This is a genomic window from Coprococcus sp. LG101-27 (assembly GCF_027695515.1).
Lineage (GTDB): Bacteria > Bacillota > Clostridia > Lachnospirales > Lachnospiraceae > Allocoprococcus > Allocoprococcus comes.
The window spans coordinates 115,343-346,028 of sequence record NZ_JAQEUJ010000001.1 but is presented as its reverse complement, the minus strand read 5'-3'; the positions used below and the strand labels follow the sequence as shown (position 1 = coordinate 346,028).

Sequence of the window (230,686 nt, the reverse complement as noted above, 5' to 3'; positions counted from 1 at the left end):
TGGTACAATCCACATAGATTCTTCCGATTGCTTCTTCTTCCAGAATCACTTCCATCTGTTCTGCGGTTCTTACCGATGCCGTCCATCCGGAAAGTACCTCTTCTTCCATTGAAAGCTCTATCGTATCTTCTTCCGGATCTTTCACTTCACCACTTCTTCTGTATTTCTCACAGATCACTTTTTCCAGTGTCTCCAGTGCTTCCCTTCGAAGTTCGTTCAGGCTCTGCATCGGAAGAAATACTTTTTCTCCGATCTCGACCTTTAAAAAGGAAAATTCAAATTCCGTATTTCCCGTCTTGCGCAGCTGCTTTTCAATCCGCTCTCTGCTCATCGGCTGGCTCAGTGCTTCCTGTGCTTTTTCACCGGTAACCGTAATCTCGGCATCCCGGCACTTCACTGTAAGCGTTGCCGCTTCCTGCGGATACAGCCGGAAAGTTCCGCAGATCCGTTCTTTTATTTTTCCATTTACAAATTCTTCATGCAGTCTCTCAATCAATGCGCTGTTTCTTGTACGCATCCAGATTTCGTCCCTCTTGAACGGGGTATCTGCAAATACCGGGATCTGCACATTCATTCCTTTTCTGACTGCATCCTTACAGGTATAATTATCTGCCTTTTCCCTGCCTTTGCGCATCGGGAGCTCAATAATATCCTGCGGAGACAGGTCTGTCATTGCTTTTGCAGTCACAGTTCTGCCTTTTTTAGCAAGTACCTTTACTGCCGGCACTCCTGCATGGTTCGGACGGTTTAAAGAAACCATCTCCCGTCCATTCTGTGTATGATAATAACCCGTATGGAAACCGCCACGGTTATAGAGATCCAACAGCATCTGCCGGTCCTCCTCGCAGACACGGTATTTCTTCATCGCATACGCTGCCGGATCCTCTCCTGCCGGACATTCTTCGTAATATTTCAGATAAAGATCGGCATATTTCCGGTACTGGAAAGCGACTGCTGCCGCATACTCCGGCTTCTTCATCCGTCCTTCAATTTTGAAAGAATAAATCCCGCTCTCGATCATCTCCGGGATCAGTTCCAATGTACAGATATCCTTAAGACTCAGCAGATACTGTGGTCTCTTTGCTTCCGGTGTCCGGTAAAGCAGTCTGCACGGCTGTGCGCACTGTCCACGGTTGCCACTTCTGCCGCCGATAAAACTGCTGAACAGGCACTGACCGGAATAGCAATAGCAGAGTGCACCATGTACAAAGCTTTCAATCTCGAGTTCTGTCTCATCGGCAATCTTCTTCACCTCTGCCATACTCAGTTCTCTGGATGTAACAATCCGCTGTGCACCTTCCTTTTCCAGAAACTTCGCCCCATCCACTCCCGTAAGCGTCATCTGGGTACTTGCGTGGATCGGAAGATCTGGAAAATGCTTCCGGATAAAACGGAACAGTCCAATATCCTGCACGATCACCGCATCCAGCCCCTGCCGGTAATAAGGGAGCAGATAATCATACATCTGTTTTTCCATCTCACGGTCTTTGATCAGTGTATTCACGGTCAGATACAGTCTTCTTCCATGCAAATGCACATAATCAATTGCCTCTAAAAGTTCTTCCTCCGTCAGGTTATGTGCATAAGCACGTGCCCCGAAAAGGGCTCCCCCTGTATATACCGCATCAGCTCCTGCTGCAATTGCCGCTTTCAGGCACTCCATACTCCCTGCCGGTGCAAGGATTTCAACTCTGTCTTTCATATAACTCCTCTATCTTTAAATAACCTGTATACAAAGCCCCTGTGTTGCAGACATTTCTCTTTGTATACCGGAGTATCAAAAATAGACTGCCTCAGGACAGTCTATTTTGTACGGTGATTTTTCATTTCTGTTTCAAGCTGTACGATCTTCATCTGAAGTTCCTGGTTTTCTGCCTTGAGTTTATCCAGTGCTTTTTCAGCATTCTCATACTTGATCTGTACTGAGATCAGTTCATGCTTTAAATCGTACATCTCCTTGTCTTTTGCCTCGATGTCGCTTTCTAATGCGCCGCCCTGTTTCTTGGCTTTAAAATAATCATCTGCTATATTTAAAGCAAGAAGCACACTTCTGGCTTCCGCACTCTGCTTGCGATATCCATCGCTGCTTGTACATTCCTCGATTTTATGGTTCAGATAAGTGGATACCTTCTGCAGATAATCTTCACTCTCAAATCCGCTCAGGGTGAATACCTTACCGCCTATCAAAACTTCTGTATAATTTTTTGACGATGCCATAAAGAACCTCCTTGCCGCCTAATCCTTTTTTCATTATAAACTATATTCTGATAAAAACCAACCACTTTTCGATATTTTCAGCAGAAATTCTGTTTTATTCTTTATCAGTCAGCTCAAAATGATTCTTTCTGACCTTCAAAATCCCCTCTTTTTCCATTTTTTTCAACTCATGTGACAGCACACTCCGGTTGATTCCCAGATAATTCGCCATCTGTTCTCTGTTAAATTCAATATCAAATGCACTGCTTTTGTGGCGGCTTTGCTGAACTCTCAGATACCGCTCGATTCTTTCCCGGATCCCTCTGATTGACAGCAGTTCGATTTTCCTGCACTTGCGGATATCTTCATTTGCAAGGAAATGAACCGTCTTCTTGTAAAACTCAATCCTCTCACGTAGATCCAGAACACCCTCTTCTTCCATCGCCCGTACAGGGAACCAGAAAATGTGCGCCTGTTCCGATGCATAAATATCATAAGGACTCGTCTTTTTTTCACTGACCGCAATCTCCACTCCCACAACAAACGAGCTGACCAGCTTCTGGACCAGCTGTTCGGTTCCATCCCGGTAATACTGCACTTTACAGAGCCCCCCGTCAAGCAGGATTCCGATATTGTTCAGTTTTTCTCTTTCTCTTATGATGATTTCGCCCTTGTCATAGGTTACGGTTCTGCCGCCTAACCGGTCAATGATCTCATCCGCTTTCTTCCGATCCATATCACAGAAGAAAATGCTCCGGTAAATCGCTTCCCTGTCTTGTTCTTTCTGCATTTATGCTGCCACCTTCTGCCCGTTTTCTTATTTGTCCATTATAGCATCTGTCACGCTATCCTTCAAGGAACAGCACTTTTTCTTCCGGAAATGCGAGTGCATCCGGCATTCCTTTTTCTTCCAGAGTAGCAGAAATCTCTCTTTGGACAAACCAGCAGAAATCCTCACATCCCGACTCGCATCGGATAAAATATTTTCGTTCAAATGGATAATCCACACTTTTCCATTCTTTAACTTTCAGCATAGCACCGGATATCGTTCCATACACCGGAATAAGATCATGAGCTCGGATCCCGATCGCCTTCACATTCTCCGACACAGTGCGTCTTTTAAAAGTCAGCTGCACATCCCAGTCTTTCACATACACCGTCTGCGCATCCATCCGGCAAACATCTGCAATATTTTTACATCCGGTAAGTCTTGCCGCTGTTTTATAGCGCGGTGCATTAAATACTTCTTTTACCGGACCCAGGCGTATTCCATGTCCATCTTCAATTACCAGAACCTCTTCACTGAAGCTGTAGATTTCATCCCTGCTGTGGGACACCATGATCACCGTACCTTCATAATCACTCAGCATTTCCATCAGCTCGGTCAGCATCCGCTCACGAAGATACGCATCCAGTGCCGAAAATGGTTCATCCAGAAGGATTACGTCCGGTTCATATGCCATAATCCGTGCCAGTGCCGTTCTCTGCTGCTGTCCGCCGGAAAGTTTTGACGGATAAAGCTTTTCCAGTCCGTCCAGCTGGAAATGATGGATCAGCTGTTCTACCATTTTCTGCTTATCTTCTTTGTTTCCAGTAAATCCAATCCCGATATTCTGCTCCACGGTCATGTTCGGAAACAACGCATAATTCTGAAAAAGATAACCGACTTTCCTTTTTTGTGGCTTCAGAAAAATCTTTTTTCCGGCATCAAAAAGGGTAACTCCGTCAATCACGATCCGCCCTTTTTCCGGTCTTTCGATCCCGGCAATACTTTTCAAGGTCAGGCTTTTCCCACATCCGGAAGCGCCCAGGATTCCGATTCGCTTTTTTTCACTTTTAAAGGCAACATCCAGCCTGAATTTTCCATACTGTTTTTTTATCTCTAGTTCTACCATTGCTTTGTATGTTTCATTCCCTTTCCAAATGCCAGATTCATAAGTACTACTATTCCGAATGCGATCAGGATTACAATTCCGACCCACACGCCTGCCGTCTGATAATCACCGTCCTGGATGACCATTGCAATCCTCTGGGAAATGGTTGCCGTCTTTCCTGGAATATTGCCCGCAAGCATGGAGGTCGCACCGTATTCTCCAAGCGCTCTTGCAAATGCAAGAATTGTACCGGATGCAACTCCAGGACCTGCCGCCGGCATGATCACCCTCCAGAAAATCTTCCACTCCGGCATACCGAGCGTCTGCGCCGCATAGATCAGGTTCACATCCACCTGTTCAAATGCTGCTCTTGCATTCCGGTACATCAGTGGAAATGCAATCACAGTTGCCGCGATCACGCATCCTGCCCAGGACTGTACGATCTTGATATCAAATGTCGTATAAAGACACGATCCAACGGTTCTTCTCGTACTGAAAATGAGCAGCAGGAAAAATCCTGCAACCGTCGGCGGAAGCACCAGCGGCAGTGTCAGAATCCCATCCAGCACAGCCCTGAGACCCGTCTTCGCTTTCAGCACCTTTCTTGCTGCCCATATTCCCAGGAAGAATGACACAATCGTTGCTGCGATTCCTGTTTTGATTGAAATGAAAAGCGGACTCCAGTCAAGCCCTGCAAGAATCTGTCTTATTTCTTCCATATCATTCCTCTTTTACTCTACGTTTGTATCGAAATAGTAGCTGTCAAAGATCTTCTTTGCGTCATCGGATGTTACATATGCAAGGAAATCATCGGCTGCTTTTTTCTTTGCATCATCTGCCTCTTTATTTTCCACACGGCAGATCGGATAAATCACGTTACCTGTCAGATCATAGCTTACTGTCTGAAGGATCTTGATCTGATCCTCATATCCGTATGTATCAGAATAATAAGTTGTTCCAACTTCGCATGCACCCTCTGTAACGGCGATCAGCACCTTGCTTACATTTGCCTGCTCACTGATTTCTGCTCCACCAAGAGCTTCAGAAACCTGTTCTGTTGTGATGGTAGACGCATCGTCTACTTTGTCCAAAATTCCGAGATTCATCAACGCCTGACGGGTGTATTTTCCAACTGGTACACTTCCGCCTGCAAGTGCAATGCTCTTTGCCTCATTTAAGTTTTCAAGCCCGGTTACTGCTGTATCACTGTCCTTTAATGTGATAACGACTACCTGATTGTTCACTACATTATGGCGGGTTCCTTCTACTACCAGTCCGTCAGCCTCAAGCTGATCCATCTGTTTCTGTGCTGCAGAGAAGAACAGATCACACTCATATCCTTCTTCGATCTGTGTCAGCAGAGTTCCTGAGCTGTCTGCATTGTAGACGATCTTCACATTCGGATGCTCTTTTTCATAACGCTCTGCAATATCTGTCATTGCCGTATTCAGGCTGGCTGCGATAAATACCTGAAGCTCTACATCCTCTTCTTTGTCAGCCTTTGTTTCTGTCTTTTTGTCTTCTGTTTTTGTGTCGGTCTTTTTACCGTCACATGCAGCAAGTGATGCTGTCATCAGCAGAACCAGACCTGCTGCCACTGTTTTCTTAAATAAGTTATTCTTTCTCATGATTTTAATATCCTCCTTTTCCAAATCCACAGTTTGGAAAAGTACACACCGGACAGGACAGACAAAGTCCTCCCTGTCCAAGAAGCCGGAAATCTTTTTCATGCAGCTTTTCATCACACATAATCCTCGGAAGAACCAGATCAAAAATCGTCCGTTTTGCATACATCACGCATCCCGGAAGACCCATGACCGGAATCTGTCTGCCTTCTTTTTCACAATAAGCAAGCATAAACATGGCTCCCGGAAGAACCGGTGCCCCATAAGTCACCACTTCCGTACAGGCATTTTTGATCGCAAGCGGAGTCCTGTCATCCGGATCCACACTCATTCCACCGGTACAGACGATCAGGTCAGAACCATCCTCGATCAGAGTCTGGATTGCTTCTGTGATCATCTCATGATCGTCGTTGCACTGGATCTGCTTCACCTCTGTAACGCCACATTCTTTCAGTTTGTCGATCACAACCGGAGTAAATTTATCCTCGATCCGGTGATAATACACTTCGCTTCCCGTCGTTATGATTCCCGCTTTTTTCTTCTGGTACGGAAGAATCCGGAAAATCGGTTCTTTTCCTGCCACTTCACAGGCCTTCTGCATCTTTTCTTCTTCGATCACAAGCGGAATGATCCTTGTTCCTGCAATCTTATCTCCGGTTTTCACCGGAAAATTTCCATGTCTGGATGCGATCATCATCTCACCAAGACTGTTCACCGCATTCAGCTTTTCGGTATTGATCTTCAATACCCCTTCACAGTCGGCGATCAGTTCGATCTTTCCTTCCTTCACCCCGGAAGGATGCATATGCTCACCCTGACAGATCTGACGCAAGATCTCAGCTGCCTCATTTTCATGAAGCATACCTTCCTGTTTTTCCCAGATATAAAGATTCTCTTTTCCCACAGATAAAAGTACCGGAATGTCTTCTTCGGTAACAATATGTCCCTTCCGGAAAACAGCATCCTTTACAACTCCCGGAATGATCTGTGTAATGTCATGGCACAGCACCTGCCCCACTGCATCTTCTGTTCTTACCAGTTTCATTTTTTGTTCCTCACTTTATATGGATTATGGCATAAAAATACCTGCCGTCACTGCGGCAGGTATTCTGCCCAAACCTTTTTATATTTTACCATAAAAAGGATGGATAAATAAGTTGTCCGGACAACTTTTTTATTTTGTTTTATAGACAAAATCGATTGCTTCCGCAACTCCGTTTCCGATCTTTCGTGCTTTATCCGAAATCGTATAACAAAGTTTTTCCTCTATCCTTGCATCCACATCTCCGATCTTCAATCCTTTTTTGACCGGTACACCTTCCTGGAGCATCCCACGGACAATCCCGTGGAGCCTCGCATAGACAGGTTCATCTCCGCACCTTGCAACAATCTGCCCTTTTTTCACCACATCACCAATTCTCGCGACCGGATGCATGATTCCGTCTGCGGATGCCTTTAAAAGGCGTTCCACCGTATAGCCGCCAATATTTCCCGGAATTCCGGTGTTGGGGATTGCACTTCCCTCGCGGATCACCTCGCCCAGATGCTCACCTCTTTGCGTTTCAATCACAAAATGGCAGTCTCCGGCTGCCGTAAAGCCCGGTCCGATACCGATAACAAGAGGAGCGTCACTGATCCGGGTCCCAAGATTCTTTTTTGCCATGATCCCGTCAACCAGTACATCCGGCAGATATTCTTTCCGCACTTCTGCTTTTTCATCCACCATGACAGCAATTTTCCGCGTTGCCATAATTGTTTCTGCTTCTTCAAAATTTTCGGCAAGAACTGCTTCTATTCCTTCTACCACTGCATGTTCTTCGTACACCGCTCTTGAAAATGCCACCTCACGTCTGACGGTGAGTGGGATGGCAACATCCGTCATCAGGATCTGATGTCCTCTTTCCCACAGCTCTGCCGCAATTCCTGTGGCAAGATCCCCGGCTCCTCTTATCAGGATCTTCATTTACTCTTCTTTCTCCTTTGGTAAAACCAGATTCAGGAACACTGCAACCAGAGTAGACAGTGCAACCGGTGATTTACCGAAAATGGTTGTTACCCATGCAGGGAGCTGCGCAAGTGCTGCATTTGCCTGTGTCACACCCATTCCAAGTGCAATAGCAAGTCCTACGATGGATGTATTTCTATAATTCATCTTTGAATTATTGATCAGTTTGATACCCGTCATAGAAATCATTGCAAATACAGAGATTGTTGCGCCTCCAAGCACACATGACGGAATAGTCAGAAGAATGTATGCGATCTTTGGCATGATTCCTGCAACCAGCATGATCATCGCTGCAATTCCAAATACTCTCTTTGCTACTACTTTCGTAGAACTTACGATTCCGACATTCTGACTGTAGGTTGCTGTCGGGAGTCCGCTGAAAAATGCGCAGACAATATTGCTGACTCCATAACCAATGATACCACCGCTTAATTCCTCATCCGTCGGCATACGGTCCATTCCTCCGGTCGTCGTTGCTGAAAAGTCTCCGATTGCCTGAATAGAGCTGATTGCAAACAATACCGCAATCGCAACACATGAGGATGGCTCGAATTTAATTCCGAAATGCATCGGCTGTGGGAACTGTACCCATTTTGCCGTTAATACGGAAGAAAAATCCACCATTCCAAAGCCAAGCGCAACTACATATCCAACTATGATTCCGATCAAAACGGAAGAAAGCTTTAAAAAGCCCTTTCCAAAATGATTCAGTCCTGTTACGACTGCCAGTGTGATGATCGCAACAAGCCAGTTCTGCCATGAACCATAATCCGCACTTCCTGCTCCACCTGCCATATAATTGACTGCGGTCGGATACAGCGAAAGTCCGATTGCAAATACAACCGTTCCCGTAACCAGCGGCGGGAAAAGATGACGGATCTGCTTGATAAATATTCCTACAATAATCGCAACAATACCGCCCACGATCTGTGCACCAAGTATTGTTCCAACATCTGCATCCTGTGCAATTGACTGCATGATCGGCACATACGCAAAGCTGATTCCCATAATAACCGGAAGCCCGGCTCCTATCTGATAAGACTTAAATTTGATAAACGGAAAAAGCTGGATGAATGTCGAAATCGCTGACATTGCAAGAGATGCCTGAATCAGGACAACCGTGTCTGATTCTGAAAGTCCGGACACACCGGCAAGAATGATCGCCGGTGCAACACAGCCAATGATCATCGCCACTACATGCTGGAATGCCAGCGGAAGTGCCTGACCAAAGGATGGTTTTCCGTTAAGGTTAAATAGTTCCTGTGAAGTATTACTATTCTTCGTACTCACTTTTTTGCCTCCTTCTCTACCCACTTACAACTTTCGTTGTCAAAGCTATCGTATCTATGATAGCACGAATAGTTTTCAATGACAATTCGGCAATGTTCCATTTTTCAACACACAATTGCTTTATTTTTCCAAAATATTAACGAAACGATGTAATCCGTACTTTTTCACCAGAATCCCGTTCTACTCTTAAGGCGATTCTCTCTGCCATTTTCAGACGTTTTTCGTCATCTGCTTTGTTTAGCACAATATAGAAATCCTTTTCCGGCAGGACATTCTTTTTCCCGCCTTTTGCCGAAACAGCCAACCCTGCCAGATCCTCCTCCGTCAGAACCTCTTCCACTGCTTTTCCAAGTACCTGTGCCACAAGCTCAGGTCGGAAACAGCAGTCTTTTATCCTTTGTCCGATGGCATCGAGTCCATATACAGAAAGGACTATCTGGATCTGCTTTGGAATAACCGGTTCTTTCTCCCCCGGCACTTTCGCCGGAAACATCCGTGCACCATCCGCTTCTACAAGAACCGGCGCAGGAAGCTCCCAGATCTTTTCCATTACCGGTACAGAAAGGCTTTTGATCCTGCCTCTTCCTGCATCCAGACCGGCGATCACCACGCCTTCTCTTTTACACACTTTCAGAATCTTTCCGATAGAATCCTCCATTACAAAATAAGGGGCAGTCTCTTTTTTCATATGGGTTGTAGTCACCAGAACCGGGAGGGCACCCTTCTCTTGGTATTCAGCAAGCAGCTGTTTCAAAAGAGAAGTCTTACCTCCCGCACCCACGGCAGCAATTCTCGGTACCATCTGCTCCGTAAGTCCAAGTGCCATAAGCAGAGACTCTTTCCTTTGAAGCTTTCCATTTTCGATAACATATACATGGAAAGTTTTCTTTGTGCCTCCTTCTGTTATCCGCATTTTTTCTATTTCCGGCATATAATCAATATCTTCCAACTCTTTTTCCAGGCTCACCTCGTAAAATATTGCTTTTTCCCGGTATCTGCGGAACACCTTTCTTCCTCCGGCATCTCCTTCCAGTTCCAGAAGCTCTTTCCCGTACTTTGCCGGAAACCAGACCGGATTGCCTTCCTGTCCATTCCAGGTCACACATCCCGGTACGACTTTTGCCTCCCGCTCCATCTTTTCCAGGAATCCTTCCACGCTTTCTTCTGTAAAATAAGGCTGATCCGCCACAAAAAATGCATAGGCATCAGCATCTCCTGCCGCACGGATTCCTGCTTTTACCGAATAGGCTGCTCCTTTATAGCTGTCTTTTGAAATCACTGTTTTTACCGGGAAACGTTCACCTTGCTGCTCGTTTTCCTGAAGTGCTTTTACCTGATGCTCAATCTCCGGATACTGTGTTACCACAATCATTTCCCATTCCGGATGCCTTTGACAGACTTTTAACAGACGGTCGAATAAATAGCGGAACATCGGCTTTTCATCCAACAGATAAAGCAGTTTGTTCTCTGCTTCTGATTGTGGCGGTTCTGTATTTTGCATCCTTTGGCTGTTAAAACGGCGGCTGTTTCCAGCCGCCAGATAAATCAGTTTAATTTTCATTTTCCATAATTCCCATTGCAATCTGTTCACTTGTAATCGGAAGTTCACGGAACCACAAACCTGTTGCATTTGCGATTGCATGCGTCAATGCCGGAGCCGGTGTATTGATGACGATTTCGCCAATCGATTTTGCGCCAAACGGTCCAGTCGGCTCATAGCTGCTCTCAAATTCCACATGCAGATTTCCCATATCCATTCGGGTCGGAATCTTGTACTGCATAAATGAATTGTTCAGAAGCTGTCCTTTTTCCGTGTACTGAATATTCTCATAAAGAGTCATGCCGATTCCTTGCACGATTCCGCCTTCCGCCTGTACCCTCGCAAGATTCGGGTTAATAACAGTTCCGCAGTCAACCACTGCATAGTAATCCAGAATCTCGACATGCCCTGTCTCCGGATCCAATTCGATTTCAACAGTGCCTGCCATATAAGGCGGCGGAGATACCGGCGAACTGTGGCTTTCTGTTACCTGAAGCGCAATATCACTTCCGCACATTGCCCCTGCTCCGATTTCCGCAAGTGTCACCTCTTCTCCGGTCTTATCGCTTCTTGCAATGTGTCCATCGAAATCAACCTCATCCACTTCACATTTCAGCATCTTCGCTGCCTGTCTGACGATCCGCTTTTTCAGTTCCTCACCGGCTCTTGTCACCGCCATACCGGTCACATAAGTCGTACTTGATGCATAAGAGCCTGAATCATACGGCGAAGTATCGGTATCTGCTCCGGATACTGCAATATCATCCAGATCACAGTCCAGACATTCTGCTGCCATCTGTGCAAGAATCGTATCACACCCGGTTCCCATGTCCGCTGCCGCGATTGACATATTGTAGACACCATCCTCGCCCAGTTTGATCGTTGCAGATCCGACATCTACATTGGAAATGCAGGATCCCTGCATGGCAAGTGCTACTCCGACGCTGCGGATTTTGCCATCCGGCATAACTTTTCTTGGATACTTTTCATCCCATCCGGACATTTCTTTTACTCTCGCAAGGCATTTATCAAGTGCACAGCTATTCGCTGTCTCCCCATAATATGCCGGCATGAACTGTCCTTCTTTGACCATATTTTTCATACGGATCTCCATCGGATCCATGCCAAGTTTTTCTGCCAGTTCGTTAACAGATGTCTCAACCGCAAAGATTCCCTGCGTCGCTCCATATCCACGATAAGCTCCTGCTGCCATCCGGTTGGTATAGACCACATCGTAACGGAACCGGTATGCATCTAATGAACCATAAAGCGGAATCGCCTTATGTCCGGAAAGTCCGACCGTTGTCGGTCCATGTTCCCCGTATGCTCCTGTGTTAGAAAGTGTATACAGATCAATTGCCCGGATATTTCCCTCTTTATCTGCTCCCATGCGAACCGTCACCGCCATATCATGACGCGGTGAGGATGCAATCTGGGATTCCTCTCTTGTAAATACAATTTTCGATGGCTTTCCGGTTTTCCAGGTTACAAACGCCGGATAAACCTCACTTACCGCCGTCTGTTTTGCCCCAAATCCACCACCGATCCTCGGTTTAAACGCACGGATCTTGGATTTTGGTATGCCAAGTGCATTGGAAACAATACGGCGCACATGGTAAACGATCTGCGTAGAACTCATCACATTCAGTCTTCCATACATATCCATAAAGCAGACCGTCTGAAATGGTTCCATCATTGCCTGCTGTGCCGCTTTGACATGATATGTATGTTCTACAACAACATCGCATTCTGCAAGAACTTTCTCTACATCCCCATGTCCATCTTCTGCCTGTGCACAAAGATTCCGCTTGTTATCTGCTCCTACCGGGCACAATGCCTTCCAGCTGTCCTCCGGATGCACCAGAATTGGACCATCCAGCGCTTCCTCAGGATCTAATACTGCCGGAAGGACCTCGTATTTGACCTTGATCATCTTTATTGCACGTTCTACGCAGGCTTCATTTTCTCCGGCAATGATCGCTACCGGATCTCCTACAAAGCGAACATGCTGGTCCAGGATCAACCGGTCATACGGACTAGGCTCCGGCCAGGTCTGTCCTGCAATTGTAAAACGCTGCTGCGGTACATCCTTCCAGGTATAGATTGCTTCGATTCCCGGCACACGCATTGCCACATCTGTCTTGATCTCCTGGATCATCGCATTGGCATGCGGACTTCTTAGAAGCTTAACGATCAGACAATCCTTTGGTGCCAGATCATTTGTATATACCGGCTTTCCAGTCACCAGTGCTTTCGCATCTTTTTTTACAAATGGTACTCCTACTGCTTTCATCTGGCTCCTCCTTTTCTTTTGTAGTCCAGAAAATCATGGATTCCTCTGAGCTGTCCCTCGTAGCCTGAACAGCGGCAGAGATTCCCCGCAAGGTATTCCCGGATCTCGTCATCACTTGGATCCGGATTCTCGCGGAAAAGTGCGATTGCATTCATGATCATACCCGGATTACAGAATCCGCACTGCTCCGCCCCCTGTCCTGCGATAAAAGAGCCAAATTCTTCTGCTTCCTCCTGCAGTCCTTCCAGCGTATCTACCTTGTGCCCGTCTGCTCTTGCAGCAAGCACGGAACAGGAAAGTACCGGCTTCTCATCTAAAAATACGGTACAAAGTCCACAGTTGGAAGTCTCACAGCCGCGCTTTACGCTGTAACATCCATGATTTCTCACGAAATCGATCAGAAGCAGATCAGCTGCGATCTCTTCTGTAATCTTTTTTCCATTCAGTGTCAGACTAATCTGCATTCTTTTCACCTCCGTTTGTAATTCTCTCTAATGCTCTGCGGATCAGAACCTCTGCAAGATGGGTACGATACGCTGCACTTCCACGCATATTGCTTCCCATCGGCACCTGGGCTGCAAGCTCTTTTGCAAATTTTTTCAGATCTGTGTACGCATCCAGCTGTTCTGCCGGAACGTGAATACAGACTGCTTTCATCGGTCTTGCCCCAACTGCCACCTTCAGTTCATCTCCATAACGGTCAGCAGCAACCGCCAGTACCGGAAAATCCGTCTTGGTATTACGGTGTGACTGATAGCTTCCCTTTCCTGGTGTTTTCTTTACGATCACACGGACAAGGATATCATTATCTCTCTCCATCTTTGCAAACTCTTCCAGAGAAATGATCCCACCTTTATAAAGTTCTACTTCTGTATCCAGTGCAAGGAAACAGGTCAGTACATCCGAAAATCCAAACCGTCCGAAAATACTTCCGCCGATCGTCGCAAGATTCCGGAACTGTACACCGACAATACTTCTCACACTTTCTCTGATCATGTTGCAGCTCAATTCATTTAATCCTTCGTGTAACTCCAGATCACGAAGGGATACCATACATCCAATCTTCCATGCATCCTCCGTCTCTTCAATCTGATCCAGTCCGAGTCCGGACAGATCGATCGCAGTCTGGATCTGCGCAGTACTCATTTTCAGCCAAAGCATTCCACCGACGATCCGGTTCGTCTTTTTCTGGTTCAGTTCATACGCCTGCTCCAGACTCTCTGCTTTCACATATTGTTTTATCTTCAGCATCGTCTCTTTCCTTTCTATTCTTCGTTCTTGTCAAATCCAAGATGGGTATACGCAAGATCTGTGACCACCCTTCCTCTTGGTGTTCTCTGTAAAAAGCCATTCTTCAGAAGATATGGCTCATAGACATCTTCTACGGTTCCGGCATCTTCCCCGATCGCTGCCGCAAGGGTATCCAGTCCTACCGGACCTCCCTGAAATTTTTCAATCATGGTCGTCAAAAGATTACGGTCTACATGATCAAGTCCAAGCCGGTCCACATCCAGAAGATCCAGTGCCTGCCTTGCCACCTCTTCGGTGATCACCCCCTCGTATTTGACCTGGGCAAAATCCCGGACTCTTTTCAAAAGCCGGTTGGCAAGCCTTGGCGTTCCTCTGGAACGTCTTGCCATCTCAAGGGCTCCCTTTTCATCGATCTCCACATCCAGCACGCCTGCTGAACGGATGATGATGGTCTGCAGTTCTTTTTCCGTATAAAATTCCAGACGGTTCACAACTCCGAAACGATCCCGGAGCGGAGCTGTCAGCATTCCGGCACGGGTGGTTGCCCCTACCAGTGTAAAATGCGGCAGATCCAGACGGATCGACCTTGCCGAAGCCCCTTTTCCGATCATAATATCGATTGCAAAATCTTCCATCGCCGGATAAAGTACTTCCTCCACCTGCCGGTTCAGTCGGTGGATCTCATCTACAAATAGCACATCTCCTTCCTGGAGATTATTAAGGATTGCCGCCATTTCCCCAGGTTTCTCGATCGCAGGGCCTGACGTGATCTTGATATTTACGCCCATTTCATTCGCAATGATCCCGGCGAGGGTTGTCTTTCCAAGTCCCGGCGGACCGTAAAACAGCACATGATCCAGTGCCTCTCCCCTGCTTTTTGCCGCTTCTATATAAATCTTAAGAGTCTCTTTTGCCTTCGCCTGTCCAATATAATCTTCCAGAAGCTGAGGTCTTAAATGGCTCTCAATTTTTACATCCTCTTCCAGATTCTCTGTGGTAATAATTCTTCTTCCCATCCTAATCCTCTTATATCAAATATTTGAGTGCACCCTTCAGCAGATCTTCCACCGTCGTGCTCTCATCCATTTCCACTTTTCGTACTGCCTGCAGTGCCTCAGTACTTCCATAGCCAAGCGCCGTAAGTGCCTGTACCGCATCTGCCTGAAGTCCTTGTGCATTTACCGTATCTTCAGCGGCTCCATTTGCCGCTTCCACCTGGTGATCCAGTACGTCCTCAATCTTCAGCTTATCCTTCAGTTCCACGATCAGCTTCTCCGCCGTCTTCTTGCCAATTCCCGGTGCTGCTGAAATTGCCTTGATGTCCTTCGACATCACGGCAAATCGAAGTTCGTCTGGTGTAAGCTGTGCCAGAATCCCAAGACCTCCTTTCGGTCCGATCCCACTGACACCGATCAGAAGCTTGAACACAGAAAGCGCATCACGGTTTAAAAATCCATACAGCTGTATAGCATCTTCTTTGACATTCAGATAGGTGTGGATCTTCACTTTACTCCCAACCGGCGGAAGCTGTCCCATCGCCTGTCCGGACATAAAAATCCCGTAGCCCACGCCGCCTACATCTACAATCGCTTTATCTTCTTCGAGAGCTACAAGCTCCCCTCTTATATATGAAATCATCTCTTCCTCCCACGCTATGACAATACGATGCTGCCAAGTCTTTTGAGCATTTCATTTGCCACAACTCCGATAATAAATCCGGTGATCACTCCTGCGATCAGAAGCACCGGCACATAATAGGCGACGCTGAATGTCTCCACGACCAGCATCGCTACGATCAGCTGACCGACATTATGAAAGACACCACCTGCCATGCTGACTCCAAAAACACTGAATGATCCCCGCTTTTTCAAAATCACCATCACTGCAAGGCTTAAAAGTCCGCCTGCCAGACTGTATAAAATACTAAACAGACTGGCAAAAATAAATCCGGACAGCACGATACGCGTCACCGAAAGCAACAGGGCATCCTTTCCACCCATCTTGTACAGTGCCACCACAACGATCAGATTCGCCAGTCCAAGCTTAACCCCCGGAATCCCGATCTGAAACGGGATCAGAGTCTCTACATAACTAAATATCAGCGCAAGGGCAGTAAATACACCAAACCACGCTATTCTGACTGTATTTTTCTTCATATCTTAATTCGTCACCGCATCCAGTTCGGCTTCTTCTCCATCGACAATTTTCAGAACAATCTTATTCGGAAGGCAGATAATACTCTCTCCGTTCCTTGAAATTGCTTTCTGGTGTACACAGATCTGATCCGGACAGTTGGCCGCTGCCATTTTCACTTTTCCGTTCTCGATCTGCACGGTGTTCGTTCCTCCGTTGATCTTAAATGCACGCTCTTTCTGCAGATCCAGTGTCTCTACCACTTTCCCGTCAATCTGTATTTCTACAACGCCTGCGCTTTTCTGGCTCGTGAATAGATGTCCTGCAAAAAAAATGCCTGCCGCAGCAAATACAAGGAGGACAAGAATCAGATCATTCTTTTTGAAACCGGATGCTTTCTCCTCATGGCTCTTATTTTCTTTATGGCTCATAGGGTTCTCCTTTTTCTTTGTTTATTCTAACACATCATTTTATCTAATGCAATCAAGTGTTCGATTGATTTTTTTCATGGGGGAACGTATAATGGGGTAATTGGCGAAATGGACGGTCTGTGGAAAAAATGGAATAGAGACGCCGAGGGAGGAAATGGAAGTGTGCAGCTCTCAAGTTGTGCATACCATTCCGATGAACCTCTTAGGGCGAAAATCGTGTTCAGCAATGGCTTCCACGATTTTTGAGTTTCATCTCCATTGCACAAAATAGAGAGCTGCACACTTCCATTTCCTCCCTCGGCTGGTTATTGACTTTTTGCACAGACCTGGGATTCGTAAATTTTCATTATGTTGTTTGTTGAAGGTTTATGAAAAAAATAATGCTGTGGATTATGTTTTGATAAATTTTACTGTATTGGGAAAATTTTATGTAATTAGTGTTTTAATGGTAGGAGGTTCTGCGATGAAAATAAGGAATTGGGGAATTGGTATTTGTTTGAGTTTGTTTGGGACTTTTTGTCTGGGGGGATGTTCTGGGAGTTCGCCGCAGCCGGTATCGCGGACGGTTACCGTGTTTGATACGGTGGTGACGATTACAGTTTATGATAAGGATTCAGAGGATGTTCTGGATGCTTGTGTGGCGAAATGTGAGGATTATAATGCGCGGTTTAGCCGGACTTCGGAAGGAAGCGAGATTTATGAGCTGAACCATGCAAACGGGGAGCCTGTAACACTTTCGGGTGATACGGTGGATTTGATTCAGAAAGGCGTGGAATACAGCCGTCTGGCAGATGGAAAGTTTGATATTACGATCGCTCCACTTAGTGACTTGTGGGATTTTAAGAATAATACGGGGACCGTTCCTGATGATGCGGCGATTCAGGAAGCGAAAAGTCATATCGGATATGAGAATGTGAGGGTTGATGGAAATACGGTTCAGCTTCTGGATCCGGAGGCGGCTATTGATCTTGGCGGAATTGCAAAGGGATATATTGCGGATCAGCTGAAAGCATATCTGAAAGAGCAGAATGTATCCCATGCGCTGATCAATCTGGGCGGAAATGTGCTGGCTCTTGGCGGCAAACCGGATGGCTCGGATTATAATATCGGGATTCAAAAGCCGTTTGCACAGAATGGAGAAGCGATCACCAGTGTAAAGATCAAGGATCAATCTGTAGTTTCTTCCGGGATTTATGAGCGGTATTTTAAGGTAGGCGACAAGATTTATCACCATATCTTAGATCCGAAAACTGGGTATCCTTATAAAAATAATCTGCTTGGGGTGAGTATTGTCTGTGACTCTTCTACGGAAGCGGACGCACTTAGTACAACCTGCTTTGCGATGGGGTTAGATGATGGATTGAAATATATCGAAGGAATCAAGGGGGCAGAGGCACTCTTTATCACGGATGATTATGAGATTCATTACTCCAGCGGATTTCCAAAGTAAAAAAGTTGAATGATGTAGGTTGTGAGACAAATCAGAAAAATAAATGGTACCAGATTCAGTTGTAAAAAAAATTTGAATCCGGTACCATTTATTTTTCTTATGCTTCCTGCTTCATTGTCTCTTCTCCCGGCAAAGCCCAGCGGATTTCGGCTTTGAAGAGGTCTGCCTCGGTTTCGATGTGGAAGCTTCCACCCTGGAGACCTACGAAGCTTTTTACGATTGCAAGACCAAGACCGGAGCCTTCGGTATTGCGGGACTCATCTCCGCGGACGAAGCGTTCTGTAATTTCTTCCGGATTGAAGGTGAGCTCGGTTGCGGAAATATTTTTCAGGCGGATAAATACATCTTTCTCCGTCTTTTCGATTTCCACATAAACTCTTGTTCCCGGAAGTGCATATTTTACAATGTTATTCAGAAGATTCTCAAAGATCCGGTAGGTCTTCTGACTGTCCAGTCGAAGAATCACCTTTTCCTCCGGGAAAGTGATCCTGAACTCCAGACCTTTTTCTTCGAACTTATCTTCCAGCTCAAATTTTACCTGTTTAAACAGATTGACGATATCCACGTTCATCAAATTCAGCTTTACATTCTGGCTGCTTGCTTTGCTGATCTCAAAGAGGTCTTCGATCAGGACTTTCAGACGCATAGATTTGCGTTCCAGAATATCAATATAATCCTTTCGCTTTTCCTCATCTTTCTCGTCTTTCAACAGATTCACATAGGTTATGATCGCAGTCAGCGGTGTTTTCAGATCATGTGATACGTTTGTGATCAGTTCTGTTTTCATACGCTGGCTTTTTACTTCTTCCTTTACCGCTTTCTTAAATCCGGTCTGGATCTTCTGGATTTCATTACGGAACGGACTGAACACACCAAGATCACCTTCAATCTCTACATCCAGATTTCCGTCTGCAATTTTATTAGTTGCCTCCAAAAGCAATGCATATTTTTTCCGGAGATCATTAAAATATTTTTGCAGGATCAGGAACAGGATTACAGAATATACGATCAGTCCTGCAATTCCGTAATACCAGAATGAACAGATCACCAGCAGTATTGCGAAATTGAACAGCACGATTTTCAAAATAATCTTATTGTTCTTTTCCTTGAAATTGAACTGATCCAGAGAATGATAAAATGCTTCGATCTTATCCTTGCACCAGTGGATACCGCCTCGGATTCCGTTTCCGAATCTTCTCCAGATCCAGATCAGCAGAACTCTTTTTTTCACATATTCCTTTACTCCAAGAAGCCGGATCTGGCGTACACAGCCGGATACCCAGTACATGACTGCAAAGAAAACAAACCAGACCAGAAAATCGATTGGCCACACATTTCCTTTCGCGTGCGTAATCAGTTCTCCAAGATAGCTGAAAATCAGGCTAATTCCAGTAATACCAGTTGCTATCGCAATTTCAAATGGTACATGGAAAATTTTTTCATCTCCTGTATGCAGATCTTTCTTCATCGGAATCAGCCATGCCAGAAGTGCGACCAACAATATAAGGGTCAAGATTGTATAAACCGCCGCGTTTCCCACCATTGAAGTAATCGGATATACCCGCATAACATAAGCATTCAGCTTTGCTTCCGTCATCATGAAATAATAGGTCCTGTCTTTTGGTGAAATATTTTCAATCTCACTTTCATCTTCATATTCAAATATTTTTTCCAGCAAATTTGAGGTCAGAATCTTCAGAACAGCTTCCTGCTTGGTTACTTCCGTTCCCATCACCTGATCAATCTTGATTTCACCGTTTTTGTCAAACGAGATCTTAATCCCAAGAGCATAATCTGCAAGCTCGGTATCTTTCACTTTTTCCCAGGAATCTCTATTCGACCGGTATCCATCGATTACCTCTCCGTTTGCATCCTGCACCTGGTAATTCATATATGCAATCTGCCGGTTAAATTTCTCATCAAATTCCGGATAATAATCATCCAGAAACTTTACGTTATATTCGTTTCCGGATTCTTTGGAATACAATACATAGCAGTCCCGGATAAATGTCTTCATAAAGGACTCACTCGTCCGGTAGTTCTGCGTCAGACTGTCCTGCTCCTTTTTTGCATTCTTATAAAAAGTATTATAGTTTCCTAACACGATCACCGTCGCAAGTAAGATTACGCCTAAAATCAGGACAATCCCAAATTTATGCCTGTTTTTCGATTTTGTATCCAACGCCCCACACCACCTTTAAATATTTTGGTTCTTTCGGGCAGCTCTCAATTTTTTCACGGATATTCCGGATATGGACCATGATCGTATCGGTATTGATCGCTTTTTCATTCCATACACGCTCGTAAATTTCCTCTGCCGAAAAAACTCTTCCAGGACTCTTCATAAGGAGAAGCAGGATTTTGTACTCAATCGGTGTCAGGCGCACCGGCTCTCCGTCAACCGATACCTCCACCGTTTCTTCATTCAGCTCCAGACCGCCTATCACATGGATATTCTGATTTTCTTCACGGTCTCTTAGCTTCTCTGCAAACATCCGGTATCTTCTGAGCTGTGAATTCACCCTCGCAAGAAGCTCCATCGGTGTAAATGGCTTCGTCACATAATCATCTGCCCCGATATTCAGTCCCATGATCTTATCCACTTCCTCTGATTTTGCTGACAGCATGATCACCGGAAAATCATATTTTTCCCGAAGCTTCATCGTCATACGGATTCCATCCATACGCGGCATCATAATATCCACGATTGCAAGATGGATTTCTTCTTTCTCGATCACTTCCAGACCTTCAATTCCATCTGCCGCCTGAAATACTTCGTATCCCTGACTTTTCAGGTAAATTTCCACACCTTCTCTGATTTCCTTGTCGTCTTCAACGACCAGTACATGATTCATTTCCATAACTGCTTTTCTCCTCTTTTTCTCATCCTTGACTATAGTCTATCTCTTAAAGCTAAAGAGAACCGGAATAGATTTCTAAAGAATTTCTAAAAAAACGAAAAAGCTTTTCAGCAAAGCACTGCTGCCTTGCCAAAAAGCCCATCAGATACTTATTTAATAACCATAATAGCTAATACCACCAACTACTACAATCAAAACAAAGAAGATCACAAGTACATACGAAATAACCTGAAAAATCAGGGACGCTCTGCAGTAGTTACGCCGGTTCAGATTGCCACTATTACCAAACGCCCAGATAATATACAGAATCAGTCCCGCACATGGAATAATTCCGACAATCAGCGTCAAAAGCCATTCTCCGGTAGAAAGTGGCGATAGATCCATCTGCTTTGGCGGCATCTGATAATTGCTCTGGCTATTGTAATTGTTATTGTAGCCATTGGCATTAAAACCGGTATTATAACCACCATTCTGATACTGGTTGTCAGAGTACCCATTGGTATAAGCTCCGCTCTGATCGGTTCCGTTATAATACGAATTTCCGTTGTAAGTATTATTTTCATAAGTTCCATCCGAAGTTCCGGAATGGCAAGCGCTTCCGCCCGGTGCTGACTGTCCGTAGCCGCTTCCGTTTTCTGACTTTGGCATTTCACCGTAAGTATATGCCGGATGACTTTTTTCTTCCTGCTTTAAATTATCGTCCGCTGCCTCTTTTGGCACGCTATTGTCATTCTTTGCCTGCGGCTCTGCTTCTGTATATCCTGCATTGGGATCGGTGTAAGAAGATGTACTCTTTTCCTCCCCTTCACTATTCTCAGTTGTCTGGTCATTTAAGTTATTATCCATATCCCAAAACCTCCTGTGTATTCATTTTTTTCATCATAGCACACCAAAAAGCTGAAAACAATAGCTCTTTTTGCCAAATTACTGAATTCAAAGACCAGATTCTGAATATCAAATCTATTTCTATTAGCCGGCTATTTGATTCGCAGCCTCTGACCGACATAAATCAGATTCGGATTTTGTAGTTTGTTCAACCTTGCGATTTCCTGATAAGATGTTCCGTATATCGCTGCAATTTTCGAAAGCGTATCCCCGGATTTGACGATATGATACTTGTTTTCTTCGGCATTGACTCTGCTTTGTACTTCTTCATACCGTTTCCCCAGAACCGTTTTCCGCACTTTCCCGTTGCCATATTTCCCGGCACGCACTTCCTTTGCCAGTGTCTCTGTACTGGCACCGGAAATATAGTCGATCATCCCCTGCACTTCTCCATATCTGGTTCCAAGCCGGCTTTTCCGTTCTTCCCCATTTCCAAATTCTCCACGCATCGTCCGAAAAACCAGATCCAGCGTAGTTCCTTCCTGGTTTTCTTCCTCTTCAGAAGGTTTCTCTGGAGTTGTCTGGTTTCCTTTTCCAGCATACCGGCTCCACGCCTGCCGGTCTCCGTAGAATTTATTCAAATCCAGATTGCCATTCCATCCGCTTAATCTTCCCGAAGAACTGTACTGCCGCATCACACAGGCATATGCGCCCTCATTCCATGGATTTTCCTGGTACCCGATTGGCTCCATACTCGCGTACTGCGCTACCCACAGTCCATAGTTTCCGATATTCTGCAACCGGCTCATCATACTTTGCTGCACATAAACCACAGGATTGACGCTGGTCTTTGTTGAAATATAATTACACCAGGCTTTCACCCATTCCCGGTCATTCACACCAAATACCGGATTGGACCGCCCTTCCCAGTCCAGCACAAGCATTGCCTCCCCCACACGGCTCCCTGCATTCTTCAGAAAATATTCTGCCTCCGCCTGTATATTTCCACCAGACGCATAGTGATAAATGCCCAGGCATTTCCCTGCTGTTTTCGCCTGACGGTAGGCTCTTTCGTAATCCGGATTTACATAACCGGTTCCTTCTGTCGCCTTAATTACCACAAAATCACACGGGACAACCGCAAGATTGATCCCACTTTGCCAGTTGCTGATGTCAATTCCATTTAATGCCATACCACTTCTACTCCTACTCTTCTTTTCCTGCCTGCTTGATGATCTGATGGATGTAGGTACTCAGTCCTGCAACAACAATACCCTGCGTTACGGATGCGAAAACTGCGGTCAACACATCCTGTGCTCCTGCGAAATGTGCGGTAGATGTCACCCAGATTCCGCAGATGATAATGCCTGTCGCCCCAAGCGTGATCGGAATATATTTATCTTTGATAAATTCTGCTTGTTTAAGTGCAATTCCGAAAAAGTATAGAACTGCGGTCACAATAAGCAGTTCCGGTTTTACATAATCCATAAGTTGCTCCATTATCTGGATAGCCTGCCTTTCTTTTTTAGAACTTTAAGGAAGATTTTATATATAAACGATTCAATCAGATGTGATATTAGTATATGTGAGAAATAGGATTGGGTGTCAAAAGAAAGATTTGATATAAAATAATCGGACCGGCAGGTTCTTCTTTGATTTGTATATGCAAAGGGAGAGGCGCTACGCCTCTCCCTGTAAATAAATTTCTTAGAATTTACCAGCTTTGTGAGCTTCCTCGATACTTACAGCAACAGCGACTGTCATTCCGACCATCGGGTTGTTACCTGCACCGATAAGACCCATCATTTCTACGTGAGCCGGTACAGATGAAGATCCTGCGAACTGTGCATCAGAGTGCATACGTCCGAGTGTATCTGTCATACCGTAAGAAGCCGGTCCTGCTGCCATGTTGTCCGGGTGAAGTGTACGTCCTGTACCACCACCTGAAGCAACTGAGAAGTATTTCTTTCCTGCTTCTACGCATTCTTTCTTGTATGTACCTGCAACCGGATGCTGGAAACGTGTCGGGTTTGTAGAGTTACCTGTGATAGAAACGTCAACGCCTTCTTTCCACATGATAGCCACACCTTCACGTACATCATTTGCACCGTAGCAGTTTACTTTAGAACGGAGTCCGTCAGAGTAAGCGATTCTCTGAACTTCTTTCAGTTCTCCTGTATAATAGTCATAGTCTGTCTGAACATATGTGAATCCGTTAATTCTTGAAATGATCTTTGCAGCATCTTTTCCAAGACCGTTCAGGATAACACGAAGAGGTTTCTGACGAACTTTGTTTGCTTTTTCAGCGATACCGATTGCACCTTCAGCAGCTGCGAATGATTCATGTCCTGCAAGGAAGCAGAAACAGTCTGTTGTTTCTTCAAGAAGCATCTTTCCAAGGTTACCATGTCCCAGACCTACTTTTCTCTGATCTGCTACAGATCCCGGAATACAGAAAGCCTGAAGTCCTTCTCCGATTGCTGCTGCAGCGTCTGCTGCTCTTGTACATCCTTTTTTGATTGCGATTGCTGCACCTGTGATGTAAGCCCAGCATGCGTTTTCAAAACAGATTGGCTGAATACCTTTGATCTGGTTGTATACATCCAGTCCGGCATCCTTTGTGATCTTTTCAGCTTCTTCGAGTGAAGCAATGCCATAGCTGTTTAAAACTTCATTGATTTTATCAATTCTTCTCTCATATGATTCAAATAAAGCCATTTAATTGTCCTCCTGAAAATATTGTTGCCTATATAACCCGTTAATTACTTATGTATGTAATTAGTTTTTACGCGGATCAATGATCTTAACGGCATCAGCTACACGTCCGTACTGTCCTTTAGCTTTTTCCCAAGCTTCGTTCGGAGTATCGCCTGCTTTGACAAAGTCTGTGAATTTTCCAAGACTTACGAACTGGTATCCGATGATTTCATCATGGTCATCAAGAGCGATTCCTGTTACATAACCTTCTGCCATTTCCAGGTAACGTGGTCCTTTTGCGAGAGTTCCGTACATTGTACCAACCTGTGAACGAAGTCCTTTACCAAGGTCTTCAAGTCCTGCACCGATCGGAAGTCCTTCTTCTGAGAATGCACTCTGAGTTCTTCCGTATACGATCTGTAAGAAAAGTTCTCTCATTGCTGTATTAATTGCATCACAGACAAGGTCTGTGTTAAGTGCTTCCAAAATAGTCTTTCCTGGAAGAATTTCTGAAGCCATAGCTGCGGAATGAGTCATTCCTGAACATCCGATAGTCTCCACAAGTGCTTCCTGAATAATACCATCTTTAACATTCAAAGTGAGCTTACATGCACCCTGCTGTGGAGCACACCAGCCGACACCATGTGTAAGACCGGAAATATCTTTGATTTCTTTAGCCTTTACCCATTTTGCTTCTTCCGGAATTGGAGCTGGTCCGTGGTTTGCACCCTGAGCTACCGGACACATCATTTCTACTTCATGTGAATAAATCATGTTAAAACTCCTTTCAAATACATCTGTTTTTCTTTTATAAGGCGTTTGTGATTGTTTTAACACCATATGTATTTATTTTCGCACAATTTTCGACATTCGTCAATTGTTACTTTGTACAAGATTCCAGAACTCACTGTCTGTTTTATATTCAATTATTTCTTTCATAGTAAACGGCGCTGTGATCCATCCACTCTCCGAAGAAGATTTTTTTCCATCTCCCGGGTAATGGTAAGTAATTCCGATCTCAATTCCATCCTTATCTACAAAGAATGCATCAAAGTACCGGTTCTCCAGGATTTCCCCATTTAAAATCTGTCGGAAATCATTTAATTTCACACTGCTTAACACCTCTGCCGATGGTGCTTCACCCTTCATCTTTTTCATCCAATCGTGCATAAATGCATCGCTTAGATCCACGATATCTGCCACTTCAAACTGCTTTGCGTCAGAAATACGGATGTTGCGGGTACGGAGGTCACAATACTGTGCAGAAGTATTTCCTGCATAATAAATATCATTGAATGCTACGCTGATAAAATCTTCTCCTGCATAAGAAACCTTGTACGTTACAAGACTTCCTAAAAACGGGTTCGCTTCCTCCAACATTTTCTCTTTCATAGAATCACTCGGAGCCAGATATAAGGTATTGACCGTACTCATCGCACAGTCCTTCAGCATTTCATTGATCTTGTCAATATTTTCACCTTCCACACCTGTGATCTGCGGATATTTGACATCAAACTGCATCGGATATTCGCCTTTATTTCCATTGGAAAAATAAGTGTAATTTTCCTCCGTGATCGTATACGGCAGATTTTCTGCCTCGTAGCCTTCAATTGCCTCGATTCCCTGTGCTTCTTCAGAACTGCTGTCCTTATTATCCTCTTCATTTCCATTACTGCCAAAGATATCGTCAATTTCTCCGTCCTCATCCGGGTTATATTCAAAAATCTGTGACGAATCCTCCTGTTTTCCTTCACCACTCGCAAAATTGCTGATGATTTTTCCGAAGAGCAATCCCAGGAATATCAGAAAAATAAGTACGGTAACTGCGATCCCGATAAAAAGTCCCGTATGTTTCTTTCCATTATAAGAAGATCTTACATTTGCCGGTGATATCATCAAATCCATCGGAGCAAAACGGATCCCGTTCTTTTCCTGAACCGGTGCCAGATCCCGGAATCCCATATGGTGATAAGCTTCCGTACTCACAACCGATGCATTGACCGTCATACGCATCAGAGCAAACTGCATCGCACAGTATCTGCACATTTCACCAACAAGAGCCTTCGCAATCCCTTTTCTCCGCAAATCCGAGCGGACAAACAGAAGGGAAATATGTCCATCTCTCCGCACGGCTCCGACGCCGCCAAGATCCCGTCCTTCTACCGCGCCAAAGACGATCATCTCTCCGCTTTCGACAAGAGGCATAAAATTCTCCATCTTGATAAAACGGGAAAATTCCTCGATTCCCTGCTGTGTACAGGAATTGGCGTTTTCTCTGATAAATACATCCCATACCAGATGCAGACCTTCCACAACCTCCTGACTGCTATATAGTCTTTTTATGATCATTTTTCTGTACCTCATCTTTTCCAGAATGAACTGGTTTTCTCTCTTACGCCCTCTTTAAAAGTTCTTCCCGCAAGAGCGTGATCGCACGTGCAACCGCATAGTCCCGGTTCTTCTCACGATTGCCGGTAAAACGGTACTCTCTTACCGTTACCTCTCCATTTACCGCACATCCGATATACACAAGTCCGACCGGTTTTTCCGCTGTGCCGCCGCCAGGTCCTGCGATTCCGGTTACACTAAGTGCCGCATCCGCACCTGCCGCCTTTGCTGCGCCAAGTGCCATCTCCGCTGCTGTCTGTTCACTGACTGCCCCGTAGGTTTCCAGTGTCTCATGCTTCACACCAAGGATCTTTTCCTTCGATGCATTCGCATAAGTAATATATCCTTCATTATACACGCCGGAAGCTCCTGCCACATTCAGAAGTCTGCCGGAAAGCTTTCCTCCTGTACAGGATTCTGCCGTTGTCACAGTCATCTTCTTCTCTTCCAGAATACGGATCACCGACTCTTCCAGTGTCACATTCTCTTCGGTCGTATAAACAGCATCACCAAAACGCTTCTTCATCTCTTCGATCATCGGCTCCATCAGTTTTTCTGCCGCTTCTTCAGAGCATGCTCTTGCAGTCACACGAAAATGTACCTCTCCTGTCTTTGCATAAGGCGCAAGCGTCGGATTGGTCTGTGCATCCATCAGATCCGCAACCATGGTCTCTGCCCTGCTTTCCCCGATCCCGCACACTTTTACCATCTGGGAATAGATTCCCTCCGGCTGCTTTTTATTGAGGTACGGTGCAATGTCATGTTCAAACATCGGCTTCATCTCATTCGGAGGCCCAGGGATCAGGATCGCTGCTTTGCCGCGCTCTTTATCCTCCAGGATCAGTCCAGGTGCCGTTCCGTTCAGATTGTCGATCACGATCGCGCCTTCCGGAACCAATGCCTGCTTCCAGTTATTCTCTGTCACCTTTTTACTCTTAATCTTCTCAAAATAGTCCCGGATTCGAGTTCTGGAATGTTCATCCATATAAAGTTTTCTGCCAAATACCTTTGCGGTTACTTCTTTTGTCAGATCATCCTTGGTAGGGCCAAGTCCCCCTGTCAGAATTACGATATCAGCGCGCTCTATTGCCTGGCGGATTGCTTCTTCCATACGCTCTTCATTGTCACCGACAACAGTCTGGTGATATAAAGAACAACCTAGCAGAGCACATTTCTCTGCTAGGTATGCTGCGTTTGTATTCACAATGTTGCCAAGTAAAATTTCAGTGCCGACAGAAATCAGCTCTACAACCATTTTACATGCCTCCCTGTGTTAATACCTGTTTGTTCTTTGCAATATAATCGATCAGTGAAACGACGGTCAGGAGCAGTGCTACCCATGTAAGGACTGTACCTACAACATTCCACACACCGCCCAGATCCATGATCAGCACAATGATCAGTGCCATCTGTGATACGGTTTTGAATTTGCCCCAGTAGCTTGCCGCAATGACGATTCCATTGTCAGAAGCAACCAGACGGAATCCGCTGATGATAAATTCTCTGGCAATGATCACCAGAACAACAATGACATTCAGTCGGTTCATAGATGTCAGACAGATCAGCGCGGTACATACCAGCAGCTTGTCTGCAAGCGGATCCATAAATTTACCGAAGTTCGTTACCAGGTTGTATTTTCTTGCAATTTTTCCATCCAGCATATCCGTCAGGCTGGCAACACAGAAAATCACAAGTGCGATCCATTTGTCTGCTGCTCCGGTAATATCAAATAACATAAACACTACAAAAAACGGAATTAAAATCACTCGTAAAATCGTTAACTTATTTGGTAAATTCATAATAACTCTCCTATCAAATCATAATCTGCCGATCCGGTCACTTTTACCCTTGCAAAATCTCCCGACATCAGCTCTTCCGATGTGTTCACAAAAATAAGTCCGTCTACATTCGGCGCATCCCGGTAGGTTCTTCCCACATAGGCATTCTCATCTGCTACCTTGCCCTCGATCATCACAAGCAGCTCTTCCCCGATCCGGTCTTCTGCCTGGTCGAATACGATATCCTGCTGAAGTTCCATGAGCTCCGCCTGACGTTCCTCTTTGACTTCTTCCGGAATCTGATCCGGCATAGATGCTGCCGGAGTATCCTCTTCCGGTGAGTAGGTAAATACGCCAAGTCTGTCGAATTCCATCTGATCCACAAAATCCATCAGCTCTTCATGCTGTTCCTGTGTCTCTCCCGGGAATCCGGTGATCAAAGTCGTGCGAAGTGCGATATCCGGAATCTCACGGCGAAGCTTCTCAATGGTCTCGATGAGCTGCGCTCTGGAAGTCCGTCTTCCCATTCTCTTCAGGATACCGTCGCTTGCATGCTGGATCGGGAGATCCAGATAATGGCAGATCTTTGGTTCCTCCTTGATTACCTGAATCAGCTCATCCGTGATCTCCTCCGGATAGCAGTATAAAATACGGATCCAGCGAAGTCCACTGATCTTGCAGAGCGCTCTCAAAAGCTGTGGAAGCCTTTTCTCTCCGTACAGATCGGTTCCGTACATGGTGGTCTCCTGCGCTACCAGGATCAGTTCCTTCACCCCTCCGTCTGCCAGATTCTGCGCTTCCTCCAGCAGATGCTCCATCGGTACACTCCGGAAATCTCCACGTACCTTTGGAATAATACAGTAAGTACAGTGCTTGTCACAGCCTTCTGCGATCTTCAGATAAGCGAAATGTCCACCGGTCGTCACCATACGGTGTGTGTCTGTTACCGGGAGATAATCCACGTCCTTCATGATCAGGCGCACATCTCCGCGCTCCATCGGACTGTCGCTTAAAATTCCATCGATCACGTGTGCGATCTCTTCATAAGAAGTCGTTCCGAGAACCGCATCAACCTCCGGGATTTCCTGAATGATCTCTTCTTTGTATCTCTGTGCAAGACAGCCTGTTACGATCAGGGCTTTTAATCTGCCGGTCTTCTTCAGTTCTGCCATCTCAAGAATATTCTGGATACTCTCTTCCTTTGCGTCATGGATAAAGCAGCAGGTGTTAATGATAATGACATCTGCCATTGTCTCATCGTCCACCATCTGATGACCGTCCTTTGCAAGAATCCCAAGCATGACCTCCGAATCCACAAGGTTCTTGTCACAGCCTAATGAAATGAATAATATATTCATAAAATAAATTTCTCCTCAAGCATAATTTCTGGGCGGCAGGGGAAATCATCTTCACCGGAAAATAAAATCCCCTATCATAAGAATACCCCGCAGACAGCTGCAGGGTATCGAACTTCTTTTATTTATCTGCGTCTTCTGCAATAATTTTGATCTTTCCACTGTTCAGCTCATCAATTGCAATAGAAAGCGGTTTTTCGCCGTCCTTAACAGGAACAAGCGGCATCTCGCCGTCAATGATCTCTCTCGCTCTCTTTGCTGTTGCAAGAACGATAGAATAACGACTGTTGACAATCTTAGTTGCGCCTTCTTCCACGTCCTGATTGACTACTTTCATCAAATCGGTATATGATGGATGTAACATAAATTCTGCTCCTTTCCTACAGTTCCTTCAGTTCTTTTCTGATATCATCTATAAAGTCAGCATTCCGGCTTACCCGGTCATGCTCACCCTGAATAATGCTGTGCATCTCTTTTGCGCAGCGCTCCAGGTCATCATTGATCACAAGATAATCGTACTTCTCTACGCCCTGTGATTCTTCTACGGCCCGCTTCATTCTCGAATCGATCACTTCTGCGGTCTCGGTTCCCCGTCCTACCAGTCTGTCTTTCAGTACCTGCGCACTCGGCGGAGTCACGAACATCAGCAAGGTATCCGGATACTTCTCTTTCACTTTCAGCGCACCCTGGATCTCAATCTCAAGGATCACATCCTTGCCTGCCTCTAACTGCTCCATAACATACTGCTTCGGAGTTCCATAGTAGTTTTCTACATATCTAGCATACTCTATAAGCTCATCACGCGCAATCATTTTTTCAAATTCATCTTTGGTTTTGAAAAAATACTCTCTTCCATCTTCTTCCCCGACACGAGGCTGCCGCGTGGTTGCAGAGATCGATAATGCATAATTATCATAGTCCTGCATCAGCTTTTTCATCAGTGTTCCCTTACCGGCTCCGGAAAATCCGGATACTACAATAAGGATTCCTTTTTTTTCTCTCATAATCAGTTCTCCTGCATACTCAGACATTGAAATGTCATTTTAACACATCTTTTTACATTTTTCAAAGCTTTATTCAATATTTTGAATCTGCTCACGGACTTTTTCAATCTCAGTCTTCAGATCGATCGCATAATTGGATACTTCCAGATCATTTGCCTTGGATAAGATCGTGTTCGCCTCACGGTTCATCTCCTGCGCAATAAAATCAAGCTTGCGTCCGATTCCCTCTGTCTGTTCCAGAGTTTCCTTCATATGCTTGATATGGCTTTTCAGCCTTACCACTTCTTCATCTGTACAGATCTTGTCAGAGAAGATCACAACCTCAGCCGCAATCCGTCCTTCGTCAATCTGGGTGTCCCCAAGAAGCTCCTTCACTTTCGTTTCCAGCTTCTCCCGGTATTCAGCAACGATCTGCGGAGATCGCTCTTCAACCCTGGCAACAACTTCCAGCATTCCATCCAGTTTGCCAATGATATCCTTTTTCAGGTTCTCACCTTCTGTAGTCTTGGTCTGTACAAACTGTTCGCATGCGCCTTTCATTGCTTTTTCAAGACCACTCCACAGTTCTTCCTCATCCACAGACTGTTCTTCCATCGTAAGGACTTCCGGGCAGCGTGCAAGTGTGGATACCCGCACATCATTGTCAAGCCCAAACTGTTCTTCCATCTGCTTAAAGCTTGCCATATATTCTTCTGCCAGCTTCTGGTTATATTTCAAAGTCATCTGGCTTTCTGTCATATCTTCATATCCGATGAAAATATCAATCTTTCCTCTCTGCACATACTGCTTGAGCAAGTTGCGGATCGCGGACTCAAAGAAGTTAAGCTTTTTTGGCATGCGGATATTCACATCCAGGTAACGGTGATTAACCCCCTTCATCTCTACGGTAAATTTGCGGTCTGCTTCGGCGATCTCACACCGTCCAAAGCCTGTCATACTTTTTATCATTTGATTTTCCCTCTTCTTACTGACCTTTTAAGGGCCGTTTTACTATCGATTATTATAGTTCATTTACACTTACTCGTCAACCGGGTGACAGGGCATTTTCACTTGTCTATGCATGCCTCTCTATGCTATAATGAGCCCATTGAAAAAAGAATGTGCCCTGGCATATTCCCGGATAAATATGAGGTGAATTTTTAAAATGGCTTTTGATGGAATTACAATCGCAAATATCGTAAAAGAATTAAATGATACCATCTTGAACGGACGGATCGCCAAGATCGCACAGCCGGAAAATGATGAACTGCTTCTCACGATCAAACCTGCAAAAGGACAGGTAAGGCTGGTCATCTCCGCAAGTGCATCCCTGCCGCTGATCTATCTGTCCAGAGACAACAAACCAAGTCCGATGACTGCACCGAATTTCTGTATGCTTCTGAGAAAACATATTGCAAATGGCCGCATCGTAGGCATTTCTCAGCCTTCCCTGGAACGGATCATCCGCTTCGAGATCGAGCACCTGGATGAACTTGGAGATCTGTGCCGCAAATCCCTGATCGTTGAGATCATGGGCAAGCACAGCAATATTATTTTCTGTAATGAAAAAGGAATGATCATCGACAGTATCAAGCATGTTTCCGCGCAGATGAGTTCTGTGCGTGAGGTTCTTCCGGGAAGAGAATATTTTATCCCGGATACTATGAAAAAAGAGAATCCACTTGGCATACCGGAGGAAAATTTCACACAGGAACTTCTATCCAAACCAATGCCGGTCGGAAAAGCGATCTACAACAGTTTTACCGGAATCAGTCCGGTTGTCGCCGAAGAGATTTGCTATCTGGCAGGAATCGACTCTTCTGTTCCGGCATCGGAGATGTCCGGTGATCTGCTGGCGCATCTGTACCGGCAGTTTACCTATTTTATGGAGCAGGTGACAGAAAGCAAATTCTCTCCTGCTATTTATTACGATGGAAATGAGCCGAAAGAGTTCTCATCTCTTCTGCTCACCCACTTTTCCAACTATCAGGTAAAATCTTATGATTCGATTTCCGAAGTGATCCGGACTTATTATTCTTCCCGTGATCTGATCACCCGGATCCGCCAGAAATCTTCGGATCTGCGCCGTGTGGTTCAGACAGCACTGGAACGTAACCGCAAGAAATACGACCTGCAGTTAAAGCAGCTTCGCGATACGGAAAACCGCGATAAATACAAGGTATACGGGGAACTGATCCACACCTACGGTTACAATCTGGAAGAAGGTGCAAAAGAACTGGAAGCACTCAATTATTATACTAACGAAATGATCAAAATTCCGCTGGATCCGCAGAAAACACCACAGGAAAATGCAAAGAAATATTTTGACCGATATAATAAACAAAAACGTACTTTCGAGGCTCTTTCAGAACTGATCAAAGAAACGAAAGATGAGATTGATTATCTGGAGTCCGTCAGCAAATCCCTGGATATTGCACGAAGCGAGGATGACCTGATCCAGATCAAGGAAGAACTGATCGAAAGTGGATTTATCCGCAGAAAGCAGTCTGCCAAAAAGGTGAAGATCACAAGCAAACCGTTCCACTATATTTCTTCAGACGGTTTCCATATGTATGTTGGAAAAAATAATCTTCAGAACGAAGAACTCACCTTCCATTTTGCAAATGGCGGGGACTGGTGGTTCCATGCGAAAAAAGCACCAGGTTCCCATGTCATCGTGAAGACGAACGGGGAAGAACTTCCGGACCGGACCTTTGAAGAGGCAGCCAGACTTGCTGCGCATTACTCGAAGAATTCCGGGGCTGAAAAGGTGGAGGTTGACTATGTAGAGAAAAAGCAGGTTAAAAAACCAAATGGAAGCAAGCCTGGGTTTGTCGTGTATTATACCAATTATTCGATGATGATAGATAGTGATATTTCCGGGATTCAGGAAGTACAATAAGATAGGTTGTGACACCACCAGAGAAGAATTAAATCCACCCCATTCCAAGTTGTGTAAAGCATTCCGATGAGCCTCTTAGTGCGAGAATCGTGTTCAGCAAAGGCTTCCACGATTCTTGAGTCTCATCTCCATTGCACAAGATAGGAATGGGGTGGATTTTATTCGATATCAGTATTTACTTGATCTCATATACTTTATCTAACTGCGTCATACATGCCTGGATTTTCTTCATCCCCTCATCATCAGCAGGTTTTCCGGAGAAGTAGTAGGTGACTTTGCTGGGTTCTCCTGGGGTGGTTTGTTCGGGGAGAACTCGTTTTAGCTGGCGAAGGGTGCCTTCGTTGCCGTCTACGAAATGGATTTCTCCCGGGAAGATTTTGCGGAAGGATTGTTTGAAGTAGTTGAAGTGAGTACAGCCAAGTACGACTGCAGCATACTGGTTGAGTGTATAGCTCTGAAGGCTGTTTTTCAGATATTCATCTACTTCCGGGTCCTGGAATCTTCCGGCTTCGGCAAAGCGGACCAGTTTTGGAAGTGGCGCAAGGTCTACTTCGTGTTCGGTATCTACTTTTTCCAGAAGGCTGTGTAATTTTTCTCCGGCTATCGTAACCGGTGTTGCTGTTACCAGAATCCGTTTCTGCATATCCTGATAGAGCTTGAGCGCGCGCTTGACTGCCGGTTCCATACCGACGATCGGTACGGCAAATTCGCCTCTGAATTCTTTCGTTGCCACGCTGGTTGCCGTATTACAGGCGATTACGATTGCATCAACCTCCTTCGCGATCAGGAAATTCAGAACCTCTTCTACATATCCTTTGATCTGTTCCCTCGTCTTTTCTCCGTATGGAACATGCTTTGTATCCGCATAATATATAAATTCTGCTTCCGGCATCTTTTTCAGTGCGCGGTGAAGCACAGAAAGTCCGCCGATCCCTGAATCATATATTCCGATTTTCATTGGTGTTACCTCGATTTCTTATTTTCTTATCTGGTTTAAAGCCAAAATCTGTATCTATTTTTATTCAATTTAATGATGTGAGTGTCAAAAGTAAATTTTGCCACTCACTGATGTAACCGGATTGCTCCATTGCTATGCAATTCCCGCAATGTTCGATTTAAAAATCAAAATCTGCATAATCTTCCGGCAGGAAACGATGATAAATAATATGGCATCCTTCATCTTTAAAGCAATAATAATACTTGTCTTCTCCCTCTTCAAACCGGATCATCCGGTCAAATTCTCCATTGTCCATAGATTCTGCCACGATCTTGTCCGAATGTGAACAGAACAATGCTTCGATATCTTCCATCGTGCAGCCATGCTTTGCGACAAGCTCCACCAGCTCTTTGATAAATTCATTCGGTTTCATATTTTCATGCACATATTCCGATGCTTTTTCCGATAAAGCAAAGCAAAAACGGTCCTTTACATGTGTAATCCCGACTTCCCCGAAAATATCTTCTGCTGCTTTCGGAAAATCTGCAAGGAGCTCCTGCATCTCTTCCGCATCTGCATTCGCCTCCATAAAATGATTCAGTGAACTGAGCGGATAATAAAGCCGGATCATCTCTTTCCGATATCCGAGCTTTGCCTGCTCTTCCTTTACCAGATCGATTAAACTCTTTTCCAAACGCTCGTATCCCATATATATTAAAACTCCTGTCTTGATAAAATTATGCGAGTCTGCTGCTGCAAACAAAAATATTTTATCACATTCTTTCCATTTTCGCCACTCACACCATTGAAGAATTCCCTTATTTTCGTTATCATAAAAGAAACATACGTTATTTTCAGTATAAAAGACTCTTCAAAAATATTCTAACACCAAACACAATTCGGAAAACAGGAATCGAAACTTAAATATCCAGATACCTGGGAGGTTAAAACACATGGATGAACAGACAATCAGACAGCGGATTTCCACGCAGCGTGATTTTTTTGCAACCGGCGCAACACTTCCGCTTTCTTTTCGATTAAAACAATTAGAACAGCTAAAACTTGCACTCAAACACCATGAACAAGATCTGTACACAGCACTAAAAGCGGATCTTGGAAAAAGCCGGATGGAAAGCTATATGTGTGAAATCGGTCTGACGCTTTCCGAGCTCACCTGGATGCAAAAGCATTTACCAAAGCTGGTGCGCTGTAAAACCGTCCCTACTCCGCTGGCACAGTTTGCAGCCAAAAGTTTCCGGACGCCATCTCCATACGGAACCGTACTGATCATGAGTCCCTGGAATTACCCGGTACTCCTCACTTTAGAACCGCTGATCGATGCGCTCGCCGCCGGAAATACCGTCATTCTGAAGCCAAGCGCTTACGCTCCACACACCAGTCAGATCCTGAATCAGCTTCTCAAGGAATGTTATCCGCCGGAATATGTAACGATGATTACCGGAGGCCGGGAGGAAAATCAGGCACTCTTAAACCAGCAGTTTGATAAAATCTTCTTCACCGGAGGAAAAACGGTCGGTAAAGAAGTCCTTCGTCACGCTGCCGAATATTTGACTCCTGTCACTCTGGAACTTGGCGGAAAAAGTCCGTGTATTGTAGATTCCACAGCGAAAATTCCTCTCGCCGCAAGACGGATTGTATTCGGAAAATATCTCAACTGCGGACAGACCTGCGTTGCCCCGGATTATATCCTCTGTGATGCTTCCATTCGCGACCAACTCCTTCAGGCACTGGAAAAAGAAATCCACCGTCAGTTTGGCAAACAGCCTCTGCAAAATCCGGATTATGGGAAAATCATCAACGAAAAACATTTTCACCGGCTGCAGAATCTGATTGCCACTGATAAGCTGGTCTGCGGAGACCAGTCCGATCCGTCTGCCCTGCGCATCGCCCCGACCATCCTAAAAGATGTCACCTGGGACGATCCGGTCATGGGCGAAGAAATTTTCGGACCGATTCTTCTGGTACTTACCTATTCTGACCTAAATGATGCAATCCGGCAGGTCGAATCCCATCCCCACCCGCTTGCACTCTATCTTTTCACCGAAGATCCTGCTGCCAAAAAGAAAGTCCTTGCCAGATGCCATTTTGGCGGCGGCTGCATCAACGATACCATCATCCACCTCGCCACCAGCCAGATGCCGTTCGGCGGTGTCGGAGAAAGCGGCATGGGATGCTATCATGGAAAAGAAGGATTTGAATGCTTCACACATCAGAGAAGCATGGTCGATAAGAAAACCTGGATGGATCTGCCGATACGGTATCAGAAGTACCGGTTCTGGAAAGAAAAAATGCTGAGAGGCTTCCTGCGCTAGGATTAGCGCGGGAAGAGCTTCCCAGCAGATATAACATCAAGAACTTCCCTTCTCAAACAGACACTGATGTTCTTTGCTGTTTTTATCATTTAAACTCTTCGATTAAATTGCACGGAAAGCATTCTGCACATCCTTCATCTTCCAACAAAAAATCTACTATTTTCTTTGCAAGCCTTCTTCCTCGCTCACTATGAAATACTCTGAATAGCATGTCCAGAGTCTCTTGCAACCCGCACTCAGATATCTGACTAGAAGTGCACTTGAATTTGTTATAAAAACCAGTTCATCAGCATTTTTATATTCGATATATCTGCCGCAATTATCCAGGATGCTCTGTACTCCCCGCAAATCGAATATTGAAATTCCAGGAAATTATTTCTGGATAATATCAGCACTTTTCACTCAGAGATGTTCTGAGGCACTTGCATACGATCTTCCATATCGCCCATCCGATAAACATCCCAACTGTATTTGTTACCACATCATCCAATTGTAAATATCCTCTCTGCGTAATATGCTGTGTGATCTCTATACCACAGGAACATAAAAAACCAATCAGCACACATTTCCAACCGCTTCTGACTTGTTTAAAAACTATTGGTAACAATACACCAAAAGGAATAAACATAATAATATTCTCAATAAACATAGCATGCATATGGAAAGAATGTCCCCATGTTTCAAATAACACTAAACTAATTTCTTTCCTGCTCCCCGCTTCTCTTGAAAAAAAGACAGTCTGAAAGGTAACAATAATATAGGCAATAAATAATATCCAAGCAATTCTATATTTTTTATTAATTCCATTATCCTTTTCCTGCTTTTGAGAACCTTTCTTATACACCCAACTAATAAAAAGTACAAGACAAGCACTAAAAATGATTGCCGGAATCAGCCACATTACTGGTTGATTAAAATCTTGAATTATTATTTTTTTGTACAACTTGATTTTTAATCACCTTCCTTTTTAGTATCATATCAAATCAATTATTTCAGATATTTTTATTCTTTCTTCCTTCAACAGGCTCACTTCAATTACAACAATGGTATCGCATACTTTTTCATTTTGTGCCTCCAAACGATTTTACCACTTATCCAAGATTGTTTTCAATATTATCTTTTAGTAATAATTATATCCTAAAATAAATTTCTAAATTCCACCTCTTCGTCTCGGAATGAATGCCTCATCCTTGTCCACAGCTTTGTTCTTATATTTTCTGATGCTTCTTCTGTTTTTTATTGCTTCGATCATTTTTCCTCATATTCTCCTTAACCTCGTCCGGTACATCGATCAGACCGAACCGGTAGAACATTCCGTATATGATTAGGGTGTCAAAATAGTAAAAAAAGTTGCGATATTTTGATAAAGTTTTACAGTTAAAGCACCTAAATCCGTTATGCCTAACTTGACGAAATATGTTAAAAATGATAACATTATTTATGTTGTAGAAAAATACTGGGTAAAAAAGATGTCGCTTAAGTGGAAGATAAGCGACATTTGTTTTTATGATTAATCTAAAAAAGTGCCGCTCCATCGTTTTGATGCCTTCGCGGCACTTTTATATACTCTACTATAAATAATTTCTTCCACTTCTAATTATCTCCCACACCCGGTATCCCACGCTTCCATAGTAATAACTCATCGGAGCATCTCCCGGAAAATACCTTACCATTCGGTACACATAATATAGAATCAGTCCTACGCACAGAAGAATCACCCATTTCCCAAGACTCTTCGTTTCTTTTCTCTGTATGTATCTCCGCACGCCAAACCATCCCACCAGAATAATCACACCATAAATAAACGGATGCATTTTCCATGCCCCGGCAAAGTCCCCTCGCAGCACCATAAACATCGCTCTTGTAAGCCCGCATCCCGGACAAGGAAATCCCGTCATGATCACCATTGGACACAGACTGTATAAAAACTTTCTTCCTATAACAAAATAAATTGCAAATACAAGAATCGCAATGCGGATATTCCATAAGTCCTGTAAAAGCATCTTTATTCCTGCTATTAATCTATTTTTCACAAAAGTGTTCCCAACTTTCTTATTGAGGTGCATCTTTTTTCAAAATATCCTGCACATAATCAATCGGTCTTTTTACTGCTTCCGAAATCATTTCATCTGTGCATTTCATTTCATGTAAACTCCAGATAAATTTAACAGTTGTCTCCTCTCGCCCTTCTTCTCTCCCTTCTTCTCTCCCTCTTCTAACTAATATATCACTAAATCCCGTCATCATCATAGCCACATCCTCCTTAAATTCCTCTTCCCATTCAATATGTGAATATGTCTCTATTTCTTCTATATTTCCCACAAATATCTGATTAAGATAATCAAATATCCCTGCATCTTCGCCCCGTATCCGATATTCATCCGTCTCCGAAACCGGTGCGTCACTGACAACCTCATCCGATGTAATCGATGCAAGGTCCAGACAATTCAGGATCTCTTCCTGCGAACACCCTTCAAATTCCGGAATCACCATCTCCATAATCGGCACAATGATCTCGTTGCTCTTAAAGAGTTTCTTCACGCCCTTGTCATACTCTGCGCCAATATTTACAGATGATGCAATGTCGTATTTTGTCTCTATTTTCATTTCTATTTTGGATGATTTTCCACCTAACCGTCAACCAATAAATTTTTTTCTTCTCCATTTTTTCTATTATAACATACCCCACGATATTCTAAAAATTAAATTTTCCTAACTTTCTCTTTCCATCCTTTCATCCTTCCGCAGTCGAATGAACTCAATAAAAAAGGATCCGGATGCATTTGCAGAAGCCTAAGAAAAACTTGTTCTTAGCCTCCGAAACAGCATCCGGATCCTTTTTTCATTATTTATTTACTTAATGATTTTCTTCGGACATTTCTCCGCACATTTTCCACAGTTTGTACATTTTTCCGGATCAATGTGTGCGATGTTATCTACCACATGTACTGCATCAGATTCACATACTTTTTCACACATCTTACATCCGATACATCCTACGGAACATACGCTCATAACGTCTTTTCCTTTATCTTTTGAGCTGCACTGTACAAGATGCTTCTGTTCATAAGGTGCAAGCTCGATCAGATGTTTTGGACAGGTGGCGATACATTTACCACAGGCTTTACATGCTTCTTTGTCAACTACTGCAATTCCGTCTACAATATGGATCGCATCGAACGGACATGCCTTTACGCAGCTTCCGAAACCAAGACATCCGAAAGAACATCCTTTTGGTCCTCCATTCTGCATCATGGCTGCCATCTGGCAGTCTGTAATTCCTGTATAATCATATGCCTGTTTTGCTTTTTCGCAGGTTCCTGCACATTTTACAAATGCAACTTCGTGTACGCTTTCACCGGCTTCTTCGCCCATGATCGCTGCGATCTTTGCTGCTACCGGAGCACCGCCGACCGGGCACTGTCCTACCGGAGCTTCTCCTTTTGCGATAGCTGCTGCAAGACCGGAACATCCGGCATATCCACATCCACCACAGTTGTTACCCGGAAGTTCTGCGAGAATCGCTTCTTCTTTTTCATCTACTTCAACTGCAAATTTCTTGCCTGCAATTCCAAGGAAGACACCGATGAATACGCCGGTACCGCCTACGATAAGTGCAGCAATCAATACTCCTGTTATACTCATAACACGGTCCTCCTTCTGTTAAATGATTCCTGAGAATCCAAAGAACGCGATGGACATCAGTGCTGCTGTAAGCAGTACGATCGGAGTTCCCTGGAAAGACTCACTGATATCGTTGTATTCGATCTTCTCACGGATACCAGCCATGATCACGATCGCGATCGTGAATCCGACTGCTGTGGAGAATCCGTATACAACACCTTCAAGAATGTTATATCCTTTTGTCACACAGTTCAGTGATACACCAAGTACTGCACAGTTTGTTGTGATCAACGGGAGATATACACCAAGTGCATTATAAAGCGGAGGCATAACCTTCTTGAGGAACATTTCTACAAACTGAACGAGTGCTGCGATAACCAGGATAAATACGATGGTCTGCAGATACTCAAATCCTGTCGGATGTAAGATGAACTGGTAGATCGCACCGGTAATGAAAGATGCGATTGTAATAACGAAAACAACTGCGCCGCCCATGCCGGCTGCTGTCTCAATTTTCTTAGAAACACCAAGGAAAGGACAGATACCGAGGAACTGGCTGAGTACGACGTTGTTAACAAGCGCCGAACCAACTGCTATAATAAGTAATTCTTTCATCTCTTATCTCCCTCCTATTCCTTTTCCTGACCTGTCGGGAACACGTGTCCGTCGCATCCGCCGCATGAAGCACATCCGCCTTCACAGCATCCCTGCGCTTTGACAACTTTCTTTCCTTTTGCTTCCAGTTTCTTCATGATCTTGTTACGTGCCGCAACAAGGAATGCAAGAACAAGGAATGCACCAGGAGCAAGGATGAAAATAGTAACAGGTTCGTAGATATCAGGCATAACCTGAAATCCGAATAATTTTCCGGAACCAATCAGCTCTCTGACGATACCGATGCAGGTAAGACCAAGTGTGAATCCAAGTCCCATACCAATACCATCAAATACAGATGGAAGGACCGGGTTCTTTGATGCATATGCTTCTGCACGTCCAAGGATGATACAGTTAACTACGATCAGAGGAATATATACACCAAGTGATGCATAAAGACTAGGTACAAAACCTTCCAGAAGGAACTGTACCACAGTAACAAGTGTTGCTACGACTACGATGAATGCCGGCATACGAACGGAATCCGGAATGATCTTACGCAACAGGGAAATCAAAAGGTTGGAGAAGATCAGTACCACTGTGGTAGAAAGTCCCATACCAATACCGTTGATTGCGGATGTTGTAACCGCCAGTGTCGGACACATACCAAGCATCATAACAAAGGTTGGGTTTTCTTTTACAAGACCGTTATACAATCTTTCTGTACATTTATTCATTTCCACTACCTCCTAACGCTGTCTGGTAATATCCAAGTGCTGTGTTGACAGCTCCTGTGACTGCACGGGAAGTGATGGTTGCACCACTTAAAGCATCGATCGGCTGTCCGTCTCCGCCATCTTTGGATACATAGAATTTTTCAGCTTGCTGTCCGGCAAACTGATTGTAAAAGCTCGGTTCTTTTGCACGCATACCGAGACCTGCTGTTTCGCTGATGGAAAGAAATGAAATACCATTAACCGTACCGTCAGCCATAATACCAACCGTGATCTGGATATCTCCGCCGTAACCGTCTTTGTCTGTTACAGTGATCACATATCCTGCTTCACTGCCATCCATAGTTGCAGAATAAACTTCATCAACTGTTGCATTGGTTCCCATCATTTTGATTGCTTCTTTTGCAGCTTTCTGATCTACGTCCATTGCCTCAAAGGAATCTGCTTCCGGATAAACGGCCTGACAGGCTTCCTGTTTCTGCTTTGCCTGTGTCTGTGCGATTGGACCTTTTGTCACTTCGTAAGCAGCTCCAAGTACCAGACCGGATACAACGGTGATTGCTGCAAGGATCAGTGTATTTTTGATAATCTTATTCATTATTTTTCTCCTCCTTTACCGAAAGGCTTTGGAAGAGTAACTCTCTCGATCAGCGGTACAAGAAGGTTACTGAAGATGATTGCATAAGATACACCTTCTGCTGAACCACCGAACAGACGGAACAGACCAGTCAGACATCCAAGAAGGATACCATATACGATCTGCCCTTTTTTAGTGATCGGGGAAGTTACATAATCGGTTGCCATAAACCATGCTCCAAGCATCAGACCACCACCGCAGAGTTCTGCTGTCATGTACTGAACGTTGAAGAATCCAATTCCATCTACAAATCCACCGAAGATTCCGATGAAAAGTGCAAATGTCACAATATATGTACCCGGGATACGAAGATCAATAATTCCTTTGAGGATCAGGATGATCGCTCCGATCACGATTGCGATAACGGATGTCTCACCGATGGTTCCGGCAATATTTCCGATCAGCATATCCATGCTGTTCACACCGTCAAGTGCTGCATTTCCTGCTTCGATATTAGCACGGATCGTTGCCAGTGGTGTTGCACCAGATACGCCGTCATATACGAAGCTTGTCATTCTTCCTGTGAAGGAAATAAGAAGGAAACATCTTGCTCCAAGTGCAGGGTTCATGAAGTTCTGTCCCAATCCGCCAAAGAGCTGCTTTACAACCAGGATCGCGAATACACTTCCGATGATTCCCATCCAGATTGGGGCTGTCGGCGGAAGGTTGAGTGCAAGCAGAAGTCCTGTAACTGCGGCACTGAAATCCTTGATCGTAATCTTTTTATGCATCAGTTTTTCGTAAATGTACTCCGTAAGAACTGCTGCTGCTGTTGTCACAATAACAAGCAGCCATGCATGTGTGTCACGGAAGTTGTAAATTCCAAAGAAAGTTGCCGGTAACAGAGCGATGATAACCCACAGCATGATATTGCCGGTTGTCTCTTTAGAACGGATATGTGGTGAAGATGATACTTTTAACTGTTCACTCACTTTTGTTCACCTCTTCCTCTCTATTCTATTTTTTCTTTTTGTTGGCAAGTGCGGTTTTTCTCATCGATCCGATTGCCTGCTTCAGTTGTCTCTTAGCCGGACATACATAACTGCAGGATCCACATTCTACACATTCAAGACCATTGAATTTGAGGAACGCTTCTTCGTCATGGCGTTCTGCAAAATCAGCCAGTCTTGACGGAATAATGCGGCTTGGACAGGCGTCAACGCACCGTCCGCAGTTGATACATGCTGTCGGTTCACAGGCTGATACTTCATCTTTTGACATGCAAAGAATAGATGAAGATGTCTTGGTGATCGGTGTATCTGTCGTATACATCGCAAATCCCATCATCGGTCCACCTGAAATAACTTTTTCACAGCCTTCTTTGAGTCCGCCGGCGGCTTCGATCAGTTCGTTCTGGTTGGTTCCGAAAAGTACTTTGTAGTTACCAGGATTTACAACTCCATCCCCTGTTACAGTAACGACACGTTCCATAGAAGGAATGCCTTTTACTACTGCATTGTAAATGCTGATGATGGTCTCCACGTTGTCTACTACACATCCAGCATCTGCCGGAAGCATGGTAGAATTGATCGCACGTCCTGTATTTGCAAAAATCAGCTGACGTTCTGCGCCCTGTGGGTACTTGGTCATCATCTCTCTGACTTCCATACGAGGCTCGTCCTTGGTCAGCTCTTTTAATTTTGCGATACAGTCCGGTTTGTTATCTTCGATTGCAAATAAACCTTTCGCATTGTCAAAAAGCTTCAGGATCACACGCATACCTTCTACCAGAAGTTCCGGATTCTCCAGCATTCTTCTGTAATCGGCAGTAATATACGGCTCACATTCCGCACAGTTTGCAATGATATAATCAATCTTGTCTGGCTCTTTTGGTGAAAGCTTCACTCTGGTAGGGAAACCTGCTCCACCCATACCTACTACGCCAGCCTCTCCAATGATATTCAGAATCTCTTCTTTTGTCAGTTCAGAAAGAGGTTTTGGCTGTGGATATTCTACTTCTTCATACTGACCGTCATTTGCAATGATAATACTGTTCACTTTAGAGCCTGTCGGATTCACACGTGGTTCAATCGCTTTTACAGTACCTGATACGGATGCATAGATCGGTGCAGACACGAAGCCCCCTGCTTCGGCAATTTTCTGCCCTTTAAGCACATGGTCACCTTTTGCCACTACTGGCTTAGCCGGTGCTCCGATATGCTGGGATAACGGGTATACAAGATCACCCTGTGGCAGAAGCTCTACGATTGCCTTGTCTTTTGCAAGACTTTTTCCGTCATTTGGATGAACTCCGCCTTTAAATGTCAAAAGTCCCATTTTCATATCCTTCCTTCCTGTTTTCTCTCTTATAAATATACTAAAATAAATCCTACAGTTCCAGTAACTTTCGTCATTTTATTGTATATTTTCCAGTACATCTCGTTGTTTTTTTAACAAAATAGTTTTCTTGCACAAAAAAGAGAGGCCACTGCAACCTCTCTTTGTTAATTTTCTGACTATTCGATGAAATATTTTATCTTTTTATCGAAATCACTTATGGATCCGAAAACTTTTTTCAGCTGTAGTTAGTTATGTCTACCAGTTTTTTCAAACAAAAGATAGAGACTTCAATCAGTCTCTATCCTTGTATATCTTATTTAATTATTCTTCAGTTTCTTCCTGAGCTTCTGCATTTTCAAGTGCTTTCATGCTAAGGCTGATCTTCTTGTCAGCTTCGTTAAGATCTACGATCTTAGCTGTAATCTCCTGACCTACAGAAAGTACGTCTGAAGGTTTCTCAACATGTGCTCTTGAGATCTGTGATACATGAAGGAGTGCATCTACTCCAGGAGCAAGTTCTACGAATGCACCAAAGTCTGTCATTCTTGCAACTTTTCCTGTTACAACTGTACCTACAGCGTACTTCTCAGCTGCGTTAGCCCATGGATTTGTCTCCGGGAATTTTAAGCTGAGTGCAACTTTTGTATCATGGATATCTTTAACAAGAACTTTAAGAGTTTCACCAACTGTGAATACTTTCTTCGGATTGTCAACTCTTCCCCATGACATCTCAGAGATATGAAGAAGTCCGTCTACTCCGCCGAGATCGATAAATGCACCGAAATCTGTTACGTTCTTAACTGTTCCTTCGATCACATCACCGACTTTAAGTTTAGCGAAGAGTTCTTTCTGCTTTTCTGCTCTTTCAGCAACAAGAAGCTGTCTTCTGTCACCGATGATACGGTTTCTTCTTGGATTGAATTCGCTGATAACAAATTCGATTTCCTGATCTTTGTACTTAGAAAGGTCTTTTTCGTAAGTATCTGATACAAGACTTGCCGGGATGAATACTCTTGCTTCATCTACAACAACACTTAATCCACCGCCAAGAATCTGAGTAACCGGTGCTTTCAGGACTTCTTTGTTCTCGAATGCTTCTTTTAATCTTTCGTTACCTTTTTCTGCAACAAGTCTCTTGTATGTAAGAAGAACCTGTCCTTCTCCATCATTGACTTTCAGTACTTTAACAGTCATCGGATCACCAACAGAAACAACAGTTGTAAGATCTACACTGTTATCATTGGTATATTCACTTCTGGTGATGATACCGTCTGCTTTGTATCCTATATTTAAGATGATTTCATCTGGCTTAACATCAATTACAGTACCATCTACGACCTCTCCATTATGAATTGTTTTAAATGACTCGTCTAACATTTGTTCAAAAGTTAATTCTGACATTATTTTGAACCTCCTCAATTATATTGTTGGGCGTGGATGCCCCTGCTGTAATACCTACTGTTTCCACGGACCTTAATTGATTCATATCAAAATCGTCAAGTGTCTGTATATAGTACGTATTGTGACATTCCCTGCTGCATATTTCATACAGTTTCTGGGTATTGGAACTATGTTTGTCTCCGATTACAATCATAGCATCCACCTCTTTTGCAATGCTCCTTGCTTCTGTCTGACGCTCTCTGGTTGCATTACAAATCGTATTTAAAACACTTATATCATAACCCTTTTCTGAAATAATTTCAACTAAATCTTTGAATTTATTGTAATTAAATGTCGTCTGCGACACAATACAAATTCTTCCGGATGTAGTATTTTCAAATTTTTCTGCTTCTTCTGCATTTTTTATAACGGTTACATTTTCTCCTGCCCAGCCCCGGATTCCTTCAACCTCAGGGTGATCCGGATTACCAATGATAATGATCCGGCTGCCTTTTTTACTTTCTTCGGCAACAATCTTATGGATTCTTTTCACAAACGGACAGGTTGCATCTACATATTCGATGCCTTTTTCATCCATTAGGTCACAGATTCTCTTTGGAACACCATGAGAGCGGATAATCACCAGTCCTTCTTCCAGACCTTTCAGTTCTTCCTCACCGCGCAGGACTTTTACACCATGTGCTTCCATGTCCTTTACAACCTCTTCATTATGGATGATCGGACCATAAGTATAGATCTGTTTTCCCATCTGTTTTTCAACCTGCTCATATACTGTATCGACAGCGCGTTTTACACCAAAGCAGAATCCGGCACTTTTTGCGCGTATTACTTCCATTTTTAGGTTCCTCCTGTTGTTTTTATTTTTCTGATAAGTGATTCTTTTTACATACTTAGAAATTTGAAACATGCATAGCGCAGATTCATCCGCATCTTCAGATTACATTTTTCGCCCGGAACAGTAAGTTTTTTCATGAACCGGTTCAGTGTACGTTTCTCATATTCTTCCATCAATTTACACATAAACCGAAAATCTCCTTTCGTCATACACAAATTATAATTTCTCACAGTATCCGAATAACCTGCTCATATATCAGTATTTCTTTCGGTCCAATATTCTTATTATCATGATAATGACCAAAGAACCACTTCTTAAAATTTACCCGCTGCTTCACTAACTCTAGATAATCCGTCATGGAATCTGCTGAAAAAGTCTTATCTACAAATTGTTTCTGGGTACTTGTAGCACAACAATGACTGATAATAAAATCTACCTCATTGTTATACTGAGATAAATTTCTTAATCCTTCTTCCATTTCCTCTTTTGAAGCCATTTCTTCCTTCCACCACGAAATATGATTCACACGATAAGGCAGCCATTCCTTATCCAGTTCTTTCTTTTTCTTCTTAAAATCCGGGGCTTCTGGATCAAGTATTCCACCTTCTGTATCATGACTTTTTGCTCCGCCAAATACAAAAAATTTCCGATCACAGAGTTGAAAAATTTGTCCACGCATCAGATGTATCACCGAAGGTCTAATTTTGTGTACATTTCCACCATTCCATTTTTCTACAGGATAGCTGTAAAGCCTGTCAAAATTCTCATGGTTCCCCTCACAAAAAAGAGTTGTAAAAGGACGATCTTCCAGCCAGTCCATCCAATGCTTCTCATGTTTATTTTCTTCAAAGCGATTCCATACTCCGCCAAAATCACCGCAGATAATGACATAATCATCTTTTGTCATTTCATATTGTTCCGGGAAAATTTTAGTATTGAACCTGGTAAAATCAGCGTGACAGTCACCGGTTATATAAATCATCCTTACTGCTCCTCTTTGATTAAATATTTTACGGGAACTTCTTTTGTTAACCATACTCCATTTTTTGATAAGAAAAATGAATATCAATTTCTTCCAGCATTTCTCTATTAAATTCACGTGTTTTCGAAATTCCGGCAATCAGCTCGTCTACATTTGCCCAGCCATGTTCATCCAACTGGATTCCGATTGTTTCTGGTTTATGGCGCAGGATTAAACTTACAAATTTACTTGTACTTGTTAAATTCATTTTCATTCTCTTTTCTTTTGGAAAATTCATATCTTTATATTACCATAATCAAATATACTGCACAATAAATGACCCAACTTATTTATACCGATTTTTGTATAAATAAACCAGGTCATTTTCTTATCACTCTTAATCAACGCAAGCCGTGTAATTCGTTAACTTAAACTTGATAATGAACGCATAACTAAATCAATATCTTTATTTTCCAATTCCTGAATAATATGTAAATATGTTTTCTGTGTTGTTGTCATACTCGAATGTCCCAATCTTCTTGCTACACTAGCAATAGATACGCCTGCAAACAGCAGCAAAGACGCATGCGTATGCCGCAATCCATGAATTGATATTACTGGTATATTGCATTCTTTACAGTGTCTTGCAAGTATATTGTTTACTGTTGAATTGTATACTGCCCCATCAACAAAAATTGGCTTATCCTCTGGCAAATGCTTAATTAGTTCAGAAAATCTCATTCCTGTTTTTGCAACCAACAAAATAAAATAGTCCCAATTCACCTTATCTTTCAGCTCTAGTGATGCCAATAAATTGTTGCCCTACTTGTCACGGTAATTATCCTGCTCGAATCATTGATGTTATAAATGGAGTTACCGATTGTCCTTATTGTTCTGGTCGTAAAGCACTTCCTGGAAAAACATCCTTTGCCGCGCTTCATTCTGATTTAATGGAAGATTGGGATTTTATTGCAAACTATTGCCTCGTAAATCCCGATGAAATATTAGATACATATTCACAAAAGGTTTGGTGGAACTGTAAAAGAAGCTCTGAACATAAATATCCATTGAGTCCAGCTGATAAAGTTTTCTATCAGAAGAGACACCGAGAATCCTGCCCTTATTGCAAAGGACGTCGCAGAAAAAAGAAGTTTTTTTAGGTTAATAAAATAGTTTCAAAAAAAGAGATTTTCAAATGGCTTTTGCCAAATGAAAATCTCTTTTTTTTGTACGTTTTTCAAGTTTTTGGTAAAAATCAGTATTTAACTTCTCACGGAATTATGTACGTTTTTGATGATTTCTTAAATTTTCTCAATTTAACTTTTATCGGAATAATGTACGTTTTTGCCGATTTCCGCGAAAAAAATTTTTTTACTTACACGAATTCTTACCAGTATCTTCTATACCAGTGGTATGCATAATTAACACTTGTATAACATACGACCTCACCCGGCTGCGGTGCATGAATCATCTGTCCGCCTCCTGCGTAGATTCCCACATGTCCTCCGTAACATACAACATCACCCGGCTGTGGGTCTGACACTGCCTGTCCGCCACTTCCCTGACTGTATGAGTTACGTGTAATTGGAATACCACATGCTTGATGTGCCAGGTATACAAGACCTGAACAATCAACGCCACTTCCCGAAGTACCGCCCCATACATAAGGAACTCCAAGGTATGCTGCTGCTGCACTTAAAATAGCGCTTCCGTTACCATATGTACTTCCACCGTTATTACTACTGCTGTTATTATTACTTGTATCCGGAGTCACTGTCGGGGTACTTGGTGTACTTGGCGTACTCGGTGCACTCGGTGTAACGGTTGTGTTGTTATTACCATTGTTATTTGTTGTATTACCTACAGTCTGTGAACCACTGTTGCTTGTCGATGCAACGGTCGAATGTGACTTTGTTGACTCAGCTGCTTTTGCTGCCTTTGCAGCTTCTTCTGCCTGCCTCTTTGCTTCAGCTGCTGCTACAGCTGCCTGAAGCTGTTCATCCAGATCTGCGACTTCTTCTTTCTTAGATTCCAGCGTATTACTCAGCGTCGTCTGCTCTGCTTCATAATCAGACTGCATAGACTCCAGATTCGCCTGATCTTCTTCAAGCTGTGCTTTCAGATCTGCAATCTGCTGCTTGGTATCAATATATTCCTGAAGCTGCTTTCTGTCATAACTATGTACGTTCTGAACATACTCTGCTTTGTTAAGCAAGTCTGAGAAATTCTCAGCACTGACCAGAGTCTCAATCGCAGTCGAGTTGCCTTCTTCATACATATACTTGATACGCTTCTTCATATCTTCGTACTGCTGATGTTCTTTTTCTTCAGCAACAGTAAGATCATCCTGTGCCTGTGTGATCTGCTGACCTGTTGACACCAGATCATCTTCCAGCTTACTCATTTTTTCAATTAGTGTCTGCAATTCTGACTGAAGAGAATTCACTTCGCTCTGTGCTGCATTTTTACTATTCTGCAGATTGCTGACATCATCTGCAAATACTGGCGTAACTACCATTGAACTTGCAAGAACAGATGCCAAAAATACTTGTTTAAATTTTCTCATAATCACCCATCCTATATTTTTTACTAATTATTTTCCTAACCCTGTGGTCGATTATATACCATTTTTCTATTTTTTGCAATACAATTTAACATTTTTGTAATATTCTACTAGGGTATCATAATATACTGATATTTTCGTTATCACTCCTAATAACCATTCCTTGCGTAATCCTTATTATTTATGCTAAACTGACTTCATAATCAATAAATCTAGAATACTAAATAAGAAAGAAGGATTCCACTATGAATTTCAAATTCAACCATAACAACTTAAATGTACGTGACCTTGAAAAATCAATTCAATTCTACAAAGATGCACTCGGACTCACCGTAGTCCGCGAAAAAGATGCTGCTGACGGAAGTTTTAAGCTCGTCTATCTCGGTGATGGAAGCTCCGTTCATCAGCTCGAGCTCACCTGGCTTCGCGACATGGACCGCCCATACGACCTCGGCGACAACGAAATCCACCTCGCCTTCACCGTAGACGACATGGATGCCGCCCTCGCACACCATAAAGAAATGAACTGCGTCTGTTTCGAAAATGAGTCCATGGGCATCTACTTCATCGAAGACCCAGACGGCTACTGGTTAGAAATCGTACCTGAAAAATAAATCTATTGCACATTTTCATTAAAGGCGTAGCCCGCCGCAAGGTGCAGGAACCACTTCCTACACCTTGCGGCGGGCTACGCCTTCATAAAATCAAACGCCACTAATTACTGTACTGACAGATTCGTATACCCCATCAGATCCAGATCTATCTGCTGTGCCGCTTCTCTTCCTTCCCGGATTGCCCACACAACCAGCGACTGTCCTCTGTGCATATCTCCTGCTGTAAATATATTCGGCACATTCGTTTTATACTCACCCGGAGCTGTTTTAACATTCGTGCGCTCATTGACTTCCACACCGAATGCCTTTGTCACATAATCCTCACTTCCGAGGAACCCCGCTGCGATCAGCACCAGTTCTGCATTTACCGTGTACTCACTTCCTGAGACCTCTTCCATCATCATACGTCCGGTCTTTTCATCCTTCTTGCTTTCCAGTTTCACAAGAACCACCTTGCAAAGATTTCCATTCTTATCTTTGACAAATTCCTTTACCGTTGTCTGATAAACCCTCGGATCATGTCCCCAGAGAGCAATTGCTTCCTGCTGACCATAGTCTGTCTTGCAGACTCTCGGCCACTCCGGCCATGGATTCATAGCGCTTCTCTCATCCGGAAGTTTCGGCATCATTTCCAGCTGAAGAACGGATTTTGCACCATGACGGATCGACGTTCCAACACAGTCATTTCCCGTATCGCCACCACCGATGACAATTACATTTTTGCCCTTTGCAGAAATATATTCGCCTTCTTTCAGCTGCATCTCATTTTTCCAGAGACATTTCGTAGTTGATTTCAGAAAATCTACTGCAAAGTAGATTCCTTTTGCATCTCTTCCGGGTACTTTTATATCACGCGGATGGGATGCACCGCAACAAAGCACCACCCGGTCAAACGCTTTCAGAAGTTCTGCAGATTTCTTATCTTTTCCAATATTGCAGCCAGTTTCAAAACGGATGCCTTCTTCTTCCATTACTGCAAGTTTCCGGTCGATGAACTGTTTTTCCAGCTTCATATTCGGGATTCCATAGCGGAGAAGTCCACCCGGCTTATCTTCCCGCTCAAATACTGTTACCAGATGTCCTCGTTTATTTAACTGATCTGCGACTGCGAGACCGGAAGGTCCGGAACCGATTATCGCTATCTTTTTGCCGGTACGCGCTTTCGGCGGACATGCTTTTGCATATCCCTTTTCGTAAGCATTTTCAATAATCCCATATTCATTTGCTTTAGTCGTCACAGGGCTTCCGTGCAGGTTGCAGGTACATGCCGCCTCACAAAGTCCCGGGCATACCCTGGAAGTAAATTCCGGAAAATTGTTTGTCTTTTTCAGCCGGTAATATGCCTCTTCCCAGTTGCCGTGATAAATCAGGTCATTCCACTCCGGCACCAGATTATGCAGAGGACAGCCGCTTGCCATCCCTGCGATCATCTGTCCCGCCTGGCAGAACGGGACGCCGCATGCCATACATCTGGCGCCCTGTATTTCCTGCTCTTCTTTTGACAGAGGCGTGTGGAATTCCCGGAAATGCTTAATTCTCTCTTTTGGAGATTCGCATTCTGCATCGCGTCTGTCATAATCCATAAATCCTGTTGCTTTTCCCACGTTTTTGGCCTCCTATCTTCCTTCTTTGATCGCATAAAATGCTTCGGTTTTTGCCTGTTCGCTGCTGAGACCTTTTTCTTCCAGCTGAAGGATGCGGGTCAGCATTCTCTCGTAATCACGCGGAATGATCTTCTTAAACTTCGGCAGGTATTCTTTGAAATGATCCAGGATTTCTTTTCCCGTCTCGGAATTGGTTGCTGCTACATGTTCTTCGATCATACCTTTCAATTCAGATACATCGAACTTAGATGTTACTTTTTCGATATTAACCATCTGTTTGTTGACTTTTGTATAAAGATCACTGTCCATATCCAGAACGTAAGCAACACCGCCACTCATACCTGCTGCAAAGTTCTTTCCGGTCTTACCAAGAATTGCAACCCGTCCACCAGTCATATATTCGCATCCATGATCACCGACCCCTTCTACAACTGCTGTTGCTCCGGAGTTACGGACACAGAAACGTTCGCCTGCCACACCATTGATATAGGCTTTTCCGCTTGTTGCACCATAAAGCGCTACGTTACCAATAATAATATTTTCATCAGCTTTAAATTTCACACCAGTCGGCGGATAAACGATCAGTTTACCACCGGAAAGTCCTTTTCCAAAATAATCATTGCTGTCACCGGTCAGTTCCAGCGTCAGACCTTTTGGTATAAATGCTCCGAATGACTGTCCGCCTGCGCCCTTACATTTCAGCACATAGCTGTCTTCTTCCAGTCCGTCCGGATAACGTCTTGTAATCTCAGAACCGAAGATTGTGCCGAATGTACGGTCTGTATTTTTTACATCCAGCTCCAGGATTCTCTTCTGTTTCTTTTCCAGTGACGGAAGAAGTTCCTTTACCAGAACTCTTTCATCCAGTGTTTTATTTAGTTCAAAATCAAAGACTTTCTTCGGATTGAAGATCATGCCTTTCTTCTCTTTTGCATACGGATTATTGAGGATTCTGGAAAGATCCAGTGTTGCGGCACGTTTGGATGTCGGCACATCTCTCACTTTCAGAAGGTCTGTCCTTCCCACCAGTTCATCCACGGTACGAATGCCAAGTTTTGCCATATATTCTCTTAATTCTTCCGCGATAAAACGCATGAAATTGATGACATATTCTGGTTTTCCGGCAAATCTCTTTCTCAGTTCCGGATTCTGGGTTGCAATTCCGACCGGGCAGGTATCCAGGTTACATACACGCATCATTACGCACCCCATGGTTACAAGCGGTGCCGTCGCAAATCCAAATTCCTCTGCACCGAGAAGTGCTGCGATCGCCACATCACGGCCACTCATCAGCTTACCGTCTGTCTCGATACGGACTCTTTCTCTCAGTCCGTTCTGGATCAGTGTCTGATGTGTTTCAGAAAGTCCAAGCTCCCACGGAAGTCCGGTATTATGGATAGAACTTCTCGGTGCTGCTCCTGTACCTCCGTCATAACCGGAGATCAGAACCAGTCCGGCTCCTGCTTTTGCAACACCCGCTGCAACCGTTCCGACACCGGCTTCAGATACCAGTTTCACAGAAATTCTTGCATCCTTGTTTGCATTTTTGCAGTCATAGATCAGCTGTGCCAGATCTTCGATTGAGTAAATATCGTGATGCGGCGGCGGTGAGATCAGTCCCACACCCGGCGTAGAATGTCTGGTTTTTGCTACCCAAGGGTAAACCTTTCCCCCCGGCAGATGTCCACCTTCTCCAGGTTTTGCTCCCTGCGCCATCTTGATCTGGATCTCTTTTGCACTGACAAGATATCTGCTTGTAACACCAAAACGTCCACTGGCAACCTGTTTGATCGCAGAACCTCTGTCGGTTCCAAGGCGCTCGATATCCTCTCCGCCTTCACCGGAGTTTGACTTACCGTGCAGTGCATTCATTGCAAGGGCAAGGGTTTCGTGTGCTTCCTTTGAAATTGATCCGTAAGACATTGCACCGGTCTTGAATCTGGTCACGATCGAATCCACACTCTCTACTTCCGAAAGCGGAACTCCTTTCTTTGGATAATTGAAGTCCATCTGTCCACGGAGTGTGATTCCTTTGGATTCTTCATCAACCATCTGCGTGTACTGCTTGAACATTTCATAATCCCCGCGCCTTGTGGACTGCTGAAGCATATGGATCGTTCTCGGGTTGTACAGATGCTTTTCACCACCGCTCTTCGACTTATGCTGTCCCACACTGTTCAACGTCAGATCTACGGAAAGTCCCAGCGGATCAAAGGCTTCGGAATGCCTTGCCATATAATCTTTTGCAATTTCTTCCAGTCCGATACCACCGACACGGCTGACAGTTCCGGTGAAATATTTTTCAATGAATTCCGGTTTTAATCCAATCGCTTCAAAGATCATGGATCCCTGATAAGACTGGATCGTGGAAATTCCCATCTTCGATGCAATCTTGACAATTCCGCTTATAACAGCTTCATTATAGTCATTGACTGCTGCATAATAATCTTTCTGAAGCATATCTGTATCGATCAGCTGTTTGATCGATTCATGTGCAAGATACGGGTTGATCGCAGATGCACCATATCCCAAAAGCGTTGCGAAATGATGTACTTCTCTTGGTTCTCCGGTCTCAAGGATCATGGCAACCTCTGTTCTTCTCTTAGTTCTTACCAGATGCTGATGAACCGCTGAGGTTGCAAGCAGGGACGGGATCGCAATATGATATTCATCCACACCTCTGTCACTTAAGATCAAGATATTCATGCCTTCACGGATTGCACGGTCTACCTGAATAAACAGATAATCGATCGCTTTTTCCAGGCTGGAGTTTTTATAATAAGTAGTAGAAATTTCTGCCACACGGAAACCGTCGACTTTCATGTTACGGATCTTCAGGAGATCGGTATCTGTCAGGATCGGGTCATTGATCTTCAGTACATGACAATTTTCCTCTTTCTGTTCCAAAAGGTTTCCTTCTTCTCCGACATATACCGTTGTCGAAGTCACGATTTTTTCACGGATCGCGTCGATCGGCGGGTTCGTTACCTGTGCAAATAACTGTTTAAAATATCCAAACAGAGACTGATGTTGCTCAGAAAGAACGGCAAGTGGTGCATCGATACCCATGGCTCCGATTCCTTCGCTTCCATTCATTGCCATATTTAAAATAGAAGTCTTCACTTCTTCGTAAGAATATCCAAATGCTTTCTGCAGTCTCTGGCATTCTTCTCTAGAATACTGCGGTACTTTTTGATTCGGGATCTTTAAATCGCTTAAATTGACCAACTGACTGTTCAACCATTCGCCATAAGGCTGTCTTGCCGCATATTCTTCTTTCAGTTCCTGGTCGTCGATGACACGCCCCTGAACGGTATCAACAAGAAGCATCTTACCTGGATGGATTCTTTCTTTGACTACGATCTTCTCCGGCGGGATATCCAGAACACCAACCTCAGAAGAAAGGATCAGTGTGTCATCATCTGTGATGTAATATCTGGAAGGTCTGAGTCCATTTCGGTCAAGTACGGCTCCTAAAATATCTCCATCTGAGAACAGGATGGATGCCGGTCCGTCCCATGGCTCCATCATCGTTGCGTAATACTGATAGAAATCCTTGATTTTCTGTGACATCGTTGCATTCTGTGTCCATGGCTCCGGAATGGTGATCATAACTGCCAACGGAAGCGGCATGCCACTCATCACCATGAATTCCAGCGTGTTATCCAGCATGGCAGAATCGGAACCTGCGGTATTGATTGCCGGAAGGACTTTATAAAGTTCTCCTTCCAGATGCTCAGATTCCATGTTTTCCTCTCTGGCCCGCATCTTATCTGCATTGCCACGAATGGTATTGATCTCTCCGTTATGTACGATGAAACGGTTCGGATGTGCTCTTTCCCAGCTTGGATTAGTGTTTGTACTGAATCTGGAATGTACAACTGCAATTGCAGATTCATAATCCGGGTTCTGCAAATCTTCAAAGAACATCCGGAGCTGTTTTACAAGGAACATTCCTTTGTAAACAATGGTTCTACTTGACAGGGATGCTACATAGGTATCATCACTGCTCTGTTCAAAGACTCTTCTTACCACATAAAGTCTGCGGTCAAAATCCAGTCCTTGTTTTACTTTTTTCGGTCGTTCGATAAATCCCTGCATAATGCACGGCATGCATTCGAGTGCTTTCTTTCCAAGTATCTCTTTACGGATCGGCACTTCCCTCCATCCAAGGAATTTCAGTCCTTCTTTTTCGACAATAACTTCGAAAATATTTTTTGCCTGATTCCTTTTCAGTTCGTCCTGTGGGAAGAAAAACATTCCCACACCGTAATCTCTCTCAGAACCCAAAAAGATGCCGAGGGGACGACAGACATTTGTAAAGAACTTGTGCGAAATCTGTAACAGTATTCCTACACCGTCTCCTGTCTTCCCTTCGGCATCCTTGCCAGCTCTATGTTCAAGATTTTCTACGATTTTCAGCGCATTTGCGACTGTATCATGACTCTTTTGCCCTTTGATGTTCACAACAGCTCCGATACCGCAGTTGTCATGCTCAAAATCAGGGCTGTATAAGCCTTGTTCTGTATTTTGTTGTATTACGCTCATATAACCTGCCCTTTCTGTAAAACGGTTTTGTTGTTGCTTTTATGATTTAACACTATACAGCATTTGTCTGCAAAAGTAAACCCCTAATTATACAGAAATTGTCAGATATTATTTATTTCGCGAACTTTTCCAGTATTTTTCAGTTAATTATCGTATTTCCTGTCTTATATTTTTTATTTTTACATAAATTATAACAGTAATCAACGTAGCCAGTACAGTAATTCCAACTGCTTTTCCCTCTGTTCCCAGGATCCATTCAAAGCCTCCATACCACGAAAGCAATAATGACGTAATATTCACAACAATATGGAACAGGACCGGAGCTGCAATATTCCGGAATTTCTCATAAATACCGGCAAGCAGAAATCCAAGTACCATCGCGTAAAGTCCCTGTGGCAGATTACCATGCCCCACTCCAAACAGGATTGACACAAACACACCTGCCTGCATGGCTGTGAGGCTCTCTCTCATCCGCCGATAGATCATGCCCCGATAAACAAGTTCTTCCGCAATCGGAGCCAGCATTCCGGCTCCCACCATCTGAAGCCAGCGTGGCGCACTGTAGATGGTCTGCTCCATGCTCTGGTAAACTCTGCTGATCTTCTGCATATTCATCAACATGACAATATCATTCATTGCCACACATGCAGTCACTGCGCCAAGAAGCATGACAAACCACATTCCGTATCCGGAAGCGGCTTTATATTTCCACCAGGATTCCTGCTCTTTTTCGTAACGTCCCTGATCCTTCCTGTAGATCCACCCAATCATCGGAATCGTAATGATCGAAGATATCGCCCCGATTCCCATGTTGCTGTGCAGACCACAGGAAAGGGCAAATGTAGCGACTGCAATCTCAACGCCCCATTTGACCAGAACCGCACTGAACAAATACCAGATAATTCTCCCTGTTTTCCTGTCTCGCATTCTTCATCTCCGCCTTCTCTTACTCAAAAACTTTTCGGATTGCCTCTTCACTGCCATTTACAGAGCCTTGTACCATGACCGGTTTTCCACCGCCTCTTCCATCAAACTGCTCTTTGAGGACCTTGCTGTACGGGCGCACATCCTCTGTCTCACTGCCGATCACATAACGGTATCCACTCTCTTCGTTTCCCGCAAATACCGCACACACTTCTACTCCTTTTTTCAGTACAAGGTTCATAAGCTCACGTGGTTCATTCCCACTTAATTTGCTATCAAAAATACAGACCTTTTTCTGTCCATCCGGAATTTTTTCTGCCTGTGCTTCAAGAATCTGATATCTTGACTCTGCAAGTTCACTCTTCAGCTGTGTACATTCCTCTTTTACGCGTTCAACTGCTTCAGCAATCAATTCTTCCTTCGCTGAAAGGCTTCCCATGATCGCCTTCACGCTTTCTTCTTTCTGCTGATAATCCTTCAGTGCCCTTCTTCCGCACAGCATAGTAATCCGGATACCGCCTTTATAATTCTGACTCTGCACCAGTTTGATAAGACCGATCTCTCCGGTAAAATTCACGTGCGGCGCACAGCAGGCACACACATCGTATCCCGAAATCGTCACGATACGCACCTGACCGTCAATCTCAATCTTACTGCGGTAATCCAGCGTCTTCAGTTCTTCTTTGGACGGATAGCTTACCTGAACCGGCACATTTGCAAATACCGCTTCATTTGCCGCATCCTCTACCTCGCGGAGCTCTTCTTTTGTGAGCGGACCGCTTAAATCCAGAGTGCAGAGCTCATCATTCAAATGGAATCCCACATTATCATATCCAAAACGTGCATGGACGATTCCCGATACGATATGTTCTCCGCTGTGCTGCTGCATCCGTGAAAAACGTTTATCCCAGTCGATCTGACCGGTCACGGTCTTTCCTTCTTCCAGTTCTCCTTCCAGATAGTGAAAGATCTGTTCTCCTTTTTCCTGTACATCATATACTCTGATCCCGTCAATCACTCCGGTATCTGCTGCCTGACCGCCGCCTTCTGGAAAAAAGGCAGTTCTTGAAAGAACTGCCTCATATCCGTTATCACACGGGCGGCAGGACACAACCTCCGCAGTAAATTCCTGCTGGTGACTGTCTGTGTAAAACAATTTCTCTGTCATATGTCCTCGCCTCTTTATCGTATTGTCATTACTTCTGATGCTTCTGCTTTTTTACATTCTCTCCGGTGCTTCAAATCCAAGCAGATCGATGCAGGTTGTCAGAATGTCTCTTGTAAGCGTGAGAAGGGCAATGTAGCTCTTCTGCTTCTGTTCATCCTCTTCTGCCAGGATCTTTGTCTCATGGTAGAAACGGTTAAATGCATTTGCAAGATCATAAATATATGCGCAAATCTTGTGTGGTGCAAGTTCTTCGTATACATTCTCCATCACACTGCCAAACTTCGCAGCTTCCAGCATCAGAGCCTTTTCGCTCTCACTTGTAGCCGGAAGGATCTTGATATCGTCCATACTCTTTCCTGATTCTTTGTACTTGTTCAGGATTGATTTGATACGAACGATGGTGTACAGGATGTACGGACCTGTATTTCCTTCAAAAGAAGTGAATCTGTCTACATCGAATACATAGTCTTTTGCTGCCTGGTTGGAGAGGTCTCCGTATTTGATCGCAGCCATTCCGACCATCTTCGCTGTTGCCTTTGCCTCTTCTTCCGATACTGTACGGTTCTCTGTGATCTTTTCATACATCTTTTCTGTGATCTCGCGGATCAGGTTCTCAAGACGCATAACGCCGCCTTCTCTGGTCTTGAACGGTTTTCCGTCTTTTCCGTTCATCGTACCAAATCCAAGGAAAGTAAGTTTTGTATCCTCTTTTACAATGCCGGTCTTCTTCGCACAGCGGAATACCTGTACAAAATGCAGTTCCTGACGTTTGTCAACTACATAGATGACTTCGTTCGGCTGGAACAGTTCTTCACGCTCTACCAGTGTTGCAAGGTCTGTGGTATCATAAAGTGCTGCACCGTCGGACTTCAGGATCATACACGGTGGAATCTCTTTGGTATCGGTCTCTTCTTTGACATCTACCACGAGTGCTCCGTTATCAATATGCGCATAACCTTCCTTCTTCAGTCTTTCCACCATATCCGGGATGTATTTCTGTGCGTCAGATTCCCCTTTCCAGAGGTCAAATTCAACATTCAGGTTCGCATAGTTTTTCTTCAAGTCTGTCACAGACACATTCATAATGTGATCCCAGATTGCACGGTAACCGCGCTTTCCGCTCTGCAGCTGGAAGGTCGCATCCAGTGCTTCTTCTCTGTAATCATCATGCTCTTTTGCATAAGCGGACGCTGCCGGATAGATTTCCTCCAGGTCACTGATGGTAAATGGTGCTTCTTTTGGATATTCTCCGGTGAAATTATCATCAAAATACGGAAGATCCGGCTGGCGTTTCTTCAGTTCTGTGATAATCAGTCCCATCTGATATCCCCAGTCTCCAAGGTGGATATCACCAACCACTTTATTGCCCATAAAACGGGTGATTCTCTTTACGCTTTCTCCGATGATCGCGGAGCGGAGATGTCCGACGTGAAGCGGTTTTGCCACGTTCGGTCCGCCGTAATCAATAACGATTGTCTTTGGATTCTCTACTTCTTCCGCGCCGAGCTTTTCGTCTGCTTCCATCTGGTTCAGATAATCTGCGACTGCTGCCGGGTTGGTCTTCAGGTTGATGAAACCTGGCTTAACTGCTTCTGCTCCGCTGATATATCCGTTCTCCGGAATCTTTGCCACAACTTCTTCTGCGATCATGATCGGTGCTTTGTGGTATTTCTTTGCACCTGCCATTGCGCCATTGCACTGATATTCACATAAATCCGGGCGGTTAGAAAGTGTAACACGCGCCAGTTCTTTCTCGTATCCGGCATCTGCAAATGCCTGTTCCATTTCTTCTGTAATCAGATCCAGGATCTTCTTCATAGTATCGATCGTTCCTCTCTTTTTCATCATAAACGTTAGCGCAGACTCTTTGCCTGCGCCGCTTTATTTATTATATCTGAATCCTTATGTAAGCGCAATAGAAAATCGTAATCCGGAGACTGGATGTTGCCTGAAATTCTGCATTCTTTATAAATTTTTGGAAAGACAGCATCCACTTCTGCTGACGCACAACATTTTTTCATAGACTTTACCGCTTTTTTCAGACGTTACTGGCTCGCTGTATTTACAGTGTTACTGATCCACTGCATTTTTCAGATCTTCCACCGCCTGTGCGAGCATTGCATCTGAACCAAGTGCCTGTTCATAATCCGCTTCTACCTGTGCAAACAGCTCCTGCACATCTGTCTGTGCGGAAACTTCTTCAATTATCGTCTGAATCTGCTCGTCAGAGATCTCTGCCTGAATATCGAATTTTCCATCTTTGTCCTTGACCGCATATAAGGTTTCAAGTCCCGGTACTTCAGTGTAAATTCCACGGATCTTCATATTGTACCGTACATACAGGATCCTGCTGCCTTTTGCTTTGCCGTCTTTCGTGTAAATCGCAATCCCATCGTATGCTTCGGCATAGGCTTCTTTTCCGGAAAGTTCCTGATAGTATGCTTCTACTGCATCCGCAAGCTCTTCGTCCCGGTTCTCCAGAAGTGGATTGGTTTCCATCGCTGCGTATCCGGTATTTACTTTTGGCTCTTCTGTAACAACTGCACTTACTTCTTTTACCTCATCTTTTTTCTCTTTCGTAAGAAAAACGGTAACTCCCGCCGTCATAAAGCAGACCAGCAGATACACAAGACCAGTGTAGAAAATCTGTTTCTTTTGACCTGTAAGGACGGGCATCCTTTTTTCTTCCGACATGGCATTTCCTCCTTTGCCACCTATCATACGCAATGCCCGCTTTTACGTCAATAGCGAAGGAAGACTTGTTTTGACTGGTTTTGTCGAAGCGATTATCTATTCTTTTTCTGCATTAAAATTGCTTTATGCTGATGCCCACTCTGTGTATCAAATCACTTTCAAATGGTATTTCGGCTGCTATTCTGTTCATCCCGTTTTACTTGTCCTGTTCGAAATTTCTTCTTGATTTTTTTCTGGGCAAGTGCTATATTAGTAAATGTCCTTGTAGCTCAGTGGATAGAGCACCGCCCTCCGGAGGCGGGTGCGTCAGTTCGATTCTGATCAGGGACGTGAAAAGACTGTGAAGCTTTTATGGCTTGACAGTCTTTTTTATTGCCACTAATCCAATTCCCACCTGAATCCGTCATGTTCTCCGGTGCAAACCATTTGAACGGCATTAGAATAACGCTGATTATGCAGCAATATAGGATATAGGTTTTCTTCATCTTGAAGCCTCCTCTATATCAGTCGGCAAGCACCCCATAACGTAAGAACTCCAATCACTCCTGCGCATCCCGTCATCCAAAGAACTTCTATCCGATGCATTTTCTTCAGGAACTTTTCTTCCATTCCAAGTGACTGTAAGATTTCCCCTTCTCTTTTTTCTTCCTGCTTCTCCGCAAGAAACATCTGATACAAAACTATGGAAATCAGAATCATGTAAAACACTGCAAAAATGCTGTACATTCCTATAAAGGAATATAATTCCTGACGTATTTTCTTATACTCTTCATGGTTATTCTGCACATTTACAGCTGTTCCCTGTTTTAAAATACTTAGAATATGCCCTTCCGTATCATACGCATCCGCATCATCCGATACCAGAATTTTTACGATCTGATCATATTCCATAATTCTGCTTTTCCCAAATTTCTTCCAAAAATTCTTTCCAACAATCATCGATATACCAGATCCACCTATCTGTGGATTCCGCACATCTTCTTCCTTCATGCCACGTAAAATCGCTGTTACTGGAATCGGATTTTCGTTTCTACTTCCATTCTCATTCAATGTATAAACCGGAAGTTCATCACCAACCTGTACCGTATCTTCTGATATTCCTTGTCCGTCCGGGCTGAATGCACTCAGATATTTTCCGTCATATTCCTGCAACTCTGTAAGATCCAGAATGCAAAAATCTCCCTGTTCAAATTCTTCTTTTGTCAGGCTGCCTTCATCCAGATTTCTCAGAAAACGCTGTATATCCTGCCATCTGTCTATTGTAAGCAAAGACAATCTTACTTTCTCAATAGATATCTTTTCCTTTATTGATGTCTCATTCAGATATGCCACCAATGTTTCGACTACTTTCTGAAAATACTCGCTTTCAGCATATTCTGACAGATCAATCCAGAACTCCTCTTTTTCATTGTTATGATATTGTTCTACAGAAGTTACTCCGGCAACCTGTTCCAGTTTATCAACTGTCTGCCTGGAAATTCCCGGAGAATTCGTAATCTCCATTGTACTCAAATAGTATCCATTTCCTGTCAGCCTTTGATATACTTTCAGTTCTTCCTGTCTGGTTGATATTTCCATCTTTCCAAATCCCACGATCAGCAAAGCACTTGCCAGAAGAACAATTTCTACACTCTTACGCACACGATGCATCTGCCATTTATGAAGTAAAACTCTTCCCGGCGTGAACCGGACGATCTTCCTGTACTTTCCCCTTCTTTTCTGAACTTTCTTCTTTTTTTCTTTCAGAAGTATGCGAAGCTGTACTGCACTGAGTCCATAACTTGCAGCAATACATAAGATACTGAAGCCAGTTCCAAAAAGGACTCCTTCCCATGCAATCGCCTGTGGTAATGTCTGCTCGGTTATCTTTTCAAAAGCAGGGATAACCAGCTGGTAAATCCCAATCCCTGCAAGATTTCCAACAATAACAGCTCCTGCACCAAACAGAACTGCTTCCCAGAAAATAATCTGGTACATCTGCCCTCTTCTCATCCCAAGTGCATCCAGGAACCTCCAGAACTGTTCTCTTGAGATAATCGAACGCGATACCGTAAGAAACAGGATACAGATCGACGCACCACCAACCAGCAAACGGATATTTTCCAGAAAATCCATATACGGAAGACTTACATCAGAAAGTTTGTCCTGTTCCACATTGTCATCCATGCCGCAGGTAAATTCTTCGCTGTCTTTCAGATCTTTATAAACACTTTCACTGCCTTCTTTCGCTTTTACAAGCATATGCATATCCTGAACAGAGCCGATCCTGTTCCCGCCTTCCTGTGTCACAATTCCAGTTGGAAACCGATGCCGGTTGCAGATTTCCCAGTTTATCTGATAATCTTTTAGGATCCCGCATAAAGTATACGAATAGCTTTTTGATTCCCCCTGCTCCAGAATGGAAAGCGCCGGTGTAATATCCAGTGTAATCTCTTTTCCAAGCATCTCCTCATATCCAAGTGAGCGAAGTGTACTGTATTCCATTGCGATCTCATGCTCATTTTCCGGCAGGCGTCCTTCTTTCATTTCCAGTCTGCCAAGCTTCCACGCCGTCTCGTCCATCGTCCCGATATTCATCTGACGGTTTTCCAGATAATCTCCGGCAATCGCCCCATAGATACTTATTTTCCCGCTCTGTGCAAGAAATGGATTCTCTTCTGCTACTTTCACCGAGCTTTCATCCATATCCACAAATACCTGTTCCCATTCCCCATATACCGCTTTACGATTCTCGATATATGCCGCTTTCAGTCCTTCCGACATCTGGAAGCCAATCTGGGCCAGTGTGCAGGTAAGAAGCAGGACGGAGACAATCAGGATGCTGTATTTCTTCTGGCTGCGGATTCTTTTTATACTGAGTTCCCGTTCAATTCCATGTCTTTTCTCTCTTTTCATCGCAATGCACCATCTTCCATATACACAATCCTGTCCGCATAATTGGCACTGTCCATATCATGTGTCACCATGACAATTGTCTGACGGTAAAGCTCTCTGGATGCGCAGATCAGTTTCATGATCTCCTGTCCGGTCTGATAGTCCAGATTCCCGGTCGGTTCATCCGCAAGGATCACTCCCGGCTTTGCTGCCATTGCACGGGCAATTGCCACTCTCTGCTGCTCTCCACCAGATAACTGATCCGGATAATCTCCGTTCCTGTCCCATAATCCGACCTTTTCAAGAAGCTGTCGGATATAAGCTTTATCCGGTACCGTATGCGCGATATAAAGCGGCATGCATACATTATCCCAGATCGTATACTCCGGCAGTAACTGATACTGTTGGAAAATAAACCCGATTTTCTTCTGCCGGATCTTGCAGATCTTCTTTTGGGAAAGCCCGTTAATCTGTATTCCATTCAAGAAGACTGCTCCGGTATCTGGCTTTTCCAGTGTTCCTGCAATCTTAAGAAAAGTAGATTTCCCGGATCCGCTTCGTCCCATCACTGCCACAAATTCACCGCTTTTCACTTCAAAAGAAAACTCCTTTAATGCTGTGATTTTCTTTTCACCAAGGGTATAGCTTTTGCTTACCTTGTCCAGTCTGATTACGGTTTTCATCTTCTGCCACCTCCTTCATTTGTTAGTCTTACTATATCAGATCAGTCTTTCGATTCACTTACCCCAATCTTACGAAATCGTAAGATTTATTTCTTCCTGTGCATGATCTTTTGCGATCATCTTCGGCAGTATAAACTGGAAGGTTGTCGCCTCCTCCAAGCCGCTTCGATCCACAACCTTCAGTGTTCCCTGATGGAGCGTGACAATTTCCCTTGCCAAATGCAGACCAATTCCGATTCCACTTCCCTGTTCCATCTGGTAGAAACGGTCAAAAATCAGCTCTCTTTTCTCTTCTTTAATCCGTTTTCCCCGATTGGTGATATACAGCTTATAATAGTCCGTATCTTCTTTCAGCAGAATCTGAATCAGGCTTCCTGTATCTGCATATTCTACGGCATTTTTCAGTACATTTTCCATTGCCTCTTTCAGCCAGAATCCGTCGCAGGAAAGCAGGCATTCTTTTGGAACATCCATTTCAAATCCAACTCCTTTTTCTTCCGCTAAAGGCTGTGTTCTGTCTATACATTCTTCGATCAGTCCGGTCAGATTTTCTTTTTTCCGCTTCATCCAGATTTTCCCGGAATCAATCTGCGCAAGCCTAAGAAGCACGATCGTCATATCGGACATCCATTGCACCTTTTTCACACAGTCTTCCAGCTTCTGATACCGTTTTTCATCCTCTTCTGTCACAAGAAGCACCTCCAGATTCAGAAGTGTTCCCGCGATCGGTGTTTTTAGCTGATGGGAAATATTTTCCATGTAAGTTCCCATTTTCTGCCGGTCACGATGCAGAAATTCTTTTTCTTCCGCCAGCTTTGCTTCCAGTTCCCTGTCTTTTTCTGCCAATTGATTATCCAGTGCTTTTTTCCGTCTTTTCTCCATGTGCAGTTCTGTCAGCAAACCAACAATGCAGATGATGCCGATCGCAGCCACAAACACACCTATTCCGTAACTTCGGATTCTCTTTTCCAGCCAGATTTTTCCTGTCTCTTCATACCCTGCCTCTTTCAATGCCTCGCAGCCCTTCTGATATGCTTCTTCATCCGGTTCTGTAAAGGCAGAAACCGTTCTGTCTTTTTCTGTCTGTCCGATCCAGGAAACAACCTGTCTTTCATAATTTTCTGCAAGAATATTCTGGTATCCATAAAAAGCCAGCAATATCAAAAGAAAAATCAGAGTCCATTTTCCCGGTATTCTCCATTTCTCCGTCTTTCTCTCAGATCTCATCATACACATCCTCAGCTTTCAGCGTCCATGCATAACCAACTCCACGCTTTGTCTCAATCGGATCCTGCTCATTTTCTGCAGTCAGCTTCTTTCTCAGCCTGTTCATATGTACAGACAAGGTATTGTCATCGATATAATTTTCATTGAAATCCCAGATCGTGTCCAACAGGAACTCCCTCGCAACAAGATTCGGTGCGTTTGCAAGAAGGCTGCACAGAATCTGATATTCGGTCCTTGTAAGATCGATTCGGACACCATCCTTCTGCAAAATCTGCTTCTGCAAATCCAGTTCATATTCTCCGCTTTTGATTCCTTTTTTCACTTTCTTGCCGTTTTGCATACCGGTACGTCGCAGCAAAGCCTTGATTCTCGCAATAAATTCAAATGTGCGGAAAGGCTTGATCACATAGTCATTTGCTCCCGCTTCAAATCCTTCTACGATAAATTCTTCACTGTCATAGGCTGATAAGAAAAGAATGGGATTGTCTGTATATCTGCGGATCTCCCTGCAGAGCATGATTCCGTTCCCGTCTGGCAGCTTCATATCCAGTACATACAGCATATATTCTTCTCCTCGAATCCTTACGAGTGCTTCGCTACAAGACTTCGCTGCAACCGCATTCCATCCCTTTAGTTCCAGGATGTCTACGATTCCCTGTCTTACCAGGTCGTCATCTTCAATTACTAAAATTTCTGTGTTCATGCTCGGAATTCCTTTCTTTATTTCTATTGTATGATTACGTAAGCTGACTCCTACTTGATTCGTATACTTTGTACACCATCTCGCTTAACAGCCAGGTGATGTACATTCGCAAAATACAGATTCTTGTGCAAGCACAAATCTGCACTTGGCTCATCGTATACACAAAAAGGTGCCGCAAACCTGCGACACCTCTTTAAGTCTTCTTCAAATGATTATCCAGCAGGCGTGCGCTTCTCCTGCATCTCTCAGGTTTCCCCTGTCTATACCATCGGCGTGTGGATCGCACGAAATCTTCCACCTTAGATAATCATATGAATGAATTTTTCTCTACATTCAGTATATCAATATTATTCTCTTTTGTAAAGAATTTTCTTGTTGCGCAGCAGCCTGTTCCATTCCTTATCATCTATTTTCATAAATGTGATAATTGAATTTTTGTAGTCCAGATTATCCTTTGATGTAATCAAACGTAAAACCATTTTAAATACTTCTTTAACGTCCTTAATTTCTTTTAGTATCAACGCTGTATTGGGTTTCTTCGCTTCAATTATATAATCCGGATCCCGTATTATCTCGTCAAAGTATGTAGAAAAAAGTTCATAATCATTGGGATGTCTTTCCCGAATATGCATAATCTGCACAACAGTTATAATAACTTCATCTGTTACTATATCCTCTGCTATACAATGGTATATTTCCCTGTCAATTTTCCCTACTCTATACACGTTTATAATCTATCCCTACTTCGCCACGATCCGAATCTCCTCCCCATCAAAGTAATACACGGAATCCGAAAGTACTTCCTCCGGTGCCACTCCGGTCTGATTGATCTCTTTTACCATCTCCTGCATCCGCTCCGGCTCCAGTCCAAAGCTTTTCGGCACCAGTATCACTTCATGGATACTGCTTGGCAGGATATAGAAATCCCCTCTGATCATCCCCCTGACCTTTTCCCGGAAATCCGGATACCGCATCACTGCTGCCCCCAGACTGCACTGCTCGTTCGTCGCCACATACATAAAGCGCACAATCTGCCGGATCTGCACCGGATAGATCCGCGGTGTATTCTTCTCGGCAAGACGGCGGATCTCTTCCTTTTCTACACGCCAGTAGCGTAGATGCTCGTTGCGGATCTGGATCGCCGCCGAGCCAAAGCGTGTGTTGTCTATCTGGATATAATAGACCACTGCCAGATCCAGGAACGGCTCATAAGGAATCTGCTTTAACAGTTCTTCGTTAGCATCCCGCCGGATCAGTTTGTACACGATATGCTCTTTTACATGATTAAAATCAAACAGATTCTGACAATCACAGGTCTTCTTCACCCGAATCTCCTGATAAATACTGCAAATGGAATCTGCCAGATCCGGTACCTGCTGCCCCTTCAGGTACTTCTGGTAAAATTCCTCCAGATAGATCGTCGGTGCAAGGTTGCTGTCCTCCTGCTTAAAAAGAATCCCTGTTCTTCTGGTTCCATTATTCTTCGTCACGGTGTACAGCTCCGTCCTCACCTGCGCATCTACCTGTCCTCTGATCTCGCATAACATAGCATTCATAAATTCTGTATAATTCATCCGTTCTCCTTCCCAAAAGCCATGCGCCGCAAAGAACCTTTTCTGCCATCTTAAGGCAGCTTATAATTTGAATATCACCTGCATTCAAGCAGGTGTGTACTGCCAATTATATCTGCCCTTTTTTCAGATTACAAGAACATTCTTTTCCCCTCCAAAATGGCATTGACATGCAAAAAAGCCGAAAGCATGAGGACTTGCCTCTGCTTTCGGCTTTTATCTCTGTCTTAATTTTGTGAATTATGACGAAAGGATTATGCTCTTGAGCTGTACTCTCCTGTACGGGTATCAATTTTGATCTTGTCACCCTGGTTAACGAAAAGCGGTACAAGAACACTTGCTCCGGTCTCAACGATAGCCGGTTTGGTAGCACCTGTAGCTGTATCACCTTTTACTCCCGGCTCTGTCTCTGTAACTTCAAGTTCCACACTGATCGGCGGCTCTACTGAGAATACGTTACCTTCATGTGAACATACTTTAACCATCTCGTTCTCTTTTACAAACTTGAGGGAATCTCCTACTGTATCTCCATCAACTGCGATCTGGTCGAATGTCTCAACATCCATGAAGTGATAGAGTTCACCATCAGAATACAGATACTGCATATCTTTTCTGTCGATATGAGCGGTATCGAATTTCTCTGTCGGACGGAAAGTCTTTTCTACTACACCACCACTGATGATGTTTTTAAGTTTTGTTCTAACGAAAGCTGCTCCCTTTCCCGGTTTTACATGCTGGAATTCCAGAATCTGATAAATGTTACCTTCGATCAGTACTGTAAGACCATTTCTAAAATCGCCTGCTGAAATCATTGTAATATCCTCCTTATATATGCCCTGGGGCATTCCTTTTACTTTTTATATACATTACTTATAATTCTATAATAAAAAACTCTATTTTTCAACAAAAAATTTCAATCAATTACAGATTTCCCTGATTTTCCGTATTTTTTTGCTATTTCATATAGGCATTATAGAGTTTTTTATCCACATTTTTCTCGATTTCATCGTAAACCGGCTGCACTACCTCACGGATTTCCGCTCTCAGTTCATCACTAAGTGTAACAATCTGTGTTCCACTGTCCTCAATTACTTTGATCTTGTCTGCAATCCGGTCATCCGATGCCTGGCGAGCCTCTTCTTTGGCGATCTCAGCAGCTTCTACAAGGATTGCCTGCTTATCTTCCGGCAGATCCTGAAAAAATTCATCACTGACGATCAGAGAGATCAGATGCGGCAGGTGATTGGTTTCCACAACATAATCCTGCTGTTCATAAAGCTTGTTGGATACGATAACCTCGTATGGATTCTCCTGGGCATCAATGGTTCCCTGCTGCAGTCCGATATACACCTCACTGAAACTCATCGGTGTCGGAGATGCTTTCAGTTTTTTCCAGAAATCCATATGGTAGGAATTCTCCATGGTACGGATCTTCTGTCCTTTAAAATCAGCCAATGATTCGACCTTTTTGTTCGTTGACATGACACGGAAGCCCTGGTCTGCATAGCCAAGGAGCTTGTACCCGCCATTCTCATAGACATCCTCCAGAAGCCCATAGAACTCCGGATTATCTACCTTTTCACGTACTTCATCAATCGTACTGAATCGGCACGGAATATCAAACACCGCAAGGTCCGGCATGAAAGTTACCTGCGGTGCGGTATTCTGGATCACAAACGGAATATCCCCATCCTTACAGCTCTCTAGAAGCTCCCTGTCCCCTCCGATCGTACCGTTCGGATAGACCTGGATCTTCATCTTGCCATCACTTAATTCTTCTACTTCTTCCACAAATTTTTCTGCATAGATCTGTGTTACGGTATCCTCCGGACTTGCCGTTGCAAGCGGCCATGCATATCGCTGTACTTCATCATCCGCAACCGTCTTTTTCTGACACCCCGCACTGAGTGCAAGTGCCGCACACATTCCTGCCGCTACCGCCATTCTTACTGCTTTCTTCATGCTGCTACCTCCTATATCAGTGCCAGGCTGATCGCCGGGATAAATGTAATTAACAAAAGCGCAACAAGGAAGTAGCCGATCATTGGCATCGCATGTTTGGAAATCCGCATGATCGGGATATCTGTAAGCGAGCTTGCCACAAACAGATTGACTCCGATCGGCGGTGTTACAAATCCGATTGCAAGGTTGACAACCATCATGATTCCAAAGTGGATCGGATTCATGCCGACTGCTGTTACGATCGGCAGAAGGATCGGTGTCAGGATCAGGATTGCCGGTGTGGTATCCATGACCATTCCCACGATCAGAAGGAATACATTGATCACCAGAAGCAGGACGATCTTATTGGTAAAGTGCGTCAGGATCCAGGTGCTTACCATCTGTGGGATCTGCATCAGAGTCAGAACTCTTGAAAATGCAATCGATGCTGCAAGGATAAACATGATCGGTGCATAGGTGCGCACGCCTTCCACCAGTGCCGGCCAGATATCTTTAAACGTCATCGTCTTATAAATAAACAGGCTGACGATCAGTGCGTAAAACACTGAAATGACTGCCGCTTCTGTCGGCGATGCGATTCCGGAATAGATGCATCCCAGAATGATAACCGGACTCAAAAGTGCCCAGAAGCTTTCTTTTAAAACCTTCAGGAGTCCTTTCTCATGAAGTTCTCCGACTACTTTCTGGATCTTTTCTTTGTCCTCTCCATTCTTTTTACAGTAATAAACTGCATAGACCATCAGAAGTCCGCCGATCAGAAGTCCCGGAATGATCCCTGCGATAAACAGGTCACTTACTGATTCACCGGAAGCACTTCCGAACATGATAAACGGAATACTTGGTGGAATAATAACTCCAAGACCACCTGCCACGGCTACGATCGCCGCGGAAAAATCCTTATCGTATCCAAGCTCGATCAGAATCGGGATCGTCATACTTCCGACTGCTGCAACCGTCGCCGGTCCGGAGCCTGAGATTGCACCATAAAACAGACAGGTTACAATGACCGCGCACGGCAGACCCGCTGTCAGATTTCCAAGGAAATAGGAAAATACATCAAATAATTTTTTAGAAATGCCTCCTCTTGCCATGATGATTCCGGAAAGTACGAACATCGGAACCGCAAGGAGTGGAAAGCTGTCAATCCCTCCCAGCATGGAACGGATCACAAACTGTCCGCTGGCTGTGAAGGATGGATCAAAAGCACCCGGAAGGACCGATGCGATCGTAAGCGCGATCGATACCGGAATGGCAATGATCAGACAGATTACAAATAAGATAAATACTACTGCTGCCGGCATGCTTTTTCTCCTTTCTCATCTTTTTCTCTTACTACTTTTAATTCTGCAAACCACCGCTGGATAATACGGATCGCTACCAGGATAAAACTTACAAGCGGTGCTGCCTGCACATAATACATCGGGATGTGGCACGCCGGACTTACCTGTCCGCTCTCTACTGCTGACATCATATACTTAAACGCAAACGGTATCAGGTAAAGAAATACCATCAGTTCAAAGGTATGGTTGACCAATTTAAAAAGTGCCTTCCCTCTTCGTGGGAAAATTGACACAAACTGTTCGATCTTAATGGAAATACATTTTTTTGTGCAATAGCTGACGCTCAAAAATCCCGACCATACAAACAGGTAACGGGTAATCTCCTCCGACCAGGACGGCGCTGAGCCGAGTACATATCTGGAAAACACCTGGATCCCCATGATCACTGTCATCAGAATCAGGCTTATCACCATAATAAATTCTTCCAGATAGTTATCCAGCCAGATTACTGTTTTCTTCATTCGCATTTGCCCTCCCTTCATATAATCATACAAAAATGATATCAATTACCGAAGAATTTGTCTATTTTTTCTATTTGCTTTTATCTCTTTAAATAGCAAAATTTTCTACAATTTTTCATTTTCAGAAATTGGTTAGTTTTTTAACAAAACCAGAATATGATAAAGGCCCGCAATCCACCGGAATCCCCGGTATGACTGCGGGTCTTTATCCTGCCTTTTTCACTCTTCATTCAGGTTAAACATAACGGATCCGCCACAGGACTTCTCCGGATGTTTCTTCACTAGATGCTCTTATCGATCAGAGTCAGGATTTCTCTTAAATCTGATGCATTCATCTGTCCAGGTGCAGAAGCTTTTCCTACTGCCCCGAAAGTAAGTGCTGAACCGAATACTTCACCGCACAGGCGACTGATCAGTCCGGTACCTGCCATAGACATTGTAATGATCGGACGGTCTGCATGTTCTTCTGCCATTTCACGTGTTGCTTCAAGAAGTATAAGTACATCCTTTTTGCACTGTGGCATTACTGCAATTTTCGGGATATCTGCGCCGAGTTCCTGCATTTTCACAAGGCGTCCTACGATATCGTCTTTGTCCGGTGTCTTATCGAAGTCATGGTTGGATGCAACGACTTTTACGCCGTGTGCATGCGCGCCTTCGATGATATCTTTTACAACTTCGTCCCCTGTAAATGCTTCTACATCCACAAGGTCAACCAGTCCTGTTGCTGCTGCTTTCTTGTTCAGCTCTGCATATGCGTCAGCTTCGATTGCTTTTTCGCCGCCTTCTTTAGAAGTACGGAATGTGAAAAGAATCGGAGTTTCGCCAAGTGCCGGACGAAGGTCTTTTAATACATCTTCAACCTGTGCGAAGTCAAATACACCTTCGAACCAGTCTACACGCCATTCTACAACATCAAGCGCAACATCCTCAAAAGATCTTGCTGCTGCAAGAATTTCTTCTTTTGTCTTTCCGACGATCGGTACACAGATTTTCGGTACTCCTTCACCGATCTTAACGCCACGAACTTCTACATATTTACTCATGTCTGTTTTCTCCTTTTTCTAGTTGTCAGCCTGAGCCTGTTCTACCATCTTAGTATAACGTAAGTTTACAAATAATCCAAGAAGGACTCCAACTGCTGTAAGAACGATATTCATAACCATAACCTGTGACGGCTGCATTTTGGATGCTGCTGTAAGGATGGTGTAGTTACACAGGGAAGATGCGATCATAACAAGTGCTGTTACAGTTCCTTTGATCTTCGGGAAAAGCATGTTGCATACAGAAGTTGCGATCTGAAGAAGTCCGCCTGCTCCTGCCCATCCGATCAGGAATGCACCTGCAATCATAAGTGTCTGGCTCTTTCCAACCAGAACAGTGATCATTGTTACAAGACAGATTACCGGGTATCCCAGGATAAATCTTACGTCTTTGATCTTTCTTGTTAAAAGTGCAGTTACAACGAGTGCAAGCATTGTTCCTGCTGAATAGTATGTCTGCATGATGGACGGATCAGCCCAGCCAACATTCTCTTTTGCAAAGTTCTGTGCACAGTTCAGCCATAACTGGAAGGTACCTGTACATGTGAATCCGATCAGGATCATTGCGATGGATTCTACAGAGAAATGGGTATGCTTTAAGCTGTCGATCAGGCCTTCTTTCTTTCCCGCTGCTTTCTGATCTGTATCCGGGAGTGGGAAGATCATAACCAGTACCAGAAGTACAAGATAAGCGATTCCACATGCATAGAACAGTGTGTTGTAAGAGGTTGCTCCTGTTGCTGTTGTAGCGACAGTTACACCAAGTACGAACGGTAAAAGCATCTGCGATACAGAAATAAAGAATTTGATCCCCATAGTTGCAACGCCCGGTGCTTTGTAAATGATTTCTGAAACAGCCGGGTAAATTCCTGTATCCAGGAAAGAGTTTGCGATACCACCAACGATTGCACAGATATATGCGATCTGGTATCCGCCATTTGTTCCTGCATTAAATGCAAGTGCAAGTCCGATCAGGTAGATTGCATAGGATCCACTACCGATCGCTGTTGAAATACGACGTCCGAGTTTGTCAGAAAGCGGTCCGGCGAACGGAAGCGCGATCAGACGTCCAAGTCCGAGTGCTGCTGAAATTGCAGTGATTGCCATAACTTCTACGCCCCAGGAAGCAGCAAGTGCTTCCTTGATGACTGCCTGTCCAAGGATGGAACATCCGACACCATGGATAAAGTAGTTTAAATAAAGGATCAGGGCGCTGGGTATGTATTTCTTATTCATCTCTTTTCCTCACATTCCTGTTTTTCAAATTTTTCGATTTCTTCTTAAATTCAATACAAGCCTGCCGGGTATTAATCATCGTATCTGATGTTTAATACTTCTTTCATGTGTTCGATCGGCATTTCTTTTCCTGTCCAGAGTTTGAATGCTGCTGCTCCCTGGAATAACATCATTCCAAGACCGTTCATTGTCTTACATCCAACTTCTTTTGCCATAGAACGCATCTTTGTTTCCAGTGGTGAGTAAGGAACATCAATAACAATAAGTTCCGGACGGAAGAATGATTTATCCGGTACAACTGACATTCCTTCCAGTGGTTTCATACCAACACCTGTTCCGTTTACGAAGATGTATGAATCGTTCATTTCTTCTCTTAATTTTTCTTTGTCATCCAGATCGTAAAGAGTAGCTTTGCAATTTGTCTTTTCATTGATCTTTCTTACTGTTTCTTCAGCATTTGCCCAGAATTTATCATGAATATTGAAAATAGAGATTTCTTTTACGCCGTCAAGTGCAGCCTGGATTTCAATTGCTGTAGCAGCTCCGCCTGCGCCTGCGATTGTCATCTTCTTTCCGATCACATCGATATCGTTATCTTTTAATGCCTGCATGAATCCGATGCCGTCTGTGATGTGTCCTGTTAAAACACCATCTTCATTTACGATTGTGTTAACTGCTCCACAAAGCTCTGCTGCCGGAGATAATTTGTCCAGATACTGTCCAACAACTGTTTTATTTGGCATAGACACGTTAGATCCTACCATTTTCAGAGCACGAAGTCCTTTTACTGCATCTTCCAGTGTGCTGTTGTCAACTTCAAATGCAAGGTAAGCATAATCCAGTCCAAGGTAAGCAAATGCTTCATTATGCATTGCCGGTGAGCTTGAATGTCTGATTGGATAAGCCATAAGTCCGATAAGTTCTGTGTGTCCTGTAATTCTCTCTGCCATGATTTGTTCTCCTTTTCTTCTTCCATCGAAATTTATTTCTTTGTTCTTTGAGAATGTTTTTAACGTTTGCCCAATTTTTGTTAATTTTTAAACAACCTCTTGATAGTTAAATTATAGACGATATCATTTGATAGTTCAAATACATCTTATATGCGTTTTTGATAGCTTTTTGGCATCAGTTATGGTATGATTATTTTATATAATATAGAAAGGATTTTTTACCATGACGCTAAATCAGCTTGAATATTTCCAAAAAGTAGCAACCCTGCAGCATTTCCGACAGGCTGCAGAATTACTTAAGATCTCCCAGCCAAGCCTCAGCCGGTCCATGTCGCTTCTGGAAGAAGAACTTGGACTGATGCTTTTTGAACATCATGGACGCAATGTTGTCCTCACCAAATCCGGCCGCGCCTTCCTGGAACATGTCAACCGGATCCTCGAGGAGGTACATATTGCCGAGCATAAGATGAAGCAGCTTGCCGGAAGCGGCGGACATATTGATATCGCCTATGTATTTCCGCTGGCAAACTACTATATTCCGCATACAGTGCGATCCTTCCTGGATATAGACCGTAACAAGCATGTAACCTTCAATTTTAACCAAACGCACACTGCAGATATGATCCAGGGGCTCAAATCCGACCGCCACGATGTGATCTTTGGTTCTTTCGTTGCGAATGAACCGGATATTTCCTTTGTACCCATTCTGAACCAGAATATGGTTGTAATTACTCCAAAAGAACATCCTCTTGTCCAGAAAGAATCCGTCTGTTGCAGTGACCTTACCGACTATCCTCTGATCGGGTATGACCGCTATTCCGGACTCGGTGGCTTCACCCGTAACTTCTATAAAGAAAAGAAGCTGAAGGTAAACATCATCTGTGAGTGTCCGGATGAAAACGCAATTGCTGCCCTGGTTGCCGAAGATTTCGGAATCGCCCTTGTTGCCAGGGTCGATGCGGTTGATCAGGCAAATGTAACCGTACTCCCGCTTGCCGATGCAGACCTTACCCACACCGTTTATATGGGATACATCCGCGACAAATACCAGATTCCCGCTGTCAAACGTTTCATCCAGTTTGTCAAAAGAGATGGGAAGACCTATTAAAGTGCCTTCCCATTGCTTTCTTTTACATATTCAATAAATTCTTTTACAACCGGCGCCAGATATTTTTCCTTCAGCTTCGCCAGATATATATAACGTTCATATGGTGGATTCTCAATATCCAGTACATCTACATTCAGATTTTTAAGTATAGGAATCTCCGGCATTACCGCAATTCCAAAATTTTCTGCCACAAGACCTGCCATCGATGCATCTTCCAGAATCTCATATGCTATCTTCGGCGTCCCTCCGGTCTGTTCAAACAACTGGTCGATCACCGGTCTGAGCCCGCTGTTCTTGGTGAAATATACCTGGGGATAAAGAAGTGTTTCCTTCAGATCAACAGATCCTCTTCCGGCAAGCTCATGGTCTCTTGGAACAACAACAACCAATTTTTCCTTAGCGATCGGTACAAAATCAATCCCGGATTCTTTTTCTTTTCGCGAGCAGAAAGCGATGTCATACTTCTCCTCTTTCAACCCCTGTATAATCTCTGTCGTATTTCCGACAGAAAAACGGAAATTCACATCCCAGTCTTCGTGTTCCTTCAAAAAACCGCCTACAAGCTGTGGAACAAATACACTTCCAAGCGTAAAAATATATGCGAGATCGATCACCCCGCCGGTGTCACTTGTCAACGCCCTTGTCTTTTTTACACCACTGTCCAGAATCTTTAAAGCTTCTTCTACATATTCCAGAAATACTTTTCCGTACTTTGTCAGTACAACGTTACGCCCTCTTTTTTCAAACAGGTTTGTCTCAAGCTCCTGCTCCAGCATACTGATGGCATGGCTGAGACTTGGCTGCGTAATGGACAGCATTTCCGCCGCTCTGGTATAGTGTTCTATATGTGCTAGTGTCACAAAGTAATGCAACTGATTCAGATTCATAAAATCATCACCCTCTTTCCTGTTCTTATATTAAACATAGCATAAATTATTTAATTATTCTATAGTTTTGTTTAAATTGTCTATCTTTTTCCTTTTTCTCGTCTTCCTGGTATAATTTCATTTTTATCTTTTTCAATGTTTCTATAGTTATATTCTATTATTTTTCTATGTATTTTCAATTTGTATTTTTCAGTTTTTTGTAGTTATAATGGATTTAACAAAAACCGGTACGCCCAAGCCGGTATAAGACAACCTCGCGTGACTAAGATTTTTTGAGGATTGCAGGAATTGCATAGCAATGGAGCAATCCGATTACATCAGTGAGTGGCAAAATTTACTTTTGACACTCATATCATTTTATTTTGATTATTAAGTCATTTTTACGGAGGAATTTCTAATGAAAAGCAAATACAAACACATTTTCGAGCCATTTACCATCAAACATATGACGGTCAAGAACCGTATCGTCATGACTCCAATGGGAACCAACTACGGTGAACAGAATGGTGAAATGAGTTTTCTTCATATCAATTATTACGAGCAGCGTGCAAAAGGCGGCACAGGACTTCTCATCGTAGAGAACGCCAGCGTTGATTCTCCACAGGGATCTAACGGAACCACACAGCTTCGTATCGATCAGGATAATTACATTCCAAGACTTTTCAAACTTTGCGAAACAGTACACAAACATGGATCCTGCATTGCAATCCAGATCAATCATGCCGGTGCTTCTGCACAGTCAGCACGTATCAATATGCAGCCGGTTTCTGCTTCTGATGTTCCTTCAAAAGCAGGCGGTGAAATCCCGCGTCCACTGGAAAAAGATGAAATCATGCATATTGTTAAAAAATACGGTGAAGCCGCAAAACGTGCTCAGATCGCAGGGTTTGACGCTGTAGAAATCCACGCAGGACATTCTTACCTTATAAGCCAGTTCCTTTCACCTCTTACAAATAAGAGAACAGACGAATTCGGCGGATCTTTAGAAAACCGTGCAAGACTTGCAAAACTTGTTATTGAAGAAGTTAGAAGACAGGTTGGACCATTCTTCCCTATCTTTGTTCGTATCAGTGCGGATGAATTTATGGAAGGCGGAAATACTTTGGATGACTGTCTTGATTACCTGCAGTACTTCCAGGAAGAAGTTGACGTATTCGACGTATCTGCCGGTCTGAACGGATCCATCCAGTACCAGATTGATGCCAATTACCTTCCGGATGGATGGCGTTCTTATATGGCAAAAGCTGTAAAAGAACGTTACGGCAAACCATGTATGACAATGGGTAACATCCGTAACCCACAGGTTGCTGAAGATATTCTTGCAAAAGGCGATGCTGACCTGATCGGTATGGGACGTGGACTGATCGCTGATCCGGAATGGGTAAATAAAGTAGAATTCGGTGATGAATGTGATATCCGTAAATGTATTTCTTGTAACATCGGATGTGCAGGACACCGTATCGGAATCAACCGTCCGATCCGTTGTACTGTTAACCCGTCTGTAAATGGCGGCGAAGATTACAAAAAGCAGAAAATCAACAAGCCTTGCAACGTTGTTGTGATCGGTGGTGGTACTGCCGGACTGGAAGCTGCATGTACAGCTGCCGAGGTTGGATGCACTACTTTCCTGATCGAGAAGAAACCGGAACTCGGCGGACTTGCCGCCCTGATCTCCAAGATCCCGGATAAGAAGAGACTTGCTGACTTCCCGAACTATCTGATCCATCGCGCAAGCAAGCTGAAAAACCTGTTCATCTTCAAGAACACGGAAGCTACGATTGAAATGATCAGAAGCATGAACCCGAACATTATTGTAAATGCTACCGGTTCTAATCCGCTCCTTCCACCGATCAAGGGTCTTCATGAGAATATTGACAAAGAGGGCGGAAAAGTTTCTTCTATTACAAATATGATCAACCATGTTATGGAATATCCAGAAGATCTGAAAGGTAAAAAAGTCGTTGTTATCGGTGGCGGTGCCGTAGGTCTTGACGTAGTAGAATTCTTTGCTCCACGTGGCGCTGATGTAAGCATTGTGGAAATGATGCCGGTAATCGGTAACGGAATTGATCCGGTATCCAAAGTCGGAACCTTTGCACTGATGGATAAATATGGTGTAAAACAGTGTCCGAATACTGCTCTTCTTGAAGTTAAAGCAGATTCCTTCCTTGTTAAAACACCAGAAGGAAATGAAGAAGAAATGCTATTTGATTATGGATTTGTATGTCTTGGTATGAGAGCAAACGCTCCGATCCTCGATGCAGTCCGTAAAGAATTCGAAGATGAAGATGTTGAAATCATGAACATCGGTGACAGTGTACGTGCCCGCCGTATCATCGAAGGTACAGAAGAAGGACGTAACATCCTGAATGTTCTTGCCAAACATGACTACTTATAAGATTTTGTAAATATAGTATCCCCTCCTGATGTCCCCTGGTTCTCGTTATGAGAACCGGGGGATTTCTATTTACTTTACTAAAAAGAATGTGCCTTGGCACATTTTCGCGCCGAGCGCAGTCGCTTGCGACATTCTTCATCTTCGTGCGAGTGCACATTTTCGGCACGCAGTGCCTTTTATTTGATAGGAAGTTCCTTCAGAATTTCCTATCAAAAAATGCCCTGCCTACTTGCAGGACATTCTCTTTTCGTTCTCTTTTTTATAGAAATGTAATACAATCTTCTCCAGATATCTTTTCAGCACAATCTGGATCTCTTCTTTTGGATTGATTGGCTTCACCAGAATACTCTTCATCCCGGTACGCTTCGCTCCCCACACATCCGTAAAAAGCTGATCTCCGATAAATACAGTGTTTCCTCTGTCCGTTTGCATCAGTTCCATGGCTTTTATATAATTCTTCGTGGAAGGCTTATGCGCATTAAACACATACTTACTCTGCACCTTTTCGGCAAAAGGCTTTATACGTGGTTCCTGGTTATTGGAAATCAGGCATGTATCAAACCCGATGCTGCGCAGCCTGTCAAAAAGACAGATTGCTCTCTCATCTGCCGGTGCTCCATGTGGAACCAGCGTATTGTCAATGTCAAATACCAATCCACGACAGCCTTCCCGATACATTTTTTCAAAATCCAGTACATAAGTGGACGCTACATATTCGTCCGGATAAAAGGTCTTAAACATGATTCTCATCCATTTCCAGAAGCTTCTGAATCAGATCTTCACAGATCTGCAGAACCGTCTTGTTATCTGTATCTACAACGATATCTGCAGCCGCCTCGTATTTTTCTCTTCTTGCTTCCATCAGCTGCTCGATATATTCTACATTCTTGTGTCCATTAAGCAGCGGTCTGTCGTCACTGTCTTTTACACGGTCAAGAATGGTCTGTGGATGTGCAGTAAGAAGTACTACACGACCATTTTTCTTCATCTCTGCGACATTGCGTTCACGCATTGCCACACCACCACCACAGGAAATGATCACATTCTTCTTCTCCTGCATCTCGATCAGAAGATTGGTTTCCATATTACGGAAGTATTCCTCCCCATAGGTTTCAAAAATATCGGAAATACTCATGCCTTCGCGTTCTGCAATCAGCTGGTCCATCTCAACCACTTCCATGGCAAACATGGTACTAAGATAATCAGAGATCGTACTTTTTCCAGCTCCCATAAACCCGATCAGGACAATGTTGTAATCAAAAAGCTTTCTAGCCTGGATCTTCTTACTGTTGCGCTGGATACGCTCAAATACATCATAAATCTCGTCTCTGTGCTTATCATTGTGAAGGCTGAACATCAGTCTCTTCTTCTGCTTTTCTTCCTGTTCCGGCTGCAGGATCGGCATACCATACTCTTCTTTGTATGCCATGATCTTTTCAATGATCGCATATCTTTCTTTTAATGCCTCTGTGATCTTCGCATCACAGTTTGCAAGCTCTTCACGGTATAATTCCAAATCGTTCATCTATCAATTCCTCGTTTCTCACTCTACTGCTTTCCGGGTGCCTTCAATTGCCCATTATACTAAAACATTATAGCAGACACTTTGGAAGTGAATCAATAGATATTTTTTATTTTGCGTTATCCAGGACCGCTTTTACATCACTTTTAAACTGCTTCCAGGCATCTTCATTTTCGACAAAGTATTTCGGACAGATTTTCCCTGTAATATCATAATGTCGGATCACATCTTCTTCTGTCAGCGAAAACTTTTCACACAGCCATGCTGTAAGTTGTACCATGCTCTTATAAGTTGCCTCGTTGAACTTTCCGGTCTCATCCGGATGACAGCACTCAATGGACACCGTATCAAAATTCCGTGTATTGGACGCATAAGCAACCTCCCAGGTTGGTACGCACTGTACGATTTCCCCGTCCAGTCCTACTACAAAATTACTGCTTGCCTGCGTAATGTGACTGTCCTTCAGTCCCTCAAAATAGTTTCTGTTCTCCATCGCTGTCGAACCAGGATTGGCAGTGTAATGAATGACTATTCCGGTAATCTCATTGGTTGAAAGTCCCGGTCTTGAATATTCATTCACAGTTAACAGTTCTACATCAATATCCGGCTTTTGGGCACTGATCACTTCATCAGAAAGCTCACTGTATGCTCTCTGTGCAAAGATTCCTCTTCCACTGATCTTCATAATAGAAAGTGCAAGAAGCAGTGTGATCAGGATCGTACTTCCCACCTTTATATAACGGCTCATTCTGCGCCTCTTATTCGCCTCATAATAGCTTTTTCCATCGCCCCCCCTGTACAGGTTGGCTCTGGTGTTTTTCTTCTTTCTTCGGTTCATTTCGTCATCTCAATCTTTTGTGTTTTTTGCAAATTTTCTGTTGGAATCCCAACTATATCCAGACTATCATAAAATGGTGAGAAATTGTTGAAAAAATTATTATTTTTTTATTAAGGTAGTCGGAAGGGGACGTGTACCCCTCTGAAAAAACAATTGCCACTGGATTCCGTTGACTGTTGAAGGTTTGGGTGAAGTTTGAAAATAGTTGGATAATGTAAGAGAGAAGAATCGTCTCTCTTACGGAAATGATTCTTCTCTCTTGATTAATTTTGCATCTTATTCATCTACGCTGTAGTTTGGTGCTTCTTTTGTGATGTGGATGTCGTGTGGATGGCTTTCTTTGAGGGATGCGGAAGAAATTTTTACGAAACGTCCTGTTGTCTTGAGAGTTTCGATGTCTGGTGCTCCACAATAACCCATTCCGGAGCGGAGACCGCCCATTAACTGGAATACAGTATCTTCTACAGATCCTTTATAGGCAACTCGTCCTTCTACGCCTTCCGGTACAAGCTTCTTCGCATCTGTCTGGAAGTATCTGTCTTTGCTTCCGTTCTCCATTGCTGCGATAGATCCCATTCCACGATATACTTTGTATTTTCTTCCCTGATAGAGTTCGAATGTTCCCGGGCTCTCATCGCATCCTGCGAAGATACTTCCCATCATACATACGTTGGCTCCGGCTGCGATCGCCTTTGTCATATCACCTGAGTACTTAATACCACCATCTGCAATAATCGGAATTCCCGACTCTTTTGCTGCTTCGTAGCAGTCCATAACAGCTGTGATCTGTGGTACACCGATACCGGCTACGATACGGGTTGTACAGATGGATCCAGGTCCGATACCAACCTTTACTGCATCAACACCTGCATCGATCAGCGCTTTTGTTGCTTCTCCTGTTGCAACGTTACCTGCGATCACCTGAAGATCCGGGAATGCATCCTTGATCATTCTTACGGTACGAAGTACATTTGCTGAATGTCCGTGTGCCGAATCAAGTACTACTACATCAACTTTTGCTTTTACAAGAGCTTCTGCTCTTTCAAGACAGTTCGCTGTAATACCGATCGCTGCACCACACAGAAGTCTTCCCTGCGCGTCTTTTGCTGACAGTGGGTATTTGATCTGTTTCTCAATATCTTTAATTGTGATCAGACCTTTTAAGTTAAAATCTTTGTCTACGATTGGAAGTTTTTCTTTTCTTGCTTTTGCGAGGATCTTCTTTGCTTCTTCCAGGGTGATACCTTCCTGTGCTGTTACAAGACCTTCGCTTGTCATGGATTCTTTGATCTTCTTGGAGAAATCTTCTTCAAACTTGAGGTCACGGTTCGTAATGATACCTACCAGCTTTCTTCCCTCTGTGATCGGAACTCCGGAAATACGGAACTTCGCCATCAGTTCATTAGCATCTGCCAGTGTATGCTCCGGCGACAGATAGAATGGATCTGTAATGACACCATTCTCAGAACGCTTAACCTTGTCTACTTCTTCTGCCTGCTGTTCAATCGACATATTCTTGTGAATAATACCGATACCTCCCTGGCGTGCCATAGCGATCGCCATACGATGTTCGGTAACAGTGTCCATTCCCGCACTCATCATCGGTATGTTAAGCTTAATGCCCTTTGTAAGATAAGTTGATAAATCAACCTGATTTGGAATTACTTCTGAATAAGAAGGTACCAGAAGTACATCATCGAAGGTGATTCCTTCTCCAATAATCTTTCCCATGATTTTTCTTCCTTTCTCTCTCGTCTGTAATTTTGATTATCTGCTATGATAACGCATAAATCTATGCTATGTCAAGTCCTTTATCGAGTACATTCGTCCGTCCGTGACAATCACATTTCTACAGATCACTGATAATTCTACGTAACCGTCTTTCCGGATGCAATTGTCCCCCGGAACCTGCAAGCTTTTCTGCACGTCTTTCGGGAATTATTTACAAAATACTTTTCTTGGTGCCAGCATCTTCATTCCTTCACAAACTGTCTTATTTGGCTCAAAAATAATTTTTTTCTTTTCCCCGTTATTTACAACGATCAGCTCATATGTATCTGCCCCCGGCATACCTGAACTATAATCGGTTCCTTTCAGTCCTTGATAAGGTCTGAGTTCCGGCGAACCGGAAGGTGCCAGCATCTCAAGATCCGTCATCTCCATGGAAAACATATTTTTCCGACGGGATTTTGCCATAATCTTATCAATATCAAGACTCCCATTCACAAATAAATACTCATATTCAACATCCATACTCCGGAACAAAAAAACATCCAGTGCGATCATGATCACCGGACCAATTATTCCGAATGGGATCATAAATATAAGTACGACCGACAGAACAGTAAGTATGATAAGTATTGCTTTGATCAGCGTCGTCGAAGATGCTTTCTGCCTCTTCACCAGCTGTTCTGTGTAAAAATCACCCATATCCTAACCTCCAAATTTATATATTAGAACTATTGTAACACTTTTATAATAAAAAGAAAACTCCTCTTCTGAGGAGTTTTCTAAAAATCATATTTTTAGCTTACATCATGCCCATTCCCGGAGCTCCGCCCGCCGGCATAGCCGGTGCATCTTCTTTGATGTTAGCAACAACGGATTCTGTTGTAAGGAGTGTAGATGCAACACTTGTAGCGTTCTGCAGTGCGCTTCTTGTTACTTTTGCAGGATCAAGGATACCTGCTTTCACCATATCTACATATTCTTCATTGTAAGCATCAAAGCCATTTCCCGGTTCAGCTTCTCTTACCTTGTTGATGATAACTGCGCCTTCAAGACCTGCGTTAGCTGAAATGTGGAATAATGGTGCTTCCAGAGCTTTGAGGACTACTTTTGCCCCTGTCTTTTCATCACCTTCCAGAGTTTCTGCAAGTTTGGCAACTTCTTTTGATGCATGGATGTATGCTGATCCACCACCTGCAATGATTCCTTCTTCTACTGCTGCTCTTGTTGCATTAAGAGCATCTTCCATACGGAGTTTTGCTTCTTTCATCTCTGTCTCAGTAGCAGCACCTACACGGATAACTGCAACTCCGCCGGCGAGTTTTGCAAGTCTTTCCTGAAGTTTTTCTTTATCAAAATCAGATGTTGTCTCTTCGATCTGAGCTTTAATCTGTCCGATTCTGGCTTCCAGAGCAGCCTTATCGCCCATACCATCAACGATGACTGTATTCTCTTTCTGAACTTTTACAGATTTTGCACGTCCAAGCTGTGCCATTGTTGTATCTTTCAGTTCCAGACCAAGTTCTTCTGAGATTACCTGTCCGCCTGTTAAGATTGCAATATCTTCCAGCATAGCTTTTCTTCTGTCACCATATCCAGGTGCTTTTACTGCAACTACATTGAATGTTCCACGCAGTTTGTTGACGATCAGAGTTGTAAGAGCTTCTCCTTCGATATCTTCTGCTACGATAAGAAGTTTTGCTCCTGACTGTACGATCTGTTCCAGCAGTGGAAGGATTTCCTGAATATTAGAAATCTTCTTGTCTGTGATCAGGATATATGGATCGTCAAGATTTGCTTCCATCTTTTCCATATCAGTGCACATATATGCTGAAATATATCCACGGTCGAATTGCATACCTTCTACAAGGTCAAGCTCTGTCTTCATTGTCTTTGACTCTTCAATTGTGATAACGCCATCGTTGGAAACTTTGTCCATAGCTTCTGCTACCATCTCACCAACACTGTCATCACTTGCTGAGATAGCTGCTACTCTTGCGATCTGCTCTCTTCCTGTAACTTTGCTGCTCATCTTCTTGATAGCTTCTACAGCACAGTCTGTTGCTTTCTTCATACCTTTTCTTAATACGATCGGGTTTGCACCTGCTTCCAGGTTCTTCATTCCTTCGTGTACCATAGCCTGTGCAAGAACAGTTGCTGTTGTTGTACCATCACCTGCAACATCGTTGGTCTTAGATGCAACTTCACGGATCAGCTGTGCTCCCATATTTTCAAATGCATCTTCCAGTTCGATTTCTTTTGCGATTGTTACACCGTCATTTGTGATAAGCGGTGCTCCGAATGATTTATCCAGGACTACGTTTCTTCCTTTTGGTCCGATTGTTACTCTTACTGTATCAGCAAGTTTGTTGACACCTGCTTCCAGTGCCTTTCTTGCGTCTGCTCCGTATTTAATTTCCTTTGCCATTTCTATCACTCCTGATTCTTAAAAATAAAATTCTGTTCTGATCTGAAAATCTGATTTTTATCTGTATATGATATCCTGCCGGATTATCTGATCACTGCAAGAATATCATTCTGTTTTACAATGATGTATTCTTCATCATCGAGTTCTACTTCTGTACCTGCATATTTGGAATAGATAACTTTATCACCTACTGAAACATTCATCGTAACTTCTTTTCCATCAACAACTCCGCCAGGTCCTACAGCAACAACTTCTGCCTGCTGTGGTTTTTCCTTTGACTGTCCAGGAAGTACGATTCCTGATTTGGTAGTCTCCTCTGCAACTAACTGTTTTAATACAACTCTGTCAGCTAATGGTTCTAATTTCATTATAATTCCTCCTAACTCTATCTTGTTAGCACTCAACAAAATCGAGTGCTAAAAACTTTCTAGGTATAAGATAGCACTCTCTTTCTTTTTTGTCAACATTCGATTTTGAATTTTATAATTACTTTAGATTTATTTCATAAAATCCATTCGTCACCTGCAGAACCAGAATCATACCTGCACGGTTCTCATAACGCTCCTTTATCATCCCTGTACACACAGTCTCACAAGTGATCGTCCGGATCCGGCATTCATATACTGCATCCAGTGAAATATCAGAAAGACTGCCTGAGCGCAGGATCAGATGTACCTGCTCCATCTCCTTCTGATATTCTATGACTGTTGCCTCATAAATATTCTCATCTTTTTCCTTATCTTCTTTCAGATACTGTACCATCGTAAGTACAGCTTTATCTCCATCATACATGCTCTCTTCTCTCCTTTTTACAAATATAATTCCCCGTTAAAGAAAAGGGCATCAGATTTGTCTGATACCCCTCTTTTACTTTTATCCTTAATTCATTTTTTCTTTTTTAATCTTATCCAGTTCTTTGAACACGTAATCATTCACAACCTTGATGTAAGTTCCTTTCATACCGGATGAACGGGATTCGATCACACCCGCACTCTCAAATTTGCGGAGTGCATTGACAATTACAGAACGGGTGATTCCCACACGGTCTGCAATCTTGCTTGCCACCAGAATCCCTTCCATTCCGTTAAGTTCATCAAAAATATGGATGATTGCTTCCAGCTCAGAGAAAGAAAGGGTGCTGATCGCAGATTGTACGATCTGTTCTTTTCTGGTCTCTTCTGCACTCTCTTCATTAACAGAGCGGAGCATCTCAAGTCCCACGACAGTGGTTCCGTACTCACTCAAAATGATGTCATCAATTTCGTACATGGACTCTTTTCTGTATAAAAACAGAGTTCCAAGTCTCTCTCCTGCAATGTTGATCGGAGTAATGATCGCCTGATATCCCTGGGATACATCAGCTGTAAATCCAAGTGTCTGCAAATTAACATTCTCTTTTGTGGAAAGAATACTGAGAAGACGTTCATTCAACATCGGATCAATATGTTCTCCCACTTCGTCCTGCAAAAGTTCATGGATCTCCGGGACTCCTTCACATGTGCTGACACCGAGTACCTTTCCTTTCTTACTAACTACCAGTACATTCGATGCCAGAATCTCTGTCAGAACTTCACAGATATCTGTAAACACAACTTTGCTTGAATTATTATTGTGCAACAGTTTGTTAATTTTTCTTGTTTTATCCAATAATTGTACGCTCATATCTGCCTCCATATACTTTTATTAAAAATGTGCGTTTCCGTTCGCATTTTTCACGAATATGAAATATTGTTGAAATTATGCACACAAATTAGTCAAAAAAATGTGCATATAAATATATTATCATACAATTCTGAATAGTTCAATGAAATTTGATTTATTTTTCATCTTTCTCTTTATTTTTAACAAACCCACACTGTTCATTACCGCAGACAAGTTTATTTCCCTTTTCTACCATATAGCTTCCGCATTTCGGACATTTTTCTTCTGATGGCTTCTGCCATGACATAAAATCACATTCCGGATTATCCTCACATCCGTAATAACGTCTGCCTTTCTTTGTCTTACGCAGTACAATGTCTTTTCCGCATTTCGGGCAGGCAACTCCGATCTTCTCCAGATACGGTTTGGTGTTGCGGCATTCCGGGAATCCGGGACATGCAAGGAACTTTCCATGAGGACCGTATTTGATGACCATATTTCTTCCACATTCTTCGCAGACTACATCGGTTACCTCATCCTCAATTTTAACTGTTTCCAGCTCTTTTTCTGCTTTTTCAACCGCTTCATTCAGATCCGGATAGAAATTGCTGATAACCGATTTCCACTCTACCTTTCCTTCTGCGATCATATCCAGAAGTCCTTCCATATAAGCGGTAAAGTTGACATCGACAATGCTTGTGAAAGACTGCTTCATAATATTATTGACCACTTCACCAAGCTCTGTCATATAAAGATTCTTGTTCTCTTTTGCAACGTATCTTCTTGTAATGATCGTAGAGATTGTTGGTGCATAGGTACTCGGACGTCCGATTCCAAGTTCTTCCAGTGTCTTTACAAGAGATGCCTCGGTGTAATGTGCAGGTGGCTGTGTGAAATGCTGCTTATAGTCAAAGGATTCTTTCGTCAGTTCTGAATCTTTATCGATACTCTTGACCATTACATTTCCACTCTGTTTTTCCTCATCGCTTTCCACATATGCCAGACGGAAACCTTCAAATATAATCTTAGATGCCGATACCGTAAAACGGTAATCATCTGCTCCGATTTTAACAGAAGTTGTCTCATATTTTGCCGGCTGCATTCTGCTCGCCACAAAACGCTTCCAGATCAGCTGATACAGACGGAACTGATCTCTTGTAAGAGATTCTTTGATTTCTGCCGGAACACGGGTAACATCTGACGGGCGGATGGCTTCGTGTGCATCCTGAATATTTTTCCCGTCATTCTTCTGCTTCTGTTCCGATGCAGCCTCTGCCACATACTCTTCTCCGTAGGCTTTTCCAACGTAGGCTCTTGCATTTGCATCCGCCTCCTCAGAGATACGGGTCGAATCCGTACGCAGGTAAGTGATCAGACCAACCGTTCCACTTCCTTTGATATCCACACCTTCATAAAGCTGCTGTGCGATACGCATCGTCTTTGAAGTTGCAAAATTCAATGCTTTGGATGCCTCCTGCTGAAGGGTACTGGTTGTAAACGGAAGCGGTGCTTTTTTGCTTCTCTCACCGCGCTTTACATCGACCACTTTATATTCTGCATCTTCCAGTTCTGCAAGAATCTTATTCATTTCCTCTTCATTATGGATCGTAATCTTCTCATCCTTTGTTCCGTAGAATTTTGCTACAAGAGGCTTCTTTTCTCCCTTTACCTTGAAATTGGCGTCCAGTGACCAGTATTCTTCCGGAATAAACGCTGCGATCTCATCTTCCCGGTCTGCAATGATGCGAAGTGCCACAGACTGCACACGACCGGCACTAAGTCCTCTTTTTACTTTTGCCCAGAGAACCGGACTGATCTTATATCCCACGATACGATCCAGCACACGACGCGCCTGCTGCGCATCTACCAGATCCATGTCGATATCACGTGCATTTTTCAGGGATGCCTTTACCGCACTTTTAGTGATCTCGTTAAAGCTGATCCGGTATACTTTCTTTCCTTCCAGCTTAAGTGCTTTCATCAAGTGCCAGGAAATTGCTTCTCCTTCGCGGTCCGGGTCAGTTGCAAGATAAATCTTATCTGCTTTTTTTACTTCTTTTCTAAGTCCTGCAAGGATCTCACCTTTTCCTCTGATTGTAATGTATTTCGGCTCAAAGTCATGCTCCAGGTCTACTCCCATCTGACTTTTCGGCAAATCTCTTACATGTCCGTTTGATGCCATTACCACGTAATTGCTGCCGAGAAATTTCTTTATGGTCTTCACTTTTGTCGGTGACTCTACAATCACAAGATAACGTGCCATATATTATATTCCTCCATATTAATAGTGTCAGATCATTTAGCTCTGACATAATAATTTTTTAATCTTTCCTGAATGCATCCTTTCAACTGAAGAGATACACAGATTCCCATCACCTCCTGTGGAGTAAGTCCGGTTTCTCTCTGTAAATCATCCAGCCCCCGCGGATACAAACCGAGCTTACTATACACCAAATTTTCTTTCGTTTCAAGCTTTATTTTATTTTTCGTGTCTGATATAATTGCGATTTTCTTCTTTAGCAGCCCTTTTATAACCAGTTCTTCCAGCAAATCTTCTTCATTCAGAAGAATCCCTGCTCCCTGCCGGATCAGGCGGTTACAACCACAGCTCAGCGGCTCTGTCACCATCCCCGGGAGAGCATAAATGTCTCTTCCTTGTTCAAGAGCCATGTCTGCTGTAATCAGGGATCCGCTCTTTTCTTTTGCCTCCATAACAAGTACCACATCGGCAAGTCCGCTGATCAGACGGTTTCTTGCCGGAAAATGCCAGGCAACCGGTGGAGTTCCCGGTGGCTGTTCAGACAGTATGCCGCCCCGCTTTATCAAATCATTATAGAGTCCTTTATGTGCCGCCGGATAACATACATCCGCTCCGCCTCCCAGGACCGCAAATGTTTTTCCTCCAACATTTAATGCAGCCCGGTGTGCCATCCCGTCAATTCCCAGTGCCATTCCACTGATGATCTGGATTCCACTCTCCGCAAGTCTTTCCACAAAGCGAAGCGTCATTTTTTCACCATAGCTGCTACATCTTCTGGCACCCACCACCGCCACCGACGGGATTCCCTCCTGTGGCATCTCCCCGATAAAAAAGAGTGCATACGGCATTCCCGCAAGTTCTTCAAGCCGCTTCGGATAATTTTTCTGGCCACGGACTGCCATCTGAATTCCCCGGTCCACCGCTTTTTGATACGCTTCCCTCCAGTTCCTTTTTTTCTTACTTTCTTTCAGGATCTCCCACTCTTTTTCTGTAATTGTCTGTTCTCTGATTCCTTTTTCTTCTATATAATAGACTGCTTCCGCAGATCCGTTTTTTCTGCATAATTCACACTTCCTGCCACCGGTGATTCCTTCCACACACGCCAGCCAATATGTATACCACATTTCACTCATTTCTCTTATCCCCAGTATTCTTTATCCATAACCCGATACCCCAGTGCCTCTCGAAGTGTCGCAAGATCGATCTCCTCCTTTTCCTCCAGATCTGCGATTGTCCGTGCCACCTTCAACACCTTATGATAGCTCCTCACCGTCAGGTTCATCACTTCATAAGCCTGGCGCATCATCCGTTCTTCCTCTTTCCCAAGATGACAGTATTTTTCAATTTCATTTTGTCCCATCTGTACATTTTTTGTCAGCTTTTCTTCCCGAAAACGTTCCATCTGACGCATTCTTGCAAGCATCACTTTTTCCCGCATGGCTCTGGAATCCATCCCTGTTCCCTTTCCGGTCAGTTCTTCATATTCGACCTTGGGTGCCTCCATGCAGATATCAATCCGATCCAGAAACGGCTGGCTCAACTTTCCCTGATAATTCCGGATCTGCCCGGGCGTACAGGTGCATTGAGGACCAGGAGCCATTCCACAGGGACATGGATTCGTTGCAGCAACCAGCATAAAGTCTGCCGGAAAAATATAAGCTCCCTGCTGCCTTGCCAGATGAATGCATTTTTCTTCCAGCGGCTGCCTGAGCACCTCCAGAACACCTCTTGGAAACTCCGCCAGCTCATCCAGGAAAAGGACACCTCCATGCGCAAGTGTTGCTTCTCCCGGCGATGGGATTCGTCCGCCTCCGATGAGTGCTGCCCGCGTCACGGTATGATGGACCTCCCGGAACGGTCTCTTCCAGATCAGCGGATTCTCTCTTTTAAGCAGTCCCGCCGTACTGTAAATCCCCGTGATCTCCAGACTTTCTTCCCGGTCAAGCGGTGGTAGTATCGTCGGAATCCGTTTGGCAAGCATTGTCTTTCCGGAACCAGGCGGACCGACATAAAGCAGGTTATGTCCTCCTGCCACTGCCACCATCGTCGCTCTTTTTACTGCTTCCTGTCCCTGAATATCACTATAATCTATGTCCCATTCTTCCATTCCATGAGCCTCTTCCTGATCAGGTTTCTCCATCTGAGGCATATACTCACCCTTCAGCCATCTGCATACCTCCTCCAGAGTCTCTGCCCCAAAAATCTGTATTCCCTGCGCCAGCCTTCCCTCATCCTCATTTGACTTCGGAATCACACAGCACCTAAAGCCAGCCCTCTTTGCTTCCAGAACAATCGGAAGGATTCCCTCTACCGGCTGTAGCTTTCCATCCAGTCCGAGCTCCCCTGCAAGTAAAATATCCTCCACTGCTTTTTCCGGGAAAATCCCCATTGCCCCGAGTACTGCAACTGCAATTGGAAGATCAAATACAGATCCCTTCTTGCGGACACATGCCGGCGACAGATTGATCACAATCTTTTTCGCCGGCATGGTATAACCGGCATTGCGCATGGCAGTTCTTACCCGTTCTGCTGCTTCCTTTACCTCAGAAGACAGATATCCCACCATGTGAAACATTGGAAGTCCGTTCCCTGCATCTGCCTCTACCTGCACAAATTCTACTTTCAGCCCCAGAATCGTTGCCGAATGTACCTTATAAAATCCCATATTAAATTCACCCTTGCCTTTCCCCGGCAAAAGTTCAGAAGTTTTATTTCAGAAAATATATGGCGAAATGCCATGAGCGATTTGCTAAAAGAAAACCGATATCTTTTAGAAAATGTATCCTTATGATAGTATGGGTAGGGGATTTTGTCAAGATGATTGGGAGGGGAAATTTGTGGGAGTAGGTTGTGAGGTCATCGTGGGAGAATCATCTCTTTCGATTCCATTGTGCAAACCATTTCGAGAAGCCTCTGAAAGCGAAAATTGTGTCAGCAATGGCTTCCACAATTTTTGAATCTTCTCTCCATTGCACAATAAGTGAATCGAAAGAGATGATTTTCCCACGACGACCGCCGTACTTTACTGGCAAAGTTTTGCCTTGCTGTATCATAGATGGGACAAAATGCCACTGCACAGGTGGGATGGAACCCTGTGTGCAGTGGCATTTTCTAAATAAGCATTATTTACTTAATCTTTGTTTCATGTATTCGTTGGCGTTTAATTCTAAGGTGTCGTCCAGTGGCGCAAGTGGTTCTATTTGACCGTATTTGCGTTCGAGGGCAGTTTGTAATATAAAATCACAGAGTACCGGGTTCTTTGGTAAAAGGGAGCCGTGTGAATAGGTTCCGAAGACATTTTTGTAGCGGGCTCCTTCGGTTTGGTCTTCTCCGTTGTTGCCGTAGCCTTTGAGCATTTTGCCGAGTGGTGATACGCCTTCACCCAGGTAGGTCTTGCCGGAATGATTTTCAAAGCCGACTACGACAGCTCCACTGCTCTCCGGGAGGGTCTCAAACATATAATTGCCAATCATACGCTCTTTTGATCCAACGGTATGAATGTTGATCGCGCCGGTAAAATCGAGCTGGACACCATCCCAGGTCTTATAATACTGGCCAAGCATCTGATAGCCTCCGCAGATTGCGAGGAAGGTCTTTTCATCTTCCACAGCCGCGCGGATCTCTGCTGCTTTTCCGGTCCCCAGGTCTTTCAGAAGGACTTCCTGTTCAAAATCCTGACCTCCGCCAATGAAGAAGATATCATAACGGTTTGCATCCAGCGTTTCTCCGATCGAGCAGCCTTCTACATTGACCTTGATTCCCCGATCCTCCATACGACGTTTCATTGTAATGATATTGCCCCGGTCTCCATACAGATTAAGGATGTCCGGATAGAGATGACAGATATTCAGTTCCATAATTCCCTCCTTATTCGTAAAATGCCTTGATATCGGTATGCTTGCTGATCTCGCCGCGCAGATCAAACATAGCGGTATAAGTCGGCATAATAAATGTCGGTGTCTCATCCGCTCCGATTGCTTCTAAAAGGTTCTCATAGTCACGGATCACTTCAATCCGTCCAGTGTCAAATCCTGCATATTTCAGGCGGAGCGCCATATCATCTGCACGGACTCCGGATACCAGAATACGGGTAAAGCGTGCGCTCTGGCGGGCAAGTGCTTCAAAATCCACATCCCAGATCCAGCTGATATCGGTTCCATCTGCATAACGGTCGTTCAGAAGGAACGCAATCTTGCACTCTTCCTCATCATTAGAGATCTGGTTGATGACCTGATTGTACCCTGCCGGGTTCTTGACAAGCATCATACGTGCTTTAGACTTGCCAAGTTCAAACTGTTCCGCACGTCCGAAACCACACTCAAATCTGCTGAGTGCATCAACTGCTGTGTCTTCATCGATTCCAACAATCTCTGCAGCCGCAACACAAGCTGCCGCATTGTAAATATTGTAACCTCCCGGAAGATTAATGTGCACATCATGGCTATGCCCGAATGCATTTAACACGATATCCGAAGAATCTGCTCCGGTACGCACTACCTGCGTCACGCCAACCTGCGGTGTCTGCCGGTGATATCCACATTTCGGACAGCGGAAACCGCCAAGATGGCTGTAAGTTCTGTAATCGTATTCATATTCTGTCTTACAATGAATACAGTACACTGCATCAGACAATTCAAACGCTGTCTCTTTGTAAATCGGCACATCCACCCCGAACCATACAACCTTATTCGGTACATCATCTGCAAGAGATGACGTCAATGAACAGTCCGCGTTCAGGCACAGGGTTGCATCCGGTACGTGGGTAATTCCTTCGCGGATTGCATTCAACGTGTGGGTGATCTCCCCATATCTGTCCAACTGGTCACGGAAAATATTGTTGACTACCAGACACTCTACCGGCAGCATCTCACTGGTCTTGCGGAACGCTGCCTCATCGCACTCGATCAGTGCGTGTGTGTAGGAACACTTGCCAGAAAGACTGCAGTGCTGTGCAAACACCGTAATGATCCCGGTCAGAAGATTGGCACCGGATTTATTTGCGAAGTACTTATATCCGGCTTCTTCAAATGCCTGCTCGATCATACGGGACGTGGTCGTCTTTCCATTGGTTCCGGTCACTACCGTAACCTTCACCCCACGTGATAATTCCTTTAAAATATCTTTGTCAATTTTTAATGCGATCTTGCCCGGAAGGTTCGTTCCGCCTCGTCCCATCCGCCGCAGGACTGCATTGGATGTCTTACAGGCAAGTACCGCTAATCTTGTCCTTATTCCCATAATTTTTTCCTTTTCTCTCGTAATCTCATTTCTTTTGTAAACCATATCTGCTACTACATGATTCAACGCTCATTATAACGCATTTTCAGACGTACCACAAGCGCAAAATAACCCGAATGGAAAAGCACAGAACATTTCACTTTTACATACAATGTTAGTAACTCTATTTTGAGGTAATCGTATTGAAATCCTTTCCTCCGCCTCTTACTCCAAAAGAGGAATCCGAGCTTCTGAGACGCAGTGCAGACGGTGACAATGAGGCCCGTCATATTCTGATCGAGCGCAATCTCCGTCTGGTCGCTCATGTCATAAAAAAATATCAGCATCTGGAGGACGATACAGAAGATCTTCTGTCCATCGGAACCATCGGTCTTATCAAAGCAGTTTCCACCTTTAACCCAGACAAAAAAGCCCGGCTTGCCACCTACGCCTGCCGCTGCATCGAAAATGAACTTCTGATGATGCTGCGCACCAAGCGGAAAAGTAACCGGGAAACCTCCCTATACGAACCGATCGGTACAGACCGGGAAGGGAATGAGATCTGCCTGTATGATGTCATCGAATCTGATGAAGAAGATGCCTGTATGCAGCTTGCCCTGAAAAATGATATTTCTCTTCTCTATGAAAAACTGGAATCCGTTCTCACCGACCGCGAACAGCTGGTACTGAAAAAACGCTACGGTCTTTATGGTGAAAAAGAATATACCCAGAAAGAAGTTGCAGCTTCTCTTGGCATCTCACGTTCCTACGTTTCGCGAATTGAAAAAGGGGCGATTCAAAAACTCCGCCCCTGCTTTCTTCCTTCTCATTTTTAATTTTTGCCGGTCTAGATCCTGTCTGTCCATTTTTAAATTCATGATGCTTCTTTCACACCGACAGACAGGACACTCTACTCAAACATTCCTATACCAAAAAGCAGAATGCCAAGTCCTAGAAAGACGCTACTTACAAGCACAAGCCCCAGCAGAGTTTTCTTTTTCTCTCTTGGCAGAAGTCCCCTGTCGTATCCCGGCTGTCCTTTATGGATCAGGTAATTCCCCGCATAAAGCAGAAACGGTCCTGCCGAAGCATAAATAAAATACACCGCCACCGTCACAAGCAAAATGCCTGTCGATGCCATAGCTTCTGCACTTTCCATCTGCTCTGAAGCCACACTGGAAGTAAGCTGTAAAAGCAATGTCGGTAACGCATTATTGATCAGATGGAAAAACATGTTATAAAACATGTTATCCGTCTCGGCAAGCAGATATCCCATGGCGATTCCAAGCATCGCTGTCGGCACAAACCGCCAGAAGCTTCCGTGAAATGCACCGAACACTGCTGCACTGATCAGAATTGCCGGCCATGGACTCCTAAAGCCACGAAAACAGCTGAAAAGCCCGCCTCTGAATGCTATTTCCTCAAAAATCGCCGGCGTGACACAGATCAGAAGAAATGCAAGTCCAAACGGCAGTCCACCGGATAATTCACTCACACTTTCTGTAGCCCCACTCATCTGCTCCGGAAATACATAAAGCAGGATCGATGTCGGAATCATCGTGATCAGAAGGGTTCCGATCCACATCAGCAATGTTCCGACAGTCTTTGCGATCGTCGGTCTGTGAAATGGAAATGCACGCTTTACGTCTTCCCTGAAAAGCACTACTATTCCAAGTGCCAGCACCGCAAGAAGACCCTCATACATTGGAATTCCCCACTCACCAAAATAATAGACACAAAATCCGGAAAGCCAGAATATATCCACGCCGTACAGAAGGATCAGTACGATCGCCGCATATGGCTTCCACGTTTTTTTATTCATCTGCTTCCTCTTTTCTTCTGAGAATATCGTACTTGTCAGCCCTACCGGACAGTTCTACATACAGTACCTGCTTCGGATGTGGTGCACTCTCCTGTTCTTCTCCTTCTTCATTTACGATCCGTTTTACCTGAACCTCCACGTTATCTCCGTTCGGTTTCATGATCTCAATCGTCTCGCCCACCGAAAATTTATTTCTCTGTTCGATCTTCACCATACCGTCTTTAATCTCTTCTGTGATTCCAAGATATGTGTACTCCCGGATATAGGTGTTGCTGTCATAAATCTGTGCCTCTTCCGATGGTTTTCCAAAGAAAAATCCAGTTGTAAACTGCCGATAGGTACAATTCGAGATCTGGTCCAGATACCACGGCATATTCTTCCTGTAAAGCTCCGGATCTTTCTGATAATCATCAATTGCTTTCCGGTATGTTCTCGCTACAGTTGCCACATACAGAGCCGTTTTCATTCTTCCTTCGATCTTGAAGCTGTCAATCCCCGCATCGATAAGCTCCGGAATATGTTCGATCATACAGAGGTCTTTTGAATTGAAAATATACGTTCCTCTCTCATTTTCATAAACCGGCATATATTCTCCCGGACGGGTTTCTTCCACAACAGAATATTTCCAGCGGCACGGATGGGTGCATGCGCCATGGTTTGCATCCCTGCCTGTAAAGAAATTACTGAGCAGACATCTTCCGGAATAAGAAATACACATTGCACCGTGTACGAATGTCTCAATCTCCAGATCATCCGGGATATGTGCACGGATTTCTTTGATCTCACGCATGGAAAGTTCTCTTGCAGATACAACTCTGCTCGCCCCTTGTCTGTACCAGAACATATAAGTTGCATAATTTGTATTATTGGCCTGTGTACTCACATGTCTTTCAATTTCCGGACATACTTCTTTTGCGATCTCAAATACACCCGGATCAGCAATGATCAATGCATCCGGTTTTATTTCCTTTAACTCTTTAAAATATTCCCGCACACCTTCCAGATCGTAGTTATGTGCCAGAATATTTGCAGTTACATATACTTTTACATCATGCTCATGTGCAAACCGGATTCCTTCCATCATATCTTCTTTGGAAAAGTTCTTTGCCTTTGCACGAAGTCCAAATGCTTCTCCTCCAATATAAACTGCATCTGCTCCAAATACGACTGCAGTCTTCAACACTTCCAGGCTGCTTGCCGGTATCAATAATTCAGGATGTCTTGCCATTATTTTTTTCCTTTCTGTTACTGTTATCTCCTGTTTTTATTTTCGCACGCTCAGTGCCACTCCATCTCCCAGCGGAAGAATAGATGTCTCAAGCTCAGGATGATGTTTCAGAGTATACAGATACTCCCTCATCCGGCTATGGATCGTGCGGTCTCTTCTTTCCACCGCAAACCGTGACTCAATAATATCTCCATCCTGCAACACATTATCCGTGATCAGGATCCCTCCCGGCACAAGGAAACGCATCACCTGTTCTAAATATGCCGGATATTGTCCCTTTGCGGCATCCATAAACACAAAATCAAATCCTGCATCATCCGGCATGCCTTTCATAATCTCCAGTGCATCACCTTCAAGCAGCGTAATTTTCTGTTCCATACCTGCCCTGGCAAAATTGGCTCTGGCAATTGGAATCCTTTTTTCGTAATTTTCGATTGTTGTAATGTGACATTCCTCCGGAGAATATTTTCCCATCAGAATTGCCGAAAATCCAACTGCTGTCCCAATTTCAAGAATCTTTACCGGACGTTTGATCTCCAGCATTACTTTCAGAAAACTTTTTGTCTCTTTGCGGATGATCGGAACCATGTCCGCAAGGGCTTCCTGTTCGATCTCATCGAGAACGGGAATGTCCGCACTTTCCAGAGAATGGAGGTAAGTCGTCAGTCGTTCTTCTACTATCATATCTTCCTCTTTTCTTCCAAGGGAATTCTTATCCTATACATTTATCATAGAAGCGCAGACAAAGTCTATTTTCTTTTCAACTCTGACTGCGCTTCTTTATGCAGATATCTTCGCATCTGCTTATTTTCATAAAAATGCCACAGGCATCTTTATATTATACATCCATAATGATCGGAAGGATCATTGGTTTTCTCTTGGTTCTTTTCCAGATAAAGTCATTCATTGTGTCGCGGATCACAAGCTTAATCTTGCTCCAGTCAGCATGACGGCTCATCAGACATTTTTCAACCGCTTCCGTAACAACCTTCCGTGCCTCTTCCATCAGGCTTTCAGATTCACGTACATAAACAAATCCACGGGATACGATATCCGGTCCGGCAAGAAGCTGGTTGGTACGCTTTTCCAGTGTCAGAACGACAATCAGGATTCCGTCTTCTGCCAGATGCTGACGATCACGCAGAACAATATTACCGACATCGCCAACACCGAGTCCATCTACCAGAATTTCTCCTGTGTGTACCTTATCTACAACTTCTGCGCTTTCATCATCCAGTGCAAGTACATCGCCTGACTTGAGGATGAAAATGTTGTCCTTCGGAATCCCAAGAGATTTGGCAATACCTGCGTTCGCTTTCAGATGACGGTATTCTCCGTGAACCGGAATTGCATATTTTGGTTTTACCAGTGAATAGATCAGCTTCAGCTCTTCCTGGCACGCATGTCCGGATACGTGCGTATCCTGGAAAATAACATTCGCTCCCTTTTCAGAGAGTTCATTAATGATATTCGATACCGCTTTTTCATTACCCGGGATCGGATTAGAGCTTAAAATGATCGTGTCACCCGGCATGATCGATATCTTCTTATGGATATCTGCTGCCATACGTGACAGAGCCGCCATAGATTCTCCCTGGCTTCCGGTTGTGATGATCGTTGTCTTCTCTCTTGGATAGTTTTTCAACTGATCTGTCTCGATCAGCGTATTCTCCGGCACATTCAAATAGCCAAGCTCTGATGCAACCGAAATGATATTTACCATACTGCGGCCTTCTACAACTACTTTACGTCCATACTTGTAAGACGTATTGATGATCTGCTGTACACGGTCTACATTCGAAGCGAAGGTTGCTACAATAATTCTTGTATTGGAGTGTTCGGCAAAAAGCCGGTCAAATGTAGCTCCCACTGTCCTTTCTGACTGTGTAAAACCAGGTCTCTCCGCATTGGTACTGTCTGACATCAATGCCAGTACCCCTTTCTTGCCAATTTCTGCAAAACGCTGCAGATCAATCGCATCACCAAATACCGGTGTATAATCTACCTTAAAGTCTCCGGTATGCACAACAATACCTGCCGGCGAATAGATTGCCAGTGCCGATGCATCCTGGATACTGTGGTTCGTCTTGATAAATTCAATTCTGAATTTTCCAAGATTGATCGACTGTCCATGGCGCACTACTTTTCTTTTAGTTGAGCGGAGAAGATTGTGCTCTGTGAGCTTTTTCTCGATAATTCCCATAGTCAGCTTTGTTGTATAAATCGGCAGATTAATCTCTTTAAGCACATAAGGAAGCGCTCCAATGTGATCCTCATGTCCATGTGTGATCACAAAACCCTTCACCTTATCCGCATTGCTCTTAAGGTAACTGATATCCGGGATTACAAGATCGATTCCGAGCATATCATCTTCCGGGAACGACAATCCGCAATCTACTACAATAATACTGTCTTCATATTCAAAGGCAGTGATATTCATTCCGATCTTTTCAAGGCCTCCAAGCGGAATGATCTTAAGTTTTGAGTTGCTTTTTTTCTTCAATCTCACACCTCCATATATTTTATGTATCTCATCCGTACATTTAATTATCGTAAAATTCGGAGTCCGCCTCTGTGTGCGAACCCCGTTCTTATCTGTCAGAAATATTCTTTTGACAGTTCCGTCTACACTTCAATCTCCACATCCTCCAGAAGCTCTTCGAACACCTTGAGTACGGCATTAAGCTCTACTTCCTCTTCTACCATCTCATAAACGCTGTCCTTCTCTTCCGGCGCACTTGTATCCTTCAAGATCAGGCACTCTGCATCATCCTCTTCTGAATCTGCAACCAGAAGGTAAGTCACTCCATTCAGTCTGGTCTGCTCCACAACAAAAAATTCTTCTGCTTCGCCGCCTTCTCCGCATGTAAACGTTAATTTTTCATTCTTCATATACTTTCCCCTTATCGTCTGATTGTATTCCAAAGCCTGTTACTTTTGCATACCCAGAGAGTCCAGATATCCCTGCAATATAAATACAGCTGCGATCTGATCCACATACTGCTTGCGGTTCTCCCGTCTTACGCCGGATTCCATAAGTGTCCGTTCCGCTTCCACCGTTGTAAGGCGCTCATCCCACATCACGATCTCAATGCCGGTACGCCGCTTCAGCATCTCTCCAAATTCCAGTGCCTTCTCTGCCCGTTCTCCGATATCATTATTCATATGTTTCGGAAAACCGATCACAAACTTCTCTACTCCATATTCGGTTGCAAGGCTCTCAATCCTTGCCAGTGTCTTCCGAAGCTTGTTCTCGTCCTTCCTCGTAACCGTCTCCACTGCCTGTGCCGTAATCCCCAGAGGATCACTTACAGCAACACCTACGGTCTTCGTACCATAATCAAGTCCCATTATCCGCATCATATCTTCAACCTACAGTTCATGTCTGATATAAGCTTTTAATAATTCTTCTACTATCTCATCCCGCTCAACCTTCATCACAAGGCTTCTTGCTCCGTTATAGCTGGTAATGTATGTAGGATCACCGGACATAATGTATCCTACAATCTGATTCACCGGATTATATCCTTTTTCCACCAGAGCATTATATACAATTTCCAGAATATCTTTTGCCTGGATCTGTGGTCCTGTCTCTACCTGAAAAAATTGTGTATTCGTTATATCTTTCATCTTACGACCTCCAATACTTCATATTCATTTTAATATAATCTATACAAAAATTCAATGCATAATTTGTGAAAGTGAAGTAAGTTCTATCTCTTTTAACTGATTGATCCACCGGTCTGCCTGTTCCGGTTCGCATGGAACCCCAATCCGCAGATATTCCTTGGTGTGCCCTGTGACATAATTTTTCCCATCACGCTCTGTCATCTCTTCAAATAGAACTTCCACCTTTTTTCCAAGCCATCCTTCTTCATAGCGCTGCATTTTTTTGCGGTTCAGTTCCAGCATGATATTGCTTCTTCGCGTTTTTTCATGTTCCGGGATCTGCCCGTCCATCTTCGCAGCCTTCGTTCCCTGGCGCTTTGAATACTTAAATATATGAGTCTCATAAAAATTGATGCTGTCTACAAAGTCCCGGGAGGCTTCAAATTCTTCCTCTGATTCCTGCGGGAATCCTACGATCACATCGGTTGTCAGTGCCGGATTTTCAAAATACTTCCGGAGAAGCTCACATTTTTCCCGATATTCTGCCGCATCATATCTGCGGTTCATCCGTTTCAGGGTTGCATCACATCCGCTCTGCAGAGACAGGTGAAAATGCGGACATATCTTCGGCAGGCAAGCCAGTTCTTTTGCAAATTCTTCCGTCACGATACGCGGTTCCAGAGAACCCAGACGGATCCTTTTGATCCCTTCAACTCCATGTACCGCGCGGATCAGATCCAGGAGTCCTTCTGTCTGCTTTCCATTTTCATCTTTCCATTCCAATCCGTAAGAACTGAGATGGATTCCGGTAAGCACCACTTCCTGATACCCATGTTCCGCAAGTGTACGCACCTCTTCCACTACATCTTCCTTTTTCCTGCTGCGCACGCGTCCTCTCGCATAAGGAATGATGCAGTAGGTACAGAACTGGTTGCAGCCATCCTGCACTTTCAGATATGCCCTTGTATGCTCTGCTGTCCGGGAAAGATGGAGGCTCTCATACTCGAAGGTATGGTTAATGTCAATGACCTCCTGCATCTGTTCCGGAATGTCTTCTTTAAAATATTCTTCCAGAAGGCGGATCAGATCCTTTTTTTTATTATTCCCGATTACAATATCTATATTCTCATCCATCTCACCCATATCCGCCTGCGCCTGCACATAACAGCCGGCCGCTACGATCACTGCATCAGGATTCTGTTTTCGGGCACGATGGATCATCTGTCTGGACTTGCGGTCTGCCATATTCGTTACCGAGCAGGTATTGATCACATAGACATCTGCCAGATCATGAAACGGTACGATCTCATATCCGTTCTTTTCCAGCAGTTCCTGCATCGCTTCTGTTTCATAAGCATTTACCTTACAGCCCAGGTTGTGTAATGCTGCTTTTTTCATAAATTCATCCTACTTTCAATATTTATAACATTTAACGAAAATTTCATTCATTCTTCGGCGTTTTGTTCCTTGACTTTTTTACGTATAACTTTTAATATAACTATAGAAAATGAAATCAAGGAGGTGTGTTTTCAATGAAAACCGTACAAATTTCTTTAAATTCTATCGACAAAGTAAAATCATTCGTAAACGAAATCACAAAATACGATTACGATTTTGACCTGGTATCCGGAAGATATGTGATTGATGCAAAATCTATCATGGGTATCTTTAGTCTTGATCTTTCTAAACCGATCGATCTGAACATCCATGCTGAGAACCAGGATGCTGATAACATCATCGAACTTCTGAAACCATACTTAGTATAATAGAATGCGAAGTATCAGGACGCAGTACATTTTCTGTACTGCGTCCTTTCTTTTTTTGAGGAGAGCCTGAAAAAGCTCCCCTTTTTCTTTTATTATTTTACGATGATCGTCTCCACAGTATTCACTGCTTCTGCAAACAGTTCATCAATCTTTTCACTTAAGTTTTCTTCTGATTTGCGGATCACTTCTACATTCGGTTTGGTTACCGGATGTTTTGCCACGAAGATCGTACAACAGTCTTCGTATGGAAGAATGGAAGTCTCATAGGTTCCGATCTTCTCTGAAATATCTACGATCTCCTGCTTGTCAAACCCGATCAGTGGCCGATATACCGGCAATGTACATACATCGTTGGTTGCCATCAGGCTCTGCATGGTCTGGCTTGCCACCTGTCCGATACTTTCACCGGTAATAAGTCCCAGGCATCCGTCTTCTTTTGCAAAATGCTCTGCAATCCGCATCATATAACGGCGCATGATGATCGTCAGTTCATCATGTGGGCATTTTTCATAGATATAAAGCTGGATATCGGTAAAGTTGACTACATGCAGCTTGATCGGTCCTGTATATTTGGAAACCTGCTTTGCAAGATCCACTACCTTCTGCTTAGCCCTCTCGCTGGTGTACGGCGGTGCATGGAAATAGGTTGCCTCCAGTCCGACGCCACGTTTGGAGATCATATAACCTGCAACCGGACTGTCGATTCCACCGGAAAGCAGAAGCATCGCGGTTCCATTGGTCCCGATCGGCATACCGCCAGGTCCCGGAATGATCTCGGAATAGATATAAATCTCTTCTCTTACCTCTACATGAAGCAGTACATCCGGATGGTGTACATCTACCCGGATTTCCGGGAATGCATACAGAATAGCTTCTCCGAGGTCATAATTGATCTCCATTGATTTCTTCGGATAGGTTTTCTTTGCACGACGGGACTCTACCTTAAATGTGATATTCTTATCCGGATAAACCTCATCCATGTATGCGATCACATCTTTTTTCAGTTCTTCAAATCCTTTATCCTCTACGCGGACAACCGGACAGATCCCTACAATTCCGAATACTCTTTTCAGAGCTTCTACCACTTCATCTCCGTCATAATCTCCGTCACAGTCCACATAAACTCTTCCCTGTGCTTTATAAGTATGGAATAATCCATCCAGGTCTTTTAACGAATGCCTGATCTGTCTTACCAGTGCATCCTCGAACATATAACGGTTCTTTCCTTTGATTCCGATTTCTCCATATTTTATCAAATAAGTCTGAAACTTCATTCTTTCCTCCTAATGGCGTGTGTACTTTCTAAGCATCGGTACACAATTATATAATGTTTCCAGCGTATAGTCAATTTCTTCTTCTGTAGTAAATTCTGACATACTGAATCTGAGCGTTGCGTCCAGATATTCTTTTCCGGCTCCGATTCCCTTTAACACTCCGCTGATCGCCGGATGGTTGGATGCACATGCCGAACCGGATGATACATAAATCCCCTTCTCTTCCAGTGTATGAAGAAGAACCTCACTCCGGATTCCTGCAAATCCCACACTGATGATATGTGGTGCACTTGTTTCATCATAAAGTCCGTGGATCACAGTATGATCGATTTTCTGTACCCCTTCGATAAAGTGCTGTTTCAAGGCACGCATATGTGCCACCTTTTCATCCAGGTCTGTGTAAATCGTCTTTGCTGCCAGCCCGATTCCTGCAATCCCCGGTACATTTTCTGTTCCGGAACGCATGTTTTTCTGCTGCTCGCCTCCGAAAATGATCGGTTTTACTTTTGCTTTTTCATTGATATAGATAAAACCGATTCCCTTCGGTCCATGGATCTTATGTCCGCTTACAGAAAGCATATCGATTCCCATCTTTTTCGGGCAAATCTTATATTTTCCAAATCCCTGTACTGCATCCACATGGAACAGGATATTTTTATTATAAGCCTTTACGATCGCAGATGCTTCTGCAATCGGCTGAACCGATCCCACTTCGTTATTCACATACATGACCGATACCAGGATCGTCTCGTCACAGAGCGCTTCCTTTAACGCATCCAGGCGGATCCGTCCATACTCATCAACCGGAAGATAGGTCACACGATAGCCCTCCTCCTCTTCCAGGTAACGCATGGTATTGAGAATTGCCGGATGTTCAATTGAACTGGTGATCAGATGCTTGCCGGCACGGTGATTGGCACGTGCACCTCCGATCAATGCAAGGTTGTCACTTTCTGTTCCACCGGATGTGAAATAAAGTTCCTTTTCCTGCACCTTCAGAATCTTTGCAAGTGTCTCCTTCGCCTCACGAACATACGCTTCTGCATCCACACCTTTTTTATGCATGGAGGATGGATTGCCGTAATCCTCACACATCACTTTTCCAACTATATCCCGAACACACTCATAGGCTCTCGTTGTTGCTGAATTATCCAGATAAACTTCCATTTTTCTTTGTCTCCCAAACACTTCTTCTCTTTATCTTATGCAGTTCTTTGCCTGCCGGTCTACTGTTCCAGTTCAAACATCAGTACAGCAAGCGTTGCAAGTCCGGCTGTCTCTGTCCGCAGGATCCGCCTGCCCAGGGTGATGACCTTCGCCCCCATACTGACTGCTGCATCAACTTCTTCCGGTTCAAATCCACCCTCTGGTCCGATAAAAATCCCAACAGACTGTCCACTTTTAATCTGGCGGATCACTTCTCTTGTCACTTCCATACCACCTGCAAGTTCATACGGAAGCAACGTCACATCAAGCTCTTCTGCCATTTTCAGTGCTTCTTTATACGAAAGCGGCATGGTAACTTCCGGGATCCGGCTTCTTCCGGCCTGCTTTGCCGCACTTTCTGCGATGGAATTCCAACGGTCTGCTTTTTTCGCTGCTTTCTTATCATCCAGACGAACAACAGAACGCTTCATTGCTACAGGAATCACCTGATACACGCCAAGCTCCACCGCTTTTTGCACGATCAGCTCCATCTTGTCGCTTTTGGGAAGCCCCTGGAAAAGATACAGCTTTGACGCCGGTTCCGTGTCCGCTTCCATCTCTTCCAGAATATGCAGAACCGCCACATCTTCTTCATAGGCTTCCACCTCGCAAAGATAGGTTCTTCTTTCTCCGTCACTGATTTCAGCCTTTTCATGCAGCTTCATCCGGAGCACATTCTTCATATGATTAACATCTCCGCCTTCAATCCGGATCTTATCTCCGGAGATCTGCTGTGGTGTTACAAAAAAATGATGCATCTTTTCTGATCCTCTCTGCCTACGCTTTCGTTTCTTTTCTCGCTGTTACAGATACCCATTCTCCCTGATGATGAACCTCCAGGACCGTGAGTCCTGCTGCCTCTACCGCTGCTTTTACCGTCTCCTCCTTGTCTTCGATGATACCACTTGTCACGTAGATACCACCGTCTTTTAACTGGTTCACGATCACCGGTGTCAGCGGCACCAGTACGTCTGCAAGAATATTCGCCACAACGATATCATAGCATCCATAACCAACTTTATCCTGAACCGCTTTATCATCAATGATATTTCCGATCATTACTTCGTATTTATCCTTTGAAATACCGTTGACTTCCATATTTTCATAGGTTGCATCAATCGCACACGGATCCAGGTCTGTTCCTACAGAATACTTTGCACCGAACATCAGCGCCAGCATTCCAAGAATTCCACTTCCGCATCCTACATCCAGAATTCTGGTGTCCTCTGTCACATATTTGCGGAGCTGACGGATGCAGAGCTGTGTGGTCTCATGCATTCCGGTTCCGAATGCAGTTCCCGGATCGATATGCACGATCATCTTGCCTTCATCTTCCGGCTTTACTTCTTCCCAGGACGGAATGATCAGGATATCATCCACATAGAACTGGTGAAAATATTTTTTCCAGTTATTGACCCAGTCCACATCCTCTGTCTGGGATTCTTCTATCGTTCCTTCACCTACTTCCACATAGGCACGCATATCTTCCAGTTCATTTTTCACAGCTTCCAGAAGACTTTCTTTATCTTCATCTTCTTCCAGATAGAAACTGATATATGCGATGCCGTCATTGATTCCTGTCTCCGGAAGGATATCAACAAACATCTGCTCTTTTTCCGCCTGTGTCATCGGAATCTTATCCTCAATTTCGATTCCCTGTACACCAAGGTCCATCAGCATACTACTGACAATGTCTTCTGCCTCGGTTGTTGTCTTTAATCTGAATTTATTCCACTTCATATTGGTTCTCCTTTTATTGTTGTCCAAGCAAATAATCAATAAACTGCTGTGCAGTACGTCCGCTTAATCCGCCATGGCTCAGTTCCCATTTGTTTGCCTCCAAAAGAAGCTTTTCCTCTTCCATCTCGACACCATAACGATCTGCAAGCGTGGTGACAATCTTCTGGAATTCTTTTTTATCCGGTTTTCCAAAATAAATGGTCACGCCGAATCTTGCTACCAGCGAAAGTTTCTCCTGTACGGTATCATTGGTGTGCAGTTCTTCATCTCTGTCGGCTTTATCTTTGAATGTCTCACGTACCAGATGTCTTCTGTTGGAAGTTGCATAGATCAGGATATTATCCGGTTTCTTCTCCAGACCGCCTTCGATCACCGCTTTCAGATATTTGTACTCAATCTCGAATTCTTCAAAAGAAAGATCATCCATATAAATAATAAATTTGTAATTCCGGTTCTTGATCTGTGCGATCACATCATTCAGGTCTTTGAACTGATGCTTGTACACTTCGATCATACGAAGTCCCTGGTCATAATACTGGTTCAGGATTGCCTTGATCGAAGAAGATTTACCGGTTCCGGCATCACCAAAAAGCAGACAGTTATTAGCTTTTTTACCCTTTACAAATGCCTCGGTATTATCGATCAGTTTCTTCTTGGCAATGTCATAGCCCACCAGATCATCCAGATGGACGTGTGCGATCTTGGTGATCGGCACGATCTGTGCTCCTTCTTCCGTATGCTCAATACGGAATGCCTTGTGAAGTCCGAAAGTTCCCACTCCGAATTCTTTGTAGAACTGGGTTACAGTTGTCTTAAATTCTTCTGCATCATCTGTCTGTGCAAGAGCTTTGCTTAAGTCGCAGATCCGGTCGCGAATCCTCTTGTTAAATACATGTCCCTTGGCATTGACCGGATGATATTCCTCAATCAGTTCCAGACTGTCTGTACCGAGCTTTTCACCCATCTCTTTCAGATCATATTCGAACAGTTCTTTGAAAATCTGAAAATCATGAAGGGCTGCTTTATTGACGCTTCCCTCTACCTCTCCTACCACTTCACAGGCTGTGCTGTAAGCATTCTCACTGTTGGCAAGCAGGAAGGTCAGGAAGGTATGCCAGAGGTTTCCTTCAAATCCATAGTTTGCAGCCAGTTCGATCAGCTCATTTAAATTTTCGAAAAGAAGGCTCTTCAAATCCTCTTTATTATAATAATCATTATCTGCATTGTCGATCAGAAATGTCATGTCCCGAAGCAGATCTTCATGTTCCATATAACGATATAATATCAGTTCATTTGTTCTCATAGCCGTGTCCTCTCTTTTTCAGTCTAATAATTTCCAAGGATTTTCAGGTTCAATGCTTCTTCCCTGAGTCCACGGATCGCATTTTTCACTGCCGCATCTGCCAGATTTCCTTCAAAGTCCACAAAGAAACGATATTCCCAGCTTTTTCCTTCTACCGGTCGGGATTCAATCTTTGTCATGTTCAGGTCATTGTAAATAAAATGGGAAAGCAGATGGTACAACGATCCACTCTCATGCGGTATTTCAAAGCAAATACTGATCTTGGATGCATTTTTCAGGAATACCTTCTGGTTCGTGACAATGATAAATCTTGTACTGTTGTCAGATTCGTCATTGATCTCTCTTGCCAAAATATCCAGTCCGTAAAGCTCTGCTGCATATTCGTTGCAGACAGCTGCCTGCGTGGTATCCTGGTCTTCCATCATCTTCTTGGCCGCCATAGAAGTATTGGCAACACTGATCTGCTGCCAGGTTCCGTGTTCATCCAGAAAATGGGATGTCTGCATCAGTCCCTGTGGATGTGAATACACTCTTTCAATGCTGGAAAGTGTAGTTCCTTTCACTCCGGCAAGCATATGCTTAATCGGAAGGACCGTCTCTCCTACAATGTAATTTTCAAATTCCACCAAAAGGTCATACACCTGTGTCACCGGACCTGCGGAAGAATTTTCAATTGGAAGGACTGCATAATCTGCGCTTCCCTCTTCAATTGCTTCCATTGCATCACGGAATGACGGTACATGGAAGTTTTTCACATTTTTCCCAAAATATTTTAACATAGCTGCCTGGTTGTTGGCTCCTTCCACTCCCTGGAAGACCACACGTGCACCATCAAGATCCAGCTGATCCAGTCCGATAAAGGGAAGTCTTCCCAGAACTCCTTCCTCAGAAAGACGCTGGTACTGCAGCTTTCTGCTCATGCTCATCAGCTGTTCAAAAAGCTCCCGGATCCCTTTTTTGTTAAAATCTGTGGACACCTTTTCTGCTACTGCTGCCAGTTTCTCGTTCTCTCTTGTCTTATCAAATACTTTTCGTCCGTTCTTTATCTTATATTCTGCAACTCCTTCGCAGACCTTCATACGTCTCTCATAAAGCGTGGTGATCTGGTCATCGATCACATCCAGCTCTTTTCTCATCTCTTCCAGACTCTGCATTGTCCCACTCCTTATCGTTTTATCCTTATGTCTTCTTACGCTGACGTTACTAATTTTTCATTATAATATATTTTTTCTGTAAAATCTACATTTCTTCGCAAACCCGATCAGAAAAAACATGTAAAACTTTGTTGAAATAACCATGTTTTTGTTATATTATAGATAAAGAATATATGAACCCGCACATATTCTGCGGTTATTTTTAAGGAGGTTTCTTATGAGACATTTAATGAGTCCTTTAGATTTTTCTGTGGAAGAGCTCGATAAGCTTATGGATCTTGCAGGTGATATCGAAGCTCATCCGGAAAAATATGCACATGCTTGCGCAGGCAAAAAGCTTGCCACTTTATTCTATGAGCCAAGTACCCGTACCCGACTGAGTCATGAAGCAGCAATGATGAATCTCGGTGGTAATGTACTTGGCTTTTCTTCGGCAGCTTCCAGCTCTGCTACCAAAGGGGAAAGCGTAGCAGATACGATCCGTATGGTTTCCTGCTATGCAGATATCTGTGCGATCAGACATCCAAAAGAAGGTGCACCGATGGTTGCAGCGCAGCACTCTTCAATCCCGGTGATCAACGCAGGTGATGGCGGACATCAGCATCCTACACAAACACTGACTGACCTTTTAACCATCCGTTCTTTAAAAGGACGTCTGAATAATCTGAAGATCGGACTCTGTGGAGACCTCAAATTCGGTCGTACCGTACATTCTCTGATCAATGCCCTGGTGCGTTATGAGAACATCGAGTTTGTACTTATTTCACCGGAGGAACTCCGTCTGCCAAGTTATGTACGCAAAGACGTACTGGATAAGAAAAATATCCCATATACAGAAGTAGAACGCCTGGAGGATGCCCTTCCGGATCTCGATATCCTTTATATGACACGTGTTCAGAAAGAACGTTTCTTCAATGAGGAAGATTATGTCCGTATGAAAGATTTCTACATCCTGGACAAAGGGAAAATGGAACTTGCGCCAAAAGATATGCTGGTTCTCCATCCACTTCCGCGTGTCAACGAAATTTCTGTTGAAGTTGATGATGATCCAAGAGCTGTTTATTTCAAGCAGGTACAGTATGGTGTCTATATCCGTATGGCACTGATCCTGACACTTTTGGATATTCATGTAGATTAAGGGAGGCGAAAGACATGGTTGAAAATACACTGAACATTGGGAAAATTTCAGAGGGCTTCGTACTGGATCACATCAAAGCAGGAAAAAGCATGGATATCTACAAATATCTGAAACTTGATCAGCTTGACTGCTGCGTAGCCATCATCAAGAATGCCAAAAGTAACAAGATGGGTAAAAAGGATATCATCAAGATTGAATGCCCGATCGATATCATTGATCTGGATATCCTTGGTTTTGTCGATCATAATATCACGGTAAATATTATCGAAGATTCCAAGATTGTTGAGAAAAAAGAACTGAAACTGCCATCTGAAATCAAGAATGTGATCAGATGCCACAATCCGAGATGTATTACTTCGATTGAACAGGGACTGGATCATGTGTTTGTACTGACTGATCCGGAGAACGAAGTGTATAGATGTAAATACTGTGAAGAGAAATACAACAGAAAGCGGGGCTAGCGTCGGCTTGTTAGACTAGGCGGACAGGTGCCACGCAAAGGACGCATGAAAAAAGAAATTTTTTCATGCGTCCTTTATTTTTTGTCTCCTTCGTACAGTAAGAAAGGAGATCTTGGTATTGCTCGTCCTGTTTTCTGCAATATGTTTGTCCGGCACAGCATACAGTGGATATTGACCGAATGCAGTCATAGATTTTCCATCCATCCTTATCTTTTATCCAATAGCTTTTTATAAGAAAGATCAATCACAAACGCTCCAAGTGGCGCTGTCAGCACGATTGCAAGTACTGCCACCGTAAGTACCATATCCCCACAGGCAAATCCCAGCGAAAGCGGAATTCCTCCAATTGCTGCCTGCACGGTTGCTTTCGGTGTATACGCCATCATCACAAAGGCTTTTTCTTTTCCTCGAAGACTGGTTCCAAGCAGACATACAAATACACCCAGCATCCGGAACACCAATGCGCCTGCAATCAAAAGCACCGCCTTGATTCCAACCTTTCCCAGATACCCGATATTGACCGTTGCCCCCACCAGTACAAACAGGAACACCTCTGCTCCAACCCAGAGTTTCCCGTATTTTACAGAGATTCTTTTTGTAACAACCTCCCGTTTTTTCTGCAGTCCAATTCCAATAAACATAATTGCGATCAGTGCAGAAAATGTGATTGCAGTTGTCATTTTATCTTCGATCGTAACCAGCAGGAACGAAATACTCAAAATGATCAGAACCTTTGTGGTATCCCGAATGTGAACTTTTTTAAAAAAGCATGACAGCAGGACCCCGATCAGCAGTCCGATCGCAATTCCCAGAATGATCGATACCGGGATATTTACAAAGCTGATGACCGAAGCCCCTTTTCCCTGCATCATTCCAACAAAGGTAGAAAATAATACGATCACATAGACATCATCTACCGATGCTCCGGCAAGGATAAGCTGTGGGATTCCTTCCTTTACTCCATATCCTTCCTCCATCATCTTTACCATTCTCGGCACCACAACCGCCGGTGAAACGGCCGCAAGCACTGCTCCCATAATTGCAGCTTCCAGCAAGGTGATTCCCATCAGTTTCGGTGCAATCAAAAGCATTCCCAGGAGTTCAAAGCTTGCAGGGACAAAGCACATCATCACTGCGGATCTTCCTATTTTCTTCAGTCCTGACAGATCCAGCCCAAGCCCTGCCCTTGTCAGAATGATAATCAGGGCAATTTTCCGGAGTTCGGATGAAATTCCAAGAATACTGCTGTCCAGCAGATTCAAAACATACGGTCCGAGAACCACACCGGTCGCCAACATCCCAAGCAAACCTGGCAATTTGATCTTCTGACAGATCCAACTCATACACATTCCAACAAGCAGGATCAGCGCAATACTTAATAACATAAAAAATACCTCCTATAGACGCAGAAAAACAAAAGCGAATATGTCTTCGAAACTTCTGGTATTTGTCCATAAAAATCTTTCCCTTGATTTTAAAACAAATCCAGCATATTATCCAGATACAATTCCTCTCTTACATGCAGCTGATATTCCGGCTTTGTCATATAATACAGTAGAAATTCCAGGATCAGCGCACTTCCAAGTCCCCTGCCTTCGATCTTAAAATTTGTAAATCCCATCGGCAAATAGATATTTTTGATATCATCTACACTGATAAATCCCGGATTTGTCATTGCTTTTGAAAAACGATAGCCTTCCTTTGCATTTGGCGCAGTACACCGGTGTTCCTCTCCATCTTCTCCGAGATTCTTCCGGCTCACATCCTCATAACAGGCTTTCCGGTCCCTGCAGCCGAACCAACAACACTCATTACACAGGAATTCAACTTTATCCTTCTGACCTTCTGATAATGTATTCCATTTATCCAACATCTTATTCAGACGGAAATCCGGCACGACATATTGAAAATCTTCTCTCTGGATTTCCCGCAGACACTCCTGAAATTCGGTCAACACTTTCGTGGTAGATGAGACCAGATAGAACCCCGGATACTTCTTTTTCAGATAATCCACCAGCAGCTCTGAGTGCACGATCACACCGTTTTTCACACCTGTGCTTTTCTCAAACAACTGACAAAGCATATTGCATCTCTGATCCGCAAGGTGCTCTTTCCTGAGCAGAGAATTACTAAAAGTCAGACGGGCAGAAATCCCGTACTTCTGCATAAGTGCAAGCACTTCTTCCGGCTCAGCTTCTCCTGCTTCCACACGTCCTCCGCCCCACAGGCAGTCTTCCGGGGCTCCATAAATGGAACCAATCTCACACCAGTCATAGAAATACTCCCTGTGTGTATAAAACAGCGGCAAAAAAAGTCTGTACAGTTCATAAAATTCAAACAAGCCCGGAAGATGGTAATATGCTACATTTCCTCTTTCCCGACTTTGAAAACGATCATTCCTCATTTGACACTCCTACATAATTTTAATCCTCCTAAAACTACCATATTTTTCAAACGATTGTCAAACGGATTATCACGTTTTTTTATTTTTCATTCCACTCAAAAAATCATTCACACAATACTACGATATCATAAAAATTAAAGCTTTTTAAAGGGCACCGCAACAAAAAAAGAATCTATATCCTTCATGAATATGAATACAGATTCTTTTCAAAATTTCTCAATTAAAAATAAAAAAGCAAGCAAAACGATAAGCCGGGTTATGTCGTGGACGTTCATCTATCCAGTTCTGCTGTTGCCAGCAGACTCAAGCGACCAACCTGAAGCATGACGGGCCGCCATACCACTTCTTTTCGGTCTTGCTTCGGATGGGGTTTACATATGCCCTGTGTGTTACCACCCAGGCGGTAGTCTCTTACACTGCCCTTCCAACCTTACCTGCATCTGCAGGCGGTATATTTCTGTTGCACTATCCTTAGAGTCACCTCTACCGGACGTTATCCGGCATCCTGCCCTGTGAAGCCCGGACTTTCCTCGTCTGCGGCCTTTCGGCACCTGCATCCGCGAACGTCTGTCTTACTTGCCTTAGATACTTTATCACATTTTTTTATCAGTGTAAAGGATTTCTTCTACACCCCCGGATCAACCTGCAGCTCATTTCCGTCTGCTGCCGTTGTCGCAAGAGTATCACAACGTTCATTCTGCGGGTGTCCATCATGCCCTTTTACCCAATTGAAGTTCACCTGGTGCGGCTTTTTCGCTTCCAGAAGACGCTTCCACAGGTCGGTATTCTTGACCGGCTCATTCTTCCCACGCTTCCAGCCCTTTTTGATCCATCCCTCGATCCAGTGCTGATTGAATGCATTGACCACATATTGGGAATCAGAATAAAGCTCTACCTCGCAAGGTCTGTTGAGCGCTTCCAGCCCCCGGATGACAGCCATCAGCTCCATCCGGTTATTGGTTGTCCGCACATAGCCGCCGGAAAGCTCTTTAACGTGAAGTTCTCCCTTCGGGTCTACATATTCCAGAACAACTCCATAACCGCCCGGTCCGTCCGGATTACCTCTTGCCGCTCCATCTGTATAAATACTGACTTTCATAAATTGTCTCCTTATAGTTCAAATACCTGTCCCATTTCCCGGATCCGCATGATCTTCTCCCGGTATGGTTCTGATACTTCCATTCCGATAAGCCGATCCTGCACCTCGTACTGCTTCCACATATGCATCGGAAATACAATCTTCGTATCCGTATGCCGCATATACCAGTCAAAGCCCCAGTAAAACTGCTCTTCCTGTCTCGGGTCAAGCACGACAAATGCAAGATCGATCTTCTCACCGACCAGCGTTTCAATCTCCTTTTGATAATCGCCGCGCATCATCCGGTTATACGCATCATCTTCCTCTTCCCAGTGCCACCAGTTCAGATCCCCTGCATGATAAATGATCCTGTCTTCGCATCTTACCAGAAAGGCAACCCCTTCATCGGTTGAGCGCAGACTTTTTACCTTTGTATCCCCGACAGTAATCTCATCCCTTTTTCGCATGAAATGTTCCGATGCACGCTGCTCCTTTTTCGCAATTCTGATATCCTTCGGGAAAATATATTCCACATCCGGATACACATCCGCAAGCTTCAGGATCTCTCTGTTAAAATGATCCGGATGGGAATGGCTGGCAAATACCAACAGCTTCTTCGCTGGATCAAACTCCGGCATCGTTCCTTCATAATAGTCAAATAATAGAATATGGGATTCCAGTTCCACCGAAAATCCGCTGTGTCCGATATACGTCACCCTCATCTGTCTGCCTACTCCTCAACATCATCATGTTCACCGACTGCCGTCTCTGTCGCATAAACAATCTCCGGAAGAACATATTCCAGACACTCTTTAATGATCTTCGGACTTCCCGGAAGATTGACGATCAGGGATTTACCCCGGATACCTGCTGTTCCTCTCGTCAGCATTGCCCTTTTTCTGGTCCGTGTCATAAAAAGACGCATCGACTCTCCGATCCCCGGAATCTCCTTATCGACCACTGCCTTTGTCGCTTCCGGAACACAGTCCTCTTCTCTGCATCCGATCCCACCGATCGTAAGGATCAGATCTGCCATCTGTGCATCCGCGATCTTCGCAAGGATCTTGCGGATAACCTCCCTGTCATTTGGTACCGGCTGTACAAGCTCTGTCTTGAAGCTGACCTGATCGAGCACTCTTCGCACGATTGGCGAACACGTATCATCCTTCTGTTTTCTGTATATCATGGTGTCTGCTGATACAATTGCTACTTTCATAGATGTCCCTCTTTTCTTTTCTCCTCACGTATAGATTTCATGGTATCTTATATGACCATTCATTCCATGAAAATGTATCCCCTAACGTATAGACTTTAGTATAACATACTCTCGGATTGCCATGCAAGTTTCCTGCCGCCAATCGAATTGATTTAAGAAAAATTTTAGATAATGATGCAAACCATACCTCCGTTGCTGTCATTGACGATCTTCTGCATGGTGTCCTGCAGTTTTGCCTGACTCTCATCTCCGATCATGGCGATCTTGTTTCGCACGCCATCCATCACCAGCTCTTCGATCGATTTTCCGAAAATATTGGTTCCCCAGACTCCATCCGGGCTCTTTGCCGCCTCATTGATATAATTTACCAGATCCTTTGCCTGCTGCTCACTCCCCACGATCGGTGCGATCTCGGTCTCAATGTTAGCTCGGATCATATGGATAGAAGGTGCTTCCGAACGGATCTTTACTCCGTATTTATTGCCCTGCCGGATTACCACTGGATCGTCCAGCCGGATTTCTTCTCTTGTCGCGCTGACTACACCGTAGCCTTTCATTTTAACCGAAGCAAGTGCATCTTTGACACTTTCATATTCTTTCTGGAGCATGGCAAGATTACGCACTGTATGGATCAGATCATATTCCCCGCTGATCTGCGTTCCGGTCAGATCACTTAACATTTCATAATAACAGCTATCTTCCACCTTGATTTCAACCGAGATCTCACCGGTATCCATGGACACACCTGTTACATTTACTGCATTTATGTAGGTACTCTGCTCCGGCTTCCGGATCTCCATCGCATCCCGGATTTCTCCGATTCTGCCCATGACTTCTCTTGCATAAGATACCAGCTCTTCCCGGACCTTGTGATCTGCTGTAAGTATTTCCACCCATTTTGGAAGGAAAAATTTTACTTCTGTGACCGGAAATGCAAAGAGCACATTTTCCATGATCCGGTGGATATCTTCTTCCCGGAGCTGTTCACAGTTGACCGGAAGTGCCGTTACCTGATATTCTTTCTGGATTTCTTCTGCCACGTTTTTTGCCTCTGCGCTGTACGGTTTCCGGGTATTGACCAAGACCACGAACGGCTTGCCAATGCTTTTCAGCTCCTGGATCGTTTTCTTTTCTGCCGCCCGGTAGCTGTTTCTGGGAAGCTCTCCGATACTTCCGTCTGTCGTCACAACAATCCCGATCGTGGAGTGGTCATGGATTACCTTTTTCGTCCCGATTTCTGCCGCCTTTGTAAACGGAATTTCTTTTTCGTTCCACGGCGTTTTCACCAGACGTTCTGCTCCATTTTCCATGTGACCGGCGGCTCCCTCCACCATATAGCCCACACAATCGATCAGACGCACCAGCACACTCACATCCTTTGCGAGCTGGATTTCGGCAGCTTCTTTTGGCACAAATTTCGGCTCCGTTGTCATGATGCTCTTCCCTGACGCAGACTGCGGAAGCTCATCCACCGTCCGCTCTTTTGCATGCTCATCGGTCATTTTCGGCAGCACCAGCACATCCATAAAACGCTTGATAAAGGTTGATTTGCCACTCCGTACCGGTCCTACCACACCCAGATAGATCTCTCCATTCGTCCGGCACTGTATATCCTTGTATAAATCAAATGTATCCATACACTGTCCCCCTTTGATTGCTGATACAGTGTATGCGGGCTTTCCCCTGTTTAGAACAACTATACTGCCAGTTCACTTTTACTTTCTTGCCATCAATTTCAAAATCGGGTATGATAAATGGTAACAAAAAAACGTATTACAGGCACGTAATGCCTTTCATTTATCAGAAAATCTTATCGGGATTTTCTTACAGTCAAAAAAGGAGGTATCCTATGCACGTAGGAAGAAAAGCACAGAAAAGAGAAAAAAAAGCCATGTCTGTCTCCCTGTACGGGAATCTGTTTTTCGTTATCGTTGAGATCGTCATGGCAATCTACACCAGTTCCCAGGCAGTTCTTCTGGACGCAATCTATGACGGAGTCGAGTTCTGCATGCTCCTGCCGTCGCTTTTTCTGATTCCGCTACTTTACAAGCCATCCAATGAAAAGCACCCGTTCGGTTATATGCAGATTGAATCTATGTTTGTCGTTGTCAAGGGCATTACCATGACTGGCGTTACCGTCGGGCTGATCCTGAACAATATCGAAATCATGATCCATGGTGGCAGAAAAGTCGCTTTTGATACCATTGCCTGGTTTGAATTATTTGCATTTTTTCTGGGAATTACCGTATCCATTTATCTCCAATATAAGAATCGTCTGATGGATTCCCCAATGATCACAATGGAAATGGAAGGCTGGGAGATCGACAGTATTGCCTCTTTCGGTATGGCAATTGCCTTCTTTCTTCCGGTTCTGCTGCCTTTTCTATGGTTCAGACCCATAACACCTTATCTTGACCAGATCATTACCGTCACCCTGTCCATCTTTATGCTGCCGACGCCGATAAAGACGGTAATAACCGGACTTCGGGATCTGTTCCTGATCCCGCCGGAGGAAGAGACTGTTGAGGAAATTAAAGAAACGATCGAACCTGTCCTAAATGCCTATGGTTACAAAAAACTCTACTATGACATTCTCCGTACCGGGAGAAAGCTCTGGATCAGTGTTTACATCACCTTTGACAAAGATCTGGTTTCCATTACCCGGTTTAAGATCGTACAGAATTTCTGTATCCAGGCTCTTGCGAAAAAATATACGGATTTTTATTTTGAACTTCTGCCGGATATTGTGTTTACCACGGATGATGAGGCATTGACCAATCATATCGTAAACCAGTCGGAAGAAGTGGATCAGAATGCAAAATTTGCAGACTGAATTATCTGATCTTTATTCTTTAAAAATACTCATTTTCCAAGAAAAGCTGCCTTAATCGGCAGCTTTTCCTTTAAATTCTTTGATTGGATTCTTGATAAATTTTATATACTGCTTTCTCAGCCATTCGATCAGCTTCGTCAGATACCGAAGTACCGGCTCAGTCGCAATAGAGAATACTACAAAAAGCATAATGCATTTTCTGGACATTCCCGTAATCGCAAATAACTGTGGCAGGAAGATACTGCATCCTAACAGTCCGATCACACATCCGATCCAGACGATCATACGCAGTACATTCATCGGCTGACAGATCCGGTAAAGAATCATGAATCCGACAATTGCAAGCAGCATCGTCGCCGCTGTAGAAATATCTTTGGATGCAACTCCGAACGTCTGTCCAAATACAACCAGCGCACCAACTGCAAGTACATCCGTAAGTCCTGCCGGAAGTGCCTTTAAGAACACATTGGTCAGGAAATGTCCCTTAATGATATCCCGGTTCGGCTGCAGTGCCAGGAAGAATGCCGGAATACCGATCGTATACATACTGATCAGCGATACCTGGGATGGCTCCAACGGATAGGTGATCATAAAGACTGCCGAGAAAATTGCAAGCAGGAAGGAAAAAATATTCTTCACCAGGAACAGACTTGCTGAACGCTGAATGTTATTGACAACTCTTCTTCCTTCCAGAACAACCTCCGGCATCCTTGAAAAATCGGATTCCAGAAGTACCACCTGGGACGCCTGGACCGCAGCATCGCTTCCTGATGCCATCGCCACCGAACAGTCTGCATCCTTCAGAGCAAGTACATCATTAACACCATCACCGGTCATAGCGACCGTCATTCCCTGCTTTTTCAGTGCCTGCACAAACTGTCTTTTCTGTTCCGGGATTACCCTTCCGAAGACCGTATATTTGCTCACCGCAAGGGCAATATCTTCTTCAGTCTTTAATGTTCCTGCATCCACATAATTCTCTGCGCCTTCAATTCCGGCCTGCTTCGCAGTCTCCGATACGGTGATCGGATTATCACCGGAAATAACTTTTATCGCAACACCCTGGTCCGCAAAATATTTGAAAGTCGCAGGCGCTTCTTCCCTGACTTTATTGAGAAGGAGGACATAACCAAGCGGCGTTACCGTTCCAGTCAACGGCTTACCATCCGGCTCTCCATCATAGCTTCCAAATACCAGTACACGGAACCCCTTGGACGTATACTGTTCTATTCTTCCCTGATACTTTGTATAATCCTCACGCAGGACAAATTCCGGTGCACCAAGCACATATGCCTGATCTTTGAAAATTACTCCGCTATATTTGACCGTGGAAGAAAAAGGAATCACTTTTTCCGGCACTTTATCTGAATGCTCTGTAAAATGTTCTTTCATCGCACACATCGTGCTGTTATCCGCGTCCATTCCTTTGACAAAATCGCCGATCATCCGGTTCAGATCCGGCATCTTTTCTTCGTCATAGGCCTTGGCTTTCGCCACTTCGCTGACACACATACTGTCTTCCGTGATCGTACCTGTCTTATCAACACAAAGCACATTCACCCGCGCCAGAGTCTCGATACTCTTCATATCATGGAGCAATACCTTCTTCGATGCAAGACGCATTGCGCTCACCGCAAGTGCCACGCTTGCAAGAAGATATAATCCTTCCGGGATCATACCGATCACTGCAGCAACCATGGAGATAATACTCTGCCGGAAGCTGTCGTGATTATAGAAATAACTCTGCACGAACAAAATGATTCCTATCGGGATCAGTGCGATTCCGACCATTTTTACCAGCTTGTCCAGGGAATGGATCATCTCCGACTGTTCCCCCTGCTGCATGGCTTTTGCTTCCAGAGTCAGCTGTGAAATATAGGAATCTGCTCCAACCTTGTCCAGACGTGCATGACAGCTTCCTGATACCACAAAACTACCTGACATCAGATGGTCTCCACGCTTTTTCGTGATCTCATCGGATTCACCGGTAAGTAAAGATTCATTGACCTGGACCTCGCCAGCTTCAACGACCGCATCTGCACAGATCTGGTTCCCTGCACGAAATACAACAATGTCGTCCACAACCAGCTGATCCGCCTCCAGATTCAGCGATACCCCTCCACGGATTACTTCTGCGTGCGGTGCATTCAGCATGGTCAGCCTATCCAGTACTTTCTTGGAACGGATCTCCTGAATGATCCCGATCAGTGTATTGCAGATGATGACCGGCAGGAATGTCAGATTTCGAAAAGAACCTACCAGGCACAGCAGGATCGCCAGAATCAGAAAGATCAGGTTGAAATAGGTAAATATATTATTATGAACAATCTCTTTTGTCGTAAGTCCCGGTGGAGCAACCTCATCATTGGTCCAGCCATTCTCTTCCCTTATCCGGATCTGCTCGGGATTAAGACCTACCCGGTAGTCTGGAACCACACGCTGGATCTCGCCGCGAACGACTTCTTCCTCTTGTGTTTCTTTTTCTTTTTTTCCGAATTTCATACAAAAAATCCTCCTGTATACACGCCATTATACGCCTATACGGAAGGATTTTCCATTAAGACTTTATGAAATTTCTTTGAAACTTTAATCTCACGGAAGGTTACTGTATTCGCTGCGCCCGTCACGCATCATCAGTTCACTTACCGCATCCTTTGCGGGTTTGCCTTCAAAAAGTACCTGATTGACCTTTTCCACGATTGGCATGGATACCTCATATTTTTCAGCCAGCTCTCTTGCCGCTTTTGCTGAATACACACCCTCAACTACCATCTTGACTTCAGCCATCGCTTCTTCCATCGTCATTCCCTCACCGATCAGAACACCTGCCTTACGGTTACGACTGTGCTTACTTGCACAGGTGACGATCAGATCACCGATTCCGGTAAGTCCGGTAAAGGATTCCAGCTTTCCGCCCATCTTTACACCAAGTCTTGTAATCTCTGCAATTCCTCTGGTGATCAGAGCAGCTTTGGTGTTATCCCCATATCCGAGTCCATCTGCAACTCCGGCTGCAAGTGCAATGACATTTTTCAGGGAGCCACCAAGCTCAATTCCTTTGATATCCGGACTCGTATAAACGCGGAACACATCATTCATAAAAATTTTCTGCAGATAAATGGCGGTTTCTTCTGTCTCTGCTCCGACTACAACCGTTGTCGGAAGTTCGCGGCTTACTTCTTCCGCGTGACTTGGACCTGAAAGAACAGCTACATTTGCCTGCGGAATCTCTTCTTCAATCTGCTCGGAAAGTGTCTTTAAAGTACCCTCTTCAATTCCTTTTGCCACATTGACCAGAATCTGCTCTTCCTTTACATACGGGCACATTTTCTTCGCCGTAGCTCTGGTTGCCATAGACGGAACTGCAAGAACGACCACATCTTTTCCTTCCACGCTTCCCTGCAGATCTGTTGTGATCTCGATCTCCTCCGGGATATGAACGCCCGGAAGCTTACTTGGATTTTCCCGCTTCTCCCTGATCTCATCTGCTTCTTCTTTTAAATAAGACCAGATGGTTACATGATGTCCGTTTTTATTCAGTACCAGCGCCAGGGCCGTTCCCCAGCTTCCTGAACCGATAACTCCGATTTCTGCCATAATTATTACCTCTTATTTTTTCTTTTTTGAAAAACTGATCTTACTCTCTGTACCATTTCTCAAACGTCCGATATTCGCACGGTGGCGGATAAATGCAGAGAGAACAAAAAGTGCTCCGATTCCATACATTTCAAACAGATACTTCTGCGCCATTCCAAACATTCCCATCTGTCCGTCAATAACAAGTCCGACAAGGAACAGTACGGAAATCACCAGCGATCCCAGTGATACATAACGTGTCACGGCAACAATTACAATAAACACAATCAGACATACTGCCGCAATCCGAATATCTGTAGATAAGATCATACCTGCCGTAACTGCAATTCCCTTTCCGCCCTTGAACTTCAGATAGAATGGAAAATTATGTCCGAGCACTGCCCCAAAACCTGTATACAGCGAAAGGAGCGGTAAAATATCTGCGTGAGACTGTCCGTAAATTCCGCGGACCACCAGAACTGCGATCACGCATTTGAAGCAGTCACCTAGCAGGGTGATCATTCCGGCTTTGATTCCCATGGTGCGAAGTGCATTGGTAGAACCTGCATTTCCGCTTCCCATCTTGCGGATATCTACCCCCTGAGTTTTTCCATAGAAATAGCCGGTCTGAAACAGACCAAATATATAGCCGATCAGCAAACATACAAGACGTTCCATCTTATTTGTCCTTCTCCTTTCTCTCCCTGATAAAGAATTTAAGAGACGTTCCACGGAAGCCAAACGCTTCACGGATCTTATTCTCCAGATATCTCGTATAAGAGAAATGCATCAGTTCTTTATCATTTACAAAGATGACAAATGTCGGCGGTTTGACCGCTACCTGGGTAATATAGTAAAGTTTCAGCCGTTTTCCCTTATCTGACGGCGGCTGCTGCATTGCAACAGCTTCGGTCATGATCTCGTTAAGGACACCCGTAGCCACACGGAGTGTCTGGTTCTCAATAACGGTGTCGATCATGTCAAAGAGCTTCGGAAGTCTCTGGCCTGTCAGTGCAGACACATACATGATCTCTGCGTAAGGCAGGAAAGACAGCACCATCCTGATCTGATGCTCATATTCCCTCGTGGTCTTATCGTTCTTTTCAATGGCATCCCATTTATTTACAACGATGATGACACCTTTTCCACGCTCATGTGCGATTCCTGCGATCTTGGCATCCTGCTCGGTTACTCCTTCTGCCGCATCGATCACAACCAGGACCACATCCGCTCTTTCTACTGCCGTAACTGTACGGATAATACTGTAGCGCTCCAGTTCCTCTTTGATCTTATTCTTACGGCGAAGTCCTGCTGTATCAATGAATACATACTCTTTTCCATTGTGCATTACTTCCGTGTCAATGGCATCTCTTGTAGTTCCGGCAATATCGGATACGATCACACGGTCTTTTCCGATCAGACGGTTGATGATCGAAGACTTCCCGACGTTCGGTTTCCCAACGATTGCAACTCTCGGACGGTCATCTTCCTCTTCCTGGCCTGCCCCTTCCGGAAAATATGCCAGAACCTTATCCAGCATATCTCCGATCCCAATTCGTTCCGATGCTGAGATCGGAACCGGATCTCCGATTCCCAGATTATAAAATTCATATACATCCGGCATCATCTTGTTGAAATTGTCCACTTTATTGACAACAAGGATGACTGGCTTGTGGGAGCGGCGGAGCATATCTGCCACTTTTGAATCGGAATCTACAAGTCCCTGCTTTACATCTGTCATAAACAGGATCACATCTGCAGTGTCAATGGCGATCTGTGCCTGTTCTCTCATCTGGGAAAGGATCACATCACGGCTGTCCGGTTCGATTCCACCGGTATCGATCAACGTAAATTCTTTATCGAGCCAATTCACTTCTGCATAAATTCTGTCGCGGGTAACACCCGGCGTATCTTTAACGATTGCTATCTTTTCTCCTGCCAGTGCATTAAAAAGCGTCGACTTTCCAACGTTCGGCCGCCCTACAATGGCAACAACTGGTTTACTCATATTTTCTTCCTCCTGATATTTATTCGGAATTCTGCTTCTATATCATACTAGATTTCTTCAAAAAATGCAATTTTTTAACGCCTCTTTCTTGTCTTTGCTTTTAAATAATGGTATAAAAGATAGGTAAGATTAGATAAACAGCGCGCAAAACGCTTATTATAAGGAGGCACTCATGACAAATATCGAACTTATGGAAAAAGCTCTTCCGACAGCACCACTTAAAATTGCTGCTCTGGAAAGTTGCAAGGATCTGGCAGAAAAAGTGGATCAGTACATCGTATCGTTCCGCAAAAATTCTCTGCATGACTTTCTGGATCCTGCAATCTATTCATCTTATGAAGCAGATTCTTATCTTGCAAAGAACAGTTGCCCACGTTTTGGTTCGGGGGAAGCAAAGGGAATGTTTGGCGAAAGTATCCGCGGAAAAGATCTCTTTATTATGGTGGATGTCTGCAACTACAGCCTGACATACACAGTAAACGGACATATCAATCACATGTCACCGGATGATCACTATCAGGATCTGAAGCGTATCATCTCCGCTTCTACAGGAAAGGCACACCGTGTAAATGTAATTATGCCATTCCTTTACGAAAGCCGCCAGCACAAGAGAACCAAACGTGAATCTCTGGACTGTGCAATGGCTCTGGAAGAATTAACCGCAATGGGTGTATCTAACATTCTGACATTTGACGCACATGATCCGCGTGTACAGAATGCGATCCCACTCAACGGTTTCGACAGCTTCAACCCTCTGTATCAGTTCATCAAAGCTCTGTTTAAAGCAGAACCGGATCTGAAAGCAGACAAAGACCATCTGATGATCATCAGCCCGGATGAAGGTGCAATGCAGAGAGCCGTATACTTCTCCAACGTACTCGGGGTTGATATGGGTATGTTCTACAAACGCCGTGATTATTCTACCATCGTAAATGGTAAAAATCCGATCGTTGCACATGAATTCTTAGGTGACGATGTACATGGAAAGACCGTTATCATCATTGATGATATGATTTCTTCCGGTGAAAGTATGCTGGATGTTACCAGGCAGTTAAAAGACCGCGGAGCTGAGCGTGTATTTGTATGTACTACTTTTGGTCTTTTTACAGAAGGCCTTGACAAGTTCGATGAATATTATGAAAAGGGATATCTGGACAGACTGATCACAACCAATCTGACCTATCTGCCTCCACAGCTTCATGATAAACCGTATTTCATTGAAGCAGATATGAGTAAGTTCCTTGCACTGATCATTGATTCGATGAATCATTCTACATCTATTAGTGCGGTTATGAATCCGACGGATAAGATTCATGATTTGCTTGCGAAGAGAAATATGAGATAAATTTTGTTGGCGGGAAAGTAAGGATATATTAGCGAACAAACGCCGCAAAAGAACCATAAAACAGGACAGCTTCCTGCTTTTCTTCTCTTATCGCTTTTCTATTTTTGTTATATAATAACCATTGGTTATATACGATCTTCTGGTAGAAATCAATAAAAATGATGACATAACAAAAAGAATTATTGCATATGCGCAGAAATTAACTCAAATGCCGTAAAACCAATATCTTTCATGGTCTTACGGCATTTTTATTTATCGTATTTACTTATACCATCCTGTCCCCATCAAAGAATTCCTGTCCGGTCGGGTATGTATAGGAATCTCCGATTTCATGGAGAAGGACGACTTTTAATTTATTATTCAGTGTTTTTTTATCCAGCTTGATTGCTTCGGTAAGCTGTGGGAGTGGGACATCGGCTTTTACCGGAAGTTTATAAGCTTCCAGGACTTTTCGGATGTGCTCGGCTTCGCCTTTTTTGGTGAGTCCTTTCTCTTCAGCAATCTTTGTGATCTGGTACATTCCGATGGCTACGGCTTCACCGTGGCTTTCTCTTTCATAGTGGAAGTGCTGCTCAATGGTATGGGCAAGGGTATGTCCGAAGTTCAGGAGAATCCTCTCTCCGGTATCAAACTCGTCTTCTTCTACAACACGGCGTTTGATATCGACACAAGTTGCGATCACATCGGTTAAATGCTCTTTCAGATTCTCATAGGATCCGCATTTCTCCAGAAGCTCAAAGAGCTTGCGATCCTTGATGCATCCGTATTTGATAACTTCCCCCATGCCGTCCATCACGTAACGCTCTGGCAGGGTTTCCAGTACATCCGGATCGATCAGTACCATCTTCGGCTGGTAAAAGGCACCTACCAGGTTCTTCCCCTGCGGAAGATCGACTGCAACTTTTCCACCAACAGAAGAATCTACCTGTGCAAGAATGGAAGTTGGAATCTGTACGAACTTGATTCCTCTAAGAAAGGTCGCTGCCACAAATCCGGCAAGGTCTCCTACCACTCCACCGCCAAGTGCAACGATCAAGTCTGTTCTGGAAATCTTTGCTTCCAGAAGAGAGCTGTATACACCCGGAAGGGTTTCGAATGCTTTTGACGGTTCTCCATGTGGAATCACGGTTTCCGTACACTCATATTTTTCAGAAAGATTTTTCTTAAGCGCTTCTCCGTAATAAGAATAAACTCTGTCATCGGAAATGATCATGATCTTTGATCCCCGATATACTTCTGCTATTCTTTCTGCTGCTTCTTTCAAAATTCCTCTTTCAATATAAATCGGATAGCTGTGTTCCTTTAAATCTACCGTCATTTTCATCGTTTTGTTCCTCCCAGGCTGCTGTTTTTTACATTTCTTTACCGACTGCTTTTGCGATTCCGGTAATCTCTTTTAACAGTGTATCATATTTTTCCGGTTTCAGCGACTGTGCTCCGTCACAAAGTGCCGTTTCCGGACTGTTATGTACTTCGATAATCAGTCCGTCCGCTCCTGCTGCAATTGATGCCTTTGCCATCGGATCAACCAACCACCATTTTCCTCCTGCATGGCTCGGATCTACAACTACCGGAAGATGGCTGAGCTTTCTCACTACCGGAATAGACTGAAGATCCAGTGTATTTCTGGTATAAGTCTCGAAGGTACGGATTCCTCTTTCGCAGAGGATAACATTTGGATTTCCGGATGCCATAATGTATTCTGCTGACATCATCCATTCTTCGTAAGTTGCATTAAGTCCTCTCTTTAAAAGGATCGGTCTCTTCGTCTGTCCGAGCTGTTTTAACAGGTCATAGTTCTGCATGTTACGTGCACCGATCTGGATCAGGTCTACCTTTTCATCGAAGATTTCCAGATATTCCGGTGACATCAGTTCTGTTACGATCGGAAGCCCTGTCTCTTCTCTTGCTGCACATAAGATTTCCAGACCTTCAAGGCCAAGTCCCTGGAATGAATATGGGCTTGTTCTCGGCTTGAATGCACCGCCACGGAGCATATTTGCACCAGATGCCTTAACAGCCTTTGCGATCTCGATCACCTGCTCTTCTGACTCTACAGAACAAGGTCCGGCGATCAGTGCCAGATGTCCGCCACCAACTTTGACACCAGATACATCTACGATGGTATCATCCGGATGGAATGCACGGTTTACAAGTTTATAAGGTTCCTGTACATGCATAACCTTCTCAACAGAAGAGTCTACTTCGAAAAGCTTTGGATCTACACGGACCGTATCGCCGATACAACCGATAATTGTAAGATCCTCACCTTTTACAGTATGTACTTCCAATCCTTTTGCACGGACCATATTCTCAACTCGTTTTACGTTTTCATCACTTGTTCTTGGTTTTAATACGATAATCATAATCTTTTTTCCTTTCTCTTCTCTCTACTAATCATCGAATATGTCTTTTAGAAGTTCCTTCGGAATTTCCTATGAAACAAAAAACCCCCGTCTTCTGTAAAAACAGAGGACGAGAGTATTATATACTTCGTGGTTCCACCTCATTTTACAATTGTCTCACGACAACTGCCTCGTCAGGTACGTCGTTCATAACGGTTATACCCTTGCAGATAACGGCTGCTACCGGAAATACCTATTAACAATTCTTCAAAAGAATGCATTCAGTATCCTACTCCAAGAGGAATTCAATATAATCTTCGGTATCCTTCTTCCACCGATAAAGGACTCTCTGTGACGTCTTATTATATTTACTACTTCTTTTCATTGTATTTTGATAGTAGAATATGTAATTTTTAAAATCTATAGCTCATGTTACACGAATCAATAGGCTTTGTCAATCATTTTCAGCAAATTAACGCGAGAAATATTTTTCTTTGATAATATCAACCGGCATTTCTTTTCCTGTCCAGAGTTCAAATGATGCAGCACCCTGATATAACAGCATATTCAGACCGTTCAGTGTCTGGCATCCTGCTGCTTTTGCTTTCTTCAGGAATAACGTCTCTTCCGGATTGTAGATTACATCAAATACAAACAGATCTTTTCTGAACACACTGTCATCTGTGATGATACATCTGTCTGTCTTCGGTGCCATACCGATAGAAGTTCCGTTTACCAGAATTGCACTTTCTGCGATCTCCTTTTTGAGGACTTCCGGGTCAGAGAAGTCATAGAGGTTAATCTTGCAGTCTGTCTTCTCATGAAGTTTCTCGATTGTTTTCTCCGCACGTGTGAAGAATTCATCACGGATGTTGAATACCGAAATCTCTGCTACTTTGTCAAGTGCTGCCTGGATCAGAATCGCTGCTGCTGCTCCACCCGCTCCAAGAAGTGTCATCTTCTTGCCAATGATATCAACGCCTGTCTCACTGACTGCACGCATGAATCCAATTCCGTCTGTCGTATAGCCTGTCAGGACACCGTTATCATTCACAACAGTGTTGACCGCCCCACCGATCTCAGATGCCGGTGAAAGTTTGTCAACCAGTGAACACATCAGATTCTTGTCAGGCATAGTCAGGTTGAATCCTCTGACTCCCATGACTTTCAGGCCATCTACCGCTGTCTTTAAGTTATCTGTTCCAACATCAAATGCCAAATATGCGTAATCCAGCTCCAGCTGGCGAAATGCCTCGTTATGCATCATTGGGGAAATGCTGTGTGCTACCGGACTCCCCAGTAATCCGGTAAGGACTGTATGTCCTGTAATCTCGTATGCCATTATCTTTTCCTCCTGCGTTACATTTTCACACTGTAAAGTGCTACTTTTGTCCTCTATCATACCATATTTTTCAAAATACGCAAGTATCGTTATAAAAAAGACGATATTTTCCTGCCTTTGAAAAAGCATTTTGAAAAATTTGAGTACCAGAGGACATAGAATATGCTTCGCATATTCTAGCGCCTTGGGCGGTCGCTTACGTCATATACATTGCATTGTTCAGTGCGCATCTTGCCGGAGGCTTTTTGTTACATAGGAAATGAATTATCCTATGTAACAAAAAGAGTATCATGTTTCTTTTTGTTCACGTGATACTCTTTCTTTTATGGCTTCTGACTGTTACTGCTGATATACGTTTTACTTTTTCATTTACAATCTGTTTTATTTTACACCATGATCCACCTGGTACATATGCGAAATCAGGCGGAAGATCTGACTGGTATATCCCCATTCATTATCATAAAAACTGATCAGTTTGAAAAAATGACCGTTTACCTGGATTCCTTCCCTTGCATCAAAAGAGGATGCGCTTTTTCAAACGCACCCTCTGTCACTTTTTATGCAATTACTCTGACTTTCAGAACGCTCTCGATCATTTCCAGACCTTTTACCACGTCTTCTGTCACATCATTATCCACATCGATCATCGTATATGCATAGCTGCCACGGCTCTTATTCGTCATATCATCGATATTGACATTATCCTTTGCCAGAAGCGCAGTAAACTGACCGATCATGTTCGGAATATTTCTGTGCAGAATCGTAATTCTTGTTTTATCCCTTACCCCCATATCGCATGCCGGGAAATTGACAGAATTACGGATATTTCCATTTTCCAGGAAATCTTTCAGCTCTTCTACTGCCATCTTTGCACAATTATCTTCTGATTCAGCAGTTGACGCTCCCAGATGCGGAATGACAATCGCATGCTTTACTCCTGCGATCTCCGGTGTCGGGAAGTCAGTTACATAGCGTCCGATTTTTCCTCCAACAAGTGCATCCACAATGTCTTCGCTGTTTACCAGTACATCTCTTGCAAAGTTCAGGATCACAACGCCCTCTTTCATCAGACTGATGGCATTCTTATTGATCATACCCTTTGTATCTTCCAGTGCCGGTACATGGATTGTGATATAATCACACTCCTTGTAGATCTCATCTACATTCTTAGTGTGATGGATACTTCTTGAAAGTCTCCATGCAGAATCTACAGAAACATATGGATCATAACCATACACTTCCATCCCAAGATGCGTAGCCGCATTCGCAACCAGGACACCGATTGCACCAAGACCGATCACACCAAGCTTCTTTCCCTGGATCTCACAGCCTGCAAATGCTTTTTTCGCTTTTTCTGCATCTTTGGCAATATTGCCATCCTCTTCGTTCTCCTGTACCCAGTTGATACCGCCAAGGATATCTCTGGATGCAAGCAGCATACCGGCGATCACCAGCTCTTTTACACCATTGGCATTTGCCCCTGGTGTATTAAATACAACGATTCCCTGCTCCGCACATTTGTCCAGTGGAATATTATTTACACCGGCTCCGGCACGGGCAATCGCTTTTAAATCTTTATCAAATTCCAGTTCATGCATTCCGGCACTTCTTACAAGTACCGCATCTGCTCCTGCCATCTCACCGGCAGGTACATAGTCATCACTGAATTTCTCTAGTCCAACAGGAGAAATCGGATTTAAGCAAAAATATTTATACATATTACAGATTCTCCTCCTCAAACTTCTTCATAAATGCAACCAGGGCTTCCACGCCTTCGTATGGCATTGCGTTATAAATACTTGCACGCATACCACCAACAGTACGGTGTCCTTTCAGGTTCTCAAGACCTGCTTCTTTTGCCTCTTTTACAAATTTGGCATCCAGCTCGTCACTGCCTGTCACAAATGGTACATTCATAAGAGAACGGTCTTTCTTTTCTACCGTACCTTTGAACAGTTTGCTCTGATCCAGGTAGTCATAGAGCAGTTTGGCTTTCTTTTCGTTGCGTTCTTTCATAACTTCCAGTCCGCCCATCTTTTTCAGCCATTTAAATACCTTACCGCAGATATAAATTCCATATGCCGGCGGTGTATTGTAAAGAGAACCTGCGTCTGCATGTGTCTTGTATGTAAGCATGGTCGGTGTTCCCGGAAGTACATCCTCCGTAATCAGATCTTCGCGGATGATCGCGATAACAACACCCGCTGGTCCGACATTCTTCTGGACTCCACCATAGATGAGACCATATTTTGTCACATCTACAGGCTCGGACAGGAAACAGGATGATACATCCGCTACCAGTGTCTTGCCTTTCGTGTTCGGAAGTTCCTTGAATTTGGTTCCGTAAATTGTATTATTTTCGCAAATATATACATAATCTGCATCTTCATCAACCGGCAGATCCGAACAGTCAGGAATGTACGAAAAGGTTTTATCCTCGGACGATGCGATCTTATTCACCTTCCCATATTTGGATGCTTCAGCAGCTGCCTTTTTGGCCCACTGCCCGGTAACAATATAATCCGCTACTTTGTTCTTCATCAGATTCATTGGAATCATTGCAAACTGCTGGCTTGCGCCACCCTGAAGGAACAGTACTTTGTAATTATCCGGGATTCCCATCAAATCACGAAGATCCTGTTCAGCGGTTTCAATGATTTCAGCAAAAGCTTTCGAGCGATGACTCATCTCCATAACGGACATTCCACATCCTTTGTAATCCAGCATCTCATTTGCTGCTTCTCGTAAAACTTCTTCCGGCAGTACTGCCGGTCCTGCTGAAAAATTGTAAACTCGTTTCATATTACTCCTCCATTCCTGCTCTACGTATCTGTCGCTGCATATGTTTTTCTAGTTTGTCTGCTGTTTTTCCTGCAGATCCTTCTCGTCAAAAACTTCACTGATCGGAGCACCCGGAGCAACCATCGGCCATACCTTGTCATCGCTGTCAATCTGGCAGTCAATCACCACCGGACCGCCTGCATTTAAAGCAAACTTAAATGCATCTGCGAATTCTTCTCTGGTCGTAGCTCTTACCGCTTTCGCCCCCATCGCTTCTGCGAGTTTCACAAAATCTACTGCATCATTCAGAACAGTTGCTGAATAGCGCTGCCCGTAAAACAGATTCTGCCACTGTCTTACCATACCAAGCACATGGTTGTTCACTACAACCTGGATGATCGGAATGTTATAACGCGCCGCTGTTGCAACTTCATTCATATTCATACGGAAACATCCGTCTCCTGCGATATTGACTACCGTCTTCTCCGGTCTTCCCATCTTGGCTCCGATTGCGGCTCCAAGACCGTATCCCATGGTTCCAAGGCCACCTGACGTAAGCAGTGTTCTCGGTTTTGTGAATTTATAATACTGCGCTGCCCACATCTGATGCTGTCCAACCTCTGTGACGATGATCGCATCACCTTCTGTCTGTTTGTAAATCTCTTCGATCACATACGGACCAGTCAGACTTTCCGGATGATAGGTAAGCGGGTATTTCGCTTTATATTCCTGGATCTTTTTAATCCATTCGGTGTGTTCCTGCTGTGGCAGTTTTTCATTAACTGCCGCAAGCACTTCCTTGATATCTCCAACCACACCTTCATCGATGATGACATTCTTGTTCATCTCTGCCACATCAATATCAAACTGGAGAATCTTTGCATTACTTGCAAATTTATTTGGATTACCTGTGACACGGTCGGAGAATCTTGCACCGACTACGATCAGAAGATCACATTCACTGACTCCAAAGTTCGATGTCTTGGTACCATGCATACCAAGCATTCCTGTATAAAGTTCATCAGTTCCCGGAAATGTACCTTTTCCCATCAGGGAATCACATACCGGACACTGTACCTTGTCTACGAATGCACGGAGTTCTTCACTTGCATCAGATAATATAGCTCCACCTCCGACGAATACGAACGGACGCTTTGCTTCTTCGATCATCTCTACTGCCTTGTCAATATCTTCCATACAGATTTCTTTTTTGTATTTTACGATTGGCTGGATTTTGACAGGCTCATACTCTGCTTTATTGCCTGTCACATCTTTCGGGATATCGATCAGCACCGGTCCCGGTCTTCCGGACTGTGCGATCTCAAACGCCTTGCGGATCGTCCTTGCAAGATCATTGACATTCTTCACAATAAAATTATACTTTGTGATCGGCATCGTAATACCGGTAATGTCAATTTCCTGGAAACTGTCTTTTCCAAGAAGCGGTACCCCTACATTACAGGTGATCGCAACAATCGGAATAGAATCCATAAATGCGGTCGCGATTCCTGTTACGAGATTTGTTGCTCCAGGTCCACTGGTCGCAAAACACACCCCAACTTTACCAGTGGCACGCGCATATCCGTCCGCCGCATGAGAAGCTCCCTGCTCATGCGATGTAAGGATATGTCTGATTTCATTACTATGCTTATATAATTCATCATATACATTTAAAATTGCGCCACCCGGATATCCGAATACGGTATCCACGCCCTGCTCTTTTAAACACTCTATCAGTATCTCTGCACCATTTAACTGCATTGTACATTCCCCTTGTCCAGATTTTATTTTATTTGTGTGGAACTTCCAGAACTGCTCCACGGTTTCCTGAAGTTACCATTGCTGCATATCTTGCAAGATATCCTGTTGTAACTTCCGGTTCTCTTGGCTGCCATTTTTCTTTTCTTCTTGCAAGTTCTTCATCTGAAATTCTTGCATTTAATTTCAGGTTCGGGATATCGATCTCGATGATATCGCCTTCCTCGATCAGTGCTACCGGTCCGCCGACTGCTGCTTCCGGTGATACGTGTCCGATAGAAGCTCCACGGGATGCACCGCTGAAACGACCGTCTGTAATAAGTGCTACCGATGAACCAAGTCCCATACCTGCGATTGCAGAAGTCGGATTCAGCATCTCCGGCATACCAGGACCACCCTTTGGTCCGACGTAACGGATAACTACAACATCTCCCGGATGGATATCTCCGCCTTTAATTGCCTTGATCGCATCATCTTCACATTCAAATACTCTTGCAGGTCCTTCATGTACCAGCATTTCCGGTACAACTGCAGAACGTTTTACAACACTGCCATCCGGTGCGATATTACCTTTGAGGACTGCAAGTCCACCAGTCTGGCTGTATGGATTGTCGATCGGACGGATTACTTCCGGATTTTTATTTTCGCATCCTGCGATATTTTCTCCAACTGTCTTTCCGGTTACTGTCATGCAGTCTGTGTACAGAAGGCCTTTCTTATTCAGCTCGTTCATAACTGCATATACACCGCCTGCTTCATTCAAGTCTTCCATATATGTAGGACCTGCCGGTGCAAGGTGACAGAGGTTCGGAGTCTTTTCGCTGATTCCGTTTGCAAAATCAATTTCAAAATCCATACCGATCTCATGTGCGATTGCCGGAAGGTGAAGCATACTGTTGGTTGAGCATCCAAGTGCCATATCAACAGTCAGAGCATTTAAGATGGCTTCTTTTGTCATAATGTCTCTCGGACGGATATTTCTTCTGTACATTTCCATTACCTGCATACCTGCATGTTTTGCAAGACGGATTCTTTCTGAATATACAGCCGGAATTGTTCCATTCCCCTGAAGTCCCATACCAAGTACTTCCGTCAGACAGTTCATACTGTTAGCTGTATACATTCCAGAGCAGGATCCACAGGTAGGACATACTTTATTTTCAAATTCACATACATCACATTCGTCCATTGTTCCTGCTGCGTAGGATCCAACTGCCTCGAACATGCTGGAAAGACTTCTCTTCTGTCCTTTCACATGTCCCGCAAGCATTGGTCCGCCACTGACGAACACTGTAGGTACATTGATACGGGCTGCTGCCATCAAAAGCCCAGGTACGTTCTTATCACAGTTCGGGATCATAACAAGGGCGTCAAACTGATGCGCCATTGCCATTGCTTCTGTCGAATCTGCGATCAGATCTCTTGTTACCAGAGAATACTTCATACCGATGTGTCCCATTGCAATACCGTCACAAACTGCGATCGCCGGGAACATGATCGGTGTTCCACCTGCCATCGCAACTCCCATCTTTACTGCATTTGTAATCTTATCCAGGTTCATATGTCCCGGAACGATCTCGTTATAAGAACATACGATTCCGACAAGCGGTCTCTCCAGTTCTTCTTTTGTAAGACCAAGCGCATTGAACAATGATCTGTGCGGCGCCTGCTGCATACCTGTTTTTACATTATCACTTCTCATGATTTTATAATCCTCCTGTAACTTTTGGCTCCATTCTATTACAGTTCCGTCCTGCTTCTCTTTCCCCATAGCAGTACGGAACTGTATCTTCCCAATCCTTGACTATCGAATTCTTTCGCAGATCAGATCTCCCATCCGGGCTGTTCCAACCTTTGTACATCCATCTGACATAATATCTCCGGTTCTGTATCCATCTTTTAACACCTGGGAAACTGCTGCTTCAATCGCATCTGCTGCTTTATCCTGATCCAGGCTGAAACGAAGCATCATTGCTGCTGAAAGAATTGTTGCTATCGGGTTTGCAATTCCCTGTCCTGCTATATCCGGTGCCGAACCGCCACTTGGTTCATACAGTCCGAACCTGGTTTCATTCAGACTTGCACTTGCCAGCATTCCGATCGAACCGGTTACCATGCTTGCTTCATCAGAAAGGATGTCTCCGAACATATTCTCTGTAAGAATAACATCAAACTGCTTCGGATCTCTTACAAGCTGCATTGCACAGTTGTCAACCAGCATATGCTCCAGTGTAACTTCCGGATAATCTTTCGCAACTTCTTCTACTACTTTTCTCCAGAGTCTTGAAGAATCCAGTACATTCGCCTTATCGACGCTTGTCACTTTCTTTCTTCTCTTCATTGCAATGTCAAACGCGCGGATCGCAATCCGGCGGATCTCATTCTCATTATAGGTAAGTGAATCGAATGCAGTCATCACACCATCCACTTCTTCTGTCTTCCTCTCTCCAAAATAAAGACCGCCTGTCAGTTCACGCATGATCATCAGATCAAATCCGCCTTCTGTAATCTCTTCTTTCAGAGGGCATGCACCCTTCAGTTCATTATACAAAACTGCCGGACGCAGATTTGCGAACAGGTTCAGTTCTTTTCTGATCTTCAAAAGACCGGCCTCCGGTCTCTTTGATGGTTCCAGCTTATACCACGGGGAAATCTTTGCATCTCCTCCAATGGATCCCATCAGTACGGCATCACATGCTTTTGCTTTTGCTACCGTCTCATCTGTAAGCGGGACTCCATGTACATCAATGGATGCTCCCCCAAGAAGCAGCTGTTCATAAGAACAGTCAAATCCGTATACCTCTCCAGCTTTATCAAGAACTTTCATCGCTTCCGTTACAATCTCCGGACCGATTCCGTCACCTTTAATTACTCCGATTTTCAGGCTCATCTTTGTCATTCCCTTCTATGTATCTGTGATTTTGGTACCATTTTTCGTTCCAAAAATCTGTTAAACACTATAATACCGTATTTTTTGTCAGGTTTCAACCCTTTAATCTGTAAAAGTATAAAAATCAGAGCGAACTCTGTTTTATTTTTCCGTTTTCTGTGGAATCACAAAAATGAAGATCAGCGAACTGACAAACAGCATTCCCGGATAAAAAAGCTTCGGAATGATCTGAAATGCAGAAATCTCACCGCCAAGCTCATGCACTGCCGAAATTGCCACCAGCATCTGCGCGCCATACGGAATCACTCCCTGTGAAATACAGGAAAAAGTATCCAGAAGGGATGCCGTCTTTCTCGGTGTGATCTGATAATCGTCTGCCATTTCCTTTGCAATTGGATTGGCCATCACTATTGCTACGGTATTGTTCGCTGTTGCCACATCCAGGAGCGCTACTAAAATACCAACACCCAGCTGACCACTTTTCGATCCCTTAAAGACACGGTGGATCACATCCAGCAATACATCAAAGCCACCATTTTCCCGGATCAGCGCACACATTGCAGCAACCAGCACCGCCACCATACAGGTTTCAAACATCCCGGATACACCTGATCCCATGGCAGCAAGCATTTCATACGGTGTTACCTGCCCCATTGCAAGCATGATCACCGCACCGGACACAATTCCCGTCAAAAGTACCAGAAAGACGTTGAACCCTGCGATCCCGCCGACCAGCACCAGCACATACGGAATGATCTGCGTCAGATTGTATTCGTGCGTAACTGCCGTTCCGATCTCTGCCCGGAAAGAGCTGATCAGGATCAGAATCAACGATACGATCGCCGCCGGAAGTGCAATCCAGAAATTTTCCCGGAATTTATCTTTCATCTCACATCCCTGCCCGTTGCAGGCAGCAATTGTTGTATCTGATATGAAAGAAAGATTGTCCCCGAACATGGAGCCTCCCATCACCGATGCCACGCAAAGTGCCAGGGAAAAACCGGACGTCTGCGAAACTGCCACCGCAATCGGAGTCAGAAGGGTGATCGTCCCAACCGAAGTTCCCATTGCTGTTGAAACAAAACATGCAACCACAAACAGAACGGCAACCGCAAACCGTGCCGGGATGATCGATAGCATAAAATACGCCACACTCTCTGCACTGCTTCTTCCAACCACTCCCACAAAAGTTCCCGCCGTCAGGAAAATCAGCAGCATTGTGATAATATTCTTATCTCCAATTCCCCGTCCCATGATCTCCAGCTTCTCATCAAAGCCAACCTTTCTGTTCTGCAGACACGCGACCAGGAGTGCCGCCAGAAACGCCACTACGATCGGTACATTATAAAACCCCATTGGAATTTTCATTATGTATTCAAATAAAATACCCAGTCCCAGATAAAATATCAGAAATACACCGACCGGCAAGAGTGCTGCACTTTTTCTTCTTTTTTCCATATATTCACCTCTCATCTGCTTCTATTGCTTCCCGGATCTTCCCAAAAACTTTTCCATATCCGGAAAACAGACAGCAATACTTCTCCTTATCATAGCATATCCTTCTCTTTTCCCGCAATAAGGGAAATACAGGAAGTTCCCGCAGAAACCGTATAAAAATACACTTTTGCACAAAAAACAGAAGTCTGTCTCTGTTTTTTCAGGACAGACTTCTGTTTTTTACATATACATTTTACAGATGCCAGATATCTCTGTTGTATTCAGCAATGGTTCTGTCAGATGAGAAATATCCTGCTTTTGCGATATTCACAACCATCTTCTTTGCCCATGCCATGCGGTCTTCATAATCTGCGTAAGCCTGTTCTTTCTTCTGGATATAATCTTTCACATCAAGAAGTGTCATGAACCAGTCTTTACGAATCAGTTCTGCATGCAGTTCAAGAAGCAGGTATTTATCTCCGATACGGAGAAGTTCCGGGCTGATGATAAAGTCTACCAGTCTGCGGATCTCTTCATCATTGATATAGTAATCAACTGCATTATAATCCATCTTGCGGTAATGCTCGATAACCTGTTCACTGGATTCTCCGAAGATGTAGATATTTTCATCCCCTACAAACTGATGGATTTCTACGTTGGCTCCATCTTCTGTTCCCATTGTCACAGCCCCGTTCAGCATGAATTTCATGTTACCTGTTCCACTTGCTTCTTTGGATGCAAGAGAAATCTGTTCAGAAATATCACAGGACGGGATCAGCTTTTCTGCCAGTGTCACGTTGTAGTTTTCTACCATAACCACTTTCAGATACGGTGCAACTTCCGGATCGTTATCAATCAGCTCCTGCAGGCAGAGGATCAGATGAATGATATCCTTTGCAATAATATAAGCCGGTGCAGCCTTGGCTCCAAAGATTACCGTGATCGGAGTCTCCGGTTTCTTTCCGCTCTTGATCTCCAGATATTTATAGATCACATATAACGCATTCATCTGCTGACGCTTGTATTCATGCAGACGTTTTACCTGAATATCAAAAATTGAATTTGGATTGATTTCCAGTCCCTGTGTTTCTTTTAAGTAAGCTGCCAGATCCTCTTTCTTTTTCTGTTTTACCACAAGAAGACTCTTTAAGGTTTCCTCATCATTTACATAATCAAGCAGTTTTTCAAGCTTTGTTGCATCTTTTCGGTAATCCGGTCCGATCTTCTCATCCAGCCATGCAGTCAGTTCATGGTTGCAGTGCAGCAGCCATCTTCTGAACGTAATACCATTAGTCTTGTTGTTGAATTTCTGTGGGTAAATGTCGTAGAACGGTTTCAGCTCTTCATTTTTCAGGATCTCTGTATGAAGATAAGCAACTCCGTTGACACTGTATCCATAATGGATGTCCATATGAGCCATGTGTACACGATTCTGGTCATCGATAATATGGACTCTCGGATCTTTATATCTTCCCTTAATTCTTGCATCCAGATCACGGATGATCGGAACGATCTGTGGTGCAACCTGCTCCAGATAATCAACCGGCCATTTTTCCAGTGCCTCTGCGAGGATGGTGTGATTGGTATACGCGCAGGTCTTCTGTACGATCTCAATCGCCTCATTGAAGTCGATCTGTTTCTGAACAAGAAGACGGATCAGCTCCGGAATAACCATAGAAGGATGTGTATCGTTGATCTGAATCGCCACATGCTCATGAAGCTTTCTGAGATCATATCCCTTTTCTTCACACTCGCGGATGATGTACTGTGCTGCATTGGAGACCATAAAATATTGCTGATAAATACGGAGCAGATTTCCTGCCTTGTCGCTGTCATCCGGATAGAGGAACAACGTCAGGTTTTCACGGATATCGTTCTTATCAAAATTGATTCCGTTTCCAACGATTGCATCATTTACCGTCTCTACATCAAAAAGATGAAGTTTGTTGCTTCCGCCTTCGTATCCGGTTACATCAATATCATACAGATGGGAACGAAGACTGAAATCCTTGAACGGGACTTCAAATGAAATACCGGTATCATTGAGCCAGCTGTCTTTTTCAATCCACGGATTCTTCTGTTCATCCTGTTTGTGGTCGGTAAATACCTGTTTGAACAGACCCATATGATAGTTCAGCCCGATTCCGTCTCCCGGAAGTCCGAGTGTTGCAATGGAATCCAGGAAGCAGGCTGCCAATCGTCCAAGTCCACCATTTCCAAGAGACGGTTCCGGTTCAACTTCTTCGATCTCTGCAAGATTTTTCCCATGCTTTTTCAGCACCTCTGCTGTCTCATCATAAATTCCAAGGTTGATCAGGTTGTTGGATAAAAGCTTTCCGATCAGGAACTCTGCGGAAATATAATAAAGTTTTCTCTTACCTTCGTTCTTCGGTCCTTCTTTGATCCGTTCCTTTGTCAGCGTAAGCAGCGCATAATATACCTGTTCATTCGTTGCCTGTTCAAGTCCTGTCTGGAATTTCTCCTGTAAAATCTCTGTCAGTCTTGCTTCCATTTTCTTCTACCTCCTGTAGTTGATTCTCTTTCTTTCAGTGTTGCCGGAAGATATTTTCCTTCCTGGCTTTTCTTTGTTTCTATCATGTCAAACAGAATCCCGACGGACTGTCTCGCGATCTCTTCGACCGGCTGCGCCATCGTAGTGATCGCCGGCTGATAAAATCCGGTATAGTCAAGTCCGTCAAATCCTGCAACCGCCACATCTTCCGGAATCCTTTTTCCCTCTTCCAGAAGCGCCTTGCATGCACCAATCACCATCAAATCGGAAATTGCAAATACTGCGGTAAATTCTGTTTCTTTTTTCAACAGTTTTTTCATCATCCGATATCCGTTTTCCATCGAATAAGTGGTATCTTCTTCATCCAGATAACAGATTCTTTCCTCATCCGCTTCCAGACCATGTGCCTTTAGTGCTTCCCTGTAACCTTCCAGTCTGAGTTTTCCGATGTTCTCATCTTTCTTATCCGAGGCAAGGATTGCAATCTTTTTATGTCCGGTCTCGCACAGATGATCTACGATCTTACGGCTTTCCGCACGGTCGTCAATTGATACATAGGATGCGATACATTTCTCCGGCAGTTTATCAAATGCTGCCGTACTTACAACAAACGGAACCTTTATCTTTGCAATCCGCTCTTTGTTCTTCCTGAAATCCCCACCCAGGAAAATAATCCCTCTGAGCTTTTTTTCTTTGATCAGCTCCAGTGCGGTATCGACCTCATCCTGATCCTTTCCCATATGCTGGATAAAAAAGGAATATTTCTGTCTGCGGATCTTTTTTTCCATTACCCGCATCATCGTCGCGAAAAATGGATTATCAATCTCCTTTACCAGAATCGCAATGGATTTCGAATCGGTCCGTTTCAGATTCCTTGCACTGTTATTTGGCACAAAATTTGATTCTTCAACCGTCTTTAAAATCATCTTTTTGGTTTCAGGATTGATATCCGGATGATTGTTCAGCGCACGGGACACGGTGCTGACTCCGACCCCGCACTTCTTCGCAATATCTTTAATCGTCATTCCCATTTTATTTCTTTTCTTCTCCTAAGTCCTCTGCATCTTCAGCCTTAAGGGTCATTTCGGTCTTCTCCGGGATTCTGCAATAAAGTTCTGTCATCCTGCGGATCTTCTTCACGAGTTTTTTTGAAATCTCATCCTTATGAAGTCTCCAGATCCAGTTGCCGCCAAGAGTTGACGGATGATTGATCCTCGCTTCATTACCGAGGCAGAGATAATCCTGAATCGGAATGATACAGGTATCCGCCACGCTCGACTGCGCAAGACGGATGATTTCCCATACTGCTTCATTGATACTGAGTTTCTTTCTTCCCATATAGCGAAGCGCAAACTTCTTATCTTCTTTTTTTAATTCTCTGTACCATCCTGCCAGTGTTTCATTGTCATGGGTTCCTGTGTATACTACGCAGTTCTTATCATAATTGTGCGGCAGATAATTGCTAGGCTCTCTGGAATCAAATGCAAACTCCAGAACTTTCATTCCCGGATATCCGGACTCTTCCACCATCCGGATCACACTGTCTGTCAGGAATCCAAGATCCTCTGCAATAATTTTCACATCACCCAGAGACTCTTTTACCGTCCGGAAAATATCCATTCCCGGTCCTTTTTCCCAATGTCCGAATTCCGCTGTCAGATCTCCGTATGGAATGGAATAATATTCATCGAATCCACGGAAATGATCAATTCGGATCACGTCATAAAGTTCTACACAATGACGGATTCTCTTCATCCACCATGCATATCCGGTCTCCTTATGATATTCCCACTTATAAAGCGGATTGCCCCAAAGCTGTCCGGTTGCACTAAATGCATCTGGCGGACACCCTGCAACACCAGTCGGAAGTCCGTTCTCATCAAACTGGAACAGTTCCGGATGCGACCAGCTGTCTGCGCTGTCAAATGCTACATAAATCGGGATATCACCAATGATCTCAATCCCTTTTTCATTCGCATATGCTTTCAGTGCACTCCACTGTGTTGCGAATTCATACTGCATAAACTTCTGGAACAGGATCCCTTCCCGATTCTCTTTGGCGAATTTTTCCAGCGCAAGCTCATCTCTCAGACGATATTCATCTTCCCATTCGCTCCAGCTTTTCCCACCATTCGCAGCTTTGATCTCCGTATAAAGCGCATAATCATCCAGCCATTCTTTATTCTTCTTACAGAACTTCTGAAAATCTGCATCATCTGCGATCCGGCTTCTTTCATATGCTTTTCTTAAGATCTCATACCTGCAGTTGTAAATCTTTTCATAATCCACATATCCCGCATTATCACCAAAGTCATATGCCTTACATTCATCTTTTGTAATCCAGCCCTTTTTTATCAGCTTTTCCAGGTCTATAAAATACGGATTTCCTGCAAAAGTTGAGAAAGACTGATACGGCGAATCTCCATACCCTGTCGGACCTAACGGAAGGATCTGCCAGTAGCTCTGACCTGCCTTCTCAAGTGTATCTACAAACTCGTATGCTTCTTTCGAAAAAGCACCTATTCCATATTTTGATGGCAGACTTGCCACCGGCAGTAATATACCGCTTGTTCTCATAATATGCACCTCACATCTTTCTACGGTAACGGTTTCGGTATCGGTATCGGTAACGTTTCCAATAATTGTATTATAAAAGCATTGCACATAAAATGCAATGCTTTTTTTCAACTTTTTCAAAAAAATTGATTTAGTTGTTCTCCGGCTTTTCAACCTGCATGATCGCAGACTTCTGCATCGGGATACGGCAGTTCTTGTTGCTTCCGAATTCAACGATTACGTCTTCATCTGTAATATCAATAACAACTCCGTAAAAACCGCTTGTTGTAAGAACAGTATCTCCTACAGCCAGTTCAGATAACATAAGCTGTACTCTCTTCTGTTCCTTTTTCTGTGGTCTCATCAGTAACCACCAGAATCCTCCGATAATTACAACGTAAAATAAAATAAGTACGATTGGATTATTCATTTTTCTTTCCTCCTGCTAAAATAGACACTGTTACCATCATACACAATAATAGGACATTCATCAAGACATTTTAGAATTTTTTTATCCTAATCTTCTTTTTCTTCCATTTTTGCCAGTGTCTCTTTCTTAAACTGAGCATATCTTCCCTCTTCGATCGCTCCTCTGATATCTTCCATAAGATGATTATAATAATATAAATTGTGGAGAACGCAAAGCCGCATTCCAAGCATCTCTTTTGCTTTCAGCAGATGCCGGATATAAGCTCTTGAATAACGGCGGCAGGCCGGGCACTGACAGCCTTCTTCGATCGGGCGTTCATCCAGTTCGAATTTTGCATTGAACAGATTCAACTTACCATGCTTTGTATAAACATGACCATGTCTTCCGTTACGGCTTGGATATACGCAGTCAAAGAAATCTACACCTCTGTCTACCGCTTCCAGAATATTCGCCGGCGTTCCGACTCCCATCAGATAAGTCGGTTTGGCAACCGGAAGACAAGGAACTACTGCATCCAGGATCCGGTACATCTCTTCATGTGTCTCACCAACTGCGAGTCCGCCGACTGCGTATCCATCCAGATCCATCTCTGCAATCTGCTGTGCATGCTCAATACGGATATCTTCATAGACACCCCCCTGATTGATTCCGAAAAGCATCTGATGTTTGTTGATCGTATCATCAAGAGAATTGAGTCTTGCCATCTCTTCTTTACATCTTGCGAGCCATCTCGTTGTACGCTCTACCGATGCCTGCATATATTTCCTTTCCGCTACACTGGACGGACATTCATCAAATGCCATCGCGATCGTAGACGCCAGATTCGACTGAATCTGCATACTCTCTTCCGGTCCCATAAAAATCTTTCTTCCGTCAATATGGGAATTGAAGTATACACCCTCTTCCTTAATCTTTCTGAGTCCGGCAAGAGAAAACACCTGAAATCCACCGGAATCAGTAAGGATCGGCTTGTCCCAGGCCATAAATTTGTGCAATCCGCCAAGCTTTTTCACTACCTGATCTCCCGGACGCACATGCAAATGATAAGTATTAGACAGTTCCACCTGTGTTCCGATTTCTTCAAGATCTGCGGTAGAAACAGCCCCTTTAATCGCTGCAATTGTTCCTACATTCATAAATACAGGAGTCTCGATCACTCCGTGTACGGTATGGAAGCGGCCGCGCTTGGCACGACCGTCCCTTTTTATCAGTTCATACATAAAAATAACCTCTCTCATAAATTTAGTAATGACATACAACCGGTGTTCCGGAATCTACATTGTTGAACACCGTCTCTGCAACATCATACTGCAAGTTGACACATCCGCGTGACCCATGTTCCAGGTACCAGTCCCCACCAAAATTCGTCTGCCACGGTGCATCGTGCAGTCCGATTCCACCGTTAAACGGCATCCAGTAAGTAACCGGTGATTCCCATTCGTAACTTCCGTCTTCCTTCTTTGGTCCACGAAGGGTTGTATCCTTTTCTTTGTATTTCAGAATATACACTCCCTGCGGTGTGGCATCTCCTCTGCTTGGCTTACCGGTAACAATTGGTCCCTGTGTCACAATTGCACCATTTACAAAAAGATACAGATACTGGTTTGTCAGATCGACTTCAACATAAGTATTCCCCCAGTCTGCTCCGTCATGACTTGCTGCAGTCTGTGAATAATTTGCCTCTCTCGTCACAGTCTCTCCATTGCGGATATTCGCTTCAAGGGCTGCAATCTCGGCAGCTTCATCAATGATCCATCCATAGTCTCCACCTTCAACCGTTGCACTGTTGCCGCCTCCGGTTGTAAATGTTCTCTTTGTCTGGTAAGTGTCATACTTACTCTCCAGCTGTTGTACATATTTCACGACTGCATCACTGTTAAAGGTAACTGCCATGTTATCATCTACCGTTACCCACTGGGAAATCAGATCTTTATCTACAACTTCTGTATTCGAGCCAAAGTTATAAGTGATACTTGCCTTCAGATACTTATTCATATCGTCACATGCTTTCTTCACTTCTTCTGACTCGATTGTGTATTTTGGTTCTACATAGCAGTCTTTAGCAGTCATGTCAATCTCGCTTTTGAAACCTTCGATTGATTCTTTCACTACCTTTTTGAAATTCTCGGTATCAATCTTACTTCCGGTCTCCCCAGCTTTGACTACATACGAATTGCCGTCATACTCCGGATGTGCATTTACCGGTTCAACCTGCTGATCTGCCTGCATACACTCGAGACCGTTAATCAGGGTATCCAGCTGGTTTTCGTCATATGTAACACCGACTGATGCCGTAATTGTCTGTGTCTTTCCAAGGCAGACCGGCCACAGAAATGCATTCTGCTCTTTTACGAGCTTCTGCAGTTCATCTCCTGCTTTGTACGCAAGAGAAATATCTGTTCCGGCAATCTTCTCTTCTGTTCCGTCTGATTCCTTCATCGTGAGAACATATCCATCTACCTGACTCTTCATATATGACTCTACTGCCGAAACTGATTTTCCGGAGAAGTTCACACCGTTGATCTTCGTATTAAAATAAAAATGATTCATGAAATATACGGAAAATCCAAGGTAAACAACCGCTGCCACTCCAACCACAGCACCAACTACAATTTTAACCACTTTACCGGACTTTTCTGAGCCTTGCTTTTTCTCCCGTTTAGTTCTTCTATGCGGCTTTTCCTCTTCTTCATCAAAGAAAGAATCATCAAAAATTTCTTCCTCATCCGGATTGAATGCTTCTGCATCTCCACTGCTTAAAATATCTGCACTTTTAATAACCGGTGGTACTGCTGTCTCTTCTTCATCCCGCCATTCTTCTGCTCCTTCCAGATCCAGAAGCCCGGTCTCTTCACGAACTACTTTCTTTTTCCGGCGCGGAGCCTTTTTCTTAACCGGTCGATCTTTGTCTGAGGCTGCTTTATGATCCACACCATCGCCAGATACGTGATGGCCTGAAGGACGTTTTGTTTTAGTGACTTTCTTTTTCCGCGGTCTTTCTTCGCTTTTCTGTTCTTTTTCATTGATGTCCTTCACCTCACTTACAGTCTGCTCTCTGATCTCTTCCATGATTTCATCTACTGTGCTGTCAAGATTTCTTTCGTTTTTTTCATTCATACTCTTTTCACTCATTTATACTATTGACTTCCTTTTTTCACTCAATATGTAGTCATTATAATACGAAGGGGCGTGTAAATACAATACATAACTTTAACTTTCATATTTTTATCACTTGTTGGGATGGGAATCTTCTATTATAATAATGAGGTGATTTTGGGGAAATGAATGATTTGCGTTGTGATGACAAATAGAATAAACGAAATGTTTCAAATCCCATTGCGCAAGTGTTCTTCTGCTTTATTGTTCGTTTTTTCGTTTTGACTGATTCACAAATTAATTCTTTATAAATAAAAGCTTACAGAAAGGATGGTATATAGTATGGCAGGATCTATTTATGGAAGATTGTTTCAGATTTCTACATGGGGGGAATCGCACGGAAAGGGGATCGGTGTTGTGATTGACGGGTGTCCGGCAGGGCTTTCTCTTTCAGAGGAGGATATCCAGGTTTATCTGGATAGAAGAAAACCCGGACAAAGCCAGTTTACAACCGGACGTAAGGAAAGTGATATGGCACAGATCTGGTCCGGCGTATTTGAAGGCCGGACGACCGGAACTCCGATTTCAATTCTCGTACAGAACCAGGATCAGCGTTCCCGTGATTACGGAAATATTATGAACACATACAGGCCGGGACACGCAGATTATACATTTGATGAAAAGTATGGTTTCCGTGATTACAGAGGAGGGGGACGCTCTTCCGGAAGAGAAACTACTGCCAGAGTTGCAGCAGGTGCAGTTGCTGCTAAGATTTTGAAAGAACTTGGCATTGAAGTACATGCTTATACGAAAGCAATCGGTCCGGTATCTGTTCCGGAAAATGAATACCATCCGGAAGAGGTTTTCCAGAACCCGATTTATATGCCAAGCAACGCATATGCCCAAAAAGCATCTGCCTATCTGGAAGAATGTATTAAAAATCAGGATTCCTCAGGAGGCATCATTGAATGTGTTATTACCGGTATGCCGGTAGGAATCGGTGATACCGTATTTGAAAAACTGGACGCCAATCTTGCCAAAGCAATGCTGTCCATCGGAGCAGTCAAAGGCTTTGAGATCGGTGACGGCTTTAAAGCTGCAGATACAAAAGGAAGTATCAACAATGATTCCTTCCATACAAAAGATGGAAGGATCACCAAAGACACCAACCATGCAGGCGGTGTCCTCGGCGGTATGAGTGACGGAAGCAAGATCATCTTCCGCGCGGCAGTAAAGCCGACTCCGTCCATTTCACAGCCACAGTCCACCGTCACCAAAGACGGAGAAAACACCGAAATGATCATTAAAGGACGTCACGACCCGGTCATCGTCCCACGCGCCGTCGTAGTCGTAGAATCCATGGCCGCAATCACGATCCTCGATCTGCTCTTCACCAACATGAGTGCCCGAATGGACAAACTCAAAAGCTTCTACGGCACTGATGTGGTGGCCTTATTTTGATATCTATTTCCAAGATAAAACTTCATGTATATTTTGTATGTTTTATCTGCTATTGTACCGTCAGACTTCTGTTCCATAGAGTTCCTCCTCATTTTTTATAATAACTTTCTGGGCTTTGAAATAATTTCTGACACACAAAAAGCCACCTCAGTCAGGTGGCTTTTTATAACCGATTCCATTCTCCAATAACATCTTGAAAATATATTCTGATATTCCTATCAGAATTACGATTTCTGTATCACAATGCATCTCTCCCTGCTTTTGCATATTTTCCAAAATGACACTCCATTCAGTATAACATGAAATCAGCAATTTTCTTGTTGCCTTATTACTTCCGCTAACATCGACAGCAGTTTATCAAGCTCAATGGGTTTTGCGATATGACCATTCATACCAACCGCAAGAGCATCTCTCTTATCTTCTTCAAATGCATTTGCTGTCATTGCAATGATAGGTATGCATGCTTTATCCTTATCCGGCAGGCGTCTGATTTTTTTCTACTTTTGTACATTGTTCTTTTCTCCTTAAATCACCAGATTATTACACGTCACAAACCCAAAAATTTCAGCATGGTTGGGACAAGAATATTCATATCAACAGGCTTTGCAACATGAGCATTCATTCCAACAGAAAAACCCTTTTGTGCATCTTCTGCGAAAGCATTGGCAGTCATCGCAATAATAGGGATCCTGGCTTTTTTCGTATCCTTCATCTTTCGGATAGCTAATGTAGCATCATATCCATTCATAACCGGCATCTGGATATCCATAAGGATCATCTTGTAATAATCAGCATCAGCCTTTTCAATCATGTCAATACATGCAACACCATCATTGGCAGTCTCAACAATACATCCTTCTTCCGTCAATAATTCCGTTGCGATTTCAGTGTTGATCTCATTATCTTCGACCAGTAAGATCCGAACACCGTTCAAACAATTCTTATTGCTCAAATTACTGTTTTTCTTCACCAGAGAATCGTCTTCTGACGCTTTTCTGCAAGGAATAGTTACTGTAAATGTGGAACCTTTACCCTGCTTACTTTTCACTTCTATTGTACCATCCATGAGCTCTACAAGTTTTTTTGTAATGCCCATTCCGATGCCGCTGCCCTCAATATGACTGGATGTAGTGTTACGTTCTCTTTCAAAAGTTTCAAAAATACGCTTTTGGAATTCTTCAGACATACCAATTCCATTATCGGTAATACTAATGATCATATTGCACCAGTCTTCTTTTTCACAGGATTCCTGTAGGACATTACAGGATATTGTGCCTCCTGTATTTGTATACTTTATTGCATTGCTTATAATATTAAGACAGACTTCTGACATGTGCGGTGCATCCATATATACATACGGATACATGATTTGTTCTGTCAAAGAAAGCGTCTGATTTTTACTTTCTGCCTGTTGTTGGAACATAATGACACAATTTTCAAAGCACTCATGGACATTTGAAACAGTGTATTCCATCTCAACCTTATTATTCTCAATTCTTGCAAGATCCAAAACACTACCAAGCATCGACAAAAGTTCTTTTCCGCATATTTGGATTTCTTCAAGATATCTGCCAAGCTTATCTGTTTCCTGCAAATGTCTGGATGCCAGTTCTGCATAACCAATAATCGCATTCATAGGAGTTCTGATATCATGGGACATATTGAACAGGAATGAGGATTTTGCTTTATTTGCACATTCTGCTTTTAATTTTGCTTCCCGCAATTCCTCCTCTTGTCTTAATTCCCGCATTTTTTCATCTGTCACATCTCGGTTTGCAATCAGCACGGATGTAACATTTCCATTTTTATCATAACTCTGAGGAACAATCATGGATAGAAACCATGATCCATTCTTCTTTTTGAATTCGGAAGACATAGATTCTTTATTATAAAGTCGTGCTGCCATGGTTCGTATATCAAAGAAATCTATATACTTCTGCACAAATGGTTCTGCTATAATACCTTCGATAATCTTGAACTGAGGATCCCAATCTGCAGTATTCTCTTTAATACCCATATCCATTTCTCGAGATCTTTTGACAAGTTCTATCTTCTTTGTTTTTAAGTTCAGCCTTGAGATATGATAATAAGCAGTACCTAATGCATGAAGGGCCTGCCGGGTTTTTTTGACCTGCTTCCCCAATGCGAGAGGGAACTCTTCACCGTCCATCTGTTCCAGATCCGGTGTTGAATGATGCAGATGCTGAACCAGCCATTTTCCATTCGTCCACTTATAGATAATCGTAAATCTTGTCTCCATTTTAAAACAGATTGAACCATCTTTAAACAGACCAGTAAAATCTACTGTTCCATGTGCAAGAACATGGTCATCATCAAGTCTTTCTTCTTCCTGATGTAAATTTCTTACTTCGAGTCTGATTTTTCCTCTTCGTTTTACATCAAATTTGAATGATTCTAAAAACTCATGCAGATTCGTGAATAACTCATGTTTCCCAGTTCCAATCAGACTGATATTTTCATCAAAATAATTTTCTATACCAAGATTATTTACTGATCCGGCATTAATATATATTTTCAAAAGTTGTTCTGTGAGTTTTTTAAAATCATCCATACGCTACCCTCTCTTTAAAAAACTTAACTGTCAAAATATCCAATGATCCCGATGTATCCATCCTTCTTTAAAGGCGACCATAATTATAGTTAACTGACCTGAAATTGCATTGTAATCAATGGAATTCATGCCACTGTTCAGTTCATTGGTTTCTGCATCTTCTTTTTCCGCGTTTTTGCTGCCACAGCCTGACAGAAGCGATATGCTTATCACCATCATTAAGAATACAGCCAAAACTCTGTTCCATTTTTTCTTTTTCATTACGAATCTCCCATTTGAAATTATTTTCCGCTAGTTCAACAATTCATGAATTACCTTTACCAGTAAATTCCCATCAACAGGCTTGGAAATATGCTCATCCATCCCTGCTTCTTTTGCTCTTATTCTGTCCTCTGTGAATGCATTTGCTGTCATTGCAATGATCGGTATTTCCTTAGCATCCTCTCTGTCCATAGAACGGATCCTCTTTGTGGCATTATAACCATTCATGACTGGCATCATGATATCCATCAAAATCACATCAAATTCACCAGGTCTGCTTTTTTCAAATATTTCAACAGCCTCCAGTCCATTCCATGCTTTGGTCACTTCAGCGCCTTCATTCTGAAACATAAATTCTGCAATTTCCATGTTCAGCTCATTATCTTCCGCCAGAAGAATGTGCAGCCCCTTTATCGTTTTTTCTGATAAATCTTTCTGTTCTTTAGATTTATCCACATCCAGATCTATTTTAAACGGAATCCGGATCACAAATGTGGTTCCTGCACCTTCTTCACTTTCAAAGGTAATCGTTCCGCCCATTTTTTCGACCAGCTTCTTTGAAATCGACATTCCCAGACCTGTTCCTGCAAATTTTGTTCGGCTTCCTGTGTGTTCCTGTGCAAATGGTTCAAACACACATTTCTGGAACTCCTCAGTCATTCCGATTCCTGTATCCCTGCAGACAAATTCCATTGTTGTCATTCCTGGCTGTTCGGATGGAATTTCTACGCAGCTGATATAAATATGTCCGTTTTCTCTGTTATATTTCACCGCATTCGACAGAATATTCATCATCACACGTTTCACATACCCCGGACTTCCGATAAGATTCCGGTGTATGATTTCTTTTTTCTCCCACGCAATCCGAATATTCTGTTCTGCTGCAATCTGTTCGATCACAACAAATACTTCCCTGAAAATACCGCTCATATTGAATGGTATTTCTTCCAGAATCACTTCATCTGACTCCAGCTTACTCATATCCAGGACATCGTTTACCAGTTCCAGAAGCAGATGAGAGGCCTCTTTGACTTTTGCCCTGCATTCCGTCTGTTTTTTCATATCGTCTGCATAATGATCTGCCACATTGAGCACGCCGCAAATTCCATTAATCGGAGTCCGGATATCATGGCTCATTCGCTGAAGAAACTCTGTTTTTGCCTCATTGGCGGCTTCTGCCTTTTTTGCAGCTATCAGAAGTTCTGCTTTATATTTTTCATCTTTTTCCTGTTCCAGTTTCTGATGTGTCAAATTGGTTTTATATGTCCAGAACCAGAATAAACCGAACATCAAAAAATAAAGAAAAATAACACTCATCACATTTAATGGAAGGTTGTGGAATACTTCCGTATCAGGAAGATATGCATAGATATAATAATCACGCTGCTTCAGCATGATTCCGTAACATCCGATTCCTTCTTTCTTAAAATGATAGATATGTTGACTGTCTGTATGCTTTTTCATTGCCTGAACCACTTCGTTGTCAGCTGTATTCTGCCCCAACAGGCTCTCATCATTGCAGGCAACAACTGTCCCATTGTCTGCAACAAGAATCGTTCCATCTTTCTGAGTACTATAACCGTTTAAAAGCCCCTGTATCGTCAGTGTATAGTTTCTGGCAAATTCAGGAGAAGTGTAATAGTAGATTGCAACGATGCCCGGTGTATCTTTTCTGGCACAGGCTGCAATATCGATATGTGACCCATCTTCCCTGGTAAACCGTTCCGAATAGCTTCTTTCTTCATATCCGGCAAAATCCATGATGATGTCTTTTTGCAGATACTCCGTAATCTCATTAGTCAGAGACTCATCTGTGCTGTATTCACAGTCCGTCTTTCCATCTGCATCCAATACAAGGATACCATCCACCCAGAGAGTCTGCAGATTTCCCTTCAGAAAATCCCGGCTTAGCTGCCCACCGTTTTCTGTTTCCGTTTTAATATTTGTACTCATCTGTCTGGCACTTTCAATGGCACGGAGGAGACTTTTGGATTCCGATGATTCATTATAATGGGTGTAGGTGGAACACTGCACTTTCACATAATTTACAATCTCCACCATTCTTTTCTCTGCTTCCGCTTTTTCTGCGTGGAAGAAATAAAACAGGGAGACTACCACCACACAGATTCCAAGCAGACCGCCGAGCAGCTGGATTCGTTTTTCTTTTTTCTTAATATCCAAGATCATCCACCTCCAGATACTTCTGGGGATCATCCAGATATTTTTCAATGATTTTCAGGGATGTGCCATCCTGGCGCATTTCTTCCAATGTCTGTTCCATCTGCTCACAGATTCCTCTGTCATCATCTTTTGCAAAAGCAACACCTATTCCGGTGATCATCAGAGACTCTTCCAGGATACGGAAGCTTGTATCATAATCCTTCATATACTGGACAACAGATTCCTCATGTGCGGCAACTGCATCCACATACCTTTTTCCCAGAAACGTATAGATCAGTTCCCGGTGTCCAAGACTGATCAGATTGCCCAGTTTTGGGATTCTCTCATCCATCCTGTCCAGAAAGATACCTTCCGGTTTGGTTGTGGACTGGACAGCCAGATTCTTTCCCTCCAGATCACTCAACTTATAGATATCGCTGCTCTCGTTTACGGCTACCACCTGTCGACTTGCTATGTATGGTCCTGCCCAGCGGTAATCATCAAGGCGTCCTTCCATGGAAAAGCAGCCCATGATACAGTCAATCTCTCCGCTTTCTACCAATTCTTTTTTCTTCTCCCAGTTGATCTGGACAACATCCACCTGATATCCCATTCTTTTGAAAGCTTCTGTAGCAAGTTCTACATCTATGCCCGTAGGTACACCATCCTCATTCAAATAATTGTATGGTGGGTAGTTATCGCTGCCGAGTGTAATGACCGGCTTTTCTGTTTCTTCTCTGGTGTTATCTATGTTTTTACACCCTGCCAGGGTGACTGCTAAAATTTCCGCAAGCAGAATGCCTGCAATCACTCTTTTCCCTTTCATTTTCCGCCTATTCCTAACTATCCTTTTCGTTTTTTTCATATCTGATTCCCTGCCATTTGTTACTATTCAATAACCTGCGTTTCTATTTAACAGTTCTGTCAGGATTTCCGCATTTATCTCATTATCCTCTGCACACAGAAACCGCATTCCCTGCAAGATATTACCTTCCTGCTCATCTGTTTCTGTCTGTAAATCCGGAGAAACAGATCCTTCTTCCGCAATTTTCAGATCCATAAAAAGCGATACTTGGCATAAACAGATGAATTTGATTCACATTCCTCTGTCATCCTTATAAAATTATTATAGTTACATCTATGAAATAAAAAAACACTGTCCTACAGACAGTGCATCTCATTTCATGCAACTGGCTGCCATTTTACAGGCCCTGTAGCTTTGCGTCCCAGATTTTCATCTGGTTTGCCGATCATCCTATTATAGTTTTTAAACTTATGCAAAAACATTGATGTTATTATACTCCCACAATCTATCGTGCATAAGAAAAACCTCACCGCTTTAACGCTGAAAAATAAAAAAAGAACAGCCGATACATATACTCGAACTGTTCTCCTACTTCCAAAGTCCACGCAGCATTGACATTACTGTTTCCTACGTCATGATTCTCTCAGTGACGACTGGGAAATTCCCGGCAGCTGCGATAATCTGTGTTTACTGATATCACGCTTCTCACATAAAGATGTTATTTCATCTGCGATATACTTCTCTATCTGCAAGTAACTATACCTCATTTCTGTTATTACATGTTCTTATTGTACCTGTAATAGCAGAAAAAATATTAGTTATCAATTTTGCAAGTAATTAGTTTTATTATAGGAAGTACATTCGTAAAATAAAATTTGAAGATACTTTCGTTTCCGCAAAAGTCTTTTTCGCTTATATTATCTTAATAATATCACAGACAGCTACGTTTGTCACATAAAAGTTTAGAAACTCAAACAGAAACTCAAACAAAAAAGCAACCATTTAACCTTGACTTTTTATTTGCGGGCTACTTATAATCCTTTTACAAACTCAACTGTATTTTTTATATCTTCCTCATCCGGATGTCCTTTTGCAATACCACCCATCAGTTTAAATGGACCAAATGTGTCATAACCCTTGCATCCGAATTTTCCTATCACTTTAGAACGCTTCTCGTCCAAAATCTGCTCTATGGATTTATAATTTGCACTTCCACCATAAGTACAGATCAGAAATACCTTTTTATCGTCCGGTAGATTCTTCTCTGCAAATCCCAATATCGACTGATGAAATTTTGAAAAATAGATTCCTGATGCAAATCCAATCATATCATAACTGCTCAGATCTACATCTGGCTGTTTTACAGCATCAATCAAATCGACCTGGCATTCTTCTGCTATGCCCTTTACTAGTTTTTCTGTATTCCCATGATGTACAGATGCATATACGATTGCTTTTCTCATTTGTTTTCCTTTCTGCCTGTCTCCATTGTTTTAGTATTCTTTTGAAATTTCTCCTGTACCATCATGAGCATTTTTTCAAAAGACTGTGCAAACCTTACATCATCTTCTTCTGTTCGTTTTTTTGGTCCCTTGATATGATTCTTATGGGAACTTCTTCTGGCTTTTTTATTCAAATGACGTTCCATGAGCATCTGATCAATATTGTCATTCGTGTACCATTTGCCCGATTGATGAATGGCATAAGCACCTTTTCCCAGTGCCATTGCTGCAACACCATAGTCCTGTGATACGACAATATCTCCTTTATGGCAGATACTAATCAGTTTATAATCTACTGCATCTGCTCCTGCCCCTACTACAATCACTTCACTATAAGCCGATGACAGAACATGATTCGTATCACACAACAACGTTACCGGAATACTATTTTCTTTTGCAATCTTTTCAATGATTGCAACTACTGGGCAGGCATCTGCATCAACAAATATTTGCATCTTTCTATTCCTCCTCTGAACCATTATAAGAATAAGCTCTGCTGTTCGTATTCTGCCTCTCGCTTCAGCTGAACCGGTTTCTGATGCAGAATCTGTTCCATTTTCCTGTCATCAAACCAATCTTCCAATCAATATTTACTTATAAACTCTTCATAGAAAATATCTTCTTCCTCAGCTGTTGTATCCTTATCAATAAATTCCTGTAGATCTCTTTTCATGTTATCAAATACTTCCTGACTATGACTTTTATCACAAAAAGTTGTATGCATCATACTTCCATATACACCACATGTAATTGCATCATACCTTTCACATCTTTCCAAGGTTATCCTGCACGATTCTTTATATTCCTCATCTGCAATAATCGTACCGCCCTCACTTCCAATCGAATCAGGCTTATATATGTCATTCCACATATCCATCTTGCTCCTATACTCCAAGAATTTCATTCGTAAACTTAAACAAAGTCACATTCAATTCTCATCCGATTCGCAATAACATTAGTTTCATTTTGTTTCATCGCTTTCAATATCTTTAAGTGTAATACCGTCTGCATTTTTCCAGCTTGTCAATCCGTTAGCACTCTTACCTACCACAAACATTGCTGCACCAGATGGACTTGAAAACAAAACATCTTCCTGTAGAATACCCTCTACAATATTAGCTTTACTTCTCTTTTCTTTAATACCTGCTGAGATTGTCTCATCATCCTCTGGAGCAATATGACTTCCGTTTAGCACTACGAAACCTTCAGATGTACGAATACCATCAGCTTCTATCTTTCCTATTCCCTTCACTGTTCTTTCCAAGTGCAGCTTTATTTCGTCTTTTTCAATCTCGTTACCATCATTTTCTTCTATAACTGCTGGTTTATTGACAGGTTCCAATACTTTATATCCTAAAACACTTATCAAAATTCTCACATTATCAATAAATTCTTCCATGACTGCTATTTGCGATTCCTTCATCACCGTATTTCGATATGTGTTTTTTGTAAGCACCAGATACCGTTTACACTGTCTTGCAATGTCTACAAATCGATTTTCAAGATAACGAATCAATGCCTTGTTCAGGTCTCTCCCTATAAAAATCACTGCCGTGGTCCAATAATATTTCTCTTTTTCAGCTTGATAGTCTCGCAAATGTTGCAACAAACGTTCTTTTACATTTTCCGCTTCTCCGATATATACTGAATCTGTTCCATCATCTTCTTTGCAAAAGAGGAAATATACTCCCACTTGAGCAATATCCTCTCTATAGCACGAAGACACTTCAATTCTTGGTATCTTAATTGCTTTTCCATTCCAATTTGACAGCTCCGCTATAGTCAAACTATCCGCTGTTCCATTGACCAAAAACAGCTCTATAGACTTTCCATACGCCATTGCTATTTCTCCCTCGTTCTATCCTTTGTTTAACACCTACTCAGCATACTTTTCAATCCAATTTTCGCCATCATATTCGTTAATTTGTTTTTCTAATCTTGCAAGATAATCTTGCAACCTGCTATCCTCTTCACTGGCATACCATACATTTGCCCGTCCAAATCCATAAGTCCAACCATTTGATTTTCTTGGGACTTCCCACTGAACCTTTCTTGATCTGATGCCCGCAGGAAGTAGAACACAATCAGACGAATTTGCAATTGCATTGTAATATTGTATATCTTCCGGAGCAAACACTGCCTCTTGATAATGTCTGTAAACAGTAGCATGCTTGTACCAGCCAATAACTGTTGTAAACTTATGTGCCGGATGTTTTGCGCAATATACAACAAGTACATCATCTACTGATTCTTCTTTTTTACAATGCTCACAACCTGCAATATTCTCTATCCGCATTTGATTAACATCTTTCCCATTATGTGATTTTGTCTCGAAAAATCCCAGACAATATAAACCTTCCCTGCCCTCCATATTCACCGGTGTAAAATTATATTTTTCATGTGCATCTCCTGTCTCATCAACATAGCTTCCACCATTTAACGGAGTATCCTTTCCATCTTCATTTCCTCGATACTCCTTCATCCACGCTATGTTACAAAAAAGTATTCTCATCACATCAACCTTCTTTTCTCTTTGAAAATGGACTCAAGTCGATAAACAGTTTCTTCAATCCACTTGTGTCCTTGAACTCCTTGAATAAATACTCCAGAAGTTCTTCCTGCCTTGCCTGTCCTAATGTAAGCCGGTAAAGAGACAGTATCTTTATCAGCCTTTCATAATTAACCTCATCCTTACTCATAGGATACATTGGTACAAGTCTTTCTATTTTTACACTCTGATTTTTTCCGAAACACCAGAATGGTACAAGCTCTGACTGGTCATCCTGCTTTTCCGCTTTGGCTGCTTCAAACATTTCTGCCCATATGTCCCGCTTAAATGTGATGCCCTCCGCTTTCCCATATTTATCAGCAACATTCTGTCTGATTGCCAGACACTTAAATCTATTGATCCTGCCTTCCCTTTGTTCTAAATCAATCGGATTCCCTGGAAGATTCCAGTGCATAATCACACGACAGTAATTATGAAAATCAAGTCCTTCCTGCCCGATAGATGTTGTAGCAAGCACGAACGGACGCATTGGTGAATTAAATGCATTTCTAATGTTTTCTTTACGCATGACTACCTTGGAATTATCTCCTGCATCCTTTGTAAATCCAACCGCATAACTCGACCTGATTCGACACCCGTCACTTTTCTTGTCAGCTCCGTTGATACGCTTTTTGAAATCAGGATAAGTATCAGCGATATAGGTAGCTGTATGTATTTTCAATGAATCCATCATCATATCATGAACAATTTGATACTGGTTACCCTCTGACTGAAAACCCGCCGTTTCCTTCAACATATGGATATACTCATCAATCATCGCCTGAAAGCAGCCATCTTTACAGTATTTAAGTACGTTCTGCCAATGAGAATTATCATCTCTGCATCTGCCATAGGCAAGGTCAATGATAGCTGTTGACTCCGGTAAGTTAAAATTATTCACAAACACTTTTGCCAGTGATGTTGCTCTGGCTGTGCTTCTTCCATTTGAACGATAAATACATATTGCTGGCGATCCTAATACCATATTTACCAATGTTTCCAGAAGATCATCCGGCTTTCTTCCAAGATGAATCTCTTCCGGTGCATCGAGATAACTTCTTAGCCTATCAATATGAGCAAGAAATCCTTTATTTCTTTTATCCTTCGAACTGCTTCTGACCTCAGATGTTGTATCTTCTTCATCAACATTCATTTCCCACACAATATCGTCTATCCAATGTTTTGCATAAATGACTCCATCCATGAGCATCGGTGCGAGATAATACCATCTGGCATCCTCCTTATTACTAAACGCATCACCATACTTTTCATTGATTACTGCAAGCTTCTCTTTCAATTTCAGCCGTACCGATTTTTCTATAACTTCCAATGATTCATGATTATTCAATGACTCAATCGGTAAATACATATCCGAAAGTGTCTTAGATGGATAAAGCAGTGAAAATAGGCTCATGCCTCTTACTTCTCCATTTGAGACATTAAACCTCAGTCTTGCCACTGGGTATCTTCTCGAACCTTCCGCAAAATAACCTGTATTCTTCTTATCCTGGTTCTTTATCTGATGTACCAATTTTCCAACTGTAAGTCTTTCCGCCTCATAGGAAACCATAGCACCAATCATTCGTGGAACCATCTCCCATGCAGAAAAAACAAGTATTTTTGAAAACCCTTTGCTGTTTTTATATGCTCCCTGCATCTCATAATATGGCATTGATGGTGGAATCCACAGGTATTTTTCCGCCCCACCAATAAATGCCTTTTCTTTCAATGCTTCAAGCCTTGCATTAGTTTTCGGCAGTTCATCATATTTATTTATTTTGTTACGATTCAGCCACAAAAGATTCTGTTCTCTTTCATTTCCAAATTCATCGGGATGTTTCGTATAATATTTTTCTATCTGCTCTTTTATTTTGTATTTTTTCATAAAAGACATAAGATAAGGACAACTCTTTGCATAATCTACCGGCAACGTATGTTTTGAATCTGTTTTTGACAATAATCGTGACATCTGTATGTAAGAATTAATATCGTTCCCGTCTATCCGCAGATGGTGTTTCACACTGCTGTCATCTGTATAATCCCCAGAATCCATGACAGATATTCGTTCTGTCCTGCTGACTCCTTGATACATGGCGTTTTCCGCAAGTTCCTTCATACGGATAATTGCACTGTCTCCAGCTTTTAATTCACTTAAAGCAACGGAATAGTTTTTCCAGATTTCCTTAAAACTTGTATCTTTGACCTCATCGTCAAAAAGGAAGTTCATAACCTGAAAGAACTCTGCATAATGTTCGTCCAGCTGATTTTCATCAATTTCTTCAAGGGTAGAATACAATTTATATGGTGTTGCTGACAGCAGAAGCACTCTTGTATCATGTCCGCTAAGAAAACTATGTGTAAGGATGCCAAGCTCACTGTCATCAGATGATAGAAGAAATTTAAATCTCTGGAATTCATCCATGATTACAAGATCTGGTTCGAGCATGGATACACTGATTCTCGCAAACATCACACGTAATTTATTCATTACATAATAATTGGAATATGTAAGCTGTTTATTATATCTTCTTTCATGCAAATGATTAAGTAGCATGTCCTTGATTTCACTATATTCCGAATAATTTAAAATCTTATCAATTACATTTTGTGGATAGACACCATTCGTCATCTTTTCACATTCAACCACACGATTTTCAAAGCTCCATTTTGCCCATCCATCCCATGCTTTTACAGCATCTAATATCATAAACTTTTCAAGAGATGTCATATGTCCTTTAAAGTCAGGTATTCTCTTTAAGATTGCAAATATTAATGCTCTTTCCTGCACACTTCCTCCTCCTGAAGTCATACGGAAAGATGTTTCTGGTGTAAGCGGGATAAGCTGTATGTAACCTTCCTTTACTTGAGGATCATTCTCCTGCTCAGTAATCTTCAAATGCTGCATAGATAATCTTGTATCAGCTACTGAGCCAATACTATTTTTCCCTGTCACATCAAGTTTTCTAATGTTCTGATTTGCTATGTTCTGATTAGAGCAAATATATATCACTTTAAACAGCTCATCCTTTTCTTCAATTCTAAGTCTCGCCGTCTTCACAATTGCCCCTCTGGCAATAAGTGTTTTTCCCATACCGACCTCATCAGCAACAAGCACACGATTCTGATTATGTCTGAAAAGATACTCCACTCTTTCTACAGTAGCTCTTTGAAAATCTTTCAGACCGGCAAGGGTACGCTTTTCGATTTCATCTATATTAAATTGTGACACAACATCACCTCGTTATCTTCTGATTTTCAAAGTATTACAAAACGTTTCATAAAGTTCACGAAATTCATCCGGTATAATCTCATTATCAGTGACCATTTTTAGTATATACCCGATATCTTTTATTCTTTCCGGTTCGTCTACCGAAGTCTTAAGCATCTTCTCATAAAGTGCCGGCATAGCATCGCTTGAATTACAAAAAAAGCCGGATTCTCCCATCTGCTTTCCTTCAAGCATGGATGCAATATAATCATCCTCCAATACAAAAGCAATATATTCCACAAATGAAGCTCTGTCCTTTACAACACTGTTTACTGCAGCACTTTCTCTGTCATCTGGAAAACCGTTTGTAGGAATCATAATAATTCTTCGGATCGTATCATCACCTGATCTTGCAATAATCTCATAGAACTCAGATAACTGTAATATCTCAAGTTCTAAAAACTCAATGTGTTCTGCTAGTAACTGCTCCTGCTTGGAATTAAATGGTGATACTGTAATTGCACTATCAGATTCAATACCTCCAAACTCAACCACTATCTTATACTTTCCGACATTCTCATTATCTTCTGAAATTACAGCCTGCCTTTTCACTCGGCACAAGTCCTTAATTTTCTGCTCCAGCAGATTTCTATTATCACTTTCTGTTTCCAAAACAGCATCTGCTACTGTAACCTGTTCAAATGGATTCTTTACATCTCCTGCCGGTCCACAGAATATATCCTCTAAAAATTTATCCCCATTCAGATACATATTCTTTGTACCAAGCCACAGCATCATTTCAACATTTTTATTAATCGCAGAATAGGAAGCATTCATGGAACCAAGATACAGATCAACATCTGAATATTTCCTTCTCAGATAAATTTTCGCATGAATATCCTGCTTCTTTTTATCTGCCAGTTCATCTGAAATTTCATCCTCACCATCTATAATTTCATCCTTTAATGCATAGATGGTGAAATTATCTACATCTGATGTTTTGAGTTTTCCAAGCTCGGAACGTCTGGTAATAAGTGTTCTCTTACAGTCTGACAATGCCCTGTCTGTAAGGTTAAAATCAGCAATCACACTTTCTGACAAAAACGGAGACATCACTACAAGCTCATTAAATGACGAATTGGCATTTCCTTTTTCCTTGCAGAACAGAATATCCTCCTGCATCCGGTAGGCATTTTTTCCAATGCCAAGTGGAAGCACTTCAAAATTCTCTCCAAATATTTTACTATCAAGTGAAAAGGATACATCCTTAACGTCTGCACATAATCCGCGAATCAAATTCCTTTTCTTTCCGGCATTATTGCTGGTATTGTGCACATTCGTTACAAGATAATCCAGGAAATCACAAATAGGCTGTGTCTTTTTCTTCTGTCTGACATTTTCACTGCTATCCATTGCAAAGCTGATATCCCAGCTCCGGTCAAAAGTCAGATTTCTGCTCATTACCACAAAACGATATTTTTTATCTCCCTCAGCGTTTACATATGCTAATACCCATGTTTTCGGATGAAATGATGGGTATCGACCAAGCTGTCTATCCTTTGGCAGTGCGACTTCTACTACCATTTTTTCTAATAAAATAGATAGTGCGGTCGGTTTTGTTGATACTTTAATCTGTCCTGCTTCACAAAACAGCACGATTTTATCTGACACCTTCTGCAATGCATTCAGCATACCAATTGGATTTTGCATAAGCTTACTATCTGTTTCTTCAGATAATCCAAGGCATATCGCCACGGCTGTGAGTGCTTCCAGGTCAAGTGAATATGTAGTGCCTACTGCTCTATCCAGTCTATATCCGTCCGGAGGCATCAAAATACTGCTATAACCAGTTCTATCTCTGTTTGAATCCGGTCTAAACATCAGCACTCACCTCCCCAGCATAGATGTCATTCACAATTCTTCTGGCATTCGAGAATCTGTAATCAAGCATTCCACCACCTACCCATTTGGAATGATCAAATTCTTTTGTTCTGCTTAGCTTTGCTCTGGCTGCTCCTTTCAGGCTCCGTTCCCTCTTACAAATCAGTTCATCAGCCATATCAATATCCGATGCCATAAATGCTGTTTGTATCCCGCATAGAAAGCTCTTTGCTCTTGGATTTATCAGCTGCAATTCTGCAAAGACAGCATCCAGATCGACTGTTGCATTATGCCTGATATCCGGAAGTAACTTGCGCCATTCAGCATTTGCATAAATATTCTCGCCTTCTGACAGCATAACATTGTATCTTACTCTTGCCATATACACCAGATTATTAAAATCGCAGGCAAGCTTCATCATATATGCCATCTTTTCATTTACTTTTTCTGATAGTTCAGCCGTCAAAGAAGCAAAATCGTCATATTCATTCAAATTAATACGATTTTTCAGCACATATTCCAAAAGAGACCCTTTCGTTGACTTCTGAATCTGCTTATCCAGATAGAATGCTTCCTCCTGCGTCAACTCTATTGTAAGGTTGTCTCGCCAGTCATCATGATAAATCGGAAGATTCCAGAATCTAACATTACTGATATCTCCTGCATCTGAATCATCTCTCTCATTTTCTTCCGCATCATCATTTCTGTTTCCCATGCGACTGATGGACTTCTGTTCTTTTAGTTTTACTGCCAATGAAACATACTCCTGTATAGACAGACCATACTCACAGAATATTCCAAATGTACGAATTCCATTCCAGTAGATATCTGATGGTTTTCTTGCTACCCAGTCTTTTGGTAATACACGAGTTCCAATAACACCTTCCGCTTTGGAATCAGTTTCTAACAATCTGATACCACAATCTTTTTCAGCCGAATCTATAGCTCTTAAAACTCTATTGACATCCTTTCCATATCTGCCATCAACAGCTTCCCTTAGCACATATGGGACAATAAGGAAATACTTTGCTCTAGTCTGGATGGTTGAGGTCCCAGGAAAGAAATAATTAGCAAAAGCATCACGAACTATACCGATTCCAAGTTCATCGACTGCTCCCTGTTCACTCAGAAGGTTAATCACATCCAATGCCTTCTGCCTGTCTTCCTTTGAAAAATCTATCCATCCCAATTGCATATTGTTGCGCTCCCCACTTAACTGTTTATCTGATATTTATAATGAATTACAACTGTTCTCAGTATAGCATATATTGCTTTATTAAGTATCAATAATTTGCCTTATGAGAAGATTGGGAAGAACGAGCCGGTATATACTCGTTATCGTAATCATATATATATGAAGCGCAGATACCATCCGCATAATATCCCGATTCGCCTTCCATGCCTATTGACAATTTAGTATTGTCTTTGTAAAACGATTTCAATTCTAATCGCTCTCCAATCTGCTATTATTATAACATTCAATCGTTTTTTAAAACAAAAAAAGGATATAGGAATCAGCTTCCCACACCCTCATTAGTATCCTATCATTTGTCGCTTCCAAACATATGGAATCGACAAATCAAAACTTTCCGGTAATCAGCTAAAATCCCTCGAATTTCCTTTCGATTCGGAGGATTTTTTCGTGCAATTTTTCAAAAGCGATCTGAAGATAATTTAAACTAAAATTAGTCAATTCTTACCCGTTTTTTATTTTTCAAAAAAGCATCCATTTTCCTTATAAAACGGTTGCTTTTTCTCTAAACTATAGTATAATAAACCTTGTCGTGTGTATAGAAATACTAAACTCTAGGTTTACAAGTTTACTGTCCGTCTACTTCCATAGTTGTTCTTTTCGCCCCGAATTCTGCAATTTTTCGGGGTTTTTTGTTTGTCTATATCCGTCAGCGTTTATTCAGAGGTGGGCTAAAATTGGGCTAAATTTCTGCATAAAAAGAGCAGCTTCAACGGCTGCTCTCTCCTAAAATATACTTGCTATTTTCTGCATTTCTTCCGCTTTTGTATCTGGTAGGACATGGCTGTACAAATCCATTGTCATAGCTAAAGAACTATGTCCAAGAATAGTTTTAAGCACTTGCGGTTTCATTCCGGCTTCAATGGCTCTTGTGGCGAATGTATGACGAAATACATGGCTTGTGATCCGTGGAAAATCTTCCCCTGCTTCATGTATTTTCTTGACAACATTATCAATTTCCGTTTGTAACATCTGAACGCTGATCGGGTTTCCATCTACAGTACAAAATAAATATCTGTCTATTTTTTCTATCTTGAATAACCAGTAATTTTTTTGGTTTTCCAGGTAGATCATTGTATCAGCCATTAACGGTACATCTCTGATTGACGTTTTCGTTTTTGCCGTATCATCAATGAAGCCTTGTCCGTTGATATATTTTAGAGTTCTTGTAATGTGTATTACATTTTCTTTTCTATCAATATCGCTCCAACGAAGTCCCCGGATTTCCCCGGAACGCATTCCGGTTCTAAGCATAACAGCAAAAAGATTATACAAATAACTGTCCTTTGCATATTCCATAAACAAGCTTTGCTGCTCTCTGGTCAAGGCTGTTCTTTCCTTTTCTGGTTTGGTCTTACGTGGTAAATTGGTAGCATCGAAGGGGTTTCTTGCTATTATTCCATCCTTTACAGCTTGTTTAAAAGTACTATTCATAAAAGCTTTTATGACCTTTATTGTAGCCAGTTTATGATCGCTTTTTACCAGATCATTATAAAATTTCTGAATGTCTGCACCCTTTATTTTATCAAGCTTCACATTTCCGAAACGTTCTTTTACGCATGAATTATAATAATTTCGATACGTTTGGATTGTTCCGATCTTAACAGAATTCATCTTATAATTTTCAATCCAGAAATTGAACCATTCATCAAAAGTATAGCTTGTCGGCTTGATATATGTTCCATGTGCAAGCCGGTATTTTAGATCAACTCTCTTTTTCTTCGCTTCGGTGAGAGTTGGAGCATATTCATAATATGTTTTTCCATCATGTTTCACTCTGATTTCAAAGGAATTCGTATTTTTCTTTCTGATCCCTGTTGGTAATTTCTTCCCCTTTGTAACTGCTGCCATAATATCACATCTTCCTACTGTAATTCTTTGCTTAGCTTGTTTATTAGTGTTTCCATCTTTTTCCAGAAAATCAGATTATTTCCGGCTGCCGGAGCTGTCGGATTATCTTTCAGACTTTCCCATACTTCAATTTCATCTGTGATTCTTTGATGTGTAAGTGCAAAATACATTTTAAGATCAACAACTTCTTCTGTAGTTAATGCGATATGCTTCATTAGCTGTTTTTCTTCCTTTGCTTTGCCGTTGGTATATGAAAATATTGTCTTACTGTTTTTTAGTGGCTCCTGCTTAGGATTTTTTTTGTTGTTTGACACATCAACTTTTATCTTTTTTGGTTCTTCCTGCATCAAAACATATTTTACAGGCTCTTTCTTTTCTGGTTTTGTATATTTTACTGTATAACTCATAAATTATTCTCCTTTCACTCCGTTGATGCTTTTTTCTGCTTTAGCAGCTTTAAGCCCTTGTCCATATCCAAGACAAAATGCAGCCGAAGCAATTTGATATTTAGTAGAATATTTTTCCGTTATCTCTACCAATGTATGAAAACTGACATCGTATCTTGATGATATATTTTTCCGGGCTTCTTCAATCGCATTCATTACATTTATCCTTGCCATGTTTTTACTCCTTTTCTACATTTTTACAAATATTCTCTGCACTTTCGCAATACACTCTTGCAGTACGCACAAGCCACATGATCCGATCATGTTCAAAAAGAAATCGACAACTTGCTTCTCCAACTTCATTACCTGTATCCCCTCTGTAAAATTTTATAGCTTCTGTCATGTTTAAATTCCAATACGTGTCGTACCTGTCTGTGATTTCGTTTAATGCCATTTTGAGTTCGCTTAACTCTGCCTTTACATCAGATAAAGCATCTTCAAGTCTTTTTTCATTTTCCATTTTGAATCTTCCTTTCTTAAAAAAGTATTTATTTGTATTCGCTTGTATTCATTTTACCATCACTTTTTATAGATGTCAATATGAATACAATTGTATTCATATTGCTTTCATGCTAAAATGAATTTGAAAGGAGCTGTTTTTATGGGAAATACCATTCCAACAACTGTGAGAATTCCAGAAGAGTTAAAATCTAATCTGGAAGAGATTGCGAAACGTGAAAACCGAAGTTTAAACAACTTAATCAACATTATTTTGCAGTCATACGTCAATGAAGATAAAGCAAAATGATAATTTTAAAGGCAAGGTCTGTTTCCCCTTGCCTTTTTGCTGTCTCATTTTCAATTTCTGTTGCAATAACTCCATGGCTAGGACACTAGTTATCAATTTCAATGCTTTCAGTAGTAAATTGTTCGACTGGTGGTCTGTGTCCCATTCTAAACGGGAATAGAGGGCAAGTTTTTAAAAGGCATTCCCGAACCTCTAACCGTTGCCCGGCGCAGCATTCCAAACATTTTCGCCTAATTGCTTTCAGTGGTGTAATTTTAGACATTATTTTTCGCCCCCATTGACCTGATAGAGCGAATCCATAGCATAAATTAGCTTTGCCTTGCTGCCATCTACGGTATCAAATTCAATCAGTATGCCGTTTTCGCCCCCAATCTTTATATCTTCGATGCTTATAACTTTTGCACCGTATAAAGACGGGATAGCATCTGCGTAGTCTACTTCCTGCATCTCTTCTGTAATTTCTTCTGTATCATTTTCTTCTGGAAATACTTCCGTAGAACCATCAATTATTTTCTGAAGTTCACGCAAATTGTACATAGCATCACAAAGCTTATCTGAAATAGCATCTGTTAAATCATTTATTTTTTCAATTGATGCCTGATCTCTAGGCTCGTCCGCTGAAAAGATATTTCCAGTGGCAAGCTGATAATTAGCAAATTCCAAAGAATTCATTATATTTTCAAGATTCGCTTCAACTTCATTCATTTCAAAATAACAATTATCACTCATGTTAATACCTCTTTCTTCAAATAATTTCTTTGATTTTCTTTCTCATTCTCAATTTTTTCAGTGCTTGCTGTTGTAATTGCCGGACTTGTTTTTCTGTATCTCCCGTATTCTCTGCAATTTTTGCCACTGTTAAATTATCCAGATAAAACAATTTGATAACTTCACATTCAGCAGGCAATAAAACATCATTGAGAATTTCCCAAAACTCCGCTATAGACAACCTTTTTACAGTTTTCTCTTCCAGATCAGTTACACCCGGCAGCAGTTCCGCTAATGTGCTTTCATTATCTTCACCGATTGGAACATCTATGGAAGTGATTTTTAAATCCTTTAAAATGTCCAATTCCCGTAAATAATCCCTTGAAATAAAGAACTCACGCATCACAAGGGCATTATCTGGCATACGTCCATGTTGTTTTTCATAATTCTCCCGGAACTTTTTTATTTGCAGTATCAATGTCAGTTGATTTTCCGTCACATTAGAGTGCTTTGCGATCACTCTGTTTAAATGCCATTTCACACAACTGTATAAATACGTCTTAAAACTTGCTCCACGCTCAAAACTATAGCTGTTTACGGTACTTTTCAGAGCTAGAAAGCATTCTTGTAATAAATCATCATATTCCAGAACATTAGAATAATCTGCACGATTACGGCATAGTTTTTTGAATAAAGGCAAATATTGATTGTACAAGGCTAGCAGAGCGAGCTTGTCACCCTGCTTTGCCTGTGTAATAGTTTTGATTTCTGATAAATCCATTTTACTGATCTACGTTTTCGCTTTCCTCTTCTGGACTCACATTTTCAGTTGCATCATCTTCCGGCTTGTAAAAGTTTGTATCTGGTTCTTCTGGATCAACACCAAACCCGTTAAGAAATTCGCCGTCTTTGTCAGCATTTTCGGCTTTTTTCTTTTCATTTTCTGCAATATCTCTTGAAATTTCTTCATCAATAGACTTCGCTACTGTACGAATTTCCATATTTTCCGGCATAATCTCCACAGAAGAAAGCTGATTTCCAACGAAAATATCAATTTCAGCATCTGGAAGTCTAAGCCAGTTTTTTCCGTCCTCATCATCTGCAAATTTTCCGAACGTTTCATTCATCTTGTGGAACTTTTCAATTTTCTGATCTGGTGAAACATAATTTTTAAGCTCATAACCGTGAGATTTCGCATAATCATGTAATAAGCGTGCGTCAGCTTGATTATTTCCGGCTTTTTTGGCAAGATACAACAGTTCCTGCGGACTGTAACTAATTCCAGAAGAAAGAGCTGTTGCAAGCTTTCTATCAAGCCCCTCGCCTGTCAGATCGGCAAATTCAAACGCCCAATCCGCAAAATCATTTTCCAGATTAGATAAAAGTGTTTTCATGCCGGCTCTTTTTTCAGAAATTTCCTGCTGAATTTTCTTAGTTTCTCTTTCTTTTGCTTCATTTGTTAAATCTTTAAGTAAATTGGTTTCATCAATCAAACCTTTTAACTTTTTCTCTTCCTCAACATATGCTCTATAAATTCTTTTGCTTTCTGCCATAAAATCGCTTTCACATTTAAATTTTCTCATCATTTTTATTTCCTTTCTTTCTACCCGTTCCGGGTAAGTCCCTTTTTTATTTTTTCTTTGTTTCAGCACCTCAGAGACACCCCGGGGATGATTCCACCATAACCCCCGGCACGGATCAGGCAGTAGCCAATATAACCATATTTCTTCATCTGATCCGCTATTTCCGTAATACTAAATTAGTGATTTACTTTCACAACTCCATAGAACCGCTATTTTACAAGCTTTCTCAGCTTTTCACTCAATGAAGTATCACTTTTTAGACCACTTTTGATTTATGATCCAGACATTCCAAACAGAATTTCAATAAAAATACCTTGAAATCACAACTGTTTTGCTATGTCCTTTTTATGTACCTCAGACGATAGCAGTTTAACCGCTATTTTTTATTCGTCTTGGAGTCTCTGCAAGTCACTCTTTTTTTACTACCTCGAACGATGCTGTTGTTCAGCCTTTTTTACCGTGATGGAGTGTGTCTGCAAGTTACCCATTTTTTTACCGTGTTGAAGTACATCTAGGTTAGTTATTTAATTGTTCTTCTTTATATTCTCTGGCTTACGCTTTCCATAAATTCCATGCAAAGCCATGTGACACCGAGGGCAAACCACAATCAAATCATCCATTTTTTCACTTCCTACATTTTTATAAGTCAGATGATGCACTTGCAAGCCGTTAGGTTTCCAAGGCTGATAACCGCATTTTTCACAACGTCCATCTGCCCGTCTTAGAACTTCTTGTCGAAGCTGCTGCCAGTGTCGTGTACGAAGATATCGCTTGTATGTATTTTTATCCATGTACTACCCTTTCAGAAAGACATACCATATGGTATATATAGATAATGTGTATACACCGTATAACGTAAATTCTTAAATCAAGCCTATTTCGTTATATGGTGTATAACAAAATCTCTTTACAGTTACATTTTGTTATATGCTGTATAACAGTCTGTTATATGCCGTATACACAGTAAAATGTTTTTAACTGCTATCTTTCCACTTGCTACTGAACCGGTAAACATTTATTTTTTTTCTATGTTTATTCGATTCATATTTTTCTATAAATCCTTTCTCTATTAGTTCTTTGAAGTATCTTTGTGAATTTGTTCGTTGTAATCCGTATTCTAATTGCTGCTTAGCCGGAAATACAAAACATGAGTCTGGATATTTCACGCCAAATTCTTCACTGTGATTATGCAAGCAAGCTTTTCCTGCGCTGCTTTTATGCTGAATCCTACATAATACATATAGCATTCTTGCCGGACTGCTCAATGCTTTAAACTGTTCAGACTTCACCATGCTTTCATATATCGAACCAAAATTTTCATGCTTGTTATTACCTATGCAGGCGTTATAATCCGGCTTAAAACTCTTTTTAGCCATTTTCTTGCCTGCTTTCCGCTATTCAGCTTTGCAATTTTCCTCAATGTAATTGAGAAGAATATCTTTTCGTATTCTGCTACATCGCCCGATTTTTCTTATTGCTCCGGCAGATGAAGCTAAATTACGAACCGTATTTCTACCAAGATTTGTAATCGAACAAGCCTGATCTAAGTCAACAAGTTCACCATTTATATTTTTGTTTGTTGATAAATTCATATCTTTTCCTTTCTTTTCTCTTGTCTACAGTTTCCATGATTGCAATCATCATAAACATGTTCAACACGTCACATGCCGTATGCGTGATTAAACGTATGAAGCATCGTTGTTTGTCACACACAACATAAAAATACATAAATCACCATCAATCAGAAGTACATCATAATTGCAGTACGTCTAACGGGAATCATCATGTTTACATCAAATAATGATAACGGTACTTGAACTTAATATTCAAATACTATATAATTATATTTAAAATAGATAATTATTTGTTATGAGGATTTATATATGCGTGAAAAAGATATTGAAACAACTACAGAAGATAAAGAAATACAATTAGACTATATTTCTATAAAAAAGAAATTGAATGAAGTGAGAAAGCAAAAGAAATTAACACAAAAACAGCTTTCAAAAATAGCCGGAGTTCAGCAAGGACGAATATCAACTTGCCTAAATGAAGAAAATTCTGATTTTTTTACATTTGAGCAAATGTACCGTATATGCTCAGCTCTTGATCTATCTATGGATAATCTTACAGGTTTAAAAACCAAAAATAGCGATCTCACTCCGGTCGATTTTGCAATGATGCTCGCATCTTTTTCTAAGCAAGACACTTCCGGCATTAGATTTAAAAAAATAACAGTAAAAGAGCACGTTTGTCCTGTTAATGAAGACTTAGGCATAACAGGACTTGACACTAATGAATATTATGCTTTTTATTTTTCCAACCATGGAATGAATAATACAAATCCCGGAATGAATTATTTTGCAATTTGTGTAAATCATTTTGTAGAAAAATTTATTAAATTCAATAAATTGCTTCAAGATTATGTAATTGATAGTGAAGAATATGAAACATTACTTGACAATGCTTTAAGAAAACTTTCATCGGAATATAAAGAATATATAGATGAACTATAAATCAACTATAGCAGACTAATCTTGTTTTTTCTCTATCTGCCTGTTATCCTATCATTGTCGATTCCAAGCGTAAGGAATCGTAAAATCAAAACTTTTTGGTAATCAGCTAAAGTCCCTCGAATTTCCTTTCGGTTCGGGGGATTTTTTTCATATAATTTTCGCAAAGTGGTCTAAAGGTGGTCTAAATAAAAATTAGTCATTTCTTACCGAATTTTTATTTTTCCAAAAAACCTCCATTTTCCTTATAAAACGGTTGCTTTTTCTCTAAACTATAGTATAATAAACCTTGTCGTGTGTATAGAAATACTAAACTCTAGGTTTATTTTTATTTTTACAAACAATTTACAGAAAGGAGCTATTTATGAACATCGGACAGAAAGTAAGGGAGCTCCGTATTGCGAAAAATCTTACCCAGGAAGAACTTGCAGACCGGAGTGAGCTTTCGAAGGGATTCATTTCCCAGCTGGAACGGGATCTTACTTCTCCTTCTATCGCCACACTGGTTGATATTCTGCAGTGTCTCGGCACCAATCTGAATGAATTTTTCAGCGATGACGAGGAAGAACAGGTTGTCTTCGGTGATGAGGATTATTTTGAAAAAAAGGATACTGATCTGAAGAATACGATTGAATGGATCATTCCGAATGCCCAGCGCAATATGATGGAACCGATCCGTCTTACCCTGGCTCCGGGCGGTGCAACCTACCCGGATCTTCCACACGAAGGTGAGGAATTCGGATACGTGCTTCAGGGTTCCGTCAAAATCCACGTAGGCAATAAGGTCTACAAAGCTAAAAAGGGAGAATCCTTTTATTTTACTCCCCACGCAAAGCATTATATAGAAGCATCGTCTTCTTCCGGGGCACGCCTGATCTGGGTCAGCACTCCCCCAAGTTTTTAAGTACACAGGAGGATTATACATATGCCAAACAAACTGATTGACATTGTTGGTGTTTCCAAATCATATGGAGACAATCTGGTTCTGGACGACCTGAACCTTTATATCAGAGAAAATGAATTTCTCACACTTTTAGGACCTAGCGGCTGCGGAAAGACAACGCTTCTGCGTATCCTCGGCGGATTCGAAAATCCGGACTCCGGAAAAGTAATTTTCGATGGAAAGGACATTACATCCCTTGCACCGAATAAACGACAGCTCAACACTGTTTTCCAGAAATATGCGCTTTTCACCCATATGACCATTGCTGAAAATATTGCTTTTGGTCTGAAGATCAAAGGGAAATCAAAATCTTACATCGATGATAAGATTCATTATGCATTAAAACTGGTCAATCTGGAAGGTTACCAGAACCGTTATCCGGATTCTTTAAGTGGGGGACAGCAGCAGCGTATTGCCATCGCCCGCGCCATTGTAAATGAACCAAAAGTTCTTCTTCTGGATGAACCTCTCGGTGCCCTGGATTTAAAGCTCCGCCAGGACATGCAGTATGAACTGATCCGTTTAAAAAATGAGCTGGGAATTACATTTATCTACGTTACCCACGATCAGGAAGAAGCCCTCACCATGTCTGACACGATTGTTGTCATGAATCAGGGATATATCCAGCAGATCGGTACACCGGAAGATATCTACAACGAGCCGGAAAATGCTTTTGTAGCCGACTTCATTGGCGATAGCAACATTTTCAATGCCATCATGGTACGCGATAAGCTGGTCAATATTGTCGGTGCCGAATTCCCGTGTGTAGATACCGGATTCGGAACCAACAAACCGGTCGATGCGGTCATTCGTCCGGAGGACATCGATCTTGTAAAACCAGAAGAAGGCACATTAAAGGGTGTCGTTACCCATCTGATTTTCAAAGGAGTCCACTATGAAATGGAAGTCCTTGCCAACAACTATGAATGGCTGGTACACAGCACCGATATGTTCCCGGTTGGCACTGAGGTTGGAATCCATGTTGACCCGTTTGATATTCAGATCATGAAAAAACCGGAATCTGAAGATGAGGAGGCTGTAGGAATTGAAGAATAGCAAACGTCTCCTGGCTGGGCCATACCTTTTCTGGGCAGTTTCTTTCATTATCATTCCTCTGATCATGATCTTCTATTATGGTCTGACTGACAATGACGGAAAATTCACCTGGATGAACCTTGCCAAAATCACAACACCTGAGAATTTAAAGGCTCTGGGGCTTGCACTTCTGCTTGCATTTGTCAGCACAGTGATCTGCCTGATCCTTGCCTATCCTCTGGCAATGATCCTTGTTGGAAGAAATGTAAACCAGTCCAGCTTCGTAGTACTTGTTTTCATCCTTCCGATGTGGATGAACTTTCTGCTCAGAACTCTTGCATGGCAGAACCTCCTGGAGAAAAACGGTGTCATCAACTCCGTTCTCCATTTCTTCGGGCTGCCTTCATGGAACATTATCAACACACCGACAGCGATCATCCTCGGTATGGTCTACAACTTCCTGCCGTTCATGGTGCTGCCGATTTACAATGTACTTGTAAAGATTGACAAAGATGTTATTTCCGCAGCCAGAGATCTCGGTGCCGGAAATATCCAGACATTTACCAAGATCATCCTTCCGCTTAGTGTTCCGGGTATCATCAGTGGAATCACTATGGTATTTGTACCTGCACTTACAACCTTCGTCATTTCCAACCTCCTCGGTGGAAGCAAGATCCTTCTGATCGGAAATGTCATCGAACAGGAATTCCAGCAGGGAAGCAACTGGCATGTAGGAAGTGGACTTTCACTTGTCCTGATGATCTTCATCATTGCAAGTATGGCTCTGATCGCCAAATACGATAAAGACGGGGAGGGCACTGCATTCTAATGAAAAAGAAATTACAGAATTTATATTTACTGCTGATCGTGATCTTCCTCTATGCTCCGATCATGACACTGATGGTTCTGTCCTTTAACAGTTCCAGAACCCGTGCCAAATGGGGCGGATTTACCGGAAAATGGTATGTATCCCTTTTCCAGGATGAAGCGATCATGAGCACCTTATACAACACCCTGATCATCGCACTTCTTTCTGCGCTGATTGCAACCGTGATTGGAACTTTGGCTTCCATTGGAATCCAGAGTATGAACCGCAAGTTTCGTACCTTTATGCTGGGTGTCACCAACATTCCGATGCTGAACGCAGACATTGTGACTGGTGTATCTATGATGCTGTTGTTTATCGCATTCCGTATGAACATGGGATTTTCGACAATCCTGATTGCACATATAACCTTTAATATCCCGTATGTCATCCTAAGTGTCATGCCAAAACTAAAGCAGACCAACCGGCGGACCTATGAAGCTGCACTGGATCTGGGTGCTTCTCCGATCTACGCTTTTTTCAAAGTCGTATTTCCGGATATCCTTCCAGGAATTCTTTCCGGTTTCCTGCTTGCATTTACCATGTCGTTGGATGATTTTGTGATCACCCACTTTACCAAAGGACCTGGAATCGATACCCTGTCCACCAAAATTTACAGTGAAGTACGAAAAGGAATCCGTCCGGAAATTTACGCACTCTCAACGATCATGTTTGTAACGGTGCTCTTCCTTCTCTTCCTGGTCAATTTAAAACCGGAAAAAGAAGTTCACGAAAAAGACGGCACGATCCGCAAGCCATCCCGTGCACGCCACACGATGCGTCTCGTCGTAACACGTGTCGTACCGGCACTGCTCGTGATCGTCATTACAGCCGGAGGATTTTTCTACAATTCAAAGACAAAGATTTCCGGCTCCGAAAAGGTAATTGTCTACAACTGGGGCGAATATCTGGACCCGGATGTCCTGGATATCTTTGAAGAAGAAACCGGTATCCAGGTAGTTTATGAAGAATACGAAACCAATGAGATCATGTACCCGAAGGTGCAGTCCGGCGCCATTTCCTACGATGTGGTCTGCCCTTCTGACTATATGATCCAGCGTATGATCGAAAATGATCTCCTCGCCGAGATCAACTGGGACAATGTTTCAAATATCAAAAACATCGGACAGACTTACATGGATCAGTCCAAGGCATTTGATCCGGAAAATAAATACTCTGTTCCTTATTGCTGGGGAACTGTCGGGATCCTTTACAACAAAACCATGGTAGACGAACCAATTGATTCCTGGTCTGTTCTCTGGGATCCAAAGTACAAGGACAGCATTCTGATGCAGGACAGCGTCCGCGATGCATTCGGTGTTACCTTAAAATATCTTGGATATTCCCTGAACTCAACCGACCTGGACGAGCTGAACGAAGCGAAGAATCTTCTGTTCAAACAGAAACCACTGGTTCAGGCATACGTCGTTGACCAGGTGCGTGACAAGATGATCGGAAATGAAGCAGCCATCGGTGTTATTTACTCCGGTGAAGCCATTTACACACAGAAAGAAAATCCAAACCTGGAATACGTGATCCCGAAAGAAGGATCCAATATCTGGATCGACTCCTGGGTAATTCCGAAAAATGCAGAGCATAAGGAAAATGCAGAAAAGTTCATCAACTTCCTCTGCCGTCCGGACATCGCACTGAAGAACTTTGAGTACATCACCTACTCGACTCCAAATGAAGCAGCACGGGAACTGATTGAAGACGAGTCCATCCGCAACAGCAAGATTGCATTCCCGGATGCAAGCGAGCTCTCCGGATGTGAGACCTTCAAATTCCTTGGAGATAAAAACGATGCTGTCTACAATGAATTATGGCGGGAAGTGAAATCAAAGTAATGTGGGAAAGAATTCTGAATTATACAATAACCGAACAGAAAACTTCCAATATCCATGAGTTTTTAAAAGCTCATGGATATTCTTCTTCTCTGATCCGGGCAATCAAAGAAGATACGGAAGGAATCCGTCTGAACGGGGAACCGGTACTGGCACGTACCCTTCTTACTCCCGGCGACCAGCTTGCCATCCGGATTACCGAAACAAAATTCTCCGAAAATATTGTTCCGTCAGATCTGCCTCTTTCGATCGTATATGAAGATCCGGACCTGCTGGTCATCAATAAACCTGCCGGAATGCCAATTCACCCTTCCCAGGGAAATTATGACAACACACTTGCCAATGCCTGTGCATGGTATTTCAAAGAGAAAGGCGAGCCTTTTGTCTACCGCTGCATTAACCGGCTTGACCGGGACACCACCGGTCTTCTGATCATTGCCCGGCATCTTTACAGTGCCTCTCTCCTCTCTGCCATGATGGCACGCCGGGAAATCCACCGGGAATATCTGGCACTTGCCACGGGAATCGTCCCGGAAGACGGAATCATCACTGCTCCAATTGCCAGAAAAGAGGGTTCTACCATCGAGCGCATGGTCGATTTTAAACATGGTGAATATGCCTGCACCCATTACCGCAGGCTTTCCATCACAAATACAGATCCGGTCTACTCTCTGGTTGCCTTAAAGCTGGATACCGGACGCACTCATCAGATCCGGGTGCATATGAATTACATCGGTCATCCGCTTCCGGGAGATTTTCTCTATAATCCGGATTACAGCCATATCAGCCGTCAGGCACTGCACTCACATCATCTGCATTTCCGGCATCCAATCACAGGAGAAGAAATGCATTTCACAGCGCCTGTGCCTGAAGATATGTTACTCTGATAAATATATTTAAGTGATCCCCTTCCCCGGCACATAATACTCTTTTTATGGAAGAATTTTCCATATGTATTTTCCGGTCAAACAGAAGAAGAGCTCCTGAGAGAACAAAGATATTCATTCTCCCAGAAGCTCTTCTTCTGTTTATTTCTTATTTCTGACGACAGATCACACTAAAAAAACAGCGGAACGGATTCAAACTGCCTCTATAATCTATATCGCTCTCTTACCATGTGACCAGCTTCAACATTTTACAAATCGAAACATCCGCCTCCAATAAATTCCCTCAAAATCGAATTCTGCGGAACATACTCACTTCCGATCCCCACAAAATAATCCAGGAATTTGAGCAGTCTCTTCGCTTCCTGATATTCGGCGCAGTCCTTCTCAATTCCGAACAGGATCGGTTCTGCATAAGCTTTCAGAACTGCCAGCTCATAAAGAAGAGCTGAATTGAACATCACATCCGCGTCTTCCTGATACGGGAAAATATTGTTCTCTTCCCCTCTTCTCACCGACTGCCACATAGCGATCGTCTGCTTTGCCGAAGTACCTCTGGTTCTTGCATCACGCACCATCCGGCGGATCAGACGTCCATCTGTTGATGCAATCCGGTTATGCTCATCGATATTCAGCTGGGTCAGTGCACTGATATAGATCTTGAATTTATTTTCTTTTGGCAGATCATGGGTCAACGCATCATTCAGACAATGAATGCCTTCGATCACCAGAATATCCTGCTCACCAAGCTGCATATAATGTCCGTTATATTCTCGTTTTCCGGTCTTGAAATTGAACGTCGGAAGCTCAATCCGTTCTCCTGCAAGCAGCTTTTTCAGATCGTGATTAAAAAGTTCCACATCCAGTGCTTCCAAACACTCATAATTCGGCTTTCCTTCTGCGTCCAGCGGTGTATCCACACGGTTCTTAAAGTAATCATCCACCGAAATCGGATGCGGGACCAGACCGCTTACCCGGAGCTGGATGGAAAGCCGTCTGGAAAATGTAGTCTTTCCTGACGAAGAAGGACCGGCGATCAAGACAAACTTTTTCTGCGGATTTCCTGCAATCTGCTCTGCGATCTGCGCAATCTTCTTCTCCTGCATTGCCTCCTGTACCAGAAGCAGTTCCTTTGGATTGGCGCTGCCGCCTGTCACATAATCATTCAGTGCCCCTACCGTCTCAATTCCAAGCATATCACCGCCACGCGTAGATTCTTTCAGCACATGGAACAGCTTATTCTGAGGCTGAAACGGAGGTATCTTTTCCGGTTCAGCTGCCTCCGGCATCTGCACTACAAATCCCTCATCATATAAATATAATTTAAAATATTTTAGATAGCCGGTTGACGGAACCATATAGCCGTAATAGTAGTCCTCAAATTCATTGATACTGTAAATATTGACAGTAGACACTCTGCGATACCGGAACAAACGCTCTTTATCCTTCATACCGTACTTGCGGAACATTTCAACCGCTTCATCGGTATGAACCGATCTCTTCCGGATTGAAAGATCCATATCTGCCATTTCATGCATCCGTTCTTCAATCCTTGCAAGCAGTTCCTGATCCAGCTTCTGATCTCCTTTTATTGTACAATAATACCCTTTATCTACAGAAAAATGGATTCTCACCTGTTCTATCTTATCGTGTCCGATTGTATCATATACTGCCTTCACCAGCAGAAAACTTACACCACGGCGATAGGTAAGATTTCCAATTGTCTCGCCTGTCGTCACAAAATGGAGCGTACAGTCCTTTTTCAGCTTCTTTCCAAGCTCCTGAAGCTTTCCATTTACATATACAAGAACAATATCTTGTGGATATCTTTCCTGATATTCCCCGGCAATCTGCAGATATGTGGTCCCTGCCGGAAAACTTCTCTCTTCCCCGTCAATCTGTACTTTGTACATCTGCTGTTCCATATTTACCGCCTTCTTTCTGCCTTACGGCGCTTTGACAAATCTGTCTGTTTTTTCCCCGCTCCCAAACACCTTACGTCAAAACCCAGAATGGCTGCCGGATCTTTGCTGTCCGGATCTCTGCCTCTGGAAATTTCTCCCGGCAAAAATGTTCCATATCTGCAATAAAGATATGCTCCACGCCATAGTGTCCGGCATCAATTACTGCCATTTTTTGCGCAACCGCATCAATCCCCTCATGGTGATCAATGTCACCTGTCACCAGTACATCCACACCTTTTTCCAAAGATACGGAAATTGCGCTCTTCCCGGAGCCCGGAAAAACACCAAGGCGATGTACCTGCATATCCGGCTCTCCAAATATTTTCACATTCGGAAGATCAAATGCTTTTTTTACCATTTCCGCACAGGATTTTAAATCCATCGGCTGTGCCAGATCAGCAACTCTTCCGATTCCAACCGGAACTTCACCGGATTCTGAATGCATGCTTCCCGTCACTTCCAGAACCTCCGGTTCACTCAGTTCAAGTACCTTCCCAGCAAGCTCTGCCATTCCCATTACATCATAATTGGTATGCATCGCATAGTAAGAAATGTCATCCCTGATCAACTTCAGTACTCTTCTGCCAATAAAATCCTCGTCATTGATCTTTTTCATTGCTTTAAAGATCATCGGATGATGTGTGATCAGCATATCTGCGCCCCAGTCTGCTGCTTCTTCGATCACTTCATCCGTCGCATCCAGTGCAAGATAGATCCGCTTTACTTCTTTATCGCTTCTTCCGACCTGCAGTCCTACATTATCCCACTCCATAGCATAGTGCTTTGGAAAACGTGCTTCTATTTCTTTTATAATTTCTCTGCAAATCATCATTTTCCTCCTAAAAATACCGGTCAAGCAGGTCTTCTGCTCTCTTTATCATATGCAGAACCTCTGCACTTCTCTCCTTCGTGCGTTCACTCTCCTGCACCCGAAGCTTTTCATACACGCCCTGATTCACAGACAGTTCCTTTTTCAGATATTCTCCCATCACCGGGTGAGCCTTCTCTAATAAATATTTTCCATATTCAAGCTCTTCTTCTGCTGCCGGAACACCTTCCGCATAAAGACCTTTCTGCTCTGTCGGGATCACCTTCATCATCGGATAGTATTTGCCATCCTCTTCCACCATGTCCTCTGCAACGATACGAAATCTATGTTCTTCCAGATAACGGCGGACTTTCGCAAGCTCTGACTGCGGCTGCAGGACCAGTTCCTTTAAGCTTCTGGTTTTTGCCGGATCCTCATTCAAAATGTGTATGACAAGACCGCCGCCCATTCCGGCGGCGATCATTGTGTCAGCTTCTTCCATTTTCAAATTCACCAGACCATCAGAAAGACGGGTAGCGATCTTCCCATCCAGTCCATGTTCAAGGATATGTGTATCCGCTCTCTCTAATGGTCCTTTGTTAATATCCATGGCAATTGCGGATGGAACCAGCCCGTTCTGTGTCAGATAGATTGGGATGTAAGCGTGATCTGTTCCCACATCCGCAAGACGCATTCCCGGTGTGACAAGATCCGCCACTGCCTGTAATCTTTTTGATAATTCAGCCATCTTCTTAATCCAAATAATCTCTTAATTTTCTGCTGCGGCTTGGATGACGAAGCTTGCGGAGTGCTTTTGCTTCGATCTGACGGATACGCTCACGGGTGACATCGAACTCTTTTCCGACCTCTTCCAGTGTACGTGCTCTTCCATCACTCATACCAAAACGCAGGCGGAGAACCTTCTGCTCTCTCTCTGTCAGTGTACTTAAAACTTCATCCAGCTGTTCTTTCAGAAGTGTCTGCGCTGCTGCTTCTGCCGGAACAGGTACATTGTCATCCTGGATAAAGTCGCCCAGGTGGCTGTCCTCTTCCTCACCGATCGGAGTCTCAAGAGAAACCGGTTCCTGGGAAATCTTTAAGATTTCACGCACACGGTCTACCGGCATGTCCAACTCTGCAGCGATCTCTTCCGGCGTAGGTTCACGTCCAAGCTCCTGCAGTAACTGTCTGGATACACGGATCAGTTTGTTGATCGTCTCTACCATATGAACCGGTATACGGATGGTTCTCGCCTGGTCAGCAATCGCACGTGTGATTGCCTGACGGATCCACCATGTTGCATAGGTACTGAACTTAAATCCCTTCTGATAATCAAACTTCTCTACCGCTTTGATAAGTCCAAGGTTTCCTTCCTGTATAAGATCCAGAAACAGCATACCACGTCCCACGTAACGCTTTGCAATGCTGACTACCAGTCGCAGGTTGGCTTCTGCAAGACGCTTTTTCGCTTCTTCATCACCATCTGCCATTCTCTTTGCCAGATCAATCTCTTCTTCTGCTGAAAGAAGCGGAACCTTACCGATCTCCTTCAGATACATACGGACCGGATCTTCGATGCTGATTCCGTCCGGAACAGACAGGTCGATCTTCTCCATATCCACTTCGTCTTCATCCGAAAGCATGATCTCCAGATCATCATCATCCACATTGGAGTCATCATTCATCTGAAGCACATCGATCCCATTGGCCTCCAGGTACTCAAATACCTTGTCCATCTGTGTCGGTTCCAGCTCCATATCCCGGAATACATCATTGATTTCCTGGATTTCAAGAATGTTCTTCTTTTTCTTCGCAAGGGCAACCAGATTTTTTAATTTTTCCTGAAACTTTACTACGTTCTCTTCCATGTAGTGTCCTTCCTCTCATCGCTTGTTTATATTCTATCCCTAATTAATGGAAATATGCAGTTTATGAAGGTCCTGCACTGCCTTCTTCGCATTCATAAGCCTTTGCAGCCCCTGAATGTCTGTCGGATCCAGATTCCGGGTTGCAGTTTCGATACTGTACTCCTTTACCCGGAGAATCGTCTCCTTGATCGCTTTTTCCTGCTCTCCCGCAGTCGTCAGCTCTTTGATTCTCGTATTGAAAAGTGCTGCCACCGCGCGATGTTCCTCTTCCTCTGTAAAATAATTCATGATCTGCGCAGGATTCAGTTCTCCTTTTGCATGCTGTTCATACAGAAGTTCAGCAACTTTCCGGTACAGCTCCACCGTAAAATCCTCCGGCGTAACATAACGGCTTACCTGATCAAACAGCTCTTCCCTGTCGATCAGCCAGGTAAGCAGAATCTTCTGTGACCGGATATGACCATCCTCTTTTGACGTTTCCTGGCGGATCGTCTGTCTCGGCTTTGTGGCCGGAGCTGCCATTCCGCTCTGGACTGCTACCTTGACAACCAGCTTCTTAAGTTCTTCGTAGCCAACGTGATAAGTCTTTGCCACCGCTTCTATGTAATTGTCACGTTCAATTTCTTCTTCAAAACGTGCCAGCCTTCTCGCCGCCTCTCTGAGGAATTCCGTCTTTCCTTCCGGTGCATTCAGATCATAACTTTTTTCCAGCATCTCAAGACCGAACATAAAGCTGTTCCTTGCTTTCCTGATCCGCTCTTCAAATGCCTCAGCTCCAAGATTCTTGATGAATTCATCCGGATCCTTATACGGTTCCATCCGGATCACGCGGGTCGTCACACCGGCCTCCCGAAGAATCGGAGCTGCCCGGAGTGCCGCTTTAGTTCCGGCTTCATCACTATCATAGGTCAGATAGACTTCATTCACATACCGTTTGATCAATGCTGCATGTCCTGCTGTGAGTGCAGTTCCAAGTGACGCAACTGCATTGGTAAATCCCGCCTGATGGAGCGAAATTACATCCATATAGCCTTCACACACAATAAAATACGGCTTTCTCGATGTTCTCGCCCGGTGAAGTCCGTACAGATTCCGGCTCTTATCAAAAATCAGAGTCTCCGGTGAGTTCAGGTACTTTGGCTTCCCGTCGCCCATCACACGCCCGCCAAATCCGATCACACGATTATTCACATCCATAATCGGAAACATAACACGGTTCCAGAATTTGTCGTAAACTCCGTGCTTTTCATCGACATTTACCAGACCGGCTTTGATGATCATCTCTTCACTATAACCCTTCATCTTCAGGTATCGAAACAGATCGTCACTGTATTTGCTGGAATATCCAAGTCCAAATGCGGTGATCGTCTCCTGGCTCAACTGACGGTTCTGCAGGTATTCTCTTGCCTGCCTTCCGCCCTCCGTCTTCAACTGCGCATAATAATACTTGGCCGCCAGCTTGTTCATCTCAAGCAGCGCACTTCTCGTATCCGCTCTTTCTTTCGCTTCTTTTGAATATTCCTCCTGCGGAAGCTCCACACCGGCACGCTGTGCCAGAAACTTGAGTGCTTCTACAAAAGAATAATTCTCATACTCCATAATGAAGGTAAATACATTTCCTCCCGCTCCGCAGCCAAAGCAGTAATACATCTGCTTATCCCTGCTCACAGAAAAAGAAGGAGATTTCTCACTGTGAAACGGGCAAAGTCCGAAATACGAACTCCCCTGCTTCTTCAGCTTCACATATCCGGAAATCACATCTACGATATCATTTTTCGATCTTACTTCTTCTATAATCTCATCTGAATAATACATTATGTCCTACACCTTCCTGGCAGGGTTCGCGCACCTTGCGCAACCCCTACATAATATATATTCGACAAAACTTTTTTATTTCCTTTAAAATTTCCAAGATTGTGGAATAAAAATTTCTTCAAACTTTTTTACGGCAAAATTATCCGTCATTCCTGCTATGTAATCACACACTGCGATCTCCGGCATTTCCCCCTTCTGCAGCTGTTTCAGATACTGCTCCGGCATCTTTTCCATGTGCGTTTCATAATAAGAATACAGATCTTCGACCATTCGGATTGCTTTGTCCTCTTCGCCCTTTGCAAGTGGATTCTCATAAACATGGGTAAACATATATGCTCGCAGCTCCATCAGTGCTTCACGTACTTCCTCTGACATGCAGATCTTCGGTTTGTCCATGCTGTTTACGATCACATCATGGGTAAGTGTGTTCAGGCGCTCTCTTTTACTGTTTCCCAGAACCTTTCGCAGCTCTTTGGGCAGTTCCTCTTCATTCATGATCCCCGCCCTTACTGCGTCATCAATATCATGGTTCACATAAGCAATCTTATCAGACAGTCTGACGATCTGCCCTTCCAGTGTCGCAGGCATGCCCGCACTTTTGTGGTTGCGGATTCCATCTAGCACTTCCCAGGTCAGGTTCAGTCCCTCCCCCTGTTTCTCCAGTACCTCTACTACACGGACACTTTGTTCATTGTGTTTAAATCCACACGGACACACATTGTTCAGAGCTCTCTCTCCTGCATGTCCAAACGGAGTATGCCCGAGATCATGCCCCAATGCAATTGCCTCCACCAGATCTTCGTTCAGCCTGAGTGCCTTTCCGATCGTCCGGGCGTTCTGCGATACTTCCAGCGTATGCGTTAGCCGCGTCCGGTAATGGTCTCCGATTGGGAGGAGAAACACCTGCGTCTTCTGCTTCATGCGCCGGAATGCCTTACTGTGCAGGATCCGATCTCTGTCCCTCTGAAAAACCGGTCGGATATCACACTGTGGCTCATTTCTCTTTCTCCCCCGGGAAGCCATGCTTAATGTGGCACAGGGACTTAGATATTCCTTTTCTCTTTCTTCCATCTGTTCCCTGATCGTCATTTTTTATTTCCTCTCTTCTTTCAGCCGTTTCTCGATTGCTTCTGTCACGCATTCCAGAACTTTAATACGCGCATAATATTTATCATTGCCTTCCACTACGATCCACGGTGCATGTGGCATAGAAGTCTTTTCCAGCATTTCTTCTACCGCCACCTCATACTGATCCCATTTTTCCCGGTTTCTCCAGTCTTCATCGGTGATCTTCCACTGTTTTTTCGGATTTTCCTGTCTGGCTTTAAACCTTCTCGCCTGCTCATCCTTGTCAATCTGCATCCAGAATTTCAGCACGATTGCTCCTGCATTTACCAGATCCTGCTCCATGGCGTTAATCTCCCCATAAGCTCTCTTCCATTCTTTTTCGGTGCAAAAGCTTTCGATCCTCTCTACCATCACTCTTCCATACCAGGTTCTGTCAAATATCGCAATATGGCCGGCTTTCGGCATTGCACGCCAGAAACGCCACAGATAATGATGTGCTTTCTCTGTATCACTCGGTGACGCTGTCGGATTCACCACATATCCTCTCGGATCCATATGTGAAGTCAGACGTTTGATCGCACCGCCTTTTCCTCCGGCATCCCATCCCTCAAAGCCAAGGACAACCGGGATTCTCCTGCGATAAAGTTCTCCATGCAGATGTTCCATCTTTTTCTGAAGCTCTTTTAAGCGTTCCTCATAAACCTCTTTTGGCATGGATTTGGAAAGATCCGTCTTTGCCAGAATGGATTCTGCTGTTTCCCTTTTCATTTCCGTTTTCTTTTCCAGACTGCCTTTTTCTTCCAGTTCCTTTCTTGCGACTGCTTCTTTCATTGCCTGGATCACCGCCTGATAAACAGCCACTTTGGCTTCTTTCTTCTTTGTAGCATTGATCACTGTCCACGGTGCGTAATCCGCATCCGTTTTCCGCAGCATCTCTTCATTGATTGCTTTATACTCTTTAAAATCATGGTTCCGCTTCAGATCGCCTTTGCTTACCCGCCATGCAGTATCCTTGGAAGCAAGCAGTTTCTCAAAGCGCTTTTTCTGTTCTTTCCGGTCAATCTTTAAAAACAGTTTGATGATCACCATTCCATCATCCGTCAGCTGTTTTTCAAACGCACGGATCGATGCAAAATCCTTTTCCAGCTCTTTTTCCGGTGTTTTTCCTTCAAAACGTTCAATCATAACTCTCCGGTACCAGCTGGTATCAAAAATCGCAATTCTTCCCTTTTCCGGGATCTTCGTCCAGAAACGCCACATAAAAGGATGCATCCATTCCTCTTCCGTTTCATTTTTTACCGCATATACTTTAAAGCCTCTTGGATCGAGTGCCTGGATCAGATTACCAATCTGAAGCCCTTTTCCTGCTGCTCCATAACCCTCAAACGCGATCATCACCGGGATTTTTTTCTCCCTGCACACTCTTTGCAGTTCTCCAAGCTGCTCTCCCAATTCTTTTATATCCTTCATTTTTATATTTTTCTCCATAAAATGCCTCCATTTCACCAGTTTCTGCTCTTATTATTCCCAAATCCATTGATAAAACGCGCAATTAACGCATACAATTATATATCATATTACTATATTTTCTCATAATAAGAAAGTATATTTGTAAAATTATTGAATTATTTATCTTTTCGATATTTTTCGTAATATATTGCGAATTAAAATTTCTTTTAAATTTTTGTTGACTTTGTGTTTGGAATATAGTATTATAGCTTTTGTCAGCGGCGAGCAGTTAAAAAATAAAGCTCACTGAGTGATATGCGGAAGTGTCGGAACTGGCAGACGAGCAAGACTAAGGATCTTGTAGGCATTGCGCCTGTGTGGGTTCAAGTCCCATCTTCCGCATTCGGATTTATCCGAATCCGGTAATTAAATATTGTTTGTGCGGAAGTGTCGGAACTGGCAGACGAGCAAGACTAAGGATCTTGTAAGCATTGCGCTTGTGTGGGTTCAAGTCCCATCTTCCGCATTATAAAAAGGAACCTCTGATTTTATCAGAGGTTCCTTTTTATAATACCGAAGCGTGACCTGAACCCATGGTTCAGGTCTTCGCTTCGCTACGGTCGGCGCAGGGCATTCGTCCACTGGACGAATTGCGCCCCATCTTCCGCTTCCTTCGTTTTTCAAACTCTCCGTTTTTATTAAAAAATTCTTTTTTGTAATACCAACGTACAGCATAAACCCATGGTTCAGGTCTTCGCTTCGCTACGGTCGGCGCAGGGCATTCGTCCACTGGACGAACCTGGCTCCATCTTCTGCTTCCTTACCTTTTATGCCTTTTTTTATTTACCAGATACAATACAATTCCACCTGCTACGATCACCATGGAGATCCACTGGGAGGTTGAGAACATTCCGACTCCCCCTCTGTTATCATTTCTTAAAAACTCAACAAGGAATCTTCCTACACCATACAGCAGCATATACAGAAAACCTACACTTCCCGGTGTACCGTCTTTTTTATTCTTCCTATAATATAGAAGTAACACGATCATGATCAGGAAATCGCCTGCCGACGAAATAAGCTGTGTAGGGATCAGTTTTACACCTGCCGGAGCAAGCCCACCTTCCGGAAAAACCACACCAAATCTGGAGGTTGTCTCCCTTCCATAGCAGCATCCTGCAAGAAAACATCCGATTCTTCCAAATCCCTGTGCCATCGAAATACTTGCCACAGCGAGATCAAAATATTCCAGAAAATAAAGCTTCTTGATTCTGCAATATACAATCGCTGTCAGAAAACCGGCAATAATTCCACCATATACGACAAACCCTTCTGAACCGAGTACCGTCTTCGGATCCTTGATAAACGTCTTAAACTCCACGATCACATATAGAATTTTTGCACCCAAAAAACCGCCGATTACACCGTAAATTCCAATATCCACAATTGCTTCCGGATCCAGTCCATTCTTTTTTGCACGATAAGAAGCCATTGCCACACAGCAAAGGATACCGATTGCGATCATCAGTCCATATCCATGTATCGTAAACTTTCCTATTGAAAACAGATCAATTTTCACGCTTTTTTATTCCTCCCTTTTATCAATCTATTTATCATTGTATGGATTATCCCTTCATTTGTCAATCTTATCCTTTTGGATACTATCTTCTATTTTGTTACTGTTCACAGTACCTGCGACCAGCAACGCATCTCGCCATTTTAAATCGCCTTTGGTGATGGGCGAGATGCCATTCAAGATAAAACGTGCATCCTCCGTGCCAATCAGCGTAGTGATTGACACGGGAGTGAACAGTAACGCTATTTTGCCTCTTAATCCAGCAATGGGGCATGATTCAGAGAATCACCCCCCACGTTTAGAGCTATCATTAAATTGTTCTGCCTTACAGAAGATTCTTCATACTCTTCAGCCCAATTGCCAGAGTTGAAGTATTGTGTAAAAGTGCTGATGTCGTCGGCTGGATCACACCGGTTACTCCAAGTACGATCAGACCGGAATTGAATCCAACGATAAAGCGGTAATTACTTTGGATCCTCTTCATCAGCCTATTGCTGAGACGTCTTAAGGTCACGATCTGTCCAAGATCATCTGCGCCTACCGTAATATCTGCAATCTCACGTGCAATCTCTGCGCCATTGCTGATCGCAATTCCTACATCTGCCGCAGAAAGTGCCGGCGAATCATTGATTCCATCGCCGATCATAATAACCTTTCTTCCGGCTGCTTTTTCTTTTTCTACAAACGCAGCCTTATCTTCCGGCAGTACTTCTGAATAATATTCATCCACACCGACACGCTTTGCGATCGCCGAAGCTGTACGGTCGCTGTCACCTGTCATCATAACAATCTTTCCAAATCCTGTTTTCTTAAGTTCGGCAACTACCGTCTTTGCCTCTTCTCTCAGTGGATCTTCAATACAGATCACTCCTGCAAGCTGATTCTCGATTGCAAGATACAGATGTGAATATTCTTCCGGAAGACTGTCAAATAACTCCTGTTTTCCTTCCGGAATTGTACATTTCTCATCTTCAAACACAAAATGAGAGCTTCCGATAATTACATTTTTATCATCAATCGTTGTAGAAATGCCATGTGCAACCACATACTCTACCTTAGAATGCATTTCCTCATGATCCAGATTTTTCTCTTTTGCTGCATTTACTACTGCTTTTGCCATAGAATGTGGAAAATGTTCTTCCAGACACGCTGCAATACGGAGCAGTTCATCCGGTGTTCTTCCATCAAAGGGAACCACATCCACCACGGTAGGTGTTGCTTTTGTAAGTGTACCAGTCTTGTCAAATACGATCGTATCTGCCTCTGCTACGGCTTCCAGATACTTTCCGCCCTTTACGGTAATATTGTAAAGGTTTGCTTCACGGATTGCAGACAGCACTGAAATCGGCATTGAAAGCTTAAGGGCACACGAAAAATCTACCATCAGGATTGAAAGGGCCTTTGTGACATTTCTCGTCAGCAGATAGGTAAGAGCTGTTCCACCAAGTGAATACGGTACAAGCCTGTCTGCAAGATGTTCTGCCTTGCTTTCTACTCCTGATTTTAACTTCTCAGATTCTTCAATCATCGTAACGATCTTATCAAAGCGGCTGTTTCCGCTTACCTGTTTGACTCCGACTGTGATCTCACCTTCTTCGACTACCGTTCCTGCATATGCATAGCTTCCAACCGTCTTGCGGACAGACACTGACTCTCCGGTAAGAGATGCCTGATTGATCATCGCTTCACCATCCACGATATCGCCGTCAAACGGAATCACAGTTCCCATACGAATCACAATCCGGTCTCCTGCTTTTATCTTGGATGCAGGAACCAGAACTTCCTGATCTTCTGTCTTCAACCATACCTTACTTACGTTCAGAGACATGGTCCTTGCCAGGTCATCTACGGATTTCTTATGTGTCCACTCTTCCAGAATCTCACCGATTCCAAGCAGGAACATGACGGATCCGGCTGTACTGAAATCCCAACGTGCAACGGATACACCGATTGCAGTCGCATCCAGCACCGGAACCTCAATTTTGCGTGCCCACAGACACTTGATTCCCTTCCAGATATACTTCAGTGACATGACCGATGTATAGCATGCATTCAGTGGATACGGAAGGAACCATTTTCTTGCATAATGAAATACCACTTTATTGAACAGCTTTTCCTGATACTGCGCATTCACTTCACGACCGGAAGTTGCAAGTACGTCTGCCGGAACTTCCACTGTCTGATAGTGAAATTCCTGCAGAAGACGGATTACCTCTTTTCTGTCGCCGGTATAATTAATGACTGCATCACAGGTTCTGTCATATACCTTTGCCAGTTTGACTGATTCATTGCAGAGCAGATAATACTGTAATATATCAGCCTGTTCATATGTCATTCTTTTTTGAGAAAGCCGGACTCTCATCCGGCCTTTCATTTCATGTTTAATTATAAACTTCACGTTCAGTGCGCCTCTTACTCTGTTACTTCGTTGAACTCTGTATTTTCAGTTTCTTCAGCCTCTGCTGCTGTATCTGCATCAGAAAATTCTTCCATTTCAGCAGCTCTTTCTTCGTTGATGTTCTTAGCTTCAGCGTAAATATCCTCTGCATTTTCCTGGATATTTGTAGCTGTTTTCATAACACAGTCTTTTGCGCGAAGAACTGCTGCTGTACAATTTGTGTACACGTTCTTAGCATCCTTGCTTGAAAGCGCTTTGATTCCAGCTGTTCCAAAAAGAACTCCTGATGCAAAAATTCCAACCTTTTTCCAATTTACTTTAGTAATATCAAACATATCTATGTACCTCCTGTTTTTTCATTAACGCCTATTATATGACACGAATCTGAAAATTTCCAGTCTTTTTTTGCTTCTGATAAATTTTCTCACTTTTGCGTAAAATCAGTTTTGTCAAACTTTTTTTCATTATATCTGACACGAATTCGCTATTTTCACCTTAATTTTTACACAACTTTTCACAGTTATCTATATCCATATTTATATAGAAGAAACTCATTTCCCGGTATCTTAAAGAGACAGATACAACCACGGTACCTGCCTCCATATCCGAACCGTTCCGTTTCAGAACGTTTTTTTACAATGTTATGCTTCTTTGAGTGTGATGTTTCTCACATTCTGTCCACCCGAAAATCCACAGGCATCCAGACCAGTTTTAATTACTGCTGTCCATTTATCTTCCGGAAGATCAAGAACCGTTCCATCCTCCAGTTCGACCATGCATTCCATCTTATTGCCATCATCCGAAATACGATACATATTCTTGCGGCTGATCGCTCCGATCTGTTCCAGCGTATTGACCATACGGTATACCGTCGCCGGTCCGATACTCGGATCCTTCAGAGACGCCTGATAATAAATTTCCTTGCAGCAATTACATTTTCCTTCCAAAATAACATCGATCAGCATGAGCCGCTGCTTCGTAACCCTACAGCCACTTCTTTTCAGCTGCTCGATTATTCTTTCTTTCGCGTCCATGATAGCCCCTTTCCATGCTGTCGCCTGTTAGGCTCTGATATCAACTACCTTAAATCCTGCTTCCTCGACAGCTTTTTTCAGATCATCATCATCGATTTCTCTGTCATAGCTTACAACTGCTTCTTCTTTTTTGAGATTCACCTTTGCAGATGCACCTTCGATTTTGTCGATTGCTTCCGTTACACTTTTCACGCAATGATCACAGTGCATACCGGAAACTATCACCGTCTTTTTACCGATTGCCGGATGATCCAGAACCTTTTCTTCAATCTCTGTCTTGATCAGTCCAGATCCACCACCACAGCAAGGGCTTTCCCCTTTAAAATGTTTAAGCGTACCTTTTAATGCAAAAATAAGAAGTACGATCACGATCAGAACAATAATTGCATCAACCATCTTATTCCTCATCCTTCCGGCGTTCACGCCATTTCTTTATCCATAAAACCAACTGATATATGCTGACTCCTACAAGATAAATGATCAAGAATGCTCCGAATGCATAGAACATAGAGCCTGTTGAACTTCCCATATGCCTTCCGCCTTTCAGTCTTTCTTCTTTGGTACGGTTTTTCCACTACATCCGCTACACGAACCGCAGTTACCGCTGCATCCAGCGCAACCGACCGGTTTTCCTTCTTTATGGTTTTTATAACCTTTGTAAATCAGATAAATACAATATGCTGCGATCAGTGCCACTATCACAATATTTGCGATCATAACCTTCACCTTGTCTTTCTTTTACACTGGAAGCCGGACACAGGCTTCTGCATCCGGCTTCCGCCTTAAAGTTCTTATAAATCTTATGCGTTTACAGAACGTTTTGAATAAACTTTCTGATTTTTATACGGATCTGGTCTAAACAGCATGAAAAGGATTGCGATAAGGAAAAGGAATCCAACTGCTGTACCAACTCCGAATGCTCCGCCTGTTACGAATGAACCGATCTGATATACACAGAGGCATACGATGTAAGCGAAGATGTTCTGGAAGAGAATTGCGAACCAGAACCATTTTCTGGACTGCATCTGCTGTGCCATTGTAGCGATTGCTGCAAGACAAGGAGAATCCAGAAGGTTGAACATCAGGAATGTAAATGCTGCAATTGAGCTTGGGAACCAAGATGCAACACCAGCTGCTACGTTCACTGCATCTTCAGTATCACCAGATACGTTAGCAAGTACACCCATTGTTGAAACGATTGCTTCTTTTGCCGTAAATCCGGAGATAGAAGCTGCTACCGGCTGCCACTCGCCAAATCCAAGTGGTGCAAAGAGCGGTGCGATCACGCCACCAATCATTGCCATAAGACTGTCTGCGCTATCTTCTACCATACCAAAGCTTCCGTCTACAAATCCGAATCCGCCAAGGAACCACATTACGACGCAGGCAAGGAACAGGATTGTTCCGGCTTTGATGATGAAGCCTTTCAGTCTTTCCCATACATGAAGGAGAACTGTCTTAGCCTGTGGAATATGGTACTGTGGAAGTTCCATTACGAACGGTGCCGGTTTTCCTGAGAACGGTTTTGTCTTCTTCAGGATGATCGCAGCCACAAGTACTGCAACGATTCCAATAAAATACATAAGCGGTGCGATAAATGAACTTTCCTGATATCCTGCTACTTCACCGGAAATAACACCACCCATCAGAGCGATAACCGGAAGCTTAGCTCCACACGGGATAAAAGTTGCTGTCATAATTGTAAGACGTCTGTCGTTGTCCTGTTCAATAGTCTTAGAAGCCATGATTCCAGGAATACCGCAGCCTGATGAAATCAGAAGCGGGATAAAGCTCTTTCCTGAAAGTCCGAAATGTCTGAACACACGGTCCATGACGAATGCGATACGAACCATGTATCCACAATCTTCAAGGATAGACAGGAAGAGGAACAGGATTGCCATCTGTGGCACGAAACCAAGTACTGCTCCAAGGCCACCGATGATACCATCAACAACAAGTCCCATAACCATGTCACCGGCGCCGATTGCCGAAAGTGCGCTTGTTGCTGCATTCTGAATTGCTACTACAAATACATCATTTGTCCAGTCTGTTACAAAGGTACCGACTGTTGTTACAGAAACATAATATACGACCCACATTACCAGCATAAAGATTGGGATTCCGAGGAATCGGTTCGTAACGATACGGTCAATCTTGTCAGAAGTTGTAAGCTTTTCTTTTCCCTTCTGAACAGTTGTTGAAACAATCTTCTGGATGAATTTGTAACGTTCGTCTGTTACAATGCTTTCCATATCATCGTCATGTTTCTTTTCAAGAGCTTTTCTCTGTGCTTCTACCGTCTGGGCTGCCGCACTGGAAAGCTTCATGCTCTCTACTACCTTGCTGTCGTTCTCAAGGAATTTAACAGCGTACCATCTCTTCTTCTCTTCTGAAACAGAATCCGGAAGAACACTCTTAACTTCTGCCACAGCACCTTCCAGTTCTGCCGAGAAGATATCTTTCGGAAGATCGATTTCTGACTTCTTAGCAACTTTTACTGCTTCATCAATCAGTTTGTCAAGTCCTTCACCTTTCAGCGCAGATGTCTCGATGATCGGACAGTCGAGTAACATTGAAAGTCTCTTCACATCGATCTTAATTCCTCTCTTCGCAAGAAGATCTGCCATATTCAGCGCAATAACAACCGGAACACCTGTCTCGATCAGCTGAGTTGTCAGATACAGGTTACGTTCAATATTGGTTGCATCCACCAGATCAATGATCACATCCGGATTTTCTTTCAGCACATAATCACGGCTGACAACCTCTTCCAGTGTATATGGAGACATTGAATAGATACCCGGAAGGTCAGTTACGATAACTTCTTCCTTTGTCTTTTTACTTTTTAATTTACCCTCTTTTTTCTCTACAGTAACCCCTGGCCAGTTACCAACATACTGGTTGGCTCCTGTGAGTGCGTTAAACATGGTAGTTTTACCGCAGTTCGGGTTTCCGGCAAGTGCAATTTTAATTGCCATTCCTTTTTACCTCCTTGTTGTACTACTCTCATGCATAATTATGTATATGCTATTTTACCTGCACACACTGTGCATCATCTTTTCTTACTGTAAGTTCATATCCTCTTACAGTAATCTCAACAGGATCGCCGAGAGGCGCAACTTTTCTGATGTACAGCTCGCTTCCTTTTGTTATGCCCATGTCCATAATACGGCGTTTGTAAGCTCCGTCTCCTTCAATCTTGGTCACAACAACAGTGCTTCCAACCTTTGCATCACCTAAAGTCATTGTTGTATATCTCCTTTCCTTTAAGCTTCGTAATACAGAATATATATACAGCGGACCCGCCGACCAGCCAGAGGCTAGATCATAATATGCCGCGCCATATCAGAATTAACCGCAACACGTGAATCCTTGATGTTCACGATCACGTTACCACCGATTGCAGAAACAACTGTAATTTCTGCACCTGCTACAAATCCGAGATTCGCAAGGAATCGCCTTGTTTCTTCGTTTCCACCAATTCTCTTGATCTCATTTACTTCACCAATATTCGCCATCGTTAAAGGCATAATCCCTACCTCCTGTTCTTTTGCGTATTTGGAATTTTGAATGATAATTTTTTTCATTACCAACTTCGGTTCAATAGTTAGTATATGCTAACATTTGTGCGTTGTCAAGTGTTTTTTTAAGTTTTAAAAAACCTTTGTTTTTCCTTTCTCATTTTTACTGTTTAATGCTTACTTTTAATAGTTATAACTTCTACTTTTGCACAAAAAGCGCATTTACAGAACAATATTATTTGAAAAAAAATACAATCCATGGTATCCTATAAGGTATAAGAATGAATAGTGAGGTGACCGGAATAAATGGCTAAAAATGAATCATCCGAAAATTATCTTGAAGCAATATTGATGTTAAGTAAAAAATTACCTGTCGTACGCTCCGTAGATATCGCAAATGAACTTGGTTTCAAAAAATCAAGCGTCAGTATCGCCATGAAGAAACTTCGTCAGGAGAATCATATTACCGTAACAGATGCAGGTTTTATCTATCTGACCGATTCAGGAAAAGAGATCGCGAACATGATCTATGAACGGCATGAATTTATTTCAAAATGGCTGATCGAACTCGGTGTCCCAGAAGAAATCGCTACAGATGATGCCTGCCAGATGGAGCACGTGATCAGCAGAGAAAGCTTTAACGCAATCAAAGAATATGTACGAACACATTAGTAAATGCGTCAGAAAAGGCCGAAAAGTTTATAACTTTTCAGCCTTTTTCTTTGCCCTTTTGCAGACTCTACAGTTTTACCGCAACATATTTCATATGCTGTTTTCCGTAATGAAATCACTTTATTTTACTAATATTATTCATCAATGATCTGTCCGTCAAGCGACAAGGTCACAACCTGCCACGGGATAAATTTACCGCTTTCCCTGAGTGCTTTCTTCGCCGCCATCTCGAGACCTCCACAGCACGGCACTTCCATCCGCACGATCGTCACACTCTTAATATTATTGTTCTTAATGATCTCCGTCAGCTTCTCCGAATAATCCACATTATCCAGCTTTGGACATCCGATCAAAGTCACATGCCCTTTCATAAAACGATTATGAAAATCTCCATAAGCATAGGCACTGCAGTCTGCGGCGATCAGAAGCTTCGCTCCATCAAAATACGGTGCATTTACCGGTGCAAGCTTAATCTGTACCGGCCACTGGGAAAGCATACTCTTATTCACACTTTTCGCCGTCTCCCTGCCTTCCTCTTCGCTCTCCGCATTCTGCGTACTTCCCCCTCTGTTCATCATACGCATACGGGATCCAGGACATCCCCCTGCAAATGGTTTTACCGGTGCTTTCGGTCCTTCTCCCGCATTCTGCTTTGCAGCCTCTTCCTGCTGCTTTTTAAGCATATTCTGCTTCACAGCCTCCGCATCATAAGCCGCCGCCTCACGCTCTACAAAATGAATGGCATCCACCGGACAATTCGGCAGACAGTCTCCCAGCCCGTCGCAATAATCATCTCTCATCAGCTTTGCTTTCCCATTTACCATAGAAATAGCCCCCTCATGGCAGGCCTTTGCACAAGCTCCACACCCGTTACACTTCTCCTCATCTATCTGAATAATTCTACGAATCATATTCCTTTATATCCTCCTATTCGAAAAATTTGTATTCCTTTAACTTTACCAACTTATTTTAGCTTACAACCGCATTCTATTCTGTTGTTATAACAACAATCCACGTAAAAAAACCTTGCGGATTCTCTCCACAAGGTTTTCCCTCTTCTCTCAAACTCTATACGAAATCGTCTGATTTAATTATGCAAGTGCCTTTTTAGCAACTTCAGCTACAGCTGCGAATCCAGCTGCATCATTAACTGCCATTTCAGCGAGCATCTTTCTGTTCATATCTACACCGGCAACTTTAAGTCCGTGCATAAGCTTGCTGTAAGAAAGACCATTCATTCTTGCAGCTGCGTTGATACGAGCGATCCAAAGCTGACGCATCTGACGTTTTTTCTGCTTTCTTCCTGCGTATGCTGATGTAAGGGCTCTCATTACAGACTGTTTTGCAACTCTGTACTGTTTAGAGCGAGCTCCTCTGTATCCTTTAGCCAGTTTTAAAGTTCTATTGTGTTTCTTCTTAGCGTTCATTCCGCCTTTAATTCTTGCCATTACTTAATCCTCCTTCTATCTTTCCTGCCAAATCTTAGAGATATGGTAAAACTTTCTTCATGTTCTTTACATTTGTAGAATCTGTGATAGTTGACTGTCTAAGATTTCTTTTTCTCTTAGTAGACTTCTTTGTTAAGATATGGCTCTTGTAAGCTTTGTTTCTTTTAAGTTTACCTGTAGCTGTTGTTTTGAAGCGCTTTGCAGCAGCTCTATTTGTTTTAATTTTTGGCATGATGTTTTCCTCCTTAATATAGATAATTTATTTTTAACGTTTTTCAGTTAAAACCATGCTCAGGCTTCTGCCTTCAAGTTTTGCCGGCTTTTCAATGACAGCAACATCTTTCATCTTCTCAGCAAAATCGTCAAGAATATGTTTACTCTGCTGCATATGAGCCATCTCTCTACCGCGGAAACGAAGTGTAACCTTTACTTTATTTCCTTTTGAGATAAATTTTCTAGCATTATTCATTTTCGTGTTCAGGTCGTTGGTGTCAATATTTGGTGAAAGACGCACTTCCTTAACCTCGACAGTTCTCTGTTTTTTCTTTGCTTCTTTTTCTTTTCTTGCCTGTTCGTATCTGTACTTACCATAATCGATAATCTTACAAACCGGCGGTTTCGCTGTCGGAGCGATTTTAACCAGATCCAGTTCCGCTTCCTGTGCCAGCTTCATAGCCTCTCTTGCTGACATTATTCCTAACTGTTCCCCACTCTCGCTAACCACGCGTACCTCTCTGTCGCGGATTTGTTCGTTAATCATTAAATCGCTAATTGTTGTGCACCTCCAATAAATAAAAAATAGTGAATAGCTGCAGACTATCCACTATCTATTGCATACAATACTTATATCCGGTATTATAAATTCAATATCAAACCGTTAGTCGCCTAATTGCGCTAAGGTGAGAGTGGATACTCTTCTTTGTTGTTCGCTTTACGCAAGTTATAATTTACCACAGATTTTATATGGTGTCAACACTTTTTTTATTTTTTTATGAACCATTATTTTGATTGTTTTTTTCATAATAAATCAATCAAAATAATGGTTTTCTCCATGTTTTTCTTCTTTATAGTATTGTAATTTCTAACAATCTTTATTTTTCAGACTTAAACCTACTCAATCCCTGTCACCTTGTAATCTTTGTCTTCAACAGCTTTTTTCAGTACCTCATCAGCTACTTCTGCCGCAAGTGTTACTACCGCTGTTCCATTTTCATGGCTTACTTCTGCCGCCTCTACTCCTTCGATTGCTTCCAGAGTTTTCTTTACGGTTGCCTCACAGTGTCCACACATCATACCTTCGATTTTCATTGTTTTTGTCATTGTCTTTTCCTCCTCTATTTCTTTGACTTTTGACTTTATCTTCTTATCTTTGCTGGCATCATACATTTTAAACCAGTTCAGACGAAGTGCATTGGTTACGACACAGAAGCTTGAAAGACTCATAGCTGCTGCGCCAAACATCGGATTTAATTTCCATCCGAAGATTGGATACCAGATACCTGCTGCAAGCGGGATTCCGATCACATTGTAGAAAAATGCCCAGAACAGGTTCTCATGGATATTTCTTAAAGTTGCTTTACTCATACGGATGGCTGCCGGTACATCACTTAAACGGCTTTTCATCAGAACAACGTCTGCTGCATCGATCGCGATATCGGTTCCTGCACCAATCGCAATTCCCATATCGGCTCTGGTAAGTGCCGGCGCGTCATTGATTCCGTCACCAACCATGGCAACTTTTCCTTTTTTCTTTAATTTCCGGATAACGGCTTCTTTTCCGTCTGGAAGAACGTCTGCGATGACTTCATCTACACCCGCCTGACGTCCGATCGCTTTTGCGGTTCTCTCATTGTCACCGGTCAGCATTACCACATGGATTCCCATATTCTGCAGTTCTTTGACTGCCTTTGGACTGTCCTCTTTGATGACGTCTGCTACCGCAATGATTCCGATCAGCTGATCTTCTTTCGCAAAGAACAACGGCGTCTTTCCTTCTGCCGCCAGATCTTCTGCCTTTTTCAGCGTTCCTGCATCCACAGAAGTCTTTGTCTGGATAAATTTCTTATTTCCACCATAAATCGTCTTTCCTGCAAGAACTGCGGAAAGTCCGTTTCCAGGTACTGCCTGGAAGTCTTCTACTTCCTCCGCATCCAGTCTGCGCTCTTGGGCTTCCTGCAAAATTGCATGTGCCAGTGGGTGCTCGCTCTTTCTTTCCAGTGCATAAGCAAATCCCAAAAGTTCTTCCTCCGAGATACCCTCTGCCGGTATCATATCCGTTACTTTCGGTTCCCCGCTTGTGATGGTTCCGGTCTTGTCCAAAGCTACGATCTGCATTTTACCGGTCTCTTCCAGAGATACCGCCGTCTTGAACATGATTCCGTTCTTTGCGCCCATTCCGTTACCAACCATAATGGCAACCGGTGTGGCAAGTCCCAGTGCGCAAGGGCAACTGATAACGAGTACGGAAATACCTCTTGCCAGTGCGAATCCAACACTCTGACCTGCGATCAACCATACGATAATTGTAATCACCGCAATCGTAATAACCGCCGGCACAAATATCCCGGATACACGGTCTGCAATCTTTGCGATCGGTGCTTTGGTTGCCGCCGCATCACTGACCATCTGAATGATCTGTGAAAGTGTGGTATCTTCCCCAACTCTGGTTGCCTCGCATTTGAGGAAACCGGACTGGTTCATGGTTGCAGCAGATACCTTGTCACCTTCTGCTTTATCAACCGGAATACTCTCTCCGGTAAGTGCTGCTTCATTGACTGCACTGGTTCCTTCCAGCACGATACCGTCTACCGGTATATTTTCACCCGGTCTTACTACAAAGATATCGCCTTTTTTCACCTGATCGATGGAAACCTCTGTCTCCACACCATTTTTCAGGACAACAGCTGTCTTCGGAGCCAGCTTCATCAGACTCTTTAATGCATCTGTTGTCTTTCCTTTGGAATGCGCTTCCAGCATCTTTCCGACTGTGATAAGCGTCAAGATCATGGCTGCTGATTCAAAATAGAACTCATGCATATAAGACATGACGCCTTCCATATCCATCTTCATCTGTGCATCGGTCATTGCAAACAATGCATAGGTGCTGTATACAAAGGATGCCCCTGATCCCAGTGCAACCAGAGTATCCATGTTCGGTGCACCATGAAGGAGTCCCTTAAATCCATTGATGAAGAACTTCTGGTTGATCACCATGATAATTCCGGTAAATAACAGCTGGATCAGTCCCATTGCTACATGATTGTCAGCCAGAAATCCTGGCAGTGGCCAGTTCCACATCATATGACCCATGGAAATGTACATCAGTGGAATCAGAAAACACAGTGATGCGATCAGACGACGCTTCATAATCGGTGTCTCCCTGTCTTTCAGGGCATCCTCATCCATTACTGCGCCTTTTTTGGCTCCTGCATCTGCTCCTTTTACCGAAGCACCGTATCCTGCTGCCTCAACAGCCGCAATGATCTCCGACTGGGATGCGGTTCCTTCTACTCCCATGGAATTCGTCAGAAGACTGACCGAACAGCTGGTAACTCCCGATACCTTCGATACTGCCTTTTCCACTCTGCTGCTGCATGCCGCACAGCTCATTCCTGTTACTGTATATTGTTCCACAAAAATCCACCTCACTTTTTGGCTTTATCTGCCATTTTTATATTGTAAAAATTTTCCTGCGCTTTTCACCTGAAAATCTATAACAATCCTATTATTTCATCAGTTTCTGAAGCGTTACAACCAGCTCATCGATCGTCTCATCTTTTCCCTCGCGGATATCCTCTGCCACACAGGTACGGATATGATTCGCCAGAAGGACTTTATTAAAACTGTTGAGTGCCGCATTGATCGCCGATACCTGAATCAGAATATCCGGACAGTACGCATCTTCTTCTACCATGCGCTTCACACCTCTGACCTGCCCTTCAATCCGGTTCAGGCGGTTGATCATGTCCTTGTATTCCTTTTCAGAACGCTCTTTCGTCTTATGACAGTGACAACATTCTTTCTTTTCTTCCATGCGTCTCACCTCTTATCTTTCCTCTTTACAAGGGTCATTATATACCCCATTAGGGTATATTGCAAGAAGAATTTTTCTCATTTTAAAATTTTATATATACAACAATGAATGCATCCTGGCACGTAGTATCTTTTACTTAACAGAAATTTTCTCAAGATTTCCTATGAAAGCCAAAAGAGAACCTGCAAGCTTTTCATCCACAGGTTCTCTCGTATTGTTTCTATTTTAATATTTTTGAAGTGTATAATAGGTGCTTCTCGCTTTTCCATTCCGTTTCAGGAAATTCTTTTCCACAAGTCCTCTTATCACTCTTGCTGCAGTTGATGCACTTACTTTAAGCAGACTCACAACATCATTCTTTGTAAAATCCTCACAATTTTCGGCATACTCCAGAACTTTTTCTTCCTCATCGCTTAATTTCTGTGTATCCTCCTCATCCGTTTCTGGATTCTTTTCATCCTTCACTTCCGACTCCGGCGTATCTGTTTTTTCACATAACACATTGATATTCGGTAATACAATTTTAAAAGTATTTCTCGTCGTCTCAATAACAGGTTTTTCTGCCATATCAGCGTAAGCCCCTATAATCTTACTGATTCCAGTACCATATGCTTCGATTAAATGCAACCGGTAAAAGACATTTGCAAGATCCGGATTTCTGCATATAGAAATACCTGCCATCACATCCTCCAGCTCAATTCCAGGCATCAATCCTCCGATTGATATAAATTCCATCCGGTCTTCATAAATACTGATCAATGCACTTGCACTAAACGCATAATCCCTGTGAACCAGCAAATTTAACAATGCTTCTCTGACAGCGATTTCAGGATAATCCCTGACATCTATCCGCAGCAACTTTTCAATTGTTGCATGTGTCTGATTATGAAAATCAATATAATCGTAGACATCATTCATCTGTTTCATCAATGCCCCTGAAAATTCTCTACGGTCTTTAAATACCGTCTGATCCTTTCCCTGAAAAACAGCTACTTTAATCGTGTGTACACACTGATCCGATAAAAGCATTGCAAGATTACTGTAAAGTCCATCCTTATCAATCAGTTTCAATGTCCGCATCTGCTGTATCCCAAACTCAACCTTACGAAGCTGAAATTCTTTCTCTGCCACTTCAAAAGTCAGTTCCTGATTCAGACTACGCATAGATTCAAAACGATCTCCATCTGTCTCTTTAATCATCTGGCGGATTGCCGCATCTGTAGCAGGAACAGCTGAATATCCCTGTCTGACATAGACTCCTTCTGGTCGCATTCCTTTTTTTGCAATATAATAAGGGCGATCCGTTCCACGTTGAATATCTACAACAACAATCTTTTTTCCATCTTCTTCTAATGTCTCATAATGTAAAAACATTGTGATATCCGGTTTGATCGCATCTCTGACCATATTACTGATCTGCAATGCAGTGCCATCTGGATTATCAAGACCAACTACCGTACCATCATCCTGTACACCAATATATAACTTGCCACCATTACAATTTGCAAAGGCAATAATTTCTTTTTTTATGTCATCAACTACTACTTCTTTAAGCTCTACTGTTTCACTTTCCCGAAAAATCATTTTATGCCCTCCTCAAATCATATAATATATTTATATTATATACAATCGTGTCAATTGTGTCAATCGTGTCATTTTTTAATGCAAGCAATCATATTTTGACACGATTCCGCCACATTATACATAAAACTCTTTTCTCCTAAGCCGAGTATAAGGTCTTTTCTCCCGCACTTTCCCGGATTTCTCCAAGTTAATATCCACATACACAATCTGCTCTGTGTCATCTGCCCGGGCAAGAATCTCTCCATTTGCATCGACAGCCATAGACTCCCCAGCAAAATCCATCTCCCCTTCCACCCCAACACGGTTACACATTGCGATCGCCACACTGTTCTGAAATGCCTGTACACGTACCTCCCATTCAAACATTTCCGAAGGCTCTGCTTTGGTATTCACCGTCGGGATCAAGATCAAATCTGCCTCCTGCAGGCTTTCCGTCCGGATGCTTTCCGGGTAATGTCTGTCAAAACATACCACAATCCCGATCTTTCCGAATTCCGTGTTAAAGACATGAAATCCATCATCTGACGGGGTATAATAATCCTGCTCATAAAACTGCTCTACCTGCGCAACATGCACCATTTTCTGTATTCCTATGACTTCTCCACTGCGGTCGATCAGAATACTCGCATCGTATGTACCATTTGCTTCCCGCAGATATAAGTTTGGCACTGCCATAATCTGATGCTTTTTGCAGGCATCACAGAATTTTTTTACAATCTCATCTTCTATAGATACGGAATAACTGCTTACATCCCTTCCCAGATATTGCGGAAAAAATTCCGTAAGCTGCACTTCCGGGAACAGCACAAGCTCTGCTCCCTTTTCTGCTGCTTCTGCAATCGCATGCAGACTTTTTTCCATATTCTTTTCTACACTTCCCGAATTTGACATTTGTATCATCGCAAGCCTCATGTTAAATATCCTCCTTACCTCCTTTTACTCCAAAATCAGATATTTCTTCTTATCTGCTGAAGTAAGATTTTTTCCGTTAAGCAAAAAACGAACAGCGAGTTACCTCTTCACGATTTTTGTCGTTACAAGCGGCAACTCCCTGTCTTTTATCTTCTTACTGTTTATTTAAAAGAAACATTCTCAATAATCACCTGATCAAACATCCTATGAAGTACTCTGCCCTGTTCATCTTCTCCGTTTCCATTCTGATAAACATTTGCTGCATAAACATCATACAAAACTTCTGCTCGCTCCGCATCATCCAGTCCATTCAAGAATTCTGCGATTCCTTCATAAATGGCTCCTGCCAGATCTCCTTCCTGCGGATTATTTTCAACATACCACTCATAGTTTGTCTCGTTTTGTTCCTTCGCACTTTCTTTCTCTTCATCTCTTTTTCTCCCTGTTCATTACACTTCACCTTTAAATAAAAGCGTAAGTTTATTATACCCCCGGTAATTTTCGTCAATTTCTTATTATTTACAAGGCAAAAAGATTTACCACGGAATATTCTTCCATTGTAAAAGAATCCCGATTTCCTATATCGTAAGACAGGATCGCATATCTGCATGCAGCTACATTATCAAACGTGCCCTCTTCTTGCCGCTTCTTCAATGGTCTCTCCTGCTTCTCTGTGTCCTCCAGGCACTTCGTAGGTATCCCTTTCTTTGTGTTTGCAAAATACCCATTTTTCGCCAGTTCTGGCAATGATTACAGCAAAATCTAATTGCGAATCTTCTATTTTGTCATAAAATCTGACCTCTAGCATATTTCTTCCTCACAATTCCATTCAAGCATAAATTCTTCTATGTATGTCGTCATGAATTTTTCTCTTCTTTCTGCAATTTTTCTGGCACTATCCGTATTCATTAAATCTTTCAGTAAAAATAATTTTTCATAAAAATGATTGATCGAAGTCGTAGTTCCATTTTGATATTGTACTTTATTCATCCCAATCCTTGGAAGAATATCAGAATTATACATTTCCCGGTTATGATTTCCTCCATACGCAAATGCTCTCGCAATACCGATTGCTCCAAGCGCATCAAGTCGATCTGCATCCTGAACTCATTTCCATGCATCTATCTCTTCCCGCGATTTGAATATAATAATATTTTTATTCTTATATTTTCTTAACATCTCATTGATTTCCGGTATTTCATCCCTTGAAAAATTGATAATAAAATCTCTGAATTCTGCTGACAGTTCTTCTTCCTGCCATGGCATATCTTCTCTTTCACTTCCAATACGCCCTTCCGCGCCCGCAAGACACACATTTGTTGGCAGATCTAAAAAGAATACCGTATCACATTCTTCAAAACGCATTTCAAGTGTTCTTCCATAATTACCATCGATAATCCATTCTTCCTGCTTTATAATCTCAGATAATTTTGCATCGAATTCCTGCTTTGTTATCGTTGTCCTGTCCGGCTTATGCCAGATCATATCAAGATAATACAATGGAAGTCCTGTTTTGTCTCTGAGTTTTCTTGCAAATGTACTTTTCCCCGCACCGGGACACCCAAGTATCAGAACTTTTTTCATATTTATCTCCTAATCCTTTTCCTAATTAAATGTTAGACTCGTTGATTCATTTTTTATTTTTGAAGTTTATAGTCATCATACACCGTTAAAGAAGCCAACCTCAGTATATCACACCCCCCAGCGGCATTCCCCCACATATCTACTCTGGACATATGAACCATTTCCTTCATTCCGTACATATATCCGCCACTATACCATAAAATAAGCGAGCAAAACGAAATATTATAGCAATCTGATGCATGAATAATTTTAGAATCCTGTAATAAAACTGCACTTTTTTTAGAGTTGTTCAATCTTACATTCATGTTCCTTTGTCTTGCTGTTATAACTGATTCCAACAGCAAGAATGTGTCCTGTATATTCCTTTCTTTCTGCTGTTTTTCCCTGAAACCGCAAAGCGTACTCTTTTTCTTTTATCTGCGCAATTGCCTCTTCCGGCTTATGATCTACTTTCAGTTCCAGTATCATACAATCCTGATCATATCTGATTGGATAAAAAATATTTTGAATCTAATCCACATTATATCGGATATAAGTAAACACCGTCTTTCTTTTTTCTAACATTACGCCGTCTTTTAATTAGTCTTAACTAATTTCATTATATATAACCTCTTTATTCTGGCTTTTCAGCTCAATTCTTCGACATAAAATGTCACCTTCGCATGGGGACCATTTGCGGAAGGACGCAACGATATATTCACCAATCCGGTTCTGACAAAGATTGATGAAAAATACGGAAAAACTGCTGCACAGACAGCCCTTCGTTTCCTCCTTCAAAATGATGTGGTTATCATTCCGAAATCTGTTCACAAAGATCGTATGCAGCAGAACTTTGACCTCTTCGATTTCACACTGACCGCAGAAGAAATGGCAGAAATTGAAGTTCTGGATGGTGGCGAAAACTTCCATTAATAATTACAGTTTTCATATATCCTCCAACTATCGAATTATATACCCTTTTTATTTCACCAAATCTGTCCGATTTAATTAAAAATTTATAACACCATTATCAATGTACCTGCTCCTATCAAAATACAGCCAATGAGTGATTTTGTAGTAAACTGTTCATGTAAAAACACAAATGCCAATATAAGTGTGATTACCACACTCAGTTTATCTATTGGTACAACCTTTGATGCATCCCCCATTTGTAAAGCTTTATAATAGCACAGCCACGAAGCTCCTGTTGCTAATCCAGATAAGATTAAAAAAATCCAGCTTTTCTTACTGATTTCTGCCAGTCCATTCTGCGCATGAGTAAGAAAGACCATGCCCCATGCCATGATTACTACAACAATGGTTCGGATTGCAGTTGCCAGGTTGGAATTCACTCCTTCTATACCTATCTTGGCAAGAATTGAGGTTAACGCAGCAAATACCGCTGATAAAACAGCAAATATCATCCACATAATAACACCTTCTTTTCACACAAAATAAGAATTGATCATTTCACCAATCTGTTCTCTTCTCCCCAAATGCAAAGTTGATCCAGTACAGTCATCAATGACTTCCCTCTTTCTGAAAGGCTGTACTCCACCTTCGGCGGGATCTGCGGATATTCCGTCCTGATAATCAGGCGGTCTTTCTCCAGCTCTTTGAGATTGGTACTGAGCGTTTTGTCGGAAATAGTTTTCAGATACCGTTTTAATTCATTGAACCGTACCGTTTCAAACTCCATCAGACAGTATAGAATAACCATCTTATGTTTGCCGGAAATCAGGGACAATGTATAGGCAAAGCCTGTATCTTCAAAATTTGCATTTTCGATATAGTTCTTTATCATAACACTTTCTCCTTAGATAGTACCTGTCTTTTTTGTTAGTACTTGAATTTAAAAATTGCTTGTATATAATTATAAGCAGGATAAATCATACTGTCAAATAAATTTCAAGGAGAATTTATTATGAGAGCGAAACTAGTTACTATTCACAGTTAATGTCATTTACTTAGGAAAATTTCTTATCAGAAAAGGAATTTTCCTTTTTTTACCTGTAACTCAAAAATCTCTTGACATTACATCAATTCACCTTCCAATAATCAGCATGCGTCAAACAATCGTCCAGTCCAAATTTGAATCCTTTTAAATTAATATTGCTTTCATTCGTATCGCCGTATATAATATTTATTATATGATACTTATTGACACGCCGAACACTGAAAACGAAATAAAATGATATGAACACGCCATTTTATGGGAGTTTGAGGTGTTCGAGGATTGCAGGAATCGCTTCGCAATGGAGCAATCCGATTACACCAGTGAGCGGCAAAATTTACTTTTGACACTCACATCATTATTATACGAAAAAAGGAGTCTGCTCGACTATGGATTATATTTCTGTAAAAGAAACTTCGAAGAAATTCCATTTATCTGAACGCCGCATACAAAAACTCTGCGAAACCAACCGGATTGAGGGTTGCAAAATGGTCAGCGGCATCTGGTTGATCCCTGCCACGGCCATCAAACCTTCCGATGAGCGAATGACGAATTCCCCGAAAGATTCCGATTATCTCTCTTTAAAAGAATTATGTGATATACTTTCCATTTCGACCGCAACCGGGCGCAACTGGATCAAGCTTGGCAAACTTATTCCTGAATATACGGATAAAAGAAAGCCTTATTTTACAAAACAATATACCGAAAAGTTGAAAGCCGAACTGCAATCAGGCAAAAATCAATCACTGAAAAGCAGACGTAACAAGAAATTTGTCTGTGGAAATTCTCTTTACAGCGCCTATGTTTCTGAAAATTGTCAGAATATTGAACCACTGCAGCAGATTCTCCGAATTGTAACCGATGAATCCATTGCTCTTTCATCGGATGTGATTCAATATTTCATTGCTGACTGTGCCCTGCATTTGCTCGCCCAAAAATATGATCTTTCTTTCAAGCATGAAAAAGCGTTGCTGAGCAGATTTTTAAAAAAAGAAATCACCCTGTCTCTATACGACGAACTGATCTATGCTTTGATTGCAGATTCCGAGCAGGCTCTGCTTTTCTGTGAAAAATATTCTCCGCTTTTTGATTTTGATTATGTATACGAACCTGCTGAAGATATCCTTGGGCTCATTTACATTTCCTGTAAAAATATCGGCAGCCGCAAGGCAACCGGCTCCTACTATACGCCTACCAAAATCGTCAAAAAGCTGATTGAGAAGCTGGATATTGCATCAGATGCCAGAATTCTGGATCCCTGCTGTGGAACTGGAAATTTTTTATTGCAGCTTCCAGCACATGTTCGTTTTGACCAGATTTATGGCAATGACACCGATACAATCAGTGTAAAAATCACCCGGTTGAACATGGTTTTAAAATATGACATTCTCTCTATCAAAAATCTGTACGAGCATATAACCGAAGCCGATTATCTTGCATCTGATTTAAAAGCTTCTTATCAGTATATCATCGGCAATCCGCCATGGGGATATGAATTTTCCGAGTCGGAAAAGGAAAAGCTTCGCAAAAACTATCGGACTGCTTCCGGGAAAAATATAGAGTCTTATGATTTGTTTATTGAAAAAGCACTACGTAATTTGTCCATAAACGGACAACTCTCTTTTATTCTTCCAGAGGCAATACTTAATGTAAAGGCACATACACCAGTCCGTACTGCCATTATGGAAAGTAATTCCATCCGATATCTTAATTTTTTGGGAAATGCCTTTGATAAGGTTCAGTGTCCCTGCATTATATTGCAGCTCATTCACACCGGAAAGCCACTTTCGACAGTCGGAATGGAAGTATCCGACTGTAGTCACTGTACAACCATTCTGACAAACCGTAAAATTTCAGCCGAATATTTCAGCTTTCATACAACGGATGCTGAATATCAGCTGCTTGAAAAAATTCGGCATATTCCTAAAACAAAATTCCTTGCCGGAAACGCCGATTTTGCTTTAGGAATCGTAACCGGAAATAATAAAAAATATATTTCTTCCGTGAAAAACAAAGATAACGAAGTTATTTTAAAAGGCTCCGATATCTTTAAGTACCATACTAATCCGAACTCAAACTATATCGTGTTTAACCCACAGAATTTTCAGCAGGTAGCACCTATAGAAATGTACCGTGCGCCAGAAAAGCTTTTGTATCGTTTTATCAGCAGCCAACTTGTCTTTGCTTATGATGATAAACAAACACTTTCTTTGAATAGCTGCAACGTGGTCATCCCCAAGCTTGAAGGACTGCATATAAAATATATTCTTGCCATCCTTAATTCCAGAATTGCACAGTTTATTTACAAAATGGAGTTTCACTCCGTGAAGGTATTGCGTTCTCATATTGAAAATATTCCGATTCCGGATGTTAATGCCGGCATGCAAAACAGTATCATCCAAGCTGTCGAACCACTAATTAACGGACTGCCTCCTGAGGAAGCACAAATTGCCTACGAGCAACTTGACCAATTGATTTTTAAATTATTTAATCTTACCTCTAAAGAGCAGGATATCATTAAGCATGCAGTAGCTGGAGAAAACAAATTTCTGTTCTGACAAACATAAAACCAGAGATATTCCTGGCTTCCCCTATTCAACAATAGGATTGCCAGGTCTGCTCTGGTTTTTTCTTATCTTCCTTTCTTCTTAACGACATTAAGGACATCTTTTTCAGCAACCCAAAATGATCTTAGCTCCTCTTCTGTCATAAAAACCTGGCCTTCAAATACAGTTGCTCCCGCAATTCCTGTATTTTCATTCCTATGCTGGGATCCAAGCTTTCCTGTTCTTTGAAGTTCCTCACTTGTAAGTACCCAATAAATCAGCTCATCACGGCAAACACCAATCCAGATAAACACATCACAGCATGATGGCTTTAACTGCTGATAATGATACTTAAACCCATTTGCAATTGCTTCTGAATGCAAATACGCTCTGCTGGCAAGACTTCCACCCGCTTTTGTATCATTTGCCCTACACGCTTTAACTTCTACTCTTATTTCAGGAATCCACAGATCAAATTCTCCATCAAAATCAGGATAAACCGAAACCATATTCTCTTTTGTCGCTTTTACAAAAGCCGGAAACAATTTTAAAATATGCTGCTCACCCCAGGTTTCTCCGAATGTTCTTGGTGCCATCTCAAACAAATACAGATATTGGTTTCTTTTCATATAACTTTCATATATTTCCTGATACTGTTCATATGTAATTGCCTGAGCATTCATCAGATACATCAAAATTCTGCTTTCCGCACTAAATGGAAACACTGCATTTTCCTGACTAAAAGCTTCTAAAACTTCAGCATCTGCTCCCGCCTGTTGCAGTAGCTCTTTCAATTGTCTCCGTAATTCTTTCATTTGTATGCCTCGTCTTTACAAACTCTTATCTCTTATTCCCCATACAGAACACAGCCACAACCCCCGGACCTGTATGTGACCCAATCACCGTTCCAATGCAGTTAATCAGAATATTGTGGACTCCCATCTTCTTCTCCACCTGTCTTGCCACAAATTCCGCATCTTCTTTGCAGTCACCGTGTGTGATCATCACAATATCATTATCCCAACCTTCGGACTGCTTCACTGCCATATCCACGATGTGTGTCAATGCTTTCTTTCTGCCACGTTCTTTTCCAATAACCTTCAGTTCGCCATGATCGTCCATGTGGATGATCGGCTTGATCTGGATCATCGTTCCAACAATTGCAGAAGCCTTTGATACTCTTCCACCTCTATGTAAATGGAATAAATCATCAATCGTAACGTTATGCATGATATGAAGCTTGTTCTCCTCCACCCAGGCAGCCACTTCTTCCAGACTCTTTCCTGCACGCTTCATCTGAACAGCTTTGTACACAAGAAGCCCCTCTCCCATGCAGGCGCAGAGTGAATCAATCACAATCAATTTCCGCTCCGGATACTCTTCCTGCAGCTCTTCTGCTGCCATCCGCACACTGTTGTACGTTCCGCTAAGTCCGGATGAAAAGGCAATATATAAAATATCTTTTCCTTCCTTCAGATATGGCTCCAATGCCTCTCTTGCCTGCTCCGGATTGATCTGAGAAGTTGTCGGCATCGACCCTGCCCTGACTTTTGCAAAAAATTCTTCCCCGGTAAGTCCAATCATATCCTCATAAGACTGTCCATCGATCAGATAAGTAAGAGGAATATATGGAACCCCAAGCTCCTCGGTCAGGTATTCCTTCGGTAAATCCACTGTGCTGTCTGTCATGATCATATATTCACTCATAAGTGTGTCCTCCTTCATCCCTTTAGGGATTTATATATTACTTATAATTATGTACAGTATACCCTCTTTTCCGCAAGATAGCAAAATCTTTTTCCCATGCTAAAAAAATCTTAAGTTTCTTAATAACTTTTGTCATAATCCGGTATATTTTCCTTTTTTTGTGAAATGCTAAATCTATGCAGAATCCAGGCAGTAAAATATTTCCGGGATTCCAGATTTTCTTAACTTTAAATTATCTCTGAATGGAGGATTCAATATGGAAAAACATACTGTCAGTGCTTCCCTCACCGACAATACAAAATATATGAACCGGGCTCTTCCCGTAAAAAAAAGCTTTGATATTATCGAACGAACTCTGATCATCGGCGGACAAAATAGTGCCTTTTATTTTATTGATGGTTTCACCAAAGATGAAATCATGCTGAAACTTATGGACTCCTTCCTCAATATTTCTGCCGATGATATGCCAGAGGATGCAACTTCCTTTTCTACAAGCTGCATCCCCTATGTAGAAGTTGATATTCTCGGTGACTTTGACAGCATTTTCAAAAATCTTCTGTCCGGTGTCACCTGTCTTTTTATTGACGGCTATGAAGCCGCTATTGCCATCGACTGCCGTACTTACCCGTCCCGCAGCATCGAGGAACCCGATAAAGACAAATCCCTGCGCGGTTCCCGTGATGGCTTTGTGGAAACAATCGTATTCAATACTGCCTTGATGCGCCGCCGGATCCGCGATCCGCATCTGATCATGGAAATGTATGAAGCCGGCACTTCCACACGCACCGACGTAGCTCTCTGCTATATGTCCGACCGTGTAGACCGCGAACTTCTGACCACGATCCAGAACAAACTGGAAGAAAGCAAATCCCAGGATCTGAAAATGAGCCAGCAATCTCTTGCGGAAGCTCTCTTTCAGCGCAAATGGTACAATCCATTTCCAAAATATAAATTTACCGAACGTCCAGACACAGCCTGCGCCTGCCTGATGGAAGGAAAAGTGATCATCCTTACTGATACCTCCCCATCTGCACTGATCCTGCCAACCTCCATCTTTGATATGATCGAAGAGGCAAATGATTACTACTTTCCGCCAATCACCGGAATCTACCTGAAAATATCCCGTGTACTGATCACACTGCTGACTGTCTTCATGGTTCCACTCTTTCTGCTCTTTATGCAGAACCCGGCATGGATACCGGAGATCTTCCGCTTCGTTCTGATCGAAGATACGGTCAACATCCCCCTGATCTTCCAGATCCTGATCCTGGAGCTTGCCATCGACGGACTCCGCCTCGCCGCCCTCAACACTCCGAGTATGCTCAGCACCCCTCTCAGCGTCATCGCCGGTATCGTCATGGGGGAATTCTCCGTCGAATCCGGCTGGTTCAACAGCGAGATCATGCTCTACATGGCATTCGTCTCCATCGCCAACTACACCCAGCCAAACTTTGAACTAGGCTACGCATTAAAATTCATGCGTCTTCTGCTCCTTATCCTCACCGCCATCTTCAACCTCCCAGGATTCCTCACAGGCTGCCTCATCGTCATCCTCTGCATCACCTTCAACAAAACCCTATCCGGCCGTAGTTACCTGAACGTAAAATTAAACTAATCCCCTGTAGCCTGCAACAAAATTGCAGGCTACACCTACATAACCTTCACCTTTCCACAACTCCCCCTTCCCACCACTACCTAAATCTCCTCAACCGGTTATCAGTCCAGCCTTGTAAAAAACGCCTCTCTAATACAGTAAATCCGGCAACCGGGATCAAAAAAATAGTGTTCAATTCACTTATTCTGCAATGGAGATGAAACTCAAAAATTGTGGAAGCCTTTGCTGACACAATTTTCGCTCTCAGAGGTTCATCGTAATGCCCTTGCACAATGGAATTGGACACCATTTTTTAATCCCGGTCGCCAACACAACCTATACCTTAGTCTCTCTTTTTTACAACCCTACTTCGTCGTACTGCCAAATCCCCCGTTTCTGACTGCTGTCGCATCGTCATCCACAGTAATACCATATTCAACAAAAATCCCCTGCATAAAGCCTGTCCCTTTTCCAAGCTCTACCGTTTTATTCTCATTGGTATCATTCGTCAGTTTCGCAAAGATATGCCCCTCATTATCAGAATAGAAATAATCGCTGTCAATAATTCCTACCGTATTATTCAGCTGCAGACGGAACTTAAATCCAAGTCCGCTTCTCGGGTAGCATTTGAGCACCCAGTTTTCTTCCATTTCCACACGGATCCCTGTCGGGATCTTGATCGTCTTTCCCGGCTCGATCACAAAATCATCCGGTGCATAGAAATCATATCCTGCACTTCCTGCCGTTGCACGCTTCGGCAATTTGATTTCTTCATATAAAGCCTTGATCTGATCCTCTGTATACTGCTCACCAAAGGTATCCTTCCATCCTTCCATAAACTGTTCCAGACTTACTTTGTGAAATTTAGCAATTCTCTTCATGTAATACAATTTCTCCTTTTCCTAATGTCTCCGGTACGTTAATGACCATCTGGTTCGCGCTGCCTTTCCAGTGCAGATCCAGTTCTTTCTTCTCAACCTCGAATTCTCCGTCCACCAGAACGTCCAGATAATTTACAATATCCATATTCTTGATATCTTTCCATTCATAACCGGTGTAAAGCCAGATCGTCTTTGACGGAAATTTTTCTTTAATCTCTTTTGCCAGCATCATGACCTCATAGGCATTTGCCGAATGCAGTGGGTCGCCTCCACTGAATGTGATCCCACTGATATAATCCTTCTCCAGTTCTTCAAAAATCTCTGCCTTCGCCTTTTCATCGAAGAAAAGCCCACCATTCGGATCCCAGGTCACCGGATTGTGGCATTCCTTACAGCAATGGTCACATCCTGCAACCCAGAGGACAACCCGCAGGCCATCCCCGTTGAGCATATCATCTTTTGTTATATTATGGTAACGCATTTACATACTTTTCCTTTCCGCAATTTCTGCCATCTTGGCATCATTGAGTCTGGTATCTCCCTTGACTCTCGAATAAGACAGATATCCGTTCATACGGTCAATCTTTGTCAGATTCTTGCTTCCACATACCGGACACACATCCATAGACAGCTCTTCATGACCACAGTCATCACAGTAGGCAAGCGACAGATTAACACCCTCATAAAATCCCATATCCATTGCACGGCGTACCAGTGATTTGATAGCCTCTTTGTTATAATTGATCGGGTATTTTACATACTGGATCTTTCCACCGTTACACAGATCCCAGAAACGGTTTTCCAGATCCTGCTTTTCGATCGGTGTAATATCCTCGGTTACATGGCAGTGAAAACTGTTGCTCACATACGCCCTGTCCGATACATTTTCCACGATTCCATATTTTTTACGGAACTGCTGCACCTGCACACCACACAGATTCTCAGCCGGTGTTCCATAAATCGCATACAGATAGCCGTCTTCTTTTTTAAATTCATTGACCTTCATGTTGATATATTCCATGGTCTTGATGGCAAATGCTCCATCCTCTACCAGGGACTTTTTATTATAAAGCTGCTGGAATTCATTAAGCGCCGTAATTCCAAAGGAAGCGGTTGCCGATTTCAGCACCGGTTTAATCTTGTCATGGATCTTCAGATGTCCGCCATAGAAACCACCCTCACAGTAGGCAAGCGGATTCGTAGAAGCACGCAGCTCTCCGAGGTATTCGTAAGTACGGATATGAAGCTTCCGGATCAGTTCCAGGTAATAATCCAGTACTTCAAAGAAATCTCGGTTCTCCTGTCTGGATTTGGCAAGGATCATCGGAAGATGGAGACTGACCGCACCGATGTTGAACCTTCCGACAAATACCGGCTCATCCTTTTCGTCCACCGGATTCATACCGCCTCTTTCATACCATGGAGATAAGAATGCACGGCATCCCATCGGACTGATGACCTTTCCGTAGCGCTTGTAAATACTCGGCACATAGCCTTTTCCGGTAAGGCTGAGCCAGTCCGGATACATAGTCTTTCTGGAGCACTCAATTCCGGCTTCAAAAAGATCTTCTCCCGGCTTTCCAGGTCCATGTAAATTTTCATCATAAAGGAACACGATTTTCGGGAAAAGTACCGGTTTTTTATGTCCCGGCTTTCCCTGTCCTCCTGCTCTTACTTCCAGCATCGTCTTTGTGACAAGCTTTCCGTATTCGCTGATATCGGTTCCGCTGGTCATGGTAATAAATGGATAGTCTCCACGACTTGAGGATACGGAGTTGAACTTATACTCCCATCCCTGGAATCCCTGCTCCATCTCTTTTTCCAGATCCTTCCAGGCAATCTCCTGTGCTACTTCTTCCGAAAGTCCGAGGCTTCTGTATTTGTTCAGATGATTTTCATGGGAACGCTTCGCATAAGGCTCCAGGATCTCATCTACGCTCGGCACGGTAAATCCTCCGTACTGCTGGCTTGCCGCACTCAGTACGATATCTCCGATCACATCAAATGCCGTATCCAGTGTCTTTGGCTCATTGTACCACAGATTTCCCATCTCAAATCCACCGGTCAGTACGCTTTTCACATCAAAGAGACAACAATTCATCGTATCTCTTCGGGCTGACATATCATGGATATAAATATATCCTTCCCGGATTGCCTGTAATTCTTCCACCGTCAGGAAAAATTTCTTATATAATTCTTTGTTCAGCTCATTGAAGATCAGGCTTCGCTTGGTCGATACCAGTGCACTGTCTGTATTACTGTTCTCTTTGTCCCCGATATACATGATCGACTGGCTTTTCTTATAAACCTCGTCAAGCATCTGCACAAAATCCTGCTTGTAATTCCGATAGTCCCGGTAACTTTTTGCCACGATCGGATTCACTTTCTCAAGCGCTCCCTCTACAATATTGTGCATCTCCGGAATCCGGATCTCATGCACTCCGAGTTCTTCTACCTTTTCTTCTACAAAATGACAGATAAAATCAATATCTTTCTGTGAAAATTTGATCAGTGCACGATATGCAGACTTATTGACTGCCACAACGACTTTTTGCACGTTAAATTCTTCTTTTGTCCCGTCTTTTTTTATAACTTTCACATTGTTTAAGCTCATCTTGTTCTCCTTTCTGATAACTACAATATATTGTATTCTATTTAAAATGTATACTATATCTTGACTGTTTTCCTCTATTTTAGCACTATCACAGCGAGAGCGTCAATCTGTGAAAATAACCAATTTTCCGACAGCCAGACAACCAAATCTTCTACAGGCATATTCCTGAAAATCCATTGACATTTTATACCGGACAGGCTTCTCCTTCTGTATTCAGACAATAGCCTTTCATTTTGAAAATCCTCGAATAATTTTTCCAAAACCTTTGGAGATACAAAAAGAGATAAGCCGAAACTGTTTCCTTTTCTGCTTATCTCTTTAATTCATAATCTTGTATTTTTTTAGTTTCCACACTCAATACTGATTTCATTGAACATCGTCAGGATTTCATCGATCGAGGTATCCTCTTTATCTTTTCCTGCCTTATCCATCACACAATGTCCCTGATGCATCATGATCAGACGATTACCGTATTCTACTGCATAGCGGAGATTGTGTGTGACCATAACCGTTGTCAGATTTTTTTCTTTTACAATCTTATCGGTCAGCTCCATAATCAGTTCTGCTGTCTTTGGATCCAGCGCAGCAGTATGCTCATCCAGGATCAAAAACTCGATTGGTGTCATTGTAGACATCAGCAGTGCCATCGCCTGGCGCTGTCCTCCGGAAAGTGATCCGACTTTGACATGAAGCTTATCTTCCAGTCCAAGACCAAGCTGGGCGAGCTGTTCTCTGTAATAATCAATACGTGCCTTATTCGTTCCCCGTCCAAGTCCGTAGAACCTTCCTTTATTGTCCGCAAGAGACATATTTTCCAAGATCGTCATGGACGGACAGGTTCCCATAGATGGATTCTGGTACACGCGTCCGATCTTCTGGTTTCTCTTGTATTCTTTTACCCTTGTGATATCTTTTCCATCGATTAGGATCTGTCCGGATTCTACCGGAATACTTCCGCAGATGATATTCAGCATCGAAGTTTTACCGGAACCGTTACTTCCTACTACAGATACAAATTCGCCCTGATTGATCGTCAGATTGAAGTCCTCAAAAAGACACATCTCATTGACTGTACCCGGATTATAATATTTGTGGATATTTCTAAGCTCCAGCATTCTTCTTCACCTTCTTCTTTCTCTCCATACTAAGCACCAGAATTACCAGGAATAATACGGCTGTGATCAGCTTCATATCCTGCGGTTCGAAGTTCTTCAGTGCGATTGCCACACAGGCCTTGTAAATGATAGAACCGATCAGTACAGCTGTCGTTGTTTTTACAAAACTGATTTTTTTGAAAATACTGGTTCCGATGATAACACTTGCAAGACCGATTACCATCGCCCCTGTACCACTGGAAATTTCAAATACACGTTCTTCCTGACAGAAAATACATCCCGCAAGCGAACACAGCCCGTTTGCGATCGCAAGTCCCAGGATTTTCACATTTCCTTCATCCTTTGCCATTGCAGTTACCAGTTTATCGTTATCTCCGACTGCGCGGAGCAGGTATCCGGACTTGGTATTCAGGTAAAGGTCGAGAATGATTTTCACAATTAACGCAATGATCAGAATGATGAGCAATGTAGAGTAAGCGGAAAATCCTGACGGAAGCAGCTTATCCAGTGTATCATTTTTAAAGATTGTCTTCTGGGAAAACAACGGTACATTGGCTGTTCCTGCCACACGAAGGTTGATCGTCCAGAGTGCTGTCATCATAATGATACCTGAAAGCAGATCTCTTACCTTGCATTTGACATGGATCAGTCCGGTACAGATACCGGCTGCCACACCTGCTGCAAATGCAGCCGGAAGGGTCAGATACGGGTTCGCTCCTTTTGTGATCATAAGCGCCGTTACGGCAGCTCCTAATGGAAAGCTGCCATCTACGGTCAGATCTGGAAAATCCAGAATTTTGTATGTTATATAAATTCCCAATGCAAGGATTCCGTAAATCAGTCCCTGCTCCAAAATCGATACTGCAAAGCTCATTGCATTGCTCCTCACTTTTCTAATTCAAATTTAGTTTTCGCTGATAGAATCGTATGTCTCTACTGCGCTGTTTTTCAGATCGTCTTCCACTGTGATTCCAAGATTTTCTGCTACTTTTGTATTCAGGTAAAGTCCTGCTTCTGTGATCGTCTCAAATGGCATTTCAGATGCTTTCTTTTCTCCTTTGAGAACCTTTGCTGCCATCTTACCTGTCTGTTTGCCAAGTGCTACATAATCAAGACCTTCTGCTGCCAGGCATCCAAGCTTCACCTGTTCGATCTCACTTCCGAATACCGGGATATTTGCTGCATTTGCCTTATCCAGAATGGTTGCAAGTGAGCTTACTACCGTGTTATCTGTCAGGTTGCTGATGCAGTCTACCTGTGACAGAAGATCGTCTGTTGCAAGTGCGATTTCTGATGTATTTGTAATTCCCTTTTCTACAAGTTCAAATCCATAGTCACCGACTTTTTCTTTGTATTCAGCAATTGCAGATACGCTGTTTGCCTCACTTGTTGTATAAAGGATACCAATCTTCTTTGCATCCGGAAGAAGTTCACGGATCATTTTCAGCTGTGCTTCAATCGGAAGTTTATCACTGGTTCCTGTGACTTCTCCAACCGGGTTCCCTTTATCATCTGCAAGCTCTGCTGCTTTCGGGTCTGTAACTGCAGTATAGATAACCGAAATATCCGTATCCATAGCAGCATTGTATGCTGTCTGTGCACTTGGTGTTGCGATTCCGCAGATCAGATCTACTTTATCGGATACAAAACTGCTTGCAATCTGTGATGCAGTTCCCATATCTGCTGCCGAGTTCTTGTATTCAACCTTCAGGTTCTTCCCTTCCTCGATACCTTCTTCTTTCAGTCCCTCTAAAAATCCTTCACGGCAGTTATCTAAAGATCCGTGCTCTGCAAACTGGGAAATACCGATTGTATAGCTCTTTTCTCCATCTGCTGTCTTGGAATCCGACTTGCTTCCACATCCTGCCATCATTGTTGCTGCCATTGCCATTGTTAATAATACTGCGATTGTTCTCTTTTTCATAATTTTGTTCTCCTCTTCTTGATAAATAATTTTCTTTGTTAGCTTTCAAGAGAAGGTGTTTCTTGATTCCGCGCCGTACCACAACAGGAATACATATGTAACATCCTGCCGGAGACTTTTTATTTCATAGGAAGTTCCTTCGAAATTTCCTATGAAATAAAAAACGCCTCAATCCTTCTACGGATTGAGGCGACTAATATCTTCTACTAACGCGGTACCACTCAACTTTAACAGTTTCCTGTCCTCTTTTATGTACTAACATACATTCCTTATTGATAACGGGTTTGGTTCCCGACAAACCATACTCTCAATTGTCTGATTTCAGGCTGCCCTCGAAAGTCCATTCAATTACCAACTCCATACAGCAATCCCACCGCCTGCTGCTCTCTGTGATATTGTTCGATAACCTACTCCTCTTTCTCAACGGTTTTACAATTTATGGTTAATATATTACCTCTTTATTCTCTGTTTGTCAACCTGATTTTTGGAATTTTTCAGATTTTTCTACTCTATTTCCTCCGCTCCCTGAAAAATATCCTGATAACATACTCCATAATTATCTAAAATCAATGAAAAGATTTTACGGTTCTTTTCATATTCCATCCCCAGTTCAAGATAGGCCTTAAGATGCAATAATGCCCCCAGAAGATAGACTCTGTCGTCTTCTGTTTTATAAAATTCATACAGACGGTAAATACTGATTATGAGGAGTTCTTCTTTATCCACTCCAAGTCTTTCACATTCATTCACCGCAAGCTTTATCGCCTCAAGATCTGTTCTGTACGATTCCCAATCCATTTCTCTCCCCCCCTTTTTTTAATCATATTCTATCATGGCGTTTTTGTAAAGTTAACTTGCGTATAATATCATTCTTTTTTCAAATTGAAATGCTACACTACTTTTATGAAGGAGAGATAAACAGCATGGAAAAGAATTTCGGTATACGCGTTCGGCAGGCACGTCACAAAGCCGGTCTTACACAGGCAGCACTAGCAGAAAAACTAAATCTTGACGAGACAACGATAAGCCGGATTGAAAATGGCAGCCAGGCAACATCCTTTGCAACCATGCTTAATTTTTCAGAAGCATTAGATGTCAAATTTGATTATCTGATCTGTGACTACCTAGATGATTCAATTCATTCAAAGGATCCGATCAATGCCGAGATCCTGGATATGATCACACCGTTTCCTGATAATTATAAACGACTGATCCGTGATAATATCCGACAGTTGTTAGAAAAGATTCCACCAGAGATGGGCGAAAAATAAATGTAGTCTATGCCACCCCGGAGCCGGAGGAGAAAAAAATCCTATAGATTCAAGTTGAATCTATAGGATTTTTTCTCTTCCGGGGCGCTCTGGGTTACCGGTTGTAACTGTTCTTCGCCCATTTGTATTGTGTTCGACAGAGAGGCGGTGTTACCCTCTGCGTTGTCCGGGTTCGTTCTGACCTGTACGGGCGGCACGCAGCACGTGAGAGGCGAGTACAGAGGTTGTGACGTTTCCTACTCCTCCCGGAACCGGTGTGATATGGGATACTTTTTCCCGGACATTTTCGTAGTCCACATCTCCGCAGAGGGTTCCGTCTTCCAGTACGTTGATTCCGACATCCGCTACCACCGCTCCTTCGGCGATCATATCGGAGGTGATATGCTTTGCCCGTCCGATCGCAGCTACTATTATCTCGGCTTCGCGACATCTGTCCGCCAGATCTTTTGTGCGTGAATGGCAGATAGTTACAGTTGCATTCTGTCCAAGCATCAGCATGGAAAGCGGTTTTCCAACAACCATGCTTCTTCCGATGACGGTCACTCTTTTCCCCTGGAGTTCAATTCCATAGTGATTCATAATGTGCATCACTGCCTCAGAAGTACAAGGCGCATAAGCAGTTCTGTCACCTTCGAATATTTTTGCAAGATTTACAGGACTCATTCCATCCATATCCTTTGCCGGGTCGATCATCTGTCTGATCTTCTCTACATCGAGCTGCTCCGGAAGCGGCTGGAACAAAAGAATCCCGTGAACCTCCGGATCTTTATTGATCTTACAGAAAGCATCCTCAAATTCTTCCTGTGAAATATCTTCTGGCAGTTCCGCAATGCGGCACTCGATTCCGATCATTTCCATTCTCTTTTTTGCCCCACGTTCGTAAGCAAGATCATTTTCTTTCGCTCCTACCCGAATGATCGTAAGGCATGGATTTACTCCCGCCGCATTCAACTCTTCTCTTTCTCTGATCAACTTTTCTTTCATGGCTTTTGCCACTTCAGCTCCTCGCATCTGTATGCTCATGTCTTCCTCCTGTCTGTCTTATCTGTTATGGTCTGATACCCTTAAGTACAGCATCATAAGTTGTCTCTTTCAGTTCTTTGCCTGTCGCAATCAGTTGATCAGCCAGATAATTCAGTCTTTCAGCTTCTTCCTGATCCTTCATCATCTTTGTATTGATAAAAATATTAAGAGAAGCTCCTTCAAGGGCTGCCTGTGCAAAGAGGATTGCAACTCCTGCATCGCTGACAGCAAGCCTGCTTCCTTTTTCCCCCAGCACCCGGATCATCTCCATAGTATCTACAATTGTTTTCATGATACACAGTGGTGCTTCTGCCGCATTTTTAAGTGCGGCCTCCATAACTTTTTCCTTCTCTGCCTGTTCTTCCTCTGTCTCTTTTGGCATTCTGTAAGCCTTTGCCAGTGGTTCAAAAGCCTCGGCATCTTCATCTACCATCCGGACCAGATCCTGCTTCTTCTGCTCAAGTTTTTCTCTTATCTCTAGAATTTCTTCTTCAACATCCGCATATTTCTTTTTTCCGACAGTCAGATTTGTAACCATAAGTCCCAAAGATGATGCGAACGCTCCGACTGCTGCCGATGCACCGCCACCTCCCGGAATCGGTGCTGACGATGAGAGCTGTTCCAAAAAATCAGTTGTTTTCTGCTCCAATAACATATTTTTCCTCCCGCTTATTTTTGCTTTCCTATTATAGCAAAGGATTTCTCTTCTGAAACGTAGTACTTTCTAATATGCCTTTCAGGATATCGGTATATGAAATTCTATCTGAATCCTAATGAAAATCCGGTGTCCCCACCATATCATACGGGGTTGCCTGGTAAACATAGTAATTCAGCCAGTTTGCATACATACAGTTACCATGTGCTCTCCATGTAAGAAGTGGCTTCTGTGTGCTGTCATTGTCTGGATAATAATTCTCCGGCATTTCAATCGGAAGTCCTTTACTCAGATCCCGCTTATACTCCTGATCCAGTGTCACCCGGTCGTACTCCGGATGCCCCATTACAAAAATCTGTCTTCCATCCTGTGCCATGATAAGGTATGCTCCTGCCTTTTCCGACTCTGCCAGAATCATCAGTCTCTCATCTGCACGGATCTTCTCAATCGGCACATCTGTATGTCTGGAATGCGGTGCATAAAATACATCATCAAATCCACGTACCAGAGGAATCTTACGGTTCATAACCTTATGTTCAAAGATACCGAAAAGCTTTTTGTCCAGCTGTACTTTATTGATTCCATAATGATAATAAAGTGCTGCCTGTGCTCCCCAGCAGAGATGGATCGTTGAAGTAACATGCGTCTTTGTCCACTCCATGATCTCTACAAGCTCTTCCCAGTAATCCACCTCTTCAAACGGCATCTGCTCTACCGGTGCTCCGGTTATGATAAATCCGTCAAATTTCTGATCTTTTACATTTTCAAAATTCTCATAAAACCGGTTCAGGTGATTCGCTGAAGTGTTCTTTGAAACATGATTTTTTACTGCCAAAAATACAATGTCAACCTGCAGCGGTGTATTGGAAAGGGAACGCAGAAGCTGAAGTTCCGTATCCTCTTTCAGTGGCATAAGATTCAGAAGTCCGATCTTGATCGGACGGATGTCCTGATGAACCGCACGGTTCTCATCCATTACAAATATATTTTCTTTTTCCAGTATTTCTTTTACCGGAAGGTCATTCTGTACACGAATTGGCATTTCTGCTTACTTCCTCTCTTTTTTATTTTCCCCGTTTTTTACCGCTGTATCATTTTCTTCCGGATTTTCTCTGACAAATCTTCCACTATCATCCACATAACTCTTTTCCCCATACTCCGAAGTCTGAAGCGGAAGCTTTTTCTTCTCCAGCAAATGATTGATCAGCATTGTAATAATATAATAAACTACTGCAAATGTAGGCACGCCCATGATCATTCCTACAAATCCAAACAGACCGCCTCCGAGCAGGATTGAAAATACCACCCAGAATGCAGATAATCCGGTCGAATTGCCCAAAATCTTCGGTCCGATCACATTTCCATCAAGCTGCTGCAGCACAAGAATGAAGATCAGGAAATACAAGCCCTTGATCGGATCATTCAGCAAAATCAGAACGGCACTCGGAATAGCACCGATATACGGTCCGAAGAAAGGAATGACATTGGTCACACCAACGATTACACTGATCAAAAGTATGTACGGCATCTTCAGGAGCGTAAGTCCAAAGAAGCAAAGCACTCCAATAATCATAGAATCAATGATCTTTCCAATAATAAATCCACCGAAAATCTCATTGCTTTTCTTTGTCAGATGCAGGATCATATTGGCATGATCTGTACGGAACACTGCATAGACGATCTTTTTACTCTGTGCGGAAAATGTTTCCTTACTGAACAGAATATAGACTGATACAATAAGACCAATCAGAAAATTCAGGATCTCACTGACAAAATTGATGATCCCAACCGTCAGGTTTGACATCACTTCATTAACCTTGGTTAAAAGATCCTGTTTGATCCAGTTCTGTAATGCATCCGATCCCTTTTCTAACAGGTTACGTGCCATGACTCCGGCAGGACTGGTATCTTTCTGGATACTTATGATCTTCGTAACCATATCACTGATCTGTCCCGGCAGAGTCTGAACCATGTCACGGATACTTTTATAAAGTTCCGGAATCAGCATATTGCACAGTGCCAGGATCAAAGCAAGCAGCATAACCAGCGCTGCAAAAACACCGACACTACGCGAAACCTTCTTTGCCTTTTCCTGAGACATTTTCTTTTTTAATTGTGGAATCAGCCACCGGTCAATCTGCTTTACGATCGGATTCAGCAAATATGCGATCACCATTCCGTATAGGATCGGCTTTAACACATCAATTACTTTACTGACACCTACTGATATATCATCTATTCGGAGTAACAGAAAATAAAAGATCACACAAGCTGCAATTACAAGAAAAAAGGTAAGCCCCTTCCTGAAATGAAGCAAAATCTTTGATGGTCCTCTGTTACCAAATTCCGGACGCTTCTCATAATACGCTGCTGATTTCTTCTCTTCCGGCTTCTCTGAAACCCCTTCCTCTACATTTTCTTTTTTTTCCATTTAATTTCCCTGTCTTTCTTCAAAAGTCTAGTTTTCATTATACCTTCTTTCTAACACCCCCGTCAACCTCCCCAACCATCCTTTTCGCACCTTTTCTCTCATTCCTTGCACACAAACAAACAGGTGCAGGAGAAACTCTCCCACACCCATCAATCTCATCTACGCACATCCACAACTGAAAGTTGCACATTCCGTCTCATCACAGCTGCATGCCTGGCTGCCCTCCACACTGATCTTTCCTGCATGGCACTGGCATTCCTTATTATACTGGCACTCCGTGGCCTTGCAGTCGATCTTGCTTGTCGGACCCGCCTCACCTGTCACATTGCTGTAGGTTCCGCTTTTTCTTTCTTCAAAGCTGTCACAACTTGTCTCTGCAGCTTTCCGTGCAGATTTTCCTCCCACCGTAATTGCGTTCAGATCACAATAAAAATCTTTGTTGTGCATACATGTCTGTACTGTACATTTTAATTCAGGCATAATGTTACCTCCTTTTTGAAAATCAGTATCATTATGCCCGAAAATTTTATTTCTTATTCAGATTTTATTTAAATCTCTATTTGTCGTCTTCTTTTTTTACTTCTCTTGCTGTCTTGGCCTGGATCTCCATCTTGATTGCCGCAAGGAAGTCAGCCAGTGTCTTCTGTCCTTCATCCCCTTCAAAACGACTTCTTACAGATACCAGTCCGTCCTCTTCTTCTTTTGCTCCGACAACCAGCATGTACGGGATCTTCTTCATCTGTGCTTCACGGATCTTGTATCCGATCTTCTCTGCACGTGTATCAATCTCTGCACGAACACCTGAATTGTTCAGTTCATCCAGAACCTTCTGTGCATAATCCATATATTTGTCTGAAATCGGAAGTACCTTAACCTGTACCGGTGCAAGCCATGTCGGGAATGCTCCCGCAAAATGCTCGATCAGGATACCGATAAATCTTTCGATCGATCCGAAGATTACACGGTGGATCATGATCGGACGATGCTTCTCACCATCTGCTCCTGTGTATTCAAGGTTAAATCTGAGCGGAAGCTGGAAATCAAGCTGGATGGTTCCACACTGCCATGTTCTTCCGATAGAGTCTTCCAGATGGAAGTCGATCTTCGGTCCGTAGAACGCTCCATCTCCTTCATTTACTACATATGGAAGTCCCAGATCGTCCAATGCGCCGCGAAGGGCTTTTGTAGCCATATCCCAGTCTTCATCGCTTCCCATGCTGTCTTCCGGTCTTGTAGAAAGTTCTACATGGTATTTAAATCCAAACAGGCTGTAAACTTCATTGATCAGTTTTACAACGCCTTTGATCTCATCACGTACCTGCTCTGGTGTCATGAAGATATGTGCATCATCCTGCGTAAAGCATCTTACACGCATCAGTCCATGAAGCTGTCCTGATTTTTCATGACGGTGGACCAGTCCAAGTTCTCCCATACGAAGCGGAAGGTCACGGTATGAACGTGGTTCAGATTCATATACAAGAATTCCTCCCGGGCAGTTCATCGGTTTGATGGCGAAATCTTCATCATCGATCACAGTTGTATACATGTTGTCTTTGTAGTGATCCCAGTGTCCTGATGTTTCCCAGAGATGGCGGCTTAACATGATTGGTGTTGAAATTTCAACATATCCGGCTTTTTTGTGGATCTCTCTCCAGTAATCAAGCAGCTGGTTCTTCAGTTCCATTCCTTTTGGAAGGAAGAATGGGAATCCTGGTCCTTCTTCTCTCATCATGAAAAGTCCAAGTTCTTTTCCAAGTTTTCTATGATCACGCTTCTTTGCTTCTTCCATCATATGCAGATATTCTTCAAGTTCTGCTTTCTTCGGATAAGAAGTACCATAAACTCTCTGAAGCATCTTATTTTTTTCACTTCCGCGCCAGTAAGCTCCTGCAAGGCTTGTAAGTTTGAATGCTTTTACCGGTTTTGTGCTCATCAGGTGCGGTCCTGCACAAAGATCTGTAAATTCTCCCTGTGAATAGAAACTGATCACAGCATCTTCCGGAAGATCTTCAATCAGTTCTACTTTATATGGTTCATCTTTTTCTTTGAAATATGCAATTGCCTCAGATCTTGGCATTGTATACTGCTTGATTGGAAGATCTTCCTTCACGATCTTCTTCATCTCAGCTTCGATTTTTTCCAGATCTTCTGCTACAAGTGGAGTCTCACGATCGATATCGTAATAGAATCCATCCTCAATAGAAGGTCCGATTGCAAGCTTTGTATCCGGGTACAGTCTCTTGATCGCCTGTGCCATAATGTGGGATGTTGTGTGACGGAATGCACCTTTTCCTTTTTCATCATTGAATGTAAGAATGTTCAGCTCACAGTCTTTGTCGATCACAGTTCTTAAATCAACAACTTCTCCGTCAACTTCTCCTGCTGTTGCAACCCTTGCAAGTCCTTCACTGATATCTTTTGCAATATCAATTACAGACATGCTCTGTGCATATTCTTTGCTTGATCCATCTTTTAATGTGATTTTCATAGTCTTTTTGTTCCTCTCTTTATTTTATAATTTCTGATTATACAACATTTTTCTGTGCAAGCTCCGGATCCGGATGTTCTCCTGACCATCCTGCCTGTGGCATAGTTGCCAGTCTCGATACATCCTCTTCGCTGATCTCAAAATGGAACAGATCCATATTCTGTTTCATCCGCTCCATCGAAGATGATTTCGGAAGCGGAATGATATCATTCTGAAGCAGGAATCTCAGACACAGCTGCGCCGGTGAAACCTGATACTTTCCGGCAAGTTCAAGGATCAGTCCATCTTCCAGAATCCGCCGTCTTCCGATCGGGCTCCATGCCTGCATCTGAATACCATGCTCTTTACAATACTGCACAGCTGCCTGCTGCATATAACCCGGATGCAGTTCCAGCTGATTGACAACTGGTTTTACAGTTCCATTCTCCAGAATGTTCTTAATATGGTGCGGAAGGAAGTTGCTGAGTCCAAGTCCCCGGATCTTCCCTTCTTTCTGAAGTTCTTCCATCGCCCTCCAGGTCTCAAGATCCAGTTCTTTCCAGTTCTCACAGTCAGCCGACGGTCTTGGCCAGTGGATCAGATAGATGTCCAGATAATCGGTACCAAGTCTTTTCAGACTCTTTTCTAATGCATCCTTTGTCTGCTGATATCCCATTTCATCTTTCCACATTTTGGATACAAGGAAGAAATCCTCTCTTGGAAGATTGCTTTCACGGATCGCCTGACCTACAAACTCTTCGGTCTGATAAAAGGATGCGGTATCAAAATAGCGATATCCTGCTTCTATGGCAGTCTTTAAAATCTCCACGTTATTCCCTTCTGCCGCTTTGTAGGTTCCAAAACCAACGCATGGGATTTTCATATCATTGTTCAACTTGAAACAATCGTAAATACTTTCCATTAGATCATCCTTTCTGTAAACTATGAGAAACACGCTCCGCGAGTTTCTCAAGTTATCGCGGCAGTCGCCAAGGTCTCGTGCAAGCA

217 protein-coding genes, 3 tRNA genes, 1 other RNA gene, 3 pseudogenes, 1 riboswitch and 2 other annotated features (1 of these 227 only partly in view) are annotated in these 230,686 nt (G+C 43.0%); of the genes and pseudogenes, 29 read left to right on the top strand and 195 right to left on the bottom strand.

What is annotated here, in order from left to right; genetic code table 11:
- From PG766_RS01705 to PG766_RS01625, 17 genes are all read right to left on the bottom strand, one after another.
- Positions 1-1,702: the 5' portion of a U32 family peptidase gene (locus PG766_RS01705; protein ID WP_118198338.1), read on the bottom strand. The gene continues 713 nt to the left of window position 1, outside the view; 1,702 of the gene's 2,415 nt are visible here — the first part of the coding sequence; its start codon is at positions 1,700-1,702; the stop codon falls past the left edge of the window.
- Between the two features lie 101 nt (positions 1,703-1,803).
- Positions 1,804-2,217, bottom strand: a complete 414-nt coding sequence (gene zapA / locus PG766_RS01700) for a cell division protein ZapA (protein ID WP_008375194.1) — start codon at positions 2,215-2,217, stop codon at positions 1,804-1,806.
- 94 nt (positions 2,218-2,311) lie between these two features.
- On the bottom strand, positions 2,312-2,986 hold the full coding sequence (locus PG766_RS01695; protein WP_117556007.1) for a Crp/Fnr family transcriptional regulator: 675 nt from the start codon (positions 2,984-2,986) through the stop codon (positions 2,312-2,314).
- Positions 2,987-3,041: 55 nt separating this feature from the next.
- Positions 3,042-4,091, bottom strand: coding sequence for a sulfate/molybdate ABC transporter ATP-binding protein (locus PG766_RS01690; protein WP_117823243.1), 1,050 nt, complete (start codon positions 4,089-4,091; stop codon positions 3,042-3,044).
- A complete protein-coding gene (gene modB, locus PG766_RS01685) occupies positions 4,085-4,789 on the bottom strand; it encodes a molybdate ABC transporter permease subunit (RefSeq protein WP_117823241.1) in 705 nt (234 codons plus the stop codon). Before modB ends, PG766_RS01690 begins: the two co-directional genes overlap by 7 nt.
- Positions 4,790-4,801: 12 nt before the next feature.
- The gene (gene modA / locus PG766_RS01680) at positions 4,802-5,698 is read right to left on the bottom strand and encodes a molybdate ABC transporter substrate-binding protein (RefSeq protein ID WP_055247201.1); all 897 of its coding nucleotides are present in this window, start codon (positions 5,696-5,698) and stop codon (positions 4,802-4,804) included.
- A gap of 4 nt (positions 5,699-5,702) precedes the next feature.
- Positions 5,703-6,740 carry a molybdopterin-binding protein gene (locus PG766_RS01675; RefSeq protein ID WP_118198339.1) on the bottom strand — a complete coding sequence of 346 codons (1,038 nt, stop codon included), beginning with the start codon at positions 6,738-6,740 and terminating at the stop codon, positions 5,703-5,705.
- Between the two features lie 129 nt (positions 6,741-6,869).
- Positions 6,870-7,658 (bottom strand): selenium-dependent molybdenum cofactor biosynthesis protein YqeB, encoded by a 789-nt coding sequence (gene yqeB / locus PG766_RS01670; protein ID WP_118198340.1) that lies wholly within the window; start codon positions 7,656-7,658, stop codon positions 6,870-6,872.
- Positions 7,659-8,990: a uracil-xanthine permease family protein gene (locus PG766_RS01665; RefSeq protein ID WP_055155574.1), complete on the bottom strand. Its 1,332-nt coding sequence runs from the start codon at positions 8,988-8,990 to the stop codon at positions 7,659-7,661.
- A 136-nt stretch (positions 8,991-9,126) separates the two neighbouring features.
- Positions 9,127-10,551, bottom strand: coding sequence for a selenium cofactor biosynthesis protein YqeC (yqeC, locus tag PG766_RS01660; RefSeq protein WP_270590311.1), 1,425 nt, complete (start codon positions 10,549-10,551; stop codon positions 9,127-9,129).
- Positions 10,541-12,823: a xanthine dehydrogenase family protein molybdopterin-binding subunit gene (locus PG766_RS01655; protein WP_118198342.1), complete on the bottom strand. Its 2,283-nt coding sequence runs from the start codon at positions 12,821-12,823 to the stop codon at positions 10,541-10,543. Before PG766_RS01655 ends, yqeC begins: the two co-directional genes overlap by 11 nt.
- The gene (locus PG766_RS01650) at positions 12,820-13,287 is read right to left on the bottom strand and encodes a (2Fe-2S)-binding protein (RefSeq protein ID WP_117556023.1); all 468 of its coding nucleotides are present in this window, start codon (positions 13,285-13,287) and stop codon (positions 12,820-12,822) included. The genes PG766_RS01655 and PG766_RS01650 overlap by 4 nt, the downstream gene beginning before the upstream one ends.
- Entirely contained in the window at positions 13,277-14,074 is a 798-nt protein-coding gene (locus tag PG766_RS01645) for an FAD binding domain-containing protein (RefSeq protein WP_118198343.1), read from the bottom strand. The genes PG766_RS01650 and PG766_RS01645 overlap by 11 nt, the downstream gene beginning before the upstream one ends.
- Before the next feature lie 14 nt (positions 14,075-14,088).
- Positions 14,089-15,090, bottom strand: coding sequence for a Holliday junction branch migration DNA helicase RuvB (gene ruvB / locus PG766_RS01640; protein ID WP_117556028.1), 1,002 nt, complete (start codon positions 15,088-15,090; stop codon positions 14,089-14,091).
- Positions 15,091-15,100: 10 nt separating this feature from the next.
- Positions 15,101-15,712, bottom strand: a complete 612-nt coding sequence (gene ruvA / locus PG766_RS01635) for a Holliday junction branch migration protein RuvA (protein WP_118198344.1) — start codon at positions 15,710-15,712, stop codon at positions 15,101-15,103.
- Between the two features lie 14 nt (positions 15,713-15,726).
- Positions 15,727-16,230: a Gx transporter family protein gene (locus tag PG766_RS01630; RefSeq protein WP_055155576.1), complete on the bottom strand. Its 504-nt coding sequence runs from the start codon at positions 16,228-16,230 to the stop codon at positions 15,727-15,729.
- A gap of 3 nt (positions 16,231-16,233) precedes the next feature.
- Positions 16,234-16,638, bottom strand: a complete 405-nt coding sequence (locus PG766_RS01625) for a NusG domain II-containing protein (protein WP_118198345.1) — start codon at positions 16,636-16,638, stop codon at positions 16,234-16,236.
- 463 nt (positions 16,639-17,101) lie between these two features.
- Here PG766_RS01625 and PG766_RS01620 point away from each other — a divergent pair, with 463 nt between their 5' ends.
- Positions 17,102-18,088 carry an FAD:protein FMN transferase gene (locus PG766_RS01620; RefSeq protein WP_118198346.1) on the top strand — a complete coding sequence of 329 codons (987 nt, stop codon included), beginning with the start codon at positions 17,102-17,104 and terminating at the stop codon, positions 18,086-18,088.
- A 97-nt stretch (positions 18,089-18,185) separates the two neighbouring features.
- Here PG766_RS01620 and PG766_RS01615 read toward each other — a convergent pair whose 3' ends face one another.
- The 14 genes from PG766_RS01615 to PG766_RS01550 form a co-directional block, all read right to left on the bottom strand.
- A complete protein-coding gene (locus PG766_RS01615; RefSeq protein ID WP_270590310.1) occupies positions 18,186-20,270 on the bottom strand; it encodes a sensor histidine kinase in 2,085 nt (694 codons plus the stop codon).
- Positions 20,242-20,949 carry a response regulator transcription factor gene (locus PG766_RS01610; RefSeq protein ID WP_117823222.1) on the bottom strand — a complete coding sequence of 236 codons (708 nt, stop codon included), beginning with the start codon at positions 20,947-20,949 and terminating at the stop codon, positions 20,242-20,244. Before PG766_RS01610 ends, PG766_RS01615 begins: the two co-directional genes overlap by 29 nt.
- Positions 20,950-21,102: 153 nt before the next feature.
- A complete protein-coding gene (locus PG766_RS01605) occupies positions 21,103-21,795 on the bottom strand; it encodes a hypothetical protein (protein WP_118198349.1) in 693 nt (230 codons plus the stop codon).
- A 131-nt stretch (positions 21,796-21,926) separates the two neighbouring features.
- Positions 21,927-22,967, bottom strand: a complete 1,041-nt coding sequence (locus PG766_RS01600) for a GH25 family lysozyme (RefSeq protein ID WP_118198350.1) — start codon at positions 22,965-22,967, stop codon at positions 21,927-21,929.
- A gap of 13 nt (positions 22,968-22,980) precedes the next feature.
- Positions 22,981-23,274, bottom strand: a complete 294-nt coding sequence (locus PG766_RS01595; protein WP_172676441.1) for a phage holin family protein — start codon at positions 23,272-23,274, stop codon at positions 22,981-22,983.
- 207 nt (positions 23,275-23,481) lie between these two features.
- Entirely contained in the window at positions 23,482-24,492 is a 1,011-nt protein-coding gene (locus PG766_RS01590) for a GGGtGRT protein (protein ID WP_008375150.1), read from the bottom strand.
- A gap of 60 nt (positions 24,493-24,552) precedes the next feature.
- On the bottom strand, positions 24,553-25,245 hold the full coding sequence (locus PG766_RS01585) for an iron-sulfur cluster assembly scaffold protein (protein WP_022220480.1): 693 nt from the start codon (positions 25,243-25,245) through the stop codon (positions 24,553-24,555).
- Positions 25,246-25,344: 99 nt separating this feature from the next.
- Complete coding sequence (locus PG766_RS01580) at positions 25,345-26,820, bottom strand: GNAT family N-acetyltransferase (RefSeq protein WP_182438565.1); 1,476 nt, start codon at positions 26,818-26,820, stop codon at positions 25,345-25,347.
- A gap of 43 nt (positions 26,821-26,863) precedes the next feature.
- Positions 26,864-28,114 carry a competence/damage-inducible protein A gene (locus tag PG766_RS01575; RefSeq protein ID WP_118198352.1) on the bottom strand — a complete coding sequence of 417 codons (1,251 nt, stop codon included), beginning with the start codon at positions 28,112-28,114 and terminating at the stop codon, positions 26,864-26,866.
- 1 nt (position 28,115) lies between these two features.
- Positions 28,116-28,658 (bottom strand): CDP-diacylglycerol--glycerol-3-phosphate 3-phosphatidyltransferase, encoded by a 543-nt coding sequence (pgsA, locus tag PG766_RS01570; protein WP_055155589.1) that lies wholly within the window; start codon positions 28,656-28,658, stop codon positions 28,116-28,118.
- Entirely contained in the window at positions 28,655-29,995 is a 1,341-nt protein-coding gene (rimO, locus tag PG766_RS01565) for a 30S ribosomal protein S12 methylthiotransferase RimO (protein WP_118198353.1), read from the bottom strand. Before rimO ends, pgsA begins: the two co-directional genes overlap by 4 nt.
- A gap of 118 nt (positions 29,996-30,113) precedes the next feature.
- A complete protein-coding gene (rpoZ, locus tag PG766_RS01560) occupies positions 30,114-30,356 on the bottom strand; it encodes a DNA-directed RNA polymerase subunit omega (protein WP_118198354.1) in 243 nt (80 codons plus the stop codon).
- Positions 30,357-30,372: 16 nt separating this feature from the next.
- Positions 30,373-30,996, bottom strand: coding sequence for a guanylate kinase (gene gmk, locus PG766_RS01555; RefSeq protein WP_117556048.1), 624 nt, complete (start codon positions 30,994-30,996; stop codon positions 30,373-30,375).
- A 69-nt stretch (positions 30,997-31,065) separates the two neighbouring features.
- The gene (locus PG766_RS01550; RefSeq protein WP_008375132.1) at positions 31,066-31,944 is read right to left on the bottom strand and encodes a YicC/YloC family endoribonuclease; all 879 of its coding nucleotides are present in this window, start codon (positions 31,942-31,944) and stop codon (positions 31,066-31,068) included.
- A gap of 196 nt (positions 31,945-32,140) precedes the next feature.
- Here PG766_RS01550 and PG766_RS01545 point away from each other — a divergent pair, with 196 nt between their 5' ends.
- Positions 32,141-33,877: an Rqc2 family fibronectin-binding protein gene (locus PG766_RS01545; protein WP_022220476.1), complete on the top strand. Its 1,737-nt coding sequence runs from the start codon at positions 32,141-32,143 to the stop codon at positions 33,875-33,877.
- A gap of 175 nt (positions 33,878-34,052) precedes the next feature.
- On the opposite strand, the gene murI is transcribed toward PG766_RS01545, so the two are convergent.
- A complete protein-coding gene (murI, locus tag PG766_RS01540) occupies positions 34,053-34,835 on the bottom strand; it encodes a glutamate racemase (protein ID WP_055155593.1) in 783 nt (260 codons plus the stop codon).
- A gap of 157 nt (positions 34,836-34,992) precedes the next feature.
- Positions 34,993-35,523 (bottom strand): DUF3877 family protein, encoded by a 531-nt coding sequence (locus PG766_RS01535; protein WP_118198355.1) that lies wholly within the window; start codon positions 35,521-35,523, stop codon positions 34,993-34,995.
- A 223-nt stretch (positions 35,524-35,746) separates the two neighbouring features.
- On the opposite strand from PG766_RS01535, the gene PG766_RS01530 reads away from it, so the two are divergent.
- Entirely contained in the window at positions 35,747-37,147 is a 1,401-nt protein-coding gene (locus PG766_RS01530) for an aldehyde dehydrogenase (protein ID WP_270590345.1), read from the top strand.
- Between the two features lie 388 nt (positions 37,148-37,535).
- Here PG766_RS01530 and PG766_RS01525 read toward each other — a convergent pair whose 3' ends face one another.
- The 15 genes and pseudogenes from PG766_RS01525 to PG766_RS01455 form a co-directional block, all read right to left on the bottom strand.
- On the bottom strand, positions 37,536-38,090 hold the full coding sequence (locus tag PG766_RS01525; RefSeq protein WP_118198357.1) for a VanZ family protein: 555 nt from the start codon (positions 38,088-38,090) through the stop codon (positions 37,536-37,538).
- A 628-nt stretch (positions 38,091-38,718) separates the two neighbouring features.
- The gene (locus PG766_RS01520; RefSeq protein WP_242856235.1) at positions 38,719-39,150 is read right to left on the bottom strand and encodes a DUF2752 domain-containing protein; all 432 of its coding nucleotides are present in this window, start codon (positions 39,148-39,150) and stop codon (positions 38,719-38,721) included.
- A gap of 49 nt (positions 39,151-39,199) precedes the next feature.
- Positions 39,200-39,754, bottom strand: coding sequence for a hypothetical protein (locus PG766_RS01515; protein WP_118198358.1), 555 nt, complete (start codon positions 39,752-39,754; stop codon positions 39,200-39,202).
- A 246-nt stretch (positions 39,755-40,000) separates the two neighbouring features.
- Complete coding sequence (locus tag PG766_RS01510; protein WP_118198359.1) at positions 40,001-40,792, bottom strand: RnfABCDGE type electron transport complex subunit B; 792 nt, start codon at positions 40,790-40,792, stop codon at positions 40,001-40,003.
- Positions 40,793-40,810: 18 nt separating this feature from the next.
- A complete protein-coding gene (locus PG766_RS01505; RefSeq protein ID WP_008375114.1) occupies positions 40,811-41,386 on the bottom strand; it encodes an electron transport complex protein RnfA in 576 nt (191 codons plus the stop codon).
- A 14-nt stretch (positions 41,387-41,400) separates the two neighbouring features.
- The gene (gene rsxE / locus PG766_RS01500; RefSeq protein WP_118198360.1) at positions 41,401-42,102 is read right to left on the bottom strand and encodes an electron transport complex subunit RsxE; all 702 of its coding nucleotides are present in this window, start codon (positions 42,100-42,102) and stop codon (positions 41,401-41,403) included.
- The gene (locus PG766_RS01495) at positions 42,095-42,697 is read right to left on the bottom strand and encodes an RnfABCDGE type electron transport complex subunit G (RefSeq protein ID WP_270590303.1); all 603 of its coding nucleotides are present in this window, start codon (positions 42,695-42,697) and stop codon (positions 42,095-42,097) included. The genes rsxE and PG766_RS01495 overlap by 8 nt, the downstream gene beginning before the upstream one ends.
- Complete coding sequence (locus PG766_RS01490) at positions 42,697-43,668, bottom strand: RnfABCDGE type electron transport complex subunit D (RefSeq protein ID WP_022220470.1); 972 nt, start codon at positions 43,666-43,668, stop codon at positions 42,697-42,699. Before PG766_RS01490 ends, PG766_RS01495 begins: the two co-directional genes overlap by 1 nt.
- 25 nt (positions 43,669-43,693) lie before the next feature.
- Complete coding sequence (gene rsxC, locus PG766_RS01485) at positions 43,694-45,013, bottom strand: electron transport complex subunit RsxC (protein ID WP_022220469.1); 1,320 nt, start codon at positions 45,011-45,013, stop codon at positions 43,694-43,696.
- Positions 45,014-45,337: 324 nt separating this feature from the next.
- Positions 45,338-46,417 (bottom strand): 30S ribosomal protein S1, encoded by a 1,080-nt coding sequence (rpsA, locus tag PG766_RS01480; protein ID WP_008375104.1) that lies wholly within the window; start codon positions 46,415-46,417, stop codon positions 45,338-45,340.
- Positions 46,398-47,252: a 4-hydroxy-3-methylbut-2-enyl diphosphate reductase gene (gene ispH, locus PG766_RS01475; protein ID WP_118198362.1), complete on the bottom strand. Its 855-nt coding sequence runs from the start codon at positions 47,250-47,252 to the stop codon at positions 46,398-46,400. The genes rpsA and ispH overlap by 20 nt, the downstream gene beginning before the upstream one ends.
- A gap of 47 nt (positions 47,253-47,299) precedes the next feature.
- Positions 47,300-47,437, bottom strand: a complete 138-nt coding sequence (locus PG766_RS01470; RefSeq protein WP_156337624.1) for a hypothetical protein — start codon at positions 47,435-47,437, stop codon at positions 47,300-47,302.
- A gap of 41 nt (positions 47,438-47,478) precedes the next feature.
- The gene (locus PG766_RS01465; RefSeq protein WP_118198363.1) at positions 47,479-48,234 is read right to left on the bottom strand and encodes a metallophosphoesterase; all 756 of its coding nucleotides are present in this window, start codon (positions 48,232-48,234) and stop codon (positions 47,479-47,481) included.
- Positions 48,235-48,319: 85 nt separating this feature from the next.
- Positions 48,320-48,481 (bottom strand): annotated as a pseudogene (locus PG766_RS01460) (RNA 2'-phosphotransferase); the annotation flags it as partial.
- 155 nt (positions 48,482-48,636) lie between these two features.
- Positions 48,637-49,032 (bottom strand): annotated as a pseudogene (locus PG766_RS01455) (site-specific integrase); the annotation flags it as partial.
- Between PG766_RS01455 and PG766_RS17210 the strand changes: the two are divergent.
- Positions 49,017-49,373, top strand: coding sequence for a zinc-ribbon domain-containing protein (locus PG766_RS17210; RefSeq protein ID WP_118198365.1), 357 nt, complete (start codon positions 49,017-49,019; stop codon positions 49,371-49,373). The pseudogene PG766_RS01455 and the gene PG766_RS17210 sit on opposite strands and share 16 nt — an antisense overlap.
- Positions 49,374-49,600: 227 nt before the next feature.
- Here PG766_RS17210 and PG766_RS01450 read toward each other — a convergent pair whose 3' ends face one another.
- Positions 49,601-50,779, bottom strand: coding sequence for a C40 family peptidase (locus PG766_RS01450; protein WP_118198366.1), 1,179 nt, complete (start codon positions 50,777-50,779; stop codon positions 49,601-49,603).
- A 242-nt stretch (positions 50,780-51,021) separates the two neighbouring features.
- On the opposite strand from PG766_RS01450, the gene PG766_RS01445 reads away from it, so the two are divergent.
- A complete protein-coding gene (locus PG766_RS01445) occupies positions 51,022-51,390 on the top strand; it encodes a VOC family protein (protein WP_117556070.1) in 369 nt (122 codons plus the stop codon).
- 104 nt (positions 51,391-51,494) lie between these two features.
- On the opposite strand, the gene PG766_RS01440 is transcribed toward PG766_RS01445, so the two are convergent.
- From PG766_RS01440 to PG766_RS01415, 6 genes are all read right to left on the bottom strand, one after another.
- Entirely contained in the window at positions 51,495-52,994 is a 1,500-nt protein-coding gene (locus tag PG766_RS01440) for a glutamate synthase subunit beta (protein WP_118198367.1), read from the bottom strand.
- Between the two features lie 12 nt (positions 52,995-53,006).
- Entirely contained in the window at positions 53,007-57,542 is a 4,536-nt protein-coding gene (gene gltB, locus PG766_RS01435) for a glutamate synthase large subunit (protein WP_118198368.1), read from the bottom strand.
- Positions 57,543-57,689: 147 nt separating this feature from the next.
- Positions 57,690-58,469 carry a CPBP family intramembrane glutamic endopeptidase gene (locus tag PG766_RS01430; RefSeq protein WP_117556074.1) on the bottom strand — a complete coding sequence of 260 codons (780 nt, stop codon included), beginning with the start codon at positions 58,467-58,469 and terminating at the stop codon, positions 57,690-57,692.
- Between the two features lie 19 nt (positions 58,470-58,488).
- Positions 58,489-59,634, bottom strand: a complete 1,146-nt coding sequence (locus tag PG766_RS01425) for an alanyl-tRNA editing protein (protein WP_118198369.1) — start codon at positions 59,632-59,634, stop codon at positions 58,489-58,491.
- 51 nt (positions 59,635-59,685) lie between these two features.
- Positions 59,686-61,452, bottom strand: coding sequence for an arginine--tRNA ligase (argS, locus tag PG766_RS01420; protein ID WP_118198488.1), 1,767 nt, complete (start codon positions 61,450-61,452; stop codon positions 59,686-59,688).
- Positions 61,453-61,704: 252 nt separating this feature from the next.
- Positions 61,705-62,328 carry a hypothetical protein gene (locus PG766_RS01415; RefSeq protein WP_055246851.1) on the bottom strand — a complete coding sequence of 208 codons (624 nt, stop codon included), beginning with the start codon at positions 62,326-62,328 and terminating at the stop codon, positions 61,705-61,707.
- A gap of 258 nt (positions 62,329-62,586) precedes the next feature.
- Here PG766_RS01415 and PG766_RS01410 point away from each other — a divergent pair.
- Positions 62,587-62,658, top strand: a tRNA-Arg gene (locus tag PG766_RS01410).
- 168 nt (positions 62,659-62,826) lie between these two features.
- Here PG766_RS01410 and PG766_RS01405 read toward each other — a convergent pair.
- From PG766_RS01405 to PG766_RS01345, 13 genes are all read right to left on the bottom strand, one after another.
- Positions 62,827-65,223 (bottom strand): ABC transporter permease, encoded by a 2,397-nt coding sequence (locus PG766_RS01405; RefSeq protein ID WP_118198370.1) that lies wholly within the window; start codon positions 65,221-65,223, stop codon positions 62,827-62,829.
- The gene (locus PG766_RS01400) at positions 65,220-65,885 is read right to left on the bottom strand and encodes an ABC transporter ATP-binding protein (RefSeq protein ID WP_117556084.1); all 666 of its coding nucleotides are present in this window, start codon (positions 65,883-65,885) and stop codon (positions 65,220-65,222) included. Before PG766_RS01400 ends, PG766_RS01405 begins: the two co-directional genes overlap by 4 nt.
- Positions 65,886-65,954: 69 nt before the next feature.
- Entirely contained in the window at positions 65,955-67,115 is a 1,161-nt protein-coding gene (locus tag PG766_RS01395; RefSeq protein WP_207662338.1) for a sensor histidine kinase, read from the bottom strand.
- Positions 67,102-67,815 (bottom strand): response regulator transcription factor, encoded by a 714-nt coding sequence (locus tag PG766_RS01390; RefSeq protein WP_008375063.1) that lies wholly within the window; start codon positions 67,813-67,815, stop codon positions 67,102-67,104. The genes PG766_RS01395 and PG766_RS01390 overlap by 14 nt, the downstream gene beginning before the upstream one ends.
- Before the next feature lie 347 nt (positions 67,816-68,162).
- On the bottom strand, positions 68,163-68,540 hold the full coding sequence (locus PG766_RS01385; RefSeq protein WP_055155615.1) for a PBECR2 nuclease fold domain-containing protein: 378 nt from the start codon (positions 68,538-68,540) through the stop codon (positions 68,163-68,165).
- A gap of 15 nt (positions 68,541-68,555) precedes the next feature.
- On the bottom strand, positions 68,556-69,389 hold the full coding sequence (locus PG766_RS01380; protein WP_270590298.1) for a DUF5688 family protein: 834 nt from the start codon (positions 69,387-69,389) through the stop codon (positions 68,556-68,558).
- Between the two features lie 251 nt (positions 69,390-69,640).
- Positions 69,641-70,198, bottom strand: coding sequence for an elongation factor P (gene efp, locus PG766_RS01375; protein WP_022220387.1), 558 nt, complete (start codon positions 70,196-70,198; stop codon positions 69,641-69,643).
- Positions 70,199-70,340: 142 nt separating this feature from the next.
- Entirely contained in the window at positions 70,341-71,348 is a 1,008-nt protein-coding gene (locus PG766_RS01370) for a TRAP transporter substrate-binding protein (protein WP_270590296.1), read from the bottom strand.
- A gap of 11 nt (positions 71,349-71,359) precedes the next feature.
- Complete coding sequence (locus PG766_RS01365; RefSeq protein WP_055260595.1) at positions 71,360-72,649, bottom strand: TRAP transporter large permease; 1,290 nt, start codon at positions 72,647-72,649, stop codon at positions 71,360-71,362.
- A complete protein-coding gene (locus PG766_RS01360; protein WP_270590294.1) occupies positions 72,634-73,149 on the bottom strand; it encodes a TRAP transporter small permease in 516 nt (171 codons plus the stop codon). The genes PG766_RS01365 and PG766_RS01360 overlap by 16 nt, the downstream gene beginning before the upstream one ends.
- Before the next feature lie 281 nt (positions 73,150-73,430).
- Positions 73,431-74,195 (bottom strand): type I 3-dehydroquinate dehydratase, encoded by a 765-nt coding sequence (gene aroD, locus PG766_RS01355; RefSeq protein WP_270590293.1) that lies wholly within the window; start codon positions 74,193-74,195, stop codon positions 73,431-73,433.
- Between the two features lie 18 nt (positions 74,196-74,213).
- Positions 74,214-75,428 (bottom strand): MFS transporter, encoded by a 1,215-nt coding sequence (locus PG766_RS01350; protein WP_195368720.1) that lies wholly within the window; start codon positions 75,426-75,428, stop codon positions 74,214-74,216.
- Positions 75,429-75,499: 71 nt separating this feature from the next.
- Positions 75,500-76,378, bottom strand: a complete 879-nt coding sequence (locus PG766_RS01345; protein ID WP_008375048.1) for a shikimate dehydrogenase — start codon at positions 76,376-76,378, stop codon at positions 75,500-75,502.
- A 223-nt stretch (positions 76,379-76,601) separates the two neighbouring features.
- On the opposite strand from PG766_RS01345, the gene PG766_RS01340 reads away from it, so the two are divergent.
- Positions 76,602-77,486, top strand: a complete 885-nt coding sequence (locus tag PG766_RS01340; RefSeq protein ID WP_270590292.1) for a LysR family transcriptional regulator — start codon at positions 76,602-76,604, stop codon at positions 77,484-77,486.
- Here PG766_RS01340 and PG766_RS01335 read toward each other — a convergent pair.
- The gene (locus tag PG766_RS01335; RefSeq protein WP_270590291.1) at positions 77,483-78,373 is read right to left on the bottom strand and encodes a LysR family transcriptional regulator; all 891 of its coding nucleotides are present in this window, start codon (positions 78,371-78,373) and stop codon (positions 77,483-77,485) included. The genes PG766_RS01340 and PG766_RS01335 overlap by 4 nt on opposite strands.
- A 397-nt stretch (positions 78,374-78,770) precedes the next feature.
- Between PG766_RS01335 and PG766_RS01330 the strand changes: the two genes are divergently transcribed.
- Positions 78,771-80,771, top strand: a complete 2,001-nt coding sequence (locus PG766_RS01330) for an oxidoreductase (RefSeq protein ID WP_117834069.1) — start codon at positions 78,771-78,773, stop codon at positions 80,769-80,771.
- Between the two features lie 225 nt (positions 80,772-80,996).
- Here PG766_RS01330 and PG766_RS01325 read toward each other — a convergent pair whose 3' ends face one another.
- The 14 genes from PG766_RS01325 to PG766_RS01260 all read right to left on the bottom strand — a co-directional run bounded on the left by PG766_RS01325 (position 80,997) and on the right by PG766_RS01260 (position 96,426).
- A complete protein-coding gene (locus tag PG766_RS01325) occupies positions 80,997-81,512 on the bottom strand; it encodes a YqeG family HAD IIIA-type phosphatase (RefSeq protein ID WP_270590289.1) in 516 nt (171 codons plus the stop codon).
- Entirely contained in the window at positions 81,505-82,296 is a 792-nt protein-coding gene (locus PG766_RS01320) for a shikimate kinase (protein WP_022220383.1), read from the bottom strand. Before PG766_RS01320 ends, PG766_RS01325 begins: the two co-directional genes overlap by 8 nt.
- Before the next feature lie 106 nt (positions 82,297-82,402).
- Entirely contained in the window at positions 82,403-83,131 is a 729-nt protein-coding gene (locus tag PG766_RS01315; RefSeq protein WP_270590287.1) for a peptidoglycan recognition protein family protein, read from the bottom strand.
- A 276-nt stretch (positions 83,132-83,407) separates the two neighbouring features.
- Positions 83,408-84,862: an IMP dehydrogenase gene (gene guaB / locus PG766_RS01310; RefSeq protein WP_055155624.1), complete on the bottom strand. Its 1,455-nt coding sequence runs from the start codon at positions 84,860-84,862 to the stop codon at positions 83,408-83,410.
- A 207-nt stretch (positions 84,863-85,069) separates the two neighbouring features.
- Positions 85,070-85,561, bottom strand: a complete 492-nt coding sequence (locus PG766_RS01305; RefSeq protein ID WP_270590286.1) for a DUF6106 family protein — start codon at positions 85,559-85,561, stop codon at positions 85,070-85,072.
- A 100-nt stretch (positions 85,562-85,661) separates the two neighbouring features.
- Positions 85,662-87,287: a chaperonin GroEL gene (groL, locus tag PG766_RS01300; RefSeq protein ID WP_008375030.1), complete on the bottom strand. Its 1,626-nt coding sequence runs from the start codon at positions 87,285-87,287 to the stop codon at positions 85,662-85,664.
- 83 nt (positions 87,288-87,370) lie between these two features.
- Positions 87,371-87,655 carry a co-chaperone GroES gene (locus PG766_RS01295; protein ID WP_022220380.1) on the bottom strand — a complete coding sequence of 95 codons (285 nt, stop codon included), beginning with the start codon at positions 87,653-87,655 and terminating at the stop codon, positions 87,371-87,373.
- A 118-nt stretch (positions 87,656-87,773) separates the two neighbouring features.
- Positions 87,774-88,079 carry a hypothetical protein gene (locus tag PG766_RS01290; protein ID WP_008375025.1) on the bottom strand — a complete coding sequence of 102 codons (306 nt, stop codon included), beginning with the start codon at positions 88,077-88,079 and terminating at the stop codon, positions 87,774-87,776.
- Positions 88,080-88,166: 87 nt separating this feature from the next.
- Positions 88,167-88,949 (bottom strand): GTP-sensing pleiotropic transcriptional regulator CodY, encoded by a 783-nt coding sequence (gene codY, locus PG766_RS01285; RefSeq protein WP_022220379.1) that lies wholly within the window; start codon positions 88,947-88,949, stop codon positions 88,167-88,169.
- Between the two features lie 154 nt (positions 88,950-89,103).
- Entirely contained in the window at positions 89,104-91,191 is a 2,088-nt protein-coding gene (gene topA / locus PG766_RS01280) for a type I DNA topoisomerase (RefSeq protein ID WP_270246196.1), read from the bottom strand.
- 32 nt (positions 91,192-91,223) lie between these two features.
- On the bottom strand, positions 91,224-92,321 hold the full coding sequence (gene dprA / locus PG766_RS01275) for a DNA-processing protein DprA (protein ID WP_270590283.1): 1,098 nt from the start codon (positions 92,319-92,321) through the stop codon (positions 91,224-91,226).
- A 5-nt stretch (positions 92,322-92,326) separates the two neighbouring features.
- On the bottom strand, positions 92,327-93,853 hold the full coding sequence (locus PG766_RS01270) for a YifB family Mg chelatase-like AAA ATPase (RefSeq protein WP_270590282.1): 1,527 nt from the start codon (positions 93,851-93,853) through the stop codon (positions 92,327-92,329).
- Between the two features lie 457 nt (positions 93,854-94,310).
- Positions 94,311-95,045, bottom strand: a complete 735-nt coding sequence (locus PG766_RS01265; protein WP_179961080.1) for a type 1 glutamine amidotransferase — start codon at positions 95,043-95,045, stop codon at positions 94,311-94,313.
- A gap of 10 nt (positions 95,046-95,055) precedes the next feature.
- Positions 95,056-96,426, bottom strand: coding sequence for a Mur ligase family protein (locus PG766_RS01260; RefSeq protein ID WP_070098607.1), 1,371 nt, complete (start codon positions 96,424-96,426; stop codon positions 95,056-95,058).
- 182 nt (positions 96,427-96,608) lie between these two features.
- Here PG766_RS01260 and sigK point away from each other — a divergent pair, with 182 nt between their 5' ends.
- Positions 96,609-97,241 (top strand): RNA polymerase sporulation sigma factor SigK, encoded by a 633-nt coding sequence (gene sigK / locus PG766_RS01255; protein WP_118198380.1) that lies wholly within the window; start codon positions 96,609-96,611, stop codon positions 97,239-97,241.
- 74 nt (positions 97,242-97,315) lie between these two features.
- On the opposite strand, the gene PG766_RS01250 is transcribed toward sigK, so the two are convergent.
- The 8 genes from PG766_RS01250 to mtaB all read right to left on the bottom strand — a co-directional run bounded on the left by PG766_RS01250 (position 97,316) and on the right by mtaB (position 104,462).
- Positions 97,316-98,227 (bottom strand): CPBP family intramembrane glutamic endopeptidase, encoded by a 912-nt coding sequence (locus tag PG766_RS01250; protein ID WP_118198381.1) that lies wholly within the window; start codon positions 98,225-98,227, stop codon positions 97,316-97,318.
- Positions 98,220-99,455 (bottom strand): peptidase U32 family protein, encoded by a 1,236-nt coding sequence (locus PG766_RS01245; protein WP_008375008.1) that lies wholly within the window; start codon positions 99,453-99,455, stop codon positions 98,220-98,222. The genes PG766_RS01250 and PG766_RS01245 overlap by 8 nt, the downstream gene beginning before the upstream one ends.
- A gap of 36 nt (positions 99,456-99,491) precedes the next feature.
- Positions 99,492-100,139, bottom strand: coding sequence for an O-methyltransferase (locus PG766_RS01240; protein ID WP_008375007.1), 648 nt, complete (start codon positions 100,137-100,139; stop codon positions 99,492-99,494).
- A 154-nt stretch (positions 100,140-100,293) separates the two neighbouring features.
- A complete protein-coding gene (locus PG766_RS01235; protein WP_117556117.1) occupies positions 100,294-101,958 on the bottom strand; it encodes a ribonuclease J in 1,665 nt (554 codons plus the stop codon).
- A 122-nt stretch (positions 101,959-102,080) separates the two neighbouring features.
- Positions 102,081-102,347 (bottom strand): DUF1292 domain-containing protein, encoded by a 267-nt coding sequence (locus tag PG766_RS01230; RefSeq protein ID WP_008375002.1) that lies wholly within the window; start codon positions 102,345-102,347, stop codon positions 102,081-102,083.
- Between the two features lie 39 nt (positions 102,348-102,386).
- Positions 102,387-102,815, bottom strand: a complete 429-nt coding sequence (gene ruvX / locus PG766_RS01225; protein ID WP_044999233.1) for a Holliday junction resolvase RuvX — start codon at positions 102,813-102,815, stop codon at positions 102,387-102,389.
- Positions 102,816-102,827: 12 nt separating this feature from the next.
- Positions 102,828-103,085 (bottom strand): IreB family regulatory phosphoprotein, encoded by a 258-nt coding sequence (locus PG766_RS01220; protein WP_008374998.1) that lies wholly within the window; start codon positions 103,083-103,085, stop codon positions 102,828-102,830.
- Positions 103,086-103,136: 51 nt separating this feature from the next.
- A complete protein-coding gene (gene mtaB / locus PG766_RS01215) occupies positions 103,137-104,462 on the bottom strand; it encodes a tRNA (N(6)-L-threonylcarbamoyladenosine(37)-C(2))-methylthiotransferase MtaB (RefSeq protein ID WP_173824522.1) in 1,326 nt (441 codons plus the stop codon).
- A gap of 134 nt (positions 104,463-104,596) precedes the next feature.
- On the opposite strand from mtaB, the gene PG766_RS01210 reads away from it, so the two are divergent.
- Entirely contained in the window at positions 104,597-104,830 is a 234-nt protein-coding gene (locus PG766_RS01210) for an HPr family phosphocarrier protein (protein ID WP_008374994.1), read from the top strand.
- Between the two features lie 92 nt (positions 104,831-104,922).
- Here the strand turns inward: PG766_RS01210 and thiI are convergent, their stop codons facing one another.
- From thiI to pheA, 6 genes are read right to left on the bottom strand one after another with little or no spacing between them, the layout of a single operon-like run.
- Complete coding sequence (thiI, locus tag PG766_RS01205) at positions 104,923-106,104, bottom strand: tRNA uracil 4-sulfurtransferase ThiI (protein WP_055155635.1); 1,182 nt, start codon at positions 106,102-106,104, stop codon at positions 104,923-104,925.
- A gap of 9 nt (positions 106,105-106,113) precedes the next feature.
- Entirely contained in the window at positions 106,114-107,271 is a 1,158-nt protein-coding gene (locus tag PG766_RS01200; protein WP_270590280.1) for a cysteine desulfurase family protein, read from the bottom strand.
- Between the two features lie 59 nt (positions 107,272-107,330).
- A complete protein-coding gene (locus PG766_RS01195; protein WP_195250121.1) occupies positions 107,331-108,068 on the bottom strand; it encodes a 16S rRNA (uracil(1498)-N(3))-methyltransferase in 738 nt (245 codons plus the stop codon).
- A gap of 19 nt (positions 108,069-108,087) precedes the next feature.
- Positions 108,088-109,050 (bottom strand): 50S ribosomal protein L11 methyltransferase, encoded by a 963-nt coding sequence (gene prmA, locus PG766_RS01190; RefSeq protein ID WP_008374985.1) that lies wholly within the window; start codon positions 109,048-109,050, stop codon positions 108,088-108,090.
- A 13-nt stretch (positions 109,051-109,063) separates the two neighbouring features.
- A complete protein-coding gene (locus PG766_RS01185) occupies positions 109,064-110,353 on the bottom strand; it encodes an ATP-binding protein (protein WP_270246201.1) in 1,290 nt (429 codons plus the stop codon).
- 23 nt (positions 110,354-110,376) lie between these two features.
- Entirely contained in the window at positions 110,377-111,507 is a 1,131-nt protein-coding gene (gene pheA, locus PG766_RS01180) for a prephenate dehydratase (RefSeq protein ID WP_055155638.1), read from the bottom strand.
- A gap of 217 nt (positions 111,508-111,724) precedes the next feature.
- Between pheA and pyrB the strand changes: the two genes are divergently transcribed.
- Positions 111,725-112,645, top strand: a complete 921-nt coding sequence (gene pyrB, locus PG766_RS01175; RefSeq protein ID WP_195479345.1) for an aspartate carbamoyltransferase — start codon at positions 111,725-111,727, stop codon at positions 112,643-112,645.
- 14 nt (positions 112,646-112,659) lie between these two features.
- A complete protein-coding gene (locus tag PG766_RS01170) occupies positions 112,660-113,106 on the top strand; it encodes an aspartate carbamoyltransferase regulatory subunit (protein WP_118198385.1) in 447 nt (148 codons plus the stop codon).
- Between the two features lie 206 nt (positions 113,107-113,312).
- On the opposite strand, the gene PG766_RS01165 is transcribed toward PG766_RS01170, so the two are convergent.
- From PG766_RS01165 to spoIVA, 7 genes are all read right to left on the bottom strand, one after another.
- A complete protein-coding gene (locus tag PG766_RS01165) occupies positions 113,313-114,491 on the bottom strand; it encodes a cation:proton antiporter (protein WP_270590279.1) in 1,179 nt (392 codons plus the stop codon).
- Between the two features lie 89 nt (positions 114,492-114,580).
- Complete coding sequence (locus PG766_RS01160; RefSeq protein WP_173691917.1) at positions 114,581-115,510, bottom strand: hypothetical protein; 930 nt, start codon at positions 115,508-115,510, stop codon at positions 114,581-114,583.
- 231 nt (positions 115,511-115,741) lie between these two features.
- An RNA gene (rnpB, locus tag PG766_RS01155) (RNase P RNA component class A) lies at positions 115,742-116,089 on the bottom strand.
- Between the two features lie 46 nt (positions 116,090-116,135).
- Entirely contained in the window at positions 116,136-116,609 is a 474-nt protein-coding gene (gene rnhA / locus PG766_RS01150; RefSeq protein ID WP_008374972.1) for a ribonuclease HI, read from the bottom strand.
- An 11-nt stretch (positions 116,610-116,620) separates the two neighbouring features.
- Positions 116,621-117,310, bottom strand: coding sequence for an MBL fold metallo-hydrolase (locus tag PG766_RS01145; RefSeq protein ID WP_270590277.1), 690 nt, complete (start codon positions 117,308-117,310; stop codon positions 116,621-116,623).
- Between the two features lie 8 nt (positions 117,311-117,318).
- Positions 117,319-117,804 carry a MogA/MoaB family molybdenum cofactor biosynthesis protein gene (locus tag PG766_RS01140; protein ID WP_117834041.1) on the bottom strand — a complete coding sequence of 162 codons (486 nt, stop codon included), beginning with the start codon at positions 117,802-117,804 and terminating at the stop codon, positions 117,319-117,321.
- A gap of 164 nt (positions 117,805-117,968) precedes the next feature.
- A complete protein-coding gene (gene spoIVA, locus PG766_RS01135) occupies positions 117,969-119,441 on the bottom strand; it encodes a stage IV sporulation protein A (RefSeq protein WP_117823135.1) in 1,473 nt (490 codons plus the stop codon).
- A 212-nt stretch (positions 119,442-119,653) separates the two neighbouring features.
- Between spoIVA and PG766_RS01130 the strand changes: the two genes are divergently transcribed.
- Positions 119,654-120,637 carry a cation diffusion facilitator family transporter gene (locus tag PG766_RS01130; protein WP_270590275.1) on the top strand — a complete coding sequence of 328 codons (984 nt, stop codon included), beginning with the start codon at positions 119,654-119,656 and terminating at the stop codon, positions 120,635-120,637.
- Between the two features lie 51 nt (positions 120,638-120,688).
- On the opposite strand, the gene PG766_RS01125 is transcribed toward PG766_RS01130, so the two are convergent.
- The 4 genes from PG766_RS01125 to der all read right to left on the bottom strand — a co-directional run bounded on the left by PG766_RS01125 (position 120,689) and on the right by der (position 126,221).
- Positions 120,689-123,139, bottom strand: coding sequence for a cation-translocating P-type ATPase (locus tag PG766_RS01125; protein ID WP_270590274.1), 2,451 nt, complete (start codon positions 123,137-123,139; stop codon positions 120,689-120,691).
- A 90-nt stretch (positions 123,140-123,229) separates the two neighbouring features.
- Positions 123,230-124,234, bottom strand: a complete 1,005-nt coding sequence (locus PG766_RS01120; protein WP_270590273.1) for an NAD(P)H-dependent glycerol-3-phosphate dehydrogenase — start codon at positions 124,232-124,234, stop codon at positions 123,230-123,232.
- A gap of 12 nt (positions 124,235-124,246) precedes the next feature.
- The gene (gene plsY / locus PG766_RS01115) at positions 124,247-124,891 is read right to left on the bottom strand and encodes a glycerol-3-phosphate 1-O-acyltransferase PlsY (RefSeq protein WP_117823129.1); all 645 of its coding nucleotides are present in this window, start codon (positions 124,889-124,891) and stop codon (positions 124,247-124,249) included.
- A gap of 1 nt (position 124,892) precedes the next feature.
- Positions 124,893-126,221 (bottom strand): ribosome biogenesis GTPase Der, encoded by a 1,329-nt coding sequence (gene der, locus PG766_RS01110; RefSeq protein ID WP_118198390.1) that lies wholly within the window; start codon positions 126,219-126,221, stop codon positions 124,893-124,895.
- A 172-nt stretch (positions 126,222-126,393) separates the two neighbouring features.
- On the opposite strand from der, the gene PG766_RS01105 reads away from it, so the two are divergent.
- Positions 126,394-127,566, top strand: coding sequence for a ribose-phosphate pyrophosphokinase (locus tag PG766_RS01105; protein WP_008374954.1), 1,173 nt, complete (start codon positions 126,394-126,396; stop codon positions 127,564-127,566).
- Between the two features lie 265 nt (positions 127,567-127,831).
- Here PG766_RS01105 and aroB read toward each other — a convergent pair whose 3' ends face one another.
- From aroB to PG766_RS01030, 15 genes are all read right to left on the bottom strand, one after another.
- Positions 127,832-128,890, bottom strand: a complete 1,059-nt coding sequence (gene aroB / locus PG766_RS01100; RefSeq protein WP_118198392.1) for a 3-dehydroquinate synthase — start codon at positions 128,888-128,890, stop codon at positions 127,832-127,834.
- Positions 128,891-128,918: 28 nt separating this feature from the next.
- Positions 128,919-129,932, bottom strand: coding sequence for a 3-deoxy-7-phosphoheptulonate synthase (aroF, locus tag PG766_RS01095; RefSeq protein WP_117556157.1), 1,014 nt, complete (start codon positions 129,930-129,932; stop codon positions 128,919-128,921).
- Positions 129,933-130,034: 102 nt separating this feature from the next.
- Positions 130,035-130,305: a binding site (T-box leader), on the bottom strand.
- 78 nt (positions 130,306-130,383) lie between these two features.
- Positions 130,384-131,253: a shikimate dehydrogenase gene (locus PG766_RS01090; RefSeq protein WP_055155649.1), complete on the bottom strand. Its 870-nt coding sequence runs from the start codon at positions 131,251-131,253 to the stop codon at positions 130,384-130,386.
- A 557-nt stretch (positions 131,254-131,810) separates the two neighbouring features.
- Positions 131,811-132,971 (bottom strand): phosphoglycerate dehydrogenase, encoded by a 1,161-nt coding sequence (locus PG766_RS01085; protein WP_270590271.1) that lies wholly within the window; start codon positions 132,969-132,971, stop codon positions 131,811-131,813.
- Between the two features lies 1 nt (position 132,972).
- Positions 132,973-134,055, bottom strand: a complete 1,083-nt coding sequence (gene serC, locus PG766_RS01080) for a 3-phosphoserine/phosphohydroxythreonine transaminase (protein WP_117556164.1) — start codon at positions 134,053-134,055, stop codon at positions 132,973-132,975.
- A gap of 48 nt (positions 134,056-134,103) precedes the next feature.
- Positions 134,104-135,795, bottom strand: a complete 1,692-nt coding sequence (gene ilvB, locus PG766_RS01075; RefSeq protein WP_270590270.1) for a biosynthetic-type acetolactate synthase large subunit — start codon at positions 135,793-135,795, stop codon at positions 134,104-134,106.
- Between the two features lie 28 nt (positions 135,796-135,823).
- A complete protein-coding gene (gene ilvD, locus PG766_RS01070) occupies positions 135,824-137,494 on the bottom strand; it encodes a dihydroxy-acid dehydratase (protein WP_270590268.1) in 1,671 nt (556 codons plus the stop codon).
- Between the two features lie 102 nt (positions 137,495-137,596).
- The gene (leuB, locus tag PG766_RS01065) at positions 137,597-138,682 is read right to left on the bottom strand and encodes a 3-isopropylmalate dehydrogenase (RefSeq protein WP_270590266.1); all 1,086 of its coding nucleotides are present in this window, start codon (positions 138,680-138,682) and stop codon (positions 137,597-137,599) included.
- A gap of 141 nt (positions 138,683-138,823) precedes the next feature.
- Positions 138,824-140,140: a Na+/H+ antiporter NhaC family protein gene (locus PG766_RS01060; protein WP_182438568.1), complete on the bottom strand. Its 1,317-nt coding sequence runs from the start codon at positions 140,138-140,140 to the stop codon at positions 138,824-138,826.
- A gap of 232 nt (positions 140,141-140,372) precedes the next feature.
- Positions 140,373-142,631, bottom strand: coding sequence for a glycogen/starch/alpha-glucan phosphorylase (locus PG766_RS01055; RefSeq protein ID WP_055155652.1), 2,259 nt, complete (start codon positions 142,629-142,631; stop codon positions 140,373-140,375).
- The gene (locus PG766_RS01050; RefSeq protein WP_118217253.1) at positions 142,616-143,662 is read right to left on the bottom strand and encodes a LacI family DNA-binding transcriptional regulator; all 1,047 of its coding nucleotides are present in this window, start codon (positions 143,660-143,662) and stop codon (positions 142,616-142,618) included. The genes PG766_RS01055 and PG766_RS01050 overlap by 16 nt, the downstream gene beginning before the upstream one ends.
- 1 nt (position 143,663) lies before the next feature.
- The gene (malQ, locus tag PG766_RS01045; protein ID WP_117556410.1) at positions 143,664-145,208 is read right to left on the bottom strand and encodes a 4-alpha-glucanotransferase; all 1,545 of its coding nucleotides are present in this window, start codon (positions 145,206-145,208) and stop codon (positions 143,664-143,666) included.
- Positions 145,209-145,338: 130 nt separating this feature from the next.
- Complete coding sequence (yajC, locus tag PG766_RS01040; protein WP_008374927.1) at positions 145,339-145,617, bottom strand: preprotein translocase subunit YajC; 279 nt, start codon at positions 145,615-145,617, stop codon at positions 145,339-145,341.
- Positions 145,618-145,703: 86 nt separating this feature from the next.
- Positions 145,704-146,837 carry a tRNA guanosine(34) transglycosylase Tgt gene (gene tgt, locus PG766_RS01035; protein ID WP_117834022.1) on the bottom strand — a complete coding sequence of 378 codons (1,134 nt, stop codon included), beginning with the start codon at positions 146,835-146,837 and terminating at the stop codon, positions 145,704-145,706.
- Between the two features lie 22 nt (positions 146,838-146,859).
- Positions 146,860-148,749: a L,D-transpeptidase family protein gene (locus PG766_RS01030; protein WP_270590263.1), complete on the bottom strand. Its 1,890-nt coding sequence runs from the start codon at positions 148,747-148,749 to the stop codon at positions 146,860-146,862.
- 306 nt (positions 148,750-149,055) lie between these two features.
- Between PG766_RS01030 and aroC the strand changes: the two genes are divergently transcribed.
- Positions 149,056-150,174, top strand: a complete 1,119-nt coding sequence (aroC, locus tag PG766_RS01025) for a chorismate synthase (RefSeq protein WP_195250109.1) — start codon at positions 149,056-149,058, stop codon at positions 150,172-150,174.
- Positions 150,175-150,321: 147 nt separating this feature from the next.
- On the opposite strand, the gene PG766_RS01020 is transcribed toward aroC, so the two are convergent.
- The 19 genes from PG766_RS01020 to PG766_RS00930 all read right to left on the bottom strand — a co-directional run bounded on the left by PG766_RS01020 (position 150,322) and on the right by PG766_RS00930 (position 169,120).
- On the bottom strand, positions 150,322-150,450 hold the full coding sequence (locus PG766_RS01020) for a hypothetical protein (RefSeq protein ID WP_270590260.1): 129 nt from the start codon (positions 150,448-150,450) through the stop codon (positions 150,322-150,324).
- Between the two features lie 29 nt (positions 150,451-150,479).
- Positions 150,480-150,656: a response regulator gene (locus PG766_RS17020; RefSeq protein ID WP_118198401.1), complete on the bottom strand. Its 177-nt coding sequence runs from the start codon at positions 150,654-150,656 to the stop codon at positions 150,480-150,482.
- Between the two features lie 65 nt (positions 150,657-150,721).
- Positions 150,722-152,746, bottom strand: a complete 2,025-nt coding sequence (locus tag PG766_RS01010; protein WP_270590259.1) for an ATP-binding protein — start codon at positions 152,744-152,746, stop codon at positions 150,722-150,724.
- A gap of 30 nt (positions 152,747-152,776) precedes the next feature.
- Positions 152,777-153,007, bottom strand: a complete 231-nt coding sequence (locus PG766_RS01005) for a hypothetical protein (protein WP_118198403.1) — start codon at positions 153,005-153,007, stop codon at positions 152,777-152,779.
- Positions 153,008-153,037: 30 nt separating this feature from the next.
- Positions 153,038-155,194 carry an ATP-binding protein gene (locus tag PG766_RS01000; protein WP_118198404.1) on the bottom strand — a complete coding sequence of 719 codons (2,157 nt, stop codon included), beginning with the start codon at positions 155,192-155,194 and terminating at the stop codon, positions 153,038-153,040.
- Positions 155,178-155,993: a substrate-binding periplasmic protein gene (locus PG766_RS00995; protein ID WP_117823105.1), complete on the bottom strand. Its 816-nt coding sequence runs from the start codon at positions 155,991-155,993 to the stop codon at positions 155,178-155,180. The genes PG766_RS01000 and PG766_RS00995 overlap by 17 nt, the downstream gene beginning before the upstream one ends.
- 66 nt (positions 155,994-156,059) lie before the next feature.
- Entirely contained in the window at positions 156,060-156,227 is a 168-nt protein-coding gene (locus PG766_RS00990) for a hypothetical protein (protein ID WP_182438569.1), read from the bottom strand.
- A gap of 122 nt (positions 156,228-156,349) precedes the next feature.
- Positions 156,350-156,425: riboswitch (cyclic di-GMP riboswitch) on the bottom strand.
- 578 nt (positions 156,426-157,003) lie between these two features.
- Positions 157,004-157,435: a flavodoxin family protein gene (locus PG766_RS00985; RefSeq protein ID WP_117823103.1), complete on the bottom strand. Its 432-nt coding sequence runs from the start codon at positions 157,433-157,435 to the stop codon at positions 157,004-157,006.
- The gene (locus tag PG766_RS00980) at positions 157,432-157,929 is read right to left on the bottom strand and encodes a YaiI/YqxD family protein (RefSeq protein ID WP_055155661.1); all 498 of its coding nucleotides are present in this window, start codon (positions 157,927-157,929) and stop codon (positions 157,432-157,434) included. Before PG766_RS00980 ends, PG766_RS00985 begins: the two co-directional genes overlap by 4 nt.
- A 128-nt stretch (positions 157,930-158,057) precedes the next feature.
- A complete protein-coding gene (locus tag PG766_RS00975) occupies positions 158,058-158,351 on the bottom strand; it encodes a hypothetical protein (RefSeq protein WP_243014324.1) in 294 nt (97 codons plus the stop codon).
- Between the two features lie 84 nt (positions 158,352-158,435).
- A complete protein-coding gene (locus PG766_RS00970; protein WP_270590257.1) occupies positions 158,436-159,314 on the bottom strand; it encodes a GIY-YIG nuclease family protein in 879 nt (292 codons plus the stop codon).
- A 36-nt stretch (positions 159,315-159,350) separates the two neighbouring features.
- On the bottom strand, positions 159,351-159,986 hold the full coding sequence (locus PG766_RS00965; protein WP_182438570.1) for a hypothetical protein: 636 nt from the start codon (positions 159,984-159,986) through the stop codon (positions 159,351-159,353).
- 4 nt (positions 159,987-159,990) lie between these two features.
- The gene (locus PG766_RS00960; protein WP_118198408.1) at positions 159,991-163,251 is read right to left on the bottom strand and encodes a DEAD/DEAH box helicase; all 3,261 of its coding nucleotides are present in this window, start codon (positions 163,249-163,251) and stop codon (positions 159,991-159,993) included.
- 12 nt (positions 163,252-163,263) lie between these two features.
- On the bottom strand, positions 163,264-165,111 hold the full coding sequence (locus PG766_RS00955; protein ID WP_118198409.1) for a phospholipase D family protein: 1,848 nt from the start codon (positions 165,109-165,111) through the stop codon (positions 163,264-163,266).
- A complete protein-coding gene (locus PG766_RS00950; protein ID WP_118198410.1) occupies positions 165,104-166,306 on the bottom strand; it encodes a DUF6361 family protein in 1,203 nt (400 codons plus the stop codon). Before PG766_RS00950 ends, PG766_RS00955 begins: the two co-directional genes overlap by 8 nt.
- Before the next feature lie 783 nt (positions 166,307-167,089).
- On the bottom strand, positions 167,090-168,214 hold the full coding sequence (locus tag PG766_RS00945; protein ID WP_270590253.1) for a tyrosine-type recombinase/integrase: 1,125 nt from the start codon (positions 168,212-168,214) through the stop codon (positions 167,090-167,092).
- A 14-nt stretch (positions 168,215-168,228) separates the two neighbouring features.
- Entirely contained in the window at positions 168,229-168,621 is a 393-nt protein-coding gene (locus tag PG766_RS00940) for a hypothetical protein (RefSeq protein ID WP_173686464.1), read from the bottom strand.
- A 3-nt stretch (positions 168,622-168,624) separates the two neighbouring features.
- Positions 168,625-168,834, bottom strand: coding sequence for a hypothetical protein (locus PG766_RS00935; RefSeq protein ID WP_173686463.1), 210 nt, complete (start codon positions 168,832-168,834; stop codon positions 168,625-168,627).
- Positions 168,835-168,838: 4 nt separating this feature from the next.
- Positions 168,839-169,120 (bottom strand): hypothetical protein, encoded by a 282-nt coding sequence (locus tag PG766_RS00930; protein WP_173686462.1) that lies wholly within the window; start codon positions 169,118-169,120, stop codon positions 168,839-168,841.
- 141 nt (positions 169,121-169,261) lie between these two features.
- Between PG766_RS00930 and PG766_RS00925 the strand changes: the two genes are divergently transcribed.
- On the top strand, positions 169,262-169,408 hold the full coding sequence (locus PG766_RS00925) for a ribbon-helix-helix domain-containing protein (protein ID WP_173686461.1): 147 nt from the start codon (positions 169,262-169,264) through the stop codon (positions 169,406-169,408).
- A gap of 261 nt (positions 169,409-169,669) precedes the next feature.
- On the opposite strand, the gene PG766_RS00920 is transcribed toward PG766_RS00925, so the two are convergent.
- From PG766_RS00920 to PG766_RS00895, 6 genes are all read right to left on the bottom strand, one after another.
- Positions 169,670-170,137, bottom strand: coding sequence for a hypothetical protein (locus PG766_RS00920; protein ID WP_173686460.1), 468 nt, complete (start codon positions 170,135-170,137; stop codon positions 169,670-169,672).
- 16 nt (positions 170,138-170,153) lie between these two features.
- Complete coding sequence (locus tag PG766_RS00915; protein ID WP_270590251.1) at positions 170,154-170,897, bottom strand: sigma-70 family RNA polymerase sigma factor; 744 nt, start codon at positions 170,895-170,897, stop codon at positions 170,154-170,156.
- Between the two features lies 1 nt (position 170,898).
- A complete protein-coding gene (locus tag PG766_RS00910; protein WP_270590249.1) occupies positions 170,899-171,702 on the bottom strand; it encodes a hypothetical protein in 804 nt (267 codons plus the stop codon).
- Between the two features lie 521 nt (positions 171,703-172,223).
- Positions 172,224-172,490 carry an HNH endonuclease gene (locus PG766_RS00905; protein ID WP_270590247.1) on the bottom strand — a complete coding sequence of 89 codons (267 nt, stop codon included), beginning with the start codon at positions 172,488-172,490 and terminating at the stop codon, positions 172,224-172,226.
- Between the two features lie 183 nt (positions 172,491-172,673).
- Positions 172,674-173,075: a hypothetical protein gene (locus PG766_RS00900; RefSeq protein ID WP_270590246.1), complete on the bottom strand. Its 402-nt coding sequence runs from the start codon at positions 173,073-173,075 to the stop codon at positions 172,674-172,676.
- A gap of 18 nt (positions 173,076-173,093) precedes the next feature.
- Positions 173,094-173,291 carry a DUF6462 family protein gene (locus PG766_RS00895; RefSeq protein WP_270590245.1) on the bottom strand — a complete coding sequence of 66 codons (198 nt, stop codon included), beginning with the start codon at positions 173,289-173,291 and terminating at the stop codon, positions 173,094-173,096.
- Between the two features lie 291 nt (positions 173,292-173,582).
- Here PG766_RS00895 and PG766_RS00890 point away from each other — a divergent pair, with 291 nt between their 5' ends.
- The 6 genes from PG766_RS00890 to PG766_RS00865 all read left to right on the top strand — a co-directional run bounded on the left by PG766_RS00890 (position 173,583) and on the right by PG766_RS00865 (position 179,786).
- Positions 173,583-174,215: a helix-turn-helix domain-containing protein gene (locus tag PG766_RS00890; protein WP_270590244.1), complete on the top strand. Its 633-nt coding sequence runs from the start codon at positions 173,583-173,585 to the stop codon at positions 174,213-174,215.
- A gap of 361 nt (positions 174,216-174,576) precedes the next feature.
- Positions 174,577-175,116: a helix-turn-helix domain-containing protein gene (locus tag PG766_RS00885; RefSeq protein ID WP_008374904.1), complete on the top strand. Its 540-nt coding sequence runs from the start codon at positions 174,577-174,579 to the stop codon at positions 175,114-175,116.
- A gap of 21 nt (positions 175,117-175,137) precedes the next feature.
- Positions 175,138-176,211, top strand: a complete 1,074-nt coding sequence (locus tag PG766_RS00880; RefSeq protein WP_117556198.1) for an ABC transporter ATP-binding protein — start codon at positions 175,138-175,140, stop codon at positions 176,209-176,211.
- Positions 176,201-177,019 (top strand): ABC transporter permease, encoded by an 819-nt coding sequence (locus PG766_RS00875; RefSeq protein ID WP_022220522.1) that lies wholly within the window; start codon positions 176,201-176,203, stop codon positions 177,017-177,019. Before PG766_RS00880 ends, PG766_RS00875 begins: the two co-directional genes overlap by 11 nt.
- Positions 177,019-178,902, top strand: coding sequence for an extracellular solute-binding protein (locus PG766_RS00870; RefSeq protein WP_118198411.1), 1,884 nt, complete (start codon positions 177,019-177,021; stop codon positions 178,900-178,902). Before PG766_RS00875 ends, PG766_RS00870 begins: the two co-directional genes overlap by 1 nt.
- Entirely contained in the window at positions 178,902-179,786 is an 885-nt protein-coding gene (locus tag PG766_RS00865) for an RluA family pseudouridine synthase (RefSeq protein WP_118198412.1), read from the top strand. The genes PG766_RS00870 and PG766_RS00865 overlap by 1 nt, the downstream gene beginning before the upstream one ends.
- Positions 179,787-180,034: 248 nt before the next feature.
- Here the strand turns inward: PG766_RS00865 and PG766_RS00860 are convergent, their stop codons facing one another.
- The 7 genes from PG766_RS00860 to pap form a co-directional block, all read right to left on the bottom strand.
- Positions 180,035-181,708 (bottom strand): nucleoside kinase, encoded by a 1,674-nt coding sequence (locus tag PG766_RS00860; RefSeq protein ID WP_118198413.1) that lies wholly within the window; start codon positions 181,706-181,708, stop codon positions 180,035-180,037.
- A 70-nt stretch (positions 181,709-181,778) separates the two neighbouring features.
- Positions 181,779-182,576, bottom strand: a complete 798-nt coding sequence (locus tag PG766_RS00855; RefSeq protein WP_044999230.1) for a Nif3-like dinuclear metal center hexameric protein — start codon at positions 182,574-182,576, stop codon at positions 181,779-181,781.
- A gap of 10 nt (positions 182,577-182,586) precedes the next feature.
- On the bottom strand, positions 182,587-183,303 hold the full coding sequence (locus PG766_RS00850; protein ID WP_118198414.1) for a tRNA (adenine(22)-N(1))-methyltransferase: 717 nt from the start codon (positions 183,301-183,303) through the stop codon (positions 182,587-182,589).
- Between the two features lie 4 nt (positions 183,304-183,307).
- The gene (gene rpoD / locus PG766_RS00845) at positions 183,308-184,423 is read right to left on the bottom strand and encodes an RNA polymerase sigma factor RpoD (RefSeq protein WP_117823093.1); all 1,116 of its coding nucleotides are present in this window, start codon (positions 184,421-184,423) and stop codon (positions 183,308-183,310) included.
- A gap of 39 nt (positions 184,424-184,462) precedes the next feature.
- Complete coding sequence (gene dnaG / locus PG766_RS00840) at positions 184,463-186,238, bottom strand: DNA primase (protein ID WP_118198415.1); 1,776 nt, start codon at positions 186,236-186,238, stop codon at positions 184,463-184,465.
- Positions 186,239-186,322: 84 nt separating this feature from the next.
- Positions 186,323-187,327, bottom strand: a complete 1,005-nt coding sequence (locus tag PG766_RS00835) for a deoxyguanosinetriphosphate triphosphohydrolase (protein ID WP_118198416.1) — start codon at positions 187,325-187,327, stop codon at positions 186,323-186,325.
- Between the two features lie 3 nt (positions 187,328-187,330).
- On the bottom strand, positions 187,331-188,794 hold the full coding sequence (gene pap / locus PG766_RS00830; RefSeq protein ID WP_118198417.1) for a polyphosphate:AMP phosphotransferase: 1,464 nt from the start codon (positions 188,792-188,794) through the stop codon (positions 187,331-187,333).
- A gap of 278 nt (positions 188,795-189,072) precedes the next feature.
- Here pap and PG766_RS00825 point away from each other — a divergent pair.
- Positions 189,073-189,157 (top strand) — tRNA-Leu (locus PG766_RS00825).
- Positions 189,158-189,196: 39 nt separating this feature from the next.
- A tRNA-Leu gene (locus tag PG766_RS00820) sits at positions 189,197-189,281 on the top strand.
- A gap of 294 nt (positions 189,282-189,575) precedes the next feature.
- Here PG766_RS00820 and PG766_RS00815 read toward each other — a convergent pair.
- The 10 genes from PG766_RS00815 to PG766_RS00770 form a co-directional block, all read right to left on the bottom strand.
- Positions 189,576-190,334: a prolipoprotein diacylglyceryl transferase gene (locus PG766_RS00815; protein ID WP_117823087.1), complete on the bottom strand. Its 759-nt coding sequence runs from the start codon at positions 190,332-190,334 to the stop codon at positions 189,576-189,578.
- 322 nt (positions 190,335-190,656) lie between these two features.
- Complete coding sequence (locus PG766_RS00810) at positions 190,657-192,729, bottom strand: heavy metal translocating P-type ATPase (RefSeq protein WP_118198418.1); 2,073 nt, start codon at positions 192,727-192,729, stop codon at positions 190,657-190,659.
- Between the two features lie 14 nt (positions 192,730-192,743).
- Positions 192,744-193,064, bottom strand: coding sequence for a DUF6110 family protein (locus tag PG766_RS00805; protein ID WP_118198419.1), 321 nt, complete (start codon positions 193,062-193,064; stop codon positions 192,744-192,746).
- A 306-nt stretch (positions 193,065-193,370) separates the two neighbouring features.
- The gene (locus PG766_RS00800) at positions 193,371-193,763 is read right to left on the bottom strand and encodes a Fur family transcriptional regulator (RefSeq protein WP_117833989.1); all 393 of its coding nucleotides are present in this window, start codon (positions 193,761-193,763) and stop codon (positions 193,371-193,373) included.
- A 27-nt stretch (positions 193,764-193,790) separates the two neighbouring features.
- Positions 193,791-194,159, bottom strand: a complete 369-nt coding sequence (locus tag PG766_RS00795) for a heavy-metal-associated domain-containing protein (RefSeq protein WP_118198420.1) — start codon at positions 194,157-194,159, stop codon at positions 193,791-193,793.
- Between the two features lies 1 nt (position 194,160).
- Complete coding sequence (locus tag PG766_RS00790) at positions 194,161-194,292, bottom strand: hypothetical protein (protein WP_008374867.1); 132 nt, start codon at positions 194,290-194,292, stop codon at positions 194,161-194,163.
- A 14-nt stretch (positions 194,293-194,306) separates the two neighbouring features.
- Positions 194,307-194,480: a FeoB-associated Cys-rich membrane protein gene (locus PG766_RS00785; RefSeq protein ID WP_117833987.1), complete on the bottom strand. Its 174-nt coding sequence runs from the start codon at positions 194,478-194,480 to the stop codon at positions 194,307-194,309.
- Between the two features lie 83 nt (positions 194,481-194,563).
- Positions 194,564-196,741: a ferrous iron transport protein B gene (gene feoB / locus PG766_RS00780; RefSeq protein ID WP_118198421.1), complete on the bottom strand. Its 2,178-nt coding sequence runs from the start codon at positions 196,739-196,741 to the stop codon at positions 194,564-194,566.
- A 49-nt stretch (positions 196,742-196,790) separates the two neighbouring features.
- Entirely contained in the window at positions 196,791-197,009 is a 219-nt protein-coding gene (locus PG766_RS00775; protein WP_055260881.1) for a FeoA family protein, read from the bottom strand.
- A gap of 74 nt (positions 197,010-197,083) precedes the next feature.
- Positions 197,084-197,293 (bottom strand): FeoA family protein, encoded by a 210-nt coding sequence (locus PG766_RS00770; RefSeq protein WP_022220531.1) that lies wholly within the window; start codon positions 197,291-197,293, stop codon positions 197,084-197,086.
- A 297-nt stretch (positions 197,294-197,590) separates the two neighbouring features.
- On the opposite strand from PG766_RS00770, the gene PG766_RS00765 reads away from it, so the two are divergent.
- Complete coding sequence (locus tag PG766_RS00765; RefSeq protein ID WP_008374860.1) at positions 197,591-197,956, top strand: metal-dependent transcriptional regulator; 366 nt, start codon at positions 197,591-197,593, stop codon at positions 197,954-197,956.
- 134 nt (positions 197,957-198,090) lie between these two features.
- Here PG766_RS00765 and PG766_RS00760 read toward each other — a convergent pair whose 3' ends face one another.
- The 12 genes and pseudogenes from PG766_RS00760 to PG766_RS00705 form a co-directional block, all read right to left on the bottom strand.
- A complete protein-coding gene (locus tag PG766_RS00760) occupies positions 198,091-198,867 on the bottom strand; it encodes an ATP-binding protein (RefSeq protein WP_118198422.1) in 777 nt (258 codons plus the stop codon).
- 180 nt (positions 198,868-199,047) lie between these two features.
- Positions 199,048-199,404, bottom strand: a complete 357-nt coding sequence (gene rplT / locus PG766_RS00755; RefSeq protein WP_117556230.1) for a 50S ribosomal protein L20 — start codon at positions 199,402-199,404, stop codon at positions 199,048-199,050.
- 34 nt (positions 199,405-199,438) lie between these two features.
- On the bottom strand, positions 199,439-199,636 hold the full coding sequence (rpmI, locus tag PG766_RS00750) for a 50S ribosomal protein L35 (protein WP_022220532.1): 198 nt from the start codon (positions 199,634-199,636) through the stop codon (positions 199,439-199,441).
- A gap of 33 nt (positions 199,637-199,669) precedes the next feature.
- Positions 199,670-200,164: a translation initiation factor IF-3 gene (gene infC, locus PG766_RS00745; protein ID WP_008374852.1), complete on the bottom strand. Its 495-nt coding sequence runs from the start codon at positions 200,162-200,164 to the stop codon at positions 199,670-199,672.
- Positions 200,165-200,514: 350 nt separating this feature from the next.
- On the bottom strand, positions 200,515-203,037 hold the full coding sequence (locus PG766_RS00740; protein WP_118198423.1) for a heavy metal translocating P-type ATPase: 2,523 nt from the start codon (positions 203,035-203,037) through the stop codon (positions 200,515-200,517).
- Positions 203,038-203,128: 91 nt separating this feature from the next.
- The gene (locus tag PG766_RS00735) at positions 203,129-203,437 is read right to left on the bottom strand and encodes a metal-sensing transcriptional repressor (RefSeq protein WP_117833980.1); all 309 of its coding nucleotides are present in this window, start codon (positions 203,435-203,437) and stop codon (positions 203,129-203,131) included.
- 225 nt (positions 203,438-203,662) lie between these two features.
- The gene (locus PG766_RS00730; protein WP_118198424.1) at positions 203,663-205,021 is read right to left on the bottom strand and encodes an RNA-binding domain-containing protein; all 1,359 of its coding nucleotides are present in this window, start codon (positions 205,019-205,021) and stop codon (positions 203,663-203,665) included.
- Between the two features lie 114 nt (positions 205,022-205,135).
- Positions 205,136-205,933, bottom strand: coding sequence for a carbon-nitrogen hydrolase family protein (locus tag PG766_RS00725; RefSeq protein WP_118198425.1), 798 nt, complete (start codon positions 205,931-205,933; stop codon positions 205,136-205,138).
- A 161-nt stretch (positions 205,934-206,094) separates the two neighbouring features.
- Positions 206,095-206,247 (bottom strand): hypothetical protein, encoded by a 153-nt coding sequence (locus tag PG766_RS00720; protein WP_173824579.1) that lies wholly within the window; start codon positions 206,245-206,247, stop codon positions 206,095-206,097.
- A gap of 308 nt (positions 206,248-206,555) precedes the next feature.
- A complete protein-coding gene (locus PG766_RS00715) occupies positions 206,556-206,741 on the bottom strand; it encodes an NUDIX domain-containing protein (protein WP_118198427.1) in 186 nt (61 codons plus the stop codon).
- Between the two features lie 299 nt (positions 206,742-207,040).
- Positions 207,041-207,517 carry an AAA family ATPase gene (locus PG766_RS00710; protein ID WP_117823068.1) on the bottom strand — a complete coding sequence of 159 codons (477 nt, stop codon included), beginning with the start codon at positions 207,515-207,517 and terminating at the stop codon, positions 207,041-207,043.
- Positions 207,518-207,796: 279 nt separating this feature from the next.
- A pseudogene (locus tag PG766_RS00705) lies at positions 207,797-208,018 on the bottom strand (AAA family ATPase); the annotation flags it as partial.
- Between the two features lie 192 nt (positions 208,019-208,210).
- Between PG766_RS00705 and PG766_RS00700 the strand changes: the two are divergent.
- Positions 208,211-208,429, top strand: coding sequence for an aldo/keto reductase (locus tag PG766_RS00700; protein ID WP_118198429.1), 219 nt, complete (start codon positions 208,211-208,213; stop codon positions 208,427-208,429).
- A gap of 83 nt (positions 208,430-208,512) precedes the next feature.
- Here the strand turns inward: PG766_RS00700 and PG766_RS00695 are convergent, their stop codons facing one another.
- Positions 208,513-208,926: an EamA family transporter gene (locus PG766_RS00695; protein WP_117556244.1), complete on the bottom strand. Its 414-nt coding sequence runs from the start codon at positions 208,924-208,926 to the stop codon at positions 208,513-208,515.
- 35 nt (positions 208,927-208,961) lie between these two features.
- Entirely contained in the window at positions 208,962-209,300 is a 339-nt protein-coding gene (locus PG766_RS00690; RefSeq protein WP_008374833.1) for a winged helix-turn-helix transcriptional regulator, read from the bottom strand.
- A gap of 539 nt (positions 209,301-209,839) precedes the next feature.
- Between PG766_RS00690 and PG766_RS00680 the strand changes: the two genes are divergently transcribed.
- Entirely contained in the window at positions 209,840-212,008 is a 2,169-nt protein-coding gene (locus tag PG766_RS00680) for a TaqI-like C-terminal specificity domain-containing protein (RefSeq protein WP_118198430.1), read from the top strand.
- 74 nt (positions 212,009-212,082) lie between these two features.
- On the opposite strand, the gene PG766_RS00675 is transcribed toward PG766_RS00680, so the two are convergent.
- Positions 212,083-212,811, bottom strand: coding sequence for a restriction endonuclease subunit M (locus PG766_RS00675; protein ID WP_118198431.1), 729 nt, complete (start codon positions 212,809-212,811; stop codon positions 212,083-212,085).
- 25 nt (positions 212,812-212,836) lie between these two features.
- Positions 212,837-213,703: a DegV family protein gene (locus PG766_RS00670; RefSeq protein ID WP_117823060.1), complete on the bottom strand. Its 867-nt coding sequence runs from the start codon at positions 213,701-213,703 to the stop codon at positions 212,837-212,839.
- Between the two features lie 256 nt (positions 213,704-213,959).
- Here PG766_RS00670 and PG766_RS00665 point away from each other — a divergent pair, with 256 nt between their 5' ends.
- A complete protein-coding gene (locus tag PG766_RS00665; protein WP_118198432.1) occupies positions 213,960-215,318 on the top strand; it encodes a spore germination protein in 1,359 nt (452 codons plus the stop codon).
- A gap of 344 nt (positions 215,319-215,662) precedes the next feature.
- On the opposite strand, the gene PG766_RS00660 is transcribed toward PG766_RS00665, so the two are convergent.
- The 7 genes from PG766_RS00660 to PG766_RS00630 form a co-directional block, all read right to left on the bottom strand.
- On the bottom strand, positions 215,663-216,178 hold the full coding sequence (locus PG766_RS00660; protein ID WP_008374818.1) for a deoxyuridine 5'-triphosphate nucleotidohydrolase: 516 nt from the start codon (positions 216,176-216,178) through the stop codon (positions 215,663-215,665).
- Complete coding sequence (nrdG, locus tag PG766_RS00655) at positions 216,162-216,659, bottom strand: anaerobic ribonucleoside-triphosphate reductase activating protein (RefSeq protein WP_008374816.1); 498 nt, start codon at positions 216,657-216,659, stop codon at positions 216,162-216,164. The genes PG766_RS00660 and nrdG overlap by 17 nt, the downstream gene beginning before the upstream one ends.
- The gene (gene nrdD / locus PG766_RS00650; protein ID WP_118198433.1) at positions 216,660-218,792 is read right to left on the bottom strand and encodes an anaerobic ribonucleoside-triphosphate reductase; all 2,133 of its coding nucleotides are present in this window, start codon (positions 218,790-218,792) and stop codon (positions 216,660-216,662) included.
- A gap of 341 nt (positions 218,793-219,133) precedes the next feature.
- Positions 219,134-219,907, bottom strand: coding sequence for an ABC transporter ATP-binding protein (locus PG766_RS00645; RefSeq protein ID WP_008374812.1), 774 nt, complete (start codon positions 219,905-219,907; stop codon positions 219,134-219,136).
- Positions 219,894-220,781, bottom strand: a complete 888-nt coding sequence (locus PG766_RS00640) for an ABC transporter permease (RefSeq protein ID WP_055158458.1) — start codon at positions 220,779-220,781, stop codon at positions 219,894-219,896. The genes PG766_RS00645 and PG766_RS00640 overlap by 14 nt, the downstream gene beginning before the upstream one ends.
- A gap of 30 nt (positions 220,782-220,811) precedes the next feature.
- A complete protein-coding gene (locus tag PG766_RS00635; protein WP_118198434.1) occupies positions 220,812-221,831 on the bottom strand; it encodes an ABC transporter substrate-binding protein in 1,020 nt (339 codons plus the stop codon).
- 182 nt (positions 221,832-222,013) lie between these two features.
- Positions 222,014-222,264: a binding site (T-box leader), on the bottom strand.
- A gap of 71 nt (positions 222,265-222,335) precedes the next feature.
- Positions 222,336-222,629, bottom strand: a complete 294-nt coding sequence (locus PG766_RS00630; protein ID WP_117823050.1) for a hypothetical protein — start codon at positions 222,627-222,629, stop codon at positions 222,336-222,338.
- A gap of 125 nt (positions 222,630-222,754) precedes the next feature.
- Here PG766_RS00630 and PG766_RS00625 point away from each other — a divergent pair, with 125 nt between their 5' ends.
- On the top strand, positions 222,755-223,102 hold the full coding sequence (locus tag PG766_RS00625; RefSeq protein WP_270590239.1) for a helix-turn-helix domain-containing protein: 348 nt from the start codon (positions 222,755-222,757) through the stop codon (positions 223,100-223,102).
- A gap of 150 nt (positions 223,103-223,252) precedes the next feature.
- Here PG766_RS00625 and PG766_RS00620 read toward each other — a convergent pair whose 3' ends face one another.
- From PG766_RS00620 to PG766_RS00590, 7 genes are all read right to left on the bottom strand, one after another.
- Positions 223,253-224,125 (bottom strand): bifunctional 5,10-methylenetetrahydrofolate dehydrogenase/5,10-methenyltetrahydrofolate cyclohydrolase, encoded by an 873-nt coding sequence (locus tag PG766_RS00620; protein ID WP_118198435.1) that lies wholly within the window; start codon positions 224,123-224,125, stop codon positions 223,253-223,255.
- A 25-nt stretch (positions 224,126-224,150) separates the two neighbouring features.
- A complete protein-coding gene (locus tag PG766_RS00615) occupies positions 224,151-224,780 on the bottom strand; it encodes a cyclodeaminase/cyclohydrolase family protein (RefSeq protein WP_118198436.1) in 630 nt (209 codons plus the stop codon).
- Positions 224,781-224,895: 115 nt separating this feature from the next.
- A complete protein-coding gene (gene metA, locus PG766_RS00610) occupies positions 224,896-225,822 on the bottom strand; it encodes a homoserine O-acetyltransferase MetA (protein ID WP_118198437.1) in 927 nt (308 codons plus the stop codon).
- 6 nt (positions 225,823-225,828) lie between these two features.
- Entirely contained in the window at positions 225,829-227,211 is a 1,383-nt protein-coding gene (locus PG766_RS00605; protein ID WP_117835237.1) for an AI-2E family transporter, read from the bottom strand.
- A 159-nt stretch (positions 227,212-227,370) separates the two neighbouring features.
- Positions 227,371-227,691, bottom strand: a complete 321-nt coding sequence (locus tag PG766_RS00600; RefSeq protein WP_117556263.1) for a DUF1540 domain-containing protein — start codon at positions 227,689-227,691, stop codon at positions 227,371-227,373.
- Positions 227,692-227,767: 76 nt separating this feature from the next.
- Entirely contained in the window at positions 227,768-229,699 is a 1,932-nt protein-coding gene (gene thrS / locus PG766_RS00595) for a threonine--tRNA ligase (RefSeq protein ID WP_117556265.1), read from the bottom strand.
- Between the two features lie 37 nt (positions 229,700-229,736).
- Entirely contained in the window at positions 229,737-230,600 is an 864-nt protein-coding gene (locus tag PG766_RS00590) for an aldo/keto reductase (RefSeq protein WP_117556267.1), read from the bottom strand.
- Between the last annotated feature and the right edge of the window lie 86 nt (positions 230,601-230,686).

Excerpts from the sequence above, each read along its gene's own strand:
- PG766_RS00915 (WP_270590251.1), bottom strand. The coding sequence starts at position 170,897 with ATGGATTTATCAGAAATCAAAACTATTACACAGGCAAAGCAGGGTGAC.
- PG766_RS00895 (WP_270590245.1), bottom strand. The coding sequence starts at position 173,291 with ATGAATTTATCAACAAACAAAAATATAAATGGTGAACTTGTTGACTTA.
- PG766_RS01675 (WP_118198339.1), bottom strand. The coding sequence starts at position 6,740 with ATGAAACTGGTAAGAACAGAAGATGCAGTGGGGCAGGTGCTGTGCCAT.
- PG766_RS01575 (WP_118198352.1), bottom strand. The coding sequence starts at position 28,114 with ATGGTTGTAGAGCTGATTTCTGTCGGCACTGAAATTTTACTTGGCAAC.
- pgsA (WP_055155589.1), bottom strand. The coding sequence starts at position 28,658 with ATGAATTTACCAAATAAGTTAACGATTTTACGAGTGATTTTAATTCCG.
- aroC (WP_195250109.1), top strand. The coding sequence starts at position 149,056 with ATGGCAGGATCTATTTATGGAAGATTGTTTCAGATTTCTACATGGGGG.
- PG766_RS00800 (WP_117833989.1), bottom strand. The coding sequence starts at position 193,763 with ATGGACGCGAAAGAAAGAATAATCGAGCAGCTGAAAAGAAGTGGCTGT.
- PG766_RS00730 (WP_118198424.1), bottom strand. The coding sequence starts at position 205,021 with ATGATTTTTCGGGAAAGTGAAACAGTAGAGCTTAAAGAAGTAGTAGTT.
- PG766_RS01000 (WP_118198404.1), bottom strand. The coding sequence starts at position 155,194 with ATGATCTTGGATATTAAGAAAAAAGAAAAACGAATCCAGCTGCTCGGC.
- PG766_RS00635 (WP_118198434.1), bottom strand. The coding sequence starts at position 221,831 with ATGAAAAAGAGAACAATCGCAGTATTATTAACAATGGCAATGGCAGCA.
- PG766_RS01060 (WP_182438568.1), bottom strand. The coding sequence starts at position 140,140 with ATGGAAAAAAGAAGAAAAAGTGCAGCACTCTTGCCGGTCGGTGTATTT.
- rpmI (WP_022220532.1), bottom strand. The coding sequence starts at position 199,636 with ATGCCAAAAATTAAAACAAATAGAGCTGCTGCAAAGCGCTTCAAAACA.
- PG766_RS01160 (WP_173691917.1), bottom strand. The coding sequence starts at position 115,510 with ATGAGGAATGATCGTTTTCAAAGTCGGGAAAGAGGAAATGTAGCATAT.
- thiI (WP_055155635.1), bottom strand. The coding sequence starts at position 106,104 with ATGAAGTTTCAGACTTATTTGATAAAATATGGAGAAATCGGAATCAAA.
- PG766_RS01620 (WP_118198346.1), top strand. The coding sequence starts at position 17,102 with ATGAAAATAAGGAATTGGGGAATTGGTATTTGTTTGAGTTTGTTTGGG.
- rsxC (WP_022220469.1), bottom strand. The coding sequence starts at position 45,013 with ATGGGACTTTTGACATTTAAAGGCGGAGTTCATCCAAATGACGGAAAA.
- PG766_RS01325 (WP_270590289.1), bottom strand. The coding sequence starts at position 81,512 with ATGTTTAAGACCTTTTATCCGGACGAATATGTAGCGTCCACTTATGTA.
- spoIVA (WP_117823135.1), bottom strand. The coding sequence starts at position 119,441 with ATGGATACATTTGATTTATACAAGGATATACAGTGCCGGACGAATGGA.
- PG766_RS01645 (WP_118198343.1), bottom strand. The coding sequence starts at position 14,074 with ATGCTGAAGATAAAACAATATGTGAAAGCAGAGAGTCTGGAGCAGGCG.
- PG766_RS00980 (WP_055155661.1), bottom strand. The coding sequence starts at position 157,929 with ATGCAAATATTTGTTGATGCAGATGCCTGCCCAGTAGTTGCAATCATT.
- PG766_RS00790 (WP_008374867.1), bottom strand. The coding sequence starts at position 194,292 with ATGGGAAGTTCAACAGGCTCTATGTTCTATGCATTCGGAGCATTCTTG.
- PG766_RS01605 (WP_118198349.1), bottom strand. The coding sequence starts at position 21,795 with ATGGATAATAACTTAAATGACCAGACAACTGAGAATAGTGAAGGGGAG.
- rimO (WP_118198353.1), bottom strand. The coding sequence starts at position 29,995 with ATGAATATATTATTCATTTCATTAGGCTGTGACAAGAACCTTGTGGAT.
- PG766_RS01395 (WP_207662338.1), bottom strand. The coding sequence starts at position 67,115 with ATGATGAGATCTGAGAGAAAGACGGAGAAATGGAGAATACCGGGAAAA.
- malQ (WP_117556410.1), bottom strand. The coding sequence starts at position 145,208 with ATGAGAACAAGCGGTATATTACTGCCGGTGGCAAGTCTGCCATCAAAA.
- PG766_RS01360 (WP_270590294.1), bottom strand. The coding sequence starts at position 73,149 with ATGAAGAAAACAGTAATCTGGCTGGATAACTATCTGGAAGAATTTATT.
- PG766_RS01170 (WP_118198385.1), top strand. The coding sequence starts at position 112,660 with ATGGTTGAAAATACACTGAACATTGGGAAAATTTCAGAGGGCTTCGTA.
- serC (WP_117556164.1), bottom strand. The coding sequence starts at position 134,055 with ATGAAACGAGTTTACAATTTTTCAGCAGGACCGGCAGTACTGCCGGAA.
- PG766_RS01550 (WP_008375132.1), bottom strand. The coding sequence starts at position 31,944 with ATGATAAAAAGTATGACAGGCTTTGGACGGTGTGAGATCGCCGAAGCA.
- nrdG (WP_008374816.1), bottom strand. The coding sequence starts at position 216,659 with ATGCGTTACCATAATATAACAAAAGATGATATGCTCAACGGGGATGGC.
- guaB (WP_055155624.1), bottom strand. The coding sequence starts at position 84,862 with ATGGGAAAGATTATTGGAGAAGGAATCACCTTCGATGATGTACTTCTG.
- PG766_RS00965 (WP_182438570.1), bottom strand. The coding sequence starts at position 159,986 with ATGAGAATACTTTTTTGTAACATAGCGTGGATGAAGGAGTATCGAGGA.
- rsxE (WP_118198360.1), bottom strand. The coding sequence starts at position 42,102 with ATGAATAAATGTACAGAAAGATTGTATAACGGTCTTGTAAAAGAAAAC.
- PG766_RS01250 (WP_118198381.1), bottom strand. The coding sequence starts at position 98,227 with ATGAATAAAAAAACGTGGAAGCCATATGCGGCGATCGTACTGATCCTT.
- PG766_RS01295 (WP_022220380.1), bottom strand. The coding sequence starts at position 87,655 with ATGAAATTAGAACCATTAGCTGACAGAGTTGTATTAAAACAGTTAGTT.
- leuB (WP_270590266.1), bottom strand. The coding sequence starts at position 138,682 with ATGAGCCTGAAAATCGGAGTAATTAAAGGTGACGGAATCGGTCCGGAG.
- PG766_RS01085 (WP_270590271.1), bottom strand. The coding sequence starts at position 132,971 with ATGTATAAATATTTTTGCTTAAATCCGATTTCTCCTGTTGGACTAGAG.
- rpoD (WP_117823093.1), bottom strand. The coding sequence starts at position 184,423 with ATGGAAGAGAACGTAGTAAAGTTTCAGGAAAAATTAAAAAATCTGGTT.
- der (WP_118198390.1), bottom strand. The coding sequence starts at position 126,221 with ATGAGTAAACCAGTTGTTGCCATTGTAGGGCGGCCGAACGTTGGAAAG.
- dprA (WP_270590283.1), bottom strand. The coding sequence starts at position 92,321 with ATGAGTGAAATGTGGTATACATATTGGCTGGCGTGTGTGGAAGGAATC.
- modA (WP_055247201.1), bottom strand. The coding sequence starts at position 5,698 with ATGAGAAAGAATAACTTATTTAAGAAAACAGTGGCAGCAGGTCTGGTT.
- PG766_RS00955 (WP_118198409.1), bottom strand. The coding sequence starts at position 165,111 with ATGTTTAGACCGGATTCAAACAGAGATAGAACTGGTTATAGCAGTATT.
- PG766_RS00645 (WP_008374812.1), bottom strand. The coding sequence starts at position 219,907 with ATGCTGGAGCTTAGAAATATCCACAAATATTATAATCCGGGTACAGTC.
- PG766_RS01290 (WP_008375025.1), bottom strand. The coding sequence starts at position 88,079 with ATGTATGATGGAGATAAAGCTGTACTTACGATGGTACAGTATCTGAAA.
- PG766_RS00805 (WP_118198419.1), bottom strand. The coding sequence starts at position 193,064 with ATGTTTGATATTACTAAAGTAAATTGGAAAAAGGTTGGAATTTTTGCA.
- PG766_RS01695 (WP_117556007.1), bottom strand. The coding sequence starts at position 2,986 with ATGCAGAAAGAACAAGACAGGGAAGCGATTTACCGGAGCATTTTCTTC.
- PG766_RS00680 (WP_118198430.1), top strand. The coding sequence starts at position 209,840 with ATGGATTATATTTCTGTAAAAGAAACTTCGAAGAAATTCCATTTATCT.
- PG766_RS00835 (WP_118198416.1), bottom strand. The coding sequence starts at position 187,327 with ATGACGATCAGGGAACAGATGGAAGAAAGAGAAAAGGAATATCTAAGT.
- pheA (WP_055155638.1), bottom strand. The coding sequence starts at position 111,507 with ATGCAGAGTCTGGAAGAGATGAGAAAAGAGCTGGATGTGATCGATGAC.
- PG766_RS01145 (WP_270590277.1), bottom strand. The coding sequence starts at position 117,310 with ATGAGGGTGACGTATATCGGACACAGCGGATTTTCGGTGGAACTGGAA.
- PG766_RS00690 (WP_008374833.1), bottom strand. The coding sequence starts at position 209,300 with ATGATAAAGAACTATATCGAAAATGCAAATTTTGAAGATACAGGCTTT.
- ruvB (WP_117556028.1), bottom strand. The coding sequence starts at position 15,090 with ATGGGAAGAAGAATTATTACCACAGAGAATCTGGAAGAGGATGTAAAA.
- PG766_RS00860 (WP_118198413.1), bottom strand. The coding sequence starts at position 181,708 with ATGGAACAGCAGATGTACAAAGTACAGATTGACGGGGAAGAGAGAAGT.
- PG766_RS00665 (WP_118198432.1), top strand. The coding sequence starts at position 213,960 with ATGGAAAAACATACTGTCAGTGCTTCCCTCACCGACAATACAAAATAT.
- PG766_RS00640 (WP_055158458.1), bottom strand. The coding sequence starts at position 220,781 with ATGAGCTTTGCAGTATCGATTTTGGAGCAGGGACTGATTTACGGAATC.
- PG766_RS01120 (WP_270590273.1), bottom strand. The coding sequence starts at position 124,234 with ATGGCAGAAATCGGAGTTATCGGTTCAGGAAGCTGGGGAACGGCCCTG.
- PG766_RS00950 (WP_118198410.1), bottom strand. The coding sequence starts at position 166,306 with ATGCAATTGGGATGGATAGATTTTTCAAAGGAAGACAGGCAGAAGGCA.
- PG766_RS00660 (WP_008374818.1), bottom strand. The coding sequence starts at position 216,178 with ATGAAGAGAATTGCTAAATTTCACAAAGTAAGTCTGGAACAGTTTATG.
- PG766_RS00890 (WP_270590244.1), top strand. The coding sequence starts at position 173,583 with ATGCGTGAAAAAGATATTGAAACAACTACAGAAGATAAAGAAATACAA.
- gltB (WP_118198368.1), bottom strand. The coding sequence starts at position 57,542 with ATGAGCGTAATACAACAAAATACAGAACAAGGCTTATACAGCCCTGAT.
- zapA (WP_008375194.1), bottom strand. The coding sequence starts at position 2,217 with ATGGCATCGTCAAAAAATTATACAGAAGTTTTGATAGGCGGTAAGGTA.
- PG766_RS01690 (WP_117823243.1), bottom strand. The coding sequence starts at position 4,091 with ATGGTAGAACTAGAGATAAAAAAACAGTATGGAAAATTCAGGCTGGAT.
- PG766_RS01585 (WP_022220480.1), bottom strand. The coding sequence starts at position 25,245 with ATGATTTATTCACATGAAGTAGAAATGATGTGTCCGGTAGCTCAGGGT.
- PG766_RS01495 (WP_270590303.1), bottom strand. The coding sequence starts at position 42,697 with ATGAATAAGATTATCAAAAATACACTGATCCTTGCAGCAATCACCGTT.
- PG766_RS00735 (WP_117833980.1), bottom strand. The coding sequence starts at position 203,437 with ATGGAAGAAAAGAAAGAATGTTGTCACTGTCATAAGACGAAAGAGCGT.
- aroF (WP_117556157.1), bottom strand. The coding sequence starts at position 129,932 with ATGATTATCGTATTAAAACCAAGAACAAGTGATGAAAACGTAAAACGA.
- PG766_RS01005 (WP_118198403.1), bottom strand. The coding sequence starts at position 153,007 with ATGAAAAAGAAAAAATGGAACAGAGTTTTGGCTGTATTCTTAATGATG.
- PG766_RS01535 (WP_118198355.1), bottom strand. The coding sequence starts at position 35,523 with ATGGGATACGAGCGTTTGGAAAAGAGTTTAATCGATCTGGTAAAGGAA.
- plsY (WP_117823129.1), bottom strand. The coding sequence starts at position 124,891 with ATGGAACGTCTTGTATGTTTGCTGATCGGCTATATATTTGGTCTGTTT.
- PG766_RS00865 (WP_118198412.1), top strand. The coding sequence starts at position 178,902 with ATGTGGGAAAGAATTCTGAATTATACAATAACCGAACAGAAAACTTCC.
- PG766_RS01245 (WP_008375008.1), bottom strand. The coding sequence starts at position 99,455 with ATGGCAAGACATCCTGAATTATTGATACCGGCAAGCAGCCTGGAAGTG.
- PG766_RS01590 (WP_008375150.1), bottom strand. The coding sequence starts at position 24,492 with ATGGCTTTATTTGAATCATATGAGAGAAGAATTGATAAAATCAATGAA.
- PG766_RS01380 (WP_270590298.1), bottom strand. The coding sequence starts at position 69,389 with ATGAATTATACAGAATTTATGAATGCTATGTTATGCGAGATCAGAGGA.
- rplT (WP_117556230.1), bottom strand. The coding sequence starts at position 199,404 with ATGGCAAGAATTAAAGGCGGAATGAACGCTAAGAAGAAACACAATAGA.
- PG766_RS01370 (WP_270590296.1), bottom strand. The coding sequence starts at position 71,348 with ATGAAGAAAGCAGTAAGAATGGCGGTAGCGGCAGGAATGTGTGCGGCA.
- PG766_RS01330 (WP_117834069.1), top strand. The coding sequence starts at position 78,771 with ATGAAAAGCAAATACAAACACATTTTCGAGCCATTTACCATCAAACAT.
- modB (WP_117823241.1), bottom strand. The coding sequence starts at position 4,789 with ATGGAAGAAATAAGACAGATTCTTGCAGGGCTTGACTGGAGTCCGCTT.
- PG766_RS01510 (WP_118198359.1), bottom strand. The coding sequence starts at position 40,792 with ATGAGTATAACAGGAGTATTGATTGCTGCACTTATCGTAGGCGGTACC.
- PG766_RS01405 (WP_118198370.1), bottom strand. The coding sequence starts at position 65,223 with ATGAAAAGAGAGAAAAGACATGGAATTGAACGGGAACTCAGTATAAAA.
- PG766_RS01265 (WP_179961080.1), bottom strand. The coding sequence starts at position 95,045 with ATGGAACTGAATATCTGTCATCTCTATCCGGACATCCTTAATCTGTAT.
- yajC (WP_008374927.1), bottom strand. The coding sequence starts at position 145,617 with ATGAATAATCCAATCGTACTTATTTTATTTTACGTTGTAATTATCGGA.
- PG766_RS00620 (WP_118198435.1), bottom strand. The coding sequence starts at position 224,125 with ATGAGCATACAGATGCGAGGAGCTGAAGTGGCAAAAGCCATGAAAGAA.
- mtaB (WP_173824522.1), bottom strand. The coding sequence starts at position 104,462 with ATGAAAAAAGCAGCATTACACAACCTGGGCTGTAAGGTAAATGCTTAT.
- PG766_RS00625 (WP_270590239.1), top strand. The coding sequence starts at position 222,755 with ATGGAAAAGAATTTCGGTATACGCGTTCGGCAGGCACGTCACAAAGCC.
- groL (WP_008375030.1), bottom strand. The coding sequence starts at position 87,287 with ATGGCAAAGGAAATTAAATACGGAGCAGACGCAAGAAAGGCACTGGAA.
- PG766_RS01200 (WP_270590280.1), bottom strand. The coding sequence starts at position 107,271 with ATGGAAGTTTATCTGGATAATTCAGCAACAACGAGAGCCTATGAGTGT.
- PG766_RS00795 (WP_118198420.1), bottom strand. The coding sequence starts at position 194,159 with ATGGTTGATGCAATTATTGTTCTGATCGTGATCGTACTTCTTATTTTT.
- PG766_RS00605 (WP_117835237.1), bottom strand. The coding sequence starts at position 227,211 with ATGGAAAAAAAAGAAAATGTAGAGGAAGGGGTTTCAGAGAAGCCGGAA.
- PG766_RS00695 (WP_117556244.1), bottom strand. The coding sequence starts at position 208,926 with ATGTGGATGATATTTGCTGTTTTATCAGCGGTATTTGCTGCGTTAACC.
- PG766_RS00715 (WP_118198427.1), bottom strand. The coding sequence starts at position 206,741 with ATGCTAGAGGTCAGATTTTATGACAAAATAGAAGATTCGCAATTAGAT.
- PG766_RS01335 (WP_270590291.1), bottom strand. The coding sequence starts at position 78,373 with ATGAATCTGAATCAGTTGCATTACTTTGTGACACTAGCACATATAGAA.
- PG766_RS00775 (WP_055260881.1), bottom strand. The coding sequence starts at position 197,009 with ATGACTTTAGGTGATGCAAAGGTTGGAAGCACTGTTGTTGTGACCAAG.
- PG766_RS01185 (WP_270246201.1), bottom strand. The coding sequence starts at position 110,353 with ATGAGAACAAATGAACTGATATTATATCGTTATATGGAACATGAAGAT.
- PG766_RS01090 (WP_055155649.1), bottom strand. The coding sequence starts at position 131,253 with ATGGCATACGAGATTACAGGACATACAGTCCTTACCGGATTACTGGGG.
- PG766_RS01055 (WP_055155652.1), bottom strand. The coding sequence starts at position 142,631 with ATGGAAGCAAGACTGACAGAGATTTTACAGGAGAAATTCCAGACAGGA.
- PG766_RS01515 (WP_118198358.1), bottom strand. The coding sequence starts at position 39,754 with ATGAAAATAGAGACAAAATACGACATTGCATCATCTGTAAATATTGGC.
- PG766_RS01105 (WP_008374954.1), top strand. The coding sequence starts at position 126,394 with ATGACAAATATCGAACTTATGGAAAAAGCTCTTCCGACAGCACCACTT.
- PG766_RS01650 (WP_117556023.1), bottom strand. The coding sequence starts at position 13,287 with ATGCAGATTAGTCTGACACTGAATGGAAAAAAGATTACAGAAGAGATC.
- PG766_RS01450 (WP_118198366.1), bottom strand. The coding sequence starts at position 50,779 with ATGAGAAAATTTAAACAAGTATTTTTGGCATCTGTTCTTGCAAGTTCA.
- PG766_RS00760 (WP_118198422.1), bottom strand. The coding sequence starts at position 198,867 with ATGATTCGTAGAATTATTCAGATAGATGAGGAGAAGTGTAACGGGTGT.
- tgt (WP_117834022.1), bottom strand. The coding sequence starts at position 146,837 with ATGTATGAACTGATAAAAAGGGACGGTCGTGCCAAGCGCGGCCGCTTC.
- codY (WP_022220379.1), bottom strand. The coding sequence starts at position 88,949 with ATGAGCGTACAATTATTGGATAAAACAAGAAAAATTAACAAACTGTTG.
- PG766_RS01130 (WP_270590275.1), top strand. The coding sequence starts at position 119,654 with ATGCACGTAGGAAGAAAAGCACAGAAAAGAGAAAAAAAAGCCATGTCT.
- PG766_RS00905 (WP_270590247.1), bottom strand. The coding sequence starts at position 172,490 with ATGGATAAAAATACATACAAGCGATATCTTCGTACACGACACTGGCAG.
- efp (WP_022220387.1), bottom strand. The coding sequence starts at position 70,198 with ATGATTTCAGCAGGCGATTTTAGAAATGGTCTTACAGTACTGATCGAA.
- prmA (WP_008374985.1), bottom strand. The coding sequence starts at position 109,050 with ATGAAGTGGAATAAATTCAGATTAAAGACAACAACCGAGGCAGAAGAC.
- thrS (WP_117556265.1), bottom strand. The coding sequence starts at position 229,699 with ATGAAAATCACATTAAAAGATGGATCAAGCAAAGAATATGCACAGAGC.
- PG766_RS00710 (WP_117823068.1), bottom strand. The coding sequence starts at position 207,517 with ATGAAAAAAGTTCTGATACTTGGGTGTCCCGGTGCGGGGAAAAGTACA.
- PG766_RS01340 (WP_270590292.1), top strand. The coding sequence starts at position 76,602 with ATGACGCTAAATCAGCTTGAATATTTCCAAAAAGTAGCAACCCTGCAG.
- PG766_RS00590 (WP_117556267.1), bottom strand. The coding sequence starts at position 230,600 with ATGGAAAGTATTTACGATTGTTTCAAGTTGAACAATGATATGAAAATC.
- PG766_RS01230 (WP_008375002.1), bottom strand. The coding sequence starts at position 102,347 with ATGAAGAATGAAAAATTAACGTTTACATGCGGAGAAGGCGGCGAAGCA.
- PG766_RS01365 (WP_055260595.1), bottom strand. The coding sequence starts at position 72,649 with ATGCCGGCAGCAGTAGTATTTATCTTATTTGTAATCTGTCTGATCATT.
- ruvA (WP_118198344.1), bottom strand. The coding sequence starts at position 15,712 with ATGATTTCATATATAAGAGGGGAGCTTGTAGCTCTCGAAGAAGATAAA.
- PG766_RS00930 (WP_173686462.1), bottom strand. The coding sequence starts at position 169,120 with ATGGAAAATGAAAAAAGACTTGAAGATGCTTTATCTGATGTAAAGGCA.
- PG766_RS01390 (WP_008375063.1), bottom strand. The coding sequence starts at position 67,815 with ATGAACACAGAAATTTTAGTAATTGAAGATGACGACCTGGTAAGACAG.
- PG766_RS01305 (WP_270590286.1), bottom strand. The coding sequence starts at position 85,561 with ATGGGTGATTTTTACACAGAACAGCTGGTGAAGAGGCAGAAAGCATCT.
- topA (WP_270246196.1), bottom strand. The coding sequence starts at position 91,191 with ATGGCACGTTATCTTGTGATTGTAGAGTCACCGACAAAAGTGAAGACC.
- PG766_RS00940 (WP_173686464.1), bottom strand. The coding sequence starts at position 168,621 with ATGAGTTATACAGTAAAATATACAAAACCAGAAAAGAAAGAGCCTGTA.
- nrdD (WP_118198433.1), bottom strand. The coding sequence starts at position 218,792 with ATGAGCTTAAACAATGTGAAAGTTATAAAAAAAGACGGGACAAAAGAA.
- PG766_RS01545 (WP_022220476.1), top strand. The coding sequence starts at position 32,141 with ATGGCTTTTGATGGAATTACAATCGCAAATATCGTAAAAGAATTAAAT.
- PG766_RS00630 (WP_117823050.1), bottom strand. The coding sequence starts at position 222,629 with ATGGATTGGGAATCGTACAGAACAGATCTTGAGGCGATAAAGCTTGCG.
- PG766_RS00920 (WP_173686460.1), bottom strand. The coding sequence starts at position 170,137 with ATGAGTGATAATTGTTATTTTGAAATGAATGAAGTTGAAGCGAATCTT.
- PG766_RS01610 (WP_117823222.1), bottom strand. The coding sequence starts at position 20,949 with ATGGAAATGAATCATGTACTGGTCGTTGAAGACGACAAGGAAATCAGA.
- metA (WP_118198437.1), bottom strand. The coding sequence starts at position 225,822 with ATGCCAATTCGTGTACAGAATGACCTTCCGGTAAAAGAAATACTGGAA.
- PG766_RS01600 (WP_118198350.1), bottom strand. The coding sequence starts at position 22,967 with ATGGCATTAAATGGAATTGACATCAGCAACTGGCAAAGTGGGATCAAT.
- PG766_RS00850 (WP_118198414.1), bottom strand. The coding sequence starts at position 183,303 with ATGGCTGAATTATCAAAAAGATTACAGGCAGTGGCGGATCTTGTCACA.
- pyrB (WP_195479345.1), top strand. The coding sequence starts at position 111,725 with ATGAGACATTTAATGAGTCCTTTAGATTTTTCTGTGGAAGAGCTCGAT.
- PG766_RS01165 (WP_270590279.1), bottom strand. The coding sequence starts at position 114,491 with ATGTTATTAAGTATTGCGCTGATCCTGCTTGTTGGAATGTGTATGAGT.
- PG766_RS00770 (WP_022220531.1), bottom strand. The coding sequence starts at position 197,293 with ATGCCTTTAACGATGGCGAATATTGGTGAAGTAAATGAGATCAAGAGA.
- PG766_RS01465 (WP_118198363.1), bottom strand. The coding sequence starts at position 48,234 with ATGATTTATATAACCGGTGACTGTCACGCTGATTTTACCAGGTTCAAT.
- rpoZ (WP_118198354.1), bottom strand. The coding sequence starts at position 30,356 with ATGTTACATCCATCATATACCGATTTGATGAAAGTAGTCAATCAGGAC.
- PG766_RS01345 (WP_008375048.1), bottom strand. The coding sequence starts at position 76,378 with ATGGCAGAGAGAATTACAGGACACACAGAACTTATCGGACTTATGGCT.
- PG766_RS01270 (WP_270590282.1), bottom strand. The coding sequence starts at position 93,853 with ATGGGATTTTATAAGGTACATTCGGCAACGATTCTGGGGCTGAAAGTA.
- PG766_RS00900 (WP_270590246.1), bottom strand. The coding sequence starts at position 173,075 with ATGGCTAAAAAGAGTTTTAAGCCGGATTATAACGCCTGCATAGGTAAT.
- PG766_RS00975 (WP_243014324.1), bottom strand. The coding sequence starts at position 158,351 with ATGGATATGTGGAATGACATATATAAGCCTGATTCGATTGGAAGTGAG.
- ilvB (WP_270590270.1), bottom strand. The coding sequence starts at position 135,795 with ATGCAGTTAAATGGTGCAGAGATACTGATAGAGTGTTTAAAAGAGCAG.
- PG766_RS01425 (WP_118198369.1), bottom strand. The coding sequence starts at position 59,634 with ATGACAGAGAAATTGTTTTACACAGACAGTCACCAGCAGGAATTTACT.
- PG766_RS00910 (WP_270590249.1), bottom strand. The coding sequence starts at position 171,702 with ATGATGAGAAAATTTAAATGTGAAAGCGATTTTATGGCAGAAAGCAAA.
- PG766_RS01350 (WP_195368720.1), bottom strand. The coding sequence starts at position 75,428 with ATGAATAAGAAATACATACCCAGCGCCCTGATCCTTTATTTAAACTAC.
- rnhA (WP_008374972.1), bottom strand. The coding sequence starts at position 116,609 with ATGAAAGTCAGTATTTATACAGATGGAGCGGCAAGAGGTAATCCGGAC.
- PG766_RS00885 (WP_008374904.1), top strand. The coding sequence starts at position 174,577 with ATGAACATCGGACAGAAAGTAAGGGAGCTCCGTATTGCGAAAAATCTT.
- PG766_RS00935 (WP_173686463.1), bottom strand. The coding sequence starts at position 168,834 with ATGGCAAGGATAAATGTAATGAATGCGATTGAAGAAGCCCGGAAAAAT.
- PG766_RS00985 (WP_117823103.1), bottom strand. The coding sequence starts at position 157,435 with ATGAGAAAAGCAATCGTATATGCATCTGTACATCATGGGAATACAGAA.
- PG766_RS01030 (WP_270590263.1), bottom strand. The coding sequence starts at position 148,749 with ATGAGTGAAAAGAGTATGAATGAAAAAAACGAAAGAAATCTTGACAGC.
- ispH (WP_118198362.1), bottom strand. The coding sequence starts at position 47,252 with ATGGAAGTAATACGCGCAAAAAGTGCCGGATTCTGCTTTGGTGTAAAA.
- infC (WP_008374852.1), bottom strand. The coding sequence starts at position 200,164 with ATGATTAACGAACAAATCCGCGACAGAGAGGTACGCGTGGTTAGCGAG.
- aroB (WP_118198392.1), bottom strand. The coding sequence starts at position 128,890 with ATGAAAATGACGGTAGATTTAAAGGAACACAGCTATCCGATTTATATT.
- PG766_RS01240 (WP_008375007.1), bottom strand. The coding sequence starts at position 100,139 with ATGATAGTAGAAGAACGACTGACGACTTACCTCCATTCTCTGGAAAGT.
- aroD (WP_270590293.1), bottom strand. The coding sequence starts at position 74,195 with ATGAGTAAATATGTAGAAGTTCGTGGCGTTAAGATCGGTGAAGGAGTA.
- PG766_RS00785 (WP_117833987.1), bottom strand. The coding sequence starts at position 194,480 with ATGATCGCAAATATTGTGATAGTGGCACTGATCGCAGCATATTGTATT.
- argS (WP_118198488.1), bottom strand. The coding sequence starts at position 61,452 with ATGAAGAAGATCCTGGATCTGATTACAGAAGAAATGGAACAGGCATTT.
- PG766_RS00990 (WP_182438569.1), bottom strand. The coding sequence starts at position 156,227 with ATGGATCTGAAAATTGCGGAAGAAGGATCTGTTTCTCCGGATTTACAG.
- PG766_RS00945 (WP_270590253.1), bottom strand. The coding sequence starts at position 168,214 with ATGGCAGCAGTTACAAAGGGGAAGAAATTACCAACAGGGATCAGAAAG.
- PG766_RS00870 (WP_118198411.1), top strand. The coding sequence starts at position 177,019 with ATGAAAAAGAAATTACAGAATTTATATTTACTGCTGATCGTGATCTTC.
- PG766_RS17210 (WP_118198365.1), top strand. The coding sequence starts at position 49,017 with ATGCCAATAAATTGTTGCCCTACTTGTCACGGTAATTATCCTGCTCGA.
- PG766_RS01430 (WP_117556074.1), bottom strand. The coding sequence starts at position 58,469 with ATGCGAGACAGGAAAACAGGGAGAATTATCTGGTATTTGTTCAGTGCG.
- PG766_RS01470 (WP_156337624.1), bottom strand. The coding sequence starts at position 47,437 with ATGTGTAAATTGATGGAAGAATATGAGAAACGTACACTGAACCGGTTC.
- ruvX (WP_044999233.1), bottom strand. The coding sequence starts at position 102,815 with ATGCGGATAATGGGACTTGATTATGGTACGAAGACCGTAGGTGTTGCT.
- PG766_RS01195 (WP_195250121.1), bottom strand. The coding sequence starts at position 108,068 with ATGCATCATTTTTTTGTAACACCACAGCAGATCTCCGGAGATAAGATC.
- PG766_RS00970 (WP_270590257.1), bottom strand. The coding sequence starts at position 159,314 with ATGGCGTATGGAAAGTCTATAGAGCTGTTTTTGGTCAATGGAACAGCG.
- ilvD (WP_270590268.1), bottom strand. The coding sequence starts at position 137,494 with ATGAGAAGTGATAATGTAAAAACAGGTATGCAGCAGGCGCCGCACAGA.
- PG766_RS00675 (WP_118198431.1), bottom strand. The coding sequence starts at position 212,811 with ATGAAAGAATTACGGAGACAATTGAAAGAGCTACTGCAACAGGCGGGA.
- PG766_RS01580 (WP_182438565.1), bottom strand. The coding sequence starts at position 26,820 with ATGATCATAAAAAGACTATATAGCAGTCAGGAGGTTGTGGAAGGTCTG.
- PG766_RS01630 (WP_055155576.1), bottom strand. The coding sequence starts at position 16,230 with ATGAAGAAAAATACAGTCAGAATAGCGTGGTTTGGTGTATTTACTGCC.
- PG766_RS00670 (WP_117823060.1), bottom strand. The coding sequence starts at position 213,703 with ATGAGTGAATATATGATCATGACAGACAGCACAGTGGATTTACCGAAG.
- rpsA (WP_008375104.1), bottom strand. The coding sequence starts at position 46,417 with ATGTCAGAATTAACTTTTGAACAAATGTTAGACGAGTCATTTAAAACA.
- PG766_RS01140 (WP_117834041.1), bottom strand. The coding sequence starts at position 117,804 with ATGAAAGTAGCAATTGTATCAGCAGACACCATGATATACAGAAAACAG.
- PG766_RS00925 (WP_173686461.1), top strand. The coding sequence starts at position 169,262 with ATGGGAAATACCATTCCAACAACTGTGAGAATTCCAGAAGAGTTAAAA.
- gmk (WP_117556048.1), bottom strand. The coding sequence starts at position 30,996 with ATGAGAGAAAAAAAAGGAATCCTTATTGTAGTATCCGGATTTTCCGGA.
- PG766_RS01655 (WP_118198342.1), bottom strand. The coding sequence starts at position 12,823 with ATGAAAGCAGTAGGAGTACCATTTGTAAAAAAAGATGCGAAAGCACTG.
- PG766_RS00615 (WP_118198436.1), bottom strand. The coding sequence starts at position 224,780 with ATGTTATTGGAGCAGAAAACAACTGATTTTTTGGAACAGCTCTCATCG.
- PG766_RS01125 (WP_270590274.1), bottom strand. The coding sequence starts at position 123,139 with ATGAAATTCGGAAAAAAAGAAAAAGAAACACAAGAGGAAGAAGTCGTT.
- PG766_RS00600 (WP_117556263.1), bottom strand. The coding sequence starts at position 227,691 with ATGCCTGAATTAAAATGTACAGTACAGACATGTATGCACAACAAAGAT.
- PG766_RS01320 (WP_022220383.1), bottom strand. The coding sequence starts at position 82,296 with ATGAACGATTTGGAATTATACCGTGAAGAGCTTGCAAACTGTGATGCG.
- PG766_RS00855 (WP_044999230.1), bottom strand. The coding sequence starts at position 182,576 with ATGATTTGCAGAGAAATTATAAAAGAAATAGAAGCACGTTTTCCAAAG.
- PG766_RS01315 (WP_270590287.1), bottom strand. The coding sequence starts at position 83,131 with ATGAACCGAAGAAAGAAGAAAAACACCAGAGCCAACCTGTACAGGGGG.
- yqeB (WP_118198340.1), bottom strand. The coding sequence starts at position 7,658 with ATGAAGATCCTGATAAGAGGAGCCGGGGATCTTGCCACAGGAATTGCG.
- PG766_RS01010 (WP_270590259.1), bottom strand. The coding sequence starts at position 152,746 with ATGGATGATTTTAAAAAACTCACAGAACAACTTTTGAAAATATATATT.
- PG766_RS01415 (WP_055246851.1), bottom strand. The coding sequence starts at position 62,328 with ATGTCGGAAGAAAAAAGGATGCCCGTCCTTACAGGTCAAAAGAAACAG.
- PG766_RS01625 (WP_118198345.1), bottom strand. The coding sequence starts at position 16,638 with ATGAGCCATAAAGAAAATAAGAGCCATGAGGAGAAAGCATCCGGTTTC.
- dnaG (WP_118198415.1), bottom strand. The coding sequence starts at position 186,238 with ATGTATTATTCAGATGAGATTATAGAAGAAGTAAGATCGAAAAATGAT.
- PG766_RS01595 (WP_172676441.1), bottom strand. The coding sequence starts at position 23,274 with ATGGAGCAACTTATGGATTATGTAAAACCGGAACTGCTTATTGTGACC.
- PG766_RS00725 (WP_118198425.1), bottom strand. The coding sequence starts at position 205,933 with ATGAGGCTTGCGATGATACAAATGTCAAATTCGGGAAGTGTAGAAAAG.
- PG766_RS01400 (WP_117556084.1), bottom strand. The coding sequence starts at position 65,885 with ATGAAAACCGTAATCAGACTGGACAAGGTAAGCAAAAGCTATACCCTT.
- PG766_RS00995 (WP_117823105.1), bottom strand. The coding sequence starts at position 155,993 with ATGAAAGGGAAAAGAGTGATTGCAGGCATTCTGCTTGCGGAAATTTTA.
- feoB (WP_118198421.1), bottom strand. The coding sequence starts at position 196,741 with ATGGCAATTAAAATTGCACTTGCCGGAAACCCGAACTGCGGTAAAACT.
- PG766_RS00765 (WP_008374860.1), top strand. The coding sequence starts at position 197,591 with ATGGCTAAAAATGAATCATCCGAAAATTATCTTGAAGCAATATTGATG.
- PG766_RS01220 (WP_008374998.1), bottom strand. The coding sequence starts at position 103,085 with ATGAAAGATATAACGAATACACAATTTTTTCAGGTAGAGACAGGACCA.
- murI (WP_055155593.1), bottom strand. The coding sequence starts at position 34,835 with ATGAAAATCGGAATATATGATTCAGGGATCGGCGGACTTTCTGTGCTT.
- pap (WP_118198417.1), bottom strand. The coding sequence starts at position 188,794 with ATGGAGAAAAATATAAAAATGAAGGATATAAAAGAATTGGGAGAGCAG.
- PG766_RS01445 (WP_117556070.1), top strand. The coding sequence starts at position 51,022 with ATGAATTTCAAATTCAACCATAACAACTTAAATGTACGTGACCTTGAA.
- yqeC (WP_270590311.1), bottom strand. The coding sequence starts at position 10,551 with ATGAAAATTAAACTGATTTATCTGGCGGCTGGAAACAGCCGCCGTTTT.
- PG766_RS01260 (WP_070098607.1), bottom strand. The coding sequence starts at position 96,426 with ATGGGAATAAGGACAAGATTAGCGGTACTTGCCTGTAAGACATCCAAT.
- PG766_RS01050 (WP_118217253.1), bottom strand. The coding sequence starts at position 143,662 with ATGGGAATGACGATTAAAGATATTGCGAAGAAGTGCGGGGTCGGAGTC.
- PG766_RS00880 (WP_117556198.1), top strand. The coding sequence starts at position 175,138 with ATGCCAAACAAACTGATTGACATTGTTGGTGTTTCCAAATCATATGGA.
- PG766_RS01210 (WP_008374994.1), top strand. The coding sequence starts at position 104,597 with ATGAAAACCGTACAAATTTCTTTAAATTCTATCGACAAAGTAAAATCA.
- PG766_RS01520 (WP_242856235.1), bottom strand. The coding sequence starts at position 39,150 with ATGCTTTTACAGGACTTATGGAATATCCGCATTGCGATTCTTGTATTT.
- PG766_RS01505 (WP_008375114.1), bottom strand. The coding sequence starts at position 41,386 with ATGAAAGAATTACTTATTATAGCAGTTGGTTCGGCGCTTGTTAACAAC.